Annotated in this window: 121 protein-coding genes, 1 tRNA gene, 2 rRNA genes, 1 pseudogene and 1 riboswitch (1 of these 126 cut by a window edge); of the genes and pseudogenes, 54 read left to right on the plus strand and 71 right to left on the minus strand. The window is 72.4% G+C overall.

What is annotated here, in order from left to right; translation table 11 throughout:
- Both ACIGXO_RS07360 and ACIGXO_RS07365 read right to left on the minus strand, forming a co-directional pair.
- On the minus strand, nt 1-406 hold the start of the coding sequence (locus ACIGXO_RS07360) for an inositol monophosphatase family protein (RefSeq protein ID WP_399781602.1). 425 nt of this gene lie to the left of the window's left edge; 406 of the gene's 831 nt are visible here — the first part of the coding sequence; its start codon is at nt 404-406; its stop codon lies beyond the left edge, outside the window.
- Nucleotides 407-532: 126 nt separating this feature from the next.
- Nucleotides 533-1,681 carry a ferrochelatase gene (locus tag ACIGXO_RS07365; protein WP_399781605.1) on the minus strand — a complete coding sequence of 383 codons (1,149 nt, stop codon included), beginning with the start codon at nt 1,679-1,681 and terminating at the stop codon, nt 533-535.
- A 153-nt stretch (nt 1,682-1,834) separates the two neighbouring features.
- Here ACIGXO_RS07365 and ACIGXO_RS07370 point away from each other — a divergent pair, with 153 nt between their 5' ends.
- Nucleotides 1,835-3,106 (plus strand): MFS transporter, encoded by a 1,272-nt coding sequence (locus tag ACIGXO_RS07370; protein ID WP_399781606.1) that lies wholly within the window; start codon nt 1,835-1,837, stop codon nt 3,104-3,106.
- Nucleotides 3,066-4,385, plus strand: coding sequence for a D-arabinono-1,4-lactone oxidase (locus ACIGXO_RS07375; RefSeq protein ID WP_399781609.1), 1,320 nt, complete (start codon nt 3,066-3,068; stop codon nt 4,383-4,385). Before ACIGXO_RS07370 ends, ACIGXO_RS07375 begins: the two co-directional genes overlap by 41 nt.
- 25 nt (nt 4,386-4,410) lie before the next feature.
- Here ACIGXO_RS07375 and ACIGXO_RS07380 read toward each other — a convergent pair whose 3' ends face one another.
- A complete protein-coding gene (locus tag ACIGXO_RS07380; protein WP_399781611.1) occupies nt 4,411-5,619 on the minus strand; it encodes a hypothetical protein in 1,209 nt (402 codons plus the stop codon).
- A gap of 487 nt (nt 5,620-6,106) precedes the next feature.
- Here ACIGXO_RS07380 and sepH point away from each other — a divergent pair, with 487 nt between their 5' ends.
- Complete coding sequence (gene sepH / locus ACIGXO_RS07385; RefSeq protein WP_399781614.1) at nt 6,107-7,225, plus strand: septation protein SepH; 1,119 nt, start codon at nt 6,107-6,109, stop codon at nt 7,223-7,225.
- A gap of 392 nt (nt 7,226-7,617) precedes the next feature.
- On the opposite strand, the gene ACIGXO_RS07390 is transcribed toward sepH, so the two are convergent.
- Nucleotides 7,618-8,454, minus strand: coding sequence for a sulfurtransferase (locus ACIGXO_RS07390; RefSeq protein WP_399781617.1), 837 nt, complete (start codon nt 8,452-8,454; stop codon nt 7,618-7,620).
- Between the two features lie 302 nt (nt 8,455-8,756).
- On the opposite strand from ACIGXO_RS07390, the gene ACIGXO_RS07395 reads away from it, so the two are divergent.
- Nucleotides 8,757-9,536: a VOC family protein gene (locus tag ACIGXO_RS07395; RefSeq protein ID WP_399781620.1), complete on the plus strand. Its 780-nt coding sequence runs from the start codon at nt 8,757-8,759 to the stop codon at nt 9,534-9,536.
- Between the two features lie 71 nt (nt 9,537-9,607).
- Here the strand turns inward: ACIGXO_RS07395 and ACIGXO_RS07400 are convergent.
- Nucleotides 9,608-10,027 (minus strand): annotated as a pseudogene (locus tag ACIGXO_RS07400) (thymidine kinase); the annotation flags it as partial.
- A gap of 446 nt (nt 10,028-10,473) precedes the next feature.
- Here ACIGXO_RS07400 and ACIGXO_RS07405 point away from each other — a divergent pair.
- On the plus strand, nt 10,474-11,205 hold the full coding sequence (locus ACIGXO_RS07405) for a hypothetical protein (protein ID WP_399781623.1): 732 nt from the start codon (nt 10,474-10,476) through the stop codon (nt 11,203-11,205).
- The gene (locus tag ACIGXO_RS07410; RefSeq protein WP_399781626.1) at nt 11,202-11,873 is read left to right on the plus strand and encodes a hypothetical protein; all 672 of its coding nucleotides are present in this window, start codon (nt 11,202-11,204) and stop codon (nt 11,871-11,873) included. Before ACIGXO_RS07405 ends, ACIGXO_RS07410 begins: the two co-directional genes overlap by 4 nt.
- Before the next feature lie 380 nt (nt 11,874-12,253).
- Here ACIGXO_RS07410 and ACIGXO_RS07415 read toward each other — a convergent pair whose 3' ends face one another.
- The 4 genes from ACIGXO_RS07415 to ACIGXO_RS07430 all read right to left on the minus strand — a co-directional run bounded on the left by ACIGXO_RS07415 (nt 12,254) and on the right by ACIGXO_RS07430 (nt 17,913).
- Nucleotides 12,254-12,904 (minus strand): thymidine kinase, encoded by a 651-nt coding sequence (locus ACIGXO_RS07415; RefSeq protein ID WP_399781629.1) that lies wholly within the window; start codon nt 12,902-12,904, stop codon nt 12,254-12,256.
- Nucleotides 12,905-13,171: 267 nt separating this feature from the next.
- Entirely contained in the window at nt 13,172-14,371 is a 1,200-nt protein-coding gene (locus tag ACIGXO_RS07420) for an alkaline phosphatase family protein (protein WP_399781632.1), read from the minus strand.
- Nucleotides 14,371-14,961 carry a DUF5998 family protein gene (locus ACIGXO_RS07425; RefSeq protein ID WP_030260834.1) on the minus strand — a complete coding sequence of 197 codons (591 nt, stop codon included), beginning with the start codon at nt 14,959-14,961 and terminating at the stop codon, nt 14,371-14,373. Before ACIGXO_RS07425 ends, ACIGXO_RS07420 begins: the two co-directional genes overlap by 1 nt.
- 57 nt (nt 14,962-15,018) lie before the next feature.
- The gene (locus ACIGXO_RS07430; protein WP_399781635.1) at nt 15,019-17,913 is read right to left on the minus strand and encodes a GNAT family N-acetyltransferase; all 2,895 of its coding nucleotides are present in this window, start codon (nt 17,911-17,913) and stop codon (nt 15,019-15,021) included.
- A 247-nt stretch (nt 17,914-18,160) separates the two neighbouring features.
- Here ACIGXO_RS07430 and ACIGXO_RS07435 point away from each other — a divergent pair, with 247 nt between their 5' ends.
- Nucleotides 18,161-18,442: an HPr family phosphocarrier protein gene (locus ACIGXO_RS07435; protein WP_030260828.1), complete on the plus strand. Its 282-nt coding sequence runs from the start codon at nt 18,161-18,163 to the stop codon at nt 18,440-18,442.
- Nucleotides 18,443-18,672: 230 nt separating this feature from the next.
- Here ACIGXO_RS07435 and ACIGXO_RS07440 read toward each other — a convergent pair whose 3' ends face one another.
- The 4 genes from ACIGXO_RS07440 to ACIGXO_RS07455 form a co-directional block, all read right to left on the minus strand.
- On the minus strand, nt 18,673-19,371 hold the full coding sequence (locus ACIGXO_RS07440) for a GntR family transcriptional regulator (RefSeq protein ID WP_399781638.1): 699 nt from the start codon (nt 19,369-19,371) through the stop codon (nt 18,673-18,675).
- Nucleotides 19,372-19,600: 229 nt separating this feature from the next.
- On the minus strand, nt 19,601-20,437 hold the full coding sequence (locus ACIGXO_RS07445; protein ID WP_399781640.1) for a M23 family metallopeptidase: 837 nt from the start codon (nt 20,435-20,437) through the stop codon (nt 19,601-19,603).
- A 12-nt stretch (nt 20,438-20,449) separates the two neighbouring features.
- A riboswitch (cyclic di-AMP (ydaO/yuaA leader) is annotated at nt 20,450-20,607 on the minus strand.
- Between the two features lie 343 nt (nt 20,608-20,950).
- A complete protein-coding gene (locus tag ACIGXO_RS07450) occupies nt 20,951-22,318 on the minus strand; it encodes a M16 family metallopeptidase (RefSeq protein WP_399781976.1) in 1,368 nt (455 codons plus the stop codon).
- A 20-nt stretch (nt 22,319-22,338) separates the two neighbouring features.
- Nucleotides 22,339-23,736, minus strand: a complete 1,398-nt coding sequence (locus tag ACIGXO_RS07455; RefSeq protein WP_399781979.1) for a M16 family metallopeptidase — start codon at nt 23,734-23,736, stop codon at nt 22,339-22,341.
- Between the two features lie 451 nt (nt 23,737-24,187).
- Between ACIGXO_RS07455 and ACIGXO_RS07460 the strand changes: the two genes are divergently transcribed.
- A complete protein-coding gene (locus tag ACIGXO_RS07460; protein WP_399781643.1) occupies nt 24,188-26,656 on the plus strand; it encodes a DNA topoisomerase (ATP-hydrolyzing) subunit A in 2,469 nt (822 codons plus the stop codon).
- A gap of 183 nt (nt 26,657-26,839) precedes the next feature.
- Here the strand turns inward: ACIGXO_RS07460 and ACIGXO_RS07465 are convergent, their stop codons facing one another.
- A complete protein-coding gene (locus tag ACIGXO_RS07465) occupies nt 26,840-28,009 on the minus strand; it encodes a CobW family GTP-binding protein (RefSeq protein ID WP_399781982.1) in 1,170 nt (389 codons plus the stop codon).
- 553 nt (nt 28,010-28,562) lie between these two features.
- Between ACIGXO_RS07465 and ACIGXO_RS07470 the strand changes: the two genes are divergently transcribed.
- The 3 genes from ACIGXO_RS07470 to ACIGXO_RS07480 all read left to right on the plus strand — a co-directional run bounded on the left by ACIGXO_RS07470 (nt 28,563) and on the right by ACIGXO_RS07480 (nt 32,045).
- Nucleotides 28,563-29,501, plus strand: coding sequence for a sucrase ferredoxin (locus tag ACIGXO_RS07470; protein WP_399781645.1), 939 nt, complete (start codon nt 28,563-28,565; stop codon nt 29,499-29,501).
- A 145-nt stretch (nt 29,502-29,646) separates the two neighbouring features.
- Nucleotides 29,647-31,374: an ATP-binding protein gene (locus ACIGXO_RS07475; protein WP_399781648.1), complete on the plus strand. Its 1,728-nt coding sequence runs from the start codon at nt 29,647-29,649 to the stop codon at nt 31,372-31,374.
- The gene (locus ACIGXO_RS07480) at nt 31,371-32,045 is read left to right on the plus strand and encodes a response regulator (protein ID WP_399781651.1); all 675 of its coding nucleotides are present in this window, start codon (nt 31,371-31,373) and stop codon (nt 32,043-32,045) included. Before ACIGXO_RS07475 ends, ACIGXO_RS07480 begins: the two co-directional genes overlap by 4 nt.
- A gap of 34 nt (nt 32,046-32,079) precedes the next feature.
- Here ACIGXO_RS07480 and ACIGXO_RS07485 read toward each other — a convergent pair whose 3' ends face one another.
- The 3 genes from ACIGXO_RS07485 to ACIGXO_RS07495 form a co-directional block, all read right to left on the minus strand.
- Nucleotides 32,080-33,678 carry a cation acetate symporter gene (locus tag ACIGXO_RS07485; RefSeq protein ID WP_399781985.1) on the minus strand — a complete coding sequence of 533 codons (1,599 nt, stop codon included), beginning with the start codon at nt 33,676-33,678 and terminating at the stop codon, nt 32,080-32,082.
- Between the two features lie 29 nt (nt 33,679-33,707).
- On the minus strand, nt 33,708-34,283 hold the full coding sequence (locus ACIGXO_RS07490; RefSeq protein WP_399781654.1) for a DUF485 domain-containing protein: 576 nt from the start codon (nt 34,281-34,283) through the stop codon (nt 33,708-33,710).
- Between the two features lie 202 nt (nt 34,284-34,485).
- Nucleotides 34,486-36,606, minus strand: a complete 2,121-nt coding sequence (locus ACIGXO_RS07495) for a type IIA DNA topoisomerase subunit B (protein WP_399781657.1) — start codon at nt 36,604-36,606, stop codon at nt 34,486-34,488.
- Between the two features lie 433 nt (nt 36,607-37,039).
- Here ACIGXO_RS07495 and ACIGXO_RS07500 point away from each other — a divergent pair, with 433 nt between their 5' ends.
- Nucleotides 37,040-37,270 carry a hypothetical protein gene (locus tag ACIGXO_RS07500; protein WP_003981845.1) on the plus strand — a complete coding sequence of 77 codons (231 nt, stop codon included), beginning with the start codon at nt 37,040-37,042 and terminating at the stop codon, nt 37,268-37,270.
- Nucleotides 37,271-37,541: 271 nt separating this feature from the next.
- Here the strand turns inward: ACIGXO_RS07500 and ACIGXO_RS07505 are convergent, their stop codons facing one another.
- From ACIGXO_RS07505 to ACIGXO_RS07535, 7 genes are all read right to left on the minus strand, one after another.
- Complete coding sequence (locus tag ACIGXO_RS07505) at nt 37,542-38,369, minus strand: S1 family serine peptidase (RefSeq protein ID WP_399781660.1); 828 nt, start codon at nt 38,367-38,369, stop codon at nt 37,542-37,544.
- A gap of 136 nt (nt 38,370-38,505) precedes the next feature.
- Nucleotides 38,506-40,071: an RNA polymerase sigma factor gene (locus ACIGXO_RS07510; RefSeq protein WP_399781663.1), complete on the minus strand. Its 1,566-nt coding sequence runs from the start codon at nt 40,069-40,071 to the stop codon at nt 38,506-38,508.
- A gap of 706 nt (nt 40,072-40,777) precedes the next feature.
- Nucleotides 40,778-41,752: a FadR/GntR family transcriptional regulator gene (locus ACIGXO_RS07515; protein WP_399781666.1), complete on the minus strand. Its 975-nt coding sequence runs from the start codon at nt 41,750-41,752 to the stop codon at nt 40,778-40,780.
- A 248-nt stretch (nt 41,753-42,000) separates the two neighbouring features.
- Nucleotides 42,001-44,268, minus strand: a complete 2,268-nt coding sequence (locus ACIGXO_RS07520; RefSeq protein WP_399781669.1) for an ATP-binding cassette domain-containing protein — start codon at nt 44,266-44,268, stop codon at nt 42,001-42,003.
- A gap of 235 nt (nt 44,269-44,503) precedes the next feature.
- Complete coding sequence (locus ACIGXO_RS07525; RefSeq protein WP_399781672.1) at nt 44,504-45,268, minus strand: NUDIX domain-containing protein; 765 nt, start codon at nt 45,266-45,268, stop codon at nt 44,504-44,506.
- Nucleotides 45,269-45,316: 48 nt separating this feature from the next.
- Nucleotides 45,317-47,401: a glycogen debranching N-terminal domain-containing protein gene (locus ACIGXO_RS07530; protein ID WP_399781675.1), complete on the minus strand. Its 2,085-nt coding sequence runs from the start codon at nt 47,399-47,401 to the stop codon at nt 45,317-45,319.
- Between the two features lie 104 nt (nt 47,402-47,505).
- Nucleotides 47,506-48,900 carry a DUF4192 domain-containing protein gene (locus ACIGXO_RS07535; RefSeq protein ID WP_399781678.1) on the minus strand — a complete coding sequence of 465 codons (1,395 nt, stop codon included), beginning with the start codon at nt 48,898-48,900 and terminating at the stop codon, nt 47,506-47,508.
- A 293-nt stretch (nt 48,901-49,193) separates the two neighbouring features.
- Between ACIGXO_RS07535 and ACIGXO_RS07540 the strand changes: the two genes are divergently transcribed.
- Nucleotides 49,194-50,201, plus strand: coding sequence for a DMT family transporter (locus ACIGXO_RS07540; protein WP_399781681.1), 1,008 nt, complete (start codon nt 49,194-49,196; stop codon nt 50,199-50,201).
- Nucleotides 50,202-50,452: 251 nt separating this feature from the next.
- Here the strand turns inward: ACIGXO_RS07540 and ACIGXO_RS07545 are convergent, their stop codons facing one another.
- Nucleotides 50,453-51,304, minus strand: a complete 852-nt coding sequence (locus ACIGXO_RS07545; protein WP_399781684.1) for a LuxR C-terminal-related transcriptional regulator — start codon at nt 51,302-51,304, stop codon at nt 50,453-50,455.
- Between the two features lie 484 nt (nt 51,305-51,788).
- On the opposite strand from ACIGXO_RS07545, the gene ACIGXO_RS07550 reads away from it, so the two are divergent.
- The 21 genes from ACIGXO_RS07550 to ACIGXO_RS07650 all read left to right on the plus strand — a co-directional run bounded on the left by ACIGXO_RS07550 (nt 51,789) and on the right by ACIGXO_RS07650 (nt 79,749).
- Nucleotides 51,789-52,580, plus strand: a complete 792-nt coding sequence (locus tag ACIGXO_RS07550) for a thioesterase II family protein (protein WP_399781686.1) — start codon at nt 51,789-51,791, stop codon at nt 52,578-52,580.
- A gap of 46 nt (nt 52,581-52,626) precedes the next feature.
- Nucleotides 52,627-53,502: an oxaloacetate decarboxylase gene (locus tag ACIGXO_RS07555; protein WP_399781689.1), complete on the plus strand. Its 876-nt coding sequence runs from the start codon at nt 52,627-52,629 to the stop codon at nt 53,500-53,502.
- A complete protein-coding gene (locus ACIGXO_RS07560) occupies nt 53,499-54,473 on the plus strand; it encodes a 3-oxoacyl-ACP synthase (RefSeq protein ID WP_399781692.1) in 975 nt (324 codons plus the stop codon). The genes ACIGXO_RS07555 and ACIGXO_RS07560 overlap by 4 nt, the downstream gene beginning before the upstream one ends.
- Nucleotides 54,473-56,794, plus strand: coding sequence for an iron-containing redox enzyme family protein (locus ACIGXO_RS07565; protein WP_399781695.1), 2,322 nt, complete (start codon nt 54,473-54,475; stop codon nt 56,792-56,794). Before ACIGXO_RS07560 ends, ACIGXO_RS07565 begins: the two co-directional genes overlap by 1 nt.
- Before the next feature lie 63 nt (nt 56,795-56,857).
- Nucleotides 56,858-58,066, plus strand: coding sequence for an acyl-CoA dehydrogenase family protein (locus tag ACIGXO_RS07570; RefSeq protein ID WP_399781698.1), 1,209 nt, complete (start codon nt 56,858-56,860; stop codon nt 58,064-58,066).
- 50 nt (nt 58,067-58,116) lie between these two features.
- Nucleotides 58,117-59,238: a cytochrome P450 gene (locus ACIGXO_RS07575; RefSeq protein WP_399781701.1), complete on the plus strand. Its 1,122-nt coding sequence runs from the start codon at nt 58,117-58,119 to the stop codon at nt 59,236-59,238.
- Between the two features lie 56 nt (nt 59,239-59,294).
- Entirely contained in the window at nt 59,295-60,350 is a 1,056-nt protein-coding gene (locus ACIGXO_RS07580) for a saccharopine dehydrogenase (RefSeq protein ID WP_399781703.1), read from the plus strand.
- Complete coding sequence (locus tag ACIGXO_RS07585; RefSeq protein WP_399781706.1) at nt 60,340-61,545, plus strand: saccharopine dehydrogenase C-terminal domain-containing protein; 1,206 nt, start codon at nt 60,340-60,342, stop codon at nt 61,543-61,545. Before ACIGXO_RS07580 ends, ACIGXO_RS07585 begins: the two co-directional genes overlap by 11 nt.
- Nucleotides 61,542-62,885: an acetyl-CoA carboxylase biotin carboxylase subunit family protein gene (locus ACIGXO_RS07590; RefSeq protein WP_399781709.1), complete on the plus strand. Its 1,344-nt coding sequence runs from the start codon at nt 61,542-61,544 to the stop codon at nt 62,883-62,885. Before ACIGXO_RS07585 ends, ACIGXO_RS07590 begins: the two co-directional genes overlap by 4 nt.
- Nucleotides 62,875-64,164 (plus strand): MFS transporter, encoded by a 1,290-nt coding sequence (locus ACIGXO_RS07595; RefSeq protein ID WP_399781712.1) that lies wholly within the window; start codon nt 62,875-62,877, stop codon nt 64,162-64,164. The genes ACIGXO_RS07590 and ACIGXO_RS07595 overlap by 11 nt, the downstream gene beginning before the upstream one ends.
- 147 nt (nt 64,165-64,311) lie before the next feature.
- Nucleotides 64,312-65,631: a lysine N(6)-hydroxylase/L-ornithine N(5)-oxygenase family protein gene (locus ACIGXO_RS07600; protein WP_399781715.1), complete on the plus strand. Its 1,320-nt coding sequence runs from the start codon at nt 64,312-64,314 to the stop codon at nt 65,629-65,631.
- Nucleotides 65,631-66,716 carry an NAD(P)/FAD-dependent oxidoreductase gene (locus tag ACIGXO_RS07605; RefSeq protein WP_399781718.1) on the plus strand — a complete coding sequence of 362 codons (1,086 nt, stop codon included), beginning with the start codon at nt 65,631-65,633 and terminating at the stop codon, nt 66,714-66,716. Before ACIGXO_RS07600 ends, ACIGXO_RS07605 begins: the two co-directional genes overlap by 1 nt.
- Complete coding sequence (locus ACIGXO_RS07610) at nt 66,713-68,986, plus strand: class I tRNA ligase family protein (protein WP_399781720.1); 2,274 nt, start codon at nt 66,713-66,715, stop codon at nt 68,984-68,986. The genes ACIGXO_RS07605 and ACIGXO_RS07610 overlap by 4 nt, the downstream gene beginning before the upstream one ends.
- Nucleotides 68,983-72,309 (plus strand): amino acid adenylation domain-containing protein, encoded by a 3,327-nt coding sequence (locus tag ACIGXO_RS07615; RefSeq protein WP_399781723.1) that lies wholly within the window; start codon nt 68,983-68,985, stop codon nt 72,307-72,309. The genes ACIGXO_RS07610 and ACIGXO_RS07615 overlap by 4 nt, the downstream gene beginning before the upstream one ends.
- Nucleotides 72,306-73,838, plus strand: coding sequence for an AMP-binding protein (locus ACIGXO_RS07620; protein WP_399781726.1), 1,533 nt, complete (start codon nt 72,306-72,308; stop codon nt 73,836-73,838). Before ACIGXO_RS07615 ends, ACIGXO_RS07620 begins: the two co-directional genes overlap by 4 nt.
- The gene (locus ACIGXO_RS07625; RefSeq protein WP_399781728.1) at nt 73,828-74,091 is read left to right on the plus strand and encodes a phosphopantetheine-binding protein; all 264 of its coding nucleotides are present in this window, start codon (nt 73,828-73,830) and stop codon (nt 74,089-74,091) included. Before ACIGXO_RS07620 ends, ACIGXO_RS07625 begins: the two co-directional genes overlap by 11 nt.
- A 3-nt stretch (nt 74,092-74,094) precedes the next feature.
- Nucleotides 74,095-74,709 carry a GNAT family N-acetyltransferase gene (locus ACIGXO_RS07630; protein ID WP_399781731.1) on the plus strand — a complete coding sequence of 205 codons (615 nt, stop codon included), beginning with the start codon at nt 74,095-74,097 and terminating at the stop codon, nt 74,707-74,709.
- Nucleotides 74,706-75,752 (plus strand): C45 family autoproteolytic acyltransferase/hydolase, encoded by a 1,047-nt coding sequence (locus tag ACIGXO_RS07635; RefSeq protein ID WP_399781734.1) that lies wholly within the window; start codon nt 74,706-74,708, stop codon nt 75,750-75,752. Before ACIGXO_RS07630 ends, ACIGXO_RS07635 begins: the two co-directional genes overlap by 4 nt.
- A 2-nt stretch (nt 75,753-75,754) precedes the next feature.
- Complete coding sequence (locus tag ACIGXO_RS07640; RefSeq protein WP_399781737.1) at nt 75,755-76,450, plus strand: 4'-phosphopantetheinyl transferase family protein; 696 nt, start codon at nt 75,755-75,757, stop codon at nt 76,448-76,450.
- 45 nt (nt 76,451-76,495) lie between these two features.
- A complete protein-coding gene (locus tag ACIGXO_RS07645; RefSeq protein ID WP_399781740.1) occupies nt 76,496-78,667 on the plus strand; it encodes a RecQ family ATP-dependent DNA helicase in 2,172 nt (723 codons plus the stop codon).
- Nucleotides 78,668-79,095: 428 nt separating this feature from the next.
- Nucleotides 79,096-79,749, plus strand: coding sequence for a hypothetical protein (locus tag ACIGXO_RS07650; RefSeq protein ID WP_399781743.1), 654 nt, complete (start codon nt 79,096-79,098; stop codon nt 79,747-79,749).
- A gap of 175 nt (nt 79,750-79,924) precedes the next feature.
- Here ACIGXO_RS07650 and ACIGXO_RS07655 read toward each other — a convergent pair whose 3' ends face one another.
- The 4 genes from ACIGXO_RS07655 to ACIGXO_RS07670 all read right to left on the minus strand — a co-directional run bounded on the left by ACIGXO_RS07655 (nt 79,925) and on the right by ACIGXO_RS07670 (nt 83,473).
- Nucleotides 79,925-80,587, minus strand: a complete 663-nt coding sequence (locus tag ACIGXO_RS07655; protein WP_399781746.1) for a hypothetical protein — start codon at nt 80,585-80,587, stop codon at nt 79,925-79,927.
- A gap of 66 nt (nt 80,588-80,653) precedes the next feature.
- Nucleotides 80,654-81,355 (minus strand): ribonuclease HII, encoded by a 702-nt coding sequence (locus ACIGXO_RS07660; RefSeq protein ID WP_399781749.1) that lies wholly within the window; start codon nt 81,353-81,355, stop codon nt 80,654-80,656.
- A gap of 533 nt (nt 81,356-81,888) precedes the next feature.
- Nucleotides 81,889-82,803 (minus strand): ADP-ribosylglycohydrolase family protein, encoded by a 915-nt coding sequence (locus ACIGXO_RS07665; protein ID WP_399781752.1) that lies wholly within the window; start codon nt 82,801-82,803, stop codon nt 81,889-81,891.
- A gap of 10 nt (nt 82,804-82,813) precedes the next feature.
- Nucleotides 82,814-83,473 (minus strand): histidine phosphatase family protein, encoded by a 660-nt coding sequence (locus tag ACIGXO_RS07670; RefSeq protein WP_399781756.1) that lies wholly within the window; start codon nt 83,471-83,473, stop codon nt 82,814-82,816.
- Between the two features lie 223 nt (nt 83,474-83,696).
- On the opposite strand from ACIGXO_RS07670, the gene ACIGXO_RS07675 reads away from it, so the two are divergent.
- The gene (locus tag ACIGXO_RS07675) at nt 83,697-84,368 is read left to right on the plus strand and encodes a TetR/AcrR family transcriptional regulator C-terminal ligand-binding domain-containing protein (protein ID WP_399781759.1); all 672 of its coding nucleotides are present in this window, start codon (nt 83,697-83,699) and stop codon (nt 84,366-84,368) included.
- Nucleotides 84,369-84,424: 56 nt separating this feature from the next.
- Here the strand turns inward: ACIGXO_RS07675 and ACIGXO_RS07680 are convergent, their stop codons facing one another.
- Nucleotides 84,425-85,030, minus strand: coding sequence for a YdbC family protein (locus ACIGXO_RS07680; protein ID WP_399781761.1), 606 nt, complete (start codon nt 85,028-85,030; stop codon nt 84,425-84,427).
- A gap of 186 nt (nt 85,031-85,216) precedes the next feature.
- Here ACIGXO_RS07680 and ACIGXO_RS07685 point away from each other — a divergent pair, with 186 nt between their 5' ends.
- On the plus strand, nt 85,217-85,753 hold the full coding sequence (locus tag ACIGXO_RS07685; RefSeq protein ID WP_399781764.1) for a TerD family protein: 537 nt from the start codon (nt 85,217-85,219) through the stop codon (nt 85,751-85,753).
- A gap of 165 nt (nt 85,754-85,918) precedes the next feature.
- Here the strand turns inward: ACIGXO_RS07685 and ACIGXO_RS07690 are convergent, their stop codons facing one another.
- The gene (locus tag ACIGXO_RS07690) at nt 85,919-88,786 is read right to left on the minus strand and encodes a vitamin B12-dependent ribonucleotide reductase (protein ID WP_399781767.1); all 2,868 of its coding nucleotides are present in this window, start codon (nt 88,784-88,786) and stop codon (nt 85,919-85,921) included.
- A 121-nt stretch (nt 88,787-88,907) separates the two neighbouring features.
- On the minus strand, nt 88,908-89,429 hold the full coding sequence (nrdR, locus tag ACIGXO_RS07695; protein ID WP_399781770.1) for a transcriptional regulator NrdR: 522 nt from the start codon (nt 89,427-89,429) through the stop codon (nt 88,908-88,910).
- Nucleotides 89,430-89,971: 542 nt separating this feature from the next.
- Between nrdR and lexA the strand changes: the two genes are divergently transcribed.
- A complete protein-coding gene (lexA, locus tag ACIGXO_RS07700) occupies nt 89,972-90,763 on the plus strand; it encodes a transcriptional repressor LexA (protein WP_031057317.1) in 792 nt (263 codons plus the stop codon).
- A gap of 180 nt (nt 90,764-90,943) precedes the next feature.
- On the opposite strand, the gene ACIGXO_RS07705 is transcribed toward lexA, so the two are convergent.
- The 5 genes from ACIGXO_RS07705 to ACIGXO_RS07725 form a co-directional block, all read right to left on the minus strand.
- On the minus strand, nt 90,944-92,980 hold the full coding sequence (locus ACIGXO_RS07705; protein ID WP_399781774.1) for an ATP-dependent DNA helicase: 2,037 nt from the start codon (nt 92,978-92,980) through the stop codon (nt 90,944-90,946).
- Nucleotides 92,981-93,054: 74 nt separating this feature from the next.
- Nucleotides 93,055-94,947, minus strand: coding sequence for an IucA/IucC family protein (locus ACIGXO_RS07710; protein ID WP_399781777.1), 1,893 nt, complete (start codon nt 94,945-94,947; stop codon nt 93,055-93,057).
- 103 nt (nt 94,948-95,050) lie between these two features.
- A complete protein-coding gene (locus ACIGXO_RS07715) occupies nt 95,051-95,851 on the minus strand; it encodes a GNAT family N-acetyltransferase (RefSeq protein WP_399781780.1) in 801 nt (266 codons plus the stop codon).
- Nucleotides 95,852-95,905: 54 nt separating this feature from the next.
- Nucleotides 95,906-97,768, minus strand: coding sequence for an IucA/IucC family protein (locus ACIGXO_RS07720; protein WP_399781988.1), 1,863 nt, complete (start codon nt 97,766-97,768; stop codon nt 95,906-95,908).
- A gap of 401 nt (nt 97,769-98,169) precedes the next feature.
- On the minus strand, nt 98,170-99,645 hold the full coding sequence (locus ACIGXO_RS07725; RefSeq protein WP_399781991.1) for an aminotransferase class III-fold pyridoxal phosphate-dependent enzyme: 1,476 nt from the start codon (nt 99,643-99,645) through the stop codon (nt 98,170-98,172).
- A 358-nt stretch (nt 99,646-100,003) separates the two neighbouring features.
- On the opposite strand from ACIGXO_RS07725, the gene ACIGXO_RS07730 reads away from it, so the two are divergent.
- A complete protein-coding gene (locus ACIGXO_RS07730) occupies nt 100,004-101,218 on the plus strand; it encodes a trypsin-like serine peptidase (protein WP_399781783.1) in 1,215 nt (404 codons plus the stop codon).
- An 85-nt stretch (nt 101,219-101,303) separates the two neighbouring features.
- Here ACIGXO_RS07730 and hflX read toward each other — a convergent pair whose 3' ends face one another.
- The 6 genes from hflX to miaA form a co-directional block, all read right to left on the minus strand.
- The gene (gene hflX, locus ACIGXO_RS07735) at nt 101,304-102,803 is read right to left on the minus strand and encodes a GTPase HflX (protein ID WP_399781786.1); all 1,500 of its coding nucleotides are present in this window, start codon (nt 102,801-102,803) and stop codon (nt 101,304-101,306) included.
- Nucleotides 102,804-103,008: 205 nt separating this feature from the next.
- A complete protein-coding gene (locus ACIGXO_RS07740; protein WP_399781789.1) occupies nt 103,009-104,556 on the minus strand; it encodes a M1 family metallopeptidase in 1,548 nt (515 codons plus the stop codon).
- A 136-nt stretch (nt 104,557-104,692) separates the two neighbouring features.
- Nucleotides 104,693-107,053 carry a RelA/SpoT family protein gene (locus ACIGXO_RS07745; protein ID WP_399781792.1) on the minus strand — a complete coding sequence of 787 codons (2,361 nt, stop codon included), beginning with the start codon at nt 107,051-107,053 and terminating at the stop codon, nt 104,693-104,695.
- Nucleotides 107,054-107,258: 205 nt separating this feature from the next.
- A complete protein-coding gene (gene dapF, locus ACIGXO_RS07750) occupies nt 107,259-108,149 on the minus strand; it encodes a diaminopimelate epimerase (RefSeq protein WP_399781795.1) in 891 nt (296 codons plus the stop codon).
- 137 nt (nt 108,150-108,286) lie between these two features.
- Entirely contained in the window at nt 108,287-108,778 is a 492-nt protein-coding gene (locus ACIGXO_RS07755) for a hypothetical protein (RefSeq protein WP_399781994.1), read from the minus strand.
- Nucleotides 108,779-109,152: 374 nt separating this feature from the next.
- A complete protein-coding gene (miaA, locus tag ACIGXO_RS07760; protein ID WP_399781797.1) occupies nt 109,153-110,103 on the minus strand; it encodes a tRNA (adenosine(37)-N6)-dimethylallyltransferase MiaA in 951 nt (316 codons plus the stop codon).
- 172 nt (nt 110,104-110,275) lie between these two features.
- Between miaA and ACIGXO_RS07765 the strand changes: the two genes are divergently transcribed.
- A complete protein-coding gene (locus tag ACIGXO_RS07765) occupies nt 110,276-110,563 on the plus strand; it encodes an antitoxin (protein WP_399781800.1) in 288 nt (95 codons plus the stop codon).
- Nucleotides 110,564-110,657: 94 nt separating this feature from the next.
- Here the strand turns inward: ACIGXO_RS07765 and ACIGXO_RS07770 are convergent, their stop codons facing one another.
- From ACIGXO_RS07770 to ACIGXO_RS07785, 4 genes are all read right to left on the minus strand, one after another.
- Entirely contained in the window at nt 110,658-111,377 is a 720-nt protein-coding gene (locus ACIGXO_RS07770; protein WP_399781802.1) for a class III extradiol dioxygenase subunit B-like domain-containing protein, read from the minus strand.
- Between the two features lie 94 nt (nt 111,378-111,471).
- Nucleotides 111,472-112,959 (minus strand): tRNA (N6-isopentenyl adenosine(37)-C2)-methylthiotransferase MiaB, encoded by a 1,488-nt coding sequence (gene miaB / locus ACIGXO_RS07775; protein WP_399781805.1) that lies wholly within the window; start codon nt 112,957-112,959, stop codon nt 111,472-111,474.
- 93 nt (nt 112,960-113,052) lie between these two features.
- Nucleotides 113,053-115,914 (minus strand): FUSC family protein, encoded by a 2,862-nt coding sequence (locus ACIGXO_RS07780; protein ID WP_399781808.1) that lies wholly within the window; start codon nt 115,912-115,914, stop codon nt 113,053-113,055.
- The gene (locus tag ACIGXO_RS07785; protein WP_399781811.1) at nt 115,911-116,369 is read right to left on the minus strand and encodes a MarR family winged helix-turn-helix transcriptional regulator; all 459 of its coding nucleotides are present in this window, start codon (nt 116,367-116,369) and stop codon (nt 115,911-115,913) included. The genes ACIGXO_RS07780 and ACIGXO_RS07785 overlap by 4 nt, the downstream gene beginning before the upstream one ends.
- Nucleotides 116,370-116,485: 116 nt before the next feature.
- Here ACIGXO_RS07785 and ACIGXO_RS07790 point away from each other — a divergent pair, with 116 nt between their 5' ends.
- Nucleotides 116,486-117,481: a TAXI family TRAP transporter solute-binding subunit gene (locus ACIGXO_RS07790; RefSeq protein WP_399781814.1), complete on the plus strand. Its 996-nt coding sequence runs from the start codon at nt 116,486-116,488 to the stop codon at nt 117,479-117,481.
- A 28-nt stretch (nt 117,482-117,509) separates the two neighbouring features.
- On the opposite strand, the gene ACIGXO_RS07795 is transcribed toward ACIGXO_RS07790, so the two are convergent.
- Together ACIGXO_RS07795 and ACIGXO_RS07800 are read right to left on the minus strand one after the other, a co-directional pair.
- Nucleotides 117,510-118,940 carry an ATP-binding protein gene (locus ACIGXO_RS07795; protein ID WP_399781817.1) on the minus strand — a complete coding sequence of 477 codons (1,431 nt, stop codon included), beginning with the start codon at nt 118,938-118,940 and terminating at the stop codon, nt 117,510-117,512.
- 15 nt (nt 118,941-118,955) lie between these two features.
- Nucleotides 118,956-119,675: a response regulator transcription factor gene (locus tag ACIGXO_RS07800; protein WP_399781820.1), complete on the minus strand. Its 720-nt coding sequence runs from the start codon at nt 119,673-119,675 to the stop codon at nt 118,956-118,958.
- A 308-nt stretch (nt 119,676-119,983) separates the two neighbouring features.
- Between ACIGXO_RS07800 and ACIGXO_RS07805 the strand changes: the two genes are divergently transcribed.
- The 8 genes from ACIGXO_RS07805 to ACIGXO_RS07840 all read left to right on the plus strand — a co-directional run bounded on the left by ACIGXO_RS07805 (nt 119,984) and on the right by ACIGXO_RS07840 (nt 127,106).
- A complete protein-coding gene (locus ACIGXO_RS07805; RefSeq protein ID WP_399781823.1) occupies nt 119,984-120,769 on the plus strand; it encodes an amino acid ABC transporter ATP-binding protein in 786 nt (261 codons plus the stop codon).
- A 52-nt stretch (nt 120,770-120,821) separates the two neighbouring features.
- Entirely contained in the window at nt 120,822-121,730 is a 909-nt protein-coding gene (locus ACIGXO_RS07810) for a glutamate ABC transporter substrate-binding protein (RefSeq protein ID WP_399781826.1), read from the plus strand.
- A 126-nt stretch (nt 121,731-121,856) separates the two neighbouring features.
- Entirely contained in the window at nt 121,857-122,504 is a 648-nt protein-coding gene (locus tag ACIGXO_RS07815) for an amino acid ABC transporter permease (RefSeq protein ID WP_399781829.1), read from the plus strand.
- Complete coding sequence (locus ACIGXO_RS07820; RefSeq protein ID WP_399781832.1) at nt 122,501-123,439, plus strand: amino acid ABC transporter permease; 939 nt, start codon at nt 122,501-122,503, stop codon at nt 123,437-123,439. The genes ACIGXO_RS07815 and ACIGXO_RS07820 overlap by 4 nt, the downstream gene beginning before the upstream one ends.
- A 216-nt stretch (nt 123,440-123,655) precedes the next feature.
- A complete protein-coding gene (locus tag ACIGXO_RS07825) occupies nt 123,656-125,563 on the plus strand; it encodes an FAD-dependent monooxygenase (protein WP_399781835.1) in 1,908 nt (635 codons plus the stop codon).
- A gap of 245 nt (nt 125,564-125,808) precedes the next feature.
- Nucleotides 125,809-125,895: a putative leader peptide gene (locus tag ACIGXO_RS07830; protein ID WP_399781997.1), complete on the plus strand. Its 87-nt coding sequence runs from the start codon at nt 125,809-125,811 to the stop codon at nt 125,893-125,895.
- A gap of 267 nt (nt 125,896-126,162) precedes the next feature.
- Entirely contained in the window at nt 126,163-126,723 is a 561-nt protein-coding gene (locus tag ACIGXO_RS07835) for a cysteine dioxygenase (RefSeq protein ID WP_399781838.1), read from the plus strand.
- Complete coding sequence (locus ACIGXO_RS07840; protein ID WP_399781841.1) at nt 126,720-127,106, plus strand: rhodanese-like domain-containing protein; 387 nt, start codon at nt 126,720-126,722, stop codon at nt 127,104-127,106. Before ACIGXO_RS07835 ends, ACIGXO_RS07840 begins: the two co-directional genes overlap by 4 nt.
- Nucleotides 127,107-127,347: 241 nt before the next feature.
- On the opposite strand, the gene recX is transcribed toward ACIGXO_RS07840, so the two are convergent.
- From recX to ACIGXO_RS07860, 4 genes are all read right to left on the minus strand, one after another.
- Nucleotides 127,348-127,974 (minus strand): recombination regulator RecX, encoded by a 627-nt coding sequence (gene recX / locus ACIGXO_RS07845; protein WP_399781843.1) that lies wholly within the window; start codon nt 127,972-127,974, stop codon nt 127,348-127,350.
- Nucleotides 127,975-127,983: 9 nt separating this feature from the next.
- A complete protein-coding gene (gene recA, locus ACIGXO_RS07850) occupies nt 127,984-129,105 on the minus strand; it encodes a recombinase RecA (protein ID WP_031057227.1) in 1,122 nt (373 codons plus the stop codon).
- Nucleotides 129,106-129,317: 212 nt separating this feature from the next.
- Nucleotides 129,318-130,628: an AI-2E family transporter gene (locus tag ACIGXO_RS07855; protein ID WP_399781846.1), complete on the minus strand. Its 1,311-nt coding sequence runs from the start codon at nt 130,626-130,628 to the stop codon at nt 129,318-129,320.
- A 92-nt stretch (nt 130,629-130,720) separates the two neighbouring features.
- Entirely contained in the window at nt 130,721-130,915 is a 195-nt protein-coding gene (locus tag ACIGXO_RS07860; RefSeq protein ID WP_399781849.1) for a DUF3046 domain-containing protein, read from the minus strand.
- 78 nt (nt 130,916-130,993) lie between these two features.
- Between ACIGXO_RS07860 and ACIGXO_RS07865 the strand changes: the two genes are divergently transcribed.
- Nucleotides 130,994-131,917, plus strand: a complete 924-nt coding sequence (locus ACIGXO_RS07865; RefSeq protein ID WP_399781852.1) for a hypothetical protein — start codon at nt 130,994-130,996, stop codon at nt 131,915-131,917.
- Here the strand turns inward: ACIGXO_RS07865 and ACIGXO_RS07870 are convergent.
- Complete coding sequence (locus ACIGXO_RS07870) at nt 131,896-133,158, minus strand: PucR family transcriptional regulator (RefSeq protein WP_399781855.1); 1,263 nt, start codon at nt 133,156-133,158, stop codon at nt 131,896-131,898. The genes ACIGXO_RS07865 and ACIGXO_RS07870 overlap by 22 nt on opposite strands.
- Nucleotides 133,159-133,359: 201 nt before the next feature.
- Between ACIGXO_RS07870 and ACIGXO_RS07875 the strand changes: the two genes are divergently transcribed.
- Nucleotides 133,360-134,805: an alkyl sulfatase dimerization domain-containing protein gene (locus tag ACIGXO_RS07875; RefSeq protein ID WP_399781858.1), complete on the plus strand. Its 1,446-nt coding sequence runs from the start codon at nt 133,360-133,362 to the stop codon at nt 134,803-134,805.
- On the plus strand, nt 134,757-136,139 hold the full coding sequence (locus ACIGXO_RS07880; protein WP_399781860.1) for an MFS transporter: 1,383 nt from the start codon (nt 134,757-134,759) through the stop codon (nt 136,137-136,139). The genes ACIGXO_RS07875 and ACIGXO_RS07880 overlap by 49 nt, the downstream gene beginning before the upstream one ends.
- Before the next feature lie 105 nt (nt 136,140-136,244).
- Here the strand turns inward: ACIGXO_RS07880 and ACIGXO_RS07885 are convergent, their stop codons facing one another.
- From ACIGXO_RS07885 to ACIGXO_RS07895, 3 genes are all read right to left on the minus strand, one after another.
- Nucleotides 136,245-136,553 (minus strand): AzlD domain-containing protein, encoded by a 309-nt coding sequence (locus tag ACIGXO_RS07885; RefSeq protein WP_399781863.1) that lies wholly within the window; start codon nt 136,551-136,553, stop codon nt 136,245-136,247.
- Entirely contained in the window at nt 136,550-137,335 is a 786-nt protein-coding gene (locus tag ACIGXO_RS07890; protein WP_399781866.1) for an AzlC family ABC transporter permease, read from the minus strand. Before ACIGXO_RS07890 ends, ACIGXO_RS07885 begins: the two co-directional genes overlap by 4 nt.
- 73 nt (nt 137,336-137,408) lie before the next feature.
- The gene (locus ACIGXO_RS07895) at nt 137,409-138,239 is read right to left on the minus strand and encodes an AraC family transcriptional regulator (protein ID WP_399781869.1); all 831 of its coding nucleotides are present in this window, start codon (nt 138,237-138,239) and stop codon (nt 137,409-137,411) included.
- A gap of 101 nt (nt 138,240-138,340) precedes the next feature.
- On the opposite strand from ACIGXO_RS07895, the gene ACIGXO_RS07900 reads away from it, so the two are divergent.
- Nucleotides 138,341-143,044: an ATP-dependent helicase gene (locus ACIGXO_RS07900; protein WP_399781872.1), complete on the plus strand. Its 4,704-nt coding sequence runs from the start codon at nt 138,341-138,343 to the stop codon at nt 143,042-143,044.
- Between the two features lie 155 nt (nt 143,045-143,199).
- Nucleotides 143,200-144,006, plus strand: a complete 807-nt coding sequence (locus ACIGXO_RS07905; RefSeq protein WP_399781875.1) for a DNA-formamidopyrimidine glycosylase family protein — start codon at nt 143,200-143,202, stop codon at nt 144,004-144,006.
- A 128-nt stretch (nt 144,007-144,134) separates the two neighbouring features.
- Here the strand turns inward: ACIGXO_RS07905 and ACIGXO_RS07910 are convergent, their stop codons facing one another.
- The 10 genes from ACIGXO_RS07910 to ACIGXO_RS07955 all read right to left on the minus strand — a co-directional run bounded on the left by ACIGXO_RS07910 (nt 144,135) and on the right by ACIGXO_RS07955 (nt 159,347).
- Nucleotides 144,135-144,566, minus strand: coding sequence for a hypothetical protein (locus ACIGXO_RS07910; protein ID WP_399781878.1), 432 nt, complete (start codon nt 144,564-144,566; stop codon nt 144,135-144,137).
- Between the two features lie 280 nt (nt 144,567-144,846).
- Nucleotides 144,847-145,317 (minus strand): Dps family protein, encoded by a 471-nt coding sequence (locus ACIGXO_RS07915; protein WP_399781881.1) that lies wholly within the window; start codon nt 145,315-145,317, stop codon nt 144,847-144,849.
- A gap of 171 nt (nt 145,318-145,488) precedes the next feature.
- Complete coding sequence (locus ACIGXO_RS07920; protein ID WP_030260616.1) at nt 145,489-145,872, minus strand: helix-turn-helix domain-containing protein; 384 nt, start codon at nt 145,870-145,872, stop codon at nt 145,489-145,491.
- A 109-nt stretch (nt 145,873-145,981) separates the two neighbouring features.
- Nucleotides 145,982-146,470: a CinA family protein gene (locus ACIGXO_RS07925; protein WP_399782000.1), complete on the minus strand. Its 489-nt coding sequence runs from the start codon at nt 146,468-146,470 to the stop codon at nt 145,982-145,984.
- 119 nt (nt 146,471-146,589) lie between these two features.
- Nucleotides 146,590-147,279, minus strand: a complete 690-nt coding sequence (gene pgsA, locus ACIGXO_RS07930; RefSeq protein ID WP_399781885.1) for a CDP-diacylglycerol--glycerol-3-phosphate 3-phosphatidyltransferase — start codon at nt 147,277-147,279, stop codon at nt 146,590-146,592.
- Nucleotides 147,276-148,772 carry a 30S ribosomal protein S12 methylthiotransferase RimO gene (gene rimO, locus ACIGXO_RS07935; RefSeq protein WP_399781888.1) on the minus strand — a complete coding sequence of 499 codons (1,497 nt, stop codon included), beginning with the start codon at nt 148,770-148,772 and terminating at the stop codon, nt 147,276-147,278. The genes pgsA and rimO overlap by 4 nt, the downstream gene beginning before the upstream one ends.
- 149 nt (nt 148,773-148,921) lie before the next feature.
- Nucleotides 148,922-149,725: a helix-turn-helix domain-containing protein gene (locus tag ACIGXO_RS07940; protein ID WP_399781890.1), complete on the minus strand. Its 804-nt coding sequence runs from the start codon at nt 149,723-149,725 to the stop codon at nt 148,922-148,924.
- A 214-nt stretch (nt 149,726-149,939) separates the two neighbouring features.
- Nucleotides 149,940-152,723: a DNA translocase FtsK gene (locus ACIGXO_RS07945; RefSeq protein ID WP_399781893.1), complete on the minus strand. Its 2,784-nt coding sequence runs from the start codon at nt 152,721-152,723 to the stop codon at nt 149,940-149,942.
- Between the two features lie 191 nt (nt 152,724-152,914).
- Nucleotides 152,915-153,598, minus strand: coding sequence for a two-component system response regulator (locus tag ACIGXO_RS07950; RefSeq protein ID WP_399781896.1), 684 nt, complete (start codon nt 153,596-153,598; stop codon nt 152,915-152,917).
- A gap of 253 nt (nt 153,599-153,851) precedes the next feature.
- Complete coding sequence (locus tag ACIGXO_RS07955) at nt 153,852-159,347, minus strand: HAMP domain-containing protein (RefSeq protein ID WP_399781899.1); 5,496 nt, start codon at nt 159,345-159,347, stop codon at nt 153,852-153,854.
- A gap of 253 nt (nt 159,348-159,600) precedes the next feature.
- Between ACIGXO_RS07955 and ACIGXO_RS07960 the strand changes: the two genes are divergently transcribed.
- On the plus strand, nt 159,601-162,276 hold the full coding sequence (locus ACIGXO_RS07960) for a SpoIIE family protein phosphatase (protein ID WP_399781902.1): 2,676 nt from the start codon (nt 159,601-159,603) through the stop codon (nt 162,274-162,276).
- Between the two features lie 95 nt (nt 162,277-162,371).
- On the opposite strand, the gene ACIGXO_RS07965 is transcribed toward ACIGXO_RS07960, so the two are convergent.
- The 4 genes from ACIGXO_RS07965 to ACIGXO_RS07980 all read right to left on the minus strand — a co-directional run.
- Nucleotides 162,372-162,444 (minus strand) — tRNA-Thr (locus tag ACIGXO_RS07965).
- 117 nt (nt 162,445-162,561) lie between these two features.
- Nucleotides 162,562-163,239, minus strand: coding sequence for a DegT/DnrJ/EryC1/StrS family aminotransferase (locus ACIGXO_RS07970; RefSeq protein ID WP_399781905.1), 678 nt, complete (start codon nt 163,237-163,239; stop codon nt 162,562-162,564).
- Nucleotides 163,240-163,355: 116 nt separating this feature from the next.
- Nucleotides 163,356-163,472 (minus strand): 5S ribosomal RNA (gene rrf / locus ACIGXO_RS07975).
- 76 nt (nt 163,473-163,548) lie between these two features.
- Nucleotides 163,549-163,909: ribosomal RNA gene (locus ACIGXO_RS07980) — 23S ribosomal RNA — on the minus strand; the annotation flags it as partial.

The raw sequence follows: 163,909 nt of genomic DNA on the forward strand, positions 1-163,909 counted from the left end.
CGCGCATCGGTGCCGCGACCACGCCGACGACCGTCTCGCCGTCCTTCTGGGCGGCGATGGACACGGCCCAAGAGGGCTGGCCGTAGAGGTAGTTGACGGTGCCGTCGATCGGGTCGATCACCCAGCGCACCCCGCTGGAGCCCTCGGCGCTGGCGCCCTCCTCGCCGAGGAAGCCGTCCTCGGGGCGGCGCTCGGAGAGGAAGCCGGTGATCAGCTTCTCGGAGGCGATGTCCATGTCGGTGACGACGTCGATGGGGCTGGACTTCGTGGCGGCCACGCCGAGGTCGGCGGGGCGGCCGTCGCGCAGCAGCTCACCGGCCCGGCGGGCGGCCTCCAGGGCCAGCGCGAGAAGTTCGTCCTTCAGCTCACCGCTGTTCAGCGGGGCGTCCTTCAGAGGGTCGGACACGGTGCTCCTTGTTCGTACGGAAGGCCCCGCGGGTGCTGCGTACGGCAGGTCCGCGGGCCGCCGCGGGGCGGGCGCCCGCGGACCGGGCAGCCGGGCCGCACGCCGTCGGGCGGCCCGGGACGGGCATCAGGCCCCCGCCGACGGGCCGCTCCAGTCGGCGCCCGCGGCGGCGGGCCGGGGGGAGCGGGCCGGGCAGCAGCCGACCGGGCAGAGGTCGTGGCTCGCCCCGAGGGCGCCCAGGGCGCAGCGCTCCGGGGAGCGGCCGCGCTCGGCCGCCGCGCGCTCCAGCAGCAGATCGCGGACGGCCGCGGCGAACCGCGGGTCGGCGCCGACGGTGGCCGAGCGGACCACCGGCAGGCCCAGCTCCGCGGCCTTGGCCGTGGCCTCCGTGTCGAGGTCGTACTTGACCTCCATGTGGTCCGAGACGAAGCCGATGGGGGCCATCACGACGGCCGGGACGCCCTGCGTGTGCAGCGTCTCCAGGTGGTCGCAGATGTCGGGCTCCAGCCACGGGATGTGCGGGGCGCCGCTGCGCGACTGGTAGACGAGCCGCCAGGGGTGGGCCGTGCCCGTCTCGTCGCGCACCGCGTCGGCGATCACCTGGGCCACGTCGAGGTGCTGCGCGACATACGCGCCGCCCTCGCCGCCCTCGGTGTGCTCCTCCGGGCGCCCCGAGGTGTCGGCGGCGGCGGTGGGGATGGAGTGCGTGGTGAACGCGATGTGGGCGCCCGCGCGGACGTCCTCGGGCAGCTCGGCGAGCGAGGCCAGCACGCCGTCGACCATGGGGCGGACGAAACCGGGGTGGTTGAAGTAATGCCGCAACTTGTCGACCCGAGGCAGCTCCAGGCCCTCGGCCTCCAGGGTGGCCAGCGCGTCCGCCAGGTTCTCCCGGTACTGCCGGCAGCCCGAGTACGAGGCGTACGCACTCGTGGCCAGCACCGCGATGCGGCGGTGGCCGTCGCGGACCATCTCGCGCAGGGTGTCGGTCAGATACGGCGCCCAGTTGCGGTTGCCCCAGTACACCGGCAGGTCCAGGCCGTGCTCGGCGAAGTCCTTGCGCAGCGCGTCCAGCAGCTCGCGGTTCTGCGCGTTGATCGGGCTCACGCCGCCGAACAGGAAGTAGTGCTGTCCCACCTCCTTGAGGCGCTCACGGGGGATGCCGCGGCCGCGCGTCACGTTCTCCAGGAACGGGACCACGTCGTCCGGGCCTTCGGGACCGCCGAAGGAGAGGAGGAGCAGGGCGTCGTAGGGAGCAGGCACTGGCTGTTCGGGCATGTCCCGATCCTCCCACCCGCCACTGACAGCCGGAAAACCGGAGGCGCCGTCGGAGTGCCACCCGTAAGCTGTATCGCTGCAGTACGTTCCTTACTGCCGTCCTGACCCGGCTCACCGCGGTTCCCGCGGATCCTCACTCGGCGGAGCGCCCCCTTGCCCAGTCCCTACCGCGCCCTGTTCGCCCGGCCCGGCACGAAGTCCTTTACCGCCGCCGGGTTCCTGGGGCGAATGCCGCTCTCCATGACCGGCATCGGCATCGTCACGATGGTCTCCCAGCTCACCGGCCGGTACGGCCTGGCGGGCGCGCTCTCCGCGACCGTCGCGCTCTCCGCCGCCGTGCTCGGGCCGCAGATCTCCCGGCTGGTGGACCGGCACGGCCAGCGCAAGGTGCTGCGCCCGGCGACCCTCGTCACGCTGGCCGCGCTCGCCGCCCTGCTGACGGCGGCCCAGCAGCGCTGGCCCGACTGGACGCTCTTCGTCTTCGCGGCCTGCGCGGGCTGCGTGCCCAGTGTCGGCGCGATGGTGCGCTCCCGGTGGGCGGAGGTGCACAGCGGCTCCCCCGAGATGCTGCACACCGCGTACTCCTGGGAGTCGATCGTCGACGAGTTCTGCTTCATCGTCGGCCCGATCCTCGCCATCGGGCTCTCCACGTCGTGGTTCCCCGAGGCCGGGCCGCTGCTGGCCGCCGTCTTCCTGGCGGCGGGCGTCTTCTGGCTGACCGCGCAGCGCGCGACCGAACCCGTACCGCACCCGCGCGAGCACCACACCAAGGGCTCCGCGCTGCGCTCCCGGGGCCTGCAGGTCCTCGTCGTCACCTTCATGGCCACCGGCGCCATCTTCGGGGCGATCGACGTGGTCACGGTGGCCTTCGCGGAGGCCGAGGGCCACAAGGGCGCGGCCAGCCTCGTCCTGGCCGTCTACGCGATGGGGTCCTGCACGGCGGGCGCGGTCTTCGGGATGCTGCGCCCCTCGGGGCCGGCCGCGCGGCGCTGGGTACTGGGCGTGCTCGCCATGGCCGTGAGTATGATCCCGCTCCAACTGGTCGGGAACCTGCCGTTTCTGGCCGTGGCGCTCTTCGTCGCGGGGCTGACCATCGCACCGACGATGGTGACCACCATGGCCCTGGTCGAACAGCACGTACCGCGCGCGCAACTGACCGAGGGCATGACCTGGACGAGCACCGGGCTCGCGGTCGGGGTGGCGCTCGGCTCGTCGGCCGCCGGCTGGGTGGTGGACGCGGCCGGGGCCCGTACGGGGTACGTCGTGCCGGTCGCGGCCGGAGCGCTCGCGGCCGCGGTCGCGTTCCTCGGATACCGCCGGCTGCGGCCGGCGGCGACGCGGGCGGGGGCACCCTCGCCCCGGGTGACGGGAGGGCTGGGCGCACATGACAGTGACCGGAACGACTCGGGAGAGCGTGTGGCGTAACTGGGCGGGGAACGTCCAGGCGCGCCCCGTACGGAGCGTGGCACCGGCCTCCACGGAGGAGCTGGCGGCGGCCGTGCGGCAGGCCGCCTCCGAGGGGCTGCCCGTGAAGGCGGCCGGCACCGGCCACTCCTTCACGCCCGCGGCGGCCACCGAAGGGCTCCTCATACGGCCCGAACGCCTCACCGGCATACGGAAGGTGGACCGCGCCGCCGGCACCGTCACCGTGGCCGCGGGCACGCCCCTGAAGGACATGAACGCGGCACTGTCCGCGCACGGCCTGTCGCTGGCCAACATGGGCGACATCATGGAGCAGACCGTCTCGGGCGCCACCAGCACCGGTACGCACGGCACCGGCCGGGACTCCGCCTCGCTCTCCGCGCAGATCGTGGGCCTGGAGCTGGTCACCGCCGACGGCTCCGTACTGCGCTGCTCCGCACAGGAGAACGCGGACGTCTTCGCGGCGGCCCGGCTCGGCCTGGGCGCGCTCGGCGTCCTCACGGAGCTGACCTTCGCCGTCGAACCGGAGTTCCTGCTCACCGCCCGTGAAGAGCCCATGCCGTTCGACCGGGTGACCGCGGACTTCGATGCGCTCGTCGCGGAGAACGAGCACTTCGAGTTCTACTGGTTCCCGCACACCGGGAACTGCAACACCAAGCGCAACAACCGGAGCCAGGGCCCCGCGGCACCGAACGGCGCCGTCAGCGCCTGGGTCGAGGACGAGCTGCTCTCCAACGGGGTCTTCCAGGTGGCCTGCGCGGTCGGCAAGGCGCTGCCCGCCACCATCCCCGGCATCGCCAAGCTCTCCAGCCGCGCGCTGTCCGCCCGTACGTACACCGACATCCCGTACAAGGTGTTCACCAGCCCGCGCCGGGTGCGCTTCGTGGAGATGGAGTACGCCGTCCCCCGGGAGGCGGCGGTCGCGGCACTGCAGGAGCTGCGCGCACTGGTCGAGCGCTCCGGATTCCGGATCAGCTTCCCCGTAGAGGTGCGCACCGCACCCGGGGACGACATCCCGCTCTCCACGGCCTCCGGACGGGACACCGCCTACATAGCGATGCACATGTACCGGGGCACGCCCCACGAGGCGTACTTCACGGCCGCCGAGCGCATCATGACCGCGCACGGCGGCCGGCCCCATTGGGGGAAGCTGCACACCCGGGACGCGGCGTACCTCGCCGCTGCTTACCCGCGCTTCGGCGAGTTCACCGCGCTGCGGGACCGGCTGGACCCGCAGCGGGTGTTCGGCAACGCGTACCTGCGGCGGGTGCTCGGGAACTGACGCGGGGCGCGCCCCGGGCCCGGGCTCAGGAGGAGCCGGGGGCCGGGGTCTGTCCGGCGTCCTGGGCGCCGTCCGCGCCGCTCCCGGTGTCCGGGCTGCTGCTCGCGCCGTCGTCCGGGCCGTCGGTCGGCGTGGGCGTCGGGTCCGCGGACTCGTCGCCGTCGCTCGGCGACGGGCTGGGCGCGGTGGACTCGTCGTCCGAGCCGCTTCCCGTGTCGCTGCCGCTGTCCGCCCCCGAGTCCGCGCCGGAGCCGCTGTCCGCACTGCCGTCCGTGGCGTCCGGCTGCGGGGTCGGCCCCTCGGTGGCACCGCGGTCCGTGTCCTCACTGGACGTGCTCGGCTGCGGCGTCGGCGTCGTCGGAGCGCTGTCGCCGCCGCCGGAGCGGAAGAAGTTGCTGACCGACGTGCCGCTGCCGCCCGCGGCGTCGTGCCCGGTGGCCAGCTCGAAGGCGGTGACCCCGGCCATCGCGAGCAGGAAGACCGCGAGCGCGGCGAGCCAGGTGCGGCGCCGGCCGCGCAGCCGGGTGCCGTACAGCGTCCGGGACTCCTCTTCCGGGGCTTCGTCGGGGGTCTCCGCCACAGAGGCGCCGCCGGGCGGCTCCGCCACCGTACGCAGCGCCATCGTGCGCGTGTCCTGCTGCGGCACCGGCCGGGTCGCGTCCTCCGCACCGGGCGGGACGAGGACCTGCGTCTCGTCGGCCGCGGACGACGCGGTCAGTACCTGGGTCTCGTCAGCCGTGGGCGGGGCGGTGAGGAGCTGCGTCTCGTCGAGCGCGGGCGTACGGGGCAGGGTCCGGGTCGCGTCGGCGTTCGTGGCCGCCGCCACGGAGGTGATCTCGTCCTCCGTACCGCCGCGGTCGAACGTCGGGAGCACCATCGTCACGCCCGCCGAGGGCGCGGACCTGACGCGTGCCGCCCCGCGCGCACCCGTAGCGGGGGCCGTCGCCCGGCTGCCGAGCTCCTGGCGGCGGCGCGGCCGGGGCCGCGTGCTGACCGTCGCCTCCTTGACCTGTTCGCCGGTGCGCCGGAAGAGGTGCTGGAAGATCGACCCGCCGGTGGTGGCGACCACGCTGACCACGCCGGCGCCGATGACCGTCCCGTAGACGCCGAGCCGCCCGGCCAGGTATGCGGCGACCGCCGCCGCGAGCGCGCTGCCCGCCACCTGGGCGACGCTCAGGTCGATCCGTTTACCCCTTCCGGTCGGCTTTGCCTTGCTATCGGTTCTGTCGTCCATCCTCGGCCCTTGAGCGACACTTCGATCCGTCTTGCACAGAGAAGGGACATTTAGGCGGACTGGATAGTTCCATTTCTGGCGGTTTTGTGAACCAGGTCACATGATTCCGTGAGACCGGCCATTCGATCGCATAAGTAGAGAGGTCGACAAGGCGACCGAACTCCGCTGGACAGGGAAAACTTGGCGGCGCGGCGCACCGCTCCGGTGGTCCGAATGGAGTACTGTTGCGAATCCTGGCCCCGGTTTCCCGTCCGGCTGCCCGGACCCACGGGAGGGGCCCGCAAGGCGGCTCTCGCCCCGGGGCGCCGCCACTCGGCACGGGGTGCTGGTACACAGGGCAACCGGTACGGTCACCGGAGGTTGCAAACTGGTTACCGTGTCATAACGGCGTTTCAGGGCCACAGCCTGACACGCCGGGCAACTCGGCAATGTTGTGGCAGGCTGCACCCGGGCAGGCCACACTCGACTAGCGGAAGCAGCGACGCACGTGACGTCGGCAGGCACCACCCGGGAGGTCCCCATGCCCGAACTGCGTGTCGTGGCCGTCTCGAACGACGGCACACGGCTGGTGCTCAAGGCTGCGGACAGCACCGAGTACACGCTGCCGATCGACGAGCGGCTGCGTGCCGCGGTGCGCAATGACCGCGCACGCCTGGGCCAGATCGAGATCGAGGTGGAGAGCCACCTCCGGCCACGCGACATCCAGGCCCGTATAAGGGCCGGCGCCTCCGCCGAGGAGGTCGCGCAGCTCGCCGGCATCTCCGTGGACCGAGTGCGCCGCTTCGAGGGCCCGGTGCTCGCGGAGCGCGCGTTCATGGCCGAGCGCGCCCGGAAGACACCCGTACGCCGGCCCGGCGAGAACAGCGGGCCGCAGCTGGGCGAGGCGGTGGCCGAGCGGCTGCTGCTGCGCGGCGCCGACAAGGACAGCGTGCAGTGGGACTCCTGGCGCCGGGACGACGGCACCTGGGAGGTACTGCTCGTCTACCGCGTCGCGGCCGAGCCGCACTCCGCGAGCTGGACGTACGACCCGCCCCGGCGGCTCGTCCAGGCCGTGGACGACGAGGCGCGGGCGCTGATCGGCGAGACCGACGACACCCCGGAGCCGAGCTTCCCGTTCGTGCCGCGGATCGCCCGGCTGCCCCGGGACCGGCCGCTGGACCGGTCCCTGGACCGTCCGCAGCCCGCGGAGCGCCCCTCGGAGCGGCCCGCGCCGCCGGCCGCCGAGGAGGACGTGCCCGCGGCCTCGGCCGCCGTCGAGGAGACCGAGGAGCGGGACCCGCGCGACTCGCTGACCAGCCTGCTGGAGGCGGTGCCGAGCTTCCGGGGCGACCTGATCGTCCCCGAGCCGAAGACGCCGCCGGACGACGAGCCGGCCACGGAGGCCGAGGTCGAGGAGGAGCCCGCTGCTCCGGCGGCGAGCGCGGGCGCCGGCTCCGCGTACGCCGACGTGCTGATGCCGCGCGCCGTCGCGGGACACCGCGACCGGCTCACGGGTACGACCGACCGCCAGGCCGAAGCGGACGGCGTCCGCCCCGGCCGCCGCGCCGCGGTGCCCAGCTGGGACGAGATCGTCTTCGGCACGCGCCGCAAGAAGCCGGACGCCTGACAGCGGAGCGACCGGCCCAAGGCACATTTGACCTTGGGCTGCCCGCGTGCGGAAACGGTACTGCGGGCGGCACTCCGGGCAGGCGACCGAGAGGGAAACGGTCCTGCGAGCGGTACTGCGAGTGGACGGCCGGGAGAGAAACGGTCCTGCGAGCGGTACTGCGAGTGAACGGCCGGGAGAGAAACGGTCCTGCGGGCGGTCCCGGCCCACGCGTAACCGGTCCGGGGCGTAGGCCAGACCCGCGCCGCAGGACGGTGCCGCGCGGTAGGGCGGCCTCGGCGGGTGCGATCACCTCGTACTGCTCGTACTCCTCGTACTGCTCGCACCCGCCCTCGTATCGCACCCCCCGGTCGCGTATCGCCCCGGCCCCGTACCGCCCCCCGTTCGCCCTCTCAGCCCGCCTCGGGCCCCGTGGCCACCGGCCGGGACGTGTCGCCCGACCACTCGCTCCAGGAGCCGACGTACAGGGCCGCCGGAACGCCCGCCACGGCCAGCGCCAGCACCTCGTGCGCGGCGGAGACGCCCGAGCCGCAGTAGACCCCGACCTCGGCGCCCGGCACGGCCCCAAGGGCGCTGAAGCGCTCGGCCAGTTCGGCGGCCGGCCGGAACGTGCCGTCGGAGGCGACGTTCTCGACCGTCGGGGCGGAGCGCGCACCGGGGATGTGGCCGGCGACCGGGTCGATCGGCTCGACCTCGCCCCGGTAACGCTCCGCCGCCCGCGCGTCCAGGAGTACCCCGCGCCGGGCCAGCGCGGCCGCCTCGTCGGCGGTCAGCACCGGCACCGCGCCGGGCGCCGCCGCGAAGTCGCCGGGCTTCGGAGCGGGCTCCTCGTCGGTCAACTCGCCGCCCGCCGCCCGCCAGGCCGCCAGGCCGCCGTCCAGGGCGCGTACGTCCTCGTGCCCGGCCCAGCGCAGCAGCCACCAGGCGCGGGCCGCCGCCCAGCCCTGACCGCCGTCGTACACGACCACCGCGCGGTCCCGCGAGACGCCCGCCGCGCGCATGGCCGCGGCGAAGTCCTCCGGGTCCGGCAGCGGATGGCGGCCCCCGGAGCCCGCGGGCCCGGCCAAATCGGCGTCGAGGTCGACGTAGACGGCACCGGGCAGATGACCGGTCGCGTACTCGGCGTGCCCGGACGGGCCGCCCTGCTGCCAGCGGACATCGAGGAGCACCGGCGGCGTCCCGCCCGCCAGCTCGCTCGCCAGTTCGGTAGCGGAGATGATGGCATTCATGCCCCCATCTTTGCGCAGCCACGACCGGCCCACGCCGCCTCCGGGGCAAGTCGCCAGCAAGTGCGTGGACCAGTTCCTCAGCTCATCACTACGTAGTCGAGGGGCCCCTCACACAGGACGGTGACATCGGCAGAAACGACACTGCGTCATCAGATCGGGCACTCTCCCGCGCGGCCGCACAACGGGTCGCGCGACCGGCGGCGCGGCCGCCCCGCGCCGCCCACGGCGGGATGCGAGCATCTGCACGGCACAGCCCGTACTCGTACGGTTCCCACCCCTGATGGTCCGAGGAGCAAGCGACGATGACGACCGAGGCAGCGAGCCGGCGGACGCCCGGCACCCCTTGCTGGGTGAGTCTCATGGTGCACGACCTGCCCGCCACGCAGGACTTCTACAGTGCGCTGTTCGGCTGGGAGTTCCGTCCGGGGCCGCAGCAACTCGGCCCCTACGTAAGGGCGCTGTCGGCCGGCCGGGAGGTGGCCGGTATGGGGGTGCTGCCCCCCGAACGGCAGCTCGCCATCGCCTGGACGCCCTATCTGGCGAGCGACGACGCGGACGCCGTCACCGAGCGCATCCGCGCCTGCGGCGGCACGGTCGGCGTCGGCCCGCTGGACGCCGACCACGCGGGGCGGATGGCACTCGCCTCGGACCCGCAGGGCGCGGTGTTCGGGATCTGGCAGGGGCACACCATGAAGGGCACGGCGGTGGTCGGCGAGCCGGGCACCCTGGCATGGAACGAACTGGTGACCCCGGAGGCCACCCCGGCCGGCAGATTCTACGAACACGTCTTCGGTTTCGAGACGGAGGCGGCGGGCCGCCCCGGAGGGGACGACCTGACGCTGTGCCTCAAAGGGCGCCCGGTGGCGAGCATCCACGGGGCGGGCGACGCGCTGCCCCGGGAGCGGGGGCCGCACTGGACGACGTACTTCGCGGTCTCCGACACGGACGCGGCAGCCCGCCGGGTCACGGAACTGGGCGGCCAGGTGACCGCCGCCCCCCGGAACTCGCCCCACGGACGCCTGGCAACGGTCACCGACCCGGAGGGCGCGCAGTTCATGGTGGTCCAGCGACCGACGAAGTGACCACGAAGGGGCGCCGGCACCTCACCCGGCGCCCAGCCGGCACCTACCCCGGCCCACACCCGACCGGCGGCTCACTCCCCCGCGCCGACCGGCAGCACGTCCGGTGAAAGCGCATCGACGCGCGCCGACGCGACAGTCTGGCGCCGCCTGAGCTGCCGCCGACAGAACACCTCGCCACCCGACTCGCCCCCGGCTGCGTACACGCCTCCCACGGCCACCTGGCCACCCTCAAGGCCCATCTGCCCGCCAACGTGCGGGCGTCAGTCGTGGCGCGAGCCCCACACCAGCACAGCGCCTCACCCTGAAGCACCTCTACGCAGTCGGCCAGTCCGACCAGCCGCCGGGAGCCGGAGAAGAGCCTGCTGCGGGAAATCGGTGGTGATCCCAAAGGCGAAAACACCCAGCCCCAACTCGCCCACCACGCGGACCGATTGCTCGACCTGGCCGGACGTCAGCAACTGCGCCCCGTCGGCGACGACGCAGTCACCCCGGGCCACCCCGCATATGCGACTTTCCTCCCCTATCGATGGCCAGTCGCATCCCAGATTGTCAGCGGAGCGACAGGCTGCTCTGACCCGCACCCTCTTGGCCTTCTATAAGAATTCCCTGGCCAGCGGGGCGATTCTTATGAGGTAGCCTCGGAGGGATTTTCCGGAGACTGACACAGTCGGTCACTGGCAGGATTTTGGAGGGGTGGTGGATTTTCCGGAAATGGATCAAGATTTCAGCCTCGACATCCCACTCGAGACAGGTTTCCGTATTGAGCTGAATGGCAACTTCTACCCCCTCTCTTTCCGCTCGACATCAAACAGAAATCCAGGGACCACAGGGGCGTCCACTTACCCCCGGGCCACGGCGACACTGTTGACCCAGACAGCAAGGAAGTTGAGTTCTACGGAACCTCAGGAGGACACCAACGATGACTTGCTTGCAAGCCATGTCAGCTGAATTGATATCGAGTGCTTCCAGCTATCCCGATCGCACTTCCCTCCTCGCGGAACGCGAAACCCGAATGAAAAGACTTGTCCGCCAGGACATTTCTCTCTTGCGCGCGCTGGCCTTTGCAGCCTGCATCGCACTGATATGTACAAGTGTCTACTCTGCCCCGAAGTACATCGTCTCAGGTAAAGCCCTGTATGTGATTTCGGCAGTTGTGCTCTTGATCGCAGTGTGCGGCGGATGCGGGGCAATCCTCAACCGCATGCGAGTGGAAAATCAGCGTAGGTGGGAGGCTATCCAGAGCTGGGTTGCGCTAGCGCACACAGACGAGGGACGGGCACTACCTAAAGGCAATATGACACCGGAGTTGGCTCTTTCATACGACAGAGCGGTCGGCAACGTGGTTATTCAACCTGGTGTTTCTGGTAGTACGGAAGCGCCGATGCAGTACGGCTGGGGAAATAGCCCGAAGGCGCGAACTATTTTTAGCGCCGTCCTCTTTCTGCTCGGCTCGATTGCATTCATTTTTGCCGTGCTTGGGAGCATCGGTGGAATTAGCCCTCAATCTGTTGGGCTTGCTGGTTCCAGCCTCATCTTCACGTTGGCGATGCGCGCAGTTTTCAGGAGGGTCCCGAACCATGCTAAGTGGTGTTTCGACCAGCACCAGGAGGCGATCGCTGTAGCAGATCGCGAGCGTGAGAGGCGAGTATCTGAAGGAGGGGCTTCGTGACTGGCGCCGAACATCAGGAAACCCATACGAGGCAGCAGCGCCGTAGCCGTTTGCTTTCATCCGAGCCGGGCATATCCGTGCAGCGGAACCGCGATGAGATGGTTCTGCGCCTGGGATTGATTTTCGCGGCGGCTGGGCTGCTGTTCATCATCGCGTACCTTGTCCTGCGCTTCGCGGTCCATGTAGAGGGCATTGGGCTCGGCATCTTGCCACTGGTCGGGGTGGGGTCCCTGGCGTATGGACTCCTGCCGGTGACTGCCTTGTTGTCCAAGCGGGCGCGGGCACAGAAACAGCTGCGCGCACTGGCCGCCAGGACTGGGCGTCAGCTTGCTGTGCCGGGCGCTGAAGAATTGCATCCGGTGACCTATTCCGGCCCTTCGCCGGAGGCAGGCGGGTTCGCGCTTGGTGCGATTGGGCTCTCCAGCGAGGGTATGCAGCTGATTGGCAGCGAGGGCGTGGTTCTCAGCGCGGCCCCAGGTGAGATCTTGGGTGCTGTCTACCTTCCGGCCCGGAAGATGTGGCAGCCACGCGGGATGGAGATCCACCTCAGCCAAGAGCGGGTACTTGAGGTCCGTACATTTCGGCAGGCGGTGCTGGGCTCGGCGTTGTCGCAGAGTGGTGTGAAGGTTCTGGAGTCAGGTGCTGGCCAAACTCCGCGGCAGGACTGACGCAAAGTCCGGACGGCGATTGTTTCCGTATGTGAGTGAGGGAGTGGGGCGTGACCACGAGATCGAAGCTCCGTTGGGGCGGGTGACCTGGTAAGTCGCCCTGAGCCAGCTGAGCTTCGATGAATCGTCAGGCTTCCGCGTCGTGGAATGCGTGTCGGAAGTACACGCGATGTTGCGGCGGTGCGGCCAGGACCTCGACGGCCTCGCGAATGTAGGGCAGGCGGTCGCGGTCCCGGCGCCGAAGCCGGTGACGACTTGGGCAACCTGCAGCCGAGCGCACCAGCCGGCATCCGTGCCCTCTATCTCCATAGCCCACAGATCACGACGGGCGCAGCCGCCTAACCGAGCATGGGTGCCGGCTCAGGTACACGTATACGGCCTCAGTCAGTGGTGACCGGCAGGACATCGGGTGACAGTGCCGCCGCATGAGCCGTGGCGCTCGTCATTCGCTTGCGGTGATGGCGTCGGCACAGGACCTCGTAGCCGACTTCCTCCGCGGGGGTGGAGACATCGCCGACCACCACCTGTTCGCCCTCGACCACCATCTCGCCGCCCACCGTGCGGGCGTTGTGCGTGGCCCGGGCGCCGCACCAGCACATCGCCTCCACCTGCAGCGCTTCTATCCGGTCCGCCAATTCGATCAGCCGTTGGGAGCCGGGGAAGAGCTTCGTGCGGAAGTCTGTGGTGATGCCGAAGGCGAAGACGTCCAGGGCGAGATCGTCCACGATCCGCGCCAGTTGGTCGATCTGTTCGGGTGCGAGGAACTGGGCCTCGTCCACGATGACGTAATCGACCCTGCCGCCGTGGGTCATCTGCTCCACGAGGTACCCGTAGAGGTCCATCCCCGGGGCTGCCTCCACCGCGTCCGTCACCAATCCCAGACGCGACGACAGCTTTCCCTCCCCCGCGCGGTCATCGCGGGTGAAGATCACGCCTTGCAACCCCCGAGCCGAACGATTGTGCCCAATCTGTAGGGCCAAAGTGGACTTTCCGCAGTCCATCGTGCCGCTGAAGAACACCAGTTCAGCCATGGGGGGTTCAAGTTGCCTTTCGGGCGCGTCGGGGCCTGCCGACGCCAATCGGGTCGTAGAAGAGGAGAGGGGGAGGGGGGAGGGGGAAGTCCGGGTGCCGTACCGTTTCCTCCACCACTTCCCCCATGGGGGAGTGCGGAACCCCTGCTCAACACAGTAACGGGTGCCACTGACAGCGCAGTCGGCGCTCGTCAAGGCAGTCGGCGCTCGTCAGGGCGGGATGCCGGCCGGCTCGTGTCCGGTGCGGTGGGCTCTGGAGGAAGTGCGTCAGGTGCGGACTTCCAGGAGGGGGACGAGTTGTTCGACGGGGGTCATGGAGCCGTGCATGCCTACCATGGCTGATTCGCGGGGTTCGTTCTGGCTCGCGATGATCACCATGTCGGCGTGTGCGGCGGCCACCACGTCGCCGATTCTGCCCCGTACCCGGTCGTCGACGTGCGGCCCGAACCATCCGGCGGCGATCGCCTCCTCGCGGCCGGCCACCCACATCTGGTCGCCGACCACCTCGCGCCAGACCGCGAGCACGTCGTCGGCCGCGCCCGGATGCGCGTACACATGGCGGCAGCGGCCCTCGCCGCCCAGCAGCCGTACGCCCGCGCTCAGTTCCCAGTCCTCGTCGAAGTCGACGCGGGACTCCGGGTCGAAGGGGATGTCGATCATGCCGTGGTCGGCGGTGATGTAGAGGGCCGAGCGGGGCGGGAGCTGTTCGGCTAGGCGCTCGGCGAGCCGGTCGACGTACATCAGCTGACCGCGCCAGGCGTCGGAGTCGACGCCGTAGCGGTGGCCCTTGCCGTCGACCTCCGCGTAGTACGTGTAGACGAGCGAGCGGTCGCCGGCGGCCAGCTGTTCGGCGGCGAGGTCCATGCGGTCCTCGCCGGAGAGCCGGCCGTGGAACGTTCCGCCGCTGAGCGCGATCTCGGTGAGCGGGGTGCGCTCGAAGTTCGGCGCGGAGACCTGGCAGGTGTGGATGCCCGCCGCGTGCGCCTGCTGGAAGACCGTGGGGTACGGCTGCCAGGTGTACGGGTCCGTCCACGGCTGCCAGCGCAGCTGGTTCATCAGCGCGCCGCTGTCCGGGTCCTGGACCGTGTACCCGGCCAGGCCGTGCGCGCCGGGCGGCAGACCCGTGCCGACCGAGGCCAGGGACGTGGCCGTGGTGGAGGGGAAACAGGCCGTCATGGGCCGCCCGGTGCCGTTCATGGACGTACCGAGCAGCGAGGTCAGGAAGGGCGCCTCGTCCGGGTGGGCGCGCAGCAGCTCCCAGCCCAGGCCGTCGATCAGGAAGACGCAGGCGCGGTCGGCGGGCGTCAGCTCCAGGCTCGTCGGTCTCGCGTGCGTCAGGCCCTGGCCGGCGGTGATGGCGGGCAGGAGATCGGCGAGCGCGCCCGTGCCGTACTGGGGCACCGGCGCGGTGGCGAGGTCCAGGGGCTCGGGCCAGGCGGACGCCGGGTCCACGGCGAAACCCGCCATCAGCGGGCGGCCGAGGCGGCGGTGGCTTCGGAGAGCGCCTGGGCGAAGGCGAGCGTCTGCCGGACGGTGTCCGGGCCGTCGCCGGCCTCGCTGACCCGCAGCGAGAGGTCGTCGGCGGTGGAGGAACCGGTGTAGCCGTGGTCGGCCTCGCAGTTCGGGTCGCCGCAGCTGGCGGGCTCCAGGTCGAGCCGGGCGACGGCGCCCCAGCCGATGGTCAGCACGACCTCGCGGGGCAGCTGCCCCGGGGTATAGGACTCGGGGTTGGCGACGACGCGGCTGAGCACGACGGAGGAGATCCGGCCGAGCTTCACCGACTCGGTGGAGGTGGTGGCGTACGGCGTGGGCGACGTGGCGTCCGCGGCCTGCTCGTCGGTGTGGCTGACGATGAAGCGGGTGCCGGTGAGGACCAGCACCGTGACGTGGCGCCGCACTTCGTTCGCGTCGAAGGTGGTCTCCTGGTGGACCAGGTACGACACCACCGGCTCGCCGCCCACGGCGGCCTGCACCGCCTCGGCCACGAGTGCCGGGTAATAGCCGCTGCGCTCGATCGCCGCGCGCAGCCCCTGGGTCGTCGTACCGGTCTTAGCCATGCCGTCCATCCTACGGGGCGCCGGGGCCGCCACGGGCCGCAGGCGGCGGGCCGGGGGTCAGTACACCGGGAGGCGGCGGGGGCCGAGGTCGGTGGTGGCCGGGGGCCGGGCGAGGCGTACGGAGGCGCCGAGGACGGCGAGGCCCTGGGGAGCGACGACGACCGGTTCCAGGTCGATGCCGACGACCTCGGGGTGGTCGTCGACGAGCCGGGAGACGCGCAGCAGCAGTTCTTCCAGCGCGGCGCTGTCCACGGGCTGCGAGCCGCGCCACCCGAAGAGCAGCGGCGCGCTCCGGATGGAGCGGATCTGCTCGGCGACGTCCCGGTCGGTGGCGGGGATGAGGCGGTGTGCCATGTCGCCGAGGAGCTGGGAGGGGGCGCCGGCCAGGCCGAAGGAGAGGACGGCGCCGGCCGCCGGGTCGATGGAGGCGCGGATCACCGTGTCCACGCCGCGCGGCACCATCGCCTGCACCACCGGGCGCAGCTCCTCGGGCTTCCCGAGGAAGTCGGTCAGCTCTTCGTAGGCGCGGCGCAGGGCGCGTTCTCCGGGGAGGTCGAGGCGCACGCCCCCGAGGTCGGCGCGGTGCCTCAGGTGCGGTGCGGTGGTCTTCAGGGCGACGGGGTAGCCCAGGGCCTCGGCGGCGCGTACGGCGGTGTCCGGGTCGGGTGCGGGGAGCGCGGCGCGGACGCGGATGCCGTAGCGGCCGAGCAGCGCCGCGGCCTCGTCGGGCGGCAGCGCCACGGAGCGGTGCGGCTCGGTGTCGGCGGTGAGCTCGTCGAGGAGCCGCTCGATGTCGGCGCCGGCTGCGGCTTCCTGGATGTCCTCGTACTCGGGGACCTTGCCCGGTACGGCGGACTCGCGGCGCCAGGCCGCGTACCGGACGGCCTCGGCGAGGGCGCGTACGGCCCGCTCGGCGGCGGGGTAGGCGGGGATGCGGGGCGGGGCGGCGGGGCGCGCCTCCGGGGCTTCTGAGGCGTCCTCGGCGGCTTCCGGCCGGTCCGTGGTCCCCGGCTCCGCCGGCTCCCCGTGCTCCCCCTGCTCCCCCGTCGCCGCTGTCGCCGTCGTCCCGGTCGTCCCCGAGAGCTCCCCCGCCAGCTCTTCCATGGCCAGGTGGACGACGGTGACGGGCTTGGCGGGGCCCTCGGCGGCGGCCTCGCGCAGGGCCCGGGCCAGGGCGGCGATCTCCTCGGGGTCCGCGCTGCTGCCCTCGGCGACCCAGGGGATGGCGGTGAGGACGACCGCGTCGATGCGGTCGTTGGCCAGTGCCCGGGCCAGCGCCGCGCGGAAGTCGGCGGTCGTGGCGGCGAAGGGCAGCACATGGGGGCGCTGCGGGCGCAGCCCTTCGGTGAGGCACGCGTCGTAGGCGAGGAGGGCGAGCGCTTCGGAGTTGCCGAGGATCGCCACCCGGGGGCCTGCGGGCAGCGGCTGGGAGGCGAGCAGCAGCCCTGCGTCGATCAGCTCGGTGACCGTGCCGACCCGGATGACGCCGGCCTGCCGCATGAGCGCGGAGACGGTGGAGTCGGGGATGCGGGTGGTGGGGACGGTGTGGCCGAGCGGGACGGTGCCGCTGTGCCGGGCGCCCTTGACGACCACGACGGGCTTGGCGGCGGCGGTGCGGCGGGCGAGCCGGGTGAACTTGCGGGGGTTGCCGATCGACTCCAGGTACAGCAGCGCGACATCGGTGTCGGGGTCCTCGTACCAGTACTGGAGCAGGTCGTTGCCGGAGACGTCGGCGCGGTTGCCGGCCGATACGAAGGTGGAGACGCCGGCGATCGCGCCGTCCCCGGGGCCGCGCTCCTGGAGGGCGGCCAGCAGTCCGATGCCGATCGCGCCGGACTGGGTGAACAGGCCGACCCGGCCGGCGCCGGGCAGCCGGGGCGAGAGGGAGGCGTTGAGGCGGACGGCGGGCGCGGTGTTGATCAGTCCGAAGGCGTTCGGGCCGACCAGCCGCATGCCGTACGAGCGGGCCTGGCGCAGGAGTGCGCGCTGCTTCTCGCGTCCTTCGGGGCCGGCCTCCGCGTAACCGGAGGTGAGGATGACGAGCCCCTGTACGCCGTGCTCGCCGCAGTCGCGCACGACATCGGGGACGTGCGCGGCGGGCACGGCGACGACGGCGAGGTCGACGGGGCCGGGGATCTCGCGGAGCGAGCGGTAGGCCGGTACGCCCTCCGGGTCCAGCGTGCTGCCCCCTTCGGGGAAGGCGTGGTTGACGGCGTACGTGTGGCCGGTGAAGCCGGAGTCGAGGATGTTGCGGAGGGCGGCGCGGCCGACGCCTCCGGGGGCGCGCCCCGTACCGATGACGGCGACCGACCCGGGGGCCAGCAGCCGCTGTACGGAGCGGGCCTCGGCGCGGTGCTCGCGGCCGCGCATGACGGCCACGGACTGTTCGGTGGGCTCCAGGTCGAATTCGAGGCGTACGACGCCGTCTTCGAAGGTGCGCTTCTGGGTGTACCCGGCGTCCGTGAACACCTTGATCATCTTGGTGTTGGCGGGCAGTACCTCGGCGGCGAAGCGCCGGATGCCGCGCTCGCGGGCGACCGCGGCGGCGTGCTCCATGAGCGCGGAGGCCACGCCGCGGCCCTGGTGCGCGTCCTGCACGAGGAAGGCGACCTCGGCCTGGTCGGCGTCGGGGCCGGTGGCGGGCCGGCCGTCGGCGTTGATGCGGTCGTACCGGACGGTGGCGATCATCTCGCCGCCCACGAAGGCGGCGAGCCCGACCCGGTCCACGTAGTCGTGGTGGGTGAAGCGGTGCACGTCGCGGTCGGAGAGCCGGGGGTAGGGCGCGAAGAACCGGTAGTACTTCGACTCGTCGGAGACCTGCTCGTAGAAGGAGACCAGGCGCTGCGCGTCGTCCGGGGTGATGGGGCGGATCCGGGCGGTGCCGCCGTCACGCAGCACCACGTCGGCTTCCCAGTGGGCGGGGTAGGCGGCGGCATCCGACGGCGTCTCCATGCGGACAGCGTACGACCGTGTGCGTATCCGGGGGCGGCCGAAGTGCCCGGAAGCGTCCCGGATGCGACCGTACGTACCCCGGAGCGGGACCGTGCGTACGACCGGGTCTCAGCATGCGTACAGCCTGGGCGTGAAGCAGGCTTGGACTTCTAGGATCCGAGCCCTCACGGGGGCTGGGCACACCGGACCACCGGTGCCCCCGTGAGAGACTGGTCTAGACAACTTTCCCTACCCGAAGGGCAACACCATGGCTGAGCGCCGCGTCAATGTCGGATGGGCCGAGGGTCTGCACGCCCGCCCCGCCTCGATCTTCGTCCGTGCGGCCACCGCTTCCGGCGTCCCGGTCACGATCGCCAAGGGCGACGGCAACCCCGTGAACGCCGCCTCGATGCTCGCGGTCCTGGGCCTGGGCGCCCAGGGCGGCGAGGAGATCGTGCTGGCTTCGGACGCCGATGGCGCCGACGCCGCGCTGGACCGCCTTGCGAAGCTCGTCTCCGAGGGCCTCGAGGAGCTCCCGGAGACCGTCTGACCCTTCGGGCAGGCCGGCGGCCGCACACCGCCCGGTTCCGCCGTCACGGCCCCGCCACGGTGACCCTCTTACGGGTCACCGTGGCGGGGCCGTTCGCATTGCCGTGGGAAGAATTCCCGGCTTTCCGTCCGGCCGGGACACACAAAAGACATTCGGGCGGGCGCAAAAAGAATTCGCGCACGACGAAGCAGGGGTGTGGAATTCCCCAGGAGTTGTATACGGCAGCGCTGTTAATTCCGTACGCGCGCCGTGTTTACGGGCTGTTTCGCTTCCCTCACCGCGGGTGCGGGACGGCGCAGCCGGTGGGCGGGCAGCGCGTGCTCCACGTGCGCGGCGGTCAGTGCGCGGGCGCGCTCCGAGTCGCCGCGCGCCACCGCGTCCACGATCGCGCCGTGCTCCTGCCAGGACCGGTCCGCATCGCCCGGCGACGGCTGGTCCAGGTCGATCGCGTACACCCAGTCGATCTTGCGGCGCACTTGGGTGAGCAGCGCCGTCATGCTCGGGCTGCCGGACGCCTGGGCGAGCGTCTCGTGGAACCAGCCGTCCAGTTGCCGCAGGTCGGCGGCGTTGCCGTGGCGGGCTCTCGCGCGCCCCAGGCGGACCAGGCCGCGCAGTACCTTCAGGTGGGCGGCGGAGCGGCGGGCCGCGGCGCGGGCGGCCCCGAGGGGCTCCAGGAGGAGGCGGATGTCCAGGAGGTCGGCGGCCTCCTGCTCGGTCGGCTCGGCGACGCACGCGCCCGCGTGGCGCCGGGTGGTGACGAAGCCCTCGGACTCCAGTGTGCGCAGCGCTTCCCTCACGGGGACGCGGGAGACGCCGTACCGGGACGCGAGCAGTTCCTCGATCAGCCGGGAGCCGGGCGGGAACGTTCCGGAGACGATGTCGTCGCGAATCGCCGTGCAGACCGCATGCGCCGAAATATTCCCTCGCATCGTCCGATGCCTCCGCCGTAATCCTCTGGAAACGCCGTCCGGGCGGCGCCTTTTCCGTGACTCTATGACACCGGACCGGCATTTCCGATGGCCGTCACGAATTCATGGATATTTTTTGGCCAAAGGACGGGAGTTCCGGGGAGCCGGGGACGGGAGCGCATACGGAGACGCCGAAGCCCCGGCCGGGGGCCGGGGCTTCGGGCGGTACGCGGAGAGCGCCGTACGTTGCTCAGACGTTGACGCCGTGCGCGCGCAGGTACGCGACCGGGTCGATGTCCGAGCCGTAGTCCGGGCCGGTGCGCGCCTCGAAGTGCAGGTGCGGGCCGGTGGTGTTGCCGGTGTTGCCCGACAGCCCGATCTGCTGGTTCGCGGAGACCTTCTGGCCGACCGAGACGCCGATGGACGACAGGTGGCCGTACTGGGTGTACGTGCCGTCCTCCATCTTCAGGACGATGTTGTTGCCGTAGGCGCCGCCCCAGCCGGCCTCGACGACGGTGCCCGCGCCGACGGCGTGGACGGCGGTGCCGGAGGCGGCGTGGAAGTCGATGCCGGAGTGGCTGCCGGAGGACCACAGGCCGCTGGACGCCTTGTACGGCGTGGAGACGTAGCTGCCGGCGATCGGCGCGACGAAGCCGCTGGGGCTGAGGGCGGTACGGGCGTCGGAGCGCGAGGCGCGCTTCTCCGCCGCCTTCTTCTTGGCCGCGGCCTTCTTCTCGGCGGCCTCGGCGGCGGCCTTGCGCTGGGCCTCCTGGGCCTTCTTCTTGGCGGCCTCGGCGCTCTTGACGGCGGCTTCCTCGACCTGCGCACGGGCGGCGGCGACCTCGGCGGCCTCCTCCTGCGCGTCGGCCTGCGCGACGATGTTGTCGGCGACCCGGTCACCGGTGTCGGCGATCGCGCGGGTCAGGCCGGTGTCGGTGGCGGCGGCCGGGTCCTCGTTCGCGGCCAGCGCCGGGGAGGCGATGGAGACGACGACGCCGGTCGCCGCGGCTATGCCGGCGATGTTGCGGGTGGTCCGGGCAGCACGGCCGGGGCGGCGGTGCTTGCCGGTGGCACGGGTGAACGCCATGACCGGCGTACTCCTTTCCTTCCTTCTCGCCTACCGGGTTAGCTGACGGGTTCGGAGCAGGAAGGTCTCCTACGGCGGCCTCCGCAGAGGACGCCGATTCACCCCAAGGGGACATGTGGGTCCCCGGCTCCCCTGGCTCGCGCCGTACGGGGACTCGGCGATGACTGCCCGGCGGCCGCGGGCGCGGCGCACTTCTGACGAACAGCCGGACCGACGCTAAAGGGGACATCTCGCGATCAGCAAACAGAATCGGGGGTTTGTGCCGGACGCCACACGCCACGGAGGCAACCACCTACAGCATTCCGGACAAAAGCGAAGATCCCGGGCCGCTTTAGCGACCCGGGATCCCTTATGTCCTGCTATGCGAGCGGTGTTGGCACGGTTCACGTCACCCTGTGACGGCACCGGTACGACGCGTTCCGCCCCGTCCCTTCGCCGTACCACGCAGGCGAATTCACGACCGCTATCGCCCCGGCCGGCGCCGGTCCGGGACCGCCGCCGGCCCGCTCCGCATCAGCCCGTGACGACCGACACCTCGCCGATGCCCAGCTTCCGCACCGGCTCGGCGATCTGCGCGGCGTCGCCCACCAGGACCGTGACGAGCCGGTCCACCGGGAAGGCGTTGACCGCGGCGGCGGTCGCCTCGACCGTCCCGGTCTCGGCCATGCGCCGGTACAGCTCCGCCTGGAAGTCGTCGGGGAGGTGCTGCTCGACCTGGTCGGCGAGCGTCCCGGCGACGGCGGCTGCCGTCTCGTACTTCAGCGGCGCCACGCCGACCAGATTCTGCACCGCCACATCGCGCTCGGCGTCGGTCAGGCCCTCGGCGGCCAGCGTCCGCAGCACCTTCCACAGGTCCTCCAGCGCCGGACCCGTGGACTCCGTGTCCACCGAACCGCTGATGGCGAGCATCGCCGCACCCGTGCCTTCAGGGGTGGAGCGCAGCACCTGCCCGAAGGCCCGTACCCCGTAGGTGTAGCCCTTCTCCTCGCGCAGCACACGGTCCAGGCGGGAGGTGAGCGTGCCGCCCAGGCAGTACGTGCCGAGCACCTGGGCAGGCCAGACGCGGTCGTGCCGGTCGGCGCCGATGCGGCCGATCAGCAGCTGCGTCTGGACGGCGCCGGGGCGGTCGACGATGATCACGCGGCCGGTGTCGTCCGCGACGATGGGCGAGGCCGCGACCGGCTCGGCGGCGGAGCCGGTCCACGCGCCGAGGGTGTCCTCCAGCGCCGCGTCCAGGTCCACCCCGGTGAAGTCACCGACGACGACGGCGGTGGCCGTGGCGGGCCGTACGTGCGCCTCGTAGAAGGCGCGGACCGCGGCGGCGTCGATGCGCGCCACCGTCTCCTCGGTGCCCTGGCGCGGCCGGGACATCCGGGAGGTGGCCGGGAACAGCTCCTTGGAGAGGGCCATCGCGGCGCGCCGGGCCGGGTTGGCCAGCTCGTGCGGGATCTCGTCCAGGCGGTTGCGCACCAGGCGCTCGATCTCGCTGTCCGGGAAGGCCGGGGCGCGCAGGGCGTCGGCGAGCAGGCCGAGCCCCTTGACGAGACGGGAGGCCGGGACCTCGAGGGAGACACGGAGACCGGGGTGGTCCGCGTGCGCGTCCAGCGTGGCGCCGCAGCGCTCCAGCTCGGCGGCGAACTCCTCGGCGTCGTGCTTGTCGGTGCCCTCGGAGAGCGCCCGCGCCATGATCGTGGCGACGCCGTCCAGGCCCTCGGGCTCGGCGTCCAGCGGCGCGACGAGGTTGATCTCGACGGCCACGACCTGCTGGCCCGGGCGGTCGGCGCGCAGCACCGTCAGGCCGTTGCCGAGCGCGCCGCGCACCGGGGCCGGGAACGCCCACGGCTTCGGCTGCCCGGCCTGCGGCTGCGGGTGGAAGGTCATGGTCGGGGTCACGGCGTCGGTCACTGGGCCGCCTCCTCGGTCTTGGTCTCGGTGTCGTTCTGGACGGCGGCAGCGGCGGCCTCCGGCTCGCCGGCGGCCGCGGCCGCCTCGGCCTCGGCGGGCCGGGTCGGCTCGTAGACCAGCACCGCGCGGTTGTCGGGGCGCAGCCGGGCCGCGGCGACCGCCTTGACCTCCTCCGGGGTGATGTCCAGAAGGCGCTGTACGGCGTTCAGCGCGAGCTGCGGGTCGCCGAACAGCACCGCGTACCGGGCCAGTTCGTCCGCGCGCCCGGCGACCGTCTCCAGGCGGTCCAGCCACTCGCGCTCCAACTGGGCCTGCGCGCGCTCCATCTCCTCGGCGGTCGGGCCCTCCTCGGCGAAGCGCTTCAGCTCCTCGTCGACGGCCCGCTCGATGGCGGCCACCTCCACGCCGGCCGAGGTCTTCGCGTCCAGCCAGCCCAGCGAGGGCGCGCCCGCCAGGCGCAGCAGGCCGAAGCCCGCCGCGACGGCGCTGCGGTCGCGGCGCACCAGGCGGTTGTAGAGCCGGGAGGACTCGCCGCCGCCCAGGATCGTCAACGCGACGTCCGCGGCATCAGCCTCACGGGTGCCGTCGTGCGGCAGCCGGTACGCCGCCATGAGGGCGCGCGAGGGCACCTCCTCGTGCACGACCTCGCGCAGCTCCTTGCCCATGATCTCGGGCAGCGAGCCGTCCCGCGGGGGCTGCTTGCCGTCGTGGCCGGGGATGGACCCGAAGTACTTCTCCACCCAGGCGAGCGTCTGCTCGGGGTCGATGTCGCCCACGATGGACAGCACGGCGTTGTTGGGCGCGTAGTACGTGCGGAAGAAGTTCCGCGCGTCCTCCAGGGAGGCGGCGTCCAGGTCGGCCATGGACCCGATGGGCGTGTGGTGGTACGGGTGGCCCTCGGGGTAGGCCATCGCCGTCAGCTTCTCGAACGCGGTCCCGTACGGCACGTTGTCGTACCGCTGGCGGCGCTCGTTCTTCACCACGTCGCGCTGGTTCTCCAGCGACTCCTCGTCCAGTGCGGCCAGCAGCGAACCCATCCGGTCCGCCTCCAGCCACAGGGCGAGCTCCAGCTGGTGCGCCGGCATGGTCTCGAAGTAGTTCGTGCGCTCGAAGCTCGTGGTGCCGTTGAGCGAGCCGCCGGCGCCCTGCACCAGCTCGAAGTGACCGTTGCCCTTGACCTGCGCGGACCCTTGGAACATCAGGTGCTCGAAGAGGTGCGCGAGGCCCGTGCGGCCCTTCACCTCGTGGCGGGAGCCGACGTCGTACCACAGGCAGACCGCCGCGACGGGGGTCAGGTGGTCCTCCGAGAGCACCACGCGCAGGCCATTGGCCAGCCGGTGCTCGGTCGCTGTCAGGCCGCCGGAGCCGGCTTGTTCTGTGGCCGTGTGACCCATGGGCATGTACGTCCCTTCGATCCGCTTGCGAGGAAGTTCTGTCACTGTATGCAAGCGCGCCGACATCTGGCGAAGTTCCCGTCCGGCACCCCCGCCGGAAGGAGATTCCCCGGATCCGGGCGCTCCGCACCTGCGTTCCGCTCTGGTGTTCGCCGCCGCTCGCGCGGCTTCCGGGCCCCGCGCGGCCCTTGTGCGCGGGGCTCAGGAGGCGGGGCACGGCCGGTGCGCAGGGGCGCTACGGACGGGTCGCGGTCGGCGATGTCAGTGCGGCGGTCCACAATGGTCCGCGACAGGTTCGGCCGTTGAGCGCGACGGAGCACGGCAGATCCCGGCAGACTCAGCCGTCGGGCCTGCCCCGGCAGGGGGCGCGAGCACCGCGCCGACCTGCCCGGTCCAGCAGACGCCGTAGCCGTAAGCGAAGCAGAGTTCGAGCGAAGGAGCCGCAGCCGCGATGGCCCGCCGCAGCACGAAGACCCCGCCGTCAGGGGGCACACCGGAGCCCCAGGACTTCGAGGAGCGGATCCTCGACATCGACGTCGTCGATGAGATGCAGGGTTCCTTCCTGGAGTACGCGTATTCGGTCATCTACTCGCGCGCCCTGCCCGACGCACGCGACGGCCTCAAGCCCGTACACCGCCGCATCCTGTACCAAATGAACGAGATGGGCCTGCGCCCCGACCGCGGATACGTGAAGTGCGCCCGCGTCGTCGGCGAGGTCATGGGTAAGCTCCACCCGCACGGCGACGCGTCGATCTACGACGCGCTGGTGCGCATGGCGCAGCCGTTCTCCATGCGGCTGCCGCTGGTCGACGGCCACGGCAACTTCGGTTCGCTGGGGAACGACGACCCGCCGGCGGCCATGCGGTACACCGAGTGCCGGATGGACTCCGCGACGTCGCTGATGACGGAGTCCATCGACGAGGACACCGTCGACTTCCAACCGAACTACGACGGCCAGGAGCAGGAGCCCGTCGCCCTCCCGGCGGCCTACCCGAACCTCCTGGTCAACGGCGCCTCCGGCATCGCGGTGGGCATGGCGACGAACATGCCGCCGCACAACCTCGGCGAGGTCATCGCCGCCGCCCGGCACCTCATCAAGCACCCGAACGCCGACCTCGACACGCTGATGCGGTACGTCCCGGGTCCCGACCTGCCCACGGGCGGCCGCATCGTCGGCCTCTCCGGCGTCCGGGACGCGTACGAGAAGGGCCGCGGCAGCTTCAAGATCCGCGCCACCGTCTCGGTCGAGAACGTCACGGCGCGCCGCAAGGGCCTGGTCGTCACCGAACTGCCCTTCACGGTCGGCCCCGAGAAGGTCATCTCCAAGATCAAGGACCTGGTCGGCTCGAAGAAGCTGCAGGGCATCGCGGACGTCAAGGACCTCACCGACCGCGAGCACGGCCTCCGCCTGGTCATCGAGATCAAGAACGGCTTCAACCCCGAAGCCGTCCTGGAGACGCTGTACAAGCTCACTCCCATGGAGGAGTCCTTCGGCATCAACAACGTCGCGCTGGTCGACGGCCAGCCGCTGACGCTGGGCCTGAAGGAGCTGCTGGAGGTCTACGTCGACCACCGCTTCACCGTGGTGCGCCGGCGCAGCGAGTTCCGCCGCGGCAAGAAGCGCGACCGCCTGCACCTCGTCGAGGGCCTGCTCACCGCGCTGGTCGACATCGACGAGGTCATCCGCCTCATCCGCTCCAGCGAGAACAGCGCGGAGGCCAAGCAGCGGCTGATCGAGCGCTTCGGGCTGAGCGACATCCAGACGCAGTACATCCTCGACACCCCGCTGCGCCGCCTCACCAAGTTCGACCGCATCGAGCTGGAGTCCGAGCGCGACACCCTGCGCGCCGACATCGAGAAGCTGACCAAGATCCTCGATTCCGACGCCGAGCTGCGCAAGCTGGTCTCCTCCGAACTGGCCTCGGTCGCCAAGAAGTACGGCAGCGAGCGCCGCACGGTCCTGCTGGAGTCCTCCGGCGCTGCCGCGGCCGCCGCGGTGCCGCTGGAGGTCGCCGACGACCCCTGCCGCGTCCTGCTGTCCTCCACGGGGCTGCTGGCGCGTACGGCGGGCGGCGAGGGCACCTTCGACACCGACGCCAAGCGCGCCAAGCACGACGTCATCGTCTCCGCCGTCCCGGCCACGGCGCGCGCCGAGGTCGGCGCCGTCACCTCCGCCGGGCGGCTGCTGCGGCTGTCGGTCATCGACCTGCCGCAGTTGCCGGAGACGGCTGCCACCCCCAGCCTGTCCGGGGGCGCGAAGATCTCCGAGTTCCTCACCCTCGACGACGGCGAGGAGCTGGTCTGCCTGACCACCCTCGACGAATCCTCACCCGGCCTCGCCCTCGGTACGGAACAGGGCGTGGTCAAGAGAGTGGTGCCGGACTACCCGGCCAACAAGGAGGAGTTGGAGGTCATCTCCCTCAAGGACGGTGACCGCGTCGTCGGCGCCGTCGAGCTGCGCACCGGCGAGGAGGACCTGGTCTTCATCAGCGACGAGGCCCAGCTGCTCCGTTACCCGGCCGCGCAGGTACGTCCGCAGGGCCGCGCCGCCGGCGGTATGGCCGGCATGAAGCTCGCCGCCGGCGCGAAGGTCATCTCCTTCACCGCCGTCGACCCGGCCGCCGACGCGGTGGTCTTCACCGTCTCCGGCTCGCACGGCACGCTGGACGACTCCATCAGTACCGCCAAGCTCACTCCCTTCGATCAGTATCCGCGCAAGGGCCGGGCGACCGGCGGCGTCCGCTGCCAGCGCTTCCTGAAGGGCGAGGACCATCTCACCCTGGCCTGGGCCGGCGCCGCCCCGGCCCGCGCCGCGGACGCCAAGGGCAGCCCGGTCCCCCTCCCGGAGCCGGACCCGCGCCGCGACGGCTCGGGGGTCCCGCTCACCAAGCGGGTGGCCACGGTGGCGGGGCCTGTGTAGGGACGTTCACCGGGGTGGGGCGCCCTCCAGCAGGGGCCCCACCTCCGCTCTGGCCCGGGTTTCGGCGCCGTGCGGTACTTCGGTGGCGCGCGGTGCTTCGGTGGCGTGCGGCGCCGGGGCCGGGCGGGCTTGTGATGTGCGGCGCCGGGCCCGGCGCTCGGCGTTCCTGGCTCGGTTCGGCGCTTACACCTCCGCCGCGAATGCCTCGTCCTCCTCCGTCGCGTCCGGCTCCTCGTCGGACGCGGTCGACGGTACGTAGCGCAGCACTCCCCACATCGTGTGCGGGTCGGTCTCCTCGGGCGCGGTGTCGCGGCAGGCGTCCAGTTCCTTCCGCAGCGCCGGCGCGTCGATACCGGACCCGATGAGCACGAGCTGCGTCAGCCGCTCCTCCCCCTCGGCCCACGCCCCGGGGTAGAACCGCAGGAACCCACCCACCGCGTGCACGGTGAACTTCTGCCCGCTCCCCGCCACTCCGAAGTGCACGAAGCCCTTGATGCGGTACAGCCCGGCAGGCCGCGCGTCGAGGAACTCCATCAGCCGCCGCGGGTGCATCGGCTCGGCCGAGGTGAACTCCACAGTGTCGTAGGCCGAGTGCAGGTGCCGCCGATGGTGGCCGTGCCCGTCACAGCACTCGCGCTCGTCGCCGCCGGCACTGCCCTCGTGTGCCGCGCACTCCTCATGTGCCGCGCACTCCTCCTGTTCGGCCTCCTCCCTGAGCAGGTCCTCGAACGACAGCTGCCCCTCCGACACGCCTTCCCGGGGCCGGCGCTCGAAGAGCAGCTCCGGATCGACGCGCCCGTACGCCGCGGGCACCACGGGCGTACCCGGCGCCAGCTCGCCGAGGGTGCCCAGCAGCTCCTCCCGCCGGGCGTCGCCGATCCGGTCGGCCTTGTTGAGCACCACCAGGTCCGCGATGCCCAGGTGCCGGTCCAGCTCCGGGTGGCGGGCGCGCGTGCCCTCGAACTCCGCCGCGTCGACCACCTCGACCAGCCCGCCGTACACGATCCGGTCGCTCTCGCTCGCCAGGATCATCCGGATCAACTCTTGCGGCTCGGCCAGGCCACTGGCTTCGATGACGATGACGTCGATGTGGGAGGACGGGCGCGCCAGCCGCTCCAGATACGTGTCCAGCTCGCTCGTGTCGACCGCGCAGCACAGGCACCCGTTCCCCAGCGACACCATCGAGTCGACCTGGCCCGCGACCAGCATCGCGTCGATCTCGATCGCCCCGAAGTCGTTGACGACCGCGCCGATCCGGGTGCCGCCGCTCCGGCTCAGCAGGTGATTGAGCAGGGTCGTCTTGCCGGACCCGAGGAAGCCGGCGAGCACGACGACCGGGATCTGCCGCGGCACGGAACCCCCGGCGGTCGGAACCGGGTCCGGGCCGGGGCGGGAGCTCGGGGCCGGGCCGGGGCCGGAGCTCGGGACCGGGCCCGCCGCCTCTCGGACGGTCTCCTGGTCCCGGGCATCCCGGGCACGGGTGGCCGCGGCCGGAGTGGCCGGGCCGGGAGCGGCCGCGTGCTGCGTACTGGTCAAGGGGGCGCCTCCAGCGTGTCCGGTCGGTCCGCGTACGCCTGCCGGCCTCGGCCGCGGCGTACGTCGATCGAGCGTGGCGGGCACGGACCCGGCAGGCAGCGGCCGCTACGGAGCGCCCTGCTGTCCGGAGGATCTGGACGATCTTCAGGCCCGTCGCCCGCTCCAGGATATGGGCGCCCCGTCCGGCTCCCCGGCCAGGCCGGGCTCCCCCGGATGCACGGCAAGCACCGGCTCGGTCTCCCGGGCGGCCGGCAGGCCGGCCGCGTCCGGTCGGCCGACGGCGGAGAACATGCGAAGCGCTCCGGCGAGGACAGGCCATTGCCGCCCCGCTGCCCGTCGCCGTCGCGGGGATCAGGTTAGGCTCACCTATGTGAGTACCTGCGCAACCGCTTCCCGCACGGCGGCCGAACCCCTGGCCGGCACGGCGGCCACCGCCCGGACCTGGCTGCTCGTCGAGCAGAGCGGCCCCTGGGGTGCCCAAGCACTCACCGACAGCCATCTCGACCCGGCCGTCGGCCGCGCCCTGGAGGCCGCCGCCGCGGACACCGGCGTACGCGTCGCCCTGATCCGCCGTCCCGGCCGGCACGCCGACCGAGGGGCGAACACGCCGCGCCGGGTCTTCGTCGCGCACACCGCCCCCGGCCGCTCCTGGATCCGCACGGCGCGGATCGCCGACCCCGGCACGCTCCTCCAGCTGGACTTCGCGGCGCTGGGCGCGGGCGCGCACGGCGGTCTCTGGGAGCCGTACACGGGCCGGCCGCCGGTCCTCGTGTGCACCAACGGCAAGCGCGACCGCTGCTGTGCCGTGCTGGGCCGGCCGCTCGCCGCGGAGCTGGCGGCGGACGGCATGGAGGCGTGGGAGGTCACGCACATCGGTGGTCATCGCTTCTCCCCCACCCTCTTCGTGCTGCCGTACGGATACGCATACGGCCGGGCAGAAGCGCCGCTGGTCAAGGACGCCGTCGTCGCGGCGCGCGAAGGCCGGGTGGTCACCGACCACTGCCGCGGCCGCTCCACCTGGGACCGCCCGGCGCAGGCCGCCGACCTGGCGGTCCGCGATCTGATCGGCGAGGACCGCGCCGACGCCCTCGACGTCACCGGGACCGAGGACCGCTCCTCCGGCGGGGGAACGCCGCCCTCCTGGACCCTCACGCTCGCCCACGCCGACGGCCGCGCCTGGCGCGTCACCGTCGAGCAGCGCTCCGGCGACACCGCCGCCCCGGCCAGCTGCGGCGCCTCGGCCATCCCTCCCGCGCTCATGTCCGTCACAGACATCACTGCCCTCACCCCCGCCATCACCGTCTCGTGATCGTCACGTTCTGTGACCGCGTCTGAAGATTAGAGCGATTCCGCCCGGCCGTGGCGGGCCTGTGGATAACTTTCGGTGAGGACGTCGGCGAGCGCGGGACCGGCGATTACCCGAGCCACCGCCACCCCGCTTACTGTTCGTTCGTATGGGCGACAACGGCGAGGAGAGGGCGAGCGGGCCCGGCGCGGTCGGTGAGCCGCGCGACGGCGGCCGGCCCCGGCTGCGGCTGCGCTGGCCGCGCCGCGTGTTCGCGCAGGTCCTGCTCGTGCAGCTGGCCATCGCCGCCGGCGTGACCGCGCTGGCGACCGGCCTCTTCCTCGCGCCGCTCAGCGCCCAGCTGGACGACCAGGCCATGCGCCGCGCCCTGGCCATCGCGCAGACCACCGCCGCCCAGCCGCGCCTGGACGACGAACTGAAGGCGTCCCGCCCCTCCCCCGGCGGCCCGGTCCAGGCGGCAGCCGAGCGGATCCGACGGGCCACCGGCGCCGAGTACATCGTGATCATGGACAGGCGCGGCGTGCGCTGGTCGCACACCGACCCCGACGAGATCGGCCGGCACGTCTCCACCGACCCCAGCGCCGCCCTCCACGGCCGGGAGGTCATGCAGATCGACGAGGGCACGCTCGGCCGCTCGGCACGGGGCAAGGTCCCGCTGCGGGACGACCGCGGCGGCATCGTCGGCGCCGTCTCGGTCGGCATCGCGTACGAGAGCGTGCAGCAACGGCTGCTGTCGACCGTGCCCGACCTGCTGGCCTACGCGGGCGGGGCGCTCGCCGTGGGCGCGCTGGCCGCGTACCTCGTCGCGCGCCGGCTCCAGCGCCGCACCCACGACCTGGCCTTCTCCGACATCTCCGCGCTGCTCGCCGAGCGGGAGGCCATGCTGCACGGGATCCGCGAGGGGTTCGTCGCACTGGACCGGCACGGGCGCATCCGGCTGCTGAACGACGAGGCGCAGCGGCTGCTCGACCTGCGTGCGGAGGACACCGGCCGCCCCCTGGACACCGTGCTGCCGCCGGGCCGCACGACAGACGTGCTGGCGGGCCGGGCCTCCGGCTCCGACCTGCTCACCGTCAGCGGACAGCGGGTCCTGGTGGCCAACCGGATGCCGACCGACGACGGCGGCGCCGTGGTCACCCTGCGGGACCGTACGGAACTGGAGCGGCTGGGCCGTGAGCTGGACGGTACGCGGGGGCTGATCGACGCGCTGCGCGCCCAGGACCACGAGCACGCCAACCGGCTGCACACGCTCCTCGGGCTGCTGGAACTGGGGCTGTACGAGGAAGCGGTGGAGTTCGTGACGCACGCGGTCGGCGTGCACCGGGCGACCGCCGAGCAGGTCACCGAGCGCGTGCACGACCCGTTGCTGGCGGCGCTGCTGGTGGGGAAGGCGACCGTCGCCGCCGAGCGCGGCGTCTCGCTGAGCATCGCGCCGGCGACCCGGCTGCCGGACCGGGTGGTCGACCCGCACGGTCTCGTCACGGTGGTCGGCAATCTGGTCGACAACGCGCTGGACGCGGCGGCCGGCGGGCGGGACGGGCAGGTCGAGGTGGAGGTGCGCGCCGAGGGCCGCACGGCGACCGTGCGGGTCAGCGACAACGGCCCCGGCGTGCCGCCCGAGCGGCGCCAGGAGATCTTCACGGAGGGCTGGACGACGAAGGAACCGCCGGCCCATGGGCAGCGCGGTATCGGGCTGGTCCTCGTGCGGCGGCTGGCCGAGCGCTACGGGGGCAGCGCGGAGGTGGACGACCGGCCGGGCGGCGGCGCACGGTTCACCGTGACGCTCCCCGACGCGCTCGCGGACGCCCTGCCCGAGACGCATGGCTCCGCTGTAAGCGGGGAATCGCTGCCGGATCGTCTCGGAGGTGCCCGATGATCGACGTACTCGTCGTCGACGACGACGTCCGGGTGGCCGGGATCAACGCGGCGTACGTCGCGAAGATCGCCGGTTTCCGGGTCGTCGCGCAGGCGCACACCGCCGCCGAGGCGCTGGCCGTGTTGGAGAGCACGGCCGTCGACCTCGTCCTGCTGGACCACTACCTCCCGGACGAGACGGGCCTGCAGCTCGTGGCCCGGCTGCGGCAGCGCGGCCTGCACACAGACGTGATCATGGTGACGGCGGCGCGCGACGTCGCCACCGTACGGGCCGCGATGCGGCACGGCGCGCTCCAGTACTTGGTGAAGCCCTTCACGTTCGCCGGGCTGCGTTCGAAGCTGGAGGGGTACGCGGCGTTGCGTCGCACCTTCGAGGACGGCGGGCAGGCCGAGCAGTCCGAGGTGGACCGGATCTTCGGGGCGCTGGGTGGAGCCAACGCCGGTCCGGCCGAGCTGCCCAAGGGGCACTCCACGGCGACGGCCGACCGCGTACGGTCCGTCCTGCGCTCCGCCGAGACGCCGTTGTCGGCACAGGAGGTGGCCCTGCGGGCCGGCCTCAGCCGGCAGACCGCACAGCGGTACCTGAAGCTCCTGGAGCGGGCCGGCCGGGTCAAGCTGACGCTTCGGTACGGCGAGACGGGCCGGCCGGAGCACCGGTACGACTGGGTCTGAGCCGGCCGGGCCCGCTACGCCGCCTGTGCGGCCCTCACGCCGCCCCCGCGCCCGTCAGCGCCCGTACCTCGGTCTCCGCGTGCCGGGCAGCCGCGTCCGGGGCTTCAGGAGAGGTGACCGTACCGAGCCAGCCGAACAGGAAGCCCAGCGGGATGGAGACGAGGCCGGGGTTCTCCAGGGGGAAGAGCTGGAAGTCCAGGCCGGGGAAGACCGCCGCGGGACTCCCGGAGACGACCGGTGAGAGCGCCACGAGGACGAGCGCGGGGAGCAGCCCTCCGTAGACGGACCAGACGGCGCCCCGGGTGGTGAAGCGGCGCCAGAAGAGGGAGAAGAGCAGGACGGGGAGGTTGGCGGAGGCGGCGACCGCGAAGGCGAGGCCCACCAGGAAGGCGACGTTGAGGTCCTGGGCGAGCAGGGCGAGGCCGATGGCCAGCGCCCCGACGCAGACCGCCGCGGCCCGCGCGACGGCGACTTCCCTGGAGGCGGGGCGCCCGCCGCGCCGGAACGCGCCGTACAGGTCGTGCGCGACCGAGGCCGAGGAGGCGAGGGTGATGCCCGCGACGACGGCCAGGATCGTGGCGAAGGCGACCGCCGCGACCACGGCGAAAAGGATCGTTCCGCCAGTGGACTCGGGGCCGCCTCCCAGGACGAGGGCGAGCAGCGGTACGGCGGTGTTGCCGGCCGGGTTGGCGGCCCGTACCGCGTCGGTCCCGAGGACGGCCGCCGCTCCGAAGCCGAGCACGATCGTCATCAGGTAGAAGCCGCCGATGAGCCCGATGGACCACACCACGGAGCGGCGGGCGGCGCGGGCGGTGGGCACGGTGTAGAAGCGCGACAGGATGTGCGGCAGGCCCGCCGTCCCGAGGACCAGCGCCAGCCCGAGGCTCAGGAAGTCCAGCCGGGCGGTCCAGCTGCCGCCGTACTTGAGGCCCGGGGCCAGGAAGTCCGCGCCGTGGCCGCTCCGTTGCGCCGCGGTGGAGAGCAGCGCGCCGAGGTCACCGTGGAAGCGGAGCAGCACGAGGAGGGTCAGGGCGATGGCGCCGCCCATGAGGAGCACGGCCTTGATGATCTGGATCCAGGTCGTGGCCCGCATGCCGCCGCAGATGACGTAGAAGACCATCAGGGCGCCGACGCCGACGACCGTCCACGTACGGGCCGCTTGGCCCGTCCCGCCGAGCAGGAGGGCGACCAGGCTGCCCGCGCCGACCATCTGGGCGACGAGGTAGAGCACGGAGACGGTGACGGACGAGACGCCCGCGGCGATCCGGACGGGGCGGCGGCGCATACGGGCGGCGACCACGTCGGCGAGGGTGAAGCGGCCGCAGTTGCGCACCAGTTCGGCGACGAGGAAGAGCACGAGGAGCCAGGCGACGAGGAAGCCCACGGAGTACAGCAGGCCGTCGTACCCGAAGAGGGCGATGAGGCCGGAGATGCCGAGGAAGGACGCCGCCGACATGTAGTCACCGGCGATGGCGAAACCGTTCTCCAGGGGCGAGAAGAGCCTGCCCCCGGCGTAGAACTCCTCTGCCGAACCGTGCCGTCGGCGGCCGGCCCAGGCCGTGACCGCGAGGGTCGCGGCCACGAAGGCGCTGAAGAGGACGAGGGCCAGGATCTGGTGGTCATCGGTCGCCACGGAGGCGGCGAGGGCGGACGGGCGGCCGGTCAACGTACGTTGCCCCCTGTCATCTCCTGGGTCTCCCAGCGCAGGTCGAGCGCGGCCCGGTCCCGGCGCAGGCGGGCGTGGCGGGCGTATGCCCAGGTGAGGACGAAGGTCGTGACGAACTGTCCCAGTCCGGCGAGCATGGCGACGTTGAGCGGGCCCATCACCTGCCGGGCCATCAGGCGTGGGGCGGTGACGGCCGCGATGACGTACGCGAGGTACCAGGTCAGGAAGAGGGCCGTGGCGGGCACGACGAAGCTGCGGTAGCGGCGGCGCACTTCCTGGAAGGCGGCGCTGCGCTGGACGGTGAGATACACATCGGCGTGCGCCGGCTCCCCGGGCGCACCGGGGGCGTCCGCGCGCTGCGCAGGGAGGCTCGGCCAGGACAGGTCGGGGCCGTCCTCCGCCGCGGCGTCGGCCGTCCCGCGCTCCGTACCGTCCGCATCCGCCCGCTGCGCCGGCACACCGCCGTCGTCCCGTCCGGCCGCCCCCTGATCACCCCGTCCGGAGGCGGGGGTGTCGTACCAGGGGTCGTCGAGCCGTACGGCTCCGGCCGGGCGGCCGTCGCGCTTCTCCACCGGGCATCTCCTTGTTCCGCGGCCTGACTGGCCGTGCGCCCAAGGATGGACAGACGCGGCTGTTCCCGGACATCCATTGCGAATTCCTTCACCCCATCAGGTGACGGACCAACCGGGAGGAGTGGGTGCCGGCGACGCAGCACGGAGACGCGCGGAGGGCCGTCCACCCAGGGGGTGGACGGCCCTCGTACGACAGCGCGGATCAGGTGTCGATGCGCGAGCGGTCCAGGGACGCGGCGGAGTCGGTGATGAACCCCTTGCGCGGCGCGACCTCATTGCCCATGAGCAGGTCGAACGCCTTCTCGGCGGCCTCGAGGTCGCTGATGTTGATCCTGCGCAGGGTGCGGTGGCGCGGGTCCATCGTGGTCTCGGCGAGCTGGTCGGCGTCCATCTCGCCCAGGCCCTTGTAGCGCTGGATGCTGTCCTTGAAACGGACGTTCTTGCGCTGGAGTTCCAGCAGGGTCTGCCGCAGTTCGTTGTCCGAGTACGTGTAGATGTACTTGTCCTGGCCCTTCTTGGGGTTGATCAGCTCCACACGGTGCAGCGGCGGCACGGCGGAGAAGACCCGGCCCTGTTCGATCATCGGGCGCATGTACCGCTGGAAGAGCGTGAGCAGCAGCGTACGGATGTGCGCGCCGTCGACATCGGCGTCGGCGAGGAAGATGACCTTGCCGTAGCGGGCCGCGTCGATGTCGAAGGTGCGGCCCGAACCGGCCCCTATGACCTGGATGATCGCGCCGCACTCGGCGTTCTTCAGCATGTCCGAGACGGAGGACTTCTGAACGTTCAGGATCTTTCCGCGGATCGGCAGCAGCGCCTGGAACTCGGAATTGCGCGCGAGCTTGGCCGTACCGAGCGCCGAGTCGCCCTCGACGATGAACAGCTCGCTGCGGTCCACGTTGTCGCTGCGGCAGTCGGCGAGCTTCGCGGGCAGCGAGGAGGACTCCAGCGCGGTCTTCCTGCGCTGCGCCTCCTTGTGCTGCCGGGCGGCGATGCGCGTACGGGCGGCCGCGACGGCCTTCTCCAGCACGGCGCGGGCCTGCGCCTTCGCGTCGCGCTTGGTGGAGGTCAGGAACGCCTTCAGCTCCTTGGCCACCACGTTGGCGACGATGCGGTTGGCCGCCGACGTACCGAGTACTTCCTTGGTCTGGCCCTCGAACTGGGGCTCGGCCAGCCTTACGGTGACGACCGCCGTGAGCCCTTCGAGGGCGTCATCCTTGACGATGTCGTCCTCGGCGACGCGCAGCAGCTTGGCGGAGCGCAGCACTTCATTGACCGTCCTGGTCACGGAGCGTTCGAAGCCGCTGACGTGGGTGCCGCCCTTCGGGGTGGCGATGATGTTCACGAACGACTTGATGGTCGTGTCGTACCCGGTGCCCCAGCGCAGCGCGATGTCCACGCCCAGCTCGCGGGTGACCTCGGTGGGCGTCATGTGCCCGCGGTCGTCCAGGACCGGCACCGTCTCCTTGAAGGTGCCCTGCCCCGAGAGACGCAGCACGTCACAGACGGCCTTGTCCTGGGCCAGGTACTCGCAGAACTCGCTGATGCCGCCGTCGTAGTGGAAGGTCTCCTCGCTCGGGCCCTCGCTCTCGATGCCGCGCTCGTCCCGTACGACCAGCGTGAGGCCGGGCACGAGGAACGCGGTCTGGCGGGCGCGGGCGTGCAGCGTCTCCAGGGAGAGCTTGGCGTCCTTCAGGAAGATCTGGCGGTCCGCCCAGTAGCGCACCCGGGTGCCCGTGCGGGTCTTCGGGATGCGCTTGCCCTTGACGAGGCCGCCGGTGGGGTCGAAGGGGGCGTCGGGGCCCGACTCGGTGAAGATGCCGGGGACGCCGCGCCGGAAGCTGATGGAGTGGGTCTTGGAGTTGCGGTCGACCTCGACGTCCAGGCGGGCGGAGAGGGCGTTGACCACGGAGGCGCCGACGCCGTGCAGGCCGCCGGAGGCCGCGTAGGAGCCGCCGCCGAACTTGCCGCCGGCGTGCAGCTTGGTCATGACGACCTCGACGCCGCTGAGGCCGGTTTTGGGCTCGACATCGACGGGGATGCCGCGGCCGTTGTCCCGGACCTCCACGGAGCCGTCCTCGTGCAGGACGACCTCGATGCGGTCGCAGTAGCCGCCCAGCGCCTCGTCGACGGAATTGTCGATGATTTCCCACAGGCAGTGCATCAGGCCACGGCTGTCGGTGGACCCGATGTACATGCCGGGGCGCTTGCGGACGGCCTCCAGGCCCTCCAGGACGAGCAGATGCCGCGCGGTGTAGTTGGATCCGTCCCGGTCTGCCCCGGTCAGCACGGCGGTGGACGGCACGGACATCTCGGCGGTCACGCGGTTCGCTCCTCGCTGAATTTCTGGTGGTCCGCATTCCGCGGACCCTGTATGTGGCGGTGTCGCCGGTCAGAGGGTACCGAGGCCCGGTAGAGCCGATGTGACGCCACCCGTAAGCGGGCCCATGCTAGTAGAGTTTCGCTCATACGTTCTATTCCTCGTGTGGGTGACGTGAACATCACGTTCCCTTCGAGGCATGAACCATTTAGGCTCCGGGCACGTCCTCATCAACGACCGGCAACCCAGCCGGGAGGACAGGCCCGACCGACACTTGAATCAGACCACCACGCAATACGGCTCATTCGCCGCCACCCGGCAGCACCCGGCCACCTCGGAAAAAAAATTTCGAGGAAAAGCCACGAGCGGGAACGTTTTCGGCCTGGTTGGATGTTGACCCTGGTACGACAGCTCGTCGAGCTAGAGAAGAGGCGACGTGACTACTGTTCTGACCCCCGCGAGCCCGCTGACGGCCGCTGACCGCTGCGACCGCTGCGGCGCACAGGCATACCTGCGCGTCGTCCTGATGTCCGGCGGCGAACTGCTCTTCTGCGCTCACCACGGGCGCAAGTTCGAGCCAGAACTCAAGAAGATCGCCGCGGAGATACAGGACGAGACGGAGCGGCTGACCGCCTCTCCGGCGTCTGCGTCCGATGAGGAACGCTGACACATCGCACCGACGACGAGCGAGTAGCGGCTACGAGCCGTGCGCGGGCGGTTTCACCCGGTACCCACCGGGGAGACCGCCCGCACTCGTACTCGCATCGGTGTCCTACGGCGTCCGGCCTTCGTGATCCGTCACGAGGACCGGAACGCCCCGTCCGGCACTGCCCCTGATCCCTGACCCGACAGGCCCTCTCAGAGGGCTTCCTGGGGCGCTGTGCGGCTCCTGGGCCGCTCCCCCGCCCCCGGGGCCCAGCCGCCCGCCGCGGCCGCTCTCAGCCGCCCTGGGCCATCACCGCCTGCTTGGCGGCCGAGACCCGCGTGTAGACACCCGGCTTTCCCGGCTCCCCGCAGCCGGTCCCCCACGAGACCAGCCCGACCAGCCGTCCGTTCGCCACGAGCGGTCCGCCGCTGTCCCCCTGGCAGGCGTCGTGCCCGCCCTGCTGCGTGCCGGCGCAGAGCATCGAGGCGCCGTCGTACGTGCCGTCCACGCTCTTCGGGTACGCGCGCTTGCAGGCCGAGTCCTGCATGACCTGCACCCGTGCCGCGCGCAGCACCGAGGAATACGTACCGTTGCCGGTCGTGTCGCCCCAGCCGTAGACCGAGGCGCCCGTGCCCGGCTGGTACGAGCGGTCGCCCAGGCCCGCCATCGGCAGCGCGTAAGTGCTCGGGATCATGCCGCGCAGCTTCACGATGGCGAAGTCTCCCGCGTTCGTCGTGGCGTCGTACCCGGGGTTGATCCAGACCTTGCTCGTCGCCATCTCCCTGCCCGCACGGCTGCGCAGGTCGGTGCGCCCGACGATCACCCGCAGGTCCTTGACCTGGTCCGGGGACGCGCCCAGCACGTCCTTGCCCATACAGTGCGCCGCCGTGAGCACCGTCGAGGGCCCCACGAGCACGCCCCCGCAGAACTGCCCGGAGCGTTCGTTCCCGAAGCGTTCGCGGCTCGCCAGTGCGACGACCCAGGGGCTGGAGGAGCTCTGCACCTGGCGTCCCCCGACGATGACGCTGTCGGCGGCAGCCGGCCCCGGCACTCCGAGTGCGGCGACGGCCGGCGCGAGGGCGGCGAGAACCGTGGTGACAGCGCGGGTGCGGATGCCCATACCGACTCCTGACTCTGGGGGAGCATTCGTACACCCACAGTGAGTCAGTCCGCCGAGTGCCGCACCCCGGACACGCCGGAGCCCGGTCACTCCCCGAGCGGAGTGACCGGGCTCCTATGCCCGCTGACCTGGGACGTCAGTCCAGGTAGTCGCGCAGCACCTGAGAACGCGAGGGGTGCCGCAGCTTGGACATCGTCTTGGACTCGATCTGGCGGATACGCTCGCGCGTGACGCCGTAGACCTTGCCGATCTCGTCCAGCGTCTTGGGCTGGCCGTCGGTGAGGCCGAAGCGCATCGAAACGACGCCCGCCTCGCGCTCGGAGAGCGTGTCAAGGACCGAGTGGAGCTGTTCCTGCAGAAGAGTGAAGCTGACCGCGTCGGCCGGCACGACGGCCTCGGAGTCCTCGATGAGGTCACCGAACTCGCTGTCACCGTCCTCACCCAGCGGGGTGTGCAGCGAGATGGGCTCGCGGCCGTACTTCTGGACCTCGATGACCTTCTCGGGGGTCATGTCGAGCTCCTTGGCCAGCTCCTCCGGAGTGGGCTCGCGGCCCAGGTCCTGGAGCATCTGGCGCTGCACACGGGCGAGCTTGTTGATGACCTCGACCATGTGGACAGGGATACGGATCGTACGGGCCTGGTCGGCCATGGCGCGGGTGATCGCCTGGCGGATCCACCACGTCGCGTACGTGGAGAACTTGTACCCCTTGGTGTAGTCGAACTTCTCGACCGCACGGATCAGACCGAGGTTGCCCTCCTGGATCAGGTCCAGGAAGAGCATGCCGCGGCCGGTGTAGCGCTTGGCCAGCGAAACCACGAGGCGGAGGTTGGCCTCCAGCAGGTGGTTCTTGGCGCGGCGGCCGTCCTCGGCGATGATCTCCAGCTCACGCTTGAGCTTCGGCGCGAGCTTGTCGGAGTTCGCCAGCTTGTCCTCGGCGAACAGGCCGGCCTCGATGCGCTTCGCGAGCTCGACCTCCTGCTCGGCGTTGAGCAGCGGGACCTTGCCGATCTGCTTGAGGTAGTCCTTGACCGGGTCGGCGGTGGCGCCGGCCGCGGCGACCTGCTGCGCGGGGGCGTCGTCCTCGTCCTCGTCGGAGAGCACGAAGCCCGCGGCCTCGGTGCCCTCGGCCGCCTCGGGCGCGTCACCCTTGCCCGGCGCCGCCGGGGTCTCCTCGACGGTGTCCTCTTCGAGGATCTCGTCGACGGCGTCCTTCTTGGTCTTCTTGGCCGTGGTCTTCTTGGCGGCCGTCTTCTTGGCCGTGGCCTTCTTCGCGGTGGCCTTCTTGGCCGCCGCCTTCTTCACCGGCGAGGGCTCCGCCTCGGCACCCGGGCCGTCCGACACCGGGGAGACGGCCGCGGCCGCCGCCGCGGTGGGCTTCTTCACCGCGGCGGCCTTGGCCGCGACGGTCTTGGTGGCGGTGCGCTTCGCCGGACTCTTCGCTGCGACGCTCTTGCGGGTGCGCTTGGGCGCCTCTGCGGCACTGACCATCAGCGTCACACCCTCCTCGTCGAGGATCTGGTTGAGGCTGCGCAGAACGTTCTTCCACTGGGTTGGCGGAATCTGGTCAGCCTCGAAGGCCCGACGCACGTCATCGCCGGCGATCTGCCCATCAGCCTTTCCCCGCTCGATGAGCGCCATCACAGACTCGGACTCGGCGATCTCCGGCGGGAGCGTACGGGATGTGCTGGCCGACACGAACAACCTCTCGGAACGATGGAAACGGCTTCCGGCCCCGTCCACTGTGGACCGGAGCCGACGACCGTCGACGGGGGTGGGCCGACGGCGCAAGGGCAACCAGGGAGTTGGGACAGCGCCGCAAGCGGCCGCCGTATTCCCTCCTCGGCTATCACCTCTTAAGTCATCGCGCTTCCCCGCAGAGCGTTACGCCCAATCCGCGTGGCCCGAGTCACACCCCATAACGACACATTTTGATCGATGTGGGGGCGTACTGGAGAGAAGGAGGCGAGAAAGGAGCCTCGGCGGCCACGAGGGACCGGGCCGGGCAGGCGGCCGCCCCGCACGAAGACGTGCGGCTCGGCGACCGCCCCACTGGCTCGTACGGCCCGCCGGCACGTACGGGGTCCTCTTTCTTGCGTTCGCTGCGGTGCTTCTTGCGTTCGCTGCGTTGCTTCCTCTTGCTGGTGTTCGCTGCGTTGCCCAGTCGCGGTCATCGCCACGCCTGCCGCATGCGCTGCCTCGATCGCGTCGACTGCGTGGGTGCGTTCCTCGGTGTGTGCGTACGGACGCATCGGTGCGCGCGTCCGCGTGCGTACGGTGTCCGCGCCGCCTCGCCGCCCTTGTCGCGGGGCGGGTGCGCCGTCACCGGGAGACGGCCGGTCGCGCAGAGGTGCGGCGTACGGTTTCTTCAGGGCGGGACACCTCGGAGCGATCCGGGTCCCGGGGGGTGTCAGTGCTCGCGGGGCGCGGGCACCACACGGTCCGCCGCACCGCTTCCGACCGGCCCGCCGGCCTCACCGTCGGTCGCGAGGAGCTGGCGCATCGCGACCTCGGCACCTGCCGCGTCGCCCGCGCCGATCGCGTCGACGATCTTCATGTGCTGGCCGACGGACGTCTCGACGGGGTGCTCGCAGCCGAGGGCCGAGCCGCCGGAGACCTGGAGCGCCGCGGAGACGATGCCGGAGAGGTGCTCCAGCATGCGGTTGCCGGTGAGCTGGAGGAGCAGCGAGTGGAACTCGGCGTCCGCGCGGGCGAAGGTCAGCGAGTCGCCCTGGGCCGCGGAGTGGCCCATGATCTCGGCCATGTCGGCGAGGCGCTGCTGGACGTCCTCGCGGCCGTGGCCCGCGGCGAGGCGCGCGGCGAGGGGCTCGATGGTCCAGCGCAGCTCGCACAGCTCGCGGCGCTGGTCGTCGCGCTGGGGGCCGTACGCCCGCCACTCGATGATGTCGGGGTCGAGGAGGTTCCAGTCGCTGACCGGGCGGACCCGGGTGCCGACGTTCGGGCGCGCGCTGACCAGGCCCTTGGCCTCCAGGACGCGCAGCGATTCGCGGACGACGGTGCGGGAGACCTCGAAGCGCTGGCCGATCTCCTCGGGGACGAGCGGACGGTCGGCCCCGAGGTCACCGGAGACGATCATCTGGCCGAGCTGCTGGACGAGTTGGCCGTGCAGGCCGCGGCCGCGGCTGCCGGCGGCGCGGCGGCCGACCCGGCCCAGCTCGCTTTCGTGGCCGTCCCACACGGGAGCCACGCGGTCGGTGCGCTCGCCGCCGACGGCGTCGGCGTAGGGGTAGCGGTCGAGCTCGCCCGGGCCGGTCAGGCCGGTGTCGGCGGGGCGAGTCGCGGTCATCATGGTGTGCGCAAGGGTACTCACGCATCCTTTGTCGGCGACGTGCCGGAGCGCCTTGAGGTCTTTGGTGAAAAGCACACGAAAGGGTGATCGCCCATCACCCTACAATTGACGCTTTATCGGAAGGAAGCAGACGCGTCGCGCGGAGTCCTGGACAGTTCGCGCTGTACGGGGTGCGGGAAGTGCCGGTGCCTCGTGAGTACCGCCGGCCGCCGTGCTGCTCTTTCCCGCCGCTCACCTCGTCTTTCGCTGCTCCCTCACCCGCACCATGGGCAGTCCCTTCCTTCTGTCTTCCGCCCCTTCTTCCTGTGGCATTGCCCGTCCGCTCAACGTGCCCTCCTGCGCAGGGCGGTCAGGGTGTAGGCGCAGAGCAGGGCCGCGAGCGACAGCGTGAGCGCGCCGGCCACCGGGTGCGCCGCCAGCCGCCAGGCGGCGTCGGTCAGCCGGTCGACACCGGTGGGCCAGTCGACCAGGGCCGTCGTCCGTACCCGCGCGGGGAAGCCGACCATCGAACGCGCAGCCGGATCGCTCAACACTCCCTGCATCAGCGGCACCACGGCGACAGGCACCGCCAGTACCGTCGCCAGCCCCAGCGCCGTCGACCGGAAGATCCCGGCCGCCAGCAGACCGGCCCAGGCCGACGCGACGAGCAGCGCGCCCCAACCGAGCGACAGCAGCGGCCAGTCGGCTACCGCGGGCAACGCTTCGACGCCGAAGGCGTAGCCCACGAGCACGCCGTCGAGGACGAGCGAGGTCAGCGCCAGCATGGCCGCGATCACCGCGCTGACCAGCAACTTGGCGCCCAGCAACCGCAGCCGGCGGGGCACGGAGCCCTGCTCGGGCGCGAGCGCCGGGTAGCGGAACTCCTGACCGAAGGCGAGCGCGCCGATCAGCCCGGCCCCCACCGCGGCGGGCGGGAACGGCAGCCGGTCCGGCCAGCCCATCAGTACGCGGGTCGCCGGCGTGCCGCCGGTGCGGGCCAGGACGCACGCCAGAATCAGCGAGATCGCCAGTACGAGAACGCCCACGACGATTCCCGTACGGTCACTGGCCGTTCGGCGCAGCTCATAGCGGACCGGCCAGACGGGCCCCGGTGCGGACAGTCGCGGCAGCGGCAGCTGAGCCGCCGGCACCTTGCCGCGCGGGGACGGGGAGGTGCGCGGCGCACGAGGGGCCGCGAGGGGGATCGCCGTGCCGTGGGGCGGGGTGCCGGTCGGGCCGACCGCGGCCGCACCGCTGCCCCCGGGGGCAGCGGGCACGGGCGTGAGTTCGAGGGTGGACGCGAGGGTGCCGTCGGGGTCCTTCGTGAGCGAATCGGCGCCCTTCGTGAGCGGAACACGCCGGGAGGACGAGGGCACGGTGGCCGTCCGGCCTGCCGCCGGGAGGCCGTCGGCCCCGTCCGCACTTCCCGTGCCGAGCGGGCCGGAGACCACGGCGCAGTGCCCTCCGGCGTCCTTGCGCACCGGCTCGCCGGCATGCACGCGCTCTTCACCGGCGCCGCGTGCGTCGGTGTGCTCGCCTTCCCGGGCCGCGGCGTGCGGCTCGTCCGGTTCTCCGTGCGCCGCGACGGCGTACCGGGCGTCGTCCTTCTCGGTGTCCGCCTCGGCCTTGGCCGGCTCCGCGGCCACCACCGGGCCATGACCGGCCGTCAGCCGCGCCGATGGCCGGCCGTCGGCCCGGTTGAGCGGCACGGCCGGCCGGGCGTCCCCCGTCTCGTCCGCGAGCTGGTGCACCAGGATCCCGTGCCGGAACGCCGTGTCGCCCACCAGGGCACAGCTGCTCCCGTACACGGCGAGGCGATTGCCGCTCTCCCGTACGACCTCCAGCGGCTGTTCCGCGCGCGGGTCCACCGCGGGGTCGGCGCGCTGCCACTCGTCCACCAGGAGCGCCGCCAGCCGGTCGGCGTGCGGCGACCGCACGCTGACCCGGGGCCGCAGCCGGGTGTGCGTGAAGTCCCCGGCCTCCTGGTCGGCGAGCAGCCGGCCGTCCTCGATCGTGACGATCCGGTCGCCCAGCCGGGCGGCCGCCTTGGGGTCGGCGGCCGTGACGAGCACGCTGCCGCCGCGCTCGGCGAAGCCCCGCAGCAGCCCGTACAGCCAGGCCGTCTCGCGCGGGGAGAGACCGTCGTCCGGCTCGTCGAGGAGCAGCGTGTGCGGGTCGCCGAGCAGCGCGGCTGCCATGCCCAGCCGGCGGTCCATGCCGCGCGAGAACTCGCCCAGGCGCTGCTCCGCCAGGCCGCTGAGGCCGACGGCCTCCAGGACGTCCTCGGCGCGGCCCGGGGAGACGCCGGCCGCGGCGGTGAGCATCCGCAGGTGCGAGCGGGCCGTACGGGCGGGGTGGCCGGGTACGTCGCCGAGCAGCACGCCCAGTTCCCGCGCCGGGTTCGGCAGGCGGTGCAGGGGGCGGCCGCGGAAGAGCGTGATGCCCCGCCCGCGCTCCAGCCGCAGCATCAGGCGCAGGGCCGTCGTCTTGCCCGCGCCCCGGGCGCCGAGGAGGACGGTGACCGCGCCGGGCGGCGCCTCGAAGGTCAGGTCGTCCACGGCCGGCGGCAGGCCGCGCCGGGCTTCGCTGGTCAGTCCGACGGCCTGGATCATCGCGCGCCTCGCCGAGTGGTGGCGCGGGGGGCGCCGAGCGCGCGGCAGGGCGTGGCGGCGCGGGCGGTTGCGACGGCGGGGGCGTGGGCAGTTGCGAGTGCTGCGGGGACTGAAGGACTCACCTCGCCAAGGTAACCCGCAATGTCCTATTTGCCGGTAATGCCGAGTCCTCCGCGCCGCTCGTGTCCTCGCCGTGCGGGAACGCCGCTCGCCCGGAGCGGGCGGGAGCCCGGAGTCACACCTCGGGCCGGAGCATCGGCGGGTTCAGCAGGGTCGCGCCGCCTGCCCTGAACAGCTGGGCCGGGCGGCCTCCCTGACGGGTCGTCGTGCCACCGGTCGGGACGAGGAACCCGGGCGTCCCGGTCACCTTGCGGTGGAAGTTCCGCGGGTCCAGTGCCACGCCCCAGACCGCCTCGTACACCCGGCGCAGCTCCCCCACCGTGAACTCCGGCGGGCAGAAAGCGGTGGCGAGCGAGGAATACTCGATCTTGGAGCGGGCCCGCTCCACGCCGTCCCCGAGGATGCGCGCATGGTCGAAGGCCAGGGAGGCGGCCGGCTCGCCGTCACGGGCGAGGCCGTTGTCCTGCCCGAGGAGCGTCTCGACCGGGGCCCAGCGCGCACTGTGCGCGTCGCCGCCCGCGCGCGGCGCCGGCAGGTCGGGGGCGAGCACCAGGTGGGCCACGCTGACCACCCGCATCCGCGGGTCCCGCTTGGGGTCTCCGTACGTCGCGAGCTGTTCGAGATGGGCGCCGGGGAAGAGCTGCGGGCCCGCCGGACCGTGGGCGTGCAGACCGGTCTCCTCGGCGAGCTCCCTGGCCGCCGCGGTCTCCAGGTCCTCGTCGGCCCGCACGAACCCACCGGGCAGGGCCCACCGCCCCGGGAACGGTGGCTCACCGCGGCGCACGGCCAGCGCGCACAACGCGTGCCTGCGCACGGTGAGCACGACCAGGTCGACGGTGACGGCGAACGGCGGGAAGGCCGACGGGTCGTAGGGAGGCATGCCGCGATCATAGTCGTCCGCCTGACGATAAACAGGCCGTACGCTGCTTCACGCCCCCAGTTGCAGACCATCCGCCGCCTCCTCCACCATTCCCAGGCCACGGCCGCTGACATGTACCGCGAAAGGCCGCTCCGCGACGGTCAGACCGGTGAGGTGCAGGGCGCCCAGGGGTGTGCTTGCGACGGGCCGCACGGAGAGCGTGCCGCCGGGGACATCGGGGCGGATGCCCGCGAGCGCGACCAGGGCGTGCACCGCGCCGGCCGCCGCCACCGCCGCCGGGCGGCAGGCCGTGGGATGTGCCACAGGAGCACCGTCCCCCGTGCGCTGCTGACCCGAGTACATCTCCGGGAGGCGGTACCCGAAGCTCTCCGCGGCGTCCAGCAGTCCTCGGATCAAGGAGGTCGCCGCCGCTTCGTGGCCGGCGGCGGCCAGGGCCGAGGCGGCGACGGCGGTGTCCTGCACGCGGACCGCGCCGCTGCGGTGGCCGAAGGGGTTGTAGCCGTCCTCCTTGCCGCCGAGGCCGCGCAGGCCCCAGCCGGTGTCCAGGGCAGGGCTGTTGAGCAGTCGCGCCACCTGATCCGCGCGGGTGCTGTCGAGCAGTCCGGGCGCGAAGGTGCCGGCACCGAGCAGGCCGGTGTCGAGGAGGTGCGCCGCACCGGCGACGAGGCGCGTGAGCGGCCGGCCGTCGGGAGCGCACAGGGCCGCGGGGCGGCCGCCGCCCGCGTCGTCGATCCAGAACCCGTCGCGGAAGCGCCGGCGCAGCACGGCGGCCCCTTCGCGGAGCGCGTCGCCCCCGGGGCGGTTGCAGGCGTCGAGGAGGTCGGCGCCCAGCAGCGCGGCGCGGTGGGCGTGGGCCTGCGTCTCGCAGCGGTACGGGCCGGTCGGGGCCGGGTCCGGTACGCAGCCGCCGCCGGCCGGGGCCCCGGCGGCCTGCTCCGTCGTACGGCGCAGCCAGGTGAGGCACCGTTCGGCGGCGGGCAGCAGGCGTTCCACTTCGGGTGTCGGCAGGCCCCACCGGCGGGCTTCGGCGAGGACCGCGGGGAACAGCAGGGTCGCCTCGATGCCCGTGCAGCTCGGTGGCGAATGGGGGCCCGCGTCGCGCAGCGGGCCGGGAATTCGTCCGAATTCCGGTCCTGGGTCGGCGTGCTGGGTGCGGGCGAGGACGCGGAGGGTGCTGGCCGCGAGTCCGGTGCCCAGCGGGAGGAGCATGCGGGCGGCGGACAGGGACTCGGCCGGTGCCAGGCCGCAGCGCCAGGGGACGCCGGCGGCGAGGCAGGCGTCGGCGGGCACCGCGTGATCCCGGATCAGAAGGCCGCCGAGATCGTCGAGAGCGGCGGCGAGCAACGTACTGGCTCGCGGGTCCTCGCACTGGAGCCGGGCCGCGGACCAGGGGCGCGGCGGGCGGCCGGCGTGCGATCCCGTGGCGGGGACGCCGCTGCCGCGGGAGCCGGGTCTCGCCGGTGCGGTCGTGCCGCTGCGGATGCGGAGCTCGATGGTGTGGTGCGCGCCCGGTGGCAGGTGCAGTCCCCAGCGCAGCAGCCCGGCCGCCGCGAGCGCGTCGTCGGGCGGCGGGTCCGCGGTCACCGTCGCGTGGACCGTGTCGGTGGCCCAGCGGAGGCCGGCGTCGTGGACGGAGGCGGGCAGATCGGGCCCGGGGAGTCCGCCGGCGACGGCGCCCAGCTCGGCGAGGTCGGTGGCGAAGGTGATTTCGAGAGGGAGCCGCAGCGCCCGGCGGGTGTGGTTGTGCAGGGTGATGCGCTCGGTGCCGTCGGCGGTCCGGAGGCGCTCGACCAGGAGGCCGGGATCGGGTCCGGGGTCGTGCGGCGTGCGGAGCGTGCCGGTGAAGCGGGCGCGGTCGGCGGCGAGCGGTCTGGCCTGCACGGTCAGCGGCTGAGCGCCGGCCACCCGCAGGACACAGCGGGCGAGCACGCGTCTGCCGGAGCGGTAGAAGCCCTCCATGCCCCGGCCGGTGAGCTGGCCGTCGGCGGCGGATGAGATCGCGAGCGCGGGCAGCGCGACGCAGATCAGGGCCGCGTGGACCGGCTGCGGCTCGGGAGGCCGGGCTGCGGGCGCGGCGCGGTGCCGTGCGGGGGCCGGGTGGGCTTGCGGAGTGGTGGGGAACATGCCTGCCATGGGGAGTGCTCCCTGACGTGATGGGGATTCCGTACGGTCTGCGCCACATAGGGGAACGCCGCGCACGATGCGCAGGTAACGCCGGAATGTCAGCAGGGGTGGGCTCATCGGGGGCTCCGGTCGTCCCGGCGGCCGCCCGTGGGGCCCGTACGCGGGTGCGGCCGCCCCGTGCGCCGACGTGCCGCCGGGCGGGTGCGCGCACGCGGGCCTGCGGGCCGGTCGGCACGAGGGCGGCGGCTCGGCACCCGGCCGGCACGGGATGGCTCCGTGGCGCTCTCGGCCCGGACTTCGGCCGGGAGCGGGGGCGCTTCGGCGGAGGTCGCGGGGGTCGCGGAGCTCGCCGCCGGGCTGGGCGTGGAGCGGAGGCAGTCGCGGAGCTTTTCCGGGTCGAGACCCTCGTTGAGGCCGCGGTGGAGGAGCTGCGCGAAGAGGTAGTCGGGGTCGAGGGTGAGGGCACGGCACAGGGCCACGCGGGCGGACGCGGCGTCACCGCTCGCCCAGGCGACCCAGCCGGCCAGCGTGAGCGGCGCGGCGGCGTGGCTTTCGTACGCCCCGGGACAGCGGCGGGCCAGTGCGCGCCACAGCCGCAGCGCCGGTGCGGCGTCGGGGCCCTCCAGCCACGCGGCGGCGCGGTCGCGGGTGAGCCGGTCCTGGAGGCCGAGGATCAGCTCGGCGGCCTCGCCGTTGCCGAGGAGCGCGTCGTCGCAGGCGTCCTTGGCACGGTGGCTGCCGGAGGGCGGGTCGCTCCGGAAGGTGTGGAGCGTGCGGGTCAGGAGGGCGCAGGTCTCCTCGCGGACCGCACCGGGGTCCTGGCCGGAGAGCATGCGCGGGACGAGGGCGGCCGCCGCCGCGTCGAGGGCCCTGATCTGGTCGTCGGCGCGGGGCCCGGTGAGCGGGGCCAGCCGGGCCTCCATTTCCTTGAGCGATCCGCGGACCTGGACGCCGGCGTAGGCGGCGGCCGCCGCCATGACCGACGTGCCGGGCAGCGCGAGCGGGATGCCGTCGGGCGGGCAGCAGCGCTCGTCCGGGCAGACATAGGACCAGTAGCGTCCGTTGGAGAGGCACAGGGCTTCCATGACGGGGACGTCCCGGCTGCCGCACGCCGTGCGCAGCCGCTGGGCGAGCGGCCTGAGCCGGTCCCGCACCTCCCGCCCGGTTTCGGCGGCCGAGGGGTCCTGGCAGAGGAAGACGATGATGCCGTGGGGCGGTGTGCCGCGCTCGCGGCCCGAGGTGATCAGACAGTCGGCGAGCTGGTCGGCGATGTCGGGCCACTGGGCGGTGTCGGCGGGGATGCCGAGCCGGACGCGGCCGCCGAAGCGTCCCCGCTCGCCGTGGAGGGTGACGAGGACGATGCTGTCGTCGGGGTAGAAGCCGAGCAAGTACGGCAGGGCATCCGCCAGTTCGGCAGGGCTGCGCAGGGTGACCTGGGCTTCGGGGGTCTTCGAGGACGTGGACGACGGGTGCTCTGCCGGGTTCACCGGCTCGATGTGCGGGTTCATGGCTCGAAGATCCCGCGGCCCGGCCGGCCGCCGCGACCCCTGTGGATATCTCCCGGGTGACGAAGGTTTTACACAATCCGCGGCGGGCGGCCGGCCGGGGCGGCGTGCGCGTTCCGCGCCGGCGTCCGGCCGTGCAGGTCGCGGGCGGTTTCCGCCTCCTGCGGGGTACCAGGGACGCTCTGGGAAGCGGCACCGGAGGGCTTCGTCAAATGCCTTGACAACAGGGCGAATTGGGCGGCGGCGAACTGCGCGGCGACCTGTTCACGAGGTATACGGGTGATTAGATTGCCTGCGTGAATCGATCGACAAATACTTCCGGAACCGACCGTAGTGCACTCATCGCGGCATCGGTCACCGTTGTTCTCTGGGCTTCGGCGTTCGTCTCCATTCGCGCCTCGGCCGACTACTTCAGTCCAGGGGCGCTCGCGCTCGGCCGGCTCGTGACCGGTTCTGTCGCTTTGGTCTGTGTATTGCTGGTCAAACGGGGCGGTTTACCGCCACGTAAGGCATGGCCGGGTATTGCGGCATCCGGGGTGCTCTGGTTCGGCGTCTACATGGTGGTCCTGAACTGGGGAGAGCAGAAAGTCGACGCCGGCACCGCGTCCATGGTCGTCAACGTCGGACCCATGGTGATCGCGCTGCTGGGCGGCTGGCTGCTGAAGGAGGGCTTCCCGCCCCTGCTGCTGCTCGGCATGGCGGTGTCGTTCGTGGGCGCGGTCGTGGTGGGCTTCTCCACGTCCGGCGAGGGCTCGTCCTCCGTACTGGGCGTGCTGCTCTGCCTGCTGGCGGCGGTGGCCTACGGGGCCGGGGTGGTGTCGCAGAAACCCGCCCTGCGGCATGCGACGCCGATGCAGACCACGACGTTCGGCTGCCTCATCGGTACGGTCGCCTGCCTCCCGTTCAGCGGGCAGCTGGTCTCGCAGCTGTCCGAGGCGCCGCTCTCGGCGACCCTCAACGTCGTCTACCTGGGGCTCTTCCCGACCGCCCTGGCCTTCAGCACCTGGGCCTACGCGCTGTCCCGGACGACCGCGGGCAAGATGGGGGCGACCACCTACGCGGTGCCCGCCGTGGTCGTTCTCATCTCCTGGATCTTCCTGCGGGAAGTGCCGGGCTGGCTCACCCTCCTCGGCGGCGCCATCTGCCTCGCCGGGGTCGCGGTCTCCCGGAGGCGCGGCATCCGCGCGCCACAGGCGTCACCGGCCCCCGCTGCCGAGCCGTCGGCCACGGCCGATGCCGGCTCCACGGCCGATGCCGCTCCCCCGGCCGATTCGGGAACACCCGCGGCCGAGACGAGGCACTGACCACCGGAGCCGCGCTCCACAGGAGGAGCCGGACCGGCGCCGCGCTCCACACGAGGAGCCGGACCGGCGCCGCGCTCCACACGAGGCGCCGGACCGGAGCCGCGCTCCACACGAGGGGCCGGTGGAAGCCGCGCTCCCTATGAGGGGCCGGCGGGAGTACGTACTCCCGCCGGCCCCTCCGTCCATGTGGCGGCCGCGCAACGGCCCTTCGTGAGCACGCGACTCACAGCACGGGACTCACAGCGCGGGCCTCACAACACGAACGTGGTCTCGTTCCTGGCCAGGAGATAGCCGAGCTGCACCCGGGTGTGCGCCCCGAGTTCCTGCTTCATGGCCGCGATGTGCCCCTGCAGCGACCTCTCGCTGATACCGAGCCGCCGCGCGATCCGCTTGTCCGAGTACCCCCCGATGAGCAGCCTGCTGATCGACTCGCGGAGCGACGGAATGACTTCGCCGGCCGCCTTCGCCGCGTGCAGCGGAACGAACGGGAATTCTTTCGCGCGGTCCCAGGAACGCTCGAAAGTGTCCTTGAGGAAACGCACGACCGCCGGCTCCCGGATCGCTATTGCGTGCGTGCGGCTCTCATTCGCGGAGATGAAAGCGACGGTGTCGTCGACGACGATAAGGCGGTCGAAGAATTCGGCCAGCGTGCGGACCCGCACACCATAATCGGAGACCGCCCGCACATACTTCTTGGTCGCTTCGTCGAAACGCGTGGTGTGCTGATACAGCGTGCGCATCGCCACCCCCGCCTCGATATGGCGCCGCACGGCTTCCAGTGCCTTTTCCAGAACCGGGCCCGGTCGTGGCCCGTCCGGCTGTGCGGTGAGGATTTCCCTGCGGGCTCCGGCCAGCGCCTCGTTGATCGCCACCTCTATGGCATCGAGGCCGTCGAGGTGGCAAATACCGGATTCCACGGGAGCCGCCGGCGCCTCCTGAGGGCCGCCGATGCCGTCGATCGGCCGGCCGACGGTGAGTCTGGACAGCTCGTCCAACTGTTCGGCCATGCGCCGGAGCGTGCTCTCGGCCCCTTCAGAAAGGGGCCCTAATCGCGCAAAATCCTGTCCGTTTTGCTCCACTTGGGCATCTTTCGCGTTGGTCATACGCTATCCCCCCATGCCGGGCTGTACGCCCGTTAGATGCATGTAAGTCCCCTCGGTTTCCCGAAGTTCGGAAACCCGAACCATCTTAGATCTTCTACTCCGGTCCGGGACAAGGAAGATTGAAAGCAGGCGACCACGGGGGGCGCGTTCGCCGCCATCAGGGCACTCCCTCCCCCTTTGCCGTCCCATTCCCTGAATGGATCATGCACTCTTCACAGGAGAGGTTCCGAGAACATGCGGGAAAATTCTTTCTCAAGGGCCCACACGACCCGTCGCTCGCTCCTCACTCTTCGTATCGGGTTCGTCGCGGTAGCGGGTTTTCTGGCAGTCATGCCCGGCACCGGTCCGGCGGACACCGCGGTCTCCGCGCAGCCCTCGGGTGACGTCCGGCTCGACGATGTCGGCTGGAATGCGGCCGGTTCCCGGTCGACCTCCTGAGAGCGCGCTCCACCCCCCACCAGGTACGAGAGATCGGTTCCTCACTGTGACTTCTTCGCCATGGTTTCTGCGCGGTACGGCCGGGGCCCGGCAGGCCGCCCGCGTGTACTGCTTCCCCCACGCCGGCGGCAATCCACGCGCCTTTCTCGGCTGGCAGCAGGACCTGGGAGAGGACGCGGAAGTGGTCGCGGTCTGCCCGCCGGGGCGGGGGCCCCGGTACCGGGAGACGGCCCTCACCACCGTTCCGGAACTCGCCGACGGAGCGGCGGCGGCGATCGCCGCGACCGCCGACCGGCCCTTCGTCCTCTTCGGGCACAGCTTCGGCGCGGTACTCGCCTTCGAGGTCGCGCGGCGCATCGGCGGCCTGCCGGACTTCCGGCACCTGATCGCCTCCGGGTGCTCCGCTCCCGAGCTGCTGCCCTCCCGGCGCATCGTGGAGACCGCGCGGCTGGAGGGACGCGAATTCACCGAGGCCGTCGGCTTCTTCGGCGGCCTGCCACCGGAGGTCGTGGCCGACGAGGCGCTCCAGGAACTGCTGCTCCCGCATCTGCGGTCGGACTTCCGCATGGTCGCGGAGTACGCCTACCTCCCGGCACCACCGCTGGACGTGCCCGTCACCCTGATCAATGGGAGCGACGACCCGCACGTCACGGAGGCCGGCCTCGCCCCCTGGGGGCGCGAGTGCGCCGGCGGACTCGCCCAACACTGGGCCGACGGCGGCCACTTCTACTTCGACGGCAACCCGGGCGCCGTCACCGATCTGTTGCGATCGCTCGTTCGAGGGACAGGGGCACCTGGCGCGAACGCGCCGGTTGATGAGCACGTTGAGCTTATCTGACAGTGCTTTACACCCACGTTCCGAGCGCCACAGAGGAGATCCCGGAATGAACCCGTCCACCGCAGCACAGCACCGCCGCGCCGTCGTGTTCCAGCAGCTCCACGAGGGGCCGGAGCCCTTCGTCGTGCCCAACCCGTGGGACGCGGGGACCGCCCGCATCCTGACCGGGCTGGGGTTCGCCGCGCTGGCCACCACCGGCGCCGGCCTGGCGCACGCCATGGGCCTGCCCGACGGCGCCGCCCCCATCGGCCGGACCGAGATCCTGGACAACGCGGCGGCGATCGTCGCCGCGACCCCGCTGCCGGTCTCCGCCGACCTGGAGAGCGGCTTCGGCGACAGCCCGGAGGAGGTCGCCGAGACCATCCGGCGCGCCGCCGCGGCGGGGCTGGTCGGCGGGTCGGTCGAGGACTCCACGGGCCGGGCCGAGGACCCCGTACGCCCGCTGGAGGAGGCGGTGGAGCGCGTGTCGGCGGCCGTCGCCGCGGCCAAGGAGCTCGACTTCCCCTTCATGGTGACCGCCCGCGCGGAGAACTTCTTCCAGGGCCGGCCCGATCTGGACGACACCATCCGCCGGCTGCAGGCGTACGAGGCCGCGGGCGCCGATGTGCTCTACGCCCCGGCCCTGCCGGACGCGGACGCCATCCGCGCGGTGTGCTCCGCCGTCTCGGCGCCCGTCAACGTCCTGATGGGCTCGCCCGCGCTGCGGCTGTCCGTCAGCGAGCTGGGCGCCCTGGGCGTACGGCGGATCAGCGTCGGCTCGGCGCTCTCCCGGGCCTCGCTCGGCGCCGTCGTCCGCGCGGCCCAGGAAATCCGTGACCACGGCACCTTCGGCTTCGGGGCGGACGCCGTCCCGTATGCCGAGGCCAACGCGATGATGGCGCCGGAGCAGCCGGCCGGCCCGGAGAGTGATCCCACACCGTGAACACCGCACCGGCATACCTGTCCGCTCCCCGCTACATCCTGGGAGAGACCGAGACCGACCACACGACGATCGCCAACCTCACCGCGCGCGCCCGCGAGTTCGGCATGCCGCCGAAGGCCGCGCTGTGGGGGTGGGGCACGGTCCGGCGCACGGCGAAGAGCCTGGAGTCCCTGGCCGTGGAGAGCGGCGCGGCGGCGCTGGCCGCCGCCGGGGTCGAGCCGGGGTCCGTCGACGGCCTCATCATGTGCTCGACCAGGTTCCCCGGCGGGCCTCGCACCCACGGCAGGTTCGTGGAGGCGGTGATGTCCGGCATCGGGCTGGCCGACGCCGCCTTCACCGGCATCACCCTGAACCGCTGCACCAATCTGCTGGTCGGCCTGCGCATGGCACAGGCGTTCGTGGCCGCGGGCCACCACCGCAGGGTGCTGGTCCTCTCCACCGACCGGATCACCGACGAATCCGTACGGATGGAGAACTTCGCCCTCTTCAGCGACGGCGCGGCGGCCTGCGTGGTCGGCGCCGAGCCGCACGGTACGGACGCCTACGAGATGGTCGCCGGCGCCTCGGCGCAGGACCCGACGGCGCTGGACTGGTCGAACGAGATCAGCTCGGACCTCGCCCGCGCGGTCAACGAGCGGGTGCTCACGGCGGCCGGCATGAAGGCCGGTGACGTCGACGGCGTACTGCACCTCAATCTGTACAAGCCGCTCGTCGTCATGAAGGAACGCCAAGCGGGCTTCGCCGCCGAGCAGTTGTACCTCGACAACATCACCCGGGTCGGCCACTGCTTCGCCGCCGATCCGCTGATCAACCTGGTGGACCGGGGCGCGGCCGGAGGGCTGCGGGACGGCGGCCACTACCTGCTCGCGGCGAGCGTGCCCGGCGTCCGCGTCGGCGTCCTGCTGCGCAAGCTGTCCGCCGGCCCCGCACCGGCAGCCGCCACCGCCGCCACCACCTCCAGGGAGCTCTGATGAACGCGCACACCGGATTCCCGCTTCCGGACCTGACCACGTCCCTGCCCCGCGCCCCCTTCCTGTTCGGCCCCAAGGCCGTCGAGGAGGCCACGGCCGTCCTCGACGGCGCGCCGGCCGGCGTCTTCCGGCAGCTGCTCGGCGACCAGGAGAGCGAGACCACGCTGCTCGTCGCCCGGCACGTCCTCGAAGCGTTCCTCGGCAACGCCGCCGCGACCGCCGACGCCGCAGGCCCCGCCACCACGGACGCCACGGCGCCGCAGGCCACCGATGCCGACGCCGCGCACGCCGCGGACCCCGAGGGCGCCACGGCGCCGCAGGCCACCGATGCCGACGCGCTCGCCGCGTACGTCCAGGAGGCGCGCGCCGCTCTCGTACCGTCCCTCACCAAGCTCCGCGAGGCCGGTCCCGAGACGCACCGCCTCGTTCTGCGCCAGCGGGCTCCCCTGGCGCTGCTCGGCGGCTGCTGGCTGGACACCGTGTCGCAGGCCGCCACCCAGCCCTCCGTGATCGTCAACCGCCTGTTCGGCCAGTACTTCCTCCTGCGGGGCTCCGGCACGCCGCAGCGCGGCCTGCTCGCGCGGCGCCGACGGACCCTGGACGACCTGGGTGTCCATCTGCCCGGCATCGAGGCGGCCGACTTCCTCCAGCAGGCCGGCGCCCGCCCGCTGACCGCCCTGCACGCCGCGTTCTTCCTCGCGCTCTCCCGGCTTCCCGCGTCCTTCCTGCCCGAAGTGGTGGGCGTGCACTACGCGATGAGCGCGCTGGGCGTCGACGACGTACTGCTGGGGACCGAGCCGCTCCTCCCGGAGGCGGCGGCCCGTACGGTCCTCGCCGAGTACCTCACGCTCACCGAGCAGTCGCCGACCGGCGCCGAGGACCGGCGGCGGACGCGCACCGCGATCGAGCTGGTACTGCGGCTGGAGCGGGAGCAGAGCGCCCTGCTCACCGAGCTGGCCGACTGGCACGACGGGCTGTCCCTGGACGCCAGGGTGGCGCAGATCGTGGCCCGGCACGCGCCGTTCGCGGGCAAGCAGCACCGCGGCGTACGGATGGGCGGCCGGCGGCTCTCGGAGTGGCTCGGCGACGAACAGCTCGACCTCGCCGAGTTCGTGGCGGTCTTCCGGGAGGCCCGGCAGACGCGGACCGGCGCCGACGGGGTCTGCCGGTTCCTGCAGTCGATCAAGTTCGGCGGGCCGATGTTCGGGATCTTCGACGAGGAGGAGGCCGCCACGTTCACGGCGTGGACGGAGGCCATCGCCGCGGGCGAGCCGGCGGACCTCGACTTCCGGCCGAACACCGCCGGTGACGAGCGGGCCGCGACGTGGACCGAAGCGCTGCGGAGCGCCGCGCCGGCCGATGTGGTGGCGGCAGAGCCGGAGCGCGGCCTGGACGACCGGGAGCTGTTCCACCGCATCGTCAACGTCGAGCAGTACCCGCACATCCTGCCGGTGGCCCGGGACCGCGCCGAGGCCGGTCTCGCCGACGCGGAGCTGCTCTTCACCCACGGGGGCGGCGGAAAGCTCACCAACGCCGAGTACTTCGACTACTCCCCCGAAGCGCTCATGGAGCGCGTCGAGCGGATCTACTGGGACAAGCTGGTGAATCCGTACCGCCCGCTGACGGAGATACCCGACCGCGACGAGGTGGTCTTCGGGCAGTCCACGTTCGCGCTGGGCAGCCTGATCGACGGCAGCTGGGCGCACCGCATCGGCAACCTCGGCCGGGACCACCGGCAGAGCGACCACATGCTCTTCGCCATCTACGCCGACGAGATGGGCCGCGGGGACCTCGCCAAGAACCACATCACGCTCATCCACCAGGTGCTGGCGAGCATGGACATCCATCTGCCGCACATCCGGCAGCAGGAGTTCCTGGACCAGGGCGACCTGCCGGACGGGCTCTACGGGTTCTCCATCCACCAGGTGTGCCTGTCGCTCTTCCCCGACACGCTCTACAACGAGATCCTCGGCTACAACCTGGGCATCGAGATGTTCGGGCTGGGCGAGATGCGCCTGCACGAGATCCAGAAGCTGCGCCGGCACAACTTCGACGTGTCCTACGAAGAGGCGCATCTCTCGATCGACAACTTCTCCGCGGGCCACGCCCGCCAGTCGGCCGACATCATCGTCTCCTACCTCGACGACGTCCGGCGCGCCTCCGGCGAGGAAGCCGTCCAGCGGGAGTGGCGCCGCATCTGGCGCGGCTACGCCTCCTTCGCGTACTTCGTCGAACACCAGCTGGTCAAGCAGGTCACCGAGCAACAGGCAGCGGCGCCTGCCTCCGCCGCCCGGCCCGACGACGCCGACCTGGTCATCTGACGCCTCCCGCGCGCCCAGCGCACCTCCGCGCCCAGCGCCCCTCCTCGCCACGGAGACCTCGCCTTGCAGCAGATCACGAGCTTCGACCCGGAAATACTGCAGCTTCCCTTCTACGAAGACCGGCACCGCCGGCTCGCCGAGGCCCTCGGCACCTGGTGCGACGCCCGTACGGACCTGTGGGACGAAGTCCGGCAGGAGGACCCGGAGAAGGCCGGGCTGCGCCTGGTACGGCAGCTGGGCGAGGACGGCTGGCTCGCCTTCCTGGACCCGGAGTCCGGCACGGAGGGCCTGCCCGGCGACCACCGCGCCCTCTGCCTGACGCGCGAGGCGCTCGCGTACGCCGAGGACCTGGCGGACTTCGCGTTCTCCATCCAGGCGCTGTCGGCCACCCCCGTCATCCGCTTCGGCAGCGACGCGCAGAAACGGCACTACCTGCCGCGGATGGCCACGGGCTCGCTCGTGGGCGCCTTCGCGGTCTCCGAGGAGGAGGCGGGCTCGGACGTCGCCGCGGTCGCCCTGCGGGCCGACCGCGACCCGGACGGCGGCTATGTACTGAACGGCCGCAAGGCATGGATCGCCAACGGCAGCATCGCCGACGTGTACGTGGTCATCGCGCGCACCGGCGGCGCCCCGGGAGCGCTGGGCCTGACGGCGTTCCTGGTCCCCGCCGGCACCCCCGGCGTACGGGTCGGCCGGCGCCTGGACGCGCTCGCGCCCCGCTCCTTCGCGCACCTCGACTTCGAGGACTGCCGGGTGCCGGCGGATGCCGTACTGGGCAAGCCCGGCAAGGGTTTCGTCATCGCGATGGACCTGCTGGAGCGCTTCCGGATGACGGTCGGCGCGGCCGCGCTCGGCTTCGCCCGGCGGGCCGCCGACACGGCCCTGGCCCGTGCCCGTACGCGCTCCGTGGGCGGCGCCAAACTCATCGACCTCCAGCTGACGCAGGCGTCGCTGGCGGACATGGACGTCCAGCTCAACGCGGCGGCGCTGCTGGTGGCGCGGGCCGCCTGGGAGGCCGACCGCGGCAGCCGCCGCTTCGCGCGGCACTCCAGCATCGCCAAGCTGTACGCCACCGAAGAGGCGCAGCGCATCGTCGACACCGCCGTCCAGTTGCTGGGCGCGTCCGGAGTGGTCAAGGACAGCGTCACCGAGCGGCTGTACCGGCAGATCCGCGCCCTGCGGATCTACGAGGGCACGTCGGAGGTCATGCGGCTGACCATCGCCGGCACGCTCGACACCCGCCGCGCGGCCCGGGCGGCGCGCGACGTCTGACCGGCTGCTTACCCCCCCCCCACCGTTCCACCGAGCAAGGAGTGCCACGGGTGACCACCCCCATCGAAGCGGTCCGGCTGCCGGATCCCTACGCCTACTACGCGCAGTTGACGGCCGAGCGTCCCTTCGCCTTCGACCCGGCCGTGGGCTCCTGGGTGGCGAGCGACGCCGCCGCCGTGCGCGCCGTGCTGACCTCGAGCGCGCTGCGCGTCCGGCCCGCTGCCGAGCCGGTGCCCGCCGGCATCACCGGTACCCCCGCCGGTGAGGTCTTCGGGTCCCTGGTGCGGATGACCGACGGCACCCTCCAGCGGCGGCTGAAGGAGGTGATCGCCGACGCGCTGGGCCGGGTCGACACCGCGCACGCCGCAGCGCTGGCCGGTGAGCGCACCCGCGCGTACCTGAAGGACGGCCGGCCGCCCTTCGAAGAGCTGATGTTCGCCGTGCCCGCGCAGGTCGTGGCGGCGCTGTGCGGGCTGGACGAGGGCGCGGACGCCGAAGCGGCCCGGCTCGTCGGGGACTTCGTCCAGTGCATCCCCGCCTCGGCCACGCCGGAGCAGCAGCGCGCCGCGGCGCTGGCGGCCGGCCGGCTCCAGGAGCTGCTGGGCCCCGGCATCGAGCGCGGCGCCGAGGGCACGGGCCTCCTCGCCGAGCTGGTACGGGCCGCGCGCTGCGCCGACTGGCCGGAGACGGCGCCGCTGCTGGCCAACGCGGTCGGCTTCCTCTCCCAGACGTACGACGCCACGGCCGGCCTGATCGGCAACACCCTGCTGGCGCTGGCCCGTGAGGGGCAGCGGCCGACGGCCCCGGACGCCTTCGTCCGGGAGGTCGTGCGGCACGACGCGCCGGTCCAGAACACCCGCAGGTTCGCCGCCGAGCCGTTCCGGTACGGCGATGCCGAGGTGGCGCCGGGCGAGCAGGTGCTGGTGGTGCTGGCCGCCGCCAACCGCGACCCGGCGGCCAATCCCGACCCGCACGCCTTCCTGCCCGGCCGCGCCGACCCCGTGGTCTTCACCTTCGGCGCGGCCGCCCACCGCTGTCCCGGGGAGGACCTGGCTACCGCCGTGACCTGCGGGGTCGTCGGCGAGCTGCTCGCCGCCGGCTTCGACCCGGACGGGCTGCCGGCCGAGGTGGCGTACCGCCCGCTGGCCAACGCCCGTATCCCGGTCCTGTGAGCGCCGGGCTGCCCCGCCGACCTACCGCCCACCCCTCAAAAGAAAGCACCCGCCTGATGCCGGACATGCCACGCCTGTGGATGCGTCACGAATCCCGCGCCAGTGAGCGCCGGGCGCCGCTCGTGCCCGAGGACGCCGCGAAGCTGGTGGACCAGGGTGTCGAGATCACCGTCGAGGAGTCGCCGCGGCGCGCCTTCCCGCTCGCCGACTACACGGCCGCCGGCTGCCGCACCGCGCCCGCGGGCAGCTGGCCCGAGGCGCCCGCGGACCACTACGTCCTCGGGCTGAAGGAGCTGCCCGTCACACCGCACGAACTGCGGCACCGGCACATCTACTTCGGCCACGCCTACAAGGGACAGGCGGGCGCCCGGGAGCTGCTCGGCCGGTTCACGGCGGGCGGCGGCGCGCTGCTGGACCTGGAGTACCTCACGGACGACGACGGGCGCCGGCTCGCGGCGTTCGGGTACTGGGCCGGTTACGTCGGTGCCGCGCTGGCCGTACTGCACCACCGGGGCCGGCTGGAGACGCCGCTGCGCCCGACGGACCGCCCCGGGCTGGACGCCCTGTTGGGGGCCGGTTCCGGCGGGACCGCGCTGGTGATCGGTGCCCTGGGGCGCAGCGGCCGCGGCGCGTGCGACGCGCTGGAGGCCGCGGGCATCACCCCGACCCGGTGGGACGTGGCGGAGACCCGCGCGCTGGACCGTGCGGCGCTGCTCGGCCACGACATCGTGGTCAACACCGTGCTGACGACGCGGCCCGTGCCGCCCTTCGTGACCCCGGCGGACCTCGACGACCCCGGCCGCCGCACGGCGGTGATCTCGGACGTCACCTGCGACGTGACCTCGGAGTGCAACGTCCTGCCCATCTACGACGAGGTCACCGACTGGGACCGGCCGGTCCGGCGGCTGCGGGACGGCGACCGGCCCGCCGACCTGATCGCCATCGACAACCTGCCCTCGCTGCTGCCCGCCGAGGCCGGCCGGGCCTTCTCGGCGGAGCTCGCGCCCCAGCTGGCGCGGCTGTCCGACACCGACCCGGCCTGGGCACGCGCGCTGCGCACCTTCGAGGCCGCGGCACGCGCCGACCACAAGGAGAGCACCCATGTCCGCTAGCCGGCCGACCCCCGGCCGTACCGAGGCCGTCCCCGCGAGCGGCACCGTCCACTGGATCGGCACCGGCCTGTCCACCGGCCGCAGCGGCCTCGGCGCGCTGTGCGACCGGGCCGCCCGGGTGGTGCTGTGGGACCGTACCGCCGACCGCGCGGCCGCCCGGCTGGCCGCCCTCGGCCTGACCGGCCGGGCCGAGGTGCGCGCCCTGGACACCGGGGCCCTGGAGGCCGCGGTGGGCGCGGGCGACGTGGTCGTCTCGATGCTGCCCGCCACCGAGCACCCGCGGCTGCTGCGGCTGGCGCGGGACCGCCGGGCGCACTTCGCCTGTACCAGCTATGTCTCCGAGGCCGTCGCCGAGCAGGCGGCGGAGGCGGCCGAGGCGGGCCTCGTGGTCCTGACCGAGGCCGGACTGGACCCGGGCATCGACCACTTGATGGCCCACCGGCTGGTCGGGCGGGCCCGGGAGGCGGTCGGCGACACGGCCGAGTCGGTGGACTTCACGTCGTACTGCGGCGGCATACCGGCCGTCCCCAACGACTTCCGCTACCGGTTCAGCTGGGCGCCCTACGGAGTGCTGGCCGCGCTCGGCTCGCCCGCCCGCTACGTGTCCGAGGGCGCGGAGCGCACCGCCGCGCGCCCCTGGGAGGCCACCCGCGTCCACCGCCTGGACGGCGCGGAGTTCGAGGTCTACCCGAACCGCGACAGCCTGCCCTTCATCGCCCAGTACGGCATCCCGGACGGCTGGCGGCTGCGCACGTTCGTCCGCGGCACGCTGCGCAACGCGGGCTGGCGCGACGCCTGGGAAGAGGTCTTCCGCACCGTCAGCGCCGGGGACGAGTCCCGGACCAGGGCGCTGGCCAAGGAGCTGGCCGACCGCTACCCCACCACGGAGACCGACCGCGACCGGGTCGTGCTCTCGGTCGCGCTCGACGTCCGGACGGCGGACGGCGCGGGCTGGCAGGGCTCCTGCCTGATGGACCTGACCGGCAACGAGACCGAGAGCGCCATGGCCCGGTGCGTGTCCCTGCCGCTCGCCTTCGGCATCACGCGGCTGCTGGACGGCGCGCTGCCGGCCGGCCTGAACCGGGCCACCGAGTCCGCGGAGGAGGCCGGCCGCTGGCTGGACTTCCTCGGCGCCGACGGACTGCGCATCACCTTCGACGAGACGACAACGACACAACGGGGAGACGGAGCATGACCGACACGAGACCGGACGGGAGAGCACCCGAAGCCTTCGTCCTCACCGGCGCCTTCTGGGTGGTGTGCCGCAACCCGCGCTACCTCCAGGAGCTGTCGGCGCGGGGCCTGAAGGTACTGCTCATCACTCCCGAGAGCTACCGCGATGTCGCGCTGACCTGCATGAAGGACCCGGACCACCCGGCCTCCCTCATCGACGACATCGCCTTCGTGGACGGCTCGCTCGACCAGGAGGGCTCGTTCATACCCGGCTTCATCGCCCGGGCCCGGGACTGGCGGCAGGAGTACACCGTCGTCGGCGCGTACGCGGTCGGCGAGACGCTGGTGGAGCCGACCGGGCTGCTCGGTGACGCGCTCGGCCTGCCCGGGCCCGGGCTGCGCGCGACACGGGCCTGCCGCAGCAAGTACCTCCAGCGCTGGTACCTGGACGAGTTCGGCCCGGCCTCGCTGGTCGTGCCGCCCGGCGAGCGCGAGGAGACGGCCCTGGACGGCCTGGCGTACCCGGTGGTGGCCAAGCCCGCGACCCGCCACTCCAGTTCGGGGGTGGTCACCGTCGCGGACGCCGCCGAGCTCCGGGACCGGCTCGCGGACTACCCCGCGTACGAAACCGTGCTGGTCGAGCAGCAGATCCAGGGGCAGGAGTACTCGGTGGAGAGCCTGGTGCAGGACGGCGAGGTGATCTTCGCGTCCGTCACCAGGAAGGAGACCACCGAGTCGCACGCCCGCTCGTTCGTGGAGCTCTCGCACTCCGTGCCCAACGCCCGCACGGAGGAGGACGAGGCGCTGCTGAGCGCCAACAGGCGGCTGCTCTCCACCCTGGACTTCCGCGACGGCATCGCGCACGCGGAGTGGCGCCTCGGCGCCGACGGCCGCCCGTACTTGATGGAGATCGCGGCCCGCACCCCGGGCGACGGCCTGCTCGCGCTCTATCAGCTCGCCACCGGGCAGCCGCTGGAGCCGGAGATCATCCGGATCGCCCTGGGCGAGCCGGCCGCCTATCCCGCACCGCGCCGCTGGGCCCGCCAGGTCTACCTGGACCACGAGCCCGGCACGCTGGAGGACGTCAGGGTCGACTGGCCGGGCGTCGCGCCGGTGTGGGTGGGCGACGGCGGGATGTGGCCGGAGCTCGCGCCGGGCGGCCCGGACGCGCCCCCGACGCTGCGCGCGGTCCTGGTGCTCAAGGACAAGGGCGCCCGGCTGGCCCCGCTGACCAGCTCCGACGACCGGGCGGTGACCTTCCTCATCGACGCGCCGACCCCGGGTGAACTGGACGAGCTGGAGCGCCGGGTGCGCGCCGCGGTGACCCTGACGGTACGGACGGCGGCCGGTCATGGCTCCTGAGACCCGGGCCGGGGAACGGGCCACGGTGTGGGCCACGTTCCGCGAGGCGCCGCTCGCCGTGAAGACCGTGCTCGCCGGGGTGCTGGTCAACCGCCTCAGCGGCTTCCTCAACATCTTCCTGGTGCTGTTCCTGACCGCGAAGGGCTACTCCGACGGCCACACCGTCATCGCCCTCGGCGTCTACGGGGCGGGCGCCGTCGTCGGCTCGCTGATCGGCGGCACCCTGGCGGACCGGATGGGCGTACGCAACGCCACGGTGGTCTCCATGGGCAGCACGAGCGTGCTGACCGCCGCCCTGCTGTACCTGCCCGACTTCACCGCGCTCCTGGTCGCGATCGCGCTGGTCAGCCTCGGCGCGCAGCTCTTCCGGCCGGCGTCGGCGACGCTGCTGGCGGAGCTGACGTCCGAGCACCGGCAGGTCATGATCTTCGCGATGTACCGGTTCGGGCTCAACGTGGGGGCGACGGCCGCGCCGCTGGTCGGCTACGGCCTCTACAACGCGGGCGGGCACGAGTACGACCTGCTGTTCTGGGGCGAGGCCGCGATCGCCCTGCTGTACGCGGCCTTCGCCTGGGCGACGCTGCCCGCCCGGGCCCCGCGTGCCCCGGTGCCCTCGGCGGCCGGGCCGAAGGGCGGCTATCTGGCCGTGCTACGGGACCGGCGGTACCTGCTGTACCTCGTCGCGGCCTTCTGCCACTCCGCCGTCTACATGCAGTACCTCTCGACGCTGCCGCTGTACATGAAGGACGCGGGGCTCGCGCTCTTCTGGTACACCTTCGCGGTCTCGCTCAACGGCTTCATCGTCATCGCCTTCGAGCTGCTGATCACCAAGCTCTCCCAGGAGTGGCCGCTGAAGCTGACGGTCGGGCTGGGCTTCGCCCTCGTGGGCGCCGGGGTGGCCTTCTACGGGCTGCCGATCGGACCGGCCGCCGTCGTCGTCGGCACGCTCATCTGGTCGCTAGGCGAGATCATCGGCGGCCCCGCGGTCTTCGCCTATCCCGCGAAGGCGGGCCCGGAGCGGCTGCGGTCCCGGTACATCGGCAGCTTCCAGTTCATGTTCGGCCTGGGCACGGCCGTGGGCCCGATGCTCGGCAGCTGGCTCTTCCTGCAGCTCGGCGGGCTGGTCTGGCCGGCGGTCGCCGTCGGCTCGCTGCTCGCCACGGTGTTCGGCCTGATCGCCGTGCGCCGGCAGCCGGCGGCGGAGGCGGCGGCGGCGGCCGAGGCGCCCGAGGCGGCTCCGGTCACCACGGACCCGGTGAAGGTCGACTCGCCGGTCTGACCCCGCACTTCCCCCTGTGACACGGACGCACCCCGTCCGTCCGGTCACGCACGACCCCCCACCTGCCCGATATCACGCCACATCACACCTCATATCCGGCACGACTCGGCCGGCAGACCGCCGGCATCCGCCTGAAGGAGAGATCTCATGGGGCACGCGAAAAACCGGGCCGATTCCGCGCAGTACCACTGCGTAGGAGTGGGCGTGGGACCGGCCAACCTGAGCCTGGCGTCCCTGCTGCACGGCCGCCCGGAGGTGCGCAACCTCTTCCTCGACCGGAAGGCGTCCTTCGGCTGGCACGACGACCAGCAGATACCCGGCACCACCCTGCAGGTGTCGATGTTCAAGGACCTCGTCAGCCTCTCCGATCCGAAGAGTCCGTTCTCCTTCCTGTCCTACCTGCACGACCAGGGACGGGTGTACCACTTCCTCAACGCGCAGTTCGACGACGTGCCGCGGCTGGAGTTCCGCAACTACCTGGCCTGGGCCAGCCGGCGCAACGAGAACGTCGTCTTCGGCGAGACGGTCCAGGAGGTCGACTTCGACGGCGTCTTCACCGTCCGCACCGACCGCCGCGCCGTGACCGCCGAGAACATCGTCGTCGGCGTGGGCAGCCGGCCGTGGGTCCCGCCGCAGGGCCGCGACCTGCTCGGCCCCACGCAGTTCCACGTCAACGACTACATGAACGCCGCCAAGGGCCTGAAGGACAAGCGGGTCGTGGTGGTGGGCGGCGGCCAGTCCGGCGCCGAGGCGTTCCTGGACCTGATCTCGCGCCCGGACGGCGAACTGCCGCGCCGCGTCTCGTGGATCTCCCGGCGCCGCAACTACTTCCCGATCGACGACTCGCCCTTCACCAACGACTACTACATGCCGTCCCACTCCGACTACTTCTACGGCCTGCCGCCGGAGGCCCGCCAGGCGTTCAACGCCCAGCACATCCTCTCCAGCGACGGCATCTCCGAGTCGACGCTGCGCGACATCTACCAGCGGATCTACGTCCACCGCTTCGTCCAGGGCAACCCCGACCTGGTCGGGCTGCACCCCAACCGCGAGGTCATCGACGTGAGCGCGGCGGACGCGGGCGGCTGGGACATCGGCGTCCGGCACAACGACGAGCCCGGCGCCACCGAGCACTTCGAGGCGGACGTCGTCGTCTGGGCCACCGGCTTCCGGCCCGCGCGGATGGACTTCCTCGCCCCGATCGCCGGCCGGCTGGAGCGGCACGGCGACGAGCTGAGCATCGACGAGGACTTCGCGGTGCGCTGGGACGGCCCGGCCGACCGCAACATCTTCGTCCAGAACGCCGCCCGCGGTCAGCGCGGCCTCGCCGACCCCAACCTCAGCCTGAACGCCTGGCGCAGCCAGCGCATCGCCGACCGGCTGAGCGGGGTGCGCAGCGACGAGCAGCTGGCGTCGTTCATCGAGTGGTCGTCCAAGGCCGGCGCCAAGGTCCTGTGGGGCGCGTGATGGCGCGTACCGACACCGACTTCGCCGTGGTCGGCGGCGGCGTACTCGGCTGCCTGATCACCCGGGAGATCCTCGCGCGCACTCCGGACGCCTCCGTGGTCCTGCTGGAGCGGGACGCGGTCGGCAGCGGCGCCAGCCGCCGTTCGGCCGGCCTGCACTTCCCCCGCGGCTCCTCGGAGCGGGTCCGCGCGATGGCCGCGTACAGCCAGGACCACTACGCCGCGCTCAAGGCCGCCCGGCCCGAACTGCCGGTGTATGCGCTGGAGATGACGGTCATCGCCGACGCGGCGCAGGAGGCGCGGCTGCGCGAGACCTATCTGCCCGAGGCGAAGCTCCGGCCCGTCGCGGAGGTGGCCGGCGGGATCGCCCGGGTGCCCGAGGGCAAGGCCGCGTGGGAGGGCGACGGCTGCCAGTACGCGGACGTGCACGCGCTCACCCAGCTGCTCGCCCGTGACCTGCGGCGGACCGCGGAGTTCCGCGAGGGCGTCGCGGTCACCGGCCTGAGCGCGGGGCCCGGCGCGGTGGAGCTGGCCCTGGGCACCGGATCCACCCTGACCGCCGGCCATGTCGTCCTGGCCCCCGGCCCCTGGCTCGCGGCCCCCGCCTGGCGGGACCTCGTCGCACCGCTGGGCGCCCGGGTGAAGAAGATCGTGGCCCTGCACATCGAGGTACCGCCCGTCCCCGGCGACCGGGCGGTGGTCTTCCAGGACGAGGACGCCTTCCTGCTGCCCTACCACAAGCGCGGGCACTGGCTGTTCAGCTACACCTGCCAGGAGTGGGACGTCGACCCGGACACCCTGGCCACCGGCGTCTCCGCCGCGGACAGGCGCGAGGCGCTGGACGTACTCGCCCGGTACGCCCCCCAGTTGGCGGACCGCTGTGTGTCCGGCCGCGTCTTCTGCGACGCCTACGGCCCTGACATGCAGCCGCTGATCCGCCCGCTCACCGACGACGGCCGGGTGGTCTTCGCGGGCGCCGCCAACGGCTCCGGCTACCGGCTCGCCCCCGCCATCGCGGCCGAGACCGCCGGCCTGCTCCCCCTTCCCTCCCAGCGACTTCCCCACCGGCGAAAGGACGCGGCGTGATCATCAACACGTACGACGACACGGCCCTCCACGAGGCGTTCGGCATCGACATGAGCGACATCGAGGGCCTGGGTGTGGGCGCGGGCTGGGGGCGGGTCGCACCCGGCCGCAGCTCGGACAGCCACCAGCACGACGAGACCGAGTTCTTCGTGATCGTCGCGGGACGCGGCGAGTTCATCGTCGACGGGCGGCGCCACCCGGCCGCGCCCGGCACGGTGGCCCTCTTCGAGCCCTTCGAGTCCCATGTCCTGGAGAACACCGGCGACACCGACGTGGTCTTCCTGACGCAGTACTGGCGCGACCCGTCCCGCGCCCTGGCCTCGGCCGGGAACGCGGAGCGCACCGCCTTCGGCGAGCGGCCGGTCTTCGTCTTCTCCACCCCGCCCACGCCCAACGGCGACCTGCACCTCGGGCACCTCTCGGGCCCGTACCTCGGTGCCGACGCCTACGTCCGCCACCAGCGGATGAACGGCACCAGGGCGTGGCACCTGACGGGCAGCGACGACTACCAGAGCTACGTGGTGGGCGCGGCGCGCGCCGAGGACCGCGAGCCGGCGGAGACCGCAGCGCACTACAGCGCGGAGATCGCCCGGACGCTGGCCCTGATGGACATCGTCCCCGACCAGTTCACCGTCACCGACGACGACCCGAGCTACCGCCCCGGGCTGCAGGACTTCTTCTCCCGCGTGGTCTCCTCGGGCACGGTGCGGGTCACCGAGACGGACGCCCTGTTCGACGCGGAGAGCGGGCAGTACCTGTACGAGGTGGACGTCAAGGGCGGCTGCCCGGCGTGCGGTTCGGGCACCAGCGGCAACATCTGCGAGGAGTGCGGCGAGCCCAACACCGTCACCGACCTGGTCGACCCGGCCTCCGCACGCTCGGCCGCGACGCCGCGCAGCGCCCCGGTCGCCCGCTGGTCGCTGCCGCTGCACACCTTCCGCGAGCAGATCGCCGAGCACCACCGCCTGGGCCGCGTCCCGGCCCGGCTGCGCGAGCTGAGCGACCGGCTCTTCCGCCGTCCGAGCCTGGACATCCCCGTCAGCCACCCCTCCGACTGGGGCGTCCCGCCGGCCGAGCAGGACGTGACCGGGCAGGTCATCTGGGTCTGGCCGGAGATGTCGTACGGCTTCCTGCACGGCATCCAGTCGCTCGGCGCGCGGCTGGGCGAGCAGTGGCGGGCCGCCGAGCCGCAGCAGGACTGGAAGGTCGTCCATTTCTTCGGCTACGACAACAGCTTCTACCACTCGGTGCTCTACCCGGCCCTGTACCGGCTGGCCCACCCCGGCTGGAAGCCCGACATCGACTACCACGTCAACGAGTTCTACCTGCTGGAGGGCAGCAAGTTCTCCACCAGCCGGCGGCACGCCATCTGGGGCAAGGAGATCCTCGGCCCGGACTCCGTCGACGCCGTCCGGTACTTCCTCGCGGCCACCCGCCCCGAGGGCCGGCGCACCAACTTCCAGCGCGCGGCGTACGAGACGACGCTCGACGAGACCCTGATCGGCACCTGGCAGGGCTGGCTGAACGACCTCGGGACGCGGATCGGCAAGCGGTACGAAGGCCGGGCACCGGACGCCGGTACCTGGACGCCGGAGCACTCCGCCTTCCTCGCCCGGCTCGGCGCCCGGCTCGCCGCGGTCACCGGCAGCCTCGGCTCCGAGGGCTTCTCGCTCAACCAGGCGGCCGCCGAGCTCGACGGCATCGTCACGGACACCCTGCGCTTCTCCCGCCAGGAGGCCGTCCTCGCGGAGACCGCGGGCTGGGAGAGCGAAGCGCGTACCGCCATCGCCCTCGAACTGGCCGCGGCCCGCCTCCTCGCGCACGCCGCGGCGCCCGTCATGCCCCGCTTCGCGGCCCGGCTCGCCGAGGCGCTCGGCCTGCCCGAGCCGGCCGTGTGGCCGCGCACCGTGGAGCTGGTCCCCCCGGAGAACGAGATCCGCCTCGCCGACGCCGTCTTCTTCCGGCCGACCGCCGCCGCGCCCCGCCGCGTCCACACCGGCCCGCAGCTGGTGCCGTGGCTGACCTCGCTGGTCGGCGCGGCGCTGCAGCTCCCCGCGGACGCGGTGGCGAGCGACAGCAACCTCAGCCAGCTCGGCACCAGTTCGCTGCAGGCCGTGACGTTGCAGTACCAGATCCTGGAGGCGCTCGACGTGGACGTCACCGTCGAGGAACTGCTCGGCAGCACCGACATCAACGGCCTGGCCGCGCTGATCGAGGAGCGCGCCGACGAGGCGGCCGTCACCGCGCTGACCGAGGAGGGCGCCCGATGAACTACCGCGACGTCCTGCGCGAGATCGACAGCCGGGGCCTGTCCGTCTCCCTCTCCGGCAACGACCTGCGGCTCCAAGGCGGCCGCGAACGGATGGACCCCGACTTCATCGCGCTCGTCAAGAGCATGAAGGAGGAGCTGGTCGCGCATCTGGCGGAGGAGGAGCGGCACGGTCCGGGCTTCCCGCTGACCCCGCTGCAGCGGGCCTACTTCCTGGGCCGCAGCGGCATCTTCGAGATCGGCGACATCTCCAGCCACGTCTACCACGAGTTCGAGGGCGTGTGGGACGTGGACCGGCTGGAGTCGGCCCTCGAAGCGGTCGTGGACGCGCACAGCGCGCTGCGCTCCCGCTTCGTCTCGGACGACCGGCAGGTCACCGAGTTCCGCCAGCACCGGCCGCGGATCAGCCGCCTCGACCTGCGCGGCGAGAGCCCGGAGGAACAGGAGCGGATCCGCGCCGCGCTGCGCGAGGAACGCTCCCACCGCGTCCTCGCCGCCGACCAGGTACCGCTGATCGCCGCGGACGTGACGGTCCTCGCCGACGACCGCATGGTGCTGCACGTCAGCCACGACGGGCTGGTCATGGACGGGATCAGCATGTTCCTGTTCTTCCGCGCCTGGTGGCGGGAGTACCGGGACGGCCCCGACGCCGGCGCGCCGGGCGAGCTGCCGTACGAGGAGTACGTGGCGGCCCTGCAGGCCGGGCGGGAGAAGGCGCCGGCCCGCCGCTCGCGCGAGTACTGGCTGGCGCGCGTCGACGACCTCGCGCCCCACCCGGACCTGCCGCTCGCCACCAGCCCCTCGGCGCTGACCGCCACCCGCTTCTCGCAGCGCCAGGTGCGCCTGGACGAGCGGGCCTGGACGGCGCTGAAGGAGCGGGCCGCGTTCGCCGGGCTGACGCCGTCGGCCCTGCTGCTCGCCGCGTACGCCGAAACGCTCTCCGTCTGGGGCGCGGGGCCGCGCTTCACCCTCACCACCACCGTGGCCAACCGGCCGCCGATCCACCCGCGCGTCTTCGAGGCCATCGGGAACTTCTCGGACACGATCCTGGTCGAGGCGGAGGTCGACCGCTCCCGCACCTTCGAGGAGCGGGCCCGCGCGCTGCAGGCCCGGCTCCGCAGCGACCTGGACCACCGGCACTTCTCCGGCAGTGAGGTCATGCAGGAACTGGCGCGCCGGCGCGGCGGCGTGACGGGCGCCCGGATGCCCTTCACGTTCAACAGCGCCATCGGGCACGTCAACGGCGAGGTCGACGGCTCCGCGCTGGAGCTGTTCGGGCCGGAGGTCTTCAGCGTCAGCCAGACCCCGCAGGTGTGGCTGAACGCCTTCGCGATGGAGCAGCACGGCGGCCTCGTCGTGCAGCTCGACGGGATCGACGAGCTGTTCCCCGAGGGCCTGCTGGACGACGTCGCCCAGGGGTACGGCACGCTGCTCGACACGCTGGCGGACGAGGCCGCGTGGCAGCGCCACACCTTCGACCTGCTGCCCGCCGCCCAGCGCGAGCGGCGCCGTGCGGCCAACGACACCGCCGTACCGCTGCCGGAGGAGCTGCTGGGCGACGCCTTCGCCGCCCAGGCCCGGCGCACGCCGGACGCCCCCGCGATCCTCACCTCGGACAGGGAGATCGGCTACGGCGAACTCCTGGGCCGCGCGGCCGCGGCGGCACAGTGGCTGCGGGAGCGGGGCGTCGGCAGGGACGAGCTGGTCGGGCTGGTGATGGGCCGCGGGCCCGAGCAGATCGTCGGCATCCTCGCCACCGTCCTCGCCGGGGCCGCCTACCTGCCCGTCGACGGCGCCCTGCCCGCCGAGCGGCAGCGCTACATGCTGCGCGACGGCAAGGTCCGCCAGGTACTCACCAACCTCGACTGGCAGGACCCGGACGGGGAACGGGACGTCCTGCGCCTGGACGTGACGGTGCCTCAGAGGGCGACGGCCGTCGAGCCGCCCGCCCGGCTGCCCGGCTCCTCCCCCGACGACCTCGCGTACGTGCTCTACACCTCCGGTACGACCGGCGCGCCCAAGGGCGTCATGGTCAGCCACCGCAACGTCGCGAACGTCGTCGCCGACTGCCACAAGCGCTTCGACATCACCCCGGACGACCGGTTCTTCGCGATCAGCGCGTTCAACTTCGACCTGTCGGTGTGGGACGTCTTCGGAGCGCTGTCCGCCGGGGCGGCGCTGGTGATGCCCGACCGGGACCGGGCGGTCGACCCCGCGCACTGGCTCGACCTGTGCCGGAGCGCCGGGGTGACCGTGTGGAACTCCGTACCGGCCATCGTCTCGATGCTGCACGACCAGGCCGTCGCCGACGAGGTGGTACCGCCCGCGCTGCGCCTGGTGATGATGAGCGGCGACCGCATCCCGCCGGCGCTGCCGGCCGCGCTGCGCGCCCTCAAGCCCGGCCTCGACGTCGTCTCGCTCGGCGGCCCGACCGAGACGACGATCTGGAACATCCTGCACCGGGTCGGCCCGGAGGAGGACGGCAGCCGGTCCATCCCGTACGGCCGGCCGAACGCCAACAACCGCGCGTACGTCCTGGACCGGGACGGGCTGGACGCGCCCGACTGGGTGACCGGCGAGATCTGCGCGGCGGGCACCGGGCTGGCGCGGGGCTACTGGGGCGACGAGGAGCGCACCGCCGAGCGGTTCGGGCACGACCCGCGGCGCAACGAACGCCTCTACCGCACCGGTGACCTGGGCCGGTATCTGCCCGACGGCAATATCGCGATCCTCGGCCGCAGCGACTTCCAGATCAAGGTCAACGGCTACCGCATCGAGGCCGGCGAGGTCGAGACGCGGCTGGTCGCCCTGGACGCCGTGGCCAAGGCCGTGGTCGCGAGCGCGCCCGGCGCGCGGGGCGACCGCCTGGTGGCCCATCTCGTACCGAGCGGGGACGCCCGGCCCACCGAGGCCGAGCTGCGCGAAGCGCTCCGCCGCGACCTGCCCGACTACATGGTCCCCACGGCGGTCATCTGGCACGACGATCTGCCGCTCACCAGGAACGGCAAGGTGGACCGGGGGAAGCTCGCCGAGACCGCCGTCGAGGAAGCGGCGCCCGCGGAGGCCCCGCGCGGCGGCGGCGAGCCCACGACGGACACCGAGAAGGCGCTGGTGGAGATCTGGTCCACGGTGCTGCGCGGCGCCCGGGTCGGCGTCCACGACAGCCTGCGGGCGCTCGGCGGCGACTCCATCGCGGCGGCCCGCATCCTCACCGCCGTACGCAAGCGGTTCGGCGTCACCATCCCGCTCGACATGCTGGCCGACCTGGACACCGTCGCCGCGATGGCCACGGCCCTGGCACCGGAGGAGGAGCAGACACGGTGACCGACCACTCGTTCATCCAGCACCTCGTCACCACCCCGCCGCTCGGCGGCCGGATCTCCGTCTCCCGCCTGGACGGCACGGAGACCCTCGGCCTGCCGGAGCTGTACGAGCGGGCCGGCCGGCTGGCGCGCCGGCTGCGGGCGCGGGGCATCGGCCCCGGCGACCGGATCGGCATCCTGGCCGCCAACAGCCTGGAATGGGTACTGCTGGACCTCGCGGCGCTGCTCCTGAAGGCGGAGACCGCCGGACTGGAGCCCGGCAAGTTCACGCCCTCGGTGGAGCTGATGGCGCGGTACGGCATCACGCTGCTCTTCACCGACCAGCCCACGGACGCCCCAAACGCCGTGCCGATCGGCGAGGTCCGGGCGCTCGCCGAGGAGCCGGCGGGCCCGGACGAGGACACCGCTCTGCCGGCGGTCCACTGGGCACCGCGGGACGTGACCACGATCAAGTTCACGTCCGGCAGCACCGGCACGCCCAAGGGGCTCGGCGCGACCGTCGGCAGCATCGACAGCTCGCTGGCCGCGGTGCAGGAGATCTTCGAACACAAGCCGGGGGACGACCTGTTCGTCTTCCTGCCGCTCTCCCTGCTCCAGCAGCGCTACTGGGTCTACTCGGCGCTGGTGCACGGCCACGATGTCACCATCAGCACGTACGAGGCGGCCTTCGCGGCGCTGCGCCGCGTCCGGCCCACCGTCGTCATGGGCGTGCCGGCCTTCTACGAGACGGCCAAGCGCCAGATCGAGGGCCGCGTGCGCCGCTCCAAGGGCGACCAGACGGTCCAGGAAGCGGCCCGCCACCTCTTCGGCGACCGGATCCGCTACCTGTGGACCGGCTCCGCGCCTGCCGACGCGGCGATGCTCCGCTTCTTCCACGACGCCGGGCTGCCCATCTATGAGGGCTACGGCCTCAACGAAACCTGCATCGTCACCAAGAACCACCCCGGCGCCCACCGCGCCGGCAGCGTCGGCAAGGTCCTGCGCGGCAAGGAAGTCCTGGTGGACGAGGACGGCGTCATCCGCGTGCGCAGCGACCACCCGGTCAACTACCGTTACGCGTATGCCGAACCGGGTGCTTCCGAGCGGATGTTCGCCCCGGACGGCACTGTACGGACCGGCGACCTCGGCCACCTCGACGAGGACGGCTTCCTCTTCATCCGCGGCCGCGCCGACGACGTCATCGTCCTGGACAACGGGAAGAAGATCGTCGTCCGGCCGATCGAGGAGCACATGAGGACCAGCCCGGCGATCGCCGAGTGCGTCCTGTTCTGCCCCGCGCAGACCGACCTGGTCGCCGTCGTCTCCCCGGCCACCGTGCCCGCCGACCGGGACGCCATCGAGGCCCAGCTCGCCCTGACCAACGCGGCGCGCACCGCGGACGAGCGGATCAGCCGGGTCGTGATCGCCGACGCGCCCTTCAGCATCGACAACGGCCTGCTCACGTCCCAGTACAAGCCCAAGCGCAAGCAGATCCTCGCCACTTACCACGCCGGTATCCACGACAGTAAGGAAGGCATCCATGCGGCCTGACATCGAGAGCGCGGCCAGGGAGTCCCTCTCCGCGGTACTGGACCCCGAGGTCGCTCCCGACGACCTCGACCTCGACGCGGACATGGCCGGCAGCTACGGCCTGACCTCGCTCAACAAGGTCCTCTTCCTGACCGAGGTGTGCGAGGCGACCGACGTCGACCTCGCGAACTTCACCGAGCACGACCTCGCCGAGATGCGCACCCTGCGCAGCGTCGCCGAGTCCCTGTCCCGACTGACGAAGAAGGTGGCCTGAACCATGGCCTGGAACGAAGACGCCGCGGTGGTCCTGGAGAACGAGCACGTCCTGCTGCGGCCGGTCACCGAAGCCGACCGCGAGGCCGTGCGGGCCGTCGCGATGGACCCCGACATCTGGAAGTACTTCGTCTCCGCCGTCGAGACCGACGCGGACTTCGAGAAGTTCTTCGACACCTGCCTCGCCGACCAGGCCGCCGGCCGCCGCGTCGTCCACATCATCACCGACAAGTCCACCGGCCGGGTCGCCGGCAGCATGAGCTACGGCAACCTGGCCGAGGCCGACCGGCGGCTGGAGATCGGCTGGTCCTGGCTGGGCCGCGACTTCCGGGGCCAGGGCATCAACCGCTGGGCGAAGTACCTGCTCCTGGAGCACGCCTTCGAGCAGCTGGGCGCCGAGCGCGTGGAGTTCAAGACCGACATCCTCAACACGCAGGCGCGCCGCGGGCTGCGCAACATCGGCGCCGTGGAGGAAGGCACCCTGCGCAGCTACAACTTCATGCCCGGCGGGCGCCGCCGCGACGCGATCTTCTACAGCGTCCTGCGCGCCGAATGGCCCCGCGTGAAGAACGAGCTCGCCACCAAGCCCAAGGTCGCGCAGCTGGACGCCGTCGGATGACGCCGGGCGCGGGCATTCCCCTCCTCCGCGCGTCCGGCGGCCCGTTCGCCGCCGGGCGGGCCCATGGTGAGGCCCTCGCCGGTCCGTTGCGTGCCTTCCTCGACGACTCGCTCGCCCGGCTGAACAAGGTCATGCCGGAGCCGGTCACCCTGGACGGGCTGCTGCCGTCGATCGCCGCCTACCGGGCGGCGGTCGCGGCGGCCACGCCCGAACTGGCCGAGGAGGTCGCGGGGCTCGCGGCCGGCGCCGGGATCACGCCGGACGAGGCATGGCTGCTCCAGCTGCGCCGGGAGATCATGGGCTACCGCAAGGTGCCCACGGCGGGCGACTGCACGACCTACGCCCGCACCGGCGCGGCCGGCCCCGTCCTCGCGCAGACCGTCGACCTCAACGGCAATCTGGACGACTACATCGGCGTCCTGGAGGTCGCGCGTACCGGGTCGCCGCGCCGCTCGCTCGTGCTCAGCTTCGGTGGCCTGCTCGGCTACCTGGGGCTGAACAGCGACGGCCTCGCGGTCGGGCTCAACCTGGTGCTGGGCGGCGACTGGCACCCCGGAGTACCGCCCTACCTCGCCATCCGGCACCTGCTGGACACGGCACGGGACGTCCCCCAGGCCCTGGAGATCCTGCGCGGCCTGCCCCTGGCGAGCTCCCGGACGCTGGTCCTGTGCGACCGGGAACGGGTCGCCGTGGTGGAGATCCTCGGCGACGAGCTGCGGGTCACCGAGGGGGCGGAGACGGCACACACCAACCACTTCCTGCACCCGGACTTCGTACCGTTCGACGAGATCAACGTCTTCGCCCGCAACTCGTCCGTGCGCCGGCTGAAGGCGGCCACCGCCGGGCTCGCCGAACTGCCTCCGGGGTGCGGCGCCGAGGACCACTTCGGACTGCTGTCGCAGCCGCCGGTCTGCGTACCGGACCGGGGTGACATCCGGGGCGAACGCACCGTGGCCGCGGTGGTGATGCTGCCGTCCCGGGGCGAGCTCCATGTCCGGCCGGGCGATCCGTCGCTGTCCGCCACGCAGGTCTTCAGGCTGTAGCGGTGGACGTCTGGGTGGTGGACCTGGACGGCGGGGGTGCCCTGGAAGCTGGGCCCACGGAGGAGGAGAGGCGGCGGGCCGCGGCCCTTACGGACGCGGCCTCGGCCCGCCGCTTCCTCCGCTCCCGGCTGGCGGTGCGCGACCTGCTGGGCCGGCGGCTGGGGGTGTCCCCGGCGCGGCTGCGCGTCGCGTACACGCCGTCCGGCAAGCCGTATCTGCCGGACCACCCCGAGCAGCACATCAGCTGGTCGCGGTCCGGCCGGCTGCTGCTGGCCGGCGCGGACGACGCCGGGCCCGTGGGCGTGGACATCGAGCGGCTGCGGCCCGTCCCCGCGGCGCTGGACGTGCTCGCCTCGGTGTACCCGGCCCTGCCGGTCACCGCCGACCCCGCGGCGTTCCTTCCCGCGTGGACGCTGCTGGAGGCGGCCGTGAAGGCGACCGGACGCGGCCTGGCCAGCGGCGCGGCGGAGGTGGCCCTCGCGCTCGGCCCCGGGGACGCGGTCACCCTGCGCGGCATCTCGGGACACGGACCGGGCACCTGGCACGGCCGCACGGAACTGCTGCCGGCGCGCGACGGGCTGCCGGCGGCCGTGACGGCGGTCGTCACCCGGATCGGAGAGGAGGAGAGAGGAGCGCGGCACCCGGCAGTGTCCGGTCGAAACGGCTCCGCCGGCACCCGGCCGGCCCTCGGGGGCTGAGCTGCCGGTTCGCCGGTTGTCAGTGCTATGCGCTTGCATGGACGCATGGACGACACGAACGACGGAACCCTGCGGGAGGCGGCCGACGCGGTGCTGGCCCGCCTCGTCGGCGCCCCGGCGGGCACGGCCCGGCTGCGCGAGGACCAGTGGCGGGCGATCGAGGCGCTGGTCGCCGAGCACCGCCGGGCGCTGGTGGTGCAGCGCACGGGCTGGGGGAAGTCGGCCGTGTACTTCGTCGCGACCGCCCTGCTGCGGCAGCGCGGCAGCGGCCCGACAGTGATCGTCTCGCCGCTGCTGGCGCTGATGCGGAACCAGGTCGAGGCGGCCGCGCGGGCGGGCATCCGCGCGCGCACGATCAATTCCTCGAACACCGAGGAGTGGGACACCGTCCAGGCCGAGGTGGCGGCCGGCGAGGTGGACGTGCTGCTGGTCAGCCCGGAGCGGCTGAACAACCCGGACTTCCGCGACCAGGTGCTGCCCAAGCTCGCCGCGGCGACCGGCCTGCTGGTGGTGGACGAGGCGCACTGCATCTCGGACTGGGGCCACGACTTCCGGCCCGACTACCGCCGGCTGCGCACGATGCTCGCCGACCTGCCGCCGGGCGTGCCCGTACTGGCCACGACGGCGACGGCCAACGCCCGGGTGACGGCCGACGTCGCCGAGCAGCTCGGCACCGGCGGCGGCACGGACGCGCTGGTCCTGCGGGGCCCGCTGGACCGGGAGAGCCTGAGCCTCGGCGTCCTCCGGCTGCCCGACGCGGCCCACCGCATGGCCTGGCTCGCCGAGCATCTGAACGATCTCCCGGGCTCCGGGATCATCTACACCCTCACGGTGGCCGCCGCCGAGGAGGTCACGGCCTTCCTGCGGCAGTGCGGGCACACGGTCGCGTCGTACACGGGCAAGACCGAGAACGCCGACCGCCAGCAGGCCGAGGAGGACCTGCTCGGCAACCGCGTCAAGGCGCTGGTCGCCACCTCCGCGCTCGGCATGGGCTTCGACAAGCCCGACCTCGGCTTCGTCGTCCACCTCGGCTCGCCCTCCTCCCCCATCGCCTACTACCAGCAGGTGGGCCGTGCAGGCCGCGGCGTGGAGCACGCCGAGGTGCTGCTGCTGCCCGGCCGGGAGGACGAGGCGATCTGGGCGTACTTCGCCTCCATCGCCTTCCCGCCCGAGGAGCTCGTGCGCCGGACGATCGACGTGCTCGCCGGTGCGGACCGGCCGCTGTCGCTGCCCGCGCTGGAGCCGCTGGTGGAGCTGCGCCGCTCCCGCCTGGAGACGATGCTCAAGGTCCTCGACGTGGACGGCGCGGTCCGGCGGGTGAAGGGCGGCTGGACCGCCACGGGGCAGCCGTGGACGTACGACGCGGAGCGGTACGCCTGGGTGGCGAAGCAGCGCGAGGCCGAGCAGCAGGCGATGCGCGAGTACGCCACGACGGACGGCTGCCGGATGGAGTTCCTGCAGCGGCAGCTGGACGACGAGGGCGCGGCGCCGTGCGGCCGCTGCGACAACTGCGCGGGGCCGCGCTTCACCGCCGAGGTCTCCCCGGCCGCGCTGGACGCGGCGCGCGGCGAGCTCGGCCGCGCGGGCGTCGTCGTGGAGCCGCGCCGGATGTGGCCGACGGGGCTCCCGGCGATCGGCGTCGACCTGAAGGGCCGCATTCCCGCAGGTGAACAGGCGTCGGCGGGGCGGGCCCTCGGCCGGCTCTCGGACATCGGCTGGGGCAACCGGCTGCGCCCGCTCCTGACGCCGCAGGCCCCGGACGGCCCCGTGCCCGCCGATGTGCTCGACGCCGTGGTCGGGGTGCTGGCCGACTGGGCGAAGGGGCCGGGCGGCTGGGCGAGCGGCGATCCGGAGGCGCCCGCCCGGCCGGTGGGCGTCGTCACCATGGCGTCCCGCACCCGCCCGCAGCTGGTCCAGTCCCTCGGCGCCCGGGTCGCCGAGATCGGCAGGATGCCGCTGCTGGGGTCGATCGCGTACGCGGCGGGCGCCGACGAGACGCATCTGCCGCGGTCGAACAGCGCGCAGCGGCTGCGTGCCCTGAACGGGGCGTTGACCGTACCGCCGCAGCTCGCCGAGGCGCTGCGGGCCGCGGACGGTCCGGTGCTTCTCGTGGACGACTCGACCGAGACCGGCTGGACGCTCGCGGTGGCCGCGCGGCTGCTGCGCCGGGCGGGGGCGGGAGGTGTGCTGCCGCTGGTGCTGGCGGTACAGAGCTGATCGCGGGGCGAGGGGGGAGCTGACGCCGGGGCGGGGGCTACCGCCGGGGCGAACGGCCGGCGGGGCGGGCGGCCGGCGGGCTTTTCGCGGGCGCGCGCGTCGTGGGGTGTTCAACGGGCCGTACGGAGCCCGGAGTCGGGTGCGCGCCGGGGCGGGCTGAGCGGGAGGGTGTTTCCGCTGGTCCGCACCGTGCGGAGCGGACCCGTGCGGCGGGACGCGCTTCGGCGGGCGGCTGAGCGGGAAGGAAAAAGAACGACGCACCCATCGATTCCGGAACGCCGCGGCGACTTGCTCATTGCCGCAAGCGTGTACGACCGCGAGAATCGTAGTGCTTCCCCATTCCAGCCGTCCGCGGCTCAGCAGGGATGTCGTGGCGCGACGCTGCGCCCGGCCGTCCCGGCTTCCGCCGCGTCGACGAAGGGAGGACCGTGACCTTCGGCATCACTCCGCCCCTGACCACGTCCCAGCCCTCCGCCACCGCGTCGGCCGCCAGGCTGAGCCGGATGCTGGAGCCCGCCGAGTGGGCCTCGGCGGGAATTCCCCTGCTGCGCAGCCCTCGTGAGGTCGTCACCGACCTCCACGACCGGCATCTGCCCGGCCCGTCCACCGCTGTCGTCGCGGTGCTCGATCCGGAGGAACGGGTGACGGCCAGCGCGTCCTTCGTGCTGCGTACGGACGCGCCCGACGGCTGGGACTTCCGCAACGCACTGCTGGCGCAGCTGCGCCGGGTGACCCCGCACGATCTGCGGCTGCGCACACCGGTACGGACGGCCGTGCTGCTGTACTGCCGCGACGGCGGTCCGCTGTGGACGGAGGCGGACGGCGCGTGGATGTGGGGGCTGCGCGACGCCTGCACCCTGCACGGGCTGCGCTGCGGCGCGTACATCACGCTGACGCGCGACGGCTGGCAGGTGCTCGGGGAAGGCCGCGGCGGACGCCGGCCGTACACCGGCGCGCGCCCGGAACGTCCTCAGCTCTCGGACGCGGCCCGCGAACCGCACAACGGCGCCATGGCCGCGGGACCACCACGCCGTACAGGCGGCGGAGCACCGGAGGCCCGCCGACGCACTGCGGCCCGCTGACCGGCACGGAAACACGGCCGTACGGCGGCATGGCGGTACAGCAGTACGGCGGTACGGCGGTGCAGCTGTACGGCGGTACGAAGCGTGCCCGGCGGCCCGAGTGGCCGGACGGGCGCGGTACGGAGCGAGCCCGGCGGCCGTGACGGCCGGTCCGGGCCCCTCCGAGCCGGCTCGCTTACGCGGACGCCCCGATGAGGGCGTTGATCCGCTGCGGGTCGCCGCAGACGATCAGCAGGGCGCCGGCCCGGGCCATGGCGGCGGGCAGGGCCTTGGCGACGGTCTCGTCCGAGCCGCCGTTGACCGCGACGACCACCACGGGGCGGCCCTCGGCGCGCTCGGCGCCGGCATCCGCGTAGAAGACGTCGTCCCCGGCGTCGTGCTGCGCCCAGTAGGACGCCTCGCCGAAGGACAGCTCGTGCGCGGCCCAGGGGTGCTGCTCGCCGGTGGTGAGGACCAGCACCTCGCTCGGCGCACGGCCGGAGTCCAGGAGCAGGTCGACGGCCTCGTCGGCGGCGTCCACGGCGCCGTTGGCCGGCGCGGGGATCAGCTGCAGCTGCGCTTCGGAGGCGGTGGCTCCGGAGGCAGCGGCTTTGCCGGCACCGGCCGCCGCGGACGGCTTGGGAGCCGTGCGCTGCGCGGGCGGGGCGGGGGCCGGTCCGCGGGACGGGCCGGGCTTGCCGGGTCGGGCGCTGGCCGCGGGGGCGCCGCGCGGAGGCGCGGGACGGGGACCGGGACCAGGTACGGGACGAGGGGTCGGCGCGGTACGGCCGGCGGCCGGAGTTGCGCGGGGACCCGGGACACTCTCGTGAATCTGAGGCTCCTCGGGGATGAGAGGCATGAAGTGATGTCTATCAAACGTAGGTACGGGACATGTCAGCGGGTACCGGATTCACATCCGTACCGCTCAGAAGTCGAAGCCGAGTTGGCCACCGGCCTCCAGAGCGGCTGATTCTGGGGTGAGGCGCACCTTCTTCAGGTGCTGCCAGCGGGGCAGCGCGTCCATGTAGGACCACGACACCCGGTGGTGCGGGGTCGGGCCCCACTCCTCGAGGGCCGCACGGTGCACCGGCGAGGGGTAGCCGGCGTTCTCCGCGAAGCCGAAGTGCTCGTGTTCCAGGCCCAGTTCGGCCATCATCGCGTCGCGCCGCACCTTCGCTATCACCGAGGCGGCGGCGACGGCGACGCAGGACTGGTCGCCCTTGATGACCGTACGGACCCTCCAAGGGGCACCGAGGTAGTCGTGCTTGCCGTCGAGGATGACCGCGTCGGGCCGGACCGGAAGGGCTTCCAGCGCGCGGACGGCGGCCAGCCGGAGGGCGGCGGTCATGCCCAGTTCGTCGATCTCCTCGGGGCTTGCGTGGCCGAGGGCGTGACAGGTGACCCAGTCGCTGAGCACGGCGGCGAGTTCGTCGCGGCGCTTGGGGGTCAGCAGCTTGGAGTCGGTGAGTCCGGCGGGCGGGCGGCGCAGTCCGGTCACGGCGGCGCAGACGCTCACCGGGCCGGCCCAGGCTCCGCGCCCGACCTCGTCCACTCCTGCGATGATCTTGGCGCCCGTCGTGGCGCGCAGCGATCGCTCGACGGTGTGAGTAGGGGGCTCGTAGGGCATGGCGCCAGACAGAGTACGCCCCCGCCCACCACCGCCTCGCACCGCGGGTCCCCCACGCGCAATTCGCCCCACCCGCCCGGTGTTGTCACCCCCCGAAACGGGCCGCGGAACACGACGCGAAACCCGGCCCGACTCACCGTCCGGCGCACGGCCCGACTCCCCGACCGGCGCACGGTCCGGCTCATCCTCGGACGCACCGCCCGACTCGACCTCGGGCGCACCGCCCGGAGCGCGATCCGACCCAGCGTCCGGAGCACGATCCGGCTCACCGTCCGGAAGGTGACGCGCGTGGCCCCCTCCGAGCCGCACCCTCTGAGACTTGGTGCTACGCATGCTCCCGACCTTCACCGAGCACCCCGACGCTTCCAGCCCCCGGCAACACCCCGCAGGGCCCCATACCAAGGCTACGCCGCACCCACCCCAGCCCGAGAAGCCCTGACCAACGCCACACGTCCCCGCCGACACGCCTCAAGCGACGCTTTCGAGCCGACGGACAACCTCAGCCGACCCGCCCAGGCGACTCCGGACCTACCTCAGGCCGCCCCGCCCGGCAGCCAGGACGGGAGGGCCTCCGTGCCGGACAGCCATTCCTCCGGCGGTGCGCCCTCCGGGCCGGCCGCGACGATCGCGCCGACGATCGCGCACGTGGTGTCCACATCACCGCCCGCCCGGGCGGTGGTCCAGAACGCCTGCTCGTAGCTGCCCAGGTTGCGCGCGGCGGCCCACAGCGTGAACGGCACGGTGTCATGGGCGGTGGTCCGCCGACCGCAGCCGAGCACCGCGGCGACCGTGCTCGCGTCGGCGTAGTCGAGCATGTCGCGGGCGCGCCGCAGCCCCGCCTGGACCGCGCTGCGCGGGATCAGCTCCATGACGCCGTCCAGCAGCGCTTCCGGGCCGGTGACCCGGTCCGGCGCGGCGACCAGCGCGGCCGCGGCCGCCACCGCCATCGCCCCGACGACCGCCTCACGGTGCTGGTGCGTGACGTACGCCGAGATCTCCGCCTGGTGCGTGGCCTGCTCGGGATCGTCGGCGTACCAGGCACCCAGCGGGGCGATGCGCATGGCGGCGCCGTTCCCCCACGAGCCCTGCCCCTTGAAGAGCGCCGAGGCCAGCTCGCGCCAGTCCTGCCCCTCCCGCACCTGGCGGAGCAGCCGGTCCACGGCGGGACCGTACGCGCGGTCGACGTCGTGGTGCTCCGCGAAGGAGCGGGCGAGCGCGTCCTGGTCGATACGGCCGTGCTCGGTCAGTACGGCCAGCACGGAAGCGGCCATCTCGGTGTCGTCGGTCCACCGCCAGGGCGCCGGCGGCAGGGCGCGGCTCTTGAGCGCGGGGTAATGGGCGGGCACGAAGAACTGGGATCCCAGGGCGTCGCCCACGGCAAGCCCCCGCAGGCTCTCCAGGGCCCGCGCGAAGCGCTGTGCGTCACTGTCACGGTGATCGGCGGTCATCGGTTGCACTCTAACCGGTGCTCCCGTAGGACTGCGGTGTACACCAGCTCTCGAACGGCCGGTCAAGGCGGTACCGCCCGTCCGGACCGAGCAGCAGAGTGCGGTGATCGGCATTGTGGGGATTGGACAGCGATTCAAATTCGGCAACGGTCCAGTGGAACCACCTCATACAGAACAAGCGCATGGTCAGCCCGTGCGTGACGATCAGAACGTTCGGCGGATGGTCGGGCGCCTCGAAGCTGCGCCACAGGCTCTCAAGGAACGCGCCCACCCGGTCGTAGACGTCCGCCCCCGACTCCCCCTGGGCAAAGCGGTAGAAGAAGTGGCCGTAGGCGTCGCGGTACGCCTTCTGAAGCCGCACGTCGTCCCGGTCCTGCCAGTTCCCCCAGTCCTGCTCGCGCAGGCGCGGCTCCTCGCGGACCCGGACCCGCTCCTTGTCCAGGCCGAGCGCCTGGAACGTCTGGTGCGTGCGGCGGTACGGAGAGACGTACGCGGATATCCGCTCGTCCCCGAAGACCGCCCGCAGCTGCGCACCAGCCTCCTCGGCCTGCTTGACGCCGCGCTCCGTCAGGCCCAGCGCGTGGTCGGGCTCCCGCTCGTACACCGTGTCATCGATATTTCCCTGGGACTCTCCATGCCTGATGAGGACGATGCGTCGGGGGCGTGCCATGCCGCCAGCCTAAAACGAGGCGCCGCCCCACGCCCGGGGCGCTCCCGGCCCCCGGACCCGCAGCCCTGGAAGACCTGCAACCTCTGGAAGACCTGAGTGAACATCGGTGACCTCCCCCGCGGCCGCACCAGCGACCGGTCGTAACGTAATGCGACAGTTGTTGCGTTACGCTGACGATGATGGCACGATCACCCACCTAACGCAAGTGGAGTAGCATTTGCCTGTGGACAACGAGCAGAGCGCGCAGGCCGCGCAGCCGCAGACCACAGCCGGCACCGGCGCCGCCCGCCCGGGCACCCGCCGGCCCGGCGGCCGTACCGCACGCACGCGGGCGGCCGTCCGCGACGCCGTCCTGACCGGCCTCACCGAGCACGGCTACTCCGGCCTGACCGTCGAGTACGTCGCCGAGCACTCCGGCGTGCACAAGACGACGCTCTACCGCCGCTGGGGCGGTGTCGACGGGCTGGTCGCCGACACCCTCGACCTGGCCGGCGAGGACGGCTGGGCACCGCCCGACACCGGTTCGCTCGACGGTGATCTGCGCGCGCTCGCGCTGGAGGTCGTGCACTCCTTCGCCGACCCCGCGGCCGCCGCGCCCAGCTCGGCGGTGATCGCCGCCGCCTTCCAGTCCGAGCCGGCCGCGCAGGCGCTGCGTGCGTACTACGCCGAACGGTTCGCGCGCTGCGAGGTGGTCGTGGACCGCGCCGTCGCGCGCGGCGAGCTGCCCGGGCCGCGGTCGGCCCTCGACGGCGGAGCGCTGGTACGCGCGGTAGCGGCCCCGCTGTTCTTCCGTCTGTTCATCACCCGCGAGGGCCTGGACGAGCCGGATGCCGACCAGGCCGTCGCCATCGCCCTGGCGGCAGCACACGCAGGAACGTTCACGAGGGACACCTGACCGCGAGCGGCGCCCCCCTTATCCTCGTGGGTCGTCACGCTCACGCCCTTGGGGCGTCACACCGTCCACGAAGGCTCAAGATCGACCACATCGCCGGTGACGCCCATGATGTCGGCGGCCGTCTGGGCCCGCAGGGCCAGCCGTTCGAGCCGTTCCGGACGGTACTTGCCGCGTTCGGCCGCCGACTGCCACATCGAGAGGACCAGGAACTCCTCCCCCGGGGCGCGCCCCAGCATGCCGCGCAGCATCCCGGGGGAGCCCGCCATCGCGGGGTTCCAGATCTTCTCCTGCATCAGCTTGTAGTGGTCGACCCGGTCGGCCCTGACCTGGCAGTACGCCAGCCGCAGCACATCGGCGTCCTCGAAGACGGGGCGGAAGCCGACCTTCACGTCCAGCTCGTGTTCGAAGAGGCGGGTCTGGCCGTTCTTGTACGTGCCGGCCTGCGCGGCGGCCAGGCGGTCGTGCGATCTCGCCATGAACGAGTCGTAGAACGCCCTGCTCTCCCAGAAGGCCACGAGATGCGCGACGCCGGGGCGGGTCCGGCTCCAGCCGCCGCCCTGCCCCCGGAAGCCCGGCTCCCCGGGCAGCCCCGCCCATTTGCGCTGCCCCCGTTCGAACCCCCCGCGGTCCACAACAGTGCAGCGAATCCATTTGACCAGCACCGCGCCATCGTACGGCCCCTGGTGCCCCTTGCGTCACTGCGCGTCACAGTACGCACACCTCAACTCGTGCGCGGTACAGGGCGGATGAGGGCGGGCACACACCGCATGTCAGACCCGCGTGGCAGCATGGGTGATTCACGGGAAGCGCCCGGCCACGGTGCTCCGGGGCCGAAGAAGGGAAGTCTGGTGAGCAGTCTCAACAAGGGGATCGACAAGGCCGAGGTCACGCTGAAATGGGACCCGAGCCCCCAGGGCGAGCCCGCCAACGACCTCGACATCATCGCGGCGACGTACACCACGGACGCGCTGTACGGCGAGCCCGCGTACCTCGTGCACTTCGACAGCCGCTCCCCCGACGGCACCATCACCCTGAAGCGGGACAGCAAGACCGGCCAGGGATTCGGCGACGACGAGGCGATGACGCTGGAGTTCTCGCGGCTGGCGGAGCGGTACGGCCGGGTGGTGGTGGGCGTCGTCATCCAGCAGCGGGGCGGGCGCCGGACGTTCGGCGACATACCGCACACCCTGGTGCGCGTCCTGGAGGGCTACGACGAGCTGGCGAAGGACGACTTCGCCCGCTTCCCGGACGCCACGGCCGCGGTGGTCGCGGAGTTCGTCCGGGACGGCGACGGGAAGTGGCAGCTCATCAGCGGCGTCCGCGGCTTCGACACCGACCCCGACGAGTTCGCGTCGGCGATGGGACGGCGGCCCGCCGCCGGCTGACCGCCACGGCTCGGCCGCGGCGCAGGACGGGACCGGAAGCCCACCGGGCGCGAGGCCGGCAGTCAACGCGCGAGGGCGGTGGAGGCGGAATCCCGCCTCCACCGCCCTCAGCGGTTCATGCACGCCCCGAGGGGCGCTGCGTCAGCTGCCCCGAGGGGCGCGCTGTCAGCTGCAGCCGCTCGTGGAGCCGCAGCCCTCGCAGAGGTAGCAGCTGCCGGCGCGCTGCATCTTCGTGCCGCAGGAGAAGCACAGCGGGGCGTCGGCGTTGATGCCCAGCTGCATCTCGACCAGCTCCGCGTTGGTGTGCGCCTGCTTCGGGGCCGGCGCCGCGGTCTCCTCGACGACCTCCTCGGTGGAGGCCGGCGCGGACTGCTGGGTCAGCGGGGCCGACTGGGCCAGGCCCTGGATGTCGAGCTCGTCCTCGGCCGGCTCGTACGAACCGGTCTCCAGGTGACGCTGGCGCTCCTCGACGGAGTGGATGCCGAGCGCCGAGCGGGTCTCGAAGGGCAGGAAGTCCAGCGCCAGGCGGCGGAAGATGTAGTCGACGATCGACTGCGCCATCCGCACGTCCGGGTCGTCCGTCATGCCGGCCGGCTCGAAGCGCATGTTGGTGAACTTCGAGACGTAGGTCTCCAGCGGCACGCCGTACTGGAGGCCGACCGAGACGGCGATCGAGAAGGCGTCCATCATGCCCGCGAGGGTCGAGCCCTGCTTGGACATCTTCAGGAAGACCTCGCCCAGGCCGTCGTCCGGGTAGGAGTTGGCCGTCATGTAACCCTCGGCGCCGCCGACGGTGAAGGAGGTGGTGATGCCGGGACGGCCCTTCGGAAGACGCTTGCGGACCGGGCGGTACTCGACGACCTTCTTCTCGGCGACCGGCTCGGCCTTCTTCTCCTCCTCCTTCTTCTTGGCGGAGAGCGGCTGGCCGACCTTGCAGTTGTCGCGGTAGATCGCGAGCGCCTTCAGGCCGAGCTTCCAGCCCTGGAAGTAGACGTCCTCGATCTCCTCGACCGTGGCGGACTCGGGGACGTTGACCGTCTTGGAGATCGCGCCTGAGAGGAACGGCTGGGCGGCGGCCATCATGCGGACGTGGCCCATCGGGGAGATGGAGCGCTCGCCCATGGCGCAGTCGAAGACCTCGTAGTGCTCGGGCTTCAGGGCCGGGGCGTCGACCACGTTGCCGTGCTCGGCGATGTGGGCGACGATCGCCTCGACCTGCTCGGGCTGGTAGCCCAGGCGCTTCAGCGCCTTCGGGACCGTGTTGTTCACGATCTGCATCGAGCCGCCGCCGACGAGCTTCTTGAACTTGACCAGGGCCAGGTCCGGCTCGACGCCCGTGGTGTCGCAGTCCATCATCAGGCCGATGGTGCCGGTGGGGGCCAGCACCGAAGCCTGCGCGTTGCGGAAGCCGTTCTTCTCGCCGAGGCGGATGACGTCCTGCCACGCCTCGGTGGCCGCGGCCCACACCGGGGTGTCCAGGTCGTCCATGCGCGTGGCGGCACCGTTGGCGTCCGCGTGCTGCTTCATGACGCGCTTGTGGGCGTCGGCGTTGCGGGCGTAACCGTCGTACGGACCGACGACCGAGGCCAGCTCGGCGGAGCGCTTGTACGAGGTACCGGTCATCAGGGAGGTGATGGCACCGGCGAGCGCGCGGCCGCCGTCGGAGTCGTACGCGTGGCCCGTGGCCATGAGCAGGGCGCCGAGGTTGGCGTAACCGATGCCCAGCTGGCGGAAGGCGCGGGTGGTCTCACCGATCTTCTCGGTCGGGAAGTCCGCGAAGCAGATGGAGATGTCCATCGCGGTGATGACCAGCTCGACGACCTTGGCGAAGCGCTCGGCGTCGAACGACTGGTTGCCCTTGTCGTCGTCGCGCAGGAACTTCATGAGGTTGAGCGAGGCCAGGTTGCACGAGGAGTTGTCCAGGTGCATGTACTCGCTGCACGGGTTCGAGGCGGTGATCCGGCCCGACTCCGGCGAGGTGTGCCAGTGGTTGATGGTGTCGTCGTACTGGATGCCGGGGTCGGCGCAGGCCCAGGCGGCCTCGGCCATCTTGCGGAACAGGCCCTTGGCGTCGACCTCCTCGATGACCTCGCCGTTCAGCCGGCCGCGCAGGCCGAACTTCGAACCGGACTCCACGGCCTTCATGAACTCGTCGTTCACGCGGACCGAGTTGTTGGCGTTCTGGTACTGGACGGAGGCGATGTCGTCGCCGCCCAGGTCCATGTCGAAGCCCGCGTCGCGCAGCGCGCGGATCTTCTCTTCCTCGGAGACCTTGGTCTCGATGAACGCCTCGACGTCCGGGTGGTCCACGTCCAGGACGACCATCTTGGCGGCGCGGCGGGTGGCGCCGCCCGACTTGATGGTGCCGGCGGACGCGTCGGCGCCGCGCATGAAGGAGACCGGGCCGGAAGCGTTGCCGCCGGAGGAGAGCAGCTCCTTGGAGGAGCGGATGCGGGAGAGGTTCAGGCCGGCGCCGGAGCCGCCCTTGAAGATCATCCCCTCTTCCTTGTACCAGTCCAGGATCGACTCCATGGAGTCGTCGACGGAGAGGATGAAGCAGGCGCTGACCTGCTGCGGCTGCTTGGTGCCGACGTTGAACCAGACCGGCGAGTTGAAGCTGAAGACCTGGTGGAGCAGCGCGTACGCCACCTCGTGTTCAAAGATCTCCGCGTCGGCCGGGGAGGCGAAGTAACCGTTCTCCTCACCGGACTTCCGGTACGTCTTCACCACGCGGTCGATGAGCTGCTTGAGGCTCTTCTCGCGCTCCGGGGAGCCGACCGCGCCACGGAAGTACTTGCTTGTGACGATGTTGACCGCGTTCACCGACCAGAAGTCGGGGAACTCGACGCCACGCTGCTCGAAATTGACCGAGCCGTCGCGCCAATTGGTCATGACGACGTCACGGCTCTCCCACGCCACCTCGTCGTACGGATGCACGCCGGGGGTGGTGTGGATGCGCTCGATACGCAGACCCTTGCTCGCCTTGCTGCCCTTTCGGGAGCCTCGCGCCGGGCCGCTCGTCGTCTCTGTCATGCCGCCTCCCTGTACAGGCGTAAACGCCCTGATGTGCACACTTCTTCCCGTGGCACGGTGTATGTCTTGCTGCGCCGGGGCTCCTGCTCAGCCCCGGCGAGGTCTTGGTCGCGCGCCGAGCTCAGTCGGCGGCGGGGGCGGGCGCGGGGACCGCCGAATCCTCGGCCTCCCCGCAGTTCCCGCAGTGCTGCGCGGGCGGCCGCTGCTCCCGCAGCTCCGCGATGGCCGCCTCAAAATCTTCGAGCGAGTCGAACGCCCGGTACACGCTCGCGAAGCGCAGGTACGCCACCAGGTCCAGCTCCTGGAGCGGGCCCAGTATGGCGAGCCCGACGTCATGCGTGGACAGCTCGGCGCTGCCGGTCGCGCGCACCGCTTCCTCGACCCGCTGGCCGAGCTTGGCGAGCGCGTCCTCGCTGACCGGCCGGCCCTGGCACGCCTTGCGCACCCCGGCGATGACCTTGTCGCGGCTGAAGGGCTCGGTGACCCCGCTCCGCTTGATCACCGTGAGTGACGCCGTCTCGATCGTGGTGAACCGCCGGGAGCAGTCGGGGCACTGCCGGCGGCGGCGGATCGAGGTGCCGTCGTCGGTGGTGCGGCTGTCCACCACCCGGCTGTCGGGGTGCCTGCAGAAGGGGCAGTGCATGGCTTGCCCTCCTCACCCTCGAAAACGGACGCACGCCAACCGATCCGGCGTACGGCTGATAGCCCGGACAGGGCCCGAACGGGGGCCTCCGGAGCGACCACAAGCATAGGCGATCCACGGGCCGAAGAAGACCATGGACCACAACGTCTGGTGGCTGTCGCCCATCCAAGCACTACATGTGGTGCCGGGCGAGAAAATGCACGCACCGCGTGTCGCGGCGGCGCAGCAGCCACGAGACTACGTGAGACCCCCCGGTGGCCGCCGCGGAGGGGCGGCAATGACAGACTTGGGCAGGTCACGACGGACGCGCCATGATCGTCGCGGAACCGCAGCCGGAACGGAGACCCGCCGCCGGGGATTGCCGGCGGGAACGGTACCGTAATGCCCGTTATCGCCTTTCGGTCGCTCGCGGCCATACACCCAATGCCCTGATCAGGTCAGCTAATCTGCGGTTTTTCACTCGAACGTGTGTTTGGCGCAACCTTTCGAAAGCAACTACCGTTGGCTAACTAGGGAGATACATTCCGAGAGGGGCAGCCGACGTGACCACCACCGCAGACAGCGCGATCATTGCCGCACAAAGCCACTCCCAGGGCCGCTTCGAGCCGACGCAGAAACCGCCGATGGACGACGCCACGGTGAGCCCGGAGGGCCAGAAGCCGGCACGCTCGCTGCCCGGGCGCCCTCCAGGAATCCGCGCGGACAGCTCGGGCCTCACCGACCGGCAGCGACGGGTCATCGAGGTCATCCGGGACTCCGTCCAGCGGCGCGGCTATCCGCCGTCCATGCGCGAGATCGGCCAGGCGGTGGGCCTCTCGAGCACGTCGTCGGTGGCACACCAGCTGATGGCCCTGGAGCGCAAGGGCTTCCTCCGCCGCGACCCGCACCGCCCCCGCGCGTACGAGGTCCGCGGCTCGGACCAGCCCGCCTCGGCCCCGGCGGACACCACGGGCAAGCCCGCGGCGTCGTACGTCCCGCTGGTGGGCCGGATCGCCGCCGGTGGCCCGATCCTCGCGGAGGAGTCCGTCGAGGACGTCTTCCCCCTCCCCCGGCAGCTGGTGGGCGACGGCGAGCTGTTCGTGCTCAAGGTCGTCGGTGACTCCATGGTCGAGGCCGCGATCTGCGACGGCGACTGGGTCACGGTCCGCCGCCAGCCGGTCGCGGAGAACGGCGACATCGTCGCCGCGATGCTCGACGGCGAGGCCACGGTGAAGCGCTTCAAGCGCGAGGACGGCCACGTCTGGCTGCTCCCGCACAACGCCGCGTACCAGCCCATCCCCGGCGACGAGGCGACCATCCTCGGCAAGGTGGTGGCGGTGCTCCGCCGGGTCTGAGTGACCACGGCCGGCCCGGCGGCGCCCGCACGGAGCCACCGCTCCCGAGGAGCCGACCGCGGCCATGACGCTACGGGCCTCGTATGCCGATCGGTATACGAGGCCCGCGCACGTGTGCGGTGCCGAAGCCCAGGCCCGCGCAGGGGCCCGCGGCGGCCCGCCACAGGGGCCGGTGCGGCGCTACTGCGCGTCCGCCGTCTCCGGCTCCTCGGCGGCCTTCTCCCCCGCCGCAGCGGCCCCCTCAGCGGCCTTCTCGGCCGCCTGGGCGGCCGCGTTGATGGCGGCCAGGGAGCGGCGGACCTGATTGCGGTCGGTGGTGTACCAGAAGCCGGGCATCGAGGCGCGCAGGAACGAGCCGTACCGCGCCCGCTCGACCCGGGGGTCCAGGCAGGCGACCACGCCGCGGTCCCCGGAGGCGCGGATCAGGCGGCCCGCGCCCTGGGCCATGAGCAGCGCCGCATGCGTCGCCGCGACCGCCATGAAGCCATTGCCCCCGGCCTCCTCCACGGCCTTCTGGCGGGCGCTCATCAGCGGATCGTCGGGGCGCGGGAACGGCACCCGGTCCATGACCACCAGCTGGCAGCTCGCTCCCGGCACGTCCACGCCCTGCCACAGCGAGAGCGTCCCGAACAGGCACGTACGCGGATCCGCCGCGAAGGCCCGGATCAGCTCGCCGAGCGTCTCCTCGCCCTGCAGCAGGATCGGCACGTCCAGCCGGCCGCGCAGCTCCTCGGCGGCCGCCTGCGCGGCCCGCATCGAGGAGAACAGCCCGAGCGTGCGCCCGCCGGCCGCCTCCACCAGCTCCGCCAGCTCGTCCAGCATGTCCGTGCGGGTGCCCTCGCGCCCCGGCTGGTTCAGATGCTTGGCGACGTACAGAATGCCCTGCTTCGCGTAGTCGAACGGCGAGCCGACGTCGAGGCCCTTCCAGGGCGGCGCGTCCTCCCCCTGCGTGCCCTCGGGGGCCAGCCCCAGCGAGGCCGCCACGCCGTTGAAGTCGCCGCCGAGCTTGAGGGTCGCCGAGGTCAGCACGACCGAGCGGTCCTCGAAGAGCTTCTCGCGCAGCAGTCCGGACACCGACAGCGGGGCGACGCGCAGCGAGGCACCGAAGCGGTCGTGGCGCTCGTACCAGACCACGTCGTACTCGGAGCCGTTCGCGATCCGCTCGGCCACCGCGTGCACGTTCTCCACGGAGGCCAGCGCCTGCTTGCGCACCGCGTCCTCGTCCTGGACGGACTTGTCGCGGGTCGATCCGAGCGCGGAGATCACCGTACGGGCGGCGTCGCGCAGCGCCATCAGGCAGTACCCCAGGTCCTCCGGGATCTCCTCCAGACGGCCCGGCAGCGCCAGCTCCATCAGCCGCTCGAAGGTCTCGGAGGCGGTCTGCAGCTGGTCGGCGGCCTTCTCGTTCACGAGCTTGGCGGCGCGGCGCACCGCGCGGTTGACCTGGCCCGGAGTGAGCTCCCCCGTGGCCACGCCGGTGACCCGGGAGACCAGCTCGTGGGCCTCGTCGATGATCAGCACCTCGTGCTGCGGCAGGACCGGCGCGCCCTCGATGGCGTCGATCGCGAGCAGCGCGTGGTTCGTGACGACCACGTCGGCGAGCTTCGCCCGCTCCCGGGCGGCTTCCGCGAAGCACTCCGCGCCGTACGCGCACTTCGATGCGCCCAGGCACTCCCGGGAGGACACCGAGACCTGGCCCCAGGCCCGGTCGGAGACGCCCGGGGTGAGCGCGTCCCGGTCGCCGGTCTCCGTCTCGTCCGCCCAGTCCCGCAGCCGCAGCAGGTCCTTGCCGAGCTTGCTCGTCGCCGTGGCCTGCTCGAAGGGGTCGAACAGGCCCTCCTCCTCTTCCTGCGGCACGCCCTCATGGAGGCGGTGCAGGCAGAGATAGTTCGACCGGCCCTTGAGCGTGGCGAACTGCGGCTTGCGGCGCAGCAGCGGGTGCAGCGCGTCGACCGTACGCGGCAGGTCACGCTCGACCAGCTGCCGCTGCAGCGCGAGGGTCGCGGTGGCGATCACCACGCGCTCGCCGTGGGCCAGGGCCGGGACCAGATAGCCGATCGACTTTCCGGTGCCGGTGCCGGCCTGGGCGAGCAGGTGGGTGCCGTCGTCGACGGCCTCGGCGACCGCCTCGGCCATGGCGACCTGGCCGGGGCGCTCGGTGCCGCCGACGGCGGCCACGGCGGCATGGAGCAGTTCGGGGAGGGAGGGCTTCGTCATAGCGTTGCCACCCTACGCGGGCCCACTGACACCACGCCGCGTCCCGGCCGGTCCGCGGCCGTCGCACGGGCGCGTCAGGGGGCGTGCAGCGGATTCGGGATCATGCCGTGCACGGCGGCGTGCGGGCGGTCCGGGCGATCACGGTAGCCGTCCATGTGGAGACGGTTGCGGTTGAGGCAGAGGCGCTCGATCTGCGGGGTGAGCAGGTCGAACATCGTGTGGCGCTCCTTGAGCTGCGGGAAGCGCTCGTGGTGGCGCAGGATCTCGGCCCGGACGAGTGACCAGAAGTCGCCCTCGGGGACGCCCAGTTGATCTTCGCAGAGCGGCGCCAGATAGCGGAACACGCCGACGAACAGCCCGGAATGGATGAACTGGGTCAAGAAGGCGGGCGGTTCGGTGAGCAGGATCTCGCGGACGTCCCCGGGCATGGCGGCCAGCTCCAGGAGCGGGCCGTCGGTCGTATTGACGTCGTCGACGAAGTCCTTGACCGCGAGGCGGGTGGGCACGTCGTGCGCGTCGAAGCAGACGATGGCGTTCTCGCCGTGCGGGGAGAAGACGGTGCCGTACTGGTAGAGGAAGTGCAGCAGCGGCGGCAGCAGGGCGGCGAAGAGGTGGCGCAGCCAGGTGTGCGGCGCGAGCCCGGAGCGGTGGACCAGCTCGGCGGTCAGCGCCCGGCCGTGCGGGTCGGTCTGCAGGAGCGAGGCGAGGGTGCGGGCGCGCTCGCCGGGGTCGAGCAGCGGGGCGAGCGGCTCGCGCCAGATGCAGCCGAGCAGCTCCTTGTACTGGTACGGGACGCCGGGGATGCGGTCGTACAGGGGGTGTTCGACGGTGACGGACGCAGTCTCGCCCAGGAGGATCACGCGGGTCTCGTCGCGGAGGTACGGGTCGGCGTCGCGCAGGCCCTGGACCCAGGCGGTGACGGCGGGGGCCGCGAGGGTGCGCTCGGTGGGCAGGCCGCGCCAGACGAGGGTGTTGAGGACGGACAGCGGGAGCTTGACCGTGCGGGCGTGCGGGCGGCTGGTGTTGAGGAAGGTGCGGATCGACTGCTGCGGCAGCCGGAGGTCGTTGTCAGTGGTGAGTGGGACGATGAATTTGTCGGCGATCTGGGGGGCGTAGAGCGGGGCGATGGTCTCGTCCCACTGCCAGGGGTGGACGGGGAGGTAGAGGTAGTCGGCGGGGTCGAGGCCCTGGTCGGTGAGGGTGCGGGCGAAGGTCTCGCGGAGTTCGGGGGTGAGTTCTTCGGAGTAGAGGCGGTCGGGGGTGGCCAGCGGGCCGGTGCCGCGGTAGCGGGCGAGGTCGCGGTGGGCGGCGATCCAGGGCAGCCGGCAGGGGGTGCGGGCTTCGGGGGCCCAGCGCGCGGCGTCGGCGGCGGAGAAGCCGAGCCGTCCCTTGTTGGCGATCAGCCAGGGGTGGCCGGTCTGGTGGCCTTCGAGAGCCGGGTAGTCGAGGTCGGCCAGCTCGGCGGCGGTGAGGGCGGCCGCGTCCAGCCGGGTGTCGGCGGCGAGCGTGGCGGTCAGCTCGCGGATGAGGTGGCCGGTGGTGTCGCCATGCAGGCCCAGGACGGTGTCGTGGGCGTGGAAGAGGAAATGCAGGGGGTCGCCGGTGGGCGTGACGGAGTCCGGGTCGACGCGCCAGTGCCCGTATGCGCCGCGGCGGGCGTGGAAGCGGTAGGTGACGTCGGGGGTGAGGGGAAGGCGGTAGCGCGGGGTGCCGCAGGGGGCGGTGCCGTCCGGCTCGGGGGTAATGACCTCCTCGTACGCCAGCTCGGCGAGGGTCTTGGCGAGGAGGCGACGGGCGGCGCGGCGCCAGGCTGCGCCGTCCGGGCCGCAGGGGGGCGTGGGGCCCGGGCCGGCCGGAGCGGCGGCGCCGGCCGGGCCGCTCGGGTCGGCGGGGCCGTCGGTATGGGCGGGCTGGGGGGAGGCGGAGGGTGGCAAGGCTGGCTCCTCGGGGCTCGGGGTGCGCGGCATAAGGGAATGAGCAGCGGATTGTCGAGGGGAAGGGAGTGGAGGGGAGGAGGGGATACGGGGCGGGCGTGACCGGGGCGGGCCGGGGTCCGGGGCCGGTGGCGGATCACAGGACGGTGCGCAGGGCGCGGTCGCGGATCATCAAGGCGGCGCGCTTGTCGGGCAGATCGGTCTCCGCGGCGAAGCGGAAGCCGGCGCTGAGGAAGGCGGCGACGGAGGGGGTGTTGCGCAGGTCCGGCTCGGCGACGACCCGGCCGCACTGGGGGCGGTGGTCCAGGACGAGGTCGGCGGTGGCCCGCAGGAGGGTGCTGCCGAGGCCCCGGCCGCGGTCGGCGACGCCGCCGATGAGGAGGTGGACGCCGGTGTCGTGCGGGCGGGCCGGGTAGTAGCGGGCGAGCGGGTCGAGGTCGGCGCGGTAGATCTCCCAGTAGCTCATGGGGACACCGGCCAGCACTCCCAGGCAGGGCACGCTGCGGCCGTCGCCGTCGAGCTGGGCCCGCAGATGCGCTTCGGTGGTCTCCGGCGGCCCGGCCAGCTCCCAGAAGGCGGCCACGGCCGGGTCGTTCATCCAGCCGGCGACCAGCGCGAGGTCGCGCTCCAGCCGGACGGGGACGAGCTGGAACGGCCCGGCCGGCGTCTCGGCGGGCCCCCAGCCGGCGAGGGCGTCGAGGAGCGGGCCGGCCGCCGGGTCACCGGGGCGCAGCCGCGGCACGGTGTCCTCGGCGCCGAGGACGGTCAGTTCGGCCGGCAGCCGGAGGTCGAGCGTGTCACGGAGAGCGTCGACCGGGGCAGGAGCTTCGACGGAGGCAGGAGCGGGGGCAGAGGCGGGAGCTGGGCCGGGAGCCGGGGCGGCGGCGCTTCCCTGGGGAGCGGGGGCCAGGGAGGCCGGTGGTTCGCTGGGGGGCACGGCGGAGTGCTCCTCTCGTGGGCTCAAGGGGGCACGGGTCGGTGGCCGCGTGGCTCACGGGTTGAGGGGGTTGGGGAGAGTGACGTAGACGGACTGGGTGTCGACCGGGCCGACGAGCTCGTCCAGGCCGTGCAGCCGGGTGAGGAGGTTGGCCTTGCACCGCAGGGTCCGGGCGCCGAGGAGGCGTTCGGGGAGCGGCGAGCGGTGGGCGGCGGGCTCGGCGGCGGCGCCGGTCAGGAACCGCCGGAAGGCGGCGAGGAGTACGTCCTCGTCCGCGAGCCCCTGCGCGCCGAACGCGCCGATCAGGCCGAGGACGTTGTTGATGCCGAGGTAGTAGGCGAAGCGCTCGTCGGTGACGTCGTCGGGCACGAACGTGTCGCTCTCGACGCCGATGCCGGGCAGCCGCCGGTCCAGCTCCGCGCGCCGGGACTCGCGGAAGTAGTAGCCCTGGTTGTCGCGGTACCGGCCGCCGCACGGCCAGCCGTCCGCGTCGATCAGTACGAGGGTGTTCTGCTGGTGGGCCTCCAGCGCGACGCCCGCGGTGCCGTCGAGCCACAGGACGGGGCGGACGACGGCGTGGAGGTACCGCAGGAACCACTCGGCGGCGACCGCTCCGGCGGGCCGGCCGGTGCGCGCCGTCAGCGTGCCGATGAGGTCGGCGAGGCGGGAGCGCAGGCCCTCGTGGCCCGGCCACGGCCGGGGCGAGGTGAGCCCGGCGACGCACACGGCGTCGTCGTCCGGCCCGAAGGGGTTGTGCCGGAAGACGACGTCGAGGCCGCGGACCGGCTCGCCGTCGGTGCCCGTGACGGCGAGCCAGGCCGGGTCGCGGACGATGTCGAAGCCCGGGTGGGCGGCGCGCCACTGTGCGGCGAGGCCGCTGCGGAGGAGGCGGTGGACCTCGACGCCGCGCTGCAGCTCCTTGCGGAGGTTCTCCCGGCGCGAGTTGGTGATCCGAAGCCCGAGGGAGAGCTTGAGCATGGCGTCCGCGCCGGGGCAGTGGACCGTCCGTACGGAGGAGGTGGGGTGCCAGTGCGCGCCGTGCGGGCCGAGGTCGTGCAGCAGGCCGGCGTCCAGGAGCGCGGCCACCTCGGGGCGGTGCCGCACCTCGCGGGCCTGCCACGGGTGCAGCGGCAACGGGACGGTGTCGGCGGGCAGTTCGAGACCTTCACCCGCGAGATCGGCGGCGAGCCGGCCGGGCGGTACGGTGCGGCCGCGCGCGGTCCACGCCGAGTCCGCGGCCAGTACGGAGCGGTGCACGGCCAGCCAGTGCAGGGGGAAGGAGCCGCGCAGCTCCGGGGAGTACGCGCGCAGGTCCCCCTCGGACAGGCCCTCGCGGCTCTTCGGTGTGGGGTGCAGCGGGTGCCCCAGGATCAGGGACTGCTCGCCTTCGAGGAAGCGGTCGCCGTGCGGGCCGTCGGGACGGGCCCGCCGGTCGGCGAGGATGGCGGCGGTGCAGCGTACGGAGTCGGCCACGCGGCCGATCAGCTCGGCGGCGCCCTCGGGCGATGATCCTTCGGCGGCCCCGCCTTCAGTCCCTTCCGCAGCCGGCTCCGTGGCGCCCTCCTCGGCCCGCTCGGCGAACGCCGCCTCGCGGCGCAGCAGGGCGGCCAGGGTGACGGCGTCCACGGGCGGCGCGCCCACCGGAGCCTGCTCCAGTACGGGCAGGCCGAAGCGGTGGCAGCCGGTGGCCGACCAGTAGCGGATGGGGACGCGCAGGGCAGTGCCGAGCGCGTCGAGCGGGAGCCGGAGATGGGCGCCGGGCGGGCGCCGCGTGCCGCTCTCCCGGACCCAGCAGCGCAGCAGGTTCTCGACACCCGCCGCGTCCGCGGCCGCCGCCGGGTCGGGGTGCTCCAACGGGTCGGGGCACTTCGCCGGATCGAGGTCGGCGTCCTGGTCCGTACCGAGCGGCTGCCGCATGTCCCGCATCGCCGCCCCCACGTCGAAGGCGATCCCGAGGGCCGTCCGGGAACCGAGTGTCCCCGGCTCGCACACATGGCCGATGCGACGCGCCTGGCGGGGGACGCTGGGCTCGTCGGCCGGCTCCGCCGTCCCGGACAGATCTGGCTGTTCGGGCTGTTCGGGCGGCTCGGACGCCCGGGACGGCCCGGACAGCTGTGGCGCTTCGGACGCCGGCGCGCTCTCCGCACCGTCCTCCGTGCCGCCCTCCGACGGCGCGGCAGGTGCCCCGTGCTCCGGAGAGCCGCCCTCGCCGGACTTCTCCACCGGCGAGGCGCTCGCGCGCGCTCCGTCGGCCGGGGGCTCCGCCGCGCGCGGGGCGTCCGGGGCGGGGCCGTTCGTCGCAGGGCCAAGGCGTTCGGTCATGGGGTGGTGCCTCGCATGGTGGGGAGGGGCGAACCCGTCGGTCCGGGGGTGGGGCCGACCGCCGCCGCGATGGCGTCGGCGAGGCGGTCGAGTACGGCGTCGGCCTGTTCATCGGTGAGGGTGAGCGGCGGGAGCAGGCGTACGACGGCGGAGCCGCGGCCGCCGAGCTCCACGATCAGCCCGCGGTCCAGACACCGCTGCTGGACCTCGGCGGCCAGCCGGGAGCCGGGCGGCGGGGCGCCGTCCGGTCCCGTGGTCCCTTCCGGGTCGACCAGTTCGATGCCGAGCATCAGGCCGCGGCCGCGGACGTCGCCGATGCAGTCGTGGTGCGCGGCCAGGCCGCGCAACCGGGCGAGCATCCGTGCGCCCAGCTCGGCCGCGTGTGCGGCGAGGCCGTTCTCGCGTACGTACGCGAGCGTCGCGGCGCCGGCCGCCATCGCGAGCTGGTTGCCGCGGAAGGTGCCGGCGTGCGTACCGGGGCGCCAGGTGTCCAGCTCCTCGCGGTACACGATCACCGCGAGCGGCAGGCTGCCGCCGATGGCCTTGGAGAGGACGAGGACGTCCGGGACGATGCCACTGTGGTCGATCGCCCAGAAGGCGCCGGTGCGGCCGACGCCCGTCTGCACCTCGTCGACGACGAGCGGGACGTCGTGCGCGGCGGTGAGCTCGCGCATCCGGCGCAGCCAGCTGTCGGGCGCGGGGATCACCCCGCCCTCGCCCTGGACGGGCTCCAGGATCATGCCGGCCGGGCGCGGCACCCCGCTCTTGGGGTCGGCGAGGACGTTCTCCGCCCAGCGCGCGGCCAGTTCCGCGCCGCGCTCGGCGGCGTGCGCGCCCGCGCTCACGGCCCCCTGCGCGTCGCCGCCTCCGTCTTCGCCCCCGCCGGTCCCGCCGCCGGTCCCGCCGCCGGTCCCGAACGGGCAGCGATAGGCGTACGGATACGGCAGCCGGGTCACGGAGGTGTCCCGCGCGCCCCCGGAAGCGGCGAGCGCCCCCGCCGTCATGCCGTGATACGCGCCGGTGAACGCCATCAGGCCGTCGCGTCCGGTCGCTGTCCGTACGAGGGTCAGCGCGGCCTCGACGGCGTCCGTGCCGGCCGGGCCGCAGAACTGCACCTTCCCGTGCTCGGCAAGCTCCCGCGGCAGGGTGGCGAACAGCTCGGTGGTGAAGGCGTCCTTGACGGGGGTGGCGAGATCCAGCACGTGCAGGGGCGCACCGGAGTCCAGGACGGCGCGAATCGCTTCGAGCACAACGGGGTGGTTGTGCCCGAGGGCGAGCGTGCCGGCGCCGGAGAGGCAGTCGAGATAGCGGCGGCCGTCCGCGCCCTCGATCGTCAGCCCGCGGGCGCGGACCGGGACGATGGGCAGCGAACGCGCATACGTGCGCGCGGCGGATTCGCGGAGCGACTGCCTCCGCAGGATCTGCTCACGGTCCAGCGGCGGTGCCATCGGCGGAGGCTGGGTCAGGGCCACGGCGGTGTTGTCCTCCTGCTGTTCCACGGGCTCCCAGCGCGCTCGTCGGCGCCGGTCACCGGCTCTGTGGGCCGCCCCGTGAACACGGACCGGCCGTCCCCCGTACGTACCAACGACGTCACGAGCACCGGATCACGGCCTGGGCAAAGATCCTTGGCGGCCGGAACCGCGGACCCGCCCGGTGCCGTCCCCCACGGCACCGGCATAGTGGGGCTCTGCATTCCGGACCGGCCACCTGAACCAGCGGATCGGTCCGAACAAGTCCATACCGATCGCCAACAGCCGCCGGACGGTCGCGAATGCGCTCGCCGGACGATCGTTGCAGCGGTCGACGAACACACCCAGGGGGAATCCAGTCATGCGATCCATCCGCCCGTCCGCCGCCCGGCCGCGTGCCGGACGCCGCACCACGCGTGGCATCGCCGCGGCCGCGCTGGCCGGCGCGCTGGCGCTGACCGCCACCGCCTGCGGCCCCTCGGACGACAGCGCCGGCTCGCAGCCGGACCAGTCGGCCGTGGACCAGCCGGGCGGCGGCAAGCTGAAGATCCCCCAGGAGCTGCAGGACAAGCTCAAGGACCTCGGCGTGAACCTGGACGACTGGAAGCACGGCGAGTGGAAGAACTGGGACAAGAAGAAGTGGCTGCGGGAGGCCGGCCAGTTCGTGAACCCCTACATCAAGGGGCTGTGGGACCCGGATCGGATGAAGGACGCGGAGCAGCCCGACAATCCGGTCCAGCCGGAGGACATCTCCGGTGACCAGGGCGTCACCGACCCCGAGCCGGCGCCCGTGCGGGCGCAGCCGGTGACCGCGCCGTACAGCACCAACGCACCCGGCGTCGGCAAGGTCTTCTTCGACAGCCCCGAGGGCTCGATGGTCTGCTCGGGCGCGGTGGTCGAGGACCCGGCGCACCCGGGCAAGTCGAACCTGGTGTGGACGGCGGGGCACTGCGTGCACGCCGGCAAGAGCGGTGGCTGGTACCGCAACATCGCCTTCGTGCCCTCGTACAACGACGGCGGCAGGTCCGCCGCCGAGCTGCAGGGCGCGACGAAGGAGCAGCTGGCCCCGAAGGGCGTGTTCTGGGCCGACGCGGCGCAGACCTCGCAGCAGTGGATCGACGGCGGCGCGAAGACCGGCGGCCAGGGCGCGCCGTACGACTTCGCCGTGCTGCACGTGAAGCCGGAGGCGGGCAACACCAAGTCGCTGGAGGAGACGGTCGGGACGGCCTACCCGGTGCAGTTCAACGCACCGGCCGTGCCGAAGATCGCGTCGATGACCGCGCAGGGCTACCCGGCCGCCAAGCCGTTCGACGGCCAGACGCTGCAGCAGTGCCCGGCGAAGCCCGGCCGGCTCTCCCTGGACACCGCGCAGCCCACGATGTACCGCATCGGCTGCACGATGACGGCCGGTTCGTCCGGCGGACCGTGGTTCACCAAGGACCAGCAGGGCCGGACGGCGCTGGTGTCCAACACCTCGATCGGGCCGGTGACGGCCGACTGGCTGGCCGGGCCGCACCTGGGCGCGGAGGCCAAGGGCGTGTACGAGGGCGTCAGCGAGAAGTTCGCGAACCAGTAGGCCGGCACGGCGCACCCGTGGCGGACATGCGTGAGGGCCCGCTCCCCTGACGGGGAGCGGGCCCTCGGTGCATACGTGGCGCGGCTCAGCTGCCCGCGGCCGCCGGTACGTACGGCTGCAGCTCCGCCGCCAGCTCCTCATGGACGCGGGCCTTGAGGACCGTGCCCTCCGCGGTGTGCTCCTCGGAGATCACCTCGCCCTCGGCGTGCGTCCGCGAGACCAGCTGGCCGTGGGTGTACGGGACCAGCGCCTCGATCTCGACGCTGGGCCGCGGCAGCTCCTCGTCGATCAGGGCGAGCAGCTCCTCGATGCCCTGGCCCGTACGGGCCGAGACCAGCATGGCGTGCTTCTCCTGGCGCAGCAGGCGCTGCAGCACGAGCGGGTCGGCCGCGTCCGCCTTGTTGACCACCACGATCTCCGGCACGTCGGTCGCGCCGACGTCCCGGATCACCTCACGGACGGCCGCCAGCTGCTCCTCGGGCACCGGGTGCGAGCCGTCGACCACGTGCAGGATGAGGTCGGAGTCGCCGACCTCCTCCATCGTGGAGCGGAACGCCTCGACGAGGTGGTGCGGGAGGTGCCGGACGAAGCCGACCGTGTCGGCCAGGGTGTAGAGCCGCCCGCCGGGCGTCTCGGCGCGCCGGACGGTCGGGTCCAGGGTGGCGAACAGGGCGTTCTCCACCAGGACACCGGCGCCGGTGAGGCGGTTGAGCAGCGAGGACTTGCCCGCGTTCGTGTACCCCGCGATGGCTACCGAGGGGACCTTGTTCCGCCGGCGTTCCTGGCGCTTGATGTCGCGCCCGGTCTTCATCTCCGCGATCTCCCGGCGCATCTTCGCCATCTTCTCGCGGATCCGCCGCCGGTCCGTCTCGATCTTGGTCTCACCGGGACCACGGGTGGCCATGCCGCCGCCCGCCGAACCGGAGCCACCGCCACCCATCTGCCGGGACAGCGACTGACCCCAGCCGCGCAGCCGGGGGAGCATGTACTGCATCTGTGCCAGCGCGACCTGCGCCTTGCCCTCTCGGGACTTGGCGTGCTGGGCGAAGATGTCGAGGATCAGGGCGGTCCGGTCGACCACCTTGACCTTGACGACGTCCTCCAGGTGGATCAGCTGGCCGGGGCTCAGCTCACCGTCGCAGACGACGGTGTCGGCGCCGGACTCCAGCACGATGTCGCGCAGCTCCTGGGCCTTGCCCGAGCCGATGTACGTCGCCGGGTCCGGCTTGTCACGGCGCTGGATCACACCGTCCAGCACCAGCGCGCCCGCGGTCTCGGCGAGCGCCGCCAGCTCCGCGAGGGAGTTCTCCGCGTCGAGGACCGTCCCGGAGGTCCATACGCCCACCAGCACCACGCGCTCCAGGCGCAGCTGCCGGTACTCGACCTCGGTGACGTCCTCGAGCTCGGTGGAGAGGCCCGCCACACGGCGCAGGGCCGCGCGCTCGGAACGGTCGTACTGGTCGCCGTCACGCGCCCCGTCGATCTCGTGGCTCCAGGCGACGTCCTCTTCCATCAGGGCGTCGGCCCGAAGGCTCTCGTGGAGGCGCTGTCGGTCCTGCTGAGGAAGGGAAGAAGAGGAGGTCATTTGATCCTTTGTGTCGTTGGGACGTCCCGGGAACGGGCCTGCCGGGCCCAGGGACTCTCGCTCGTGACAACGTCCGGACGCCCCGGGAGATTCCCGGCGGTCCCGGCGTCGGCCCGTCGATGGTCGCACGGCCGGTGACGCCCGTCACGCGAGTTTTCCTGCCTGGCCATTGTCCCTGGTGAGCGCGGCGGGGGTGGGCCCGGGGTCAGGATGAGTGGCCTTTCGGGCCGGGTTTCGCCGGCTCCTTCTTGACGTGCCAGTCCGGATGGCCGGGCATCGGCGGCGTACGGGTGTCGTACAGCCAGGCGTGCAGGAAGCCCGAGAGGTCCTTGCCATGGATGCGGGAGGCCAGCGCCACGAAGTCGGCGGTGCCGGCCACACCGTCGCGGTGCTGCTCGTACCAGGCGCGCTCCAGGCGGTCGAAGTCCGCTGCACCGATCCGCTCGCGCAGCGCATACAGGACGAGCGCGCTGCCGTCGTAGACCACCGGCCGGAAGATGCCGATCTTCTGGCCCTTCTCCGGGGGCTTGGGGGCCGCCGGGGGCCCGCCGTCCGCGCGCCAGCCGTCGGACTCCTGGTAGGCGCGCTTCATGCGGTCCTTCATGGCCGCCTTGCCCTTGCTGGCGCGGTCCGCGTAGAGCGCTTCGTACCAGGTGGCGTGCGCCTCGTTCAGCCAGAGGTCGGACCAGGTGCGCGGGCTGACGCTGTCGCCGAACCACTGGTGTGCCAGCTCGTGCACCATCAGTGACTCCACGTACCAGGCCGGGATCCGGTCCATGGTGAAGAGGTGCTTCTCGAAGAGGGAGAGCGTCTGCGTCTCCAGTTCGAAGCCGGTCGTGGCATCGGCCAGCAGCACCCCGTACGTCTCGAAGGGGTACTGGCCCACCTGGCGCTCCAGCCAGGCGATCTGCCCGGGCGTCTTGGCGAGCCAGGGCTCCAGCTTCTTGCGCTCGGCGGCCGGTACGACGTCCCGCAGGGGCAGTCCGTGCGGGCCCTGGCGCCGGACGACGGCGGACTTCCCCAGGGAGACCTGGACCAGCTCGGTGGCCATCGGGTGCAGCGAGCGGTACGTCCAGGTGGTCGCGGGGCCGCGGGCGCTGCGCCCCAGGGGCAGACCGTTGGCCACGGCGGTGACGCCACGGGGCGCGGTGATCCGGAAGGTGAAGTCGGCCTTGTCGGAGGGGTGGTCGTTGCCGGGGAAGACGCGGTGCGCGGCGTCCGCCTGGTTGGCCATGGCCAGCCCGTCGCCCGTACGGATCCAGCCGCCGTCCTTGCCGCCCTTGGGGTTGCTGGTGTGCCGCACCACGATCCGCATGGTCTGGCCCGGTTCGACGGCGCGTGCCGGGGTGACCACGAGGTCCTCGTCGTGCGTGGCATACCGCGCGGGCACGCCGTTGACCTGCACGGACCGTACGGAGCCGCGGGCGAAGTCGAGGTTGACGCGGTCCAGGTGGCCGGTGGCCCGGGCGGTGATCGTGGTGACGGCCTCCAGCGGGGCGTCGTTGCGCCCGGAGTACGTCATGGCGAGGTCGTACGCGCCGACGTCGTAGCCGGGGTTGCCGAGGTGCGGGTAGACGCGGTCGCCGAGCCCCAGGGGGCCGGGCTCCGGCGCGCCCGCCGCCAGGAGGGCGCCGACGGCCAGGACCACCGGGACGGCGCGGTGGTGGGCCTTGAGGCGGCGCGGAGCTGAGGGGCGCGGCAGGTCCGGCACCCGGCGAGCGGGGGACGCGGTACGGCGGGACGTAAAGGGCATGCGTTACCGCTACCAGCACCGCCGCCCCCGTGAACGGCGGCACGGCAGGGCGGCACCCGAATGAGCGGTTCCGGTCGCTTTTCGGGCGCGTCGCCGTACGCCGCGTCCCGGGGGCGGCCCTCGGGACGCGCGTGCTTCAGAGGCGGATGGTCGCGGCCGGATGGCTGCGGCCCGCGCGCAGCACATCGAAGACGCCCGGCACCTGGCGCATCGCCCGCATCAGGGACGGCAGTTCGGCGGCGTCCGTGAGGCGCAGCGTGTACGTGTGCCGTACCCGCTGCTCGCGGGGCGGCTCCACGTCGGCGGAGACGACGGCGGCGCCCTGCGCGGCGATGGCCTCGGTGAGATCGGCCAGCAGTCGGGGCCTGCTGAACGCCTCGGCGAGCAGCGTGACGCGGCAGCCCTGGTCCGGCGCGGCCGAGCGCTGCCAGTGCACCCCTACGGGCGCCCGCCCGGCCGCCGCCATCCGGGCCACGGCCGGGCACAGGGCGCGGTGCACGGTCACGATGCCGCCCCGTACGGCGAAGCCGGTGACCTTGTCGGGCGGCACGGGGGTGCAGCAGCCGGCCAGCCGGACCGTCGCGTCGGGGAGGTCGGCGACGGCGGGGACGGGCGGGCGGGGGCGGCGCGCTTCGGGGGCCTCGTCGTCGTCCCCGGGGCCGGCGCCGCCCGCCTCCAGGGCGGGGCTCCGCTCGGTGACCTCTTCGGCGGGATTCCCGGCGTCGTGCGTCCCCTCGCGTGCGGTGCCGCTCCCGGGGGGCTCCGCGGTCCCGACCGTATCGGCGTCCGCTTCCCGTTCCGCGCGTTCCGCGCCCGGATGGGCGGTGAGCCAGCGGGAGATGGCGAGCCGGGCCGCGGGAGTGCGCGCGTACTCCAGCCACTGCGGGGAGGGTCCTGCCGCGGAGTCCGGGGCCATGAGGAGGTGCAGGCTGTCACCGTCACGGAGGATCGTCGAGAGGGTCGCCAGGCGGCCGTTCACGCGCGCGCCGATGCAACAGTGCGCCCCGGCTCCGTGCAGCGCGTACGCGGCGTCCACACAGCTCGCGCCCGCGGGCAGCCGGATCGCGCCGCGGTCGCCCGAGGAGTCCGCCGCCGTCTCGCGCGCCGTGTCCGCTCCCCCGCCGAAGCCGCCGTCCGCGCGGAAGACCGTGATCTCCCGGTCCTCGGCCAGGTCGTCCCGGAGCGAGGTCCAGAACGTGTCCGGGTCGGGGGCGACCCGCTGCCACTCCAGGAGCCGTGAGAGCCAGCCGGGACGGGTCGGGTCCACCCGCTCCCCGTCGGGCGCCTCAGCGGCCTCCTGCGGGCCGTACGGGCCGCCCTCGGCGGGGACGTGCGGGTCGCCCAGCGCGATCACCCCGGCCTCGGCCACCCGGTGCATCCGGTGGGTGCGGATAAGCGTTTCGGCAATCTCGCCGTGCTCGCTCGTCACGGCGGTGTGCAGGGACTGGTACAGGTTGAACTTGGGCGCCGCGATGAAGTCCTTGAACTCCGAGACGACCGGCGTGAAGCACGTGTGCAGCTCGCCCAGTACGGCGTAACAGTCCGCGTCCTCGGAGACCAGCACCAGCACCCGGCCCAGGTCCGCGCCGGTCAGCTCGCCGCGCCCTATCCGCACCCGGTGCACCGAGACGAAGTGCCGCGGCCGGACGAGGACTTCGGCGTCGATGCCCGCGTCGTGCAGGACCGCGCGCATCCGCTCGGCGACGGCCGCGAGCGGGTCGGGGCGCTCGGCGTGCTGCCGCACGAGGGTGCGGGTCGCGGCGTACTCCTCCGGATGCAGGATCGCGAAGACCAGGTCCTCCAGCTCGGTCTTGAGCGCCTGGACACCGAGGCGCTCGGCGAGCGGGATCAGCACGTCACGGGTGACCTTGGCGATCCTGGCCTGCTTCTCGGGGCGCATCACACCGAGGGTGCGCATGTTGTGCAGCCGGTCGGCGAGCTTGATCGTCATCACCCGGACGTCGTTGCCCGTGGCCAGCAGCATCTTGCGGAAGGTCTCCGGCTCGGCCGCCGCGCCGTAGTCGACCTTCTCCAGCTTGGTGACGCCGTCGACCAGGAAGCGCACCTCCTCGCCGAACTCCGCGCCCACCTGATCGAGCGTCACCTCCGTGTCCTCGACCGTGTCGTGGAGCAGGGAGGCGGTCAACGACGTGGTCTCCGCGCCCAGTTCGGCGAGGATCAGCGTCACGGCGAGGGGGTGCGTGATGTACGGCTCGCCGCTCTTGCGCATCTGCCCCCGGTGCGAGGACTCGGCGAGCGCGTACGCCTTGCTGAGGACCGCCAGGTCGGCGTCCGGATGATGGGCGCGGTGGACCTTGGCGACGTGCTCCAGGGCGTCGGGCAGGCCGTCGCGCGGCATGGGGCCCAGCAGCGCCGCGCGGCTGAACCGGCGCAGACCTCTCAGCTCCAGACGGGGGCGGCCGCGTTTGCGGGCCGGAACCCCTGCCGGGTGAAGCTCTGCGGGCGCACCGCTGGGTTCAGTGGCCTCTGCGCTCATGGGGCACCTCCGGCAGCATCGACCGGCGGCCGGACGCGATCAGACGGTGACGGCGGTGTCCGGGCCGGTGCTTGATGCTACCGAGCCCATCACGCACCGCTCACCGCCTCTCGCCCAGAGTGAAACGGATCACCCATTCGAGCGAAACTTCGGCGGTACCCCGTTACCGTACGAAGGCCGCTCCCGGGCGGCCCCGGACGCGGTCTCAGGCGCCGGCCGCGGCCAGCCAGGCGGGGTCGATCGTGCCCTCGGCGACGATCACCGCGGGGCCCGTCATCTCGACCGTGCCGTCCGGCAGCTCGGTGATCACGAGCCGGCCGCCGGGGACGTCGACGGTGTACGAGACGGGGCTGCCCGTGATCGCGGGGTCGTCGCCGTCCCGGCGGGCGGCGGCGACGGCGACCGCACAGGCGCCCGTGCCGCAGGAGCGGGTCTCGCCGGAGCCGCGCTCGTGGACCCGCATCGCGACATGGCGCGGGCCGCGGTCGACGACGAACTCGACGTTGACTCCGTCCGGGTACACGGCGGCGGGGCTGAACGGCGGAGCGCTGAGCAGGTCACCGGCGTGGTCGAGGTCCTCGACGAAGGCGACGGCGTGCGGATTGCCCATGTTCACGTTGCGCGCGGGCCAGCTGCGGCCGCCGACCGCGACCGTGACCTGCTCCTCGGGGAGCTCGGCGCGGCCCATGGTGACGGTGACCTCGCCCGTCCCGGGGCCCGCGGCGTCCTTGGCGAGGTGCACGCGGCGCACGCCGGCCCGGGTGGCGATGGCCAGATCACCGGGCTCGACCAGCCCGGCGTGCTCGAGATAGCGCGCGAACACCCGGACGCCGTTGCCGCACATCTCGGCGATGGAGCCGTCGCCGTTGCGGTAGTCCATGAACCACTCGGCCTCGTCGGCCATGGCACGCGCCTCGGGATGCGCCGCGGACCGTACGACGTGCAGCACGCCGTCGCCGCCGATGCCGGCCCGGCGGTCGCAGAGCCGCGCGACCAGGGACGCGGGCAGCTCCAGCCGCCCGTCCGGGTCGGGGACGATCACGAAGTCGTTCTCGGTGCCGTGGCCCTTGAGGAAGGCGATGCGCTCGTTGCTCACCCTTGAATCGTACGGGGCACCGCCGACAGCGGCCGCATCCGGGCGCGCGGCGTACGGATGCGGAGCGTGCCGTGTACGGAACGGGGGGCCGCATACACGGGAGCGGGCGCGCCGCGTACGGAGGCGGCGGCGGCCGCTCAGCGCAGCCGGGCCACGCGCCAGATCGCGAGGGCCGCGAGCACCAGGACGACCGCGGCGTACACGGCCACCACCCGCCAGTCCGTGCGCCGGCCCGAACCGCGGGCCGCCAGGCCCGGCCAGGTGTGGCCGACCCGGCGGGCGGCCATCATGCCCCAGCCGGCCGCGCAGCAGCACAGCAGCAGCCCGAGCATCGCGAAGACGGCGCCGCCGTCCCCGCCGAATTCGAACGCCAGCGGAAAGGCGAACATCAGTGAGCCGACGGCGGCGAGCCCCACGATGGGGGCGAGCTGCCACACGCGGAGGCGGCGCGGCGGCCGCAGCTCCCGGAAGGACGCGGCGTCCTCGGCCGGACGGTCGTCCTCCGGCTGCGCGTCGGGCCCGTCGGAACCGTCCAGCGCGGACGCGTCCTCCAGGCCCGCGTCGCCGGTCGGCACGTCGTCGGCGGTCAGCCGGTCGTCGGCCGTCAGTCGGTCGTCGTCGGCCCTCAGCCGGTCCTCGTCGGCTCCGGGACGCTCCGCGCCGGCGAGCAGGTCGTCGTCCGGGAACAGGTCCTCGTCCGGGGGCGGGGCGTCCTGGGCGGAGTGGCCCTCGGCGGCGGCCCTGCCGCCGCGCTGCGGGCCGGTGCCGGCGGCCGGTCCGGCGTCGTCGAGCGCCGGCGCCCGGCCCGGTCCGTGACCGGTCATCGGTTCCCCTCCGCCGCGCTGTTCACGCGGTGCTTCCGGCTGCTGCGCTCTGCTGCGAGGGCGGGCCTCCATCGCCAATGCCCTCCCAGTTCCAGACGCCACGGCTCGGTCGATGGTCGATAATGACACGCCCTCAGGGGGCCCGATGACGGCCGGAGCGTCCCGATGCCAGGACGTGATCAGGCTGTGACCGGTCGTTCGAGCAACGCCAGCGCGCGCTCCGGAAGTTCCGCGCGGACCTCGGCGGCGCCGCTGAGCCAGTGGACCCGCGGGTCCCGCCGGAACCACGAGTCCTGGCGGCGCGCGAAGCGTTTGGTGGCGCGCACGGTCTCGGCCCGCGCCTCGTCCTCGGTGCACTCCCCCGCGAGGTACGCCAGCACCTGCTGGTACCCGAGCGCGCGGGAGGCCGTACGCCCTTCGCGCAGGCCCTGCGCCTCCAGCGCGCGTACCTCGGCCACGAGCCCCGCCTCCCACATGCGGTCCACTCGTACGGCGATCCGCTCGTCCAGTTCGGGGCGGGCCACGTCGACGCCGATCTGGACGGTGTCGGCGTAGACCTCGCGCTGGTCACCGGGGCCGGGCAGGTTGGCCGTGAAGGGGCGCCCGGTGATCTCGATGACCTCCAGGGCGCGGACGATGCGGCGCCCGTTGCTCGCCAGGATCGCGCGCGCCGCCTCGGGGTCGGCGGCCGCCAGCCGGGCGTGCAGTACGCCGCTGCCCTCCTGGTCCAGCTCGGCCTCCAGCCGGGCGCGCACCTCGGGGTCGGTGCCGGGGAACTCCAGGTTGTCCAGCGCGCCGCGCACGTAGAGGCCGGAGCCGCCCACCAGGACGGCGGTGCGCCCCTGGGCGAGCAGCCGGTCGATCTCGGCACGGGCCAGCCGCTGGTACTCCGCGACGCTCGCCGCCTGGGTGACGTCCCAGATGTCCAGGAGGTGGTGCGGCACGCCGCCCCGCTCTTCCCGGGTGAGCTTGGCGGTGCCGATGTCCATGCCCCGGTAGAGCTGCATGGAGTCGGCGTTGACGACCTCGCCGCCGAAGCGCTGGGCGAGGGCGACGCCCAGATCGGACTTGCCGGCCGCGGTGGGGCCGACGACGGCGATGACCCGCGGTGCGGGAACTGCTTTGTTCACCGCGCCAGTCTGTCAAACCGCGCGGGCGGTTTCGAACGAGGCACCGTGCGGCCCGCTCTCCGGAGGGCCGCACGCCACGAGAGCGCAGGCGGGGTTTAGCCCGCAAGAGTAGGGTAAAGCCCAGGTATGGGCGTTTTGGAACCATGCGTCCTCCGACCAAGGAAGGTGGCTCATGGGCCTGCTGGACAATCTGAAGGCCAAGGCCGGCCTCCTGAAGGACAAGGCCGGTGACTTCGCGCACCAGCACGAGCACAAGATCGATCAGGGTCTGGACAAGGCCGGGAGGGCGGCCGACGCCAGGACGAAGGGCAAGTACCACGGCCAGATCGGCACCGGCACGGCCAAGGCGAAGGAAGCGCTGCGCCGGATGTCGGAGCAGCAGGGCAAGCACACCCGCGGCACGGGCGGCGGAACCTCCGGGGGCCACGGGACGGAGAGGCGCCCGGGCGACCCGATGTGAGGCGGGCGGGCCCACAGACCGGTGGCCGGGGATCCGAGTGGTCCCCGGCCATCGTCGTCCGCCGGAATCGCGCTGTGGGCCCGTGGCGGGCCGGTCAGGACCAGGCGGCCACGAAGTACCCGACCCCGTACGGCGCCTCCTCGTGGAGCAGCTCGCCGCCCAGTCCGGCCCCTTCCGCGGCCCCTGCGAGGACCTGCCAGGAGGCGCGGCCGGAGACCTTGAGGGACTGCGCGGGCTCCTCGTCCAGCGCGCCCAGTGCGGCGGCGTCCGCGTCGCCCAGCATGCGGGCCAGTTCCGCGTCGAACGCCTCGGCGCGCTCGTCGTAGTAGCCGGGCGCCTTGACCGTACGGCAGGCGCTGCCGTCGCCCATCACGAGCAGGGCCACGCGCTCGGCCGACGCCGCGAGCTGGCGTCCGGCGCCGAGGCACTTCTCCGGTTCGAGCGGTTCGCCCACCCCGAGGGCGGTCACGGGAACGCCGCTCCAGTCCGCGCGCTCCAGGAGCCACGCTCCGACGGCCAGGGAGGGCGGCAGCTGCCTGCCCTCGGCGGCGCCTTCGCCGTCCGGTGCGCCGAGTCGTACGGAGAGGTCCACGCCGAATCCGGCGAAGGATCCCGGGGTCCCCTCCTTGAACGCCCCGCGGCCCTCGGGCGCGGCGGGGCCGACGACGACCAGCCGGTCGGCCCGCGCGGCCGCGAGCACGCCGACCGCATCCGTACAGGCGGCCCGCAGGCCGTCCAGTTCGTCCGCGGCGCCGCCGGCGACCTCGGGGACGAGCAGCGGCGGACAGGGACACAGAGCAGCAGCTACGAGCATGGTCCGCAGCGTATCCCCGCCGCTGAGGGGCGCCCGTCCGCGGCCCCGTGTCCGGCACGCGTGGGCGGTGCGGGAACGGGGCCGGAGCGGGGGCTCAGGAGGTCGGGCAGCAGCCGCCCGCCGGCTCCGCCGGAGCGGGCGCCGGGGCGCCGATCGTCGGCAGGCCGAGCATGACCCCGGCGGGCTGCGCCGGGGCGGCGTTGCGGCGCTCCCAGGCGTCGCCCGAGCGGGTCCGGCGGACCGCGACGGCCTCGCCCTCGGCGAGCAGGTGGTGCGGGGCCGCGTACGTGATCTCGACCGTCACCATGTCGCCGGGGCGCACCTCGGTGGCCGGCTTGGTGAAGTGCACGAGGCGGTTGTCGGGCGCGCGCCCCGAGAGGCGGTGCGTGGCGCCGTCCTTGCGGCCCTCGCCCTCGGCGACCATGACCTCGACGGTGCGGCCGACCTGCTTCTTGTTCTCCTCCCAGGAGATCTCCTCCTGGAGGGCGACCAGCCGCTCGTAGCGGGCCTGGACGACCTCCTTGGGGATCTGCCCCTCCATGGTCGCGGCCGGCGTACCGGGGCGCTTGGAGTACTGGAAGGTGAACGCCTGCGCGAAGCGGGACTCGCGCACGGTGTGCAGCGTCTGTTCGAAGTCCTCCTCGGTCTCGCCGGGGAAGCCCACGATGATGTCGGTGGAGATGGCCGCGTCCGGCATGGCCGCGCGGACCTTCTCGATGATCCCGAGGAAGCGCTCCTGGCGGTAGGAGCGGCGCATGGCCTTCAGGACGGTGTCCGAGCCGGACTGCAGCGGCATGTGGAGCTGCGGCATGACGTTCGGCGTCTCGGCCATGGCGGCGATCACGTCGTCCGTGAAGTCGCGGGGGTGCGGGGAGGTGAAGCGGACCCGCTCCAGGCCCTCGATCTTCCCGCAGGCGCGCAGCAGCTTGGAGAACGCCTCGCGGTCGCCGATGTCGGAGCCGTAGGCGTTGACGTTCTGGCCGAGCAGGGTGATCTCGGAGACGCCCTCGGAGACCAGGGTCTCGATCTCGGCGAGGATGTCGCCGGGCCGGCGGTCCTTCTCCTTGCCGCGCAGCGCGGGGACGATGCAGAAGGTGCAGGTGTTGTTGCAGCCGACGGAGATGGAGACCCAGGCCGCGTACGCGCTCTCGCGGCGGGTGGGCAGCGTGGAGGGGAACGCCTCCAGGGACTCGGCGATCTCGACCTGCGCCTCTTCCTGGACGCGGGCGCGCTCCAGGAGGACCGGCAGCTTGCCGATGTTGTGCGTACCGAAGACGACGTCCACCCAGGGCGCCTTCTTCACGATGGTGTCGCGGTCCTTCTGGGCGAGGCAGCCGCCGACGGCGATCTGCATACCGGGCCGCGATGCCTTCTTCGGGGCGAGCTGGCCGAGGTTGCCGTAGAGCTTGTTGTCGGCGTTCTCGCGGACCGCACAGGTGTTGAAGACGACGACGTCCGCGCCGTCGGCACCCTCGGGCGCCGGCACGTACCCGGCGTCCTCCAGCAGGCCGGCCAGCCGCTCGGAGTCATGGACGTTCATCTGGCACCCGTGGGTGCGCACCTCGTATGTCTTCGCACTCATCTCAATCGACCAGGGTACGTGCTCCCGAAGGCCGTCCGCCCCCTCCGGGGGTATCCCGGAAGGGGCGGACGGCCAAGGGGCGGGCTCAGCGGGTCAGGGGCGCTGGGCGGGCTTCAGTTCGATGTCGTGGTGGACGTCGCCCCGGGAGGGGTCCACCGCCAGGAAGCGCGCCGTCGGGGCGTGCGCCGAGCCGGAGGCGATCACGGTGTAGCCGCCGGGCTCCAGGCCCGTGATGCGGTACCGGCCGCCGGTCGCCCGGACGCCCGCGCGGCGCTTGCCGCGGTCGCTGACGACCGTGATCCACGCCTCGCAGCCGCCGGGGTGGTCCGGGCAGTGCAGGGAGCCGCTGACGGTGCACGTGCGGGCCGGGGAGGCGGGACGGGCGGCGGAGGCCGCGGTACGTCCGCGGGGCACGGCAGCGGGCGCCTGAGCGGCTGTGGCGGCCTGCCGCGGCACGGCGGTGCCCGCCGTGGCCGCGGGGGCTGCCGGGACCTGCCTCGCGCCCGGACCGCCGTCGTGCCGGGTGTGCGCCAGCCAGGCGGCCAGGGCCGCCTGGGTGCGGCGGTCCAGCGTGGACATGCCGTCCTTCGGTGCCGCGCCGTCCTTCGGTGCCGCGCCGTCCTTCGGTGCCGCGGCGGGCGTCGTGGCCAGCTCCGGTTCCGCGGTGGCGGCCGTGACGGTCAGGCCGCGGTCCTCGGCGTAACCGGCCAGCGCCTCGTCCAGCGCGGCCAGCTCCCGCAGCGCCAGGTGGAGGCGGTCGGCGCGGGGCCCGGCCGGTGCGCGCAGCACGTCCTCCAGTTCCCGGACGAGCGGGCTGACGCGTACCCAGGTGCCGCCGGGCTCCCCCGTGGCGAAGCGCCGGTCGAGGGCGTGCAGGGACTCCACGAAGGTGGCGGTGATCCGCTCGACGCGCCGGCTCAGCTCCGGGGCGAGATCGATGTCGATGTCGGCGGCGGCGGCGAGGGAGCGGGCGTGACCGGTGACGGCGGTGAGCAGCGCGAGGCGGTTCTCGGCGCCGCGGCCGCGGACGCCGACGGGCATCCGCACCAGCGGCCGGGCCACGCCCCGTACCTGGTACAGCGCCGCGTCCACACCACGGGCGGCGCCGCGCAGCCGTACCGGGGCCGCGGGGTCCTGCCAGCGCTCGGCTACCTGGGAGAGCAGGTGTTCCAGCGCCGAGACGTAGCCGCGCTCGGCCTCCTGGGCGATCTTGCGGGTGGAGACGGGGAAGATCAGCGCGGCGCAGGCGGTGGCGATGACGATGCCGAGCCCGTTGTCGAGCAGCCGCTCGCTGAGCAGCTTCTCCATGCCCGTGTACGGGGTGGACAGGCCGTAGAGCTGGACCAGGGCGGTGACCAGTCCGGCGACCCAGTAGGCGTACTGGCGCTGCATGCCCCACGAGCCGACGGTCAGTCCGGCCACGATGACGGCGAGCGTCCAGTAGATGTGCCCGGGGCCGATCAGGCGGAGCAGCACGACACCGACGACGGCGCCGACGATGGTGCCCGCCATGCGGTGGCCGAGCTTGCGCAGCCTCTCGTGGGTGGTGTTGGTGCCGAACAGCGTGATCATCACGCCGACCAGGCCCCAGTAGAAGCGCTGCGGGTTGATGGCGTCGGTGATGGGGCACACGATGGCGGCGGCGAGCCCGGCGTGCACGGGGGCGCGCAGGTACGGGACCACCCGCCGCCAGCCCTTCTCGCTCTGGGCGGCGATGACCCGGCGGGCGACCGCCCCGGTGCCGGCCGGGCGGTTCTGCTCCAGCGCGACGGTGGGCTGGAAGGGCACCTTGGCGCGGGCGGTCGGCGCGTTCCAGCCGAGGTCGAGCCAGTGGGCGAGGGAGTCGGCGAGCGAGTCCAGGAGGTGGCCGACCCGGCGGGCCAGCGCGGCGGCCTCGGCCTCTTCGGAGCCCGCGTCAGCGGCCTCCAGTACGGCCGTGGCCTGCTGCTGGATGAGCTGCGCCGCCGGGCGCAGCGCGTCGGCCCGGCCGAGCGGGGTGTCCCGGGTGATGACCAGGCCGACGACCATGGCCTCCCGGAGATGCGCCGGCGCCTGGAGGCGGGTGAGCTGCTGGACGCACTGGCCGATGCCCTTCAGGGCCAGCTCGGCGTCGAAGAGGTGGCGGTGGAGCAGCTCGGCGGTGTCGGGGTCGGCGGCGACCTCGGGCTGCGCGAGGCGGCCGTCGATGGTGACCGTGGTGACGTTCAGCCGGCGCAGGCTGCGCCGCATCCGCTTGACGGCGACCTCGTGGTCGGCGTCGGGGTCCAGCGCGTCGGTGGCGGCGTCGGCGACGCGCCGGGCCTCGACGACGAAGGCGCGCTGCGTCCGAAGGAGGTCCTCACGGGGCATCGGGTAGCACAGCAGGAGGCGCGTCAGGAGGATGGCGACGGCGGACGTCAGGGCGACGAGGAACATCTCGCCACAGAGGTGCAGCGGGACGTTCGCCATCATGCCGACCATGAAGGCGTTGAAGAGCAGCATGCCGCCCAGCAGCGCGAGGGTGCCGAACCGGGCGAGGAAGAACGTCACGGCGAGCGCGGCCACCATGATGGTGAGTTCGAGCACCCGGTACTGATGCAGCCAGGCGGCGAGCGGCAGCGCCGCGGAGAACGGGAACGGCATCCACACGATGGCCTTGGTCAGCCGCTGCCAGGTGTTCTCGGCGACGGCGAACGCGCTCATCAGGCCCATCATGCCGCCGGCCATCATGCCCAGCATGGCGGGCAGGCCGAGCGCCACGGACATCCCGTAGCCGGTCGCGAGCCCGGTGACCATGGCGACCAGCGTCCGCCACCCGGCCTGCAGCTGGCCGAGTCCGGGGTCGGCGGCGAGCACCCAGTCCCACCAGCGTCTCGGCCCGCCGACGCGCCGGGGTGCCACGGCGCTGTCGCGGGCCGGATCGCGGCCGGTACGGCCGTCGGTGATGTCCGGGATATCGGTGGCTGGCGTGGTCAACTGACCTCCGGTTCGATGGCGTGCAGCACGGTCGTTACGGCATCCCGGGCGGCGCCCACGGCGCGCTCCGGTTCGTCGGCGTTCGAGCGCAGCCCTTCGAGGAGCGCCGCGGCCATCCGTTGCCGCGCGCGCTCCAGCAGCTCCCGGCCGGCGGGCGTCAGCGAGGTCTCGATGCAGCGCCGGTCGTGCGCGCTGCGCTCGCGCTGGACGAGTCCGCGCTCCTCCAGCTCCTGGAGGACCACGGTGACCCGGGGCTGCGCGATGCCGGCGCGCGCGGCGAGTCCGGTGACCCGCAGCGGGCCGTCCGCCAGGGCGTCCAGGAGCGAGACGTGCGTGCGCGGCAGGCCGAACTCACCGAGCCGGAAGAGTGCCTGGGAGAGCCTGCCGATGCCCCGGAGGAGCCCGCGAGCGGCGTTCTCGATGCGCTGTTCATCGGACGTCGACGATGAATGCATATAGCAATTATATAACAGGGATATACATCCGGCGCTCCGGGGTGCCGCACACCGCACCAGGGCCGATCGCCGTCGGCCCCTCCCTTTCGGGGGCCGCGACTGGCAGGATTCCGGCCATGGTCCACAGCCTTCCCCTGCCCTGCGGCCGCCGGGCCCTGCAGATGGCGGTCGCCGCGGCGGCCGCCGCCGGGCTGCTGCTGTGGTTCCTGCTGCCGGGCGGGCCGCAGGCGCCGGGCGGCCGGGTGACGCTGGCCACGGGGGTGCCGACCGGGGTGTACGCGCGCTACGGGGAGCTGCTGAAGCAGGACCTCGCGCACGACCTCCCGGACCTCGACGTCACCCTGTCCCGCAGCGAGGGCTCCGTCGACAACATCCGCAGACTCGTCTCGGGGCGCGCCGAGTTCACCATCGCGGCGGCCGACGCGGTCGCCACGTACCAGGTGGCCGGCGGGCGCGGCGCCACCGGGCTGCGCGCGTGCGCCCGGCTCTACGACGACTACATGCAGCTGGTCGTCCCCAAGGGGTCCAAGGTCCGCTCGACGCGCGACCTGAAGGGGCTGCGCGTCGGGGTCGGCGCCGACGGCTCCGGAGTACAGCTGATCACCCGCCGGCTGATGCGCGCGGCGAAGCTGGACTTCGACCGGGACATCCGCGCGGAACGGGTCGGCATCGACACGATGCCGCGGCTGCTGGAGAGCGGGAAGCTCGACGCGTTCTTCTGGTCCGGCGGGCTGCCCACCACGGCCGTGAAGCGGCTGGCCGACCGCTTCCCCGTCCGGCTGGTACAACTCGGCGACCTGGTGAAACCGCTGCACGAGCAGGGCAGGGGCAGCCGCTACTACCGGGCCGCCGTGATGCCGGCGGACGCGTATCCGGAAGCGCAGGACGACCGGGCCGTGAAGACCATCGCGGTGGCGAACCTGCTGGTGACCACCGACCGCGAGGACCCGGACCTGACCAGGGCCGTGACGCGGACGGTGATAGACAGCCGCGACCGCATCGGCCGCGAGGTGCACGACGCGCAGAAGGTGGACCTGCGCACCGCCGTCTTCACCGATCCCCTGCCCTTGCACGAGGGGGCACGGCGGTACTACGTCTCGGCCAAGCCGTAGGGGCCCGTGAAGGCCCCTCGTGGGGCCCTCAGGGGGCCGCCGGCACATCCTGGTGCGGGCGGTCGCGCGGGACCGTGACAGTGACGCACAGGCCGCGTGGCGCGTTCGGGGCGTAGGAGATGTCCGCGCCGCCCGCGGCGAGCATGGCGCGGGTGATGGACAGCCCCAGGCCGGACCCGGAGACGTTCTGGTGGCGGCCGCTGCGCCAGAAGCGGTCACCGATCCGTTCCAGTTCCTCCTCCGTGAGGCCGGGGCCGTGGTCGGCGACGGTGATCCGGACCCGCTCGCCCTCGGGGGCCGCGGCGACCGTGACCTCCTCGCCGGCCGGGGTGAACTTCAGCGCGTTGTCGACGACCGCGTCCAGGGCGCTGGAGAGCGCCACCGGGTCCGCCCAGCCCGTGACCGCGCCGTGCCCCTCGTAGCGCAGCGTCACGCCCTTGTCGTCGGCGAGCGGCCGCCAGGCGTCGGCCCGTTCGGCGGCGAGCGCCGCGACATCGGTGAGCTGCAGGTCGGCCGGTGTGTGCTCGGCCAGCGCCAGGTCCAGCAGCCCGTCCAGCACCCGGGCCAGACGCTTGCCCTCCGTACGCACGGAGGCGATCTCCTCGTTGCCCTCGGGCAGTTCGAGCGCGAGCAGTTCGATGCGCAGGAGGAGGGCGGAGAGCGGATTGCGGAGCTGGTGGGAGGCGTCGGCGACGAAGGCGCGCTGCTGCTCCAGTACGTCCTCGACGTTGTCCGCCATCTCGTTGAACGACCGGGCCAGCCGGCGGAGTTCGGGCGGGCCGGAACCGGCGACCACCCGGGACTTCATCCGTCCGGTGGCGATGTCGTGGGTGGCCGCGTCCAGTGTCCGTACGGGCAGCAGCACCCACCCCGTGAGCCGGAACGCGGCGCCGACCGCGACCAGCATGGCCAGCGCCTCCCCCGCCACCAGCCACAGCCAGCCGTGCAGGATCCGCGAACGCAGCTGCTGCGTGGGCGAGTCGGTGAAGACCACCGCCACGACGTCGCCGTCCCGGATGACCGGCGAGGCGACCGGCAGCCGGCGGTCGTCCCAGGGCCACGCCTGGTGCGGGTCGTGGCTGCGCCGCCCGGCGAGCGCCTCATCGAAAGCCTGCCGTCCCTCCCCCTCGCTCGGTACCCGCCACCGCGCGGGTGCGGCAGCCATGGGGGAACGATCGCGGTAGAAGACACCGGCACGGATGCCGTAGAGATCGTGGTACCGCTGGAGCTCGGTACGGAGCGTGCTGAGCCGTTCGTCCTCGGCGGGGGCCCGGCCGTCGGCGCCGGGCCGGGCGGTGACGAACTGCGCCAGCGAGGCGAAGCGCGCCGCGTCGTCGATCCGGTCCACCACCACCCGCTGTTGCTCGCCCGCCGCCTGGCTGCCGGCCAGCGGGAAGCCGAGCGCGAGCAGCACACCGGCCAGCAGCACGATGAGGAGCGGGAGGAGGCGGGTGCGCACGGTGCCGGACGGCCGTCAGGAAGCCGGGGGCGCGGGAGTGGGCGCCACGAGCCGGTAACCGACGCCGCGCACCGTCTCGATCAGCGCGGGCATCCGCAGCTTGGAACGGAGCGAGGCGACGTGCACCTCCAGGGTGCGCCCGGTACCTTCCCAGCTCGTCCGCCACACCTCGCTGATGATCTGCTCCCGGCGGAAGACCACTCCGGGGCGCTGCGCAAGAAGGGCGAGGAGGTCGAACTCCTTACGGGTCAGCGGGACCGCGCCCCCGTTGACCGAGACCTGGCGGGTGGCCAGTTCGATGGTGACGGCACCGATGCGCAGCAGGTGCTCGCCGCCCCCGTCCTCGGCCGCCTGCTCCCCGGGACCGTGCACGGTGCGCCGGCTCACCGCGTGGATACGGGCCAGCAGCTCCCCGGTGTCGTACGGCTTGACCACGTAGTCGTCCGCGCCGAGGTTCAGGCCGTGGATGCGCGAGCGGACGTCGGAGCGCGCGGTCACCATGATCACCGGGGTGCTCGTGAGCTTCCGTATCCGGCCGCAGACCTCGAATCCGTCCTGGTCGGGCAGGCCCAGGTCGAGCAGTACCACCGCGAAGGACTCCGCCGCGTCCGGTACGAGCGCGTGCAGCGCCTCCTCACCGCTGCGGGCGTGCACCACCTCGAAGCCGTGTTTGGCGAGCACGGCGGAGAGCGCCGCGGCGACATGGTTGTCGTCCTCCACCAGCAGCAGCCGCATCGGCCCTCCCCCTCTCCTCGCTCGCGTCGCAGGCCATCAGGGCATCTACCGCGATCGACGGCGGACCCGTCAAGGGGCAGCAGGTCCGGTGAGGACATCTGTTACCCAGCCGGTACCGGCCCGTACGCAACGGACCATTGCCCTCCGCAAACCGGCCGCCGGGCGCGTCCACGCACCGTGCGCCCCGTTCACCCAGAGTGTCGCTTTGCAGCCGGATCGTTATGCTCAATTTCCGCTCAGATGTACTGACGCTGATCGCACTGCGTCACTACTGTCCTCTCAACCGAGGAGGACGGAGCTACCCGCCGATGAGCGAAGTATCGGTGACCAAGGACCCCGGGGGCCCCGCCCCGGCGGTGGACGATCTGGTCGTGCTGACAGGGGTCAACAAGCATTTCGGCGCGCTGCACGTGCTCCAGGACATCGATCTGACGATCAAGCGCGGCGAGGTCGTCGTCGTGATCGGTCCGTCCGGGTCCGGCAAGTCGACACTGTGCCGCACGATCAACCGCCTGGAGACCGTCGACTCCGGAAGCATCACCATCGACGGCAAGCCGCTGCCCCAGGAGGGCCGGGAGCTGGCGCGGCTCCGTGCCGACGTCGGCATGGTCTTCCAGTCCTTCAACCTCTTCGCACACAAGACGGTGCTGGAGAACGTGACCCTGGGCCAGCTGAAGGTCCGCAAGGCGGACAAGAAGGCGGCCGAGGAGAAGGCCCGTGCGCTGCTGGACCGGGTCGGCGTGGGCAGCCAGGCGGACAAGTACCCCGCACAGCTCTCCGGCGGCCAGCAGCAGCGCGTGGCGATCGCCCGGGCGCTGGCGATGGACCCGAAGGTGATGCTCTTCGACGAGCCCACCTCGGCGCTGGACCCGGAGATGATCAACGAGGTGCTGGAGGTCATGCAGCAGCTCGCCCGGGACGGCATGACCATGGTCGTCGTCACGCACGAGATGGGTTTCGCACGCTCGGCGGCGAACCGCGTCGTCTTCATGGCGGACGGCAGGATCGTCGAAGAGGCCGAGCCGACGCAGTTCTTCAACAACCCGCGCAGCGACCGTGCGAAGGACTTCCTTTCCAAGATCCTGCACCACTGACCGCAGTGGCCCCGATGACTGCCCACACCTGCTGAACCGAAGGAACTTCACCATGAGGATGCGTAAGACGGCCGCTGCGGCCACGGTGGTGCTCGCGCTGACCGCGACGGCGACGGCGTGCGGCGGCAAGTCCGGTACGGCCGGTGACAAGCCCAAGGGCGAGCAGGTCTTCAGCGGCGACTACAAGGTCGCCAAGGACGTGAAGATCGACTCGCCGACGCTGAAGAAGGCGCAGCAGCGGGGCAAGATCATCATCGGCGCGAAGGCGGACCAGCCGTTCCTCGGCTTCCAGGACTCCGACGGCAAGCGGACCGGTTTCGACATCGAGATCGCCAAGATGGTCGCCGCCGACCTCGGCTTCTCCGCCAAGCAGATCGAGTTCAAGACGGTCGACTCCAACGTCCGCGAGACCTCGATCTCCAAGGGCCAGGTCGACTACTACGTCGGCACGTACACGATCAACGACGAGCGCAAGAAGCAGGTCGGCTTCGCCGGCCCGTACATGACCGCCGGCGCCGACCTCCTCGTGCGCAAGGACGAGAAGACGATCACCGGACCGGACAAGGTCAAGGGCAAGAAGGTCTGCTCGATCGTCGGCTCCACCCCGCTCCAGGAGATCAAGAAGGCGAAGTACGGCGCCGAGACCACCGAGCTCGGCAAGTACTCCGACTGCGTCAAGTCGCTGCTGGACGGCCAGGTCGACGCCGTCACCACCGACGACGCGATCCTCAAGGGCTACGCCGCCGAGCGCCCGAGCAAGCTGAAGGTCGTCGGCAAGCCGTTCACCGAGGAGCCCTACGGCGTCGGCATGAACAAGGACGACAAGGCGCTGCGCGAGGCCATCTCCAAGGCCATCGAAGCGCACATCAAGAACGGCGACTACAAGAAGGCGTACGAAGGCACGCTGGGCAAGTCCGGCTCCTCGTACGAAGAGCCCAAGACGCCGCTGCCCCGTTACTGACGCGCCCCGCGCTCCCTACGTCAACGGCCTCGCCGACCGCCCCGTACGCCCGCCGCGGTGGGTGTACGGGGCGCGGTCCCGCGCGCCCGTCCGCCGCCTCCTTCTGACCGCAACCGCGGAGACCCCATGAACGTACTCCTCGATCACCTACCAGAGTTCCGCGACGGCTTCCTGGGGACCATCGCGCTCACCGCGGCCAGCGCGGCGCTCGCGCTCGTTCTGGGCATCCTCATGGCCGGCTTCCGCGTCTCCCCCGTACCGCCACTGCGGGCCTTCGGCACCGCCTGGGTGACCCTGCTGCGCAACACGCCGCTGACGCTGCTGTTCCTGGTCGCGTTCTTCGTCGTACCGCTGATCCTCTTCCCCGGCATCAGCCCCTTCGTGCTCGCCACGCTCGCGCTGGGCTTCTACACCTCGTCCTTCGTGTGCGAGGCGGTGCGCTCGGGCATCGGCACCGTGCCGCTGGGCCAGGCCGAAGCGGCCCGCAGCATCGGCATGACCTTCATGCAGACCCTGCGCATGATCGTCCTGCCGCAGGCCACCCGTACCGTCATCCCGCCGCTGAGCAGCATCTTCATCGCGCTGACGAAGAACTCCGCGATCGCCGGCGCGTTCAGCAACACCGAGCTGTTCAACGTCTCGAAGCTGCTGAGCGACAAGGGCTTCGCGATCGGGTGGATCTTCCTGTGGATCGCCCTCGCCTACCTCGTGATCACCTTCACCATCAGCGGCATCTTCCGGCTGCTGGAGCGCCGCCTGGAGGTGGCCCGATGACCGCCAGTGTTCTCTACGACGCTCCCGGGCCCAAGGCCAAGGTGCGCAACCGCGTCTACGCCGCCGCCGGCTCGCTCGCCATCCTCGGGCTGCTCGTCTTCGTCGTGCTCCGCCTGGACGCCAAGGGGCAGCTCAACCCCGAGCTGTGGGACATCCTCAACTACGCGAACGTCCGCACCAACATCCTCAACGGTGTCCTGACCACCCTCCAGGTCTTCGCGGTGGCCGCGGTCCTGTCGCTGGTCCTCGGCGTCCTGCTCGCCGTCGGCCGCCTCTCCGACCACAAGACGATCCGCTGGCTGACCACCGGCTTCATCGAGCTCTTCCGCGCCATCCCGCTGCTGATCACCATCTACGCCCTGTGGGTGCTCTTCCTCAGCTACCAGTCCGAGCTGGGCTTCACCGGTGAGGGCACCCAGTTCTGGGCGCTGGTGATCGGCCTGACGGTCTACAACGGCTCGGTACAGGCCGAGGTCCTCCGGGCGGGCATCAACTCCGTCCCCAAGGGCCAGCGCGAGGCCGCGTACGCGATCGGCATGCGCAAGACCCAGGTCATGACCACGATCCTGATGCCGCAGGCGATCCGGGCCATGCTGCCGACGATCATCAGCCAGCTCGTGGTGACGCTGAAGGACACCTCGCTGGGCTTCGTCATCACCTACGAGGAGCTGCTGTACACGCTGCGCCTGATGGCACAGAACACCACCATCAACGAGCAGGACACCTACCTGCCCCTGATCGTGGCCGGCGGCGTCATCTACGTCGCCATGTGCCTCGCGCTCTCCTCGCTCGCCACCTGGATCGAGCGGCGCGGCCGCCGCGCCAAGACCGGCATCGCGGTCGCCGAGGCGGGCCAGGCGCTGACGGCGGGCGACGCGATGGGCGCCATCGACGGGGCGACGACGCCGGGTCCGGTGGAGAAGACGAAGGAATAGGGCCTGCACAGAACGCCCGATTCGTCTACTGCCTATCAGCAGTGAGGACCTGACGGGCCGACAAGTGACAGAGGCAGCGGCGCCGGGCGCCGCTGCCTCTGTCACTTGACGCGGCACGCCCGCACTAGGTTGCATACGCTGTGTGATCGCGCACCGGGCCCCAACTGCCAGTTCCTGTACGTCCCGTAAGAAGCTCCAGGTCCGGGGAGGGGCTTCGTGGACCCGGTGATCGTGGCCGGGGCCGGCCCGGTCGGCCTTTCCCTCGCCGTCGCCCTCGCGCGGCTCGGCGTCCCATCCGTCGTACTGGACGAGACCGACGGCCGCGAGGAGGTCCGGCTCGCCCGTACCGCCGTACTGCGGCCCGACACCGCCGCCTTCCTCACCCGGCTCGGCTGCGGCGAGACGCTGGGCGCCGAGGGCACCCGCTGGGCGGCCTGGCGCACGGTGCAGCGCCGGCGGCTGCTGGACCGGGTGGAATTCACGGTTGCGGGGACCGGGGCGGTCCCGGCGCAGTGGGACGAGCCGGCCGGCGGGCGCGACCGGGCCGACGACGACTGGGGCCACGAGGGCGGCGCGGAGAGCGGCAGTGGCGGGCCCGGCCAGGGTGCGGCGGCCGCGCGCGGGAAGGCGATCACGGCGCGCACGCTGGACAGCGCGGCGCACGACGACGGCACGCACGCCTTCCCGTCACCCATACACGTGCCCCAACACGCCCTCGCGCGCGCCCTCCGCGACGCCCTCGACCGCGAACCACTCGTACAGGTCGTCCCCGACAGCCGCGTCATCGAGCTGACCCAGGACCCCGACGGCGTCGGCGTACACACCCGCGGCTCCAACGGCACATGGTGGCGCGGGAGTTACCTCATCGGCTGCGACGGCCCGCGGTCGACCGTGCGCAAGCTGCTGGACATCCGCTTCCCCGGCCGTACCGCCGTCGAACGGCACGCCGTCGCCGCCCTGCGCACCGAACTCCCCTGGCCCGGCGAGGCCCTGCTGCACCGCGCGCCCCCGCGCCGCGGCGCCGCCGGAACGGGCCGGGCCGGGACCATCGGCGGGCCCGCCGGAGAGGTGACGGCCCGCCCCCTTCCGGACGGCGTCTGGCGGCTGGACTGGCTGCTGCCACCGGGCCGCGACCTGGTCACCCCGGACGCGCTGGTGGCACGCATCCGGGACACGCTGGCGGGCTGGGCCGCCGGTACGGACACGGGCCGGGGCGGCAGAGGCGGAGCCGGGACGGACGAAGGGGCCGGCTCGCTCGTGCCGCCCTACGAACTGCTCGACACCGGGGTCCACGCTGTCCACCACCGGCTCGCGCGGCGCTGGCGCTCCGGGCGGGCGTTCCTCGCCGGGGACGCCGCCCACCTGCTCGGCGCGCTGGGCACACAGGGCCTGGACGAGGGGCTGCGGGACGTCGAGAACCTCGCCTGGAAGCTGGCGCTGGCCTGGCACCACGGCGCCTCCGACACGCTGCTGGACAGCTATCAGGCGGAGCGCAGGACCGCCGTCGCCGCCCGCCTGCGCGCCGCGGACCAGGCATTGCCGTTGCTGCGTGACGGCGGCGCCCGGGGGCGGCTGCGGGGTGTGGTCACGGCGGCCGGGCGCGGGCGGACGTCGCTGCTGACGGACGGGCACCTGGGGCGCGGGCCGCTGGGCGCGCCTCCGGTGTACGACCGGTCGCCGCTGGCGCCCGCCACGCCGCTGGCCGGCGCGGTCCGGGTGGGTACCGAGCCGGGCGGGCCGGTCGCGGACGTCGCAGTGACGGCGCCCGACGGCTCGGCCGTACGGCTGCGGGACCGGCTGGGGCACGGCCTGCTGGTCGTCCTGGTCGCGCCGGGCACGGGGGTGTGGGACCGCCGGCACTGGATGTCGGCGGGCCTGATGCCGCAGCTGGCCGACGCGGTGGCGGCGCTGCCGCTGACCGCGGAGATCCTGGTCGCGGAGTACTACCCGGGCGCCGCCGCCCACAACGTCCTCCTCGTCCGCCCCGACGGCCACCTCGTCACGGCCCTCGCCGGCGTCCGCCCGGCCGAACTCCAGGCGTGTGTGCGGGCGTTGTGCGGGGGTGAGGGGGAGAGTCCGGCGTCCGAGTCGGGGGTCGGGTCCGGGGCTGGTACGGGTACCTAGTTCGGGGCCGAGTCCAGGGCCGGGACGTGGGTGGGACCGGGGCTGGGGCCGGGACCGTGGGCGGGACCGGGGCTGGGGCCGGGGCTGGGGCCGGGGCTGGGGCCGGGGTCGGGGCGGGGCCGGGACCTGGATTCCGGCCCGGTGAACGGTGATCGTCACGGATCGGCTGAATCATTGGCCATGGTGATCAATTGCGTCCGTCTCGCGGTTGACCGTCGCCCGAACCGCGTGCTTCACTCCGGAGCGTGACAGACACCGACTCGCACTTCTGGCGGAGGGTCCATCTGGACCTGGTCCGCTACGCGGGCTGCGTGTGTCGCCCGTCCCGCTGACCGGCTCCTGATCCGGACCCGGTCACCGATCCCCCTTCCTCTTTGCGCGGCGTGCGTGCCTCTGGGCATGCGCGCCCGGCGTTGCCCTCCGTACGTGCGCGGCTGTGCTCGGGCCTGCGTGTGGTGGCTGCGCCGGGACCTGCGTGTACGCGCCCGGGCCACTGAGCCGACGGGCTTCTCGCGCTCGTCGCGCTCGTCGTGCTCCTCGGGCCGACGCCCACGCCGTACGCCGCGCGTTCCCTTGTGATCACTCAGGACGGTTCCCCTATGACCGACGCACCCGCCACCGCGACCGCCGTACGCGTCCCCGCCCCACCGCCCCCCGCCGACGGCCCGGGCCCCACCGCCTCCGAACTGCTCGACTTCGTCCGCCGGACGGCCGCAGACGCGGACCTCATCGCCTCACTCCCGCTCGACCCCGAGGGCCGTACCTGGATCCGGCTGGACGGGCCGGGCGGCAGCGAGGCATGGCTCATCGGCTGGCCGCCCGGAACGGGCACCGGCTGGCACGACCACGGCGGTTCGCGCGGCGCCTTCGCCGCCGCGGCAGGCGAACTGACCGAACAGTCCCTCGCCGTCCAACTCCCCACCGAGGGCTGGAAGACGCTCGAACTCGCGGCGGACGTGGACCGCGAGCGACGGCTGAGCGACGGCCGCGGCCGGGCGTTCGGCCCCCACCACGTGCACGAGGTGTTCAACGCCTCGCCGTCCGCCCACGCCGTGTCCGTACACGCCTACTACCCGCCGCTCCCCCTGATGCGGCGCTACAGCCGCAGCGGCGCCGTACTGCGGCTCGAGGAGATCGAGCGTCCGGAGGAGTGGGCATGAGCGCGATCGACGACCTGCTGGCGCAGGCCCGTGCGGAACTGGACCGGGTGGAGCCGCACGAGGCCGCGGCCATCCAGCGGGCCGGCGGGCTGCTGGTGGACATCCGTTACGCGGCGCTGCGCGAGCGGGACGGCAGGATCCCGGGCGCGCTGATCGTGGAACGCAACGAACTGGAATGGCGGCTCGACCCGACCGGCGACCACCGCGCCCCCGAGGCCACGAGCCACGACCTCCGCACCGTCGTGATCTGCAACGAGGGCTACGCCTCCAGCCTCGCCGCCGTCTCCCTCCGCCGGCTCGGACTGCACCGCGCGACGGACCTGGCGGGGGGCTTCCAGGGATGGCGGGCGGCGGGGCTGCCGGTCAGTCCGCCTGACGCATAGCCCGGGGGTCGGCGCGCCTGGGGCATAGCCCCGGGGTCGGCGCGTCTGACGCCTAGCCCCGCCGGTCGGCGCACCTGACGCACAGCCTCGGGGGGCCTCCCCCCCCGCCCCCACCCCACCCCTCCTCCTCCAAAACCCGGCGCATGCAGGCCCGCCCCGCCCCCACGCCGAGCACGGAGAGCACGAAGAGCGCGGACAGCCCGGCGTCGTCCGTCTCAGTCCCCGGGCTCAGTCCCCGGGCTCAGTCCCCCGGTACGTAGTCGTCGAGCAGGCCCGGGTCGTCGGTGCCCTCTGCTTCCAGGGCTTGGCGGACGACACGGAGGGACAGGCCCTCCGGGTAGCCCTTGCGGGCGAGCATGCCCGCGAGGCGGCGCAGGCGCTTGTCGCGGTCCAGCCCCCGCGTGGACCGCAGCTTGCGGTCGACCAGTTCTCGGGCGGTCTGCTCCTCCTGCTCCGGATCGAGCTGCCCTACGGCCTCGTCGATCAGCGACGACTCCACGCCCTTCGTGCGCAGCTCCCGGGCGAGCGCGCGGCGGGCCAGGCCGCGGCTGTGGTGCCGGGACTCCACCCATGCATCGGCGAAGGCCGCGTCGTTGATCAGCCCGGCCTCCTCGAACCGGGAGAGCACCTCCTCGGCCGCCTCGTCGGGGATGCCCCGCTTCTGCAGCGCGTCCGCGAGCTGCTTCTTCGTGCGTGGGTTTCCGGTGAGCAGGCGCAGGCATATCGCCCGCGCCTGCTCCTCGGGTGTGCGCGGCGGCCCGTCCCCGGCCCTCGACGAGGCCGGGCCACCGCTGTCCGGGATGCCGCCATCGGCGACGGGCGCGGCGTCGTGCTCGCCGCTGTCGGGCCAGTGCGTTCGGCGGGTCACGGCGGGGGACTAGCTCTTGGCCGCTGCGGCCTTGGCTGCCTTGGCGCCCTTGGCCGCGGGGGCCGGGACGGCCTTGGCGGGCTCGGCCGGGGTGCCGGCCGCGTCCGCGCCGGGCTCCGCCGGCAGGTCCTCGGGCTTCACACCGATGCCCAGCTTCTCCTTGATCTTCTTCTCGACCTCGTTGGCCAGGTCGGGGTTGTCCTTGAGGAAGTTGCGGGCGTTCTCCTTGCCCTGGCCGAGCTGGTCGCCCTCGTACGTGTACCAGGCGCCGGACTTGCGGATGAAGCCGTGCTCCACGCCCATGTCGATCAGGCCGCCCTCGCGGCTGATGCCCTGGCCGTAGAGGATGTCGAACTCCGCCTGCTTGAAGGGCGGGGCGACCTTGTTCTTCACGACCTTGCAGCGGGTCCGGTTGCCGACCGCGTCCGTGCCGTCCTTGAGGGTCTCGATACGGCGGATGTCGATGCGCACCGAGGCGTAGAACTTCAGGGCGCGGCCACCGGTCGTGGTCTCCGGCGAGCCGAACATCACGCCGATCTTCTCGCGGAGCTGGTTGATGAAGATCGCGGTGGTCTTCGACTGGTTGAGCGCGCTGGTGATCTTCCGCAGCGCCTGGCTCATCAGCCGGGCCTGGAGGCCGACGTGGGAATCGCCCATCTCGCCCTCGATCTCGGCCCGCGGCACCAGGGCGGCGACGGAGTCGATCACGATGAGGTCCAGCGCGCCGGAGCGCACCAGCATGTCGACGATCTCCAGGGCCTGCTCGCCGTTGTCCGGCTGGGAGAGGATCAGGGCGTCGGTGTCGACGCCGAGCTTCTTGGCGTACTCGGGGTCGAGGGCGTGCTCGGCGTCCACGAAGGCCACCTGGCCGCCGGCCTTCTGCGCGTTCGCCACGGCGTGCAGGGTCAGGGTCGTCTTACCGGAGGACTCCGGGCCGTAGACCTCGACCACACGGCCGCGCGGGATGCCACCGACGCCGAGGGCCACGTCGAGCGCGGTCGACCCCGTCGGGATGACCTCGATGGGCTCGTTCGGCCGGTCCCCCATGCGCATCACTGCGCCCTTGCCGAATTGCCGTTCAATCTGTGCGAGCGCGGCGTCCAGCGCCTTCTCGCGGTCAGTGCCTGCCATGGGTTCCACCCGGTTCGCTTGAGTCGATCGCTTCACGTCCATGACGCTAACGCCTGCCACTGACAATGCGCCCGGACCCGGCCTCGACCTGTGGATAACTTCCAGGGAACCCCCAGAAAATAGGGGCCGTAGCCCTCATAAGAATGGATGTTCGATTTTGGTGTCAAGCGCACCACGCCGCGCCCGAGCCCCGGTCCGGGCCTCGGAACCGCTCAGTCGTCGGCGGGCCCGTCGTCCTCCCGGCGCCGGTCGGTGCCGGGCTCCCCGTCCGCTCCCCGGCCCCGCTCTCCCGGCCGGTCCTCGTCCCCGGACCGCCGGCGTTCGTCCAGCGGCGCCTCCGTCGGCTCCGCGCGGAGGACGTGCCGCACCTTGGCCAGGAGGGAGGCGCCCCGTCTGCGGTGGCCGCGGCCCAGCACCCGCGGGTCGTCGGTGACCTCGTACCGCTTGACGTACGCGCCGAGGAAGCCCTGCAGCGTCGCCGTCGCGGGGATGGCGATCAGCGCGCCGACCGCGCCCAGCAGTGCCGTGCCGGCGACGACCGACCCGAAGGCGACCGCCGGGTGGATGTCCACGGTCCGCGCGGTGATCCGCGGCTGCAGGAGGTAGTTCTCCAGCTGCTGGTAGACGACCACGAAGCCGAGCACCCAGACCGCGTACCAGGGGTTCACCGTGAAGGCGATCAGCATCGGCAGGGCGCCCGCGAGGTACGTGCCGATCGTCGGGATGAACTGCGAGACCAGGCCGACCCACATGGCCAGCGCGGGCGCGTACGGCACGCCGAGGATCTCCAGCAGGACGTAGTGCGCGATGCCGGAGATCAGGGCCATCAGGCCGCGGGAGTACAGGTAGCCGCCGGTCTTGGCGACCGCGAGCTCCCAGGCGCGCAGCACCTCGGCCTGCCGGGTGGGCGGCAGTACGGAGCACAGCGCGCGGCGCAGCCGGGGGCCGTCGGCCGCGAAGTAGAAGGAGAACAGCGCCACGGTGAGGAGGTTGAACAGCGAGCCCAGGACGGTCGCGGAGACGGCGAGGACGTTGTTGGCGCTGTCCTGGACGTACTTCTGCAGCCAGTCGGATCTCAGGAGGTTGTTCTGCACCTCCACGCGCGAGAGGTGGGTGTGGAAGGTCTCGTTCGTCCAGCTGATCACCGAGTCGAGGTACTGCGGGAACTCGCCGACCATGGTGGCGATCTGTCCCGCCAGCATGGAGCCGAGCAGGGTCATGAAGCCCACCCCGGCGACCAGGACGGCGAGGAAGACCAGCCCGGTGGCCGCCCCGCGCCGCACGCCGCGCGCCGCCATCCAGTCGACCGCCGGCTCGACGGCCAGCGCCAGGAAGAACGCGATGAGGATGTTCAGCAGCAGCGAGATGAGCTGATGGAACGCCCAGCTCGCCAGCTGGAAACAGGCCAGCAGGGCGAGTGCCAGCACCATCGCGCGCGGCAGCCAGCGCGGCATCCGCGCAGCGGCGCGCGGTTCGTTCGGTCGTCGGTCGTCGGGGCCGGTGGGCTTCGGAGTCGCGGACACGGCTCAAGTCTCGCGTACGGGTCGGACAACGCGGGCCCTGACCCGCGTCACGCCGGGTCGGCGCGGAGCGGGATCCGGGTGGTGCGGTGCGGTCAGCGCTTCTCGTACGGCACGTCCATGACGGCGCAGACCACGCGCCACACCTCCTTGGCGCTCCAGCCCGCGTCGAGCGCCTCGTGGACGGTCCGGCCGCCCAGCTGGGACATCACGTAGTCGCGCGCGAAGGAGTCGGCGTACGCCGCGCCGAAATGATCCGCCATCCGCTGCCAGAAGTCCGTCAACCGCATGAGCCCAGTATCCCGCCCTGAGAGTGCAGCCGTGCGCGAGCCGCTGACCGGCCGCGGGTTCCGTCCTACCGTCGGGCCATGGACGGAACCGCAAGCCCACCGACGACCCCTCTGGCGCGCGCCGAGCGCTTCATCTGGCTCACCGCGCGGGTCCTGGAACAGCGCCGCTTCGAACATCACTTCCTGGGCGGCAGCGCGGACGCCGTCGAGACCGCGCTCGACGCCTACCGCAACGACGACAACGGGTACGGGCACGCCCTGGAGCCGGACCTGCGCGGTCCGGTGAGCCAGCCGCTGCACACCGCGCACGCCCTCGCGGTACTGGACGCCATCGGGCGCTGCGAGGGCCGCCGGGTGGAACAGGTCTGCCGCTACCTGACGCAGATCTCCACCCCCGAAGGTGCCCTGCCCGCCCTGCACCCTTCGTTGCGCGGCTATCCGGCGGCGCCCTGGATCCCGGTGGTGGACGATCCGCCGAGCGATCTGCTGGCGACCGGCCCGGTGGTCGGGCTGCTGCACCGGAACGAGGTGTGGCACGCCTGGCTGTTCCGGGCGACGGACTACTGCTGGCAGGCGGTGGAATCCCTGGAGAAGACGCACCCGTACGGCGCGGAGGCCGCACTGGGGTTCCTGGCGGGCGTGCCGGACCGGGCGCGCGCCGCGGCCGCCGCCGAGCGGCTGGGCAGGCTCGTACGGGAGCAGGGGCTGGTCGTCGTGGAGCCCGAGCGGGCGCACGAGATCCCGGTGGCGGAGGGGTACGCGCCCGGGGAGCACCACTTCGCGTACGACTACGCGCCCACGCCGGCGTCCCCGGCGCGCGGCTGGTTCACGGACGCGGAGATGGACCGGGCACTGGACCACCTCGCCGCCCTCCAGGAGGAGGACGGCGGCTGGCCGGTGAACTGGCGGGCGTGGGCGCCGAGCACCACGTTGGAGTGCCGCCCGATGGTGACCCTCAAGGCCCTGCGGACGCTGCGCGCCTACGGGCGCGACATCGGGTGATCCGCCCCCGAGGGCGAGCGGCCGGGGAGCGGCGTCCCTGAAGGCGGTTCCGGAGCGCTGTCCTGGGCGCTGTCTCTGAGGAGCAGCGCGCACAGGGCCAGGGTGGTGCCCCGTGGGGAGGCCAGGTCGATGCCGGTGAGTTCGGCGATGCGGGCGAGGCGGTTGTCGACGGTGTTCGGGTGCAGCCCGAGTGCCCGTGCGGTCGCGCGGCGGTCCTGGCGCGTCTCCAGGTGGGCGCGCAGGGTGTCGGTGAGTTCGGGGCGGCCGTCGAGCGGGTCGAGGAGGGCGGCGATCATCGGGCTGCTCTCGTCGCGGCGCGAGAGGTGGAACTCGAGCAGCACGTCGGCGAGCCGGTGGAGCTCCGGGGGCCGTCCGGAGGCGTGCGCGATGCGGATCACCTCGGAGGCCGTACGCGCGGCGTACGGGACGCCCTCGGGGCTCTCGGACCGTGCGGCGGCACAGCGCACCGGGCCGCCGTACGCGCGGGCCAGCCGCCGGGCGAGGCCGTCCTCGGGCTCCGGTGCGCCCGGTACGAGCGCGTGGCCGCCCGCGGCGTCCAGGCTGAGGAGTACGTCGGTGCCGAATTCGCGTTCCAGGGCGGTCTGCAGGCGCCGCAGGCCGCGGCGGACCGCGATCGGCGCGGGCGCGGGACCGCCGGCCGGCGGGAGGCGCAGCGCGAGGACCGTGACGGGGCCGTCCAGGCCCCGTTCCGCCAGCGCGTCCCGGTCGGCGGCGGGCGCGCCGTCGATCAGGGCACGCGCGAGTGTGCGCCGTTCCTCGCGCCGTTCGGCGTCCAGCGCGGCGCGTTCGTCGAGGTAGGTCTCGGCGACCGCCCCCATGACGCCGTCCTGGTTGCGGAGGAGGAAGTCGGCCAGCTCGGTGAGGGCGGCCTCCTCACCGGGACGGGCCTCCTCGCGCAGCGTCCGCCAGAGGGCGTAGGTGCCCAGCGCGTGGGTGCGCAGCAACAGGTGCAGCGGCAGCCCCTCCTCCGCGCGCTGCGCCGCGCGCTGCCTGAAGAGGGCATGGTCGCCGCGGCGGCCGCCCTCGCCGCGGGCTCGCCGCATGAAGAGGCGCAGCCCGTGCCGTGCGGTGGCCGCGATCTCGACGTCCTTCATGTCGTCGGGCAGCTCGGCGTATCCGGGGAGATGTGCGAACACGTCTCCGGACATCTCGCGGGCCAGTTCGTTGACCCGTGTCTCGCAGCGCAGGGCCAGGTCACGGGCTGCCTCGGACAGCGGCACGCGCGCCTCCTTCCTCCGGGTGCGGTCCCGCGCCGCCCCCGGAGGAGCGGCGGAAATTGTGACGCGTCACAGTACCGGCGCCGGGGCGGTGTGACGGCGCCGGATGTCGTCAGGGCCGGACGCGGCTCAGACTCGGTGGCCCGGCCGCGAAAGGCCCGCGGCGTACCGGCCGGCATCCGTCCCTCGTAAGGAGCCGTTTCTATGACGCAGCACAGCCTCGACGACTATCTCGCCTACGTGGACCGTGTCTGGCAGGGCCAGGACACCCTGCTCGCCCACCTCTCCAGGGCGTACACGGGGGACGCTCTGGTGCGCATCGGCGAGCGGACCGGGTTCCTGCCCGCGTTCGCCAACGTGGCGGTGTTCGACACCGGGTCGGACGGACTGGTGCTGGTGGATTCCGGGGACGTCCGCACGGCCGGGCAACTGCACACGGCGGTGACGGCTTTCGGCGCGGCAACGGACGACGCACCGCGTAAAGAAGTGCGCAGCATCGTCTACACGCACGGGCACGTGGACCACGTCTTCGGGGTCGGCCCGTTCGACGAGGACGCGCGGGCGCGGGGCGTGGCCGCTCCCGAGGTGGTGGCACATGAGGCGGTGGCCGCGCGCTTCGACCGCTATACGGAGACGGCGGGCTACAACTCCTGGATCAACCGGCGGCAGTTCGGGGTGCCGGCGCTCAACTGGCCGACCCGCTACCGCTACCCGGACACCACTTACCGGGACCGGCTCACGCTGCACTACGGGGACCTGACGTTCGAGCTCTTCCATGCGCGCGGCGAGACGGACGACGCCACCTACGTGTGGATTCCGGAGCTGAAGACGCTGTGCACGGGTGACCTGTTCATCTGGAACTCGCCGAACGCCGGCAACCCCCAGAAGGTGCAGCGTTACCCGGAGGACTGGGCGCGTGCGCTGCGCGCGATGGCGGAGCTGGGTGCCGAGGTACTGCTCCCCGGGCACGGCGTGCCGATCGTCGGCGCGTCCCGGGTCGCGCAGGCCCTCGGGGACAGCGCCGAGCTGCTGGAGTCGCTGTGCACCCAGACGCGCGAGCTGATGAACGCCGGGCTGCGCCTGGACGAGGTGCTGCACGGCGTCAAGGTCCCGGCCGAGCTGCTGGCGAAGCCGTACCTCCATCCCGCTTACGACGAGCCGGAGTTCGTGGTGCGCAACCTGTGGCGACTGTGGGGCGGCTGGTACGACCAGAATCCGGCGCACCTCAAGCCCGCGCCCGAAGCGGAGCTGGCCGCCGAGCTGGCGGAGGCGGCGGGCGGCGCCGTCGTACTGGCGCACCGGGCGGCCGACCTGCTGGGCCGCGGGGAGCTGCGGCTGGCCTCGCACCTGGCGGAGACCGCGGCGCTGGCGGCGCCGGAGGACCGCGAGGTGGCCCGGGTCCGCGCGGAGGTGTACGCGAAGCGGGCCGCCGCCGAGTCCTCCACGATGGCCCGGGGCGTCTTCCGGTGGGCGGCTGCGGAGTCGGCGGCCGTCGTCGAGGGGTCCGACCTCACCACGGAGCTGACGCGCAGCGAGAGCGGCCGTCGGCGGGCGGCGGGCCGCATCTCGGTCGGCGTCGTGGCGGACGAGGACGGCTGCGCGTGCGGCTCCGCGGCGGACAGCGGGACGGCGCCCGAGGCCGTTCGGTGACGGCCGCCGCCGAGTCCGCGCCGGCCGTCGCAGCGGGCGCGTCCGCCGCCGTACGGGGTCCTGCCTGGCGCACGACATGGCTGCTGCTGGCCTTCATGCTGGTGAACTTCGCGGACAAGACGGTCATGGGCCTGGCCGCGAACCCGGTGATGCACGATCTCGGGCTCACCCGGGAGCAGTTCGGCACGGCGTCCTCGGCGTTCTTCGCGCTCTTCAGCCTGGCGGCGCTGGCCGGTTCGTTCCTCACCCGCACCGTGCGCACCTCCGTACTGCTCCTGGGCATGGCGCTCCTGTGGTCGGCCGCGCAGCTGCCCATGCTGATCGGCGCGGCCGGCTTCGGAGTGCTGGTGGTCACGCGCGTCCTGTTGGGTGCGGCGGAGGGGCCGGCGTCCCCGGTGGCGCTGCACCACCTGTACGGCTGGTTCGAACAGAAGGACCGCACGCTGCCGACCGCGGTGCTGCTGGCCGGTGCGGCGGCCGGGGTGGCGATCGCGGCGCCCACTCTGGGCGTGGTCATCGACCACTGGGGCTGGCGCTGGGCCTTCGGGGTCGTCGGCCTCGTCGGGCTCCTCTGGGCGGCGGTGTGGCTGCGCTACGGGAAGGAGGGGCCGCTGGCGCCTCCGGTGGGCGGGCGGCGCACACCGGAGCGTGTTTCCTCGGGCGCGGCCCCCGTGGCCGGGGTCCCGTACCGGAAGCTGCTGCTGTCGGGGACCTGGCTGGCCGCGGCGCTGGGCTCCTTCGCCGCGTACTGGACGCTGTCGGCCGGGCTGACCTGGTCGGCGGACTACTTCCAGGAGGTGGGCGGGCTCTCGTTGCGCGGCGCGAGCCTGCTGATCATGCTGTCCGCGCTGTCCAAGGGGGCCGCGATGCTGGCCCACGGGGCGCTCGTCCAGCGGTCGGTCAAGCGGGAAGCGGCCGGGCTGCCGCCGCGCCTCGCCTGGCCTTCCGGCGTGAAGACCGGCCTGATGATGGTCCTCACGGGCGTGGCCATGGTGGGGTTCGCCGCGACGGACGTGCTGTGGCTGAAGATCGTCCTGCTGCTCGGGCCGATGGCCGTCACCGACGTCATCCTCACGGTCGCGGCGACCGCGGTCTCCCGGATCTCCCCCGCCGACCGGCGCGGCGTCACCCTGGGCGCGCTGACGTGCGTGTTCGCCCTGGCGGGCGTGCTGGCGCCGCTCGTCATGGGGCGCATCGTGGACGCGGGCACAACCGTCGCCTCCGGGTACTTCGGCGCGTACGTGCTGATGGCCGGACTGGTGACGGCGGCCGGGGTGGCGGTCACGCTCTTCCTGCGCCCGGAAGGGGACGCGCGCCGGCTGGGCACGGAGTAGAGCGCCGGCGAGGGCGGGCGTACGGGCTGCGCGGCGGGGCGGGCGTACCGGCGAAGGTGCGCCCGCCCTCGCCGTCTCAGCCGCCGAGCGCCCGCCCTCGCCGTCTCAGCCGCCGAGCGCCCGTACCCCCGCCGTGACCACCACGGCGGCCGCGACCACCAACAGGAACGGCGCGCGCAGTACTAGGGCGAGGGCCGCCGCGCCGACACCGGCCACCCTGGCATCCAGCACGAGGTGGTGCCCCTCGCTGAGGGTCTGCTGCGCGGTGAGGGCGGCCAGCAGGGCCACCGGAAGCAGCGCGGCGAGCCGCTTCACGAGAGGCCGCTCCAGAAGGCCGGCGGGCACCAGCAGGCCCGCGTACTTCAGCAGGTAGCAGCCGACGGCGGTGGCGCCGATCGCGATCCAGGTGTTCACCGGCTCTCCTCCTGTGCGCGCGCTGTCCTACGGGAGCGGGCGCCCTGCGCCAGCAGTACGGCGGGGGCGGCCAGCGCGGAGACCAGCACCGGCACCCCCGCGGGCAGTACCGGCAGGGTGACCAGCATCAGGACCACCGCGAGGCCCGCCACGGCGCGCTCCGCGGTGGTCTTCAGCATGGGCGCGAGCAGCGCCAGGAAGACGGCGGGCCCGGCCGCGTCCAGACCCCAGGCGGCGGTGTCCCCGAGCGCTTCGGCGCCCAGCGCGCCGGCCAGCGTGGTGAGGTTCCACAGGACGTAGAGCGTCAGTCCGGTGACGGTGAAGCCGAGGCGGGCGCTGCGCCGGTCGGGCTGGGCGAGCGTCACGGCGGACGTCTCGTCGATGACCCAGTGCGCGGCGAGCGGCTTCAGCAGCGCCCGATAGCCGAGCAGCCCGGACAGCCGCAGCCCGTAGAAGGCGTTGCGGGCGCCCAGGAAGAAGGCGCCGGCCGCGGCGGCGAACGGGTTGCCGCCCGCGCCCAGCGCGCCGACCAGCGCGAACTGCGAGGCGCCGGTGAACACGAGGAGGCTGAGCAGGCAGCTCTGCAGCACGCTCAGGCCCGCGCCCGCCGAGGTGACGCCGAAGGCGAAGCCGGAGAGGCCGACGGCGACGCCGACGCCGAGCGCGTCCCTGATGACGGCGGCGTCGGACTTGCGCGGCGCCGCGCCCGGGGGCGCGGCGGCCGTTCCGCCCGGTATCCCGGGCGGTGCGGTGTCTTCGATCTGTTCTGTCACGCGCCTCACGCTAGGCAGGAACCGCCCGGCGGTCTTGTACGTTCTTGCACGCCGCCGGCTGTCCCCGGGAAGGCGGCGTCGTCTACGAGGTGCCGCGCTCGCGCCGGTACGCACCCGGCGGTACGCCGACGATCCTCGTGAAGTGCCGGTTCAGATGCGGCTGGTCCGTGAAGCCGACGGCCACCGCCGCCTCGGCGGGCGTGCTGCCGCGGTCCAGGAGGTGCCGGGCGCGGCGCACCCGCGCATCGGTGAGCCAGGCGTGCGGCGGCATTCCGTAGGCCCTCTTGAAGGCGCGCAGCAGCGCGAAGGGGCTGGTGCCCAGCTGTGCGGCGAGCTGCTCCAGCGACGGCGGGTCCGTCAGCCGCTCCTGCAGGATCTCCCGCGCCCGCGCCGCCCCGGCCGCACCCGCCGCACGGGGCGTAAGGCCCGGCAGCGGCCCTCCGTACCTGCGCAGCAGCCGGGCCACGGCGATCCTCAGCAGGCTGTCGGCGGCCAGCGCGTTGCCGTCCTCCGCCGCCCGGTGCACCTCGTGGATGAGCCGGGAGGTGCGGGGATCGTCGACGACGGACTCGGTGAAGCCGGGCGTGCCGCGGAGTGCGGTGGTCTCGGCGGCGATCTCCGCGATCAGGGCGGCGGACGGGTAGAGCGTGGAGTACGACCACCCCTCGTCGACGCCTGCCCGCGCCGAGTGCGGCACCTCGGGGTTGATCATGACGACGCTGCCGTGGCCCGCCCGTACGGTTCCCCCGGGCAGCCCGACCTCCTCGATCCCGCCGCTGACCGCGCCCAGCACGAAGCCCTCATGGCTGTGGCGCGGGAAGGCGTGCCGGACGTAGCGGGCCCGGAGCAGATCGAGTCCGGGCAGCCCGGCGTACCGCCAGTGCCGCGCCCACTCGCCCCCGTTCCTCCCCATGCCTCCATTCTGCGCCGGGCGCGCCGTCGCTGACCTGCGCGTCCGCCCTGCGGAACGGCCGTCGGCGGCCGATTGTCAGTGGTCCGAGGCACGATGGGGTCATGGCGAGGACCGCGCTCGATTCGTTCTCCCCCGCGACCAGAAGCTGGTTCACGGGGGCCTTCCACGCGCCCACCGCCGCGCAGGACGGCGCCTGGCGGGTCATCGGCGAGGGCTCCGACGTGCTGGTCGTCGCGCCGACCGGCTCCGGCAAGACCCTCGCGGCCTTCCTGGCCTCCCTGGACTCCCTCGCGAGCACCCCGCCGCCCGCCGAGCCCAAGAAGCGCTGCCGGGTGCTGTACGTCTCCCCGCTCAAGGCCCTCGCGGTCGACGTCGAGCGCAATCTGCGCTCCCCGCTGACCGGCATCCGCCAGGAGTCCGTCCGGCTCGGCCTGCCGGAGCCCGACATCCGGGTGGGCATCCGCTCCGGCGACACCCCCGCCGCCGAGCGCCGCTCCCTCGCGAACCGCCCGCCGGACATCCTGATCACCACCCCCGAGTCGCTGTTCCTGATGCTGACCTCCCAGGCGCGGGATGCCCTGGCGGGCGTGGAGACGGTGATCCTGGACGAGGTGCACGCCGTCGCGGGGACGAAGCGCGGCGCGCATCTGGCGCTGTCCCTGGAGCGCCTGGACGAGCTGCTGCCCCGCCCGGCCCGCCGCATCGGACTCTCGGCGACGGTCCGGCCCGTGGAGGAGGTCGCGCGCTACCTGTCGCCGCGCCGCCGGGTGGAGATCGTGCAGCCGCCCTCGGGGAAGGAGTTCGACCTCTCGGTAGTGGTGCCGGTCGAGGACCTGGGGGAGCTGGGCGGCTCGCCCGTGAAGGAGACCGGTCCCGTCGGGGACTCCGGCGGTGACAAGCCGTCCATCTGGCCGCACGTCGAGGAGCGCATCGCCGACCTCGTACAGGCGCATCGTTCAACGATCGTCTTCGCGAACTCGCGCCGCCTCGCGGAGCGCCTGTGCAACCGCCTGAACGAGATCGCGTACGAGCGTGCCACGGGCGAGCCGATGCCCGAGGACCACTCCCCCGCCGAACTGATGGCCCAGTCCGGCGGTGCGAAGGGCGCGCCTCCGGTGCTGGCCAGGGCGCACCACGGCTCGGTGTCCAAGGAGCAGCGCGCCCAGGTCGAGGAGGACCTGAAGGCGGGCCGGCTGCCGGCCGTGGTGGCCACCTCCAGCCTGGAGCTGGGCATCGACATGGGCGCGGTGGACCTGGTCGTCCAGGTGGAGTCGCCGCCGTCGGTCGCGTCCGGGCTGCAGCGGGTGGGCCGCGCCGGCCATCAGGTGGGCGCGGTGTCCACGGGTGTGGTCTTCCCGAAGTACCGCGGCGACCTGGTGCAGGCGGCGGTGGTCACGGAGCGGATGCGCGCGGGCGCCATCGAGGCGCTGCGGGTCCCGGCCAACCCCCTGGACGTGCTGGCGCAGCAGCTGGTCGCGATGGTCTCGATGGACGCCTGGGACGTCGAGGAGCTGCTGGCGGTGGTGCGGCGGGCCGCGCCGTTCGCGGCGCTCCCGGAGTCGGCGTACAGCGGCGTGCTGGACATGCTGGCGGGCCGGTATCCCTCCGACGCGTTCGCCGAGCTGCGGCCGCGCATCGTGTGGGACCGGGTCGCGAACACCGTCACGGGCCGGCCCGGTGCCCAGCGGCTCGCCGTCACCTCGGGCGGCACGATCCCCGACCGCGGCCTCTTCGGGGTCTTCCTGGCGGGCGCCGACCCCAAGAAGGGCGGCGGCCGCGTCGGGGAGCTGGACGAGGAGATGGTGTACGAGTCGCGGGTCGGCGACGTCTTCACGCTCGGCACGACCTCCTGGCGCATCGAGGACATCACCCGGGACCGGGTGCTGGTCTCCCCCGCCCCCGGAGTGCCCGGCCGGCTGCCCTTCTGGAAGGGCGACCAGCTCGGCCGTCCCCTGGAGCTGGGCCGGGCGCTCGGCGCGTACCTCCGCGAGATCGGCGCGCTGGCCCCGGAGGCGGCCCGGGCCCGGCTGTCGGCCGCCGGGCTGGACGACTGGGCCGCGGGCAACGTCCTGAGTTACCTCGCCGAGCAGCGCGAGGCGTGCGGCCACGTCCCCGACGACCGCACGATCGTCGTCGAGCGCTTCCGGGACGAGCTGGGCGACTGGCGAGTGGTGGTGCACTCGCCGTTCGGCGCGCAGGTGCACGCCCCCTGGGCGCTGGCCCTGGGCGCCCGGCTGACCGAGCGGTACGGCATGGACGCGCAGGTGATGCACGCCGACGACGGCATCGTCCTGCGGCTGCCGGACGCGGACCTGATGGGCCTGGACCTGCTGGACACCGATCCGGACGCGGCGGGCGCGGAGTTCGACCCCGACCAGTCGCCGGTGGGCGCCGCCGATGTCGTGTTCGACAAGGGCGAGGTCGACCAGGTCGTCACCGACCAGGTGGGCGGCTCGGCGCTGTTCGCCGCACGCTTCCGGGAGTGCGCGGCACGCGCCCTGCTGCTGCCGCGGCGCAATCCCGGCAAGCGCACGCCCCTGTGGCAGCAGCGCCAGCGCGCCGCGCAACTGCTCCAGGTGGCGAGCGAGTTCGGGTCCTTCCCGATCGTCCTCGAAGCCATCCGCGAGTGTTTGCAGGACGTGTTCGACGTCCCCGGCCTGGCCGAGCTGATGGGGGACATCGAGTCGCGCCGCGTCCGGCTCGTGGAGGTGACCACCCAGGAGCCCTCGCCGTTCGCCCGGTCGCTGCTCTTCGGGTACGTGGCGCAGTTCCTGTACGAGGGCGACTCCCCCCTGGCCGAGCGCCGCGCCGCGGCCCTCTCGCTCGACTCCCGGCTGCTCGCCGAGCTGCTGGGCCAGGCCGACCTGCGCGAGCTGCTGGACCCGGAGGTCCTCGCCGACCTGGAGCGCGAGCTGCAGTGGCTTACCGACGACCGCAAGGTCAAGGACGCCGAGGGCGTCGCCGACCTGCTGCGGCTGCTCGGGCCGCTGACCGACGCCGAACTGGCCGAGCGCGGCGCGGATCCCGCGTGGGCTGCGGAGCTGGGCGCGGCCCGGCGCGCCATCCGGGTGCGGGTGGCGGGCGCCGAGCACTGGGCCGCGATCGAGGACGCCGGGCGGCTGCGCGACGCCCTCGGTACGGCGCTGCCCGTGGGCGTCCCGGAGTCCTTCATGGAGCCGGTCAAGGACCCGCTCGGCGACCTGCTGTCCCGCTATGCGCGCACGCACGGCCCGTTCACCTCCGAGCAGGCCGCCGCCCGCTTCGGCCTCGGCACGGCCGTCACCGACGGGGCGCTGCACCGCCTCGCGGCCGCCGGCCGGGTCGTCCAGGGCGAGTTCGCGCCGTCCGGGGTGCACCAGGAGTGGTGCGACGCGCAGGTGCTGCGGCGGCTGCGGCGGCGGTCGCTGGCCGCGCTGCGGCACGAGCTGGAGCCGGTGCCGCCGCCCGCGCTGGCCGCCTTCCTGCCGCAGTGGCAGAGCGTCGGCGGCCAGGGGCTGCGCGGCATCGACGGACTGATGCGCGCCGTCGAGCAGTTGCAGGGCGCGCCGGTGCCCGCCTCGGCCCTGGAGCGGCTCGTCCTGCCGTCCCGGGTGTCGGGCTACTCCCCCGCCCTGCTGGACGAGCTGACCTCCACGGGCGAGGTCCTGTGGGCGGGCGCCGGCGCGCTGCCCGGGAAGGACGGCTGGATCGCCCTGTATCCGGCCGACACCGCGCCGCTTCTGCTGCCGCAGCCGCACCCCTTCGAGGTGACGCCGCTCCACCAGTCCGTACTGGACGCCCTCGCGCCCGGGTACGGCCTGTTCTTCCGTCAGCTCGCCGACCAGGTGCGCGCCACGACGCATCCGGAGGTCACCGATCCCCAACTGGCCGACGCCGTCTGGGACCTGGCCTGGTCCGGGCGGCTGACCAACGACACCCTGGCGCCGCTCCGCTCGCTGCTCGGCTCGGGCCGGACGGCCGGGGCCACCGCGCACCGCGCCCGCCGCGCCACCCCGCGCGGCCGGTACGGCGGCCTCACCGCCGCCACCGGCCGGACGGGCCGCCCCACCGCGTCCCGCTCCGGGCCGCCCACGGTGGCCGGACGCTGGTCGCTGCTGCCCGTACTGGAGCCGGACCCCACCCACCGGGCACACGCGCTGGCCCACACGCTCCTGGACCGGCACGGGATCGTCACCCGGGGCGCGGTGGCGGCCGAGGGTGTCGAAGGCGGCTTCTCCGCGGCGTACCGGGTGCTGTCCGCCTTCGAGGAGACCGGCCAGGCCCGCCGCGGGTACGTCGTCGAGGGGCTGGGCGCTGCCCAGTTCGCGATGGACGGCGCGGTGGACCGGCTGCGCGCGGTCAGTACGAGCCGGGACCGTACGGCCGAGGAGACCGCGCCCGGCGGCTCCTGGCAGCCGGCGGGACCGGCCCGCGGCGGCGGCACGCCGCGGGCGGTCGTCCTGGCCGCCGCGGACCCGGCCAACGCGTACGGCGCCGCACTGCCCTGGCCGGAGCCGCCGGAGGGCTCGTCCCACAAGCCGGGGCGCAAAGCGGGCTCGCTGGTCGTCGTGGTCGACGGCGAGCTGGCGGTCTACATGGAGCGCGGCGGCAAGACCCTGCTGGCCTGGCAGGCCGGTGACGAGAGCGGCGGGGCCCGGGTGCGGCTCGCCTTCGAAGCGCTCGCGGCCGCGGTGCGGAACGGCTTCGTGGGCGCGCTCACCATCGAGCGCATCAACGGCTCCTCGGCGCTCACCTCGCCGCTGGCCGCCGAACTGGAGGCCGCGGGCTTCCACGCGACACCGAGGGGGCTGCGGCTGCGGATATGAGGGCGCGGCGAGCCGGGGAGGGGCAGAAGTGACGCGGCTCGCGCTTCCCGTGCGCCACGCACGACATACTCTCGCGCCCCGTGCCCCGTGCCCCGTGCGCCGCGCACGGCATGCTCTCGCGCCGCCCCGTGCGCCGCGCACGGCATGATGGAGCCATGCCCGAAGGCGACACCGTCTGGCGGGCCGCCGCCGAGCTGCACGAGGCACTGGCCGGGCGGCGGCTGACCCGTACCGACCTGCGCGTACCGAAACTGGCCACGACCGACCTCGCCGGGCGCTCCGTCCAGGAGGTACTGCCGCGCGGCAAGCACCTCCTCACCCGCGTCGACGGCGGCCTGACGCTCCACTCGCACCTGCGGATGGACGGTGCCTGGCGGGTGTACGGCGCGGGCGAGCGCTGGCGCGGCGGTCCCGACCACCAGATCCGCGCCGTGCTGGCCACGGCGGAGAGCACCGCTGTCGGCTACCGCCTGCCCGTACTGGAGCTGCTGCGCACCGCCGACGAGGACAGCGTCGTCGGCCATCTCGGCCCGGACCTGCTCGGCCCGGACTGGGACCCGGACGAGGCGCTGCGGCGGCTGCTGGCCGACCCGGACCGGGCGCTCGGCGAGGCGCTGCTGGACCAGCGCAATCTGGCCGGGATCGGGAACGTCTTCAAGTGCGAGCTGTGCTTCCTGCTGCGCGCTTCGCCCTGGCTGCCGGTGGGCGCGCTGCCACGCCCCGACCGGGCGGTCTCGCTGGCGAAGCGGCTGCTGGAGGCGAACAAACGGCGGCTCGCCCGTACGACCACGCCCAGCGCGCGCCCGGACCGCCGCCTGTGGGTGTACGGCCGCGCCGGCCGCCCCTGTCTGCGCTGCGAGACGCCGATCCTGGTCGCGGACCAGGCCCCGGGGCCACAGGCCCGCGTCACGTACTGGTGCCCGCGCTGCCAGCCCGATCCCCCTACGGACGCGATGTCCTGACGCAAGGACTCCGATGGCGCAAGGGCTCCCTGACGCAAGAGACGGCTGGACGCCTCTCAGGACCGAACGCGTCTCAGGACCGGAGGCCCTTCAGGGCCGGACGCCCCTCGGGCCGGAAGCGGGACGCTTCACGAGCGTCCCCACCGCCCGTGCCGCCACGCCCTCGTGAGCCGCGCCGTGAGAGCGGAGTCGTTCGGGGCACCCACGCAGCCGCCGCGCGTGTGCCAGCCCGCCGCGCCGACGCGCCCCCCACCTCGGCGCGCCCGACGCGGTACGCAGTGCACCGGCAGCAGGCTCAGACCCCAGCCGCCCGCGGCCATCGCACCTTCCACGACCCCCGCTCCCTCGGGCCAGAAGAGCAGTCGCAGCACGGCCCACCACCACAGCACCCCGAAGAGCACCGCGGCGGCCCAGCGGCCCGGCACCTGGCGGAGCATTACCACCGCACCGCCCACCGGGCCGCGGCCCGGCGCCCCCACCCTGCCGCGGCCCGGTGTCCCGGGCGGTCCGGCGCCCGCGCCCCGGACCGGGTGCCGGGAGAAGAAGCCGCGCCATGCCATGACTGCCTCCTCCGGTCGACGGTAGTCGGCCATGGCCCTCCGGCGGGAGGGCGCACCGGGGCACGAACGGCGCGTTCCGCAACGCACGACACGCGCTCGGACGGAACCGTTCCCGACCGGTCCGACCCGGCTCCGGAGTCTGTCACCGGCTGTCCGGCAGCGGTCAGCCACCGGCACTACGGGTCGGAAGCGATCGGGGCCACCGGAAAGCACCTTTTCAGGTCGCCCTCAGGCAGTCATCAGGCCGCAGCAGGGCCCGTCGGACCGCCCTCGGGCCCCGTCAGGCCGCCTCGGCCTGGAACATCCAGTGGTGCTTCTCCAGATCGGCGGTGAGCCCGATCAGGAGGTCCTGGGTGACGGGGTCGGGCTTGTCGGTGGCGATGATGCGTTCCCGCATCCGCTCGATGACGGCGCCGAGCGCCCGTACGAGGGTGCCCACGGCGTCGTTGTCCTTGATCCAGCCGGCGTCGACGGCGTCGATCCCGCTCGTCTTGGCGACCGTTTCCGCGCGGCCGTCGGGGTTCACACCGAGTGCGGAGGCCCGCTCGGCCACCGTGTCGGCGTGGCCGCGCGCGCTGGCGACGACATCGTCGAGCTGGAGGTGGACGGACCGGAAGCGCGGGCCGACGACGTTCCAGTGGACCTGCTTGGCGAGCAGCGACAGGTCGACCAGATCCACCAGCGCGCCCTGAAGCGCGTCGCCGACCGTCTTGCGGTCGCTCTCGGACAGCGTGCTGTTGACGACAGGCATGCATTACTCCCGTTTCAAAGCGAGTGGTCCGTTTTGGCCATCGTACAAACGATGCCTCATGACCAGAAAAGCCGCAGTTCGGACGGGAGTCTCCGTACTGCCCCACGGCAACACGAAAACCCCGGCGGGCGAGTGCCCACCAGGGTTTTCTTCATGCCTGAAACCGTGCGGTCAGGCCGCTACGACATCCACGGCCTCCGCCGGAGCCTTGATCGTCACGCGCTCTTCGGGAACGCCCGTCAGCGAAGTGACGGACACGGCGTTGAACGTGGGACGCACCGGCGTCGGCACCGGCTCGCTCGCGGCCGCGGACCGGGCCAGCTCCGCGAGCGCCAGCTCATCGCTGACCTCCCGCATGAGCTCGGACATCCGTACGTCCAGCGCATCGCAGATCGCCGAGAGCAGTTCGGAGGAAGCCTCCTTCTGCCCCCTCTCCACCTCGGACAAATAGCCGAGAGACACCCGGGCGGAGGAGGAGACCTCGCGCAGGGTGCGGCCTTGACGCTGACGCTGTCGGCGCAGCACGTCACCCAGCAGGCGACGGAGCAGAATCATCGCTGGCTCCCTCCTCGGACCTCGGATCCGGATCCTTCTCGCCCCACCGTACCGCCTCGGGCCTCAGCCGTGCCGGGAGCGAGTTCGTGTTCACTCAGGGCTGTAAACATCAGATACCCCCGTGATGTTCCGTATCCTTTGCCCGCGCATTTTCTGTCAGTTCGCTCAACAGCAGATCCACTACTGCGGTGACGCTGTCCCGACGGATCCGGTCTCGATCGCCGTCCAGCGCCAGTCGGCGCGCTTTTCCCTCACCGCCGGGTCCCGCGACCGCGACGTAGACCGTGCCGACCGGCTGCCCGTCCTGGGGGTCGGGGCCGGCGACCCCTGTTGTGGCAATACCCCAGTCGGCGCCGAGCACGCGTCGGACACCCTGTGCCATTTGCCGGGCGACATCCGCGTCCACCGCACCACGGGTGGCCAGAAGCGCGCCGTCCACACCCAGTACGAGGCTCTTCAGTTCGGTCGCGTACGCCGTGACCGAGCCCCGGAAGCACCGGGAGGCACCAGGAACCGCGGTGAGCGCGCCCGCGACCAGGCCGCCGGTCAGCGATTCGGCCACGGCCAGCGTCTGCCCGCGCTCCGTCAACGCCGCCAGCGCCCGCCCAGCGCCCTCTTCGGCGCTGGAGGCAGCAGAAGGCGCGACAGGTGCCGCAAGGCCGTCAGCGCGCGCCCCAGAGCTTTCCTGGGCCTCGTGCGCAGCCTCCGTACCGCCACTCACCGCGTCGGCCCCTGACCGGAGCCCTCACCGGACCTCGCCCGGAGGGCCTCCCGCGACTTGGCCAGCCCGGCCCGGCGCAGGACGACGGCCTGCTTCACGTAGTCCAGGCCCGTGACGACGGTCAGCACCACGGCCACCGCCATCACCCACCAGCGCAGCGTGGCCAGCGGACCGGTCAGCACGAGAACGTACATCCCGACCGCGGTCCCCTGGGCGAGCGTCTTCATCTTGCCGCCGCGGCTGGCCGGGATGACACCGTGCCTGATCACCCAGAAGCGCAGCAGCGTGATGCCGAGCTCCCGGAAGAGGATCACTCCGGTGACCCACCAGGGCAGGTCGCCCAGGATCGACAGGCAGATCAGTGCGGCGCCCATGATCGCCTTGTCCGCTATCGGGTCGGCGATCTTCCCGAAGTCGGTGACCAGGTCGTAGGCGCGCGCCAGATGTCCGTCGAAGAGATCGGTGATCATGGCGATGGCGAAGGAGGCCCAGGCGAACGAGCGCCAGGCCGGGTCGTACCCGCCGCCGTGCATCAGGAGCAGCACGAAGACCGGTACCAGGACCAGCCGCAGCATCGTGAGGATGTTGGCGATGTTCCACAGCCCGGCCTGCCGCCGGACGGTCTTCGGCCGTCCGGCCCCGCCGGCGGCGGAAGCACCTGCGGCGGAAGCCGGGACTCCGGTCATCTGCCCGCCTCCTCGGGACACCCGGCGCCGTGCTCCGCGCCGAGCGGCAGCGGCTCGGCCACGAGGTCCACGCCCTCGGTCGCCACCACCTTTGCTTCGACCATACGACCTGGGGCCAGGTCCTGGCCGGTCGTGAGGAGGGTGACGCCGTCGGTCTCCGGGGCCTGGTGCGCCGCGCGGCCGACCACGCCGTCCTCGTCGTCGACCCGGTCCACCAGCACGGAGAGGGTCTCGCCCAGGCGCTCCTCGGCGCGCTGCGCGGTCAGCTCCTCGGCCAGCCGGGAGAGGTGGGCCAGGCGCTCGGCCACCACGTCGGGGTCGAGCTTGTTCTCGTAGCCGGCCGCCTCGGTGCCGTCCTCGTCGGAGTACCCGAAGACGCCGATGGCGTCGAGTCTCGCCTCGCTGATGAAGCGTTCCAGCTCGGCGAAGTCCTCCTCGGTCTCCCCGGGGAAGCCGACGATGAAGTTGGAGCGGGCACCGGCCTGCGGCGCCTTCGTACGGATCTGCGCGAGCAGGTCCAGGAAGCGCTCGGTGTCCCCGAAGCGGCGCATGGCGCGCAGCACACCGGGGGCCGAGTGCTGGAAGGACAGGTCGAAGTACGGGGCGACCTTGTCGGTGCCGGTCAGGACGTCGATCAGCCCGGGCCGCATCTCGGCGGGCTGGAGGTAGCTGACGCGGATGCGCTCGATGCCGTCGACCGCGGCCAGCTCCGGCAGCAGCGTCTCCAGGAGGCGGATGTCGCCGAGGTCCTTGCCGTACGAGGTGTTGTTCTCGGAGACCAGCATGATCTCCTTCACGCCCTGCTCGGCCAGCCAGCGGGTCTCCCCCAGCACGTCCGAGGGGCGGCGCGAGATGAAGGAGCCGCGGAAGGACGGGATGGCGCAGAAGGAGCAGCGGCGGTCGCAGCCGGAGGCGAGCTTCACCGAGGCCACGGGGTTGTTCCCCAGGCGGCGGCGGAGCGGGGCGCGCGGCCCGGAGGCGGGCGCCACGCCTTCGGGCAGGTCCGTGGGGGCCGAGGCGAGTGCGTCACCGTGGCCGGGGAGTGCGACCCCGGCGCCCTGGCGCTCGGCGGGGCTGATCGGCAGCAGCTTGCGCCGGTCGCGCGGGGCGTGCGCCTCGACGTTTCCGCCGCTCAGGATGGTCTGGAGGCGGCCGGAGATGTCGGTGTAGTCGTCGAACCCGAGCACGCCGTCGGCCTCGGGCAGCGCCTCGGCCAACTCCTTGCCGTATCGCTCGGCCATGCAGCCCACGGCCACCACGGCCTGGGTGCGGCCGTGGTCCTTCAGATCATTGGCTTCCAGCAGGGCATCGACGGAGTCCTTCTTGGCGGCCTCGACGAAACCACAGGTGTTGACGACGGCGACATCGGCTTCGGCGGCTTCCTCGACGAGCTCCCAGCCGTCCGCTGCCAGGCGGCCTGCGAGCTCCTCCGAGTCCACCTCGTTACGGGCGCAGCCAAGAGTGACAAGGGCGACGGTACGGCGTTCGGGCATGGCGCCCAGCCTACTTCGTCCCGGACGTCCCCATGTCTGGGAGGGTTCCCCGCACCGTCCGGCGCCCGGACACACGGCCGCCCGCCGCCTCTCCTGGAGGGGCGGCGGGCGTTTCCCCGGCGTTTTCCCGGAAGGCGGCGGGCGTACGCTCAGCCGGCCTGCGGGTCACCCGGGGTGTAGCTCAGGCGCTCCACGGAGCCCTTGTCGCCGATCTCCTTGACCTCCTTGCCGTTGACGTACAGCTGTACGGCTCCGGCGTTACCGAGGACGAGATCGATCCGCTTCTTGTCGGTGAAGGTCTTGGACTCGCCCTTGCGGAGCAGGCCGTCCTCCAGGAGCTTGCCGTTGGCGTCCTTGGCGGAGATCCAGCTCTGCCCGTCGCGTGCGGTGATCTTGATGGTCACCTTGTCCTTCGGCAGGCCGGCGATGGCGCTGTCGGAGGGCTCGGGCTTGGGGTCGGCGGGCTTGGTCTTGGTCGGGGACGGCTTGACGGTCGGGCTCTCGCCGACGTGGCCGTCGGCGACGGATGCCTCCTGGCCCTTGCCGCCGTCGCTGAACAGCGTGAAACCGACGAAACCGATCACGGCGACGATCGCGGCGACCATGGCGGCCGTCCAGTTCGGACGCCGCCGCTCGGGACGGATGCGCTCCGCTTCGAAGAGCGGCGCCGCCGGGGTCGGCGCGGGCCGGCCGCCGTGCTCGGCATCGAACTGGGCGATCAACGGAGCCGGATCCAGCCCCACGGCACGTGCGAGTGTTCGAATGTGACCACGGGCGTACACGTCCCCGCCACAGCGCGAGAAATCTTCCTGCTCGATCGCGTGCACGATGGGGATGCGCACCCGCGTGGTCGTACTGATCTCGTCGACGGTCAGTCCGGCGTCGACGCGGGCCTGCTGGAGGACACGACCGACGGAAGGCCGGTCGTCTTCAGGGGAGTTGCCGATGGACACGGGGGCGCCTTTCGAGCGTGTAGCCACCTGCTGGATGTTCAGTCTAGGGGTGTACCGAAAGGGTCGGGCAAGCGGGAGGACGGACTTTGTACGCCATCGGAAGGCCCCCCGGTGCGCACCGAGAGCCCGACGGTCGCGCGTCGTACCGTCTCTTCCTTCAACTTGACGTATCGGCAGAAGAAACGGTTGCTTGCGATCTCTTTCGAGTGACCTGTCAGTGAGCCTCCCCCCGAATCACCGCAAGCACTCCTTCCAGATCCTCCGGCTTCACCAGAACATCGCGCGCCTTGGAACCCTCGCTGGGCCCCACGATGTCCCTCGACTCCATCAGGTCCATCAGCCGTCCGGCCTTCGCGAACCCCACCCGCAGCTTGCGCTGCAGCATCGACGTGGACCCGAATTGCGTGGAGACGACCAGCTCGGCGGCCTGGCACAGCAGGTCCAGGTCGTCGCCGATGTCCTCGTCGATCTCCTTCTTCTTGCTCTGCCCGACCGTGACGTCGTCGCGGAAGACCGGGGCCATCTGCTCCTTGCAGTGCTTGACCACCGCCGCGACCTCCGCCTCCTGCACGAAGGCGCCCTGCATACGGGTCGGCTTGCTCGCCCCCATCGGCAGGAACAGGCTGTCACCCTTTCCGATGAGCTTCTCCGCGCCCGGCTGGTCCAGGATGACCCGGCTGTCGGCCAGCGAGGACGTCGCGAAGGCGAGCCGCGAGGGCACGTTCGCCTTGATCAGGCCCGTGACCACGTCGACCGACGGGCGCTGCGTCGCCAGCACCAGGTGGATGCCGGCCGCGCGCGCCAGCTGGGTGATCCGGACGATGGAGTCCTCCACGTCCCGCGGCGCGACCATCATCAGGTCCGCCAGCTCGTCCACGATCACCAGCAGGTACGGATACGGCGACAGCTCGCGCTCGCTGCCTTCGGGGGCCTGCGCCTTGCCGCTGCGCACCGCCTCATTGAAGTCGTCGATGTGGCGGTACCCGTAGGCCGCGAGGTCGTCGTAACGGAGGTCCATCTCGCGCACCACCCACTGCAGCGCCTCGGCGGCCCGCTTGGGGTTGGTGATGATGGGCGTGATCAGGTGCGGGATGCCTTCGTACGCGGTCAGCTCGACCCGCTTGGGGTCGATCAGCACCATCCGTACGTCCTCCGGCGTGGCCCTGGCCATGACCGAGGTGATCAGACAGTTGATGCAGGAGGACTTACCCGAGCCGGTGGCGCCCGCGACCAGGACGTGCGGCATCTTCGCCAGGTTCGCCGAGACGTAGCCGCCCTCGACGTCCTTGCCGAGCCCGACCACCATCGGGTGGTCGTCGCCCACCGCGGCCGCCGAGCGCAGCACGTCCCCGAGGTTGACCATCTCGCGGTCGCTGTTGGGGATCTCGATGCCGACCGCCGACTTGCCCGGGATCGGATTGATGATCCGCACGTCCGGGCTGGCCACCGCGTACGCGATGTTCTTCGCCAGCGCGGTGATCTTCTCGACCTTCACGCCCGGACCGAGCTCGATCTCGTACCGGGTGACCGTCGGACCGCGGGTGAAGCCGGTGACCGCGGCGTCCACCTTGAACTCCTGGAAGACCTTGGTCAGCGACTCCACCACGGCGTCGTTGGCCGCGCTGCGGGTCTTGCCCGGCCCGCCGCGCTCCATCAGGTCCAGCGAGGGCAGCGCGTACGTGATGTCGCCGGCCAGCTGGAGCTGCTCGGCGCGCGGCGGCAGGTCGGAGACGGGCTCCGGAGCGCGCTTGGTGAAGTCCGGAACGCTCGGCGAGGACGGCTCGGGCGCCGGATCGGGCTCGGCGCCGCGCGCGGGCGGCACAGCGCTCTGCGGGCCCTTGGCCGTACCGCTGTCCTCGTGGTCGCCGCGGTCGCCCTTGATGCCGCTGCTGATGTCGGCCACCAGGGCCGAGGGCTGGATGCCGTGCAGCACCGCGCCGTCCAGGTTGGCGGCGTACCCGGCGGCCACGTCCACCGCGTCCTTGGAGCGCGCGGGCTCCCACTCGGCGGCCGGCTCCGCGACCGGCTCGGCGGCCGTACGGCGCGGTTTCCGGCGCTTGGCGAGCGCGGCCTCCTCCGCGGCCTCGGGGGACGCCGCAAGCTCCTCGGAGCGGCTCCTGCGGCCCTTGCGGGCCGGCTGCTCGCGCGGCTCGTCGGCGAAGGCGTCCGCGTCCGGCTCGTACGTCTCCAACAGGCCCAGCCGGACGCCGAGCGCCTTGAAGCGCCGCGGGATGGCCGTGACCGGGGTCGCGGTGACCACCAGCAGGCCGAAGACGGTCACCAGCACCAGCAGCGCCACCGACAGGGTCTGCCCGACCATGAAGAGCAGCGGCTTGGACACCACCCAGCCGAGGTACCCGCCGGCGTCCCGCACCCCCGCCACGTCGTCCTGGTCCGGCGAGCCGCAGGCGATCGCGACCTGCCCGAGCACGCCGACCACCAGCGCCGACAGCCCGATGACGATCCGCCCGTTCGCCTCCGGCTGTTCGGGGCGGAAGAAGACCCGGGCGGCGATGCCGCCCACCAGTATCGGTACGAGCAGGTCCAGCCGGCCGAACGCGCCGGTCACCAGCAGCTCGACGACGTCGCCGACCGGGCCGTTCAGATTGGCCCAGGTGCCCGCCGCGATCACCAGCCCGAGGCCCAGCAGCGCCAGCGCCAGGCCGTCCTTGCGGTGGGCCGGGTCGAGGTTCTTCGCGCTGCGCCCCATGCCGCGGAAGAGCCAGCCGACGGTGTGCGCGAGGCCCAGCCAGAGGGCGCGCACCGCGCGGTAGACGCCCCCGGTCGGCGACGGCGCGGGCTTCTTCGCCACCGCCTTCTTCGCGGGGGCCTTCTTCGCGGTCGCGGCCTTCTTGGGCGGTGCCTTCTTCGCCGGTGCCTTCTTGGCGGCGGGCGGCTTGGCCGCGGTCTTCTTGGCGGCGCCCCCGGGGCGCCCGGCGCGCTGCTTCGAGGGGCCCGCCGTGCTCTGGGAACCCTTGCCGGACGTACGTGAGGCCATGGTGACGAGGTTACAGGCGACGGCCCGGGGTGACACGGGCGCTCGGGCCTTCACCCGTTCGTGTCGTAACCAACGCGCCATATGGGCGGTTGGCCCGTCCCGGGCCCAACACCCGGGGCAGCGCCGGGAGCTGCTGCCGGGTCAGCTCCGCGGCGGGACGGCGCCGGCGTCGTACGCCCGGCGCCGCGCCGTCAGTTCTGCGAGGGCACGGACGGCGTGTCGCTGTTGCCCGCGCCCGGCTCCAGGGCGTCCAGCGCGCGGCGCAGCCCGGTCAGCTTCCGCTCCAGATGCGCGGCCGTCGCCACGGCGGCGGCGTCCGCCGACTCGTCCAGCTGTTTGGACAGCGCCTCGGCCTGCTCCTCGACGGCCGCCAGCCGCGCGGAGAGCTCGGCGAGCAGCCCCGCCGCCTCCTTGGCGTCCTCGTCGTCGGCCGACTGACCGCCCTCCAGCTGCAGCCGCAGCAGCGACGCCTGCTCCCGCAGCTTGACGTTCTTCATGTACAGCTCGACGAAGACCGAGACCTTGGCGCGCAGCACCCACGGGTCGAACGGCTTGGAGATGTAGTCCACCGCACCGGCCGCGTAGCCGCGGAAGGTGTGGTGCGGGCCGTGGTTGATCGCCGTGAGGAAGATGATCGGGATGTCGCGCGTCCGCTCGCGGCGCTTGATGTGCGCCGCGGTCTCGAACCCGTCCATCCCCGGCATCTGCACATCGAGCAGAATCACCGCGAAATCGTCGGTGAGCAGCGCCTTGAGCGCTTCCTCCCCGGACGATGCCCGCACCAGCGTCTGATCGAGCGCAGAGAGGATCGCCTCCAGCGCCAGCAGATTCTCCGGCCGGTCATCGACCAGGAGGATCTTGGCCTTCTGCACCATGGCCCGTCCTCCTCGCCCCGGCACTCCACCGGACGCCGCCCCAGGGGACGGCTCCGTCATGCCGCCCGTACTTGTGCCGGTCATGGTAGCCGCACCCCGCCTGTCGCCACACCCTGTCACCGCTATGTCACCGTGCACGTAGCAGAAACGCAGCGGGAGACCAGAAGGTTCCCCGAATACCGTGCTCCCACACGTGCACGACCACAGCGAGTCAGCATATGGGCCGAGGGGCGGCCTCTCCGTGCACGCCCCGTCACTCCGAGCGCATCCATTGCTGCATGACCGAGAGCAGATGATCGGTGTCCACCGGCTTCGTCACATAGTCCGAAGCCCCGGATTCGATGCTCTTCTCCCGGTCGCCCTTCATGGCCTTGGCGGTCAGGGCGATGATCGGCAGGCCCGCGAACTGCGGCATCCGGCGGATCGCCGCGGTCGTGGCGTACCCGTCCATCTCCGGCATCATGATGTCCATCAGCACCACTGTCACATCGTCGTGCTGCTCCAGCACCTCGATGCCCTCGCGGCCGTTCTCCGCGTACAGCACCGACAGCCCGTGCTGCTCGAGGACGCTGGTGAGCGCGAAGACGTTGCGGATGTCATCGTCGACGATCAGCACCTTCTCGCCGTGGAAGCCGCCGCTCTCGGAGGACGGCGCCACGAGGTCCTGTCCGCTGCCCAGCCACGGCTCGTCCGCGGACTGCGGCGGCTGCGCGACGGTCGGTCCGCCGGGCAGCGCGGGCCGCGGCGCCGCGCCCGAAAGGCCGCGTCGGCGACGGCGGTTGAGGCCCGAGACCGCGGCGTCCGGAGTGATCGGCTCCGCCTCGGCCTCGCGGTTCGCCGCCTCCTGCTCGGCGATCTCCGCGTCGTGCGCCTCCGCGTCCATCGCGAAGCCGCCCGCGACCAGCTGCGGGTAGCCCTGCGGCGGCAGCCCGCCCGAGTTGTACGGGAGGTACAGCGTGAACGTCGAGCCGCGGCCCGGCTCACTGGCCGCGTGGATCTCGCCGCCCAGGAGCCGCGCGATCTCGCGGCTGATGGACAGGCCCAGGCCCGTACCGCCGTACTTCCGGCTCGTCGTGCCGTCCGCCTGCTTGAACGCCTCGAAGATCACCCGCATCTTGCTGGACGCGATGCCGATACCGGTGTCCGTCACCGAGAAGGCGATCATGTCGGCGTCCGCGTCGCGCAGCGCGCCGTGCTCCAGGAGCTGTTCGCGGATGGCCATGGGGACGTCCGCGCCGGCCGGCCTGATGACCAGCTCCACCGCTCCGGAGTCGGTGAACTTCACCGCATTGGAGAGCAGGTTGCGCAGCACCTGAAGGAGGCGCTGTTCATCGGTGTGCAGCGTCGCGGGCAGCTCCGGGGAGACCCGTACCGAGAAGTCCAGGCCCTTCTCCGCGGTCAGCGGCCGGAACGTCGCCTCGACGTAGTCCACCAGCTGCACCAGCGCGATCCTGGTCGGGCTGACGTCCATCTTGCCCGCCTCGACCTTCGACAGGTCCAGGATGTCGTTGATCAGCTGGAGCAGGTCCGAGCCCGCGCCGTGGATCGTTTCGGCGAACTCCACCTGCTTCGGCGAGAGATTGCCCTCGGCGTTGTCGGCCAGCAACTTGGCGAGAATCAGCAGGGAGTTGAGCGGCGTACGCAGCTCGTGCGACATGTTCGCGAGGAACTCGCTCTTGTACCGCATCGAGACCGCGAGCTGCTCGGCGCGCTCCTCCAGGACCTGCCGCGCCTCCTCGATCTCGGTGTTCTTCACCTCGATGTCGCGGTTCTGCTTGCGCAGCTGCTCCGCCTTCTCCTCCAGCTCGGAGTTGGACAGCTCCAGCGCGCGCTGCCGGCTCTCCAGCTCCGCCGAGCGCTCCTTGAGCTGCTCGGTCAGCTCCTGGGACTGGCTCAGCAGGATCTCGGTCTTGGTGTTGACCGAGATCGTGTTGACGCTGGTCGCGATCATTTCCGCGATCTGGCTGAGGAAGTCCTTCTGGATCTGCGTGAACGGCTGGAACGACGCCAGCTCGATGACGCCCAGCACCTTGTCCTCGAAGAGCACCGGCAGCACGATCACGTTGGCCGGCGGCGCCTCGCCCAGTCCGGAGGAGATCTTCAGGTATCCCGCCGGCACGTTCTCCACCAGGATGGTGCGCTTCTCCTCCGCCGCGGTGCCGATGAGCGTCTCACCGGGCCGGAACGTCGTCGGCATCTCACTCATCGAATAGCCGTACGAGCCCGTCAGCCGCAGTTCGTACTCGCCCGCCTCGCCGCCGTCCGCGCCGATCTCCTGGTTGTCGTCGGCCGACGTCGCGAGGAAGAACGCGCCGTGCTGCGCGGAGACCGCGGGCGACAGCTCGCTCATGATGAGCTTCGCGACGTCCTTGAGGTCGCGGCGGCCCTGCATCAGACCGGAGATCCGGGCGAGGTTGCCCTTCAGCCAGTCCTGCTCCTCGTTGGCGAGCGTGGTCTCGCGGAGCGTGGCGATCATCGTGTTGACGTTGTCCTGGAGCTCCAGGATCTCGCCGGCCGCGTCCACGTCGATGCGGACGTTGTGGTCGCCGAGGGTCACCGCCGCGGCGACGGCGGCGATCGCACGCACCTGACGGGTGAGGTTCCCCGCCATCTCGTTCACCGATTCGGTCAGGTCCTTCCAGGTACCGGCCACGCCGCGCACCTGCGCCTGACCGCCCAGCTGGCCGTCCGTACCCACCTCGCGGGCCACCCGGGTGACCTGCTCGGCGAAGGACGACAGCTGGTCGACCATCGTGTTGATCGTCGTCTTCAGCTCCAGGATCTCGCCCCGGGCGTCGATGTCGATCTTCTTGGTCAGATCACCCTTCGCGATGGCCGTCGTGACCATCGCGATGTTCCGCACCTGTCCGGTCAGGTTGGACGCCATGGAGTTCACCGACTCCGTGAGGTCCTTCCACGTACCGGCGACGCCCGGCACCCGCGCCTGGCCGCCCAGGATGCCGTCGGTGCCCACCTCACGGGCGACTCGTGTCACCTCGTCGGCGAACGAAGACAGCGTCGTCACCATCGTGTTGACGGTGTCGGCCAGGGTCGCGACCTCGCCGCGCGCCTCGACGGTGACCTTCTTGGTCAGGTCGCCGTTGGCCACCGCGGTCGCGACCTGGGAGATGTTCCGCACCTGGCTGGTCAGGTTGTTGGCCATCAGGTTGACGTTGTCGCTGAGGTCCTTCCAGATGCCGGTGACGTCGCGCACCCGGGCCTGACCGCCCAGCTGGCCCTCCGTACCCACCTCACGGGCGACCCGGGTCACCTGCTCGGCGAAGTCGGAGAGCTGGTCGACCATGGTGTTCACGGTCGTGACCAGTTCGAGGATCTCGCCCTTGGCGTCAACGGTGATCTTCTTGGACAGGTCGCCGCGGGCCACCGCGGTCGTCACCTCGGCGATGTTGCGCACCTGAGAAGTCAGGTTGTTCGCCATGCCGTTCACGGACTGGGTGAGGTCCTTCCAGGTGCCGGAGACACCCTGCACCTCGGCCTGGCCGCCGAGGATGCCCTCGGTACCCACCTCGCGGGCCACCCGCGTCACCTGCTCGGCGAAGGAGGACAGCTGGTCCACCATCGTGTTCAGGGTGTTCTTCAGCTCCAGGATCTCGCCGCGGGCGTCCACGTCGATCTTCTGGGAGAGGTCACCGCGGGCCACCGCGGTCGCGACCTGGGCGATGTTCCGGACCTGAGCGGTCAGGTTGCCCGCCATGCCGTTCACCGAATCGGTCAGGTCGCGCCACACACCGGCCACGCCCGGCACCTGCGCCTGACCGCCCAGGCGACCGTCCGTACCCACCTCGCGGGCGACTCTCGTCACCTGCTCCGCGAACGCCGAGAGCTGGTCGACCATCGTGTTGATGGTGTTCTTCAGCTCGAGGATCTCGCCGCGCGCATCGACGTCGATCTTCTGGGAGAGGTCACCCCGGGCGACCGCCGTCGTCACCTGTGCGATCTGCCGCACCTGGGACGTGAGGTTCCCCGCCATGAAGTTGACGGAGTCGGTCAGTTCCTTCCACGTACCGCTCACACCCGGAACCTGGGCCTGGCCGCCCAGCCGGCCCTCCGTACCCACGTCCCTGGCCATCCGTGTGACCTGGTCCGCGAACGAGGACAGCTGGTCCACCATCGTGTTCACGGTGTTCTTCAGCTGGAGCATCTCGCCGGAGACGTCGACCGTGACCTTCTGCGACAGATCACCGTTGGCCACCGCCGTCGTGACCTGCGCGATGTTCCGGACCTGGCCGGTGAGGTTCCGGAAGGCCGTGTTCACCGAGTCGGTGAGGTCCTTCCACGTACCGGCGGCACCCGGCACCTGCGCCTGGCCGCCCAGCTCACCCTCGACACCGATCTCCCGGGCCACCCTCGTGACCTCGGCTCCGAAGGAGGACAGCTGGTCCACCATCGTGTTCACGGTGTTCTTCAGCTCCAGCATCTCGCCGGAGACGTCGACCGTGACCTTCTGCGACAGATCACCGTTGGCCACCGCCGTCGTGACCTGCGCGATGTCCCGCACCTGACCGGTGAGGTTGCGGAACGCGTTGTTCACCGAGTCGGTGAGGTCCTTCCACGTACCGGCCGCGCCCGGCACCTGCGCCTGACCGCCCAGCTGGCCCTCGGCGCCGACCTCGTTCGCCACCCGCGTCACTTCGTCAGCGAACGTGCGCAGCGTCTCGGTCATCGTGTTGATCGTGTCGGCCAGCTGCGCGACCTCGCCGCGCGCGCTCACCGTGACCTTCTGGGACAGGTCGCCATTGGCGACCGCCGTCGTCACCTGCGCGATCCCGCGCACCTGGGCCGTGAGGTTGCCGGCCATCAGGTTGACCGAATCGGTCAGGTCCTTCCAGACGCCCGCGACGCCCGGCACCCCGGCCTGGCCGCCCAGCTCGCCCTCCGTACCGACCTCCCGGGCCACCCTCGTGACCTCGGAGGCGAAGGACGAGAGCTGGTCCACCATCGTGTTGACGGTGTTCTTCAGCTCGAGCATCTCGCCCGCGACGTGGACCGTGACCTTTCGGGAGAGGTCACCCTTGGCCACCGCTGTCGTGACGAGAGCAATGTCACGCACCTGGGCGGTGAGCCGTGAGGCCATCGTGTTGACCGAATCCGTGAGGTCCTTCCACGAACCGGACATTCCGCGCACCCGGGCCTGACCGCCGAGCTTGCCCTCCGTACCGACCTCACTGGCGACCCTGGTCACCTCGTCGGTGAACGCCGACAGCTGGTCCACCAGCCCGTTCACCGTGCGGCCGACCTTCAGGAACTCGCCCCGCAAGGGGTGCGCCGTCGTCCCGTCACTGCTCCGTGTCCGCAGGTCCATCCGCTGCTCGAGGTCGCCCTCGGACACCGCGGACAGCACCCGGCCGACCTCGGAGACCGGCCGTACGAGGTCGTCCACGAGCGCGTTGGACGCGTCGATCGCGGCCGCCCAGGAGCCCTCGCAGGCCCCCACTTCCAGCCGCTCTGTGAGCTTTCCCTCACGTCCTACGACCCTCCGCACCCGGGCCAGCTCGCCCGTGAGGTGCAGATTGCGGTCGGCGACCTCGTTGAAGACGGCCGCCACCTCCGCCATGATCCCGTCGCCGGAGACGGTCAGCCGCTTGCGGAAGTTCCCGTCCCGCATCGACACGAGAGCGGACAGCAGGCGGTTCAGCGCCGCCGTGTCCACCTCGGTCGTCCCGTTGTTGCGGGAGCGTCCGCCTTTCGCGCGCGTGCTTGCACCCCGCGCCGCTCCGCCAGACTCCACCGTGTCCCTCCCGCAGGGTCGACCGTTCTACCCGGGCCTTCTCTTGAAGCCTTCCCAGTGTTTCACCATGGCCCAACCAGGCCATAACAGTTCGGCAGCATCGCATACCGTCCGTGGCGAGCCCGGGGCGGGAAACACACGTGACCGGCATCCATGCGGGCGTCGAAGGTAAGTACCCTGGGCTCCGGCTGTCCACCCGCACGGCCGGTGCGGTGGCGCGAGCACGACGGGCATTCGGAGGGGCGCCGCGAATATGGGGGAGCAGATCACCGACACACGCATGAGGAGACCAGTGATCACCGCGCGGGCCGCTGCCACCTTCGAGCCGGTAGGGCGCTCGGTCGCCACGGCCCGGGCTTTCGTGCGCGACACCCTCCAGGGCTGGGGCCACGGCGACATCATCGACGACGCCGTCGTCCTCACCAGCGAGCTGGTCACCAACGCCGTCGTGCACGCCGGCACCGCCGCCGACGTGCTCTGCCTCCGCACCGACACCGGCGTCCGGATCGAGGTCGGCGACCGCTATCCGGAGCGCGAGGTGCCCGTCCAGAGCTCCGGCCAGGCGCTCGCCCACCCCGACCGCGAGGGCGGCCGCGGACTGCTCCTGTGCGGCGCCCTGGCCACCCGCTGGGGCGTGGAGTACACCCCGTCCCAGAAGCACGTCTGGTTCCAGCTCGACCTGCCCGAGCGCCCCGCCGGCACCCGCTCCGCCGGCCCCGCGCTCCCCATAGACGCCCTCCCCGTCGCCGAGCACCGGGTCCGCGTCGCCGTCGTCCAGATCGACCGCGGCGGCTGCATCAGCTCCTGGAACGAGGACGCGCAGGAACTCTTCGCCTATGCGCCCGAACAGGTGATCGGCAAGCCCCTCACCGACTTCGCGGCCTGGCCGCACACCCCCGGTACGGGCACCGGAATCGCCGAGGCCCTCCAGCTCTCCCGCTGGGAGGGCAGCTACGGCATAAGGGGCGCCGACGGCCGCGTCGTCCCCGTGTACGCCTCGCACCTCCGGGTGCGCGACGCCGACGGCGAGCCCTCCACGGTCTGCCTCCTCGTCCGCGACCACGAGCGCGCCGTCCTCCAGAGCCCGCCGCGCACCCCTGCGGACTCCTCCGCCCAGCAGTCCGAGGGCCACGGCCCCGCCGACCCGTTCGAAGTCTTCATCGGCTCCCCCGCCCCCGATGACCTCGACGGCCTCCTGCAGCGCACGGTCGAACGCGCCCGCGACATGCTCGACGGCGACGCCGCGTACCTCCTCCTGGCCACCGACGACGAGACCGAGCTGGAGGTACGCGCCTCCACGGGGCTCCCCTCCGCCCGTCAGCGCTTCGCACGCGTCCCTGTGGAGGCCGGCAGCGGCCGCTACGGCTCGGCCCGCATGCCGGCCGTCCACGAGGACCTGACGGCCGTACAGGGGGCCGTTCCGCTGCTCTCCGGCACGGGCATGCGCTCGGTCGTCACGGTCCCGCTCAAGGTCGAGGGCCGGCTCACCGGCTCCCTCGGCGTCGCGGCCGAGTCCCCCGGCCGGTACACCAACGAAGAGGCGCTGCGCCTGCAGTTCGCCGCCGACCGCATCGCACTCGCGGTCGAACGCGCCCGCCTCACCGAGCTCGAACGGCTCCGCCGCGGCTCCCTGTCCTTCCTCGTCGAGGCGTCCGACCTGCTCGCCGGCACCCTGGACCGCAATCAGACGCTGGCCCTCATGGCCCAGATGACGGTCCCCACGCTCGCCACCTGGTGTGCCGTGTACACCGTCGCCGACCAGGCGTCCGAGCCCGAGCTGTCCTTCGTGCTGCACGAGGACGAGGACCGCATCGACGGCCTCAAGACGCTGCTGCAGAAGGTCCCGCCGCCGGAGCCGGTGCCCACCCCCGGGGCCCGCGTATGGAGCGCCCCCGGAGACGCGGCCCACGACGCCGCCCTGCGCACCTCGTTGCGCAGCCTCGGACTGGGCGCCTCCGCGCGCCCGTCCAGCGGCCCCGGTGCCACGCTGGCCACCGCCTCGGCCGTCGGCGGCGAGACCGTCGTGCTGCCGCTCGTCGCCCGTAACCGCGTCATCGGCATGCTCACCCTCGGCAAGCCCACCGAGGAGCACTTCCGCCAGGAGATCCTGGAACTCGCCGAGGACCTCTCCCGAAGGGCGGCGCTCGCCCTGGACAACGCGCGCCTGTACTCGGAGCGCACGGCCATCAGCCAGTCCCTCCAGCGCAGCCTGCTGCCGCCCGAACTGCCCGACGTCCCCGGCGTCGAGGTCGAGGTCATCTACCGCGCGGCGGGCGAGGGCAACGAGGTCGGCGGCGACTTCTACGACCTCTTCCCCATCCGCGACGGCGCGTACGGCTTCGCCATCGGCGACGTCTGCGGTACGGGCCCGGAGGCCGCGGCCGTCACGGGCCTCGCGCGCCACGCGCTGCGGCTGCTCGCCCGCGAGGGCTTCGGCGGCCCCGCGGTCCTGGAGCGCCTGAACGCCGCGATCCTCGACGAGGGCGCCCGCAGCCGCTTCCTCACGCTCCTCTACGGCGAACTGTGGCCCCAGCGCGACGGCAGCGCCGTACTGAAGGTCGTCTGCGCGGGCCATCCGCTGCCCCTGCGGCTGCGCCAGGACGGCACGGTCGAACCCGCCGCCGAACCGCAGCCGCTGCTGGGCGTCATGGAGGACCTGGAGCTGTACGCCCAGACCGTGACCCTCGACCCCGGCGACGTCCTGCTCTGCGTCACCGACGGCGTCACGGAGCGCCGCGAGGGCACGCGCATGCTCGGCGACGACGGCCTCGCCGACGTCCTGACGACCTGTACGGGACTCACGGCCGGCGCGGTCGCCGCGCGCATCCTGCGCGCCGTGGAGCGCTTCGCCGCCGAGCCCGCCTCGGACGACATGGCCATCCTCGCCATGCGGGTGCCGGAGGCCGTCCATGACGGCCTGATGGCATAGGAAAACAGGCCCTGGGGTGCTCCCCAGGGCCTGTTCAGTGACCGTGGCCCGAAATGCAAAACACCCCCGCTGATAGCGGGGGTGTTTATTTTCTGAGCCCCAATACGGAATCGAACCGTAGACCTTCTCCTTACCATGGAGACGCTCTGCCGACTGAGCTATTGGGGCCTGTCGCGCTCTCGCTGCGACGGGAATAACTATACCTGATCTCAGCGGCTGCTCGAACCACCTGTCGAGCAGCCTCGACATCCCGCCTCTCGCAAATCGGAATTACCCGACAGGCGGTCAGAACGCCGGCTGGAGAAGCCCGCCGAGCGCATTGCACGCGCTCACGACGCGGTGCAATTCCCGCCGCGTCAGCGCCCCCGCGGCGGGCAGCGCCAGCGTCTCGTCGCAGGCCCGCTCCGTCTGCGGCAGCAGCAGGTCCCGTCGGTACTCGGGCATGCGGTACACGGGCACCGGCACGGGCACCCGGCAGGCCACGCCCTTGGCCCGCAGCGTGCGCGCGAAGGCGTCGCGGTCCGGCCGGCCGTTGCCCGGGACGCGCACCACGTACTGCTCGTACGTATGCGGCGCGCGCTCCGTGGGCGTCACGACGCCGCGCAGGCGTCCGTCGTAGTACGTCGCGTACGCCCGCCGCCGCTCGGCCTCGCCGGGTGCCGCGCCGGGCTCCTCGGCGCCATGCACCAGCAGCCCGTGGCGTGCTCCCAGCTCCTGCAGCCTGGCCATGTCGGCCAGCTGTCCGAAGCGGTGCACGGCGATGACGGCGGCGGTCCTGGAGGTCAGCACGTCGGCCACGGCGGCCGGATCGATGCAGTAGGTGTCCGGGTCGATGTCGGCGAAGACCGGCGCGGCTCCGGCGCGCACGACGGCCTCGGTGACCTCGGCGTTGCCGAACGCCGGCACCACGACCTCGTCGCCGATGCCGATACCGGCCGACTCAAGCGTTCCACTTGTCCCCATGCCTCCGGATGCTGGCGGCCGAACGTGAACGGCAGGTGACGCGCCGCACTGCAACCGCCGAACAAAAAAGCTCCGGTCCCTGAACCAGAAGGTTCAGGGACCGGAGCTGAAGAATTGTTCGGCGGCGTCCTACTCTCCCACAGGGTCCCCCCTGCAGTACCATCGGCGCTGAAAGGCTTAGCTTCCGGGTTCGAAATGTAACCGGGCGTTTCCCTAACGCTATGACCACCGAAACACTATGAAGATAACAACTCCAGCCGGATTGGCGAGTTCGTTACTTCAGAACAAACACAGTGGACGCGAGCAACTGAGGACAAGCCCTCGGCCTATTAGTACCAGTCAACTCCACCCGTTACCGGGCTTCCATATCTGGCCTATCAACCCAGTCGTCTACTGGGAGCCTTACCCTCTCAAGGAGGTGGGAGTACTCATCTTGAAGCAGGCTTCCCGCTTAGATGCTTTCAGCGGTTATCCCTCCCGAACGTAGCCAACCAGCCATGCCCTTGGCAGGACAACTGGCACACCAGAGGTTCGTCCGTCCCGGTCCTCTCGTACTAGGGACAGCCCTTCTCAATACTCCTACGCGCACAGCGGATAGGGACCGAACTGTCTCACGACGTTCTAAACCCAGCTCGCGTACCGCTTTAATGGGCGAACAGCCCAACCCTTG

The sequence above is a fragment of the Streptomyces sp. NPDC053542 genome (genome assembly GCF_044544685.1).
Lineage (GTDB): Bacteria > Actinomycetota > Actinomycetes > Streptomycetales > Streptomycetaceae > Streptomyces.

Bases quoted from the DNA above. Each gene is read 5' to 3' on its own strand.
- ACIGXO_RS07710 (WP_399781777.1), bottom strand. From the start codon at position 94,947: ATGCCGCGCACCCCGAGCCCCGAGGAGCCAGCCTTGCCACCCTCCGCC.
- ACIGXO_RS07945 (WP_399781893.1), bottom strand. From the start codon at position 152,723: ATGGCCTCACGTACGTCCGGCAAGGGTTCCCAGAGCACGGCGGGCCCC.
- ACIGXO_RS07450 (WP_399781976.1), bottom strand. From the start codon at position 22,318: ATGACCTTCCACCCGCAGCCGCAGGCCGGGCAGCCGAAGCCGTGGGCG.
- ACIGXO_RS07920 (WP_030260616.1), bottom strand. From the start codon at position 145,872: ATGATTCTGCTCCGTCGCCTGCTGGGTGACGTGCTGCGCCGACAGCGT.
- ACIGXO_RS07905 (WP_399781875.1), top strand. From the start codon at position 143,200: ATGCCCGAAGGCGACACCGTCTGGCGGGCCGCCGCCGAGCTGCACGAG.
- ACIGXO_RS07420 (WP_399781632.1), bottom strand. From the start codon at position 14,371: ATGGCGGGTTTCGCCGTGGACCCGGCGTCCGCCTGGCCCGAGCCCCTG.
- ACIGXO_RS07365 (WP_399781605.1), bottom strand. From the start codon at position 1,681: ATGCCCGAACAGCCAGTGCCTGCTCCCTACGACGCCCTGCTCCTCCTC.
- ACIGXO_RS07765 (WP_399781800.1), top strand. From the start codon at position 110,276: ATGGGCCTGCTGGACAATCTGAAGGCCAAGGCCGGCCTCCTGAAGGAC.
- ACIGXO_RS07635 (WP_399781734.1), top strand. From the start codon at position 74,706: ATGACGCCGGGCGCGGGCATTCCCCTCCTCCGCGCGTCCGGCGGCCCG.
- ACIGXO_RS07800 (WP_399781820.1), bottom strand. From the start codon at position 119,675: ATGCGGCTGCTGCTGGTGGAGGACGACAACCATGTCGCCGCGGCGCTC.
- ACIGXO_RS07600 (WP_399781715.1), top strand. From the start codon at position 64,312: ATGGGGCACGCGAAAAACCGGGCCGATTCCGCGCAGTACCACTGCGTA.
- recA (WP_031057227.1), bottom strand. From the start codon at position 129,105: ATGGCAGGCACTGACCGCGAGAAGGCGCTGGACGCCGCGCTCGCACAG.
- ACIGXO_RS07460 (WP_399781643.1), top strand. From the start codon at position 24,188: ATGGCCCGCCGCAGCACGAAGACCCCGCCGTCAGGGGGCACACCGGAG.
- ACIGXO_RS07525 (WP_399781672.1), bottom strand. From the start codon at position 45,268: ATGCCTCCCTACGACCCGTCGGCCTTCCCGCCGTTCGCCGTCACCGTC.
- ACIGXO_RS07655 (WP_399781746.1), bottom strand. From the start codon at position 80,587: ATGCCTCTCATCCCCGAGGAGCCTCAGATTCACGAGAGTGTCCCGGGT.
- ACIGXO_RS07950 (WP_399781896.1), bottom strand. From the start codon at position 153,598: ATGGTGCAGAAGGCCAAGATCCTCCTGGTCGATGACCGGCCGGAGAAT.
- ACIGXO_RS07630 (WP_399781731.1), top strand. From the start codon at position 74,095: ATGGCCTGGAACGAAGACGCCGCGGTGGTCCTGGAGAACGAGCACGTC.
- ACIGXO_RS07860 (WP_399781849.1), bottom strand. From the start codon at position 130,915: ATGCGGTTGACGGACTTCTGGCAGCGGATGGCGGATCATTTCGGCGCG.
- ACIGXO_RS07910 (WP_399781878.1), bottom strand. From the start codon at position 144,566: ATGGCATGGCGCGGCTTCTTCTCCCGGCACCCGGTCCGGGGCGCGGGC.
- ACIGXO_RS07455 (WP_399781979.1), bottom strand. From the start codon at position 23,736: ATGGGTCACACGGCCACAGAACAAGCCGGCTCCGGCGGCCTGACAGCG.
- ACIGXO_RS07815 (WP_399781829.1), top strand. From the start codon at position 121,857: ATGAACGTACTCCTCGATCACCTACCAGAGTTCCGCGACGGCTTCCTG.
- ACIGXO_RS07770 (WP_399781802.1), bottom strand. From the start codon at position 111,377: ATGCTCGTAGCTGCTGCTCTGTGTCCCTGTCCGCCGCTGCTCGTCCCC.
- ACIGXO_RS07430 (WP_399781635.1), bottom strand. From the start codon at position 17,913: ATGGAGACGCCGTCGGATGCCGCCGCCTACCCCGCCCACTGGGAAGCC.
- ACIGXO_RS07585 (WP_399781706.1), top strand. From the start codon at position 60,340: ATGTCCGCTAGCCGGCCGACCCCCGGCCGTACCGAGGCCGTCCCCGCG.
- nrdR (WP_399781770.1), bottom strand. From the start codon at position 89,429: ATGCACTGCCCCTTCTGCAGGCACCCCGACAGCCGGGTGGTGGACAGC.
- ACIGXO_RS07820 (WP_399781832.1), top strand. From the start codon at position 122,501: ATGACCGCCAGTGTTCTCTACGACGCTCCCGGGCCCAAGGCCAAGGTG.
- ACIGXO_RS07375 (WP_399781609.1), top strand. From the start codon at position 3,066: ATGACAGTGACCGGAACGACTCGGGAGAGCGTGTGGCGTAACTGGGCG.
- hflX (WP_399781786.1), bottom strand. From the start codon at position 102,803: ATGACCTCCTCTTCTTCCCTTCCTCAGCAGGACCGACAGCGCCTCCAC.
- ACIGXO_RS07665 (WP_399781752.1), bottom strand. From the start codon at position 82,803: ATGACCGCCGATCACCGTGACAGTGACGCACAGCGCTTCGCGCGGGCC.
- ACIGXO_RS07790 (WP_399781814.1), top strand. From the start codon at position 116,486: ATGGTCCACAGCCTTCCCCTGCCCTGCGGCCGCCGGGCCCTGCAGATG.
- ACIGXO_RS07875 (WP_399781858.1), top strand. From the start codon at position 133,360: ATGACGCAGCACAGCCTCGACGACTATCTCGCCTACGTGGACCGTGTC.
- ACIGXO_RS07435 (WP_030260828.1), top strand. From the start codon at position 18,161: ATGGCTGAGCGCCGCGTCAATGTCGGATGGGCCGAGGGTCTGCACGCC.
- ACIGXO_RS07615 (WP_399781723.1), top strand. From the start codon at position 68,983: ATGAACTACCGCGACGTCCTGCGCGAGATCGACAGCCGGGGCCTGTCC.
- ACIGXO_RS07670 (WP_399781756.1), bottom strand. From the start codon at position 83,473: ATGGCACGCCCCCGACGCATCGTCCTCATCAGGCATGGAGAGTCCCAG.
- ACIGXO_RS07440 (WP_399781638.1), bottom strand. From the start codon at position 19,371: ATGCGAGGGAATATTTCGGCGCATGCGGTCTGCACGGCGATTCGCGAC.
- ACIGXO_RS07960 (WP_399781902.1), top strand. From the start codon at position 159,601: ATGGGGGAGCAGATCACCGACACACGCATGAGGAGACCAGTGATCACC.
- ACIGXO_RS07590 (WP_399781709.1), top strand. From the start codon at position 61,542: ATGACCGACACGAGACCGGACGGGAGAGCACCCGAAGCCTTCGTCCTC.
- ACIGXO_RS07625 (WP_399781728.1), top strand. From the start codon at position 73,828: ATGCGGCCTGACATCGAGAGCGCGGCCAGGGAGTCCCTCTCCGCGGTA.
- ACIGXO_RS07545 (WP_399781684.1), bottom strand. From the start codon at position 51,304: ATGACCAACGCGAAAGATGCCCAAGTGGAGCAAAACGGACAGGATTTT.
- ACIGXO_RS07810 (WP_399781826.1), top strand. From the start codon at position 120,822: ATGAGGATGCGTAAGACGGCCGCTGCGGCCACGGTGGTGCTCGCGCTG.
- ACIGXO_RS07805 (WP_399781823.1), top strand. From the start codon at position 119,984: ATGAGCGAAGTATCGGTGACCAAGGACCCCGGGGGCCCCGCCCCGGCG.
- ACIGXO_RS07415 (WP_399781629.1), bottom strand. From the start codon at position 12,904: ATGGCTGAACTGGTGTTCTTCAGCGGCACGATGGACTGCGGAAAGTCC.
- ACIGXO_RS07605 (WP_399781718.1), top strand. From the start codon at position 65,631: ATGGCGCGTACCGACACCGACTTCGCCGTGGTCGGCGGCGGCGTACTC.
- miaB (WP_399781805.1), bottom strand. From the start codon at position 112,959: ATGAGTGCGAAGACATACGAGGTGCGCACCCACGGGTGCCAGATGAAC.
- ACIGXO_RS07895 (WP_399781869.1), bottom strand. From the start codon at position 138,239: ATGGGGAGGAACGGGGGCGAGTGGGCGCGGCACTGGCGGTACGCCGGG.
- ACIGXO_RS07835 (WP_399781838.1), top strand. From the start codon at position 126,163: ATGACCGACGCACCCGCCACCGCGACCGCCGTACGCGTCCCCGCCCCA.
- ACIGXO_RS07390 (WP_399781617.1), bottom strand. From the start codon at position 8,454: ATGAATGCCATCATCTCCGCTACCGAACTGGCGAGCGAGCTGGCGGGC.
- ACIGXO_RS07740 (WP_399781789.1), bottom strand. From the start codon at position 104,556: ATGCCCTTTACGTCCCGCCGTACCGCGTCCCCCGCTCGCCGGGTGCCG.
- ACIGXO_RS07535 (WP_399781678.1), bottom strand. From the start codon at position 48,900: ATGAACCCGCACATCGAGCCGGTGAACCCGGCAGAGCACCCGTCGTCC.
- ACIGXO_RS07900 (WP_399781872.1), top strand. From the start codon at position 138,341: ATGGCGAGGACCGCGCTCGATTCGTTCTCCCCCGCGACCAGAAGCTGG.
- ACIGXO_RS07505 (WP_399781660.1), bottom strand. From the start codon at position 38,369: ATGGGCATCCGCACCCGCGCTGTCACCACGGTTCTCGCCGCCCTCGCG.
- ACIGXO_RS07520 (WP_399781669.1), bottom strand. From the start codon at position 44,268: ATGATCCAGGCCGTCGGACTGACCAGCGAAGCCCGGCGCGGCCTGCCG.
- ACIGXO_RS07425 (WP_030260834.1), bottom strand. From the start codon at position 14,961: ATGGCTAAGACCGGTACGACGACCCAGGGGCTGCGCGCGGCGATCGAG.
- ACIGXO_RS07475 (WP_399781648.1), top strand. From the start codon at position 29,647: ATGGGCGACAACGGCGAGGAGAGGGCGAGCGGGCCCGGCGCGGTCGGT.
- ACIGXO_RS07970 (WP_399781905.1), bottom strand. From the start codon at position 163,239: ATGGGGACAAGTGGAACGCTTGAGTCGGCCGGTATCGGCATCGGCGAC.
- ACIGXO_RS07530 (WP_399781675.1), bottom strand. From the start codon at position 47,401: ATGGCAGGCATGTTCCCCACCACTCCGCAAGCCCACCCGGCCCCCGCA.
- ACIGXO_RS07445 (WP_399781640.1), bottom strand. From the start codon at position 20,437: ATGGCGTTCACCCGTGCCACCGGCAAGCACCGCCGCCCCGGCCGTGCT.
- pgsA (WP_399781885.1), bottom strand. From the start codon at position 147,279: ATGACCGGAGTCCCGGCTTCCGCCGCAGGTGCTTCCGCCGCCGGCGGG.
- ACIGXO_RS07705 (WP_399781774.1), bottom strand. From the start codon at position 92,980: ATGACGAAGCCCTCCCTCCCCGAACTGCTCCATGCCGCCGTGGCCGCC.
- ACIGXO_RS07785 (WP_399781811.1), bottom strand. From the start codon at position 116,369: ATGCATTCATCGTCGACGTCCGATGAACAGCGCATCGAGAACGCCGCT.
- ACIGXO_RS07580 (WP_399781703.1), top strand. From the start codon at position 59,295: ATGCCGGACATGCCACGCCTGTGGATGCGTCACGAATCCCGCGCCAGT.
- ACIGXO_RS07865 (WP_399781852.1), top strand. From the start codon at position 130,994: ATGGACGGAACCGCAAGCCCACCGACGACCCCTCTGGCGCGCGCCGAG.
- ACIGXO_RS07480 (WP_399781651.1), top strand. From the start codon at position 31,371: ATGATCGACGTACTCGTCGTCGACGACGACGTCCGGGTGGCCGGGATC.
- ACIGXO_RS07380 (WP_399781611.1), bottom strand. From the start codon at position 5,619: ATGGACGACAGAACCGATAGCAAGGCAAAGCCGACCGGAAGGGGTAAA.
- ACIGXO_RS07555 (WP_399781689.1), top strand. From the start codon at position 52,627: ATGAACCCGTCCACCGCAGCACAGCACCGCCGCGCCGTCGTGTTCCAG.
- ACIGXO_RS07840 (WP_399781841.1), top strand. From the start codon at position 126,720: ATGAGCGCGATCGACGACCTGCTGGCGCAGGCCCGTGCGGAACTGGAC.
- ACIGXO_RS07595 (WP_399781712.1), top strand. From the start codon at position 62,875: ATGGCTCCTGAGACCCGGGCCGGGGAACGGGCCACGGTGTGGGCCACG.
- ACIGXO_RS07745 (WP_399781792.1), bottom strand. From the start codon at position 107,053: ATGAGCGCAGAGGCCACTGAACCCAGCGGTGCGCCCGCAGAGCTTCAC.
- ACIGXO_RS07730 (WP_399781783.1), top strand. From the start codon at position 100,004: ATGCGATCCATCCGCCCGTCCGCCGCCCGGCCGCGTGCCGGACGCCGC.
- rimO (WP_399781888.1), bottom strand. From the start codon at position 148,772: ATGCCCGAACGCCGTACCGTCGCCCTTGTCACTCTTGGCTGCGCCCGT.
- ACIGXO_RS07915 (WP_399781881.1), bottom strand. From the start codon at position 145,317: ATGCCTGTCGTCAACAGCACGCTGTCCGAGAGCGACCGCAAGACGGTC.
- ACIGXO_RS07690 (WP_399781767.1), bottom strand. From the start codon at position 88,786: ATGACAGAGACGACGAGCGGCCCGGCGCGAGGCTCCCGAAAGGGCAGC.
- ACIGXO_RS07405 (WP_399781623.1), top strand. From the start codon at position 10,474: ATGTCAGCTGAATTGATATCGAGTGCTTCCAGCTATCCCGATCGCACT.
- ACIGXO_RS07645 (WP_399781740.1), top strand. From the start codon at position 76,496: ATGGACGACACGAACGACGGAACCCTGCGGGAGGCGGCCGACGCGGTG.
- ACIGXO_RS07395 (WP_399781620.1), top strand. From the start codon at position 8,757: ATGACGACCGAGGCAGCGAGCCGGCGGACGCCCGGCACCCCTTGCTGG.
- ACIGXO_RS07720 (WP_399781988.1), bottom strand. From the start codon at position 97,768: ATGCGGCAGCCGCTCGGTACGGACCAGGACGCCGACCTCGATCCGGCG.
- ACIGXO_RS07660 (WP_399781749.1), bottom strand. From the start codon at position 81,355: ATGCCCTACGAGCCCCCTACTCACACCGTCGAGCGATCGCTGCGCGCC.
- ACIGXO_RS07565 (WP_399781695.1), top strand. From the start codon at position 54,473: ATGAACGCGCACACCGGATTCCCGCTTCCGGACCTGACCACGTCCCTG.